We start from the raw sequence: 225308 nt of genomic DNA, 5'->3' as shown, positions 1-225308 counted from the left end.
CCTGGTGGCAGATGCCGGTGCCGGGCGGCACGACGCGGAAGTTGTCGAACGCCGACTGGCCCCACTTCAGGAAGCGGTAGCGTTCGAGGTTCTGCTTGTACTCCTCGTCGACGTTCTTCTTGAAGGCGGAATCGTCGCCGAAGAAGTTGACGATGACCGAGTGGTCGATGACGAGGTCGACCGGCACCAGCGGATTGATCTTCTTCGGGTCGCCGCCGAGGTTCACCATCGCGTCGCGCATCGCGGCGAGGTCGACGACGGCCGGCACGCCGGTGAAGTCCTGCATCAGCACGCGCGACGGGCGGTAGGCGATCTCGTATTCGGTCTTGCCGCGGTTCTGCAGCCAGTCCTTGATCGCGGCGATGTCCTCTTTCTTGACCGTCCGGCCGTCCTCGAAGCGCAGCAGGTTCTCGAGCAGGACCTTCATGGAGAAGGGCAGCCGCGCGACGCCCTCGAGCCCGTTCGCCTCGGCGTCGGGGATGCTGTAGTAGCGGTAGCTCTTTCCGTTCGCCGACAGGGTCTTGGCGGCCTTGAAGCTGTCGGGATGGGACACGGGTGTCGAGCTCCTTGGTGCAGGGCGAAGACGCCGTCGCAGGAAGCGAGCGGCGGGTGCGCCGGGCGATGTCGCGTGCGGTGCACAAGACATAAATGCTGGCTCGTTATAGGGGAAGTGGCGCGCAGGTTGAAGACGTTACAGATCCATGCGAACGCGCTTGGCAGGCATCCGAATCCGGGGGCCGCTCGAACCGTTCCAGCGCTGAGAGAGGCCCGGCCATGCGGCTGATCGCGGACCGGCTCGGCGTCGACCGCGGCGGCCGCCCGATCCTGCGCGACGTCTCCTTCGCGGTCGCCGGCGGCGAGGCGCTGAAGGTGGTCGGCCCGAACGGCGCCGGCAAGTCGACCCTGCTGCGCGCGCTCGCCGGACTGATCGCGCCGGTCGCGGGCGACGTGCGGCTCGACGGCGGCGATCCGGAGGCCCCGCCGCGCGAGGCCATGCACCTGCTCGGCCATCTCGACGCGGTGAAGGCGGGCCTGAGCGTGCGCCGCAACATCGTGTTCGCGCGCGACGTGCTGGGCGGCGAAGGCGATGTCGACGCCAGCCTCGACCGCGTCGGGCTGGGCGCGCTCGCCGACCTGCCGGGCTCGGTGCTGTCGGCCGGCCAGAAGCGCCGGCTCGCGCTCGCCCGGCTGCTGGCCGCGCCGCGCCCGGTCTGGCTGCTGGACGAGCCGACCGCGGCGCTCGACGCGAGCGGCCAAGCGCTGCTGGCCGAACTGGTGGCGGAGCATCGGGCGAAAGGCGGCCTCGTGGTCGCCGCGACGCATCTCGACATGGGTTTCGAGGCGGCGCGGCTGGAGCTCGGCGCCGTCGCGGCGGTCTCCTAAGCCGTCACCGGCGGTACGCCCCCTCCCCGCGACGCGGGAAGGAGGCGGGCCGAACGCTTTTCAGTCTCAGGTCAGTCGAGCACGGCCTTGCCGTTGGCGTCGACGTTGACCTCCTTGGTGCCGTCGGCGCCGGCGACGTGGATCTCGTAGGCGACCGTCTCGCCTTCGCGCTCGACCTCGGCGTCGATCGCCTTGCCGTTGCCCGCGGTCTCGGCCGCGGCGATCGCGTCCTTGAGCTGCGTCGAGGCCTTCTGGAACGCCTCCGGCTTCAGCATCGTGAAGTACTTCTCGAAGGTCTGCTCCTCCTCGCCCGTCACCTGGCCCGAGTTCGGATCGACGTAGTACTCGGTCAGCTTGTCGCCGCCGGAGCTCAGCACCTTGACCTCCCAGCGGCCGCCGTTGTCGTCCTCGAACTCGACCTCGGTCGCCTTGCCGCCGCTCTTCGCCTCGGCCGCCTCGAGCGCCTGAACCAGCGACACCTTGGCGTTCTTGGCCATCTCGGTGGAGTCCGCGAGCGCCCCCGACAGCGGCGCGGCGGCCACGCCGGCGGCGAAGAGCGACGCGAGGATGAAGGACGACTTGGTCATCGGAAATCTCCATGCGGGGGCGGCGGGGGCCGCCCTGGGCATGCTGAACGCGCGAGCGCTTGCTATGTTTCGCGCCGGCGGCGAAGAAACGCCGCCTTTTCCGTTCGCAGCCGCCCCGAGGAGCGTCCCATCCCGTCCGCATCCCCCCGCCCGCACGGCGTCCGCCCATGAGCTCGCCGCTCGCCGCCGTGCTCCGGCGCGACCTCGCGCTCGCCCGCGGCGGCGGGGGCGGGCTCGGGCTGGTGTTCTTCCTGCTGGTCGTGACGCTGACGCCGTTCGCGGTCGGGCCGGACCTCGCGCTGCTCGGCCGGATCGGGTCGGCGATCCTGTGGCTCGGCGCCCTGCTCGCGACCCTGCTCGGGCTCGACCGGCTGCTGCAGGCCGACCATGAGGACGGCGGGCTCGACCTGATGCACCTCGCGCCGGCCTCGCTCGAATTGATGATCGCCGCCAAGATCCTTGCGCACTGGCTCACGACCGGGCTTCCGCTCGTGATCGCCGCGCCGCTGTTCGGCGTGATGCTCGGCGTCGGGCCGGAGGCGACGCTGAAGGTCGCGGCGGCGCTCGCGGTCGGCACGCCCGCGCTCGCCTGCCTCGGCGCGGTCGGCGCGGCGCTCACGGTGGGCCTGCGCCGCGGCGGCTTGCTCGCGCCGGTGCTGATCCTGCCGCTCGCGATCCCGGTGCTGATCTTCGGCGTCGCCGCGAGCGACCCCGCGGCCGAGACCGTCGGCCCGCTCGGGGTGCTGGCGGGACTGGCGCTCGGCTACGCCGTGCTCGGCCCGTTCGCCTCCGCGGCGGCGCTCCGGCTGCTGCGTGATTGACATGTGAACGGGTTGCGACGGAAGGCGCGTTTCGTTCAGGACAGGAAGGCCTTAGGTCTGCGGTCGAACGCGTCGTCCCGGCCGCAGCCGCAGGCGAAGAGCCGGGACCGCCCTTAGAATGGGCGTTTTGACGGACGACGATCCCCGTGCGACGGCTAAGCCGCCGTCCGCGATCACGAAACGCGCCCAGCGCGTCTGGTCTTGCTGGCCGGCGCCGACCGACAGAACCGACTCCATGGCCCTCCTTTCCGCCATCACCTCGCTCGCCAACCCGTCGCGCTTCGCGTCCTTCGCCGACCGCGCGCTGCCCTGGGCCGCCGGCGTCACCGCGGTTCTGTTCGCGGCCGCGCTCTATCTCGCGCTGTTCGTCGCCCCGCCGGACTACCAGCAGGGCGAGACGGTGCGGATCATGTTCATTCACGTCCCGTCGGCCTGGCTCGCCATGTTCGCCTACGTGCTGATGGCGGCGGCGAGCCTCGGCGTGCTGATCTGGCGCCACCCGATCGCCGACGTGTCCGCCAAGGCCGCGGCGCCGCTCGGCGCCGCCTTCACCTTCCTCGCGCTCGCCACCGGCTCGCTCTGGGGCAAGCCGATGTGGGGCGCCTGGTGGGTCTGGGACGCGCGGCTGACCTCGTTCCTGATCCTGTTCCTGATGTATCTCGGGCTGATGGCGCTGCGCTCCGCGATGGAGGAGCCGTCGCGCGCCGCGAAGGCCTGCGCGATCCTGACCCTTGTAGGTTCGGTCAACATCCCGATCATCAAGTTCTCGGTCGACTGGTGGAACACGCTGCACCAGCCGGCCTCGGTGATCCGCGCCGGCAAGCCGACCATGGACGCCTCGATCCTGATCCCGCTGCTGGTGGCGGCGCTCGCCTTCACCGCGCTGTTCACGACCCTGCACCTCGCCGGCATGCGCACCGAACTCATCCGCCGGCGCCTCCGGACGCTGCGCCTCACCACCGCGGCCCGCGCGACGCTGTCCCCGGAGCCCGCGGAATGACCGGCCCGCACGCCGCCTTCATCATCGCCTCCTACGCCATCGCCTTCACGGTGATCGCCGGCCTGATCCTGTGGACGGTCGCGGACTGGCGGCTTACCCGGCGCGCTTTGGCGGAGCTCGAGGCCCGCGGCGGCCGCCGGCGTCCCGACGGCGGGCGGACATGAGCGAGGCCCCCTCCGCCGGCGGGCCGTCGCCGCTGCGCCGGGCGCTGTTCGCGATCCCGTTCGTGGCGGTCGCGCTCGGCGCATGGTTCTTCTACGCCTCGCTCGTCAGCGGGCGCGACCCGGCCGCCCTGCCCTCGGCGCTGATCGGACGGCCCGCGCCCGAGATCGCGCTTCCGCCGCTCGCGGGGCTGCTGCTCGACGGCGCGCCCGCGCCCGGCTTCGACGGCGCCGATCTCGCCGACGGCGAGGTCAAGCTCGTCAACGTGTTCGCGTCGTGGTGCGGGCCGTGCCGGGTCGAGCACCCGGTGCTCGTCGACCTCACGTCGAGGGGCGTGCGGCTGTTCGGGCTGAACTACAAGGACTCCTCCGAGAACGCGCGCCGGTTCCTCGGCGGGCTCGGCAACCCGTACGAGCGGGTCGGCGTCGACCCCAACGGCCGCGCCGGCGTGGAATGGGGCGTCTACGGCGTGCCCGAGACCTTCGTGGTCGACGGCGAGGGCCGCATCCGCTTCAAGTTCGTGGGGCCGCTGACGCCGGAGGCGGTGGCGAAGACGCTGTCGCCGGAGATCGAGAAGGCGCGCGCCCCGGCCCCGCAGGCGTCGGCGCGGTAGCGTTACGCCGTCATGCCTGCGCCTTCGCGGGCATCCACGACTTCGACGTAGCGCTCGACGGCCAAGTCGTGGATACCCGGCTTCGCCGGGCATGACGCACGACCAGGTGGCGCATTTCCAGCGCCGGAAGCGTTCAGACCTCGGTCTTGATCTTCTCGAACTGGCCGGACTTGCGGTAGCGCCAGAGGTAGTTCGGGACGACCGAATCGACCGCGGTCGGGACGACGCCGAGGCCTTCGAGCGTGCGGCCCGCGGCGATCGCCTCCGCCGAGACCACATTGTCGGTCTCGAGCATCACGACCTGGTCCTCGGTCAGCAGCGCGCCCGGCAGCTTCTCGAGCACCCGCCCCTGAAGCTTCGCGATCCCGAACGGCAGGTTGACCAGCGGACGGCGGCGGCCCGTGACCTTCAGCACGTAACGCAGGATCTCCTCGAAGGTGAGGACCTGCGGTCCGCCGAGCTCGTAAGCCGGGCCGCCGGCTGCCTCGCCGGACGAGCCGAGCGCTACGGCGCGGGCGACGTCGCCCACGAACACCGGCTGGAACCGGGTCTTGCCGCCGCCGATCAGCGGCAGCGCCGGCGCGATGCGCGCCATGCCGGCGAAGCGGTTGAAGAAGCTGTCCTCGGGGCCGAACACGATCGAGGGACGCAGCACCACGGCGTCGGGGAACACGGCCTGGACCGCCTGCTCGCCCGCGGCCTTGGTGCGGCCGTAGGAGGCCTTGCCGGCCCGGTCGGCGCCGATCGCCGACATCTGCACGAAGCGCTGCGCCCCGGCTTCCGCTGCGGCCTCCGCCACCAGCCGGGGTCCGGCCGCCTGCACCGCCTCGAAGCTCTGCTTGCCGCTCTCGGCGAGGATGCCGACGAGGTTCACCACGGCGGAGGCGCCGGCGACCGCCCGCGCGACCGATTCGGGGAAACGCAGATTGGCCTGCACCGCGGAGATCTGGCCGACGCCGCCCAGCGGCTGCAGATGGACAGCGAGATCCGGCCGGCGCACCGCGACCCGCACGCGCCAGCCGTCGCGGGCGAGCGCGCGCACCACGTGACGCCCGACGAAGCCCGAGCCGCCGAACACGGTGACGAGCTTGTCCCCGACCGGACGCGGGGATTGGCCGAGCGCCATGGCGCGAGCTCCTTGGAAACGATCGAAACCGGCCGAAGAGGTAGAGCATCGTCCGAAGGGCGTAAAGCGCGGTCGCGGCGCAAGCGCCATTGACAGGACAGGGGTCGACCCCCTAAGACCCGCGCCGAGCCCAGGTGGCGGAACTGGTAGACGCGCACGGTTCAGGTCCGTGTGGGTAACACCGTGGAGGTTCGAGTCCTCTCCTGGGCACCACATCCGCGCCTCAGCGCCGCGAAACGATCTTCGCGGCGCTGAGGCGCGTTCGCGTTCTGCGCGCGCCGGACGCCGGCGGCCGATTGAATCCCGCCGTTTCACCGACGCGCCCTGTCTTCGGTTAGGAACGGCATGACGATCCGGCTTCATCGCGGCGATCTTCCAGACGGCTACGCGGCGGGGTCCGCGGTCGCGATCGACACCGAGACCCTTGGGCTGAACCCGCAGCGCGACCGGCTCTGCCTCGTGCAGCTCTCGACTGGCGACGGCGACGCCGACCTCGTCCAGATCGCGCCGGGCCAGACCTCGGCGCCGAATCTAGAAGCTCTGCTGCGCGACCGCTCGGTCGCCAAGCTGTTCCATTTCGCCCGCTTCGACGTCGCCGCCCTCTACAAGGCCTTCGGCGTCATGACGGAGCCGGTCTACTGCACCAAGATCGCCTCGAAGCTGGTGCGCACTTACACCGACCGCCACGGGCTGAAGGACCTCGTCCGCGAGATGCTCGGCGTAGAGATCTCGAAGCAGCAGCAGTCCTCGGACTGGGGCGCGGGCGAACTGTCGGAGGCGCAGCTCGCTTACGCCGCGAGCGACGTGTTGCATCTGCACGCGCTCAGGGCCAAGCTCGACGGGTTGCTGGAGCGCGAGGGTCGGACCGCGTTCGCGCAGGCCTGTTTCGCGTTCGTGCCGGTTCGCGCCGCGCTCGACCTCGCGGGCTGGGCGGACAGCGACATCTTCGCCCACACCTGAGCCAGGACAGAGAGCGCCCGTCCTTGACGACGTCCCCCACCATCGCGGTCGCAGGCGCCGGCCGGCGCGGCCCGGAGGCCTTCCGCGCCGCGGAACGGCACTCGCGCCTGGTGCGGCGGCTGAGGGTGGCGACGCCGTTCGTCGCGGCCGCGGCGGTCGCGGCGGCGGCGCTCTCCGCCGCGCTGCAGCCGCTGTCGGGCGACATCCACGTCGACACCACGGGCATCGGCGTCGGCGGCCCGACGGTCGCGATGGACGCGCCGAAGATGCGCGGCTTCAACAGCCAGGACCGCGCCTACGAGGTCAGCGCCCGCACGGCGCGGCAGACCATCGCCGACCCGAACCGCATCGATCTTGACGAGCTGCAGGCGCGTATCGAGCTGGCGCAGAACGGCTGGGCGAAGCTCAGCTCGCGAAACGGCCTCTACCAGGCCGACACGCAGGTGCTGAACCTCCACGAAAACGTGCGCGTCATCTCCGACAAGGGCGACGACGCCATGCTGCAGGACGCCCGCGCCGAGATGAAGACCGGCCGCATCGTCACCGACAAGCCCGTCGCCATCAAGCTCGGCGGCTCCGACCTGACCGCGGACCGCATGGAGGTGCTGGACAGCGGCGACCGCGTGCTGTTCTCCGGGCGGGTGAAGATGACGCTCCGGCGCGGCGCCGACACCGCCGAAGCCGTGCGCGGCGCGCTCGAACCCAACGGCCCCCCGAAGGCCCAGACGCAATGACGGCTGAAAGAACCACGCCCAAGGAGGCGCCCATGCGAACCGTCCTCGTCCTGCTCTCCAGTCTGGCCCTCACCTCCGCGGCCGCGGCGCAATCCGTCACGAGCGCGTTCGAGGGCTTCTCCGGACGCTCGGACGAGCCGGTCAACGTCGAGGCCGACAACCTCGAGGTGCGCGAGAAGGACCAGGCCGCGGTCTTCAGCGGCAACGTGCAGGTCGTGCAGGGCGATTCGACGCTGAAGAGCCGCCAGCTCACGATCTTCTACTACGGCGACCAGGACCGCCCCGCCGCGGCGGCCGGCGACAAGCAGCGCCCGACGCAAGGCGCGACCGCCGGCCCGGCCGGCACCCCCGCCGCCCCGCAGGGCCGCGACATCCGCCGGCTCGAGGCCGAGGGCGACGTGGTCGTGACATCGAAGGACCAGCGCGCCACCGGCCAGCGCGGCGTGTTCGACATGCCCTCGAACTCCGTCACCCTGACGGGCGGAGTCGTGGTGTCGCAGGGCGAGAACGTCATCCGCGGCGACCGGCTGTTCGTCGACCTGACGTCGCAGCGTTCGCGCATCGAAAGCGGCGCCAACCGCGGCCGCGTGCAGGGCGTGTTCCGCCCGGCGCAGCGCGACACCAACGGTTCGTCGGGCGGCGCGCAGCGCTGAAGCGCCGCCGGCGGCCCCCGACATCGTGCTTGAGGAGCGACGCGTGAGTTTCATGTCGCGTTGGATCGGCGGCCGCGACGCGCGCGCCCCCGCTTTCCCGCATGGCGACGGCCTGCACTCGTCCCGCGACGAGCCGCAGGACGCCTACGCCGGCGCAACCGACGACGGCCTGCTGCAGGTTCGCGGCCTCGCCAAGAGCTACGGCTCGCGCGCCGTGGTGCTCGACGTCAGCCTGTCGCTGCGCCGCGGCGAGGCGGTCGGCCTGCTCGGCCCGAACGGCGCCGGCAAGACCACGGTGTTCTACATGATCACCGGCCTCGTGCCGGCCGACCGCGGCCGCATCGAGCTCGACGGCCACGACGTCACGCGGCTGCCGATGTACCGCCGCGCGCGGCTCGGCATCGGCTACCTGCCGCAGGAGGCCTCGATCTTCCGCGGCCTCAACGTCGAGGACAACATCCGGGCGGTGCTCGAGGTGGTCGAGCCCGACCGCAAGCAGCGCGAGCGCGACCTCGACGCCCTGCTCGAAGAGTTCGGCATCACGCGGCTGCGCAAGTCGCCGTCGATCGCGCTGTCGGGCGGCGAGCGGCGCCGGCTTGAGATCGCCCGCGCGCTCGCGAGCCGGCCGAGCTTCATGCTGCTGGACGAGCCCTTCGCCGGCATCGACCCGATCGCCGTCGGCGACATCCAGGCGCTGGTGCGGCACCTCACCAACCGCGGCATTGGCGTGCTGATCACCGACCACAACGTCCGCGAGACGCTCGGCCTGATCGACCGCGCCTACATCATCCACGCCGGCCGCGTGCTGATGGAGGGCGCTCCCGACGAGGTCGTGGCCCATCCCGACGTGCGACGGCTTTACCTCGGCGAGGAATTCCGGCTTTAACTGAAGGCGAAGCCGGGTCTCATGCAAGAATCGGCCCACGAGCCCACGGGTTCGTGAGCCGCGTGTTCGAGGCGCGGCCCGGTCCCGCGCGGACGGCCGCGCGGGACGGCTTCGCGTAACCGTTCCGCCGTCGTCGAGAAACCGCCGCCTGATGGCACTGACCCCCAAGCTGCTCCTGCGCCAGTCGCAGTCGCTGGTGATGACGCCGCAGCTCATGCAGGCGATCAAGCTCCTGCAGCTTTCGAGCCTCGACCTCGCGGCCTATGTCGACAACGAGCTCGAGCAGAACCCCCTGCTGGAGCGCCAGGACGAGCAGGCCGAGGAGCGCGTCGCCGAAACGGCCAACGGGGCCGCGGCGGCGGACGGCGACGACGGCTGGAGCGACGGCGAGACCCCCGGCTCGCGCTCCGAGATCGAGGCGCGGCTCGACACCGACTACGGCAACGTGTTCCCGGACGACGCCCCGCGCGAGGCGCAGAAGCCGGCGGAGGCGCCCGCCGAGCCCGGCGACTGGTCGTCGCTCGGCTCCGGCGGCGCCCCGAGCGGCGACGGCGCCGATCTCGAGGCCTATGTCGCCGGGCGCGCCACCCTCGCCGACCATCTCCAGGACCAGCTCACGCTCGCGGTGACCGACCCGGTCGAGCGGCTGATCGGCCTCCATCTCATCGACCTGATCGACGAGGCGGGCTATCTGCGCGACGAGGTCGAGGCGATCGCCGAGCGGCTCGGCGCGTCGATCGAGACGGTCGAGCGCCTGCTCGGCGTGCTGCAGACCTTCGAGCCGACGGGCGTCGGCGCCCGCTCGCTCAAGGAGTGCCTCGCGATCCAGTTGCGCGAGCGCGACCGGCTCGACCCCGCCATGGCGGCGCTGATCGGCAATCTGGAGCTGGTGGCGCGGCGCGATTTCGCGGCGCTGAAGCGCATCTGCGGCGTCGACGACGAGGACATCGCGGAGATGCTGGCCGAGATCCGGCGGCTCGACCCCAAGCCCGGCCACGCCTTCGGGGCCGAGCTCGCGCCGGCCGTCACGCCCGACGTCATCGTGCGCGCCGGCGCCGACGGCGCGTGGCTGGTGGAGCTCGTGGCGGATTCGCTGCCGCGGGTGCTGGTGAACCAGTCCTACTACGCCAAGGTGGTGAAGACGGCGAAGTCCGACACCGAGAAGACCTTCCTCACCGAATGCCTGCAGACCGCGAACTGGCTGACCCGCAGCCTGGAGCAGCGCGCCCGCACGATCCTGAAGGTCGCGGCCGAGATCGTGCGGCAGCAGGACGGCTTCCTCGCCCACGGCGTGGCGCATCTGAGGCCGCTCAACCTCAGGATCGTGGCCGACGCGATCGGCATGCACGAATCGACCGTCTCCCGCGTCACCGCCAACAAGTACATGGCGACCCCGCGCGGCGTGTTCGAGCTCAAGTACTTCTTCACCGCCTCGATCGCGAGCGCAGACGGCGGCGACGCCCATTCGGCCGAAGCCGTGCGCCATCGCATCCGCACGATGATCGACGCCGAAAGCCCCGACGACGTGCTCTCGGACGACACGATCGTGAAGCGGCTGCACGAAGGCGGGGTGGACATCGCCCGCCGGACGGTCGCCAAGTACCGGGAGAGCCTGAGGATACCGTCGTCGGTGCAGCGGCGGCGGGAGAAGCAGGCCGCGCGCGACGCCGCGCTCTCGTAGAGTTTTATCTTTTGATTTCAATAGTTTGTGGAACGTCGAGCCCGCTTAAGGGTTGATTGACTTCCCATCGGGCGGCTCTTACCACTTGCAGGACGGCGGCCTCGCTCCATCCCTTGAGGACGCCGTATCCGAAGCGCCGGCCGTCCGGCCGGCCGCGGCAATCATTATGTGGAGCGGACCTCATGAGCTTGCGTGTCTCCGGGAAGAACCTCGACCTCGGCGATGCTCTTCGCGGACAGGTTCAGGACCGGATCACCGACGCGATGGAGAAGTATTTCGGCGGCGGGTTCTCCGGCCACGTCACCGTCGCCAAGGACGGCGCGGGCTTCCGCACCGAATGCTCGCTGCATCTCGACAGCGGCATCGTGCTGCAGTCGGCGGGCGCCGCGGGCGACGCCTACGCCAGCTTCGACCAGGCGGCCGGCCGCATCGAGACCCGCCTCAAGCGCTACAAGCAGCGGCTCAAGGACCATCACAGCGACGGCGAGGCCGATTCGGCCCCCTACGTGGTGTTCGAGACCCCGGATGACGGCGACGTCGAGGAGGAGGGCTGGAGCCCGGTCATCGTCGCCGAGACGACGACCCAGCTGCGTCGCATGACGGTGGGATTTGCGGTGATGGAGCTCGACTTGACGGGCGCGCCGGTGGTCGTCTTCCGTCATGCGGTTCACGGCGGGATCAACATGGTGTATCGCCGTGCCGACGGCAATGTGGGGTGGATCGACCCGCCCGCGGTCAACGGCTCGGAAGGCCATTGACCACCCCTCGCGGCCGCGATGGCCCTCGGACGTTTCGTCCGTAGGCCGTTCAGGCAGCCGCAGAGCCGAGGTTACGACGCACGATGCCCCTTGCTGACCTCGTCGCGCCGAACGCGATCCTTCCCGCGCTCAAAGCGAACTCGAAGAAGCAGGCGATCCAGGAGCTGGCCGCCAAGGCGGCCGAGCTCACGGGCCTGCCCGAGCGGGACATCTTCGACACGCTGCTGCAGCGCGAGCGGCTCGGCTCCACCGGGGTCGGCGCGGGCATCGCGATCCCGCACGGGAAGCTGCCGAAGTTCGACCGGCTGTTCGGGCTGTTCGCGCGGCTCGACCGGCCGATCGACTTCGACGCGCTCGACGGCGAGCCGGTCGACCTCGCCTTCCTGCTGCTCGCGCCTGAGACGGCGGGGGCCAACCACCTCAAGGCGCTCGCCCGCGTGGCGCGGCTGCTGCGCGATCCCGGCACGGCGCAGAAGCTGAGGGCCTCGCGCGACGCGACCGCGCTGCACGCGGTGCTGACGCAGGCGGCCGCGCCGAATGCGGCCTGACCGCTGTTCTCTGCTTAAGTTTTAGGCGATTCCGTCACGCTCTGGCGCCCGAGCCGTCATGCCCACGCCTTCGCGCGGGCATGACGGCTGCGGTGTCGAGCGGACCGCAGGGAAAGTCGTGGAATGCCCGCGAAGGCGGGCATGACGGTCGGGGCGGGCTCGCCGCGCCCGACCTCCAAGCCTCAGTGCAGGCTGACCGTGACCAGCTCGTGCTCGCGCGCGCTCTCGATCAGGGCCTCGCGGGTGTCGGCCACCACGATCGGAGAACCGTCGGCGCCGAGCAGCGCGTAGAGCGCGAGCCCCGGCTCGAGCTCGGGCGCCTGCGGGAACAGGGCGTTGAGCTCTTCGGACAGGATCGGCTTCACGTAAGCGAGGCGTCCGTCGCCGATCGCGGCGAATTCCGCCGTGCTCAGGGGCGCCTTCCGGAAGTCAGTTCCATGCACCATGACGTCACTCCTTCTCCGCGATGCGGCAGCTGTCGTCCCGGGCCGTAATGGCGATACGCTTCACCAAGCGTTTCGGTTCGGGACGAACGAGATCGACGACCAAAAGGCCCGTCGCAAGTTCGGCGCCGAGAACCTCCATGCCCTCCGCCAGCAGGAAGGCCCGCGCGAACTGGCGCGCGGCGATGCCGCGGTGGAGGAAGACCCGGTCGTCGCGCTCCGTCGCCGGCAGACCGCGGATGACGAGCTCGTTCTTGTCGAGCGTCACTTCGATCTGCTCGGGCCGGAAGCCGGCCACCGCAAGCGTGATGCGGATGCGTTCCTGCTCGCCCTCGGTCGCGGCAGGAAGCCGCTCGATGTTGTAGGGCGGATAGCCGTCGGAGCCTTTGGCGACGCGGTCAAGCGCACGCTCCAGACCATCGAACCCCAACAGAAACGGGCTTTGCAGGCTCGTCAGACGCGACATGCTCAAAGTCCTCGCTGAAAGCGACTTTGACGGAGCCTCGTAAACAAAGCGCTCCGATGGCCGGAGGTCCCGACCGACCGTCGAAATGGGCGCCTGGGAGCGTTCTTTCAAGCGAACGCGCCGGCCGGACGGCCGCGGCCCGCGCATGTCAGAGCCGCGTGAGCGTCTCGGCGTCGAACATGTGAAGGTGCTCGCCGCGGACGCCGAGCACGACGCGCTCGCCCGCCTTCGCCGCGATCCGGCCCGCGACCCGGGCGGTGACGGGATGGGGCCCGACATGGCCGGACAGCAGCGTGTCGGCGCCGGTGCTCTCGACCCGGTCGACGTCGAGCGGCAGGCGCGCGCCGTTCGGCGGTTCGCCCTCGGGGCCGATCGGCGCCAGATGCTCGGGACGGACGCCCAGCACCGCGAAGGTCGCCGTGGTCATGGCGCTGGCCCCGCCGAGCGTCGCGCCCGTCTCCAGCGACAGCCCGGTCTGGTTCGCCCGGACCGGCAGCAGGTTGATCCCGAACGGGCCGGTGAGGCGCGCGACGGCCGCCGTCGGCGGCTGGTCGTAGAGCGCGAGCGGCGCGCCCGCAGCCAGAACCTCGCCCCGATCCAGAACCACCAGCAGGTCGGCCAGCGCCAGCGCCTCGCCCGGATCGGCGAAGGCGGCTACCACCGTGGCGCCCGTCTCGGCGTGGACGCGGCGCATCAGGCCGCGGAGGTCGCGACGCCAGACCGGCCCGGCGCCCGCGAACGGTTCGTCGAACGCCAGCAGCGGCGGACGGTGGGCGAGCGCGCGGGCGAACGCCACGCGCCAGCGCTGCTCGAAGGAGAGGCCGCCCGTGGCCCGGGCGAGCAAGGGGGCGAGATCCATAGCCTGCGCCGCCTCAAGCGCCCTCGCCTCGACCTCGGATGCGGCGGCGCCGCGCCGCGCGAGCCCGCGGGCGATGTTGTCGTAGACGCTGAGACGCGGGCCCAGGGCCTTCGGGTCGACCAGCAGAGCGTCGCCCTGGCGATCGAGAACGAAGCGGACGAGGGTCGAGGCGCCGCAGCCCGAAGCTCCGGTCGCGACGCAGAACACGCCGGCCGGAATGACGAGCGACAGCCCGCGCAGCGGCCCGTCGTCGCCACGTCCGGCGCTGTCGACGCCCTTGAGCGCGAGCGCGGCGGCGACGCGGTCCGCGGCCATGCCTTCAGCCCCAGACCAGCACGCCGGCGAGGCCGACGGAGCCGACGATCATCCGCCACCAGGCGAACGGCGCGTAGCCGCGCTTCGAGATGAAGTCGAGCACGTAGCGCACCACGACCAGCGCGGTGACGAAGGCGCAGACGAAGCCGACCAGCACGAGGCCGAGGTCGTCGACCGAAAGCACGTCGCGGTTCTTGTAGAGGTCGTAGGCAAAGGCGCCCGCCATCGTGGGCATGGCGAGGAAGAACGAGAACTCGGCCGCGGCGCGCTTGCTCGCGCCGAGCAGCAGAGCGCCGACGATCGTCGAGCCCGAGCGCGACACGCCGGGGATGAGCGCGAGGCACTGGCAGAGCCCCACCGCGAGGCACATCCAGATCGGGAACTTCATGGCGTCGTCGTAGCGGACCTCTTCGTGCGGCCCGTCGAGCGAGCCGTGAGCCGGCCCGTCGGCGTCACGCACGGCGTCGGAATCCGTCGGCTTGATCTGATCGACCCAGAGCAGCACCAGTCCGCCGACGATCAGCGCCACGCAGACGGTGGCGGGCGACTCGAACAGAACCGTCTTGATGAAGCCGTGGAGCGTGGCGCCGATGACGGCCGCCGGCAGGAAGGCGATCAGCACGCCCAGCACGAAGCGGCGGGCGTCGGGATCGGTCGGCAGCCGCAGCGCGACGCTCGTCAGCCGACCGGCGTAGACCAGCAGGATGGCGAGGATGGCGCCGAGCTGGATCAGCACCTCGAAGGTCTTGCCGGTGGAGTGGAAGCCGAGGAAATGGCCGAGCAGCAGCAGATGGCCGGTGGACGAGACGGGCAGGAACTCGGTCAGTCCCTCGACGACGCCCAGCAGCGCCGCCTGCAGCAGGCTTACGACGTCCATGACCTTAGCGCTCCCCCCGGGATTCGCCGCCGATTCGCAGTTGTCGCGCGGCGCCGCCGGTTCTATACGGGGTTCCCACGCCGCGCCACGCGCCTCCGGCGTTCCGGCGGCGTCCGCGGCGGGCCGGCCACACCGAAGCTCCCCTCCCCAGCTCCCCGGCTCCATGGCGATCCTGTATCATTATCCCCTGTGCCCGCATTCGCGTTTCGTGCGCCTTGCGCTCGGCGAATACGGACTGGACGCCGATCTGGTCGAGGAGCGGGTGTGGGAGCGGCGCGAGCCCTTTCTGCACCTGAACCCCGCGGCGACGACGCCGGTGCTGGTCGAGGCGAGCATCCCGTCCGTGCCGGGCGCCGACGTGATCGCCGAGTATCTCGACGAGACCCGAGGCCTCGCGCTCGGCGACCGCCGGCTGCTGCCGGAGGCCCCGCGCGACCGCGTCGAGACGCGCCGGCTGACCGCCTGGTTCAACCAGAAGTTCTTCGAGGAGGTCTCGAGCCACCTCGTGATGGAGAAGGTCTACAAGCGCTTCATGCCGACCAGCATCGGCGGCGGCGCGCCGGAGATGGCCGCGATCCGCGCGGCGCGCTCCAACATTCGCTATCATCTGAAATATGTCGGCTATCTCGCGCGGCAGCGGAACTGGCTCGCCGGCGACCGGCTGACCTACGCCGACCTCGCCGCCGCGGCCCATCTGTCGGTGGTGGACTATCTGGGCGACGTGCCGTGGGACGAGGACGAGACCGCCAAGAGCTGGTATGCGCGCGTCAAGTCGCGCCCCTCGTTCCGTCCGCTGCTCGCCGAGACGATCAAGGGCATGCAGCCGTCGCTGAACTACGCCAACCTGGATTTCTGAGCGGGGCGCCTCGGCGTAAAACGTCGTCCCGGCCGCAGCGGCGAAGCCGCGCAGAGCCGGGATCGTCCTCAGGACGAGGCGCGTCTTCGCACGCTCACCGGACGACGATCCCGGGTCTCGCTGTGCTCGCCCGGGATGACGGTCTCTGCGGAATACAGGCCTCGCGCCCATGACGCCCGCAGCCCTCAAGGCCGAGATCGTCGCCCGCGCCCGCGCCTACGGCTTCGACGCCGTCGCGGTGACGGCGCCGGACGCGTGCCTCGAGGCCGGCGAACGGCTGATGGCCGCGCTCGATCTCGGGCGCCACGGCACGATGGCGTGGCTCGCGGAGCGGGCGGCGTGGCGGGCGGACCCGCACGCGCTGTGGCCGGAGGCGCGCTCCGTCATCATGCTGGCGATGAACTACGGACCCGACCGCGACCCGCGCGCGATCCTCGATGAGCGCGACCGCGGCGCGATTTCGGTCTACGCGCAAGGCGACGACTACCACGACCTGATCAAGGGCCGGCTGAAGCAGGTGGCCGGGGCGCTGGCCTCGGCCGGCCATCCCGCCAAGGTGTTCGTGGACACCGCTCCCGTCATGGAGAAGCCGCTCGCGGCCGCCGCCGGCCTCGGCTGGCAGGGCAAGCACACCAATCTGGTCTCGCGCGACTTCGGCTCCTGGCTGTTCCTCGGCGCGATCTTCACCTCCGCCGAACTGCCGCCGGACGCGCCCGAGACCGACCGCTGCGGCTCCTGCCGGGCGTGCCTCGACGCCTGCCCGACCGGCGCCTTCCCCGCGCCCTACCAGCTCGACGCCCGCGCCTGCATCTCCTACCTCACCATCGAGCACGCCGGCCCGATCCCGCATCGCTACCGCGACAAGCTCGGCAACCGCATCTACGGCTGCGACGACTGCCTCGCCGCCTGTCCGTGGAACAAGTTCGCGGAAGCCGGCCGCGAGATGCGGCTCGCCGGCCGCGCGGCGCTGAAGGCGCCGGGGCTCGCGGAGCTCGCGAGGCTCGACGACGCCGGCTTCCGGGTGCTGTTCGCGAAATCGGCGGTGAAGCGCATCGGCCGCGACCGCTTCGTGCGCAACGTGGCGATCGCTATCGGCAATTCCGGCGACGCCGGCCTGACCGCGGCGCTGGAGCCGCTTATCGACGACGCCTCGCCGCTCGTCCGGGGCGCCGCGGCCTGGGCGCTCGGCCGCATCGCGCCCCCTGCGACCCTTGCGGCCCTTGCGGCGCGGCGGCTGCCGTCGGAAACCGACAACGAGGTCCGGGCGGAATGGGCGGCGATCGGGATGGAGGCGGCGTGAGGCGGCTGGCGGTGTTCGGGTGCGGCTACACGGCGCGCCGTTTCGTGGCGCTTCATGGCGCGGGCTTCGACGCGGTGGACGTGACCACGCGCTCGCCCGAGGGCGTGGCCCGGCTCGGCGCCGAGGGGCTGAAGGCCCACCTGTTCGACGGCGGGCCGGCCGCGCCGGCGCTTGGCGCCGCCGTGAAAGCCGCGACGCATGTGCTGGTGTCGGCGCCGCCGGACGCCGAAGGCGACCCGACGCTCCGGGGCGCAGGCGAAGCCCTGCAGGCCGCGGACGGCCTGGCGTGGATCGGCTATCTCTCGACCATCGGGGTCTACGCCGACGCCGACGGCGGCTGGGTCGACGAGACGACGGAGCCCGAACCCGACAGCGACCGCGGCGCCCGGCGCATCGCGGTGGAGCGGGACTGGCTCGCGTTCGGAGCCGCAAGGGGCGTCCCAGTCCAGATCTTCCGGCTCGCCGGCATCTACGGCCCCGGCCGCAACCAGATCGAGAACCTGAGGGCCGGAACGGCGAAACGGCTGGTGAAGCCGGGACAGGTGTTCAACCGCATCCATGTGGACGACATCGCCGCCGCGCTCGCCGCCGGGATCGCGCGCCCCGACGCCGGGCCGATCGTCAACGTGACCGACGACGAGCCGGCGCCGCCGCAGGACGTGGTGGCCTACGCCGCCGGCCTGCTCGGAATCGCGCCGCCGCCGGAGACGCCGTTCGAGACCGCGGACATCACGCCGATGGCGCGAAGCTTCTACTCCTCGAACAAGCGCGTCGCGAACCGCGTGCTGCGCGAGCAGCTCGGCGTCCGCCTCGCCTATCCCACCTACCGCGAAGGCATGGCGGCGCTCGCCTCGGGCGCTTAAGGCGCGCCGCATAGTTGTCGGCGGAGCGCTTCGACATCGTGATCCGATCGCACGCGAGCCTCGCGCGACCGTGAGCGCCGCGGCGGTCATGAGGGGCGCCGGAAAGGGCGCGTCCGCCCTATAATCCGCGGCACGGGCGCGTGCTGCGTGCGCCTTGGGAATTCGCCCAAAACCCACGGAGACTGAACAGCCTTTCGATCAAGGGGTGACGACCCATGTCCGCCGCCGCGCCGCAGCTCAAGCCGAGCAAGTCCCCGCTCCGGTCCTTCTTCGCCAACGAGGCCTCGGCCGGGCTGATCCTCATGGCCGCCGCGGCGCTCGGCCTGATCGTCGCCAACTCCCCGCTGGCGACCGCCTACTTCGCCACCCTCAAGGCCTATGTCGGCGGCCTCAGCGTGCTGCACTGGATCAACGACGCGCTGATGGTCGTGTTCTTCCTGCTCGTCGGTCTGGAGATCAAGCGCGAGCTGCTCGAAGGCCGCCTGCGCACCTGGCCGGACCGCGTGCTTCCGGGCCTCGCCGCGATCGGCGGCATGGCGGCGCCCGCGCTCGTCTACCTGATCGTCAACGCATCCAGCCCGGAGACGCTGCGCGGCTGGGCGATCCCGGCCGCGACCGACATCGCCTTCGCGCTCGGCGTGCTTACGCTGCTCGGATCGCGCGTGCCGATTTCGCTGAAGGTGTTCCTGACCGCGCTCGCGATCATCGACGACCTCGGCGCCGTGCTGATCATCGCGGTGTTCTACACCGCCGAGCTGTCGCTTCCCATGCTGGCCGCGAGCGCCGTCACCTTCGCGGCGCTGGTCGCGATGAACAGGCTCGGCGTCCGCAGGCTCACCCCGTATCTGCTGCTCGGCCTCGTGCTCTGGTTCTTCGTGCTGAAATCGGGCGTGCACGCCACCGTCGCGGGCGTGCTGCTGGCGATGACCATCCCGATCGGCCGCAAGGAGGGCGAGGCCGAGTCGCCGCTCCACCGGCTCGAGCACGGCGTCACGCCGTGGTCGGCCTTCGTCGTGCTGCCGGTCTTCGGCTTCGCCAACGCCGGCGTCTCCTTCGCCGGGGTCGAGGCGCGGATGCTGCTGGAGCCTGTGACGCTCGGGGTGGCGCTCGGCCTGTTCCTCGGCAAGCAGATCGGCATTTTCGGGATCGTGCTGGCGGCGGTGAAGCTCGGTCTCGCCAAGCGGCCGGAGGGCGCCTCGTGGGGGCAGGTCTACGGCATCTCGCTGCTGTGCGGCATCGGCTTCACCATGAGCCTGTTCATCGGGCTGCTGGCCTTCGCCGACGCCCCGCACCTCGAGGCCGAGACCAAGATCGGCGTGCTGGTCGGCTCGCTGAGCTGCATGGCGCTCGGCGCGCTCGTCCTGCGGCTCACGTCCCCTTCGCAGCGGCCGACGGAGCGGGCGACCCAGGAGGCCTGAAGGATGTGGGTCTGCAGCTTCGGAGCCGCCGGCGCTCGCCATTCCGCGCAGGCGGCGTAGATATGCGCGGGACATGCCGGAGAGCCCGATGGACGCCCCCGACGCCGCGATCAAGACGGACCGCGCCGCGCTTCAGCAGGTGATCGCCGGCTTGACCGACGGCGTCATCCTGGTCGAGCCGGACCAGTCGATCTCCTGGGCCAACGTGGCGGCGCTCGCGATGCACGGGGTCCAGTCGCTCGACGGGCTCGGAGGCTCCGTCGACGGCTACAGGCGGACCTTCCGGCTGCGGTTCCGCAACAACCATCCGCTCCCGGAGGAGAAGTACCCGCTCGATCGCGTCGTCGCCGGCGAAACCTTCGACGACGTCACGGTCGAGGTGTCGCCCGCCGCCGATCCCGACACGACCTGGGTCCACACCCTCCGCAGCCTGGTGGTGGTCGACCGCGCCGGAGAGCCGGAGCTGCTCGTCCTCATCGTCAAGGACGAGACCGAGCGCTTCGAGGCCGAGGACCGTTTCGAGAGCGCGTTCAACGCTAATCCCGCCCCGGCCCTGATCTGCCGCGTCTCCGACCAGATCTACGTGCGCGTCAACCAGGGCTTCATGGACATGACGGGCCACGACCGAAGCGCGGTGGTGGGCCAGAGCGTCCGCGCGTTCGACGTGTTTTCCGGCGCGGAGCGACGCGACCTCGCCCATGAGCGCATCGCCGAGGGCCGCGCCGTGACGCAGATGGAGGCCGAGGTTCCCCTGCCGGACGGGACCGGGCGCGCCGTCATCGTGGCGGGCCAGCCGATCGACGTCGGCGGCGAGCCCTGCATGCTCTTCACCTTCGCGGATCTGGAGCCGCGCCGGAAAGCCGAAACCTCGCTGCGCAAGTCCGAGGAGCGCTTCTCGAAGTCGTTCCGGCTTTCGCCGGTGGCCGAGGCCATCACGCGGCTCGCCGACCACGCCTTCATGGAGGTCAACAGGGCGTTCGAGGCGCTGAGCGGCTATTCCGACGTCGAGCTGACGGGGCGCGCCGCCGCCGACATCCGGCTCTGGGCCGATCCCGCGGCGCGCCGGACCATCGAGGGCGCGCTGAAGGAGGGGCGCGGCGTGCAGAACGCCCCATTGGCGATGCGGACCAAGGACGGCGCGGACGTCGATTGCCTCGTCTCCGCCGAGACGGTCGAGATCAACGAGGAGGACTGCGTCCTATGGGTGGTGCAGGACGTCACCGAGCGGAAGAAGACCGAGGACGAGCTGATCGCGGCGATCGAGAGCGTGATGGCCGACACCTCCTGGTTCAGCCGCACCGTGGTCGAGAAGCTCGCCAACCTCCGCCAGACCTCCCGCAAGCCGGGACCCGGCGTCGGCGTCGGCGATCTGACCGAACGGGAGCGGCAGATCCTCGGGCTCATTTCGGAGGGCTGCGACAACGTCACGATGAGCGACCGCCTCGGCCTGTCGACCAACACGGTGCGGAACCACGTGGCGTCGCTGTTCCGCAAGATCGGCGTGAACCGTCGCGCCGCCGCGGTGGTCTGGGCCCGCGAGCGCGGCGTGACGGGGGAAGCCGCCATCAAGGGCAAGCCCTGGCCGTCCGCCTGACCGGTCCCAAAATACCAATCCAACTGGTCCTTCCGGTTCTGTCGCGCAGGGCGCCGCCAGTCCATCTCAATCCCATCGAAGGCGGCGCAATCCCGCGACCGCCGGTTTTCGGAAGGGATACCGAGATGGACAAGAACCGTATCGAAGGCGCGGCGAAGGAAGCGAAGGGCTCCGTCAAGGAGGCTATCGGCAAGCTCACCGGCAACAAGAAGACCGAAGCCGAAGGCAAGGCCGAGAAGGCCGAGGGCAAGGTCCAGGGCACGGTCGGCAAGGCCGCCGACGCCGCGCGCGACGCGCTGAAGAAGTGACCCGAGCTTCGGCGGGACGCCAGCCGCGTCCCGCCCCGTCCGCCCCCGGACGACCCGACATCCCGACATAAAGCCCCAGGAGGGCGACATGACAGCTACTTCCATCACCGGAGGCGGACCGCTCGCGCACGCCGAGGACCGGACCGCCGCGCTGAACCAGATTTCGTGGGGCGCGGTCTTCGCCGGCGTCGTGGTGGCGCTGACGGTTCAACTTCTCCTGAACCTCCTGGGCGTCGGGATCGGCGCCGCGGTGGTCGACCCCGGCGCCTCCGGAAACCCGAGCGCGGGCGCCTTCTCGATCGCGGGCGGCGTCTGGTACCTCGTGGCCGGCCTCGTCGGCGCCTTCGCGGGCGGTTACGTGTCGAGCCGGGTGTCGGGCCGGCCGGTCAAGACCGTCGGCGGCTTCCACGGCCTCACCACCTGGGCCGCGACGACGCTCGTCATCCTCTACCTGCTGACCACCTCGGTCGGCTCGCTGATCGGCGGCGCCTTCGGCGGACTGTCGAGCGTGGTCGGCGGCGCCGGCGGCATCGCCTCCACGGCCATCCAGGCCGCGTCCCCGACGATCGCGACGCTGAACCCGCTGCAGGAGATCGAGCGCCAGGTGCGTTCCGCAGGCGAGGGCCAGGATCCGGAAGCGCTTCGCTCCGGCGCGGCGGCCGCGGTTCAGGCGCTGCTGACGGGCGACCCGCAGAAGGCCGATGAGGCGCGGACCCGCGCGGCCGAGGCGCTCGCCCGGGCGCAGAACATCAGCCCCGAACAGGCCCGCACCCAGGTCGGCGAGTACGAGGCGCGTTATCGCCAGACCGTCGAGCAGGCCAAGCGCGCGGCCCAGGAGGCTTCGGTGACGGCGACCAAGGTGGTCTCGCGCGGCGCGCTGCTCGGCTTCCTCGCCCTCGCCCTCGCGGCGGTCGCCGCCTGGTTCGGCGGCGCCGCGGGCACGGCGCGCGCCGTCCGCCGGATCTGATTCGAACCGCCCGGGCCCCAACCCCGGGCGCAGGCGGAAGCATTCACGCCCCCCAACGCTTCCGTCCGGAGGCGGGACCCCGTCGTCAAGGCGGGGTCCCGTTGCTGCGTCGTAATGAAAAGCCGACTGTACTGCCTCAGAATAAGGGAGTCGCGGCAGCATCCTAAGCCATTGAAATCATTAGACCTCAGCACGCAGATTAACTGAGTCCAATTTCGCAATTACCGAGTCTGGAAAACGCTATTTCATGAAGCCGAGTCTTAGGCCTCATTTTTCGTTGAATTTTGAGGGGCTTCGACTGAGCCGTAGCTAAGGACAAAAACGTGGTGAGCCGGTGCGCCTTGCCTCCGGGCGACCAGAGCGTTGAGGTAGCGCAATCGCTGGTGACCTTCGACCAGCAGGTGGCGCGATCTAGGGTCTGGTCCCTGAGCGTCGATTACACCGGCCGGCGTATTGAGGATGACAATCGGGATTTTCCACGTGCCGGTCCGGTTCATCGGTTCCGATGTCGGATTGTCCGGATAGCTGTTGAAGGTCTCGAAGTCGAATGCGGCATCGAACATGCATCGGGGGCAGTGGACGTTGAGCAGGCGCTCGTTCGGCCACTCCTCGATCGTCCACGACAGTCCGTCGAGAGGAAACGAGCAGTACGGAGAGTGATGCCAGTGGCGGTGAACCCACTGGCCGGCGATCAGCGGATGAAGATGCCCGATCGCGTTCCGATTTCGCTCGTACCACTCATCGGCCGGCTCGGGATGGAGCGTATCGTACCTTTGGGGCTTCAAGCTCAGAGGCCAGATAAGATCGTCTTCCGGCCAAATCTTGAGCATTCCGTCGACCCAACGCATCGCTCGCCTTTCTCAGAGATATTGAGTTGGATGCGCCTATACGTCGGATTTTCCTAAATAAAATCAGAATAATTGAGTCGCGCGCCTCACATTTTGCGAGTCTTATTTCAGAATTGAAGAGTCTGCTGCGCCCCGGCAAGGCTCGCGCGCCTATATCGCTGATACCCAGCCCACGCGCCCGCGGTCGGCTCCGTTGCATTCGAGCTCCATCGGCAGCGATCGGTCGTCAGCGCCAGGGCTGCAGCCCGACGTCGCGCGCGGCACGGATCGCAACGCGAACCGGGCAGCCTGCCGCTTTGGCGGCGTTTGGCGCCGATCGTGCCTTCGGAGCGGGAACGCTCCTGCGACCGCGGGGCAGCCACTCAGGATGCAATCTACCTGTTCCTTTTCGATCTTTTATGTTCCGTATTTTTTGGATTGACGCATACTCATGGTGATGAAACAACCAGCCATGCCCAAGGTCGTTCCTGACAGTGAGCTCAAGGCGCAGCTCGACCGGTTCGTTCGCGAGAACGGTGGAGTTTCGCGCGCTTCTAGGCTCCTGGATATCGGTAAGTCGACGCTCCAGCGCGCCTTCACAAGCGGCCTCGTCACGGGCGAGACGGCTGCGCGCATTCGCGAAGCCATGGCGACCCACGGGTCAGAAAAGAGTTCCAAAAAGGAACGAGTTGGCGAAATAACGGAACGCGACCTTGTCTCGTTCGAGAAGGTGTTGCACGCTCTGATAGCAACAGCTTCGACACTTCGCGGCGGTCGGCTCGTAGAGCCTCAGGCTGACAAGAGAGATCGGGCATGAGTCGAGGCGACCTCGTTCTTTCGTTGGCCGAAGCCGGCGCGTCTGGTGATCGGTCCATGGTCAAAAGGACCGTTCGGGCGCTCGCCGAAGAGGCGAAGGCTAAGCAGCAGCACACGTTCGCCAAGCGTCTGGCGAACGTGATCGAAGCGGTCGGCGGCGCAAGTCTGAGCCTGCCGTCAGCGCGGCTGCCCGACAGCGTCGCCGGACTGTTGCACGAGATCGTTCCGCGACGGCGGTTTGACGATCTGATCTTGCCGAAGGATACGCGCGAAGAACTCGACGAGCTCCGTCAGGAACACGAAAACGTCGAGCTGCTCTATGCGAACTCGCTTTCCCCGAGACACACCGTCCTTCTCGTAGGTCCGCCCGGAAACGGGAAAACCTCTCTCGCGGAAGCGCTCGCGACCGAGCTTGGTCTGACGCTCTACGTGCTGCGCTACGAGGCGATCGTCGGAAGCTTCCTCGGCGAGACGGCCTCCAAGATCTCGGCGGTGATGGAGTTCGTCGCAACAACGCCCTGCGTCATCTTCTTCGATGAGTTTGACGCCATCGGCAAAGAGCGCGGCGACATCCATGAAACCGGCGAGATCAAGCGCGTCGTCAGTTCGCTCTTGATGCAGTTCGACGCCTTGCCGCCTCACGTCCTGCTCGTGTGCGCGACCAACCATCCGGAGCTGCTCGATCGCGCCGTATGGCGGCGGTTCGAGCTGCGGCTGACAATGCCCAATCCAACCCAGGCGCAGTTGGCGTCATGGCTCAAAAGCGCGTTCCGCGATGCGCCTAAGGATTGCACTGTTGAATTTGAGGGATTGGCCAAAAACTTCCGGGGAAAGAGCTTTTCCGAGATTGAACAGTTCGCGCTCGACGTGCAACGGAGGATTGTGCTGTCGGGCGTAAACGCGAGTTGGTCCGACGCCATTCGCTTGACCTTAAAGCGGTGGCGCAAGCGCTTCGAGCCGTCGAAGGGCCAACGTAATGCCGACCGAAAGACCGATCCTGAGACTGCGTCCTTCGCAGCAGGTGAGGAGGATTAAGGGAGCGCCTGATCGGCGCCGTAGGCCTCGGGAAAGCGTTGAAACGCAGACCACGCGGTTTGGCGGTGAGTTTGAGCGACTTCGGCGGACGCTCGACGAGATCGAGGCGGGCGTAGACATTGCCGCTGAACCCAACCGGATTGTTCCGGATCGGGTCCTCGTTCTCGAACTGAAAAACGGCGTTCAAAACTTTGCCCACGAAGCCAGAAGGCTTGGCTTCGCCTGGATGCTCGAAGAGGGTGCTGACGGAAACGACAACATCACCGACGAAGATGATCTCGTCGATCCCGCCACCGCCGCGGATCCGCGCCTCTACGCGTTGATGCCGTCACGAGAGGCGCTTCAAACGCTCTTGCGTCTCTGGACTGCGTTCACGGCACGGGAACCGGCCCCGCAGGGCTACAGCAAGTGGTGGCAAATCTTCGCCACGCTGAACGTGATCAGAACCTGGAGCGCGGAAGACCGGGTCGATCAATGGACCCGCACGGTTCTGCGCGACCAGATCCGGCGCAATCCTACAGGCGCCGTCCGCATCGAATTCGATCTCTGGTTCCGTGAAGACCCGATCGTGCGGCAAGCCCGAATGACGGCGTTCCAGGCCAAGGTCGCGGCCGCTGATGGCCGGGTGCTCGATCGCGTGCTGCTCGAGCCCATCCAGTATCATGCCGCTCTCGTCGAACTACCCGTCACGCGAGCCCTGGAGTTGATCGAGCGCGCCGGGCCGCTCGCGACCGCCGACGAGGTCATGGTCGTCCGCCCACAGAGCTTTTCTCCGCATCCCCCGAGCGAGCGAGATCCGTTGGAGCCTGTTGATCGCGCCCCTCCCGCGCAGCCCGACACCCGTGCTCCGATCGCAGCCCTGCTCGACGGCTTTCCGATCGAGAACCACGATCTGCTGCGCAACCGGATCGACGTTTACCCCGTCGACGTGACGCCGACCGAGGCTCCTCCACACCGGCGGATGCACGGCACCCAGATGGCCTCCCTCGTCATCCACGGAGACCTCGATGGCGGTCACCCGCCGATCAGCAGGACGCTGCTCGTCGTGCCTGTGCTCGCATCGCCGGCGAACGGCTCTCCGGAACATACTCCGACCGATAAGCTTGCCGTCGGAATGATCGAGCGCGCCGTCCGCGCCCTGAAGGAAGGTGTCGGCGACGGCAAGCCCGTCGGGCCTGACGTGCTGATCATCAACCACTCGCTCGGCGACATGCATTCGCCGTTCGAGCGCCGGGCCAGTCACTGGAGCAGGCTCCTCGACTACCTGTCCCACCGATATCATGTGCTGTTCGTCGTAAGCGCCGGCAACGCACAGGATGGCCTCCCGCTGGACGGGTTCGCCAGTCTTACTGACTTTCGGCGCGCCACGGCCGACGCCCGCACCGAGGCCATTCTGACCGCTCTGGAACGCGCACGAGCCACGCGTCCGGTGCTCAGTCCCGCCCAGTCCTGCAACAGCCTGACCGTCGGGGCGCTCCACAGCGATTTCGCCGGCCCCGGCGCCTTCGCCGGCGCCGCGATCGATCCCTTCGGCGCGCTGAAGATGACCAATCTCGGATCGCGTCTCGGCACCGGCATCGGAGGCTCGATCAAGCCTGATCTCGTCATGCCGGGCGGCCGTCAGGCGGCGCGGGCGCGCGTCACGCCAGCAGGTCTCGAGCTCTTCAGCCAAGAGATCGAGGGCGCCGGCCAGAGAGCTGCAATCCCGGACACTCGTGGCGGACGCCGCGATCGGACACAACGCTCGAGCGGGACCAGCAACGCCGCAGCGCTGGCGACCCGGGGCGCCATCCGCATCGCCGATGCACTTGATGACATTCCAGCCGCGCCCGGTGAAGCCCGGTGGCGTGATCGACAGACCAGGGCCGTGATACTGAAATGCCTGCTTGCGCATGGCTGCTCGTGGGGAGATATCGGCCGTCACCTCGATGGGCTCTATCCACCTGTGGCCGCGACCTCGAACTACCGTCGCCGCGTCGCCATCTCCCAGTTTCTCGGATATGGCGAGCCAGACGTAGACCGCGTGATCAGTGGCTCCGCCCATCGCGTCACGATGCTTGCCGACGCGACGCTGCGGAATAACCGTCGACACGAATATCAAATCCCGCTTCCCGACTCGCTGTCGTCACTCGCGGAACTCCGGCGCATCACCGTCACGCTCGCTTGGAGCTCACCCGTCAGGGTCAGCGCCGCCTCGCCGAGATCCATTCGGCTCGTGGTCACCGACGACGAAGGCAAATCCCATTTTTGGGAGGGCGTAGACCGGACTAACGTAGTGCAGCCTGACCACCGGCACTGCGCCAAGGGAACCTTGTTTCATTCCGTGCTCGATGGACGCAAGGCAGTCCCCTTCGGCAGTCGGTCGAGCTTCATGATCGGCGTTCAGGCCGTGGCGGAGACCACCGCATTCAACCAGGTCGACGCGCCCTACGCCTTGGCTGTCAGCTTCGAGACCGCCGACACCATCCGGGCCGACATCTATCAGGAAATTCGGCAGGAACTTGAGTTGCGCGCGCGTGCGGGCGTCGCTGTCAGAGCGAGGCGACCATGAGTTTCAACGCAGACGACAGCTTGGGGGCCGAGAGCCTGCAGGCCGTAATCGACTATCTGCGGCTGATTGGCGACGACCGCCGAGCCGACGAACTGACGCCTCACGGCGGTGCGCCCCAGGGTTGGGGCTTCGGATCCGACCGGCCGTTCCTGGGCACCAATGCGATTTTCGGCTTCATCGACCAGACCGGCGGCGACCGTCTGCCGATCGTTCCCCTCGCGGAGATCGAGGCCGACGAAACGCTGAAGGGAAACACCATAAAGGTCACCCTCGACCGCTTTTTCGTGCAGGAGTTCCCGGGCCGCGGCGAGCACCGGGTGCTCTGCGAGTTCTCGGGGAAAAACCAGGTCGCGGGCGAAACCGAAGCGCTGACCTTCACGGCGACATGCAGAGCGAGAGACGGCCAGAGTGCGGGCGTCAATGGGCTCCCAATCTTCCTTGGACTGACGGTGGGCGACAATGGAGTGAGCTTCGAGGGTCGAACGGTGAATGTGTCGAGTTCGAGCGACGATCACATTCTTGAGGTCCTGGACACCGACACCTTCAAGCAGGGCCTATCCCTGCTGCATCTCGCCCAGCCCGCTATAAAGCCCTTCACCAAGCTGGCCGAAGGCGTCGTTCGGATGGCGGCAAAGCGGAGCGGGAACTGGCAGGTCCACACGTTTTCGCTTGGCCTCGATTTCGACGGAAGCCCGACTTCCGCGCGGCTCAGATGCGGATCCTTCGTTGTCGCGCAGGCGACGAAGACCGCCGGATGGGATTGGTCGAATTACGTGTGGGACACGCATGCTGGCGAAATCGTGCCAGTCGGCGCCGCTCTGCCCATCGGCATGAACTACATGGTGTTCGGCGTTTCTCGCTACACGATCGGCGGCGACGCTCGCTGACGGACAACGCCGAGCCCGAACCCAATCGATCGCGCTTATCGGGAGCGGTTGTAGGCACTTTGAGGTTTTGCCTACAACGATCGTGGTTGATGCGCGCTTGATCCACGGGCCTGTCCCGCTCCGCCGTCTCACGCCCATCGCTGCCTGCGCCGAAGCCGTTTCAACGAGCAGGCGCCGGATCTCTTCATTGTCGCCAGCCGCGCCAGAGAGCCTGGACACCGCGCTACCGCCCTTGACTCTCGCCTCACCAAATTAGAACAGATAGCGAACGACATCGTCCGCGCTGTCCATGGAGGAAGGCGAAACACGTGCGGCCTGAGCCCGCCATAGACTCGTTGCGCGCCCAAATCGAGAGGATCGAGGGGCGTTCGAAGCGCGCGCGTTCGACGCTTCCGTTCGGGATCACCGACGTCGATTCGCGCCTTCCTGGAGGCGGGCTTGCCTTCGGCGCGTTGCATGAGGTCGCGGGCGGGGGGAATGGCGCGATCGACGGAGCGGCAGCCGCCTTGTTCAGCGCGGGCGTCGCCGCCCGCACCAAGGGCAAGGTCCTCTGGTGCGTTACGCGACCCGATCTGTTCGCGCCGGCGATCGCACAGGCGGGGCTCATCGCCGACCGGGTGATCTACGTCGAGGCCGGCGACGACAAGACCGTACTCGCCTGCATGGAGGAAGGCCTTCGCCATGGCGGGCTCGGCGCCGTCATCGGCGAGCTTGCCCGCCTTGCGATGACGGCCTCCCGCCGCCTTCAGCTCGCAGCCGAAGGCACAGGGTCGATCGGCATTGCGCTTCGGCGGTGGCGACGACAGGCAGAAGCGATGGACTTCGGGCAACCGACCGCGGCGACCACCCGGTGGCGGGTCTCTGTCGTCCCATCCGCGCCGCTGCCGGTCCCTGGCGTAGGCCGACACCGATGGCTCGTTGAGCTGATCCGGGCCCGGGCGGGCGAAAGCGCTGATTTCGAACTGGAGGCGTGCGATGGCACGGGTCGTCTCGCTCTTCCTGCCGACCTGGCCAACGGATCGCTATCGGCGGCAGGCCGGCGACGTCGCGCCCCCGGCTGAGACGCCGCTCGTCCTTGTTGGCCGTCAGGGCTCCCGCCGTGTCGTGCTCGCTGCTGACGTCATGGCGCAGAGCATGGGCGTGCGTGTCGGCATGCCCGCCACGAAGGCCCAGGTGCTGGTCCAAGGCCTGCTCGTCCAGGACGCCGATCCACGAGCCGACGCCGAGGCGCTCGAACGCCTTGCGGTCTGGGCGCTGCGCTTCTCGCCGATTGTGACAGCCGATCCGCCGGACGGGATCGTCATCGATACGACCGGCGCCGATCATCTCCATGGCGGCGAGACCGCGATGCTCGAAGGCCTCATCGGGCGGCTCGCCATGTCGGGGGTCGCAGCGCAGGCCGCGGTCGCCGACAGCTGGGGCGCAGCCCATGCGCTCGCTCGCTACGTCGCGCGACCAGCAGTCGTGGCGCCGTCGGATCACGGCGCGGCGGCCCTGCGTGACCTACCGCTCGAAGCCCTTCGGATCGCTTCTCAGATCGTGGCAGCGTTGCGGACGCTCGGCTTCGATCGCATCGGCGATCTCCTGGCGCAGCCCCGGGCGCCGCTGACCTTGCGCTTCGGTCCAGAGCTCGGCCGTCGTATCGACCAGGCGCTCGGAGACGCGGCTGAGCTGATCGAGCCGGTTCGGCCTGCCGACCTGATCGAGGTCCGTCGCGCCTTCGCTGAGCCTATCGGAGCGGCAGAGACCATCGCCCGCTACATCGGCAAGCTGGTGGTGGAGCTCTGCGAACGGCTCGAGGACGGTGGCCTCGGCGCCCGTCGGCTCGACCTCATCTGTCGCCGCGTCGACAACGACGCACAAGCGGTCCGTGTCGGCATGGCGACGCCGGTCCGCGACGTGAAGCGGCTGACGCGCCTGCTCTGCGACAAGATCGAGACGATCGCGCCCGGCTTCGGCATCGAGCTGATGACGCTGGCCGCCACTGTCGCCGAGCCATTCGGGCGCAAACAGATGGCGAGCTCGCTGATCGAGGAGACGGCCACGGACGTCTCTGATCTCGTGGACACGTTAATGAACCGCGTCGGCGAGCGCGCGATCTACCGGATGGCGCCTGTTGCAAGCGATGTTCCCGAGCGGTCGGTCTGCCGGGTGCCAGCCATGGCGGCGGACAGCGGCGCGGGCTGGCCCGGTCACTGGCCTCGGCCGTCCCGGCTGCTCGCCCATCCTGAGCCCGTGGAAACGGTCGCGCTGCTGCCCGATCATCCGCCCGTCAGCTTCACCTGGCGCGGCGTCCGCCGGCGCGTGCGGCGCGCCGATGGGCCGGAGCGTGTGTTCGGCGAGTGGTGGAAGCGCGATGCCGAACTCGTAGCTGTCCGCGACTATTTTCGGGTCGAGGACGACGCTGGCGAGCGCTACTGGCTCTACCGGGCCGGCGATGGAGAGGACGCGGCGACCGGATCGCACCGCTGGTTCGTGCATGGCGTGTTCGGATGAGCGGCCCGCGCTACGCCGAACTCCAGGTCACCTCGCACTTCTCGTTCCTGCGTGGGGCGTCGTCCTGCGAGGAGCTGTTCTCGCAGGCCGCGGTCTGTGGGATCGAAGCGCTCGCGGTCGTCGACCGAAACTCGCTCGCCGGGATCGTCCGCGCCCATGAGGCCGCCAAGGTAACGGGCGTGCGGCTTGTAGTCGGCTGCCGACTCGATCTCGCAGACGGCATGTCGGCGCTGGTCTACCCGACCGACCGGGCGGCCTACTCCCGGCTTTGCAGGCTGCTGTCGTTGGGTAAGAAGCGCGGCGGCAAGGCGAAGTGCCGGCTTGAGTGGCAGGACCTCGTGGCGTACGGCGAGGGGCTGCTCGCTATTTTGGTTCCAGACCTCGCGGACGAGGACTGCGCCTTTCGCCTTCGCCGGCTCCGCGACGCCTTCGGCGATCGCGCCTATCTCGCGCTGACGCTCCGCCGGCGGCCGAACGACCAGCTTCGGCTGCACGAGTTGTCGAACCTCGCGACCCAAATGCGTGTCGCGACCGTCGTCACCAACGACGTCCTGTTCCACGAGCCCTCGCGCCGCATGCTGCAGGACGTCGTCACCTGCATCCGGCACACCGTCACGATCGACGCACTGGGTGAGCGGCGCGAGCGCCACGCCGACCGCTACGTGAAACCGCCGGAAGAGATGCACCGGCTGTTCAGCCGCTATCCGGAAGCGCTCGCCCGAACGCTGCAGATCGTCGACCGCTGCCGCTTCAGCCTGGACGAGCTCGCCTACCAATACCCGGAGGAACGCGACGACCCGACGCTGACCCCACAGGAGACCTTGGCGAAGCTCACCTGGGAGGGCGCCGCAGAGCGCTATCCGGAAGGTCTGCCGGACAGCGTGCGCGCGGCGCTTACCCACGAGCTGACGCTGATCGAGAAGCTGAGCTACGCGCCTTACTTCCTGACCGTGAATTCGATCGTCCGCTTCGCCCGGTCAAGGGACATTCTCTGCCAGGGCCGCGGATCGGCGGCGAACTCGGCTGTCTGCTTCGTGCTCGGGATCACATCGATCGATCCGGGTCGCAACGATCTCCTCTTCGAGCGCTTCGTCTCGGAGGAGCGCCGGGAGCCGCCGGACATTGACGTCGACTTCGAGCATGAGCGGCGCGAGATCGTCATGCAGTGGGTGTTTGAGACCTACGGCCGCGACCACGCGGCGCTGTGCTCGACGGTCATCCGCTATCGCGCGAAGGGCGCGCTCCGCGACGTCGGCAGGGCGCTCGGCCTGCCCGAGGACCTGATCGGCACGCTGTCGGGCCAGCTCTGGTCCTGGTCTGAACAGGGCGTCGAGCAGCGCCATGTCGAGGAGCTGAACCTCAACCTCTCCGACCGCCGGCTGCGGCTGACGCTCGATCTCGCCCGGCAGCTCATGGGCGCGCCGCGGCATCTGAGCCAGCATCCGGGCGGCTTCGTTCTGACCCATGACCGCCTCGATGACCTCGTGCCGATCGAGCCTGCCGCGATGGTCGATCGCCAGGTCATCGAATGGGACAAGGACGACATCGACGCTCTGAAGTTCATGAAGGTCGACGTGCTCGCGCTCGGCATGCTGACCTGCATGAAGAAGGGGCTCGATCTCCTCGCCGAACACAAGGGCGCGACCTACGACCTCGCGACCATCCCGGCCGAGGATCCGCGCACCTACGCGATGATCCGCAAGGCCGACACGCTCGGCACCTTCCAAATCGAAAGCCGCGCGCAGATGTCGATGCTGCCGCGGCTAAAACCGCGCACCTACTATGACCTCGTGGTCCAAGTCGCGATTGTTCGCCCCGGGCCGATCCAGGGCGACATGGTCCACCCGTATCTCCGGAGGCGCGAAGGGCTCGAGCCGGTCCACTTCCCCAAGCCCGAGCTTGAGAAAGTTCTGGGCAAGACGCTCGGCGTCCCGCTCTTCCAGGAGCAGGCGATGCGGGTCGCGATCGAGTGTGCGGGCTTCACTCCGGGCGAAGCCGACATGCTGCGCAAGAGCATGGCTACCTTCAAGTTCACGGGCGGCGTCTCGAAGTTCAAGGAGAAGCTCGTCGCCGGCATGGTGGCGAACGGCTACGAGGCCGAGTTCGCCGAACGCACCTTCAAGCAGCTCGAGGGGTTCGGCTCATACGGCTTCCCGGAGAGCCACGCCGCGTCCTTCGCGCTGATCGCCTATGCCTCGGCCTGGCTGAAGTGCTGGCACCCGGACGTGTTCTGCGCCGCGCTCCTGAATAGCCAGCCGATGGGCTTCTATGCGCCGGCCCAGATCGTCCGCGACGCTCGGGACCACGGCGTCGAGATCCGCCCCGTCTGCGCCAACGCTTCCCGATGGGACTGCACGCTTGAGCCGACCGGTGACGAGACCCGCTTCGCTGTCCGACTCGGCCTGCGGATGACCAAGGGGCTGTCGAACGCTCATGCGGCCACAATCGTCGCAGCGCGCGGCGACAGGCCGTTCGTGTCGATGGACGATCTGTGGCGTCGCGCCGGCGTGCCCGTGGTGGCGTTGACCCAGGTCGCCGAAGCCGACGGGTTCCGGCCGGCGTTCGGCCTTGCGCGGCGAGAGGCGCTCTGGGCGATCCGGGGCCTGCGCGACGAGCCGCTTCCGCTCTTCGCAGCGGCGTCCGCCCACGAGCTCGAGGTGATCCGTGAGGTCGACGAGCCTGCCGTCGCGCTCCGCCCGATGACGGCCGGCGGGGAGGTCGTCGAGGACTACCGCCACGTCAGCCTGTCGCTGCGGGCCCATCCCGTGGCGTTCCTTCGCCAGGACCTAAAGCAGCGCCGAATGGTGACCTGCCTGGAGGCGATGGAGGCGCGCGACCGGCGCTGGCTCGAGATCGCCGGCGTGGTGCTGGTCCGGCAGCGTCCCGGCAGCGCCAAGGGCGTCATGTTCATCACGCTCGAGGATGAGAGCGGGGTGGCGAACCTCGTGGTCTGGCCGAGCGTGTTCGAGAAGAACCGCCGCACGATACTGAGCGCCGGCATGATCGCGGTCTACGGCCGCGTGCAGCGCGAGGGCGAGGTCGTCCACTTGGTCGCCCAGAGGTTGACGAACCTGTCAGCCGAGCTCGCGAGCGTCGGCGAACGCGAAGGCGAGTTCCCCGTACCGCACGGTCGTGGAGACGAAGTCTATCACGGCTCAACGCCGGATCCGCGTGGACCGCGATCTAAAGGGCTCAGACCGCGCGACATCTACATTCGCGACCTTCACATCGATACGATCAAGGTGAAGACGCGGGATTTTAGATGAAGCTCTGGATATTGAGCGATCTGCACCTTTCGAGGAAAGCCGCCAGCGCCGGTGTGATCACTCCTGACGCTATTCCTGACGCAGACGTGGCGATCATCGCCGGCGACGTCTGCGAAGGCGTCGAGGATGCGATCGCGTGGCTCGCCGCCACGATCGCCCGCCGGATGCCGGTCGTTTACGTCGTCGGAAACCACGAGTTCTATGGCGAGTATATCGGGCAGGCCCGTCGGGTCGCGCGCGCTCAGGCCGCGCTTGTCCCGAACCTTTACCTTCTCGATGACGCCGACGTCGTCATTGATGGCGTCCGGTTTGCCGGCGCCACGCTTTGGACCGACTACCTGTTGTTCGCTCACGGAGACCAGGCTAATCGACGGCAAGCCATGCGGACGATCAAGGTGCGCCTTAGCGATCACGTCCAGATCTGGATGGACCCCGCTCATCTGGGCTTCGTCGCGCGCAACTTCGAGCCACGGGACGCTCTGGCGCTGCATGAGTTGAGCCTCGCCTGGCTCGACAGCAAGCTTGCCGAACCTCACCCGGGTCGGACGGTCGTGGTCACGCACCACGCCCCGCACCCTCGATCAATTGCGAAGCGTTGGGCCGACGACGCGCTGACGCCGGCGTTTGTTTCCGACCTGTCTTCCCTCATCGACAGAAGACAGCCGGACCTCTGGATCCATGGGCACACGCACGCGTCGTTCGATTACGTCGTGGAACCGCTGGACGGCGCACCAACGCGCGTGATCTGCAATCCCCGGGGTTACTCGGAAACCGAAAATATGAACTTCGACTGGCGACGGGTAGTCGAGATCGGATCGCGTTAGCTCACCCTCGGGTCGCGGGGCAAGAGGCGGGTCCGGATGACCGCGTCGGATTTATCCCTGTCTGAAGATGCCTGGCGTCAGATTGCCGGAGTCAGCAGCGGCGAACGTGAACATACGACAATCTTTTTGGAGCCCCGCGTCATGGCGACGTACAGATTGCGGGCATTGAGATCGTCGGCATTCAGGATTACGGCGACTTCTGCTTCAAGCCCTTTCAGGAGCAGCGTACTTCCCACTGCACGCCGCGGCAGCGGACGGCCAAGCAGCCTGTTCTGTTCGCGCATCATGACGGCCGTTTCCCGGAATGACCGGCCCTCCTGAGAATTGCACATGTTGAGTGCCCTTATGCAGGCGTGAAGGACGGCCGGACGGTACGCGCGCACACCCGGCTCCTGGCCTATCTCCGCAAGTAGAGCGGAGACGCGTCCATAAGTGCGCTCGTTCAAAAACGCGATAGCCGCGGTCTCCGCCGCAGAGGCCGCGCGGCGTTCAGCGCCGCGCAGGATTGTGTCCGTGCGGCGAAGAAGGTCGTTCGCGCCCACGTTCGTCATCAGCTGCTCGGCGAACAGCGCGATCTTCTGAAGCGCGTCCCCGGCGTTCAGATCCAGTCCCTCTGCAAATGTAACGAGGTCACGTAAGTCGACCGCCTCCACTGTGACGGCACCGGGCGTCTGACTGGCGAAACGACGCTGGCTGTCGGGTTTCGAGCCTTCGCCGATAATGAGGACTGAACCCGCAGCGGACAAAGCGCGCGTCTTGCACGCCTCAAGGCGCGTTGGATGGTCCGCGGCCGTCCCGTCGAGTTGTATCCACGTGACATGAGCCGGCAAGGTGCGCAGGTCGACCGGGGTCCGCGCGATCATTCGCGCGCGGGCATCGAGAAGCCACGCCCCCAAGGCCTGCGACTCCGCATTGATCCACCGCCACGGCGTCTCAAGCGTTCCCGCCGCGGGGAAATGCCCGCAAACGTGTTCGCCCCATTTTGCGAGCGGGTCGTCAGCGCTGAAATCGAAAATCGCCTGCATGTCGTCGCCCATGACGCATGCCGGCAGGATAGCTGAAGCGTAGTAGACTATCGCGTGCTGGCGGATCGAACAGTCCTGATACTCATCTACCAGCAGCCGCGCGTAACTCGCAGCGATGACGTCGTTCACGTGACCATTCTTCAGTAGACTTGCAGCCGCTGCGCGGATCGCCGGATAGTTCGGGCGAGCGCCCGTGACGATGGTCGGGTTATACGCTGCGCGCCCCGGAAATGTGGCGATTAGGCGTATCGCCCAGCCGTCGATCGTAGACAGCCGGTAGGCAGACGGTTTGACGCCTGCCTTGTCGAGCCGCGCCCGCAGCGCGACGACACCAGCATTGGTATGGGTCAGGATCAGCACGGGCTTCGGGCCTTGGTGCCTCTTTAGGGCATCAGCGATCAGCTGCGTCTTGCCGCAGCCCGCCGGCGCAACAATCAGGCCCCGCGCTATGTTTAGCAGGTCGATATCATCGGCCATTGGCGATCCATGTGAACATCTGTTCCATGAACTGGCCGACAGCGAGGTCTATCGCCTGCGGCAGCTCCGGCGCGATGATTTCACGCGCTGCGTGCTCCATGGCGCCCACGGACTTGAACCAGCCCTTCTGCCCTTTGAAGCGCGATGCCGCGCCCAGGAGCGTCCGGCTGGCGGGAGTGATGCCGGCAGCATACTCGGCCCGGATTGCGGCCAGATCCTTCGCGTTGGTGGACGCGGACTTTATATGCTCGTTGACGAGCGTTTCCTCCTTTTCCGCAACCGCTAACTCGACAAGCTTCGAAACCGTGTGCGGCCCGACGGATTCAAAGAGCTCATCTTCCAGTGCGCGGCCGTTGCGCCACCGGAAAGTCTGGCCGCCTGCTGCGGCGAACTGCGCTTCGAACTCCGGCGTAGGATGCACGTCGCTGTCGCGGAGTGTCGCAACACGGTAGCCAAGCGCCTGAAATGCGAGCGCACGGGTGAACAGCTCGCTGCCGCCTCCGTCGACCAGCGCGCAGCCATGAGCGGCGAGCGAAACGTGCCCATTGGCGACGCGCCACTGATCGAAGCCGCGCATCAGCCCGACTTCGCTTGCTCCCTCGCAGACAAAGACCGCACTGGCGAGAAGCGCCTCGGGGAAGCGCCGGATGGTGCCCTGCACGTCGCCCGCGCCGCCAACGGCCAGCGCGCAGTGCTGGTCGCCGCGTCTTCGCAGGACATGCAGTTGGGTCGCGGCCAGCTCACGCACCGCGACCGGCGAATGGGTTGTCATGAAAACCTGCAGAGGCGCTGGGTTGTCCTTCGCGCCGAGCGCCTGCAGCAGCATAATGATGCGATGCGGCTCCAGTCCGTGCTCCAGTTCATCGATCAGGATGATCGAAGCCTGCGCCGATGCCTGCCGCTGCAAGCCTGCGATCAGGAGCCGGGTTGATCCCAATCCCAGCCCGCGCAACGGCACGCCTGTTTCATCATGCAAGGAAATCGTGCCGCCTGAAAAAGAGACGGATGAGGCATCGAGCAGCGCCTTCGCTTCGGCCCCAATGGGAATGCCCAGCTTTTTTGCGGTGTCAGTGACTGCAGCAAGCGCCTTGGCGAGTTGCTCGCTGCCCTGCGCTCCGAATGCGAGTCGGACATCCCTCCCAGCCTTCGCCAGCTCCTTGGAGGCGTCGGCCCTTTCGTCGGAGAGGCGATTCAGAATTGAGCCGCGCCGCCATGTGAGATTGTAGTCGTTGACGGCACCAAGACGCGTCGGCGCGATCTTCACCCGGTCGGCCCAGTTCAAGGACCGGGACTGCCCTTGCGCCGCCGCCCGTGCCGAGACCAACGTCCACTGCGGCTCAAGATCGCTCTCCACAAGCAGCTGGACGGTAAGAGCGGTCTCAAGGCCTGCTTCCGGCTCGTCCGCGATCGTCCCGTCCGCAGCGTTGAAGCCGCGTAGGTAAAGCCCATAGCTGTCGATATTTTTCAGCTCGTCGGGAAGGTTGCCCAGCGTGACGCTGATCCGCACCGGCTTCTCGACATCCAGCCCGCAGAACTCGGCGTCCGTCATCGGCAGGGTTCGCCGCGCGCCTATACAGAAGTCCAGCGCATCAAGAACCGTGGATTTACCGCTGTCGCCGGGGCCGACCAAGCAGTTGATGCCCGCGAAGGGCTGCCACCGCAGAAATTTGATGCTCCGAAAATTTTCAATCTCGATAACCCTGACGAGTGTCATGTTTCCCCACTAGCCCTGTTCTCTTTTCCGCATCCAACGGAAGGCCGGTAGGAGACAACAGGCGCGGTCTTTCGGGCGAGTCGTTATTGCAATCTCCAATAAACATCATGTTGACCGAGCACCCGCCTACGGGCCGGTTCCGGTTTTGAGGCGGTAGCGCCGCGAAGGTCCGCTTCCGGGCAACGAGCCAGCTTCTGCTAATCGCGCGTCTCGTCAGCGGCTGCGCGCGAGCGCGACGGTCGCGGTCAGGTTGGCGACAGCGAGCACGGCCAACACGCCGAGCGTCGCGTCAGTCCCGGCGGCTGAGATCACAAACCCTGCCGCGAACGGCGCGGCCGCTTGCACGACCAGGTTTGGCGCAGCCAGCCGCCCCATGACGACCGCGTAACGCTCGGCGCCGAACAGCGCGAGCGGGACCGTACCGCGGGCGATCGACCACACGCCGTTCCCGGCGGCGTAAAGCACGACGGCGACCGCGGCGGGACCCGCGCCGAGCGCGAGCAGCACCACGCCGACGGCCACCAGCGCCCCGGCCCATGAAAGGGTTGCGGTCGGGTGGAGACGGTCTCCGACGAGCATCTCGACCACGCGGGCGCCGACCTGCGACGGACCGATCAGCGCGCCGACCGCGACCGCCGCCGCGAGCGCCATGCCCTGCGCTTGCAGGATCGTCAGCAGGTGCACCGACACCGTCGTCTGGACCGCGCCGTTCGCCATCAGGATCGCGGCCAGCAGCAGGAAGGTCCGGCGCTCGCGGGAGGTCGTCATGCCGGCGCCGGCACGGTCGGGTGCGGCCCGGGCTTTTCGCGCCTCGCGCGGTAACAGGAGGAACAGCGCCGGCGCCATGACGAGCATCTGGACGGCGGCGTAAATGAAGCAGGCGCCGCGCCAACCGACATGCTCGACCGCGAGCGCCGACATCGGCCAGCAGACCGTGCTGGCGAAGCCCCCGAACAGGGTGAGGTTGGTGATGGCGCGCCGCGCCGACGCCCCGAAGATCCGGCCGAGCGTCGAGAACGCCGCGTCGTACAGCCCGGCGCCCATTCCGAATCCAAGCACCGCCCAGCCGAGCAGGTAGGTCGCGAGCCCGGTCGACGACCCGACCGCGGCGAGACCCGCTCCCATCAGCAGCGAGCCGGCCACCATGGTCTGCCGCCCGCCGAAGCCGTCGATCATGCGGCCGACGAAGGGCGCGGCGATGCCTGAGCAGAGCAGCCCGATCGATCCGCCGCCGACCACCCACGCGAGCGGCCATCCGGTGTCGGCCGAGATCGGGGCCGCCAGCACCGCGAGCAGGTAGAAGCTCGATCCCCAGGAGACGATCTGGGCGATCCCGAGCAACGGGACCGCGATCCTGCCGCCGGGCGGCGCCGACGCCGTCCCCACGCCTCAGACTGCCCGCTTGAGGTCGACCCGGGCCTCCAGCGCCGCGGCGCTCTCCTTCCGCTCGCTGTAACGGTCGGTCAGGTGGTCGGAGACGTCACGGGTGAGCAGCGTGAACTTCACCAGCTCCTCCATCACGTCGACTACGCGGTCGTAGTAGGCCGACGGCTTCATCCGGCCGTCCTCGCCGAACTCCTGGAAGGCCTTCGCCACCGACGACTGGTTCGGGATCGTGAGCATCCGCATCCAGCGGCCGAGCACGCGCATCTGGTTCAAGGCGTTGAACGACTGCGAGCCGCCCGAGACCTGCATGAGCGCGAGCGTGCGCCCCTGCGTCGGCCGGACCGAACCGACCGAGAGCGGGATCCAGTCGATCTGCGACTTCATCACGCCCGTCATGGCGCCGTGGCGCTCGGGACTGGTCCAGACCTGCGCCTCCGACCACAGCGACAGCTCGCGCAGCTCGGCGACCTTCGGGTGGTCCGCCGGGCCGTCGTCCGGCAGCGGAAGGCCTGCGGGGTCGTAGATGCGCGTCTCGCAGCCGAGCCGCTTCAGCAGGCGCTCGGCCTCCAGCGTCATCAGGCGGCTGTAGGAGACGGGCCGGAGCGAGCCGTAGAGCAGCAGGACGCGCGGTGGATGGGTCGAGCGGGGGCCGTGAAGCCGGGAGAGGTCCGTCGGCTGGAACGAGGCCTCGTCGAGGTTCGGAAGGTCTGTCACGAGCGGTCGCCTTTCTTGGGCGCTGCGCCGCAGGACGAGGCCGTGGCCGCGAAGGCCGCGGCGACCTCCGGATGCCCGGCGCAGCAGTCCTTCAGCAGGAACGAGGCGAGCCCCTGAACCGCGTCCAGGTCGGCGCGGTAGACGACGAGCCGGCTCCGGCGCTCCGACTTCACGAGGCCGGCCCTCGCCAGGATCGCCAGATGGGTCGAGAGGGTGTTGTGGGGGACGTCGAGGCCGCGCGCGATCTCGCCGACCGGAAGTCCGTCAGGCTCGTGCATCACCAACAACCGGAACGCGTCGAGGCGCGTCGGCTGGGCGAGCGCCCCGAAGGCGTCGATGACTTCTGATTTGTCCATATGTCGACGTACATCGACAAATGGACGGAAGTCAAATCGACTTCGCTCTCGTTGTTGGGTCTGAGGCCGTTGTCTCCATTGCCCGCAGGGACCTATTCGGCAATGACATCGCAGCGGCCGGCCCTACCGACTGCCCGGGAGCTCAAGCGATGACCATCCAGTCGACCGACCGTTCCACCGGAGCGGCCGAGCATCGTCCGGCGGCAGCCTTCACGGGCGGCGCCGTCATCGGCACGCTCGGCGGACTGATCGGCCTCGGCGGCGCGGAGTTCCGGCTACCTCTGCTGATCTCGGTGTTCCGCTTCGCGGCCCTTGAGGCGGTCATCCTCAACAAGGCCATGAGCCTCGTCGTGGTCGCGACCGCTCTGCCGTTCCGCGCGATGAGCGTGCCGTTCGATGACGTGATGGCGAACTGGCCAATCATCCTGAACCTTCTGGCGGGCAGCCTGCTCGGGGCCTGGCTCGGCGCAGGTTGGGCGACCAGGCTCCGCTCGGAGACGCTCTACAAGGTCATCGCGGTCCTGCTGGTCTTGATCGCCATCGTCTTGCTGTTCGGGCACGACGCGACCGCGGGCTCGCCGCCGTTCTCCGGCGCCACGCTGGTCGTCGCCGGGATCGCCGCGGGCTTCGTCATCGGGGTCGTGGCCTCCCTGCTCGGGGTCGCCGGCGGGGAACTGCTGATCCCGACGCTGGTCCTGCTGTTCGGCGCAGACATCAAGCTCGCCGGAAGCCTGTCGCTCGCAGTCAGCCTGCCGACCATGATCGTCGGCTTCACCCGCTACAGCCGCGACCAGTCCTTCTCCGTGCTCGGCCGCAACAAGCCGTTCCTGCTGGTCATGGCCGCAGGCTCGGTCGTCGGCACGTTCATAGGCGGCCTGTTGCTCGGGGTCGTGCCATCAGGCCTGCTCTTGCCGCTGCTCGCCGTCATCCTGCTGGTGTCCGCGGGGAAGGTCTGGCGGCACTGAGGGCGGCCAAGGTCGTCGGCGGCGGCTCAGCCCGCTCGGACGACCTCGCCGTCCTCCTTGGTGAAGTCCACAGCCAACGGCGCAGGCAGAATCTCGATCACGACCTCGGAGGGGCGGCAGAGACGCACGCCGCGTGAGGTGAACACGAACGGGCGGTTGATCAGGATCGGGTGCGCCAGCATCGCGTCGATGATCGCGTCGTCGGTGACTGACGGATCGCCGAGCCCGAGCTCCGCGAAGGGCGTCCCCTTCTCCCGGGCGGCCTCGCGCGGCGTCAGGCCGGCGGCTGCGATGGCCTTCGCCAGTTCTTCGCGCGTCGGCGGCGCCTTCAGGTACTCGACGACGGTCGGCTCGATGCCCGCAGCGCGGATCATCGCCAGCGTGTTGCGGGACGTGCCGCATTCCGGGTTGTGCCAGATGGTGACGGCCTCGGTCATGACGACCTCCTCAGGTCTTCTGCTGCGAGGCGACCGCGCGGACGCCGCGGGCCTCGTACCAGGGCTTCGAGCGGTTCACGATCCAGACGACCGAGAGCATCACGGGCACCTCGATCAGGACGCCGACGACGGTGGCGAGCGCCGCCCCGGACTTGAAGCCGAACAGGCTGATCGCGGCTGCCACCGCGAGCTCGAAGAAGTTCGAGGCGCCGATCAGCGCTGAGGGGCCGGCCACGCAGTGTGCCTCCCCGGTCGCGCGGTTCAGCAGGTAGGCGAGCCCAGAATTGAAGTAGACCTGGATCAGGATCGGCACGGCGAGCAGCGCGATGACCGCGGGCTGCGCGATGATCTGCTCTCCCTGGAAGGCGAACAGCAGGACCAGCGTCGCGAGCAGCGCGACGAGGGACAGCGACTGGATCGCCGAAAGCAGCTTGCCGAGAGCCGCCTCGCCGCCGGAGGCGAGGATCCGCGAGCGCAGGATTTGTGCCGCGATGACAGGGACCAGGATGTAGAGGCCGACCGAGAGGATCAGCGTGTTCCACGGCACGGTGATCGACGACAGCCCGAGCAAAAGCGCGACGATCGGCGCGAAGGCGACGATCATGATCGCGTCGTTTACCGCGACCTGGCTCAGCGTGAACAGCGGGTCGCCCTTGGTGAGATTCGACCACACAAACACCATTGCTGTGCAGGGAGCCGCGGCCAGAAGGATCAGCCCGGCGATGTAGCTGTCGATTTGGTCCGCGGGCAGGTAGGGCCGGAACAGCCAGCCGATGAACAGCCAACCGAGCAGCGCCATCGAGAACGGCTTCACCGCCCAGTTGATGAACAGCGTCACCGAGATGCCCCGCCAGTGCGAGCCGACCTCGCGGAGCGCCGCGAAGTCGACCTTAATCAGCATGGGGATGATCATCAGCCAGATCAGCACCGCGACGGGCAGGTTCACGCTCGCGACCTCGAGCGCGCCGATCGCCTGAAAGAAGCCGGGCGCCGCGTAGCCGAGCGCGACGCCGACGATGATGCAGAGGAAGACCCAGACGGTCAGGTAGCGTTCGAACAGGGACATCGGCTCGTTCTTCTCGAGGGTCTTAGGCGGCGGACGGGTGGGCCTTGCCGATCTCGTCGAGGCGGCGCTGCAGCGACAGCTTGTCGATGGTCTTTAGCGGCAGGCTGACGAAGATCGAGATGCGGTTCGTCAGGCCGCGCATCGTGTCGGCGAAGGCGAGCGCCTTCTCGGTGTCCGAGCCCTGGAAGGCTGCCGGGTCCTCCATTCCCCAGTGCGCCGACATGGGCTGTCCGGGCCAGTAGGGGCACTCCTCCCCGGCGGCGTCATCGCAGACGGTGAACACGAAATCGAGCTCCGGCGCGCCGGGCTCGGCGAACTCGTGCCAGGACTTCGAGCGGAGGCCCGAGACGTCGAAATTGGTCCGCTTGAGCAAGTCGAGCGCGAAGGGGTTGACCTCGCCGCGCGGATGGCTCCCGGCAGAAAACGCCTTGAAGCGGCCCTGGCCCTCCCGGTTCATCACGCACTCGGCGATGATCGAGCGCGCGGAGTTGCCCGTGCAGAGGAACAGGACGTTGTAGGGACGCTGGGCTTCAGTCGCATCCATCGTTCTTCTCCCGGTCGGATGGACGGGGGCCGCATCCGCAGCTCCCCTGGAGGGTTTCGAAGATTGGCGCGCAGACCTCGGGGCGGCCGTTGCAGCAGTCGGTCAGCAGGTAGCCGACAAGGCCGCGCATGCCCTCGAGGTCGGCGCTGTAGAGGATCGAGCGGCCGTCCCTGACGCCCTTGACCAAGCCCGCACGGGACAGGATCGCGAGGTGCGTCGAGAGGGTGTTCTGCAGGCAGCCGACGGCATCGGCGATCACGCCCGCCGGAAGGCCTTCCGGGGCGCGCGAGACCAGCATGCGGAAGATGCGCAGCCTGGTGACCTGACCGAGCGCCGACAGGGCCTCGACCGCGGAGACATCCTCCTCGGTCATCGGTCCGGAGTCGGCGGGGCCGGCCCCCGGCTTGGTCATGGCGTTCATGCGTGGCCTACGACATTTGACTAGATATCGAGAATACTCGATGTATCGTTATATGAGCGAGGAAGCGGGGTCAACGCCGATGGTCGCCGGATTGGCCTCCGAGCCGCAGGAGCGAGATGTCGAGGATCCCCGGACAGGCCCTATGGAGCGTGATGGCGGCGTTCGCCCTGGCGGCGACGGCGATGGATCTCGGCCGCTGGGGCGCCGAACGCAACGCCGCCGGCCAGGATCTGCTGGCCGCCGCGCCCGTCGCGATGCTCGCGGCCGCGACGCTCGTCGCCTACGCCGTGGCGCGCGTCGGCGGGACCTCCCGCAACGCCTTCCGGATCGCGGGGCTCGGCTCCGCTGTCGTCCTCTTCGGCTACGTGCTGCTCGCGAGGGGCGCCGCGTGAGCGACGATCGGGCGCCGGGAGGTTTGCCGTCCCGGCGCCCGACACCTTAGGCCCGGTACTCCTTGGACTTGTAGCTCGCGTTCCTGACGCTCTCGGGCGCGTCGGAGATCTTCCGGATCGCGCCCCAGGTCTGCTTGTAGTTCGGGATGACGAACTCGTTCACGCCCGCCGACACCACGTTGCCCTGCACCCCCGTCGGATAGCCGAACAGCATGAAGGCCTGCCCGCGCTTGGCCGACGGCGTCGGGTAGGCCATGGCCTGCGTCGCGCCGTTGTCGTTGTGGATTTCGACGAGGTCGCCCTCGCCGAGTTTCAGCTCCGCCATGTCGTCGGGGTTCATCTCGACGAACGGGTACGGCCAGCGGTCCTGCACGAACTCGTCCGCCTGGTCGAGGTAGGCGCTCTGCCAGACGAGGTTCGCGCGCCCGTTGTTGATCAGGAACGGGAACTTGTCCTTCTCGGCCTGCTTGCCCGCCGCCTGCAGCCCGCGCCACGGGGTCTCGGCGAACGTCGCCTTCCCGTCCTTCGACTTGAACTTGCCGTCGGCGAAGAGGCGTTTGGTGCCGACGATCTTGCCGTCCTGGAACCCGGTCGCGGGCTCCTGGAAGCCGTTGTTGCCCATCGTGCGGAGCCGCTCGTAGGTGACGTGCTCGCCGCCGCCCTCGTGGGAGTGGTAGCCGTCCCTGAAGGCGTCCTCCTCGGTCTCCCAGTCGAAGCCCTTGAACCTGTCGGCAACGTCCGACTTGCCCGCGGCCCGGAACACGCGCTCGAGGTTGTTGGCGAGCCGGGCTGCGATCAGGCAGTCCGGCATCGCCTGCCCGGGAGGGTCCATGTAGCGCTCGGTGAGCCGCATGCGCCGCTCGCCGTTCATGGAGGTCAGGTTCATCTCGCCGGAAGTCGCCGCGGGCAGGATCACGTGCGCCGCGGCGCCGATCTTGGTGGTGACGATGTCCACGTCGACCGAGAACAGGCCGCCCTTGCGGATCGCGCCCATGATCGCCTCGACCATGGCGTCGCGGTCGCCGTACGGGACCGAGTTCATCGCGTCCTTCACGAGGTCGGTCCGCTGCTTGTAGACGCGCTTGAACTCCATGGCGTTCAGCGTGGTCTTGTAGTGGTCGCAGCCCCACACGTGGTGGACCCCGCCCTTGCCCTCGATCAGCAGCTTGTCGACGTAGGGAGCCGGACGGCCGACGTGGGCGTCGGACGGGCGGCAATAGCCTTCTTGGTGCCCGCCCATGCGGACGCAGCCGCCGCCCGGTCGGCCGACGTTGCCCGTGGCGAGCGCGAGGTTCACCAGCGCCTGGTTGGTCCGGTAGTTGTCGTTGCCCCAGATCAGGCCCTTCTCGTAGGCGAACATGGTCCGTCGCCTGTAGCTTCCGCCCTTCGGCTCCGCGATCCAGGTGATCGCCTTGACGATGTCCGCCTCGGAGAGGCCCGTCGCCTTCGCGGCCTCCGAGACCGAGACCTTGTTGGCCGCGAGCGCCTTGTCGAAGTCCTTGGTGGAGGCCTCGATGAACGGCTTGTCGATCCACCCCTTCTCGGCCGCGTAGCTCAGCCAGGCGTTGAACAGGATCAGGTCGGTGCCGGACTCGATCGCGAGGTGGAGGACGTTGTCCTTGCCCGCGGTCTCGCAGGCGTTGACGGACACCGTGCGGCGCGGGTCGACGAACACGATGCGGCCGCGCTCGGTCGGCTCGTCCCCGAACGTCGCCTTCTTCTTGGCCGCCGACATGCCGTTCAGGTTCGGCATCCAGTGGTTCAGGAAGTAGTTGGTCTGGGCCTCGAGCGGGTTGTTGCCGACGCAGACGATCGTGTCGGCGAGCTCGGCGTCCTCGTAGCAGTTGTTCAGTTCGCCGACGCCCATGTCGCGGGAGCCGTGGACCTCGGAATTGTAGGCGGGCCTGTTGTGGATGCGGATGTTCCGCACCTTCATGGCCTCGAAGTAGAGCTTGCCCGTGCCCCAGGTGTTCTCGTAGCCGCCGCCGGCCCCGCCGTGGTCGAAGGCCGAGACAAAGAGGCCGTCCTCGCCCTGCTCGGCGATCACCGCCGCGGTCACGCGGGCGACGAGGTCGAGCGCGTCGTCCCAGCTCGTCGGCTGGATCTGGCCGTAGCGCCAGACGAGCGGGTCGGTCAGGCGCTGGAGCTGGGTCCCGCGCGTCTTCGAGTGGCTCATCTCCGCCATGCGCGCGCCGCGCACGGAGCCGAGGCCAGAGTTTACGACGCAGCCTTTGTCGGGCTTGATGACGATGTGGACGTCGCGGCCGTCCTGGCGGACGACGTTGTACATCGACGGGGCGTACCAGGCTTCCGTGTCCTGGACCTGCTGCTTGCCGAGGTCGACGCCGAAGGCGTTGGACTTCGGGTCGGTCCCGCCCTCGTACCGCGCGTCCCAGGTGTAGGCCTTGTAGCCGCAGCCGACGATGCAGTAGTGGCAGGTGACGTTGTGCTGCTTGGCGTCCGCGGGGACGATGGGCAGCCGCCCGATCTGGCGCTTGTAGACCATCTGATCCTCCTCAGAGCGTGTTCGACAGGCGGCCGTAGAGAAGCTCGTCCACACCCTCGGCGTAGATGTCGCCCTTCTCGTCGACCCGCAGCGCGTACTGGGGGAGGTTCTGGGTCGCGTGCCCCCACACCTGCTGCCCGCCCTTCTCGCAGTCGAAGCGCGAGAAGTGCCCGGGGCAGTTCAGCGTCCGGTCCTCCGGGCGGTAGTTCATGTAGAAGCCCTTATGCGGGCAGAGCGCGGCGAAGCCGACGATGTCGCCGTCGGGGCCGACGCCGCCCTCGACGCGCTTGCCGAGCTTGAGCAGCACGCCGGGCGCGTCCTGGTCGGGATAGGCGACGACGAACGCCGCGTCGGGCTTGAGGTCGCTGACATTGCCGAGCCTGTTTGACGGGTACTTCACCAGCGCGGCCGGCGCCGCAGCTTGCGCCTGCGTCGGCATGACCGCCGCGGCCGCTCCTCCGGCCGCCGCCAGTCCGGCGCCGGCCAAAAATCGACGTCGACCCGCGTCGACGAGTTTCTCGCAGCTCTTCATGAGCCCCTCCCGAGTTTTGGCCCGTGCCATCGAACGGGCGGGAGAGGCGTTGCAGGGCGCGGGCCAGCGTTCGGACTTGTTCAAAATCAAAGGAAGGCGGCCGCGCCGTCATGGCGACCGGAGCCGCGGCGTTCGGAAACCCGAACATGGCCGGGCTCCAGAAACCGGATATTCGGACGTCAGTCGGCGGGCTTGAGGCCGAGCCGCCTCATCTTTTCCCAGAGCGTCGTGCGGCCGAGGCCGAGGAGCCTCGCCGCCGCGCCGATCTCGCCGCCCGACGCCTGCAGGGCGCGGGTTATGTGGCGGCGCTCAAGCGCCAGGCGCGCCTCTTCGAGCGAAGGCATTTGGTGCTGGGCCATCGCGTCTTGCCCATGCTCCGGGAACAGGTCCGCGGGCATGATCCAGGGGCCAAGCGCGAGCGTTGCGGCGCGCTCCACCCGATTCCTGAGCTCACGGACGTTGCCGGGCCAGTCGTGCGCGAGCGCCGCTTCCTCCGCCATGGCGCTCAGTCCCCGGGGCGGATCGGGCGATCGGGCGGCGAACTCCGCAAACGCGCGGTCCAGCAGCCAAGGTATGTCGTCGCGGCGCTCCCGAAGTGGGGGCATCCGAACCGACACGACGTTGATCCGGTAGAACAGGTCCTCGCGGAAGCGGCCTTCCTTGACCCGGGAGCCAAGGTCGGCGTTCGTCGCCGTGACCATTCGCCCTTCGAATCTCAGGGACTGCTCGCCGCCGACGCGCGTGTAGGTCCGATCCTCGATCAGCCTGAGCAGCTTGGCCTGCAGGTCGATCCGCATCTCGGCGATCTCGTCGAGGAACAGCGTGCCTCCGGCCGCACGTTCCACGTATCCCGCGTGCCTGCGCGTGGCGCCGCTGAAGGCGCCCCGCTCGTGGCCGAACAGCTCGCTCTCGAGGAGGTCCGCCGGGATCGCTGCGCAGTTGACCGCCATGAACGAGACGGGCTCGAGCGAGGCGGCCGAGTGGAGGAAGCGGGCGGCGACGTCCTTGCCCGTCCCGGTCTCGCCGCCGATCAGCACCGTGCTGCCGACCTTCGCCACGCGGCATAGCAGGCTCTCGACCTCGCGCATCGCGGGCGACACCCCGAGCGATCCGTCCGCCGTGGGCGCCTCGCTCACGATGCCGGACAGACGGTCGAGGAAGTCCTCCATCTCGAACGGCTTGGTGACGTAGTCGCCCGCGCCCGACCTCATGAGCCTGACGGCCTGGTCGATGTCTGCGTGGCCCGTGATGAACAGGAACGGCGGCGCCGAGGATCCGGAGGCCGCCTTGAAGACGTCCTCGCCGTTGAGGTCCGGCAACCGGATGTCGCAGATGACGGCGTGGCGGCGCTCTTGGCCGAGGCCCGCCAGCGCCGAGGCGCCGTCCCGCCACCAGGTGACCTTTGCGCCCTCGAGCTTGAGCCGCTGGACGAGGCTCTCGCCCATGATCGGATCGTCCTCGACGATTCCGATGGAGCGGCGTTCAAGCGACATCGGCGAGCGCCTGGTCTCGGGCGAGCGGCACGACCATGCGGACAAGCGTCCCGCCGCCGGGCAACGTCTCGGTCTCGAGCACGCCCTCGATCTCGGCCACGAGGCCCCGGGTGGTCCAGAGCCCGAGCCCGGCTCCCGCAGTCGGGATGCGCGCCGGGTCGGTCAGCATCGCGGCGGCATCGGCGGGCAGACCCTCGCCGCGGTCCCGCACCTCGAACGTGACCGAATCCGGCGTGCCGGCCACGGCGAGTTCGACCACGGACACGGGCGGCGCGGCCGCGATCGCGTTCAGCAGGATGTTGAGCAGCGCTTGTCGAACGGGACCGCTCGGGATCGGGACCTCCGCGGCCAGCCTGGCGGTGACCGTGACCCGGACGGACTTCCGCCTCGCCTCCGCCGCCACGAGAACGAGCAGGTCGTCGACGTCGTCCGGTTGAAGGTTGCGCGCGCCCTCCCGGGGTCGATGGACAGCGAGCGTCGTGCGGACCACGTCGCGTATCCCCGCCAGACCGCGTTCCAGAAGGCCGACCGCTCCCTCCCGGGCTGCGGGAAGGTGTCCGTGCGAACGCAGCGTCGAGATCGCGTTGAACAGGCCGCCGAGCGGGTTGTTGATCTCGTGCGCGACCGAGGAGGCCAGCCGCCCGAGGCTGCCGAGCCTCTCCTCCTCGGCGAGACGCTTGCGCAGCTCGTCGCGCTCCGCGATCGAGGTGGACAGGTCGTTGTAGGCGCCGAACATCCGCCGGAACTCGCCTCTGCTTCGCTGGACTTCCCAGTCCGCGATTGGGACGGCGACGCCGTCCGACGACGCCCCGAGATGCTCCGTCAGGACGCGGACTGGTCGCATCATCCGCGCGACCACCAGCCAGCCGGCGGCCACGAAGATGGCAAGCAGGATCCCGTTGGTGATCAGCAGGGTCGCGATCACGTCCCGCCGTTCGGCGGCGAGGTGGCTCGTGTCGAAGGTCGCGTAGAGGTGCCCGATGGTCCGACCGGGATAGGACAGCTCGCGGTGGGCACGGGCGGTGGCCGACCCGCTCTCGTAGGCGAATGGTCGGGACGCGCTTGGCACGAAGGCGGACCCGACCGTATGGTTCCGCGGGTCGGAGGCGGCGATCACCACGCCGCGCGGATCGGTGACGACCGCCTCGGACGGCCGGAGGCCCTTGTACTGAACCTGGGCGCGCGTGATCGCGTCGTAGACCTCCCAGACGTCGTCTCTCAGCACGGACGGGCCCACCGCGGAGGACAGGCCGTCGAGGTAGCCCTGGGCGAGTTCGCGAAGATGGCGTTGCTGGATGTCGCCGAGGCGGTCGAGCACTCGCTCCGATAGCACGGCCCCCGCGACCAGCATGAGGATGGCGACCGCGACCGGGACCTTGAACGCGATCGGCCAGCGTCTTGGGTCGACCCTCATGGCGCTATCCCGCCGCCGCGACCATCGCCGCCTTCGCGGCGATCGCGTCATAGAGACCCATTGGCTCGGTCGCGAAGCGATCAAGCTTCAGCAGCGCAAGCACCGCACGGCCATCGGCGTCGCCGTCCATACCGAGAAGTGCCGCCTTCAGGACGTTGAGGCGGCCTGCGTCCGGCGGAGACGCCGGCGCGGCGATAGGCGGGAAACCAAGCCATTCCGACGTGCGCAGGACCCTGGTGCGGGCGACGAACTTCGGCTCGAGCTCCGAGACGACGTCGTAGACATAGCCGTCGACCGACCCAGAGGCGGCGAGGCCCGAGGACACCGCCTCGATCACGTTGCGGTGCCCATAGGTGAAGAACGACCGCGAGAAGAAGGTCTCCGACCTCTCGCCGAGTTCCGCCAAGGCCGCGCGCGTGCAGAGGAAGCCGGAGTTCGAGTCCGGGTCGGAGAAGGCGTGGATGTCCCCGCGCAGCGCGGCGATACCACCAGCCTTCCGGTCCCTGTCGACGATCACGTAGGCGCGGTAGAGGGGCTGCCCCCTCCAGACGGGCGTCGCGACAAGCTGGAGCTCGGATCGGTGGGCGACGAACGGGAAGCCGCAGATCCAGGCGGCGTCGAGCTGGCCCGCCACGAGCATCGCGGTGACCTCCTGATAGGTGCGCCGCGTGACGAGCTCGACCGGACGGGCGGTGGCCTTCTCGAGGTAGGCCGCAAGACGCCCCGTGAGCTCGAGGTCGGACGACAGGAAGACCGGGGTGAGGCCGACGCGTATCGGCGCCGCAGCGCTTGGCGCGCCCGCGGCCACGCATGGCAACAGCGTCAGCGTCCCCATCAGGATCGTGCGCCTGCTGACGATGGGTGCAACCACCTCTCGTCCTCACTACCGTTCGGCGACGAAGGCTAGCAGAGATGGAGGTTGCGTCGAATTGTATTTGCTCGCTGGCCGAAGTCGCCGAGAAATCTAATCTGGGACCGCATGCCGGCGTAGGCTCATCAGCGACAATGCTTGGGCAAACCGACCGACGGCCGTCTTCACGAGCGCGGCGTTTAGGAGCATGGTCGCTGTCATGAACCTCGGCACCCGCGTGCGGCATCTTCTGGTCTTCGTGCTGATGCTCGGCGTCGGCGCGATCCCGGTCGCGGCGAACGCCGCGGCGGTCAGGGCCGCGACGCCTGTCGCCATGGACTCGATGGAGACCATGGCGGACGGCATGCCCTGCTGCCCGGATGACGCCCCGGTGATGCCGGATTGCCAGAAGAGCTGTCCGCTGCTCGCGACCTGCATGACAAAATACGCCCCCGCTGCGCCCGTGGCTGTCATGACCAGGTCGCATCGGATCTTGGTGCTGTCCGCCGTCCGTCCCGGTGACGACGCCGCCCGGGCAGGCCCGGTCTCCGAACCCCCGGCCCGACCTCCCCGAAGCTGAAGTCCGTCTACGGCGCCTCAAGGCGCCGAATCGCGCCGTACGGGTTCTGAGGAGCCTGCGCGGTCTCGAACCCGTGGCCGCAAGGCTGCGGGAAGACGTCCGGCCGAACGCCGGACAATGACGCACTTCGGATTTCAACAATGTACATGTTCCAAGCTCGGCGCCCGCGCGCCGCAATGCTGGCTGCCGTCATCTCGGCCGCCCTTCTCACCCCCGCGCTCGCCGACGTCTCCGACTATGAGTTCCAGCTCGTGGAGAGCGTCGCCAAGGTGGGCGACGCCGTCGTGGCGGTGCGCCTGGTCGATAAGCGAACCTCGAAGCCCGTTCCGGACGCGGTGATCTACTCGACCCGGATCGACATGGCGCCGGACGGCATGCCCACCATGTCGTCCGCCATCGACCCCGCGCCTTCCGACCAGCCGGGCGTATACCGCTTCAAGACCAAGCTAACGATGGAGGGCGGCTGGAGGCTGTCGCTCGCGGCCAAGGTGCAGGGCGAGACCGGCACGGTCGAGGGCAAGCTCGTGTTGCAGGCCAAGCCATGAAGGCGGCGGCCGTCGGCGGCATCCTGCTGGCGGCCGCCCTGGCGGGCGGCGGCTATTGGGCGGGACAGCGCGGCGTGGCCCCGGGAGCGACGGCCGTTCAGGCGGAAGGTCAGCCCGCTGCGACCGCCGCTGCCGGCCCGATCCTCTTCTACCGCGACCCGGACGATCGCCCGGTCTACTCGGCCGCGCCCCGGGCGACCGCGGACGGCAAGCCGTTCGCCGCCGTCCGCGAGGGCGAGGACGTCGGCTTCGATCCCTCCACGGGCGAGACCGTCGCGGCGAAGCCGGCAGCGGCGCCTGCAGTCTCTTCGAAGCCGTCCGGAGACCGCATCCTCTACTACCGCAATCCCATGGGCCTGCCGGACACCTCGCCGACGCCGAAGAAGGACTCGATGGGGATGGATTACATCCCCGTCCGAGAGGGCGGGGACGAGGGCGGCGCGGTCACCGTCGGCCAGGGCAAGCGACAGCGCTCGGGCGTGCGCACGGAGAGGCTCGGCCGCCGGACGCTGAGCGCTCCGCTCCGGGCGAGCGGATCCATACAGCTCGACGAGCGCCGGGTGTCGGTCGTTTCGGTCCGCTCCCAGTCCTTCGTCCAGAAGGTCGAGCAGGTCACGACGGGCGAGCCCGTCCGCAAGGGCCAGGTCCTGATGCAGGTCTACTCGCCGGAGGTCTCGGCGGCCGCCGCGCAGTTCCTGTCCGTGGTCGGCCAGCCCTCAGGAGCCGGACGCGCGGTCGTCGACGGAGCGCGGCGCAGGCTCGAGAACCTCGACGTGCCCGCTGCGGTGATCGACGCGATCGCCGCCTCCGGCAAGGTGCCCGCGACCATCGCCTGGCCGGCCCCGCGCGACGGGCTGATCCTGTCGCGCAACGCGGTCGACGGCATGCAGGCGATGCCGGGCGACGAGATGTTCCGCCTCGCCGACGTCTCGGTCGTCTGGGCGCTGCTCGACGTCGCCGAACGCGACCTCGCCAAGGTGGCCGCAGGCCAACCCGTGACCGTCCGGCCACGCGGGGCCGGCCAGAGCATCACAGGGCGCGTCACCCTGATCTACCCCGGCGTCAACCGCGAGACCCGCACCGCCCGCGTCCGCGTGGAGCTTCCGAACCCGGATCGCGCGCTGTTGCCCGACATGTACGTCGAGGCCGACATCGCGACCGGGGCCGGCGGCCCGGTGCTCGCCGCGCCCGACAGCGCGGTTCTCGACAGCGGAGACCGACAGGTGGTGCTTGTCGAGACGGGCGACGGCAGGTTCGAGCCGCGGCCTGTCAAGCTCGGTGTCAGAAGCGAGGGCTTCGTTGAGATCACGGCGGGCCTCGCCGAGGGCGAGACCGTCGTGGTCGGCGCCAACTTCCTCATCGACGCCGAGAGCAACCTGAAGGCCGCGCTGTCCGGACTGACGCCGCCCGACCCGTCCACGACGTCGGAGACCCGCAAGTGATCGCCCGGGTCATCGCGTGGTCGGCGCGCAACCTGGTGCTTGTTCTGGTCGCCACCGCCTTCGCGGTCGCCGGCGGCCTCTATGCGGTGAAGACCCTGCCGCTCGACGCCATTCCCGACCTCTCCGACGTCCAGGTCATCGTCTACACGGAACATCCGGGCCAGGGGCCGCAGGTGGTCGAGGACCAGGTCACCTATCCGCTGACGACCGCCATGCTGACCGTGCCGAAGTCGAAGGTCGTGCGCGGCTTCTCGTTCTTCGGCGTGTCCTTCGTCTACGTGATCTTCCAGGACGGCACGGACCCCTATTGGGCGCGCTCGCGCGTGCTGGAGTTCCTCAGCGCCGCCGCGCCGCGATTGCCCTCGAACGTCACGCCGACGCTCGGGCCGGACGCGACAGGGGTGGGCTGGGTCTACCAATACGCCGTCACGGCGAAGAACCAGACGCTGGCCGAGACCCGATCGACCCAGGATTGGCAAGTGCGCTTCGGGGCGTCGGCGGCGGAGGGCGTCGCGGAGGTCGCGAGCGTCGGCGGCTTCGCCAAGCAGTACAACGTCGTGGTCGATCCCCAGCGGCTTCGTGCGCTCGGCATCCCGTTGTCGAAGGTCCGCGACGTCGTCCGCGGCAGCAACATGGACACCGGCGGGCGGACGCTCGAGCTCAGCGAGTTCGAGTTCATGGTTCGGGGCCGCGGCTACCTCAAGGGCGTCGCCGACATCGAGAACGCCGTTCTGAAGGTCGATGGCGGCACGCCCGTCCTCGTGAAGGACGTCGCCCGTGTCGAGCTCGGGCCGGACGAGCGGCGCGGGATCGCCGAGCTCAACGGCGAGGGCGAGGTCGCGAGCGGCATCGTGCTGCAGCGCTTCGGCGCCAACGCCCTCGAAGTCATCGGCAACGTCAAGGCGAAGATCGCGGCGCTCGTGCCGAGCCTGCCCGCGGGCACCGAGATCCTTCCGGTCTACGACCGCTCGCACCTGATCGAGGCCGCGATCGAGACGCTGAAATCGACGCTGGTCGAGGAGAGCATCGTCGTCGCCCTGGTGACCATCGTCTTCCTTCTCCACGTCCGCAGCGCGCTGGTCGCGATCCTGATGCTGCCCGTCGGCATCCTCATGGCGTTCGGGGCGATGAAGGCGCTCGGGATCGGCGCCAACATCATGAGCCTCGGCGGCATCGCGATCGCGGTCGGCGCCATGATCGACGCCGCCATCGTCATGATCGAGAACGCCCACAAGCACCTGGAACGGGCGGCGCAGGGCAAACCGCGGGTGGAGGTCGTGATCGAGGCGGCGCAGGAGGTCGGCCCGTCGCTGTTCTTCAGCCTCCTCATCATCACCGTGTCGTTCCTGCCGATCTTCACGCTGGAGAGCCAGGAGGGCCGCCTGTTCGGGCCGCTCGCCTTCACCAAGACCTTCGCGATGGCGGCCGCTGCCATGCTGTCGGTCACCCTGGTCCCGGCGCTGATGGTGCTCTTCGTGCGCGGCCGGATCGTTCCCGAGCACAAGAATCCGGTGAACCGCCTGCTGATATGGCTTTACCGCCCGCTCATCCGCGGCGTGCTCAAGGCCAAGACGCTGACGATCCTGCTGGCGCTCGCCGCGCTCGGCGCTTCCTGGTGGCCCGCGACCCAGCTCGGCTCCGAGTTCATGCCTCCGCTCGACGAGGGCACGCTGATGTACATGCCGACGACGCTGCCGGGCATCTCGGTCTCGCGCTCCACCAAGCTGCTGCAGACGCAGGACAGGATCATCAAGTCGTTTCCGGAGGTCGCCTCCGTCTACGGCAAGGCGGGACGCGCAGCGACCGCGACCGACCCGGCGCCGAGCGAGATGACCGAGACCATCATCAACCTGAAGCCGAAGGCCGAGTGGCGGCCAGGCGTGACGACCGAGAGCCTCAAGGCCGAGATGGACAAGGCCCTCCAGTTTCCGGGCGTTTCCAACGCCTGGACCATGCCGATCCGCGCCCGCATCGACATGTTGGCGACGGGCATCCGCACGCCCGTCGGGATCAAGGTCTACGGATCCGACCTTGTGGAGATGGAGAAGCTCGCCCGCGAGGTCGAGCAGGCGGTCAAGACCGTGCCGGGCACGTCGAGCGCTTACGCCGAGCGCGTCATCGGCGGCTACTACCTCGACATCACGCCGGACCGCTCGGCGCTCGCCCGCTACGGACTGATGGTGAGCGACGTGCAGGACGTGATCGCGACCGCGCTCGGCGGCGAGACAGTGACGACCACGGTGGAGGGCCGCGAGCGCTACGCCGTCAATGTCCGCTACCCCCGGGACCTGCGCAGCGATCCCCAGTCGATCGGACGCGAAGTCCTGGTGCCGATGGCGGCTGGCGGGACGGTGCCGCTCGGAGAGGTCGCCAGCATCAAGCGCACCCGCGGGCCGACCTCGATCCGGACCGAAAACGGCAGGCTCGCGATCTACATCTTCGTCGACATCGTCGGGCGGGACCTCGGCGGCTATGTCGCGGATGCGCGGAAAGCGGTGGCCGAGCGGGTCGCGCTACCGACCGGATCTTCGATCGAGTGGAGCGGGCAGTTCGAATATCTGGAGCGGGCGGAGGCGCGGCTGAAGATCGTCGTGCCGCTGACGCTCGGCCTCATCTTCCTGCTGCTCTACCTCAATTTCCGCCGCCTGACCGAGACGCTGATCGTCATGCTCTCGCTCCCCTTTGCGCTGGTCGGCGGGCTCTGGCTGATGTGGTGGCTCGGGTTCAACCTGTCGGTAGCGGTCGCCGTCGGCTTCATCGCGCTCGCGGGCGTCGCGGCCGAGACGGGCGTGATCATGCTCATTTACCTCGACCACGCGCTCGAAGAGGTGAAGGCGCGCCGGGCGGCCGAGGGCAAGGCGTTTACGCGCGACGACCTGCACGACGCGATCATGATCGGAGCGGTCGAGCGCGTGAGGCCGAAGATGATGACCGTGGTCGCCATCATGGCCGGACTGCTGCCGATCCTTTGGAGCACGGGCGCCGGCTCCGAGGTCATGCAGCGCATCGCCGTCCCGATGATCGGCGGCATGGTCTCGTCAACGGTGCTGACGCTGGTGGTGATTCCCGCAGTCTATGGCTTAGTGAAGGGGTATGGGCTGGCCACGGAGGCTGGGCGCAGAACCCTTCTGCCTCAAGGATTGAATTAGACGTCGCCGTCGGCGGCCGGGCTTCGTCCGGCGACCACGTCGAACAAGACCAGGCACACGCCGAGGGTGATGAGGACGTCGGCGAAATTGAACGTGAAAAGACTGACGTCGAAGGGGTGAAGGTGCAGGAAATCGGTCACCGCACCGTTCGCGATGCGGTCGACCAGATTGCCGATCGCGCCTCCGACGATCAGCGAGAAACCGAGGCGCTCGGGCGTGGTGGTCGCCCGCACGAGGAGCCAGCCGACGAACAGCGTTCCGGCGAACTGGACGAGGATCAGCAGCAGGAGGGCACCATCCGCCTCCGCCGGAAACAGGCTGAAGCTGATCCCGGTGTTCTCCTGCAGGTGAAGACTGAGGAATGGCAGGAACGGAGTCGACCCATCGCCGATCCCGGCCTTCGCCATGCCCTTCAGTAGCAGGTCAGAGGCGGCCGCGGCGAAAACAGATCCAACGATCACTGCATGCCGACGTTCGAACACGTGCGCTTTCCGCCGCCCGTCAATTCCCATCGCTGCGACTCGCCGGATAGCTCGCGAACACCTCGGCGCTGCCGTCTCGCTTGAGCAGCAGGACCTCATATGCCTCGGCCTTCCCCGGCATACCGGGCGACCCTGTCGGCATGTCCGGGACCACCACGTTCGCGATCAATTCACTCCGCTTCATCGCAGCGACCCTGTCGTCCAGTCGGCGATGAGCCGCCGCAGCTTTTGGATCTGAATTTCCTCGGCCTCGTGTAGGCGAGCGAACCCATGAAGGTCTTGTCTGCGTTCACCCTCATCGAGCCGGCGCCGAGGGATCGAAGCGCAGCAGACGGAGCGCGTTGGCTGTGACCAGCACCGTCGCCCCGGTGTCGGCGAGGATCGCCATCCAGAGCGGGGTCGCGCCGATCAGGGTCGCAACCAGGAACGCGCCCTTCAGCCCGAGCGCCAGCGTGACGTTGACCCAGATGTTCGACAGCGTGGCGCGGGACAAGACCACGAGCTCCGCCACGCCGCCGACGCGGTCCTTGAGCAACGCCGCATCCGCAGTCTCGAGCGCCACGTCGGTTCCGCCCCCCATCGCCACGCCGACCGAGGCTGCGGCGAGCGCCGGGGCGTCGTTCACGCCGTCGCCAATCATCGCGACCGGGCCGTCCTTGCGATAATCGGAGATGGCCTCGAGCTTGGCGGCGGGCAGTAGCTCGGCGCGGTGCTCCACGCCAAGCTCGGCCGTGATCGCGGCGGCGGCGCGCGCGTTGTCGCCCGTCAGCATGACGGTGCGCAGCCCAAGCGCGCGCAGGCGCTCCAGTCCCGCCCTGGCGTCCTCGCGCGGGCGGTCCTTCAAGGCGATCAGTCCGAGCGCCCGCTTGCCCTCGCTCACGACCACGACAGTCGCGCCCTCGGTTTCGATCGTCGCGACGCGCCCAGCCGCCTCGGCGGTCAGGACGTCTTGTTCGGAGGCATGCCGCGGCGAGCCCACGGAAACGAAGCCCGACGACAGCCGGGCCGTCACCGCCTTGCCGGGAAGCGCGATCCCGCCGCCGAACGCGCGGGGGATTTCGATCGCCCGCGCCTCGGCCTCCTCGATGATCGCCAGACCAAGCGGGTGGCTCGAGCTGCGCTCCACCGCGGCGGCCTTGGCGAGGACGGCCTCGACCGTGCCGTCCAGCGCCACGACCTCGACGACCTTCGGCCGCCCCTCGGTCAGCGTGCCCGTCTTGTCGAACGCCACCGTCTTGACGCGCCCGAGCGTCTCGAGCGCCGCGCCGCCCTTGATGAGCAGTCCGCGGCGCGCGCCTGATGCGAGGCCCGAGGCGACCGCCGCAGGCGTGGAGATCACAAGCGCGCAAGGGCACGCGATCAGGAGCACCGCCAGCCCGCGGTAGATCCAAGTCTGCCAGTCGCCGTCGGCGACCAGCGGCGGGACCATGATGACGGCGAGCGCGAACGCCATGGCGGCGGGCGTGTACCAGCGGCTGAAGCGCTCGATGAAGCGCGCGGTCGGAGCCTTTGAGGCCTGGGCTTCTTCGACCATGTGGACGATGCGGGCGATCGTGTTGTCGGCCGCCGCCTTGGTGATCGTCACGTGCAGCTCGCCGTTGGCGTTGACGCTGCCCGCATAGACGCTAGCGCCGACCTCCTTGAGCACGGGTCGTGACTCGCCAGTGATCGGCGCCTCATTCACCTCGGAGGTCCCTTCGGCGACCGTCCCGTCCGACGGGATGCGGTCGCCGGGTCGGACCAGCACGAGATCGCCGACCTCGAGGTCGGTCGCGGGGACCGTCTCGATCGCGCCGCCCCGGATGCGCCGGGCGGAGCGAGGGATCAGGTCGACGAGCGCCTTCACCCCGGCCCGGGCGCGCCTCGCCGCCACACCTTCGAGCAGCTCGCCGACCGCGAACAGGAACACCACGACTGCGGCCTCGGGCGCCTCCCCGATCGCGATCGCGCCGATGGCGGCGACGGCCATCAGGGTTTCGATGCTGAAGGGCGTCCCGTTGAGCGCGCCGGCGACGGCGCGCCGAGCCACGGGAACGAGCGCGACGAAAGCCGCGACCACGTAGGGCCACGCCGCCCACTGCGGTTCGAGCCAAGAGACGCCCCAGGCCCCGGCGAGCAACGCGCCCGAAGCGAGAACGAGCCTGCCCTTCGCGGTCGACCACCACGGGCCTTCGGTCGCCGGATGATCATGACCCGCTGGGCCGGCCGCGGTCGGATCGATCGCCTTGAAGCCGAGACTGTCGACCTTGGCCCGGATCGCCTCGCGGCTGGTGCGGTCCTCGTCGACCGTGATCGACATTGAGGACGCGGCGACGCTCACCTCGACCTCGGCGACGCCCGGCAGGCGGCGCATAGCGGTCTCGATTTTTGCGGCGCAGGACCCGCAGTCCATGCCCTCGATGCGGAGCTTCAGCGCGCTGGCGGCGGCCATTTCGTCACCTCGACAATTCCGACGTGACGCACGATATGGACCCTGTAGCAACTACAGGGTCAAGCGATGTCTGATACGTTCGCGATCGGCGAGCTCGGGCGGGCGACCGACACTAAGGTCGAGACCGTCCGCTACTACGAGCGCATCGGCCTGCTGTCTCAGCCGCGGCGCACCTCGGGCAACTACCGCGCCTACGACCGCGGCCACCTCAATCGCCTAAGCTTCATCCGCCGCTCGCGCGACCTTGGCTTCTCGCTCGACCAGGTCCGTGCGCTGCTCGACCTCGCGGACCAGCGCGACCGCCCCTGCGAGGCCGTGGACGAGATCGCGCGGGGCCACCTCGCAGCGGTCGAGCGCAAGATCGCCGACCTCGAGGCGCTGCGCGACGAGCTTCGCGGGATGGTGCGTCAATGCGGCCACGGGGCGGTCCGCGACTGCCGGATCATCGAGGCGCTTTCGCCCGGCGACGCACTGGCCGCGGCGCCCGGTTAAGGACTCGTTGACGGCTTCCGGCCACCATCGGATCGCGGAGTCATGGCGGCCACGGGACTTGACACCGCCCCCCGTTTCCCCGGATGCGTTGCAGCATGGACGTTCTGTCGAAGGCGAGATCAACGCGTGTCTGGCGCTTCTGCGTCCGGGCTGCGGTCGCGCTTTGCCTTGTCGTCTTCGGCGTCGGCGACGCCGTCGAACGAAGCCTGGTGGGCCATTCGACCCTGGACTCGGCGCTTTCCTACGCGGTCTCGGCCGAGGCTTCGACCGGCGTCCTGAAGGACCATTCCGGCGTACACGCCGACGGACAGTCCGGGGACGTGGACATGAGCGGACAAATCGTCGGCCATGGTTGCCATGGCTGCGCCGCCATCCCTGAGCCCATGGTCCAGGTCGCGACATCTCCGATCTTGCGGGGCTCCCCCCTCGTCTGGGCTTCCGTGCCCTCGACGGCGGGACGCGAGCCACTCATCGACCTGCCTCCGCCTCGAGCCTGACCTGACGGAATCCGTGTCGGCGCGCGCCTGAGCCGCGTGCGCCTCCGCTCGTCAGTTCATCAGGTCAGATCATGTTTTTCAGAACCCGCGCGCTTGCGCTGGGGGCGGCGATCGCGCTGCTTCCCGCGCCGGCGACGCACGCCGCGCAACCGTCGCGGTCGCTCACGCTGTCTCAGGCGCTGTCGCGCGCCGTCGCTTCCAGCCCAGGTCTCGCTGCCGCGGACCGGGAGATCGGGGCGGCGGGCGGCCGGAGCCTCCAGTCCGGCGTCTTCCCCAATCCCGAGCTCTCCGCCGAGCTCGACAACGCCTTTGGCTCGAGATCCAAGCGTAATCTCGAGGCCGCCGAGACCACGCTGCAGATTAGCCAGCTCTTCGAACTCGGAGGCAAGCGTGAGGCCCGGATGGCGGTCGCCGCCGCCGACATCGACGCGGCGCACTGGGACCGGGCCGCGACCCGGCTCCAGGTCCTCGCCGAGACCGCGGAAGCGTTCGCGAGGACGCTCGGCGCGCAAGCCCGCGTGGCGGAACTCGAGGGACAGGTCGACGACCTCGACCGCCTCACTCCGCTGCTTCAAAGGCGGGTGGAGGCCGGCGCCTCGTCGAGCGCCGAAATCTCGCGCGGCCGTCTCGCCACCGAGACGACCCGCGTCGAACTCGCCAAGGCGAAGGCCTCGTTCCAGGCGGCGCGGCGCGAGCTGTCTGTGCTGATCGGGGAGAAGGCGCCGTCCTTCGTCTCCGTCGGCGGTGACCTCTCCCGCATCGGCGCGCCGCCCTCGTTCGACGCTCTGATGTCTCGGGCGCTGCAGACCCCGCAGCTCACGCGCTTTACGGCCGTGAGGGCCCAGCGCCGGGCGCTGCTCGCGGCCGCGCAGGCGAAGGCCGTGCCCGACATCACCGCGGGCGTCGGCTGGCGGCATTACCGTGAGGACCGCTCGAACGCTGTCATCGCCTCGCTCAGCGTGCCGCTCCCGGTGTTCGACCGAAACCAGGGCGGCGTGATCGAAGCGAACGAGACGCTCGCCAAGACCGAAGCCGAGAAGGCCGCGGCCCAGCGGGCCCTGACGGTGCTCGTCGGCAACGCCTACGAGGCTTTGAGGGGCTCCTATGACGAGGCCCGGCTCACCCGCGCCAACGTTCTGCCCGTCGCCCGCGAGGCTTACGACAGCATCCGCTCCGGCTACGGCGAGGGCCGCTACTCGCTGCTCGAGCTGCTCGATGCGCGAGCCGCGCTGTCGGAAGCCTCGCTCAAGGAGATCGACGCTCTCGTCTCCTTCCACTCATCGCTCGCCAGTCTCGAAGGCCTGACGGGATCCGCCCTCGTTCTGTCCCGGAGAGACAAATGACCCCGCCCAAGACCGCCCTCGCGGCGGCCGCGCTCCTGCTCGCCTCCGCCACCGTTTCGCTGGCGGCGCCCGCATCGACGCCCCGCGTCGTTCCGCTGCCCGGCTACGACGGCGCCTGGGTCTATGACGGCCGCACGCCGCCGACCTGCAACGCCCGGGACATCCGCGTCCGCCACTTCGCGGGCGACGGCCATGCAGACACGCATGCCGAACACGTCCACCTCGGCCACGGCCACAAGTGGTCGAAGCGGAACTTCAAGGGCTACCCGACGAAGCCGCCCTGCTACGTGCGCCGCGCTTCCGCTCGATCCGAAACCCCTGCCGACCTCGCGACCGCCGCGACCCGCAACGCCCTGTCCGGAGACCTGTCATGAGCCGCTCCTTCGCACGCGACGCCGCCGTTCTCGTGGTCGGGGGTCTCATCGGGGCCGGCGGCCTCTACGCCGCCCAGCAGGGACCGTCCGCGGTCGCAACCCAAGCGCTCGCGCTCTACTCCGGCCTGATGGGCGGTGACGGCCACGCACACGCCGAAGCCCCGAAGGCGCTCGCCGCCGCGGACGGTCACAAGGAAGGCGACGGCCATGCCCACGGCAAGGACGGCGCCCATTCGAAGGACGACGGCCACGGTCACGGCAAGGAGGACGACCACTCCAAGGACGACGGGCACGGCCATGGTTCCGGCAAGGACGATGGGCATGGCCATGGCAAGGACGATGGTCACGGCCACGACAAGCCGAAGCCCAAGGCCGACGCAGGCGCCCCGATCCAGGTCGCGGCCGCCGACGACCACAAGGAGGGCGATGGCCACGGTCACGGCAAGGAGGACGCGCACTCCAAGGATGACGGACACGGGCATGGGAAGGACGACGCCCATTCCAGGGACGACGGCCACGGACACGGGTCGGGCAAGGACGACGGTCACGGGCATGGCGCGGACGACGGCCATGGCCACGACAAGCCGCAGCCAAAGGCCGACGCCGGGGGCGAAGCGCCCCTGAAGATCGCAGCCGTCGACGCCAAGGACGACGGGCACGACCACGGCGCCGACAAGGAGGACAATGGCCACGGCCATGGGGCCGAGCTCCCCGAGGGCGTCGTCGAGCTGGGCGAGGCCAAGGTGAAGGCCGCGGGCATCGCGCTCGGCAAGGCGGGCGCCTCGACGCTGCGCGAGGAACTGCAGCTCAACGGCATCGTGCAGGCGAACCAGGAGGCGGTCGTGCAGGTCACGCCGCGCTTCCCCGGCGTGGTCCGCACGCTGTCGAAGCGTCTCGGCGACCAGGTGAAGAAGGGCGAGCTGCTCGCGGTCGTCGAGAGCAACCAGAGCCTCACCACCTACGAGCTGAAGGCCCCGATGGCGGGCGTGATCACCGAGCGGCAGGCCTCGCTCGGCGAATACGTCTCCGAGCAGAAGCCCGCCTTCGTCATCACCGACCTCTCGACGCTCTGGGTCGACTTCTCGGTCTACCGCCGCGACCTCGCGAAGGTCGCGGTCGGCGAGACCGTGCGGATCGACCCCGAGGACGGCGGCGAGCCGATCGAGGCGAAGATCTCGTACCTGTCGCCGATCGGGGCCGCGGACACCCAGAGCGCGGTGGCGCGCGCCGTGATCCCGAACGACGGCCGCTTCAGGCCGGGCCTGTTCGCGACGGGCGCGGTCGCGACCGCCGAGCAGTCCGTGCCGCTCGCGGTGTCGATCGACGCCGTCCAGTCGCTCGAGGGCCGCGACGTCGTGTTCGTCCGCGAGGGCGACCGCTTCGCCGCCCGCGACGTGACGCTCGGCCGCCGGGACGGACGGACCGTCGAGGTCGTGACCGGGCTCAAGGGTGGCGAGTCCTACGCCTCGAGGAACAGCTTCGTCGTGAAGGCAGAGCTCGCAAAGGGAAGCGCGAGCCATGAGCACTGATACGACGCGCACTGAGGCGGGCAACTACAAGCCGAACGGCCTGATCGAACGGATCCTGGCGTTCTCCATCGCGCAGCGCTGGATGGTGGTGTTCGCGTGCCTGGCCGTCGCGGCTCTTGGCGTCTTCAACTTCCTGCGCCTGCCGATCGACGCGGTGCCGGACATCACCAACGTCCAGGTCCAGATCAACACGACCGCGCCCGGCTTCTCGCCGCTTGAGGTCGAGCAGCGCATCACCTTTCCGCTCGAGACAGGTCTCGGCGGCCTCCCCGACCTCGACTACACCCGCTCGCTCTCGCGCTACGGCCTTTCCCAGGTCACGGTCGTGTTCAAGGACGGGACCGACATCTACTTCGCCCGCCAACTCGTGAACGAGCGGCTGCAGCAGGCCAAGGACCAGTTGCCCGCCGGGATCGAGACCGCCATGGGACCGATCTCCACGGGCCTCGGCGAGATCTACAATTACGTCGTCGACGCAAAGCCCGGCGCGAGAAAACCGGACGGGTCGGACTACAGCCCCGCGGACCTCAGGACGATCCAGGACTGGATCATCACCCCGCAGCTCCGCACGGTCCCGGGCGTCGTGGAGGTCAACACCATCGGCGGCTACGAGCGCCAGCTCCACGTGCTGCCGAACCCGGCGCGGCTGATGGCCTACGGGCTCACGTTCCGCGACGTGATGACGGCGCTCGCCACCAACAACGCCAATGTCGGCGCCGGCTACATCGAACGGAACGGCGAGCAGTATCTCGTCCGCACCCCCGGCCAGGCGCTGACGTCGGAAGACGTCGGCGGCATCGTCGTGAACTCCCACGCCGGAACTCCGGTCCGTGTCTCGGACGTCGCCGAGGTCAAGGACGGGCGGGAGCTCCGCAACGGCGCGGCGACGCTCAACGGCCACGAGGTCGTGCTCGGCACCACCATGCTGCTGATCGGCGAGAACAGCCGCACCGTCGCCGAGCGCGTCGCCAACAAGCTCGGGGAAATCCAGAAGTCGCTGCCCGAAGGGATCGAGGCTCGCTCCGTCTACGACCGCTCGACGCTGGTCGAGGCGACCATCGCCACGGTGGAGAAGAACCTCGTCGAGGGCGCGCTGTTCGTCATCGCGGTGCTGTTCCTGCTGCTCGGCAACATCCGCGCCGCGATCGTCACGGCCTTCGTGATCCCGCTCTCCATGCTCTTCACCATCACGGGCATGGTCGAGAACAAGGTCTCAGCGAACCTGATGAGCCTCGGGGCGATCGACTTCGGCATCATCATCGACGGCGCCGTGATCATCGTGGAGAACTGCCTTCGCCTGCTCGCCCACGAGCAGGAGCGGAGGGGCCGACTGCTGACGATGCAGGAGCGCTTCTCGACGATCCTGGCGGGATCGAGCGAGGTCATCCGGCCGAGCCTCTTCGGCACCATGATCATCGCGGTGGTCTACCTGCCAGTGCTCACCCTCACGGGGGTCGAAGGCAAAATGTTCACGCCGATGGCGCTCACCGTGCTGATGGCGTTGCTCGGCGCCTCGATCTTCTCGATGACCTTCGTGCCCGCTGCGATCGCGATTTTCGTCTCCGGCAAGGTGTCGGAGAAGGAGAACTGGTTCATGCGCGGCGCGCGTGTGACCTACGAACCCTTGCTTGGCCTCATGATCAAGCTGCGCTGGGTCGTGGCCCCGGCCGCGGTCGCACTGGTTGTCGTGACCGGGATCGCGGCGTCGCGCATGGGCGGCGAGTTCATCCCGAGCCTCGACGAGGGCGACGCGGCGATCCAGGCGCTGCGCGTGCCTGGCGCCAGCCTCACCCAGTCGCTGGAGATGCAGGGAGCGCTCGAAAGGCGCCTCATGCAGCTTCCCGAGGTGAAGGAGGTGTTCGCTCGCACGGGCGTCGCCGAGGTCGCGACCGACGCCATGCCGCCCTCGATCTCGGACGGCTACATCATGCTGAAGCCTAGGTCGGAGTGGCCAAACCCCAAGAAGACCAAGGCCGAGCTGATGGAGGACGTGGAGAAGGCCGCGGAGGAGATCCCCGGCTCGAACTACGAGCTCTCGCAGCCGATCCAGCTCCGCTTCAACGAGCTGATCTCGGGCGTGCGTTCGGATGTCGGCGTGAAGATCTTCGGCGACGACCTCGACACGCTGCTCAAGGTCGCGGGCGAGGTCCAGACGGTTCTTCAGAAGGTGCCCGGAGCCGCGGACGTGAAGACCGAGCAGGTCACCGGCCTGCCGATCCTGACCGTCAAGCTGAACCGCACCGCTCTCTCCCGTTACGGGGTGAGCGTCGGCGACGTGCAGGAGATCGTCGAGATTGCGGTCGGCGGAAAGGAAGCCGGGCAGATCTTCGAGGGCGACCGTCGCTTCGACATCGTGGTGCGGCTGCCCGAGCGGCTCCGCACCGACATCGAGGCGTTGAAGAACATCCCGGTCCCGCTGCCGACCCCGGACGGCAACGAGGCGCAGGCCAGTCCGGCGGTCCTGGGAGGCCCGCCGTCTTCCCGCACGCGTTACGTGCCGCTCTCCTCGCTCGCCTCGCTCGAGGTGGCTCCCGGACCGAACCAGATCAGCCGCGAGAACGGCAAGCGCCGCATCGTGGTCTCGGCGAACGTCCGCGACCGCGATCTTGGTTCCTTCGTGGGAGAGGCGCAGAGGCAGATCACCGAACAGGTGAAGCTGCCTTCCGGCTACTGGATCGGCTGGGGCGGGCAGTTCGAGCAGCTCGTCTCCGCCACGCAGCGCCTGACGATCGTCGTCCCGATCGCGCTCGGGCTGATCTTCGTGCTGCTGTTCATGAGCCTCGGCTCGTTCAAGGACGCGGCGCTCGTGTTCTCGGGCGTGCCGCTCGCGCTCACGGGTGGCGTTGCGGCGCTGTTGATCCGTGACATCCCGCTCTCGATCAGCGCGGGCATCGGGTTCATCGCGCTTTCGGGCGTGGCGGTGCTGAACGGCCTCGTCATCATCGCGTTCATCCAGAAGCTCCGCGACCAGGGGAAGGATCTGGTCGAGGCTGTGAAGGAGGGCGCGCTGACGAGGCTTCGCCCGGTGCTCATGACCGCGATGGTGGCGTCGCTCGGCTTCGTGCCGATGGCGATCGCGACCGGGCCGGGCGCGGAGGTGCAGCGGCCGCTCGCGACCGTGGTGATCGGCGGGATCGTTTCGTCGACGATCCTGACCCTGCTTGTGCTCCCGGCGCTCTACGTGCTGTTCACGCGGCGCCGGAAGCCGGACCCGGTTCCGGAGCCGGACGCAGCCGTGGCGGCCGCGTCATGAGGGCCGCGGCCGTCGGCGCGGCTGCGCTCGCTCTCGCGCTGGGGACATCGTCCCCGGCGCGGGCGCTCAACGAGGACGTGATGCGCAACGTCCTGTCCTCGGTGTTCCTCGCCCAGAACTTCACGGCCGTCTGCGTGCAGGTCGACCCCGACTTCGCTGAGGAGACGGGCGGCAAGGACGGCGACGCCTCCAAGGTGATCGCCCACATCAAGGACGAGATCATCGCGACGATGACGCGCGACGAGGCCGCGCAGATCGTCGTCAGCGCCGCAGGCGCGGCCCGTGCGGTCGGCCTCGGCATGATCCGCTCGCTCTCCGGCGGATCGGTCGAGGAGCAGACCGACAGGGTAAGGGCGCTCTGCGAGGGGACGGCGAAGCCGCTGGTGAAGGGCGTCGTCGAGAACCATGACGAACGGCACGAGTTCTTCGAGCAGATGCTCAAGGACGCGCGCCAGGGCCGCGGCTGAGGACGAGACGATGACGGCATCCGACGACCACGCCGGGCACGACCACGAACATGGCGGCAAGGTCGAGTCCGGCCACTCCCATGGACCGGGCGGGCACGCGCATGCGCCCGCCAGCTTCGGCAAGGCGTTCGCGATCGGCATCGGACTCAACACCGTCTTCGTCGTCATCGAGGCGGGCTACGGCTACGCCAGCAACTCGCTCGCCCTTGTGGCGGACGCGGGCCACAACCTGTCCGACGTGCTCGGCCTCGTGGTCGCATGGATCGCCGCGACGCTTGCCAGCCGACCGCCGTCGCCACGCTTTTCCTATGGCCTGCGCTCGTCCTCGATCATGGCGGCGTTGTTCAACGCGATCTTCCTGCTGATCGCGGTCGGGATGATCACCTGGGAGGCGATCCAGCGCTTCTTCGACCCCCGGCCCGTCGCCGGCGTGACCGTCATGGTCGTCGCCGCCATCGGCGTGCTGATCAACGGTTTCACCGCGTTCCTGTTCATGTCCGGGCGCAAGGGCGACATCAACATCAAGGGGGCCTACCTCCACATGCTGGCGGATGCGGGCGTCTCGGTCGCCGTGATCGTCGCCGGGCTGCTGGTGATCGTGACCGGATGGGAATGGCTCGACCCCGTGGTGAGCCTGATGATCGCCGCGGTGATCACGATCGGGACGTGGGGACTGCTGCGCGACAGCGTGACCATGTCGCTCGACGCGACCCCGCCGGGCATCGACCCCGCGGCCGTCGCCGCCTTCCTCCAGGAGCGTCCTGGGGTCGTCGAGGTCCACGACCTCCACGTCTGGCCGATGAGCACGACCGAGACGGCGCTCACCGCCCATCTCGTCATGCCCTCGGGCCATCCGGGCGACGCGGCCATGCGCTCGGTCGCCGAGGAGCTCGAGGAGCGCTTCGGCATCGCCCACCCGACGATCCAGATCGAGCTCGCGACGGGCTCCTGTCCGCTGGCGCCCGCCCATGCGGTCTGAAGCGGGGACACACGCCGTAGGAGTCATCCGCGCGCTTGCGGGCAAGGCGGCGGCGCTTGCGACGCTCGTCGCCCTACTGCTGCTCGCAGTGTCCCACGTCGAGATCGATCACGCCTCCCGTCTCGCGCCGGCCTCCGGCCAGCAGGCCGTGCTCGTGACCTCCGCGCCCTGCTCGGCCGCCGCGCTCGGACATGCCGGCTCGGGCGCCGCCGAATGCTCCGCCCCGTGCGTCGCGCCGCTTCCGGCCGCCCTCGCTTCATGGGCGGCGATCGCCCAGCGGTCCCCGTCGGTCCGGTCCCCGTGCCCCGGCCTCGACGGCGTCCACGTCGGTTTCGCCACTCCGCCTCCCCGGATCACCTGATCGCGCCATCCGGCGGATGCGGCGACGCCGTTCCGCCGACCTTGCTTTCAGCGACGCGTCCCTGACGCGACGGCCGACGCCGTCAGCGGGACGCAGGACCGACTCCGGGAACGAAGACATGATCACCCACTCATCTTGCGCGCACCCTGCGCACCAAGCGGACGACGCCGACCTGCTCGCGACCATCGAGGGCCACCAGATCGAGCTGCTCGCCCGCCGAATCCGGCTTTCCCGCGGGACGAAGCTCGACCTGCCGGGTCGGCACGGCTCCACGTGGGTGCTCGCCTCGGGAAGGCTCTCGGCCGAGACGATAACGTCCGACGGGCACGAGGCATTCGCGGCCGACGTCGAGCCGGGCGACGTGATCGGCGAGGCCTTCGCGTTCGAGCGCTGCGACACGCCGTTCGAGGTGGTGGCCGACGAGGCGTCCGAGGCCTGGTGCTTCGACGCGCGCGACTTCGCGGCCGCGTTCGAGCGCCACCCCGCCTTCGCCAAGGCGGTGGTGCGCGCGATGTGCCGTCGGCAGTGCCGGACGCTTCAGAGGATGTCGGAGGTCATGACCCTGCCGATGGCGGGCAGGCTGGAGGCCGAGCTGCTGCGGCTGGCGGCCTGCGACCCGTCGGGCCGGACGATCGGGCGGCTGCCGACGCATCGGCAGATCGCCTCGCGCATCGCGACGCAGCGGGAGGCGGTGACGAAGGAACTGAGCCGTCTCGAGCGGCGGGGCGTGATCCGCAAGGAACGCCATGGCCTGAGGCTCGTCGGGCCTAGCTGGAACGCCTGAGTTTGGGCGGGCCAGCCCGGGGGAGGGCTGGCCCTACGGCGCCGTCAGGGTTGGAGATTGATGACGGCGCCGTTTCGGGTCACTGCGCGATCACGCGGCGGTGGTCATGGCGGTTGCTCGCCTCACGGTCAACGCTGCCCGTCCGCTCGCCGGACAGAACGCTGAAGTCCGGCACGCTGTCGTAGAAGTCGGCGCTGTCGCGTAGGTGCTGGTTCGTCGAGTTGGCGGGCCCGGTCCCGGCGGTCGCGGCCGCAACCGAGGACATCAGGACGAGGGCGGCGGCGATCATGGTCTTCAACGTGGGTCACTCCCTTGTGGAAGCTCGTCTTGAGCTTGGGACCACGATGCGGGCAGGCCCGGATTCGCCGGGTGGAAAGTCCCACATCAGCGGACAACTGGACGTGAGCCGGGCGTGTGCGATGGTGCCCGGGAAAGAAGGAGGGGACGCCCATGACGATGGACCGCAGGACGTTTACGCTGGTGATGGCAGGGGCGGCTCTGCTTTTCCCGAGCGCGGTTCGTGCCGCTCCGGGGATGACCGTCCACAAGGATCCGACCTGCGGTTGCTGCCAGGCTTGGGTCGATCACGTCCGTGCGGCCGGCTACGAGGCGCGGGTCGTCGAGGTCCAGGCTATCAACGCCGTCAAGGCGAAGCTCGGCGTGCCCCCGGGCCTGAGATCCTGCCACACGGCCGCGATCGATGGCTACGTGCTTGAGGGCCACGTGCCCGCGGCGGCGATCGCGAAGCTGCTCGCCGAGCGCCCGAAGGTGCGGGGCCTTGCCGTTCCCGGGATGCCGATCGGCTCGCCGGGCATGGAGGTCGAGGGCCGTGATCCGGAGGCCTACGACGTGATGGCTTTTGGCGACGGCGAGCCTCGGGCCGTGATGCGGTTCCGCGGAGGCGTCGCGCTTTAGTACTTCGTCCGGAGGCAGAAGCTAGGTCCGCTTCTCAGCGGCCATGCAGTGTCCGCTATTGGCGCGTCTCAGCCGTGAGCGCTGGTCCCGACCTGACCCATTGCAGCCCTTGCGTAGGTCCGAATTCTGGAAAGCCACCCCTTGCCGATCATACCCCCATGGGGTAAGTCTCACGTATGCAGTGCTGCACCAAAACCTCGTGTGGGAAGCGTCTGAACCGGATCGAAGGTCAGGTCCGGGGCATCGCGCGCATGCTCGAGGAGGACCGCTACTGCATTGACGTGGTGACCCAGATCTCCGCCGTCCGGGCCGCGCTGAAGCGGGTCGAGGAGGAGATCCTCAAGGACCACGTCGGCCACTGCGTCGAGAACGCCATCCAGTCGGGCGACAAGGACGATCAGCGCCAGAAGGTCGCCGAGCTCGTCGACGTCCTCGGGAGGGTTCGCGGATGACGCTGCGCGCTCTCCTCCGCATGGCCGCAGGCGTTGCGCTCGCGCTGTTCGTCGTCGCGAACTGGTCGACGCCGAGCGAGGCCCATACGGGCCACGGCGCTCCGGGGCAGCGGACGCATCAGGCCGTAAGCGTTCCGGCCGCGAAGGCGGTCGCGGTCGTCCCCGTCGTCGAGCGGGCGATCAGCACCGCCACGCAGGACTGCGGCGGCCACATGGGCAAATCTGGCTCGGGCCAGTCGATCTGCTGCAGCAACACGTGTCACGCGGTCATGTCGTCGGACCTGATGGAGCTGCGCGCCGTCGAGGTCTCCCTCACGGTCCTTCCTGAACCGCCGTCTCCGGCGGAGGTCACAGGACCCATGACCCACGTCAAGCGTCCCCCGAGACCGTCCGCCGCGCTGGTCGGCTGACGTCCTCGCTCGCCTGACGCTCGCCCTGATCCGGGGCCTCGTCGACGGATCCCTGGACATCTGACCGACCGCGCGTGCCGCCGGCGCCTCCGCGCCATCGCCGCTTGCTCGTTCAGATCCCGGGGTTTTCCTATGAAGCCGCTCGTCTCGGCTGCCGTCGCACTTCTTCTGTCCGCCTGCTCGACCCAATTGCCGTCGCCCGTCTCGGGGCATGATCCCGGCGACCCGTCGGCTCCCGTGCCGTCCGCCCGTCCGGCCTCTGTCACGACCGGCACGGCGGACTATCGCCCGGTCGAGCCCAAACCGTGGCTCGAGCAGAACAAGGGCGTGACCTCCAAGCCGATGGAGGGCATGTGATGATCGCCCTCCGTTCCAGCCTCCTGAGGACCGCGACGGTCGTCGCGCTCTCGGGCGGCCTCGGCGCCTGCGCGAGCTTCACCAAGGACGGCGGCATGACGCCCGTCGCGTCGCGTGTCTCGCTCGAGCTCGGCGCGACGACGGCGAAAATCGCCACCCCCGCGGACGCCGTCGCCGTCAGGTCGCGCGTCGACCGGTTACTCGCCAAGCCCCTGACGGCCGACGCCGCAGCCCAGGTCTCCCTGTTGAACAACCGCGGCCTGCAGGCCGAGTACAACGTGCTCGGCGTGTCCGAGGCGGAATACGTCGAGGCCAGCCTGCCGCCGTCCCCGACCATCTCGATCGAACGGGTCACCGGCTCCGGCGACCTCGACATCGAGCGGCGCCTCATCGCGGACCTGCTCCAGCTCCTGACGCTGCCCCGCCGCACGAAGATCGCCGAGAGCGAGTTCCGCGCGGCCCAGTACCGGGCGATCGGTGCGACCTTCCGCACAGCCGCGGAAGTCAGGCGCGCCTACTACCGGGCGGTGGCGGCCCGCGAGACCGCTGCGTTCCTCGAGACCGCCCGCGCCTCGGCGGGAGCCGCCGCGGAGCTGACCCGCAAGCTCGGCGAGACCGGGGCCGCGACCAAGCTCAACCAGGCGCGCTCGGGAGCTCTCTACGCCGAGGTCGCGACCGAGCTTGCCGAGGCCAGGCTCGACGCAGCCAAGGAGCGTGAGGCGCTCACCCGGCAGCTCGGTCTCTGGGGCCGCGGCCTCGACTACAGGATCCCGGCGAGGCTTTCGCCGCTCCCGCGGCTCAAGACGCAGGCCGACGTCGAGGCGGTCGCGCTTACGCGGCGGGTCGACATCATTGGCGACAGGCTCGCGCTCGACGCGCTGGCTCAGCAGTACGGTCTCACCGAACAAACCCAGGCGATCTCCATGCTCGAGGTCACCGGCCTCGCCAACCACACGAAGTCCGCCGAGGGAGACAAGACCAACCCGAAGGGCTTCGAGGTCGCGGTTCAGATCCCGATCTTCGACTTCGGCAAGACCGCATCGACCAAGGCCCGGGAAGCCTACATGGGCGCGGTCAACCGGCTGCTCGAGAAGGCGGTCAATGCCCGAGCCGAGGCCCGCGAGGCCTACGCCACCTATCGCGGCCGCCACGAGATCGCGCGGGCATACCAGGGCCACGTGCTGCCGCTGCGCAAGGTCATCACCGAGGAGTCGCTGCTCCAGTACAACGGCATGCTGATCGACGCCTTCGAGCTCCTGACCAACGCCCGCGAGAACGTCGCCTCGAACGTCGCTGCGATCCGGGCGAGGCGCGACTTCTTCATCGCCGACGTGGACTTCCAGGCCGCCCTGATCGGAGGCGGCGGCGCCGGGGAGGCGTCGCCGGAACCGAAGCTCGCCTCGGCCTCCTCCGCCCCCGCCGCTTCGCCCCAATGACCGGGAGAGACATCATGACCGTCTCGCGCAGATCCTTCCTGTCCGCATCAGCGGCGGGCGCCACGTCGCTCGTCGCGGCCGCCGCGGTTTCGGGCCGCGCCCAGGCGGCCTCGATCCCGGAGGCCGCGACCATGAGGGACGCGACCATGCAGCCGCCCGTCGTTCCGACGACCGGCCCAGACTACAACCCCGTCGTCACGCTGAACGGCTGGACCGCGCCCTGGCGCATGAACGGCGACTGGAAGGAATTCCACCTCGTCGCGGAACCCGTGATCCGCGAGCTCGCCCCGGGCATGGTCGCGCATCTGTGGGGCTACAACGGCCAGTCGCCCGGCCCGACCATCGAGGCGGTCGAGGGCGACAAGGTCCGCATCTTCGTCACCAACAAGCTGCCGGAGCACACGACCGTCCACTGGCACGGGCAGCTCCTGCCCTCCGGCATGGACGGCGTCGGCGGACTGACCCAGCCGCACATCAAGCCCGGACAGACCTTCGTCTACGAGTTCCAGCTCCGGAAGAGCGGGACCTTCATGTACCACCCGCACGCCGACGAGATGGTCCAGATGGCCATGGGCATGATGGGCTTCTTCGTCGTGCACCCGAAGGACCCGGCCTTCCGGCGGGTCGACCGCGACTTCGTCTTCCTGATGTCGGCCTACGATATCGACCCGGGGACCTATGTGCCCCGCGTCGCGGAGATGACCGACTTCAACCTCTGGACCTGGAACACGCGTGTGTTCCCGGGCATCGACCACCTCGTCGCAGGCAAGGGCGACAGGGTGCGGGTTCGCTTCGGCAACCTCACGATGACGAACCATCCGATCCACATGCACGGCTACGACTTCAAGGTGTCGTGCACGGACGGCGGCTGGGTGCCGGAAGCCGCGGCTTGGCCCGAGGTCACGATCGACTGCGCGGTCGGGCAGATGAGGGCCTTCGACTTCGTCGCCGAGGTCCCCGGCGATTGGGCGATCCACTGCCACAAGTCGCACCACACCATGAACGCCATGGGCCACGAGGTCCAAAACTTCATCGGCGTGAACAAGAAGGACGTGGCCAAGACCATCAAGAAGCTGGTCCCCGGCTACATGCCGATGGGCCAGGCGGGCATGGCCGACATGGGCGAGATGGAGATGCCGCTTCCCGACAACACGCTGCCCATGATGACGGGCTTCGGCCAGTTCGGCCCGATCGAGATGGGCGGGATGTTCTCGGTCGTGAAGGTCCGCGAGGGGATCGCGTCCGGCGACTACAGCGATCCCGGCTGGTTCAAGCACCCTGAAGGACAGGTCGCCTTCGAATGGAAGGGCGACGCGCCGGCTGCGACGAAGGCCGCGCCCGCGGACGCCAAGCCCGGCGACATGCAGATGAACGTCGTTAAGCCGAAGGCCGGCTCCGGCGGGCACGCGAACCACTGAACCCGACGCCCAACAGGACAAGTCAGATGAAGACGTTCCTCACGCTCGCCGTGCTCCTCACGGCGCTCGCTCCCGTCGCCGCGTCGGCGGATCCCGGCCACTCGCATGGCGAGGCCACGGCCTTCGGCGAGCCCGGCGACCCCAAGAGGCCCTCGCGCACGGTCGAGGTGGTGATGAAAGAGACCGACGACGGCAAGATGCTGTTCGCGCCCGTCTCGATCGCCGCCAGGCGCGGCGAGCAGGTCCGCTTCGTGCTGAAGAACGAGGGCCAGCTCGACCATGAGTTCATACTGGCGACCCGTGCCGAGAACGATAGGCACGCGATCGCGATGCGGAAGAATCCGGACATGGAGCACGACGAGCCGAACGGCCGTCGCGTGGCACCGGGCAAGTCGGACGAGATCATCTGGAAGTTCTCGAAGTCGGGCGAGTTCAACTTCGCCTGCCTGATCCCGGGCCATCGCGATGGCCGGGATGGACGGCACGGTCGCCGTCAAGTGACCCCAAGGAGGCATTCGAACATGAAGAAGACAGCAACGGTCATCGGCGCCCTCGCGGTCGCCATCATTTCCACCGCGGCTGCGGCCGCGGACGGGACGGTGAAGAAGATCAACGAGGCCGCAGGCAAGATCACGATCGACCACGGCCCGATAAAGAACCTCGGCATGGACGAGCCCATGACGATGGTCTTCAAGGCGGGCGATCCCGCCATGCTCAAGAGCGTCAAGGTCGGAGACAAGGTGACGTTCGAGGCCGACCGCGTGAACGGCCAGATCACCGTGACCACGATCCGGAAGATGTGAGCGTCAGGGGTCGGCGGTCCGCCACGCAGGCCCGTCGGCCCGACGCCGCATGAAGTTCGAGGAATGACGATGAGCGAGAAGCAGGTGGCGTCGATCCACCGGATGGTGATGCCGGCGCATGTCTGTCCCTATGGCCTCAAGGCCGTTGACCTTCTTGAGCGGAAGGGCTTCGAGGTCGAGGACCATTGGCTGAAGACGCGTGAGGAGACCGACGCGTTCAAGGCCGAGCACGGGGTGAAGACCACGCCTCAGGTCTTCATCGGGGGCAAGCGGATCGGGGGCTACGACGACCTTCGGCGTCACTTCGGCCAGCATGTCCCCGAGCCCGGCGAGACCAGCTACAGGCCGGTCGTCGCGGTGTTCGCCATGACGGCGCTGATGGCCATGGCGGCGAGCCACGCGGCCTTCGGCTCGCCCTTCACGATGCGGGCCGCCGAGTGGTTCGTGTCGCTCAGCATGTGCGTCCTGGCGCTGCTCAAGCTGCAGGACGTCGAGAAGTTCTCGACCATGTTCCTGAACTACGACCTGCTCGCCCGCCGCTGGGTCCGATACGGTTATCTCTACCCGTTCGGCGAGGCGCTGGCGGGCGTGCTCATGACCGCCGATGCGCTGCACTGGGTCTCCATCCCGGTCGCGCTGCTCATCGGGACGGTCGGCGCAGTGTCGGTGTTCAAGGCCGTCTACGTCGACAAGCGCGAGCTCAAATGCGCCTGCGTCGGAGGCTCGAGCAACGTACCGCTCGGTTTCGTGTCGCTGACCGAGAACCTGATGATGGTCGCGATGGCGGTGTGGATGCTGTTCCGCTGATCGACGCTTCGGTCAGCCCCGATAGGCGACCAGCATCGCCCCGCAGGCGATCAGCGCGACGCCCAGCCAGTTGATCGCAGCCAGACGTTCTCCGAGAAACACGGCAGCGAATATGGCGACCATAACGACGCTGAGCTTGTCGATCGGCGCAACGCGCGCCGCGTCTCCAAGCTTCAGAGCCCTGAAATAGCAAAGCCAGGATGCACCAGTCGCCAGACCTGACAGCATTAGGAAGGCATAGGTACGAGAACTCACCGAATGCGGCTGTGGCCATTGCCCAGTCCCGATCACGATGACGGCGATCACGATCAGAATGACAACCGTCCGTACGAGCGTCGCATAATCTGAGGAGACATTGTCGATCCCGATCTTCGCGAAGATCGCAGTCAGCGCGGCGAAGGTAGCCGACAGCAGCGCCCAGAACGTCCACGAACCCACAATCGTTTTCATGTCTCAGGCTCCCGAAAGCCGCATCACCTGCAGACCCGCAAAGACGGCGGCGATCGATAGAATGATCGAGGCTGCGACGTAGGCCGCCGCGCCCAGTGTCTCGCCTCGCTCGTAGAGCAGCGCCGTTTCGAGCGAAAACGCCGAAAACGTCGTGAAACCACCGAGCACGCCTGTCGTCAGGAAAAGCCGCCACTCCTGGGGCAGTTCTCCCTTGATGACGAAGAGCGCCGCGATCAGCCCCACGGCGAAAGAACCTGCGATGTTGATCGCCATGGTGCCGACAGGAAAGCCGGCCCCAAGCCATCGTAACGCCGCGAGGTTGACGGCATGCCGAAGGGCGCCGCCGAGCCCGGCGCCAAGAAAAACGATGATGAAACCCAACTGAGCTTTCCTTTCCGCGTGTCGGAAAGGCTGCCGCCAGCGCGTCGCTGGAGCGACGCACGCTCCTGCGACGCGCGAAGCCACAAGCCTCTCGCGTTGCAGGAGCTATCAGCCTGACGGCGGTGTCGGGGAGCCCCATCCCCATCCCACGCTCGCAATCTCTCGTGCCGCTGCTCTCTCGTCAACTCTGCACGCAAAGTTTGGAGGCCGCTAAATCAAAGCCGCGAGCGAGCGCCCCGGCGGCCGTTCGATCCGCTGCGAGATTCGTAGGACTCGGATGCGGCGCCACAAGTGCGGTCAGGCCGATCTGTTGAATCCTGGCCGACGCGACCTCGGATGCGATCCCACCAAGCAGAAGCACCACTTCAAGCCGAGGTAGCAGACTGAGCAAGCGAGGCAGCTCATTTCGGGCGTCCTCGATATCGCGCTTTCTGGGCACGCCCAGACGGTTGCGCTGCCGAGGCAGGATCCAGGGCACGGCGTTCCAGAGCACGGTCTCGCGACGATCTATCTCCGAGGCGTCGAACAGCCGTCGAAGCGTCCGCGCAGTGCCGGTTGGATTGTCCCGGGACGTGAAACGGATCGACGCCGTGCTCGGCCCGGGCGTCGCTAGCAGGACGAGCAGGCGGGCGCCGACCCCGCCGTCGAACGGATCGAAATGCGGAACGTCGCCGTGGCGCTGGCGGAGAAGTTCCGCGTAGGCCTCAAGCGGAGCGACGTGAGGCAAGCCCAACGCATCGGCGCGCTCCGCGATCGCCGCGGCGTTGTCGAGAAGTCCTGACGTCACGTCTTCCCGTCTTGGAGCATGTCGAGAAAAGCCTGCGCGGCCTTCGTGACGTGGCGCTCGCGATGCCGCAGCGACAGGAAGCGGCGCGTCGGGAGCTGGAACGGCACGACGACCAGCGCCCCGGTCGCGATCGAGGATTTCGCGACCAGGCGCGACAGCACCGTCGCTCCCGCGCCGGCCTCGACGGCAGATCGCACCGCTTCGTTGGAGGCGAGCACCATGACGTCGAACTTTTCAATCGCGACTCCCGCCGTCTCGATGGCCGCCTCGAAGATCGCGCGCGTGCCCGAGCCCGGCTCACGCAAAGTCCACTCCGAGGCGATGAGATCCTCGCCCGAACTCGGGGCTGATCCGATCCATGGATGGCCCGGCGCGACGACCAGGACCATGTCGTCCTCGGCGACCGTCTCGGAAGCGAGAAGCGGATCGTCGATTTCGCCCTCTACGATGCCGACATCGGCCTCGCCGTTGCGGATGAGCGCCGCCGCATCGTCGGTGTTGGCGATCTGGAGTCTGACCTCGACGCCTGGATAGGCGCGCCGAAAGTCATGGATCAGCGGAGAGAGCCAGTATCCCGCGACCGTCTGGCTCGCGGCGAGCGCCAGGCGTCCGCGCTTGAGGCCGGAGAGATCTGTCAGCGCTTGCTCTGCGGTCGAGGCGCGGGCGAGCACGCTGCGCGCCTCGCCGAGAAACATTCTTCCTGCTTCCGTCAGCACGATGCTGCGCCCGACGCGGTCGAAAAGTTTTGTGGCGTAACGTGCCTCCAGCGTCGACACCGCGGCGCTAACGGCCGACTGCGTGAGGTTCAGGTCCTGTGCGGCCTTCGTCACATGCTCGCGTTCGGCGACAGCGACGAAGATGCGGAGCTGCTCGAGCGTCATCGCTTCGCGACCTCGCGCGTCACGCGCCGAGGTCCTTGTAGACAGCCTCTGCGATCGGCAGCAGGCGGTCGCGGTCGGCCTTGGCCGAGACCGCGAAACCGAAGCCGCGGTCGAGCCAGGTGAACGTGCCGACCTCGCCCTCGCGCATGAACTGGAATGCGGTCTCGGCGCCCTTGTCGGCGCGGACATAGACGGTGAGACGCGTGCCGGAGTCATCGTCGTACATCAGCATCGCAGCGGCGCCCGCGCCTGCGGGAAGGACGCGCCCGCCCATCAGGCGGAAGCCGAAGCCGGTAAGGTCGGGCGCCTTCAGCGGTTTGCCGATCCGCTTCGAGAGCCAGGTGATCAGATGCGCCTCGTCGCCGGCGCGGACCTCGACGGGATGCGCGATCTCGACCACGAAGGTTCGATAGGCGCCGACGGCGTCGGACACGAAGGCGACGGGCGAAGAGCTTGCGCCCTGGCCCGTCCCCGCGACGTCCTTGGCGACCCAGCCGCCTGCGCCGCCGAGCGCGACCAGCGCCACCGCGGCTGCGACGGCGCGAAGCTGACTGAGGCTACGCGCGCGGCGAGCGGCGCGGATGTTCGCGATCCTCAGCCTCGAGGGGATCGGCTCCTCGACCTTGAACGCGAGGCGCGCGCGCAGGTCATCACGCTGGCTGCGGTCCGACTCGACACGGGCGGCGGCGTCGGGGTGTTCCGCGAGCCAGGCCTCAACCGCGGCGCGGCGTTCGGGCGTAAGGCGTCCGTCCACGAGGGCGGCGAGATCGTCGTCGCCAACAGGGGCGCCCGGCATCGTCACTTCACTCTCCTCAGGTAGCCGGAGCGGCCGGTCTCGATCAGCGCCCTGAGGCGTGTTCTCGCGCGCGACAACCGCGACATGACGGTTCCGACCGGCACGTCCAGTACGCGCGCGGTCTCTTCGTAGGTCAGGTCTTCGACGCCGACCAGCAGGAGCACCGAGCGATGGTCTTCCGGCAGATGATCGAGCGCCTCGAGCGCGTCCCGGGCCGCGAGGCCGACATCCTGCGTCGCATGGCCGCCCGGCTCGTCGGCGGCGTCGAGCGCGCTTTCTGGCCTCCGACGGCGGGTGCGGATGCCGCTCACATGGAGATTACGCTCGATCGTGAACAGCCAGGCGCGCAAGTCGCCGTCGCGCCGGCGCAGCGCCCAGCGCGACAGCGCGCGCTCGAGCGTGTCCTGGACGAGGTCGTCGGCGCTCTCGTGGTCGCGCGTCATCGCATAGGCATAGCGCCTCAACTGCGGGATCAGCGGTTCGAGAAGGGCGGCGGCCTCGTCCAAGGGATCTGCTTCCTGCCGTCAGTAGGCGGCGTTCGGGTTCACCTGCCAGATTTCGTCCGCGAGCTTGCCCTCGCGCCAAACCATGACATAGCGCACCTTGACCGCGTTCTTGCCCGAGAAGGTGACGTCGGCCGTGACTGTCGAGCCCTTCGGGTTCATGGCCTCGGAGACGGACGCGACCTTGGCGGTCTGCTCGCCTTGAGCGGTCGAAAACTTGGTCCAGACGGTCTTGAGCTTGTCCGCGCCCGTGTAGACGCCGTCGAGCGGGCCGCCGACCCAGTGAAGCATGGCGCCGTCGGCGTAGGCGGACTGGACCGCGGCGACGTCGCCCTTGGCGATCGCGTCGATGCGGGACTTGGACATCTCTTCCGCGGGACCCGCGAAGGCAGGGGTCGCGAGCAGGAGAGCGGTAGCGGCGAGTGCGATGCGCATGAAGGGGCTCCGTCGGTTGAAGTGACTGACGAGCCGAGAGACGCCGCCTCAACGCCCGCTATTCCCAGCGCCTGAAAAGATTTCCGCGACCGCGTCGATCACGCGTCCGTGATGGAATGGTCCCGGACCGGCCGGCGTCCCTCCTCGCGACATCGATCTTGAAGAGGAGACCTCATGCGGATCGCGATCCCGCTCGCTTTGTCCTTATTCGCGCTGGCGTCGCCCGCTGGCGCAGAAGGCCTGCACGACCACAGCGCCATGACGCATGCGGCGCCGACGGGCGCTCAGGATCCGAAGGCAGCCGCCTACGCCGATGCGACCGCGAAGGCTATGGACCGCATGCATGCCGGGATGATGCAGGCGCCGACCAACGGCGACCCGCGCCACGACTTCCTCTCCCAGATGATCCCGCACCACCAGGGCGCGGTCGACATGGCGAAAGCCGCGTTGCTCGCGACCGACGACCCGGAGATCCGCAACCTCGCCCAGTCGATCATCGTCGAGCAGCAGTACGAGATCGACCTGATGAAGCGGCTCCTTGCCGCCAAGCCGCAGGCCGCAAAGGCCGAAATCCCCCAGCCCAAGGATTCGAAATGACCCGCACCCGCCTCGTCGCCGCGGCGTTTCTCGCCGCGACCGCTCTCACCTCGACGGAAGCCTTCGCGCTGCCGCAGGAGGGTGACCGCGTCTACACGGCCGACCAGAACTCCAACACCGTGACGGTGATCGATCCGGTCAAGAACGAGACGCTCGGCCAGATCAAGCTGGGCGACCCGCGGCCGAACGTGCTGAGTCCGCTCTACAAGGGCCAGGTCAACGTCCATGGCCTCGGCTTCTCGCCCGACCACAAGACGCTGGTCGCGGTCTCGACCGTGACGAACTCGGTCACCTTCATCGACACGGCGACCAATAAGGTGAAGGGCACGGCCTATATCGGCCGCAACCCGCACGAGGCCTTCTTCACGCCGGACGGCAAGGAGGTGTGGGCGACGGTTCGCGGCGAGGACCATCTCGCGGTGATCGACCCGAACACCTTTGAGGAGACGGGCAAGATCAAGACGACGAGCGGCCCGGGCATGACCATCTTCGCGCCCGACGGCAAGCTCGCCTTCGTGGCCAACAGCTTCAACAGCCAGCTTGATGTAATCGACGTCGCGACCAAGAAGATCGTCAAAGAGATCAAGGTGGTCTCGCCGTTCTCGCCCTTCGTCCAGATGACGCCGGATGGGTCGGAAGCCTGGATGACGCACAAGGACGTCGGCAAGGTCACGCGGATCGACGCCAAGGCGCTCGAAGTGAAGGGCGTCATAGACTCCGGACCGATCTCCAACCATCTCGCCTTCGGCAAATCCGGAGACAAGACGCTCGCCTATGTCACGATCGGTGGGGAAAACGTCGTAAAGGTCTATACGACCGACGACGAGGCGAAGCTCATCGCCACCATCCCGGTCGGCGCGCTGCCGCACGGGATCTGGGCGAGCGGAGACCGCAGTCGTCTTTATGTCGGGCTCGAGAACGGCGACGGCGTCGACGTGATCGACGCCGCCAGCAACAAGGCGGTGGCGCATATGCCGATTGGCCAGGCCCCGCAGGCGCTGGTCTACGTGCCGGGCGCGGCGCCGGGCGGCGGTGCGGAGAATCTGACGCCGCTGAAGAAAGCGCCCGAGAACCTGACGCTGAACCTGAAGGCCCCCGAAGGCTCGATGGGCGCCGGGCAGGTCGTCTCTCGCAATCTCGGCCTGATCGACATTCTCGAGATCAGCGCCTCGAAGCTCAAGCCCGACACGCCTTACGCCCTGTTCGTCGAGGGAACGGATGAGCCGCTGGTCGCCTTCAAGACCAATGAGAAGGGCGCGGCGATGGCCTCCGCGGTGGGGCCCGTGCGCGCCGTCGGCAAGGCAGCGGCGGGCGAGGCGAAGGCCGTCAAGTTCAAGCTCGTCGAAGGCGAGAAAGCCAAGGCGGACGGCGCCCCAGCGCTTAGCGGCGGCTGAAGCCAGAAGGCGCGCTTTGTTCGCTTGAAGCGAATGAAACGTGCCAAACTATTCGTTGGAACGATTGGATGGCGGTTTCTACCTTTCATGCAGGAACCGGGACGCACTGAGCGCCCCGCCAGCAAACAAGGAGAGCCGCCATGACAGCCGTCGCTTTTCGGGCTCCTGCACGCGAACCCACAGCGCGAGCGATCGACCGCAGGAAGATCGTGCGGACGTCGTCCGACGTCGCCCGCCCGCTCGCGGACGCGCCGCGCCTTCCTGCCACCCGCATCCATCCGCTCGCGATCTGGACCCCTCTCGCCGCCTATTCGTGGCTTATCGTCGCCGCCTGCGTGACGTCCGCCGGCGGCGAGACTTCGCTCGTGCTCGCCTTTGTGGTGCTGATCAGCGTGATGTTCCTCGGCGGCATGGCGCTTCCGGCCTTCATGGGCCGCAACATGGAGCCGGAGCGCGAACAGGACCGCAGCTTCCGTGCGTTCTGGAACGGCGAGGCCGACATCGCGACGGGGCGGATCAGCGGACGCGCAGCCTTCTGGCAGGTCGGATCGCTAGCCATCGCGCTCGCGATCGGCGGAACCGCGATCCTCGTCGTCGCCCATATGGCCGCGGTCGCCGCCGGCCCCACCATCTGACCAGAGACCAACGAGGAGCGTCCAATGACCTTCGAACAGGCCCGCCTCGTCGCGACAGGCATCCATCCGCTGTCGCGCCTCGACAACCCCCGCGAGGTCGTGCGGCAGTTCACGCCGAACTGGTTCGCGGCCACGATGGGCACCGGCATCCTCGCGATCGCGCTGTCGCAGTTTGGCAAGGACGTTCCGGCGCTGATGGTGGTCGCCGAAGGGCTCTGGCTCTTCAACATCGGCCTGTTCGCGCTGTTTACGGGCCTCTACGCTGCGCGCTGGATTTTCTTCTTCGACGGCGCGCGGCGGATCTTCGGGCATTCGGTCGTGTCGATGTTCTTCGGCTGCATTCCGATGGGCCTCGCAACCATCATCAACGGGTTTCTCATCTTCGGCGTCGCGCGCTGGGGAGACGCCGCGGTCGGGATCGCCCACGCGCTGTGGTGGATCGACGTCGCCCTGTCGATCGTCTGCGGGATCGCGATCCCCTACATGATGTTCACCCGCCAGGAGCACTCGATCGAGCAGATGACGGCGGTCTGGCTGCTGCCGGTGGTCGCCTGCGAGGTCGCAGCGGTCTCGGGCGGCCTGCTGATCCCGCATCTCACTGAGGCCTCGCTTCGGCTCGACGTGCTGGTCGTCTCCTACGTCCTGTGGTCGCTCTCCGTGCCGCTCGCCATGAGCATGCTGGTGGTGTTGCTGCTGAGAATGGTCCTGCACAACCTGCCGCATGTCTCGATGGCGACGACGAGCTGGCTCGCGCTCGGCCCGATCGGGACCGGGGCGCTCGGCATGCTCGTCCTCGGCCACGCCGCGCCGGAGATCCTCGCCGCGAGCGGGCTCGGCCAGTTCGGCCTGATCGCGGAGGGCGTCGGGCTTGTGGCGGGACTGCTGCTGTGGGGTTACGGCCTGTGGTGGCTCGCGATGGCGCTGCTGATCACGTTCCGCTACCTGCGGGAGGGGCTGCCGTTCAACCTCGGCTGGTGGGGCTACACCTTTCCGCTCGGCGTTTACGCGGTCGCGACACTCAGGCTCGGAAGCGTCCTGCCGATCCCGGCCATCCACGGCTTCGGCGTCGTCCTGGTCGCAGCGCTCGCGTGCCTTTGGCTGATCGTCGGCGCCCGCACCGTCCGCGGCGCCTGGCGAGGCGACCTGTTCGTGGCGCCCTGCCTGAAGAGCGCCTGACGGACAGGGGGAACGAGCCGTTCCCGCGCTCGTTGTGGTCGCGACATCACGGGCCTGTCATCCCATCGACCGACCGAGATCCAAGTTCAAACATTCGAAGAAGGCTGAGACACATGTCCACCAAGACCAAGACTGGCAAGACGATCCACGACCACAAGACCCGCAACGCGACCCCCTCGAACGCGCGGAAGGTCTCGATCGAACTGCTGAACGCGCGACTCGTAGACGGGATCGATCTAGCGCTGGCGGTGAAGCAGGCGCACTGGAACCTCAAGGGACCGGACTTTATCGGCGTCCATCTGATGCTGGACGGGTTCCGCGACGAACTCGACGACCTGAACGACAAGGTCGCCGAACGCGCCGTTCAGCTCGGCGCGACAGCGATCGGCACCGCGACCGAGGTCGCCGAGCGCTCGGCGCTCGCGCCCTATCCGACCGACGCCTACGCGATCGCCGACCACATCGCAGCGCTCATTGACCGCTATGCGGCCTACGCCAACGCCATCCGGGAGAACGTCGATCAGACCGATGAGGCGGGCGACGCGGGCACATCGGATCTCTTCACCGAGGTGTCGCGCGCCGTCGACAAACAGCTCTGGTTCCTCGAGGCCCACGTCCAGGAACCGACCGGCGAGATGCGCGACGGCGACGGCAAGGGCAAGCGCTGAGGCGTCGATTTCCGTGAAGCGACTTCAGACGATCCAGAACCAAATGGCGGCGACGGCCACAATCGCCAGTACGATCGAGACCAGCAACACCCAGCGCATGTGACCGCTGGTCTCGCCCTGTCGCGCTTCGTTCGTGGTCTCGGTGATCTGGGGATCGGTCATGAGGTTCCTTGCATAAGGCGCGACGTCACGCCGGCCGGAGACCAACTCCGCGCCGGCGCTTTCGTTCGGTACGTTCAGTAGGTCTTCTCGAGGTAGTCGACGATCGCCTTGGCGTCGGTCTCTTCGATCGGCGCCTTGTAGGTGTGGATCATCTTCGTGACTTCAGCCTCCCAGAACGCGCGGCCCTTCTTCGGCGGCTGGGCGTTGATGTAGTCCGCCGAATGACAGGACATGCAGTTGTCCTGCGCCGCCTCGACGCCGGGTCCTTGCTTGAACTCTGCCGTCTCGTCCGGGAGCTGGTAGGTTTTCGGTTCGGCCGACGCCGCGCCTGCGGCGAGCACTCCGACGAGGCCGAGGGCGATTGTGAAATGTCTCATCCGATCCTCCCTCACGCTGCCGCCACGACGCGCGTGGTCTCGACCACGTTGCGCATATAGCCTGGCGGGTTCCACAGCGGCGACGTCGGCTGGGTCTCCCCGCCATTGCTGGTCGCGCGGACCATGATGGTCGCTTCGCCGGAGGGCAGCGTCGCCTTCGAGGTCCACTGGCGGAACGAGTATTTGCCGAGGTCCTCGCCGAGCTTCGCCGGAGCCCACGTCTTGCCGCCGTCCACGGAGGTCTCGACCGACTTGATCCCGGTCCCGCCGTCGAACGCGATCCCGCGGAGCTCGGCGTCGCCCGCCTTCACCTTCGCGCCGTCGAGCACGTTGGTGACGAAGGAGCGCACGTTGAAGCGTCCGATCGGCTTGGTCTTGTCGGGCTTCTGGCCGGCCTCGACGCAGGCGCAGTCGTTGTCGGGAATGCGGTAGGCGGATTTCATCCAGAAGCCGTCGAATGGCTGGTCCAGCACCGTGATGGTGGCGAGATGCTTGACCCAGTAGGTGCCGAAACGCCCGGGCACGACGAGGCGCACCGGAAAACCGTTCAGCCAGGGCAGGTCCTCGCCGTTCATCTGGTAGGCGAGCATCACTTCGCCGTCGCGTGCGTGGTCGATCTCGAGCGCCTTCACGAAGTCGGGCGTCGCCGGGATGACCGGCTTGTCGAGCCCGTCGAACGAGACCTGCATGGCGCCGGCCTGGACGCCTGCCTTGTCGAGCACGGCTTTGAGCGGCACGCCCTTCCACTTGGCGTTACCCATCGCGCCGTTGGCGAGCTGGCCACCGGCCACCCGTGGGTCGACAAAGCCGCGGCTGTTGCCCGAGCATTGGTGGACCGCGACGAGCTCGACAGCGTCCATCTTCTTAAGATCATCGAGCGAGAGCGACAGCGGATTGTCGACCTTGCCCTTCACCTCGATCCTATAGGCCGCGGGGTCGATCGAGAGCGGCACGCCTGCAAGGTGGTAGCGCACGAAGAAGGCGTCGTTCGGCGTCAGGACGCCCTCGTCAAATACCGAGAACGGCGTCTCGAGCTGCGGCGGGCGAGCGGTCAGCTGGATCAGCGGGCGCTTGCCCGGATACTGCACGAGCTTTCGCTCGCCATTGGCGAAGGGCAGCGTGACGGTCTCTGCCGCGAAGGCCTTCAGCGGCGATCCAGCGATCGCAAGCCCTGAAAACCCAAGCGCCATGCCGCCGGCGGATTTCAGCATCCGTCGTCTGTCGAACATGGTCGTCTCCTCGCGGGGACATATTCCCCGTGAGGACAAGGACGCGCGGGCGGTTGGATTTATTCCAGGGCGTCAGCCGCTGCACGCGCCGCCGGTTCTGGCTGCATCCTGAAGCGCGACCCGCAGGTCGTCGCCGAGCTTGTGTTCGCGCCCGACGATCGCGGCGATCACGGCTGCGAACCGATCGAGCCGCACAGGATCCATGCTCCGGCTCATCAGCGCGTAGGCCACGCCGCCCGTCGCCCATCCACGGACCCTTACGTCGCCGACATCCTGCACGACGCGCGAAGCCGCGGTCGCATCGCTTCGCCCGATCCACAGGCCGAGCCGGCAGCCGTGCGGCCCAAGATAGCCTGCGAACAGCCCGCGCCGCCCGTCGGCCATCGGATCGGCCGAGAGATAGGCGAGCCGAAGGTTGGCGGCGGAGAGATCCGGCAGCCCGTCGCTCGCGGCGGTCTCGACCGCAAGCCGGACGCCGGACGCCGGCTGCGCGGCGCGCTCTCCCGTCAGCCAGGGACGCTCGGCCGCCACCGTCTCGGCGAGCGGGTCCGCGACCGCCGTCCGCCACGGGTGAGACGCAAGCGCGCCGGCTCCGATCAGAAGGGCGACCGAAGCCGCGATCGCGATCGGACGCCAGCGAGGCTGCGTCTTCGCCGCGGACGACAATTCAAACGGCGGAGCGCCTGCGGGTGGCGGAAGCGCCGACGTCTCGGCCTTCAGCGCGCTCAGCGAGGCGACGCGCGCCGCGATCGAGGGGTCGCGCGCGGCGGCGGCCGCGACGCGCGCGGCGTCCGCCGGCGCGAGCTCCCGGTCCACATAGGCGTTCAGCGTCTCCCAATCGATCATCGTCATCGGCTCGTGCGGCTCCGTTCCAGCGACGTGACGTTGCCGCGCTCGATCGCCTCTAGAAGCGCGAGCCGCGCCCGGGACAGGCGGCTCATCACCGTGCCGACCGGAACGCCCAGGATGTCGGCGGCCTCCGCATAGCGGAAACCCGCCAGATCGACGAGTTCCACCACCTCGCGATGCGCCGGATCGATGCGTTCGAGCCCCTGCCGCACGGTGATCTCGGCGATGCGTGCGTCTTCGTAGGACCAGGGCGCGGGTCCAATCGGCTCGGCGGGCGGATCCTGACGGCGGACCGCCTCGCGACGCAGCCCGTCGATCCAGGCGTTTCGCATGATGCCGAACAGCCAGGCGCGGGCGGCGCCGGCCTCCCTGGGCTGCGCGGCGTGGTCGAGAGCCTTCACGGCGCAGCCCTGCAAGAGGTCGCGCGCGGCGTCCCGGTCGCCGCACAGGCTGAGCGCGTAGCCGTAAAGGCGGCCCCAGCTATCCTTCAGGCACTGTTCCACAACGTCGCGCAGATCGACGATCTCCGGGCTCTCGCCGAACCCCAATGATTGGGCGGCCTGCCTCGACAATGCGGGAAGTCGTGCCGATCCGCTATGGTTCCGGATCGTTCGGCGGCGTCCGGTCGTTTGGATCGCAACGACAAGGAGCGACATGCCAGCCTCACGCCATCGGAAGCCCGGCCAGATCGTCCACAGCGACGCCCCGTTCAATGCGGAGCCGCGGCTCGACCGGCTGCGTGCGGCCTATCTCACCGAACGCGCCGACTTCTACGTCCGCAGCCACGGCGACATCCCGGATCTCGAAGCCGCCGGCTACCGTCTCACCGTCGTCGGCGCCGTCGCGACGCCGCTCGATCTGTCTCTGTCGGACCTCATTAGGCGGTTTCCGCCGCGCTCAATCACCGCCACCATGCAGTGCGCCGGCAACCGTCGCGCCGACCTCAACCGCCTCCGGCCGGTCTCCGGCGACCCCTGGGCGCCGGGCGCGATCGGCAACGCGCGCTGGGACGGGATCGGACTCGGCGACGTGCTCCGCGCCGCGGGCGTGGACGAGAGCGCCGCCCTTCATGTGGCGTTCGAGTGCCACGACGAGATCGATCAGGACGGTGAGCGCTTCCGCTTCGGCGCGTCGATCGAGCTGAAGAAGGCGCTTTCTGCCGAGACGCTGCTTGCGACCCACATGAACGGCGAGCCGCTGGCGGCAGAGCACGGCAAGCCGCTTCGCGTCGTCGTGCCGGGCTTCGCCGGCGTGCGCAGCCCCAAGTGGCTGGCCTCGATCACGGTTCAGGACAGACCGTCCGACAATCCGATGCAGGCGGACGACTACAAGCTGTTCCCGCCGCACCTCGACAAGGACAGCGCCGACCCCGCCGACGGCGTCACGATCGAGGCGATGCCTCTGAACGCGGCGATCTGCGAGCCGGCGGAAGGCGCGACGTTGAAGGCGGGTCCTTGCGTCATGCGCGGCTACGCCGTCGCCTGCGACCGAGCGATCCGGCGCGTCGACGTCTCGGCGGACGGCGGCGCGACATGGCGGCAGGCGGAGCTTTCCAGCGACGACGCGTCGCCGTTCGCGTGGACGTTCTGGGAGATCGATACGACACTCTCCCCGGGTCGCCACGAACTCGTGGTCCGCGCATGGGACGCGGCGGGGCAGACGCAGCCGGCCGATCCCGAAGACGTCTGGAATTTTAAAGGCTATCTTGCCTCGTCGTGGCACCGGGTGAACGTCACGGTCGTCTGAGGCGGTCAGTGCGTCCAGAGAAACGCAGCCGCGACGCTCGACATCGCGAGCAGCATCACGGGCAACCCCAACGCTACGAACCTCGGCAGCAGCCGCACCTGCGCGTGACCGAGCCTGCGACGCACCTCCGCGTCGCGCCACGCCGCAGCGCCGAAGCACACGATCGCGCAGAAGATCAGGGTGAACGACACGAGGAACAGCGGAGAGCCGGGCAGCGCCTCCCGCAGGAACCGCTGAGCCGCCAGCCCGACCGCAAGGAACGACAGCCCGGTCCGGAGCCACGACGCATAGGTCCGCTCGGCCGCCAACACGGTCCGATCCTCGGCGAGCCGGACCTGAGGGTTGTCGGCGACGGACGAGGGCGTTGCGGGCGACGAGGTGTCCATTCAATCAACTGCTACAGCGCCGCCGCCGGCATGCAAGGGGTAGGTCGTTCCTTGCCGCCGGCCAGACAATGCATCGCGACGGCGCGTTCGGGCGAGCCGCGGCGTCGGCTTTCGGGCACGCGGCTAACGTCGGCTTCTGGCGCGTCGCGGGCTCCGCGCGAGCGCATGAAGGTGTCCGCGTCGTTATATGTTGAGACGAGGTGTATGACGTCGATTGAGCTCCCGTCAGTCGAGCCCTGCGCGCCTACGCATCGCCTTCCAGTTGGAGGTGATCTCACCGAGCCGACCGGCCGGAGCCGCGCAGGGCTGCGCCGCCGCGAGCAATGCCTGTTCCGTCATCACCCGGTGGCTGGCCTCATCGATTAGTCCGACGGCATCGGCCATTGCCGTTGCGACTTGAGCCGCAACGTCGGGTTCCTCGATGTCACAGGCGACAGCCTGGCCGGCAACAAAGCCTAGCTGCCGGAGCAATTGCGTGTCGTCAGCGGTTTGAGCGGCAACGGGCTGCATGGTGACCACGAAAGCGATCGCGGTCTTAATCGATGCCCCTAAGAGCGATGCCGGTCTAGGCGGGCTAGCCCTTGACGGGAAGCGACGGCAGACTGCGCTCATGTGCAACCTCTATTCGCTCACGAAGGGTCAGGCTGCGATACGAGAACTGACCCGGGCGATGGTCGACCGCACGGGCAATCTCCCAAGCATGCCCGGCATTTTCCCCGATTACGATGCGCCGATCGTTCGAAATGGCGCGGACGGCCGCGAGCTCGTGTCTGCGCGTTGGGGAATGCCGTCGTCACAGAAGGCGCTTCTCGACGCTGCCTCCAAGCGCGCCGACAAACTTCGATCGAAGGGCAAGGAGGTCGACTTCCAGGAACTCCTGAAAATGGAGCCCGACGCCGGCACCACGAACATCCGCAACGTGTCGAGCAAACACTGGAAGAGATGGCTTGACGCCAAGAATCGCTGCGTCGTGCCGATGACGAGCTTCTCCGAGTATGAGCGTGGGCCCGACGGCAAGTTTTCGCCGACCTGGTTCGCACTATCGGAGGAGCGTCCGCTCTGTGTCTTCGCCGGCCTCTGGACCACCTGGTCGTGCGTTCGAAAGGCGACGAAGGGCTGGGAAGCGGACATCGACCTCTACGGCTTCCTCACGACGGAGCCAAACGCAGTGGTGGCGCCGGTGCACCCGAAGGCCATGCCAGTGATCCTCAGGACCGCGGACGAGATCGACGTCTGGATGCGCGCCGATTGGGAAGAGGCCAAAGCGCTACAGCGCCCCCTGCCTGATGACGCGCTTGTCGTCGTCGCGAAGGGCGCCAAGAGAGATCCAGAATGACCAAGCTGGCGACGAGACTGCGCCGACCCGTTCTGGAGCGTCGCGATGTCTGACAACGTCGATCTGTTCGCCGACGTCGCTGCAGCGTTGTTCGCCCAGCTCCATGCGGCTTTTCCCGTGCCGGTCGACATCGAGGTCGACATGCTGGTCGAGAGCGCCCTGGGCTCAACGAAGCCGGCGGGAGCGACCCAGGAAGCCTTCGTGGAGGCGACCCTGCTGTGGCTTGGGAACGCCCGACTCATCACCTTCGAATCCGGCCAGCTCGGAGCCCGCATGGTCGAGCGCGTTGGCCTGACCGCGCGGGGATTTCTCGCGCTTCAGGCGATGGACGAGGTCGATGAGGGAATGACGATCGGTCGCCGCCTCGCCAAGCCGCGGTCCGACGACGAGCGGCGCTCGCTCGTCGACCGCGCCATTTCCAGGGCGAGCTAGGTCCGGGTGATCGGATGAAACCGTCCACGGCGCTCACATCGCCGCCTCGGCTGCAACATATCTCAACGCGCTGGTCTGAAAGCAGTAATTGAAAGTGTGACGGCATGCCAGAGAAAGACAAGTTTAGTTTTGGTGACGACATAATTGGCGAGCTTGGAAATTGGGGTGAGAAAGCCCTTGTCCCTGTATTGACTGTCAGTGGCCTACAGTTGGAGAGGCGCAACAAAAACAGGGAGCAATTCAAGAGCAACGACATTAAGCTGACTGAGGCGCATGCATTCGCCTGTAGCGCCTTTATGAATTTAGTTTCGAGAAATTCTGGTAGGCGAATAGAGGAGAATCCAAATACCAGCCAGCAAGTCGTGCTGATTTCCCATTTCTTGCAAGGGATTAATCTTTGCGAAGAGGCTATCGTTGAGGGCCTCTACGTCCAAGCCGCCACATTGCTTCGGCAAGAGCACGAGATCATCTCGGCTGTCCAAGAGCTCGGGATAGATCGTCGCAAAGACGGCAAAACACCTCACGCCACAGTAGGCGTTCTGAAAAATATGGGCAGAGTCTACGGCGAGCTAAGCGGCGCCGCCCATGTATCTCACGCTCAATTACTTCATGATATGGTCGAGATGACGCGCGGAGATCTTCGATGGCCCTCGGCATTTCCGGTCTATCACAGAGATTTGGCTAGAAATCTCTACTCATTGCATGTCGGCTACATTGTGCTAATGGGGCGACTGGCAAGTGAGATCAATGAGGCCATCGGGCTCGGCGGGGCGTCGGACGACGAGCAAACGATGATGGGACTAGCCATCTCAATCCTGCACAAAGAAGGCCTCATCGAAATGGAAGAGGCGCCCTTGGACAAGCCGATCGCGAAGCCGGAAAGAGCAGCTGACTAGACCGGCGGTCTCGAGAGCCCGCATGGTGCGCCTAGACGCACCGCTGCTAGCTCACGCAGCCGCTTCGGCAGCGTCCGCCATCAGGGCCGCCATCAGCGTGATCTGACAGACGACGCCTTCCAGCCGCCCGCGATCATCGACGACGGGAAGATGATTCAGGCGTGAGGCTGACATCCGCAAGGCGACCTCGCCGATCGGGGCGTCAAGGCCGACTGTCGCGACCGGCGAGGTCATGATGTCCTCCACGGCGCCGTGCGGAGCGCGGACCCTCGTGAGGGTGAGCCGAAGCCTGTTCTCGAAGGTCAGGCTTGGTCCCTTGCCCCGCCAGACGGCCTTCTCGAGTAGGTCGGTCTGCGTGACCATTCCGAGCACCTTGCGGGCGGCGTCCGTCACTGGCAGCGCCTTGACATGGTGGCGCCGCAGCAGATCCAGCGCCTGCGGAAGGGGATCGTGCGGCGCGACGGCGACGACGTTGCGGGTCATCACGTCCGGCATGTGGCTCCGCCGAGCCGGCGGCTGTGCGCGCGAAGCTGGGCGTCTTTCAGGATCAGCCCGAGGTCCTGGCGGTCGACGTCGATGAACCGGCCGAAACTCCTGAGCGCAGCGTCGAGATCTCTGGCGGCGAAGCCGTCTTCGGGGATCTGTTCGCCGGGTGAGCCCACGGGCGGCGCGAGGCGACGCAGATGAGGATAGGAGCGGCCCGCCAGCCCGTTGAAGAGGATCGCCGACGTCAGGAGGATGAGGGAGTTCCCCATCACTGGCCAGAGCGCGTAACCGTAGCCGAGGTTGGCGATCGCTGGTCCGCCAAGCACCGCAGTCAGGGCGACAGCTCCGCTCGGGGGGTGAAGGCAACGGAAGGCCGCCATCAAAGCGATCGCGCCCGCAATGGCCGCCGCGCACGCCATCGCAGGATCGGGGATCGTCCGCGCCGCGGCGACGCCGACAAGGGCCGCGACGAGGTTGCTCCCGATCAACGACCAGGGCTGGGCGAGAGGGCTGGCGGGCGCGGCGAAGAGAAGGACCGCGGAGGCGCCCATCGGCGCGATTATCCAGGGCGTAGCGGACGCGTCGCCCGTCGCGATGCGGCTGAGGAGACCGGTCGCCAGCACTCCCGTCAGGGCGCCGACGATCGCCAGCGCCCGCTCCTTTCGGCTGATGGGAGGCGTGTCGGGTATCAGGCGGCGTATGACCTGGAGCATCGTGTCCACCTGGGACCCTTCGACGTGTGGGAGAAGATCGCCCGTGAAGCACCGCGAATGAACGCGCACGAGCGGCGCGCTGGCCTTGCTGACGTCGCCGACGACGATCGCCAGATGTTCAGACCCGTCATGGGTCGATCGGAATGAGAGCGCGCGCGCCGTCGGCGCGAATTCGAGCGGCATTGCGGCTTCCGCCACGAAGCGCATGACCGGGCGTTGCGCGCTCGCCTGAGACCGAGCGATCGTCGCGGCGTCGACGTGAGCGAGTTCAGGAGCAGAGCGATGACGCGCGCCCACGACCAAAGCCGGGATCAGATGGCTCAGTCGCGCGAGCGTCACCGCGGCTTCCGCGTCGTTCGGCGCTGCGACCTGTTCAAGACGGCCCAACGCCTGGTCGGGACCCGCCAGGCGCTCGAGCGCGACGGGCGTCAGAAGGTCGTCGGGAAAGCGGTAGGCCTTGGGGCGGCTGAATTCGGCAAGCGTGCGGCCTTCCGAAAAGGCTGCTCGCCCGCCTGCGAGCACCAGTCGAAGCGATGTCGAACATTCCAGGAGCTCGTCGACGCCTTCCTGCGTCGCGGTCTCGGCCGCAAGCACGACGAGCGGCGCTTCGCCCTGGATAACGACGGCGCGGCCGAGCCGGAGATCGACGGTCGCAGTCCGAAGCTCGCGACCTGGATGCCGGAAGCTATCCATGGCGCACCTCTGTCGAGAAGTAGGCCCTCCGGTTCTCGGCGTATGTGATCAGGCTGGCGATCGAGCCGATGAGCAGGCCGTGGGTCCTAGCGAATTCGAGGAGCTCCGGCGTCCGAGCCATGCGCCCGTCCTCGCTCATGATCTCGCAGATGACCCCCGCAGGGATGAGGCCTGCCATCTTGGAGACGTCAACGGCTGCCTCGGTGTGCCCGGCCCGTTCCATCAGCCCGCCGATGCGGGCGCGCAACGGAAACACATGGCCGGGGCTGACGAGGTCGCCGGCGCCCTTAGCGGGGTCTATCACGGTCGCAATCGTATGAGCGCGATCAAAGGCGGAGATGCCGGTCGTGACGCCCTCCCTCGCCTCGACGGACACCGTGAAGGCCGTGCCCAAGGGACAAGTGTTGCGGGCCGCCATCGGAATGAGACCGAGACGGTCGACATGCTCGGGCGTTAGGGCGAGGCAGATCAGCCCTCTGCCATGCGTCGCCATGAAGTTGATCGCCGCCGGGGTCGCGAACTGGGCGGCCACGACGAGGTCGCCTTCATTCTCCCGATCTTCGTCGTCGACCAGGATCACCATTTCCCCGCGCGCTATCGCTGCGACGATCTCGCCGGCGGGACTGAACCGCTGGCTCAAGGGGATCCTCACCTGCGACAGGCTCGGGCTCGGGACAAGTAAGCTTCGATTGGAGGTGTTCACGGCGACTCCAACAGGCTCGTGGTCATGTGGACGGAGCGTGGGCCTCGGGAACACGGTCAGATGCGCCGTCGGCGTTCGCGTCACGGCAGGGCCGACGCGGGAAAACCGCGCCGGCCGCCGCTCAGGTCATTTCAACTTCGAGAGAGACGTGTCGAACGACAGCGACGCCATGAAGCGGTCGCCGCACGAGTTTCGATCGCCGATAAACAAGGCGCATTCGCGCTTGGAGAGACTTGCGCCGGTGTAGCGCAGGTCGAGGGTCATCGCCTTGTAGGTTGCCCCGCCTCCAAGGTTCCAGAAGTTGTGGTCCGGCGCGAAATTCTTGGCGACCCACTGCCTGCCGAACTCACCCGATACGTAGAACTTGACGTCGGGGAGCGTCGACAGTCCCGGAAGATCGATGCGAGCGAACGCCGCGGAGTGCGTGCCGTCGACGCCGAAGCCAACGAAATCGCTGGTCCAGTAGATGTTGGCGCCGACCGTTAGCCAGTCCGTCAGAGCGTATTTCGCTATGCCGTAGATCTTCCAGAAATCCATCTTGTGGGCGTTCTTCAGCTCGGACGTGTAGTTCACGTCGATGTAGCCCACGTCGAGCGTCAGCGGCCCGAAGCTGTGGCGAAGGCCGCCCCAGAAATCGAGCTCCATCGAAGGATTGGAGGCGCCAAAGTCGACGTTCGAGCCCCAGATGCCGGCGTAGACCCAGTCGAACAGGGTCAGTTCGGCGTAGCCCTGGACGGCCGGCTTGCCGTTCGACTGGCTCACGCTTCTGAGAATGTAGTCGTTCGTGAGCTTCACGCCGAACGCGACGTCGTAGAAGGACGGCGCTTCGGGCGCGGTTTCCATCGGCTGGAGATCCGCGGCGGAGGCGGCAGGAACGCAAGCGCAGGTCACGAGCGCGCAAAGCGCGCCCGTCGCAAGGGTGCGAGTCATGACGGTTATTCCCGATTAGGTGGCGGTTCGCGAGCGTCCTGCTCCGCCGGGACTGCTCGGATTGCTCATTCGATGCGTCGCGCAACGGGAGGCGTCTCCCGCCGCGCGACCACAGCCGCCGGCCTGCAAGGCATGTTCCGGAGGGTTTGCTTATCCGCTCCGAGCGGAGGGAAAGACGCTCGGAGCGGACAGGCGCGCGTCGCTGGTTTTACTCAGCGGCGATCGCGTTCGGCGCAGCGTTGCCGTAGCGATTGTCCCAGTCAGCGACGGTGCCGATGCTCTCCATCGACTTCTCGAAGATGATGGTCTCGTCGTTCATCACCGCGCGCGGGTTGAAGCCTTCGTGCGCGATGACGCCGTGGACGCGGCGGCGCTGCATGCCCATGTTGCCGCCGTCGTAGATCGGCAGAACCGAGGCCTCGCGGAGGATCCGCGCGAACGGATATTCCTTGCTGAGCGAGTTCACGCCGACGATCTGCATGCACTTGTACACGACCTCGAACATGGCTTCGGTCGTGTTGATCTTGCACATCGCGCCAACGAGCTCGGCGTGCTGTTCATGCTTGTCGAGATAGTCCGAGGCGCGCCAGCAGAAGTAGCGGGCGGACTCGATCCCACTCGTCGATCTCTTTCGACTTGCGCCAAGCCTCCTCCTCGGTGCTCCCCACGATAAAGGAGAAGCCCTGGATTAACTTGAGGTCCTCCGGACGCCGGCCGAAGCTCGCGGCGAGGGCGCGCTGCTCGGCGATGCCCTTTCGAGCGCCCTCGATGCCCGGATAAAGGATGAAGGTGCCTTCGGCGTTCTTGGCCGCGAAGTCGCGTCCCGTCTTCGATGAGCCCGCCTGGTAGAGCACCGGGGTGCGCTGCAGCGACGGGGAGCAGAGGTGCGGCCCCATGACCTTGTAGCGCGAGCTGCGGTGGTCGATCTTGTGGATCTTGTTCTTGTCGGCGTAGACGCCGCGCTCGCGGTCGTTGAGCACCGCGCCCTCGTCCCACGAGCCCTCCCAGAGCTTGTAGACGATGTCCACATACTCCTCGGCCCAGCGGTAGCGTTCGTCGTGATCGACGATTCCATCGAGTCCGAAGTTCTGGGCCGCGTTGTTCGTGACGCTCGTCACGATGTTCCAGCCGATGCGACCCTTGCTCAGACGGTCCATCGTCGAGATGCGTCGCGCGAAGCTGAACGGGTGCTCGGACAGGACTGAGCTGGTGAAGGTGAGGCCGAGGTTCTCCGTGCAGCCAATCAGCGCCGCTGAAAGCGCGCCGGTGTCGTTGCAGGGGATCTGAAGACCTTCTTCGATGTAAGTGTCCCACGAACCCTTGTAGGCCGGATCGATGCCGATGATGTCGGCAAGGAACAGAGCGTCGAAGCAGCCCTTTTCGAGGGTCTTCGTCAGGTCCTTCCAGGTCTCGAGGTCATCAAACTGTGACTTGGTGCTCAGCGGGTGTCGCCAGGTTCCGTGATAGATGTGCGAAACCACGTTCATCGTGAAGCAGTTGAATATAAGCCTTTTTCTCACGACAGAGCTCCGTGTGATCAACTGCGGGACGTCAGCTCAAGTCCGAGCTTTGCTATCACCAATGCTATGATCAGGTTTCGCTGACTGTCTTGCTTGCGAGCGTTCCGTTTTCTGTTCCAGAAGCGCAATTATGGAAGCAGAGCGAACAGACTTGTCTGTGAGAGATCAGTAGGGGGCCCTTGCTGCATATTTAGTAAGCCGCGATCATATTTGTTCAGAAAACAGGCGGCCGACAGCGCTCGCTCCGCGGAATGCGCAGAGCCTGCCGTGATTTCGCCGAATGTCGCGGCACGAAGGCGGTCGAGGAGGCGGCTGGCGGCGCCCGCCTTTGTTGCGGCGCCGCATTTCTAGCCGTTCGAAAGATGCGTTGGATTGTGGGAGGCGACCGCGGCCCTCGGATCAAAAGCGCGTTGGCGGCCGGTACGCCGCGCAGCGTCACCGTCTCGCCGAGACGCCGATATGGCCTTCGGCTTCGAAGAAGGTGACGCCACCCTTCTCCAGCGCATCGACGATTTTGGCGACCGTCGCCTCTTGGGGACGAGCGTCCCCGGATTCGATTTTGATCAGCGTGAAGCGAGCGACTCCCGCGCGCTCAGCGAGTTCCTGTTGCGACCAGTCTAGAAGGCTCCGGGCCGCTTTGATTTGCCGTTCGTTTACCATAACCCCGCTTCGGTTGACATAAAGTCAACTTGGCGCTTCCGCAGTCCGAGCGGATGAGATAGTAAAATCCCACCCGGCTCCAAGACCGGTACAAAGTAGAGCGCGCATCCGGCGATCCCGCCAGTCCGCTCAAACTCGTTCGCGTGCGGATCGGCCGTTCCGAGCTCCGTCACGACGCCCCCAATCGAACTTTCCGGCCACGCAGACCGAGGAAGAGGGCGCCGTGCTTGTCGACGCACCCGTTATACGTCCAATCCCTGATTACGACGGAAAGCAATCCTTCCGCGAGCGCCAAAGGCGTCGCCAGAAGGATTTAGATCGCTTGTCGCGTGAGGTTCACGCCGTAATTCAGGCGCTGCCCCAATACCAGCTGAGGGACTGCGATTTCGAGGGCGCCGCCGAGCGCCTTAAATCCTTGATCGGCTCCACGGAGCTGATTCCGATCCCCGTCCGTGGTCCCCGGGGCGTCATGGTCGTGGTCGTTGCCCCGAATCGGATCTGGTACGACGCAGAGATCCGCAAACGTCTCTGGCTTCTGAGGAAATCTTCAGCCCCCAAGGCGGATAAGACTGTTCGCTTACTCACCCAGAGATGGATCCGCCGAAGGCCCTTCCTGGATAATTGCAAGCTCGTCGCCCGCTACGCCAGCTTGTCCGTCGCCGCCAGCGACCGATTCTCGGTCCTGACTCTGGTGCGCGAAGACCCTCTCGCAACACTCGAGGACTGCGCCGCCGTCATCATGGCGCCGGATCCGGTCGGGGTCGTGCTCGCCCTCGTCGCGGGCGGGCTGCTGTCCATCAACTTCGAAACGCCGATCACGCCGATGTCCTCGATCTCAGAACGCCAGGTGGAGCGGTGACCATGCGTCCTGCCGAGAACGACGAGCTTGATGAACCGCATGAAAAGGAGCCCGGAGAGGCGTCGTTCGCCAAGCGTCTGGTCCGGCACGCCATGGCTGAAGCAACAGAGGCCGAGCCGTTCGAGCGGCTTCTGAAGCAACCGCTTGCATGGGTGATCGAGGCGCCCTCGGAGAGCTGGGTAGATCCCATCGTCGAGGTTATACGCGAACTGATCACTCGGCATATTTCAGACACGTCCCACTCGAGCCCGCACCTCTTCCGCTCCGAGGCAAAAACCACAACTCGCCGATCGACCTTCCTCGACGACAAGGCCCAGATTATCGCTGGCGAGATCGCCTTAGGAAAATCCGTAGTCGGCGTCGCGGCGGACCCCGAACGACAGCTTCCAGCGATCCTCGTCCGAAATTTTGATCGCTGGATCGTCGCGGCTAAGCCGACAGCCGCAGATGTCGCTCGAGTTCTCGGCGAGTTCTACGGAGAGGCCGTAGCGGCAGACGCCATAGGTACGCCTGACGTCCTCAATCTGGATTCGATCGCCTTCGCGGTGAGACCTGGCGCGTCTCTGGCCGAAACCATAAGGCGGCTGAGGGGAACAGCAGCGGCCCCGCCGGCGCAGACCTCGGATGGCGTTCCCGAGCTTTCCGAACTCGCCGGCTATGGAGCAGCCAAATCCTGGGGCTTGGCGCTTGCGCGCGACATACAGCGGCTACGCCGGGGAGATCCCGGGATTTCGCTAAAGGATCTTCCAAAGGGCATCCTCCTGGAAGGCCCTCCCGGCGTCGGCAAAAGCATCTTCGCCATGGCGCTGGCCAAGACCACCCAGCTGCCTCTGGAGACCACTTCGGTCTCACGCTGGCTTTCTTCCGGCGAAGGTCACCTCGACGACGCGCTCAAGGCCGCGCGTTCGGCCATCGAAGCCGCTCGAGCACATCGTCCCGGGCTCCTGATGATCGACGAGATCGACAGCATCGTCGATCGAGACAGCCAGGAGGGAAGATACGCCGCTTGGTGGATCAACTTCGTCAATGGCGTCCTCGATCTGATCGACGGCACGCTGAGGTATCCCGGCCTGATCACGATCGGGGCATGTAACAACGCCAGCCGAGTGGACCCAGCGCTGAGGCGCGCCGGTCGCCTCGACAAGGTCGTCAGGATACAGCTGCCGAACAAGGCGGACCGTGAGGTCATCTTCCGGTGCTATCTCGGACAAGATCTCGCATCTGACGACCTCGAGCCGTTCGCACAGATGACCGAGGGCATGTCGGGCGCCGACATCGTCAGGATCGTCACAGAAGCTCGTCAGATCGCCAGAGACGCGTCCCGGGAGCTTCGCGTCGAAGATCTGGCGGCCGCGATCGCGCCGCCGATGAACATCGAAAAGGAGCTGCTCTGGCAGACCGCATTGCATGAAGCCGGACATGCGGTGATCGCATGCGTTCTGGGCCTCAAGGTCGGCGCGGTCCAGATCGGTTCGAGCGGCGACGGAATTGGCCTCACGAACTTCAGCCGTCGTCGACGTCCGATGACTTTCGCCGACATCGAAGACTACGTCATTGTCACCCTTGCAGGGCGTGCAGCTGACGAAGTCCTCTGCGGGGCCGCTGATGCCGGATCTGGCGGTGTCGAAGCGTCGGACCTTGCCGTCGCCACGTCGTTGCTCGCCGGCGCGCATGGATCGTTTGGACTGGGCGAGAAGCTCACATTCCTTGGAGCTGCCGATCAGATGGCGTCCACGCTTTCGAGCAACGAGCAGCTTCGGTTCGGCGTCGAACGCGATCTTGTACGCCTGCAGCAGCGAGCGAAAGATCTGGTGCGCCGACACAGAAGCGAGATCGAAGCAGTCGCGGCGCAACTCGCCGAACGTCGCTTTGTTCGCGGAGACGATGTCGCTCGTCTGTGCCGCGAGGCCAGTTTGCCGGGGGCTGAAGGTCTTGGCGACAGGAGGCCTGCATGATTAGGTCGCCGCAACCGACGCCCACCCTCACAGCCTTACAACGCGCTCACGCAAGGCCGCCGGTGGATCCGCACGCCTGGCTGCTGGATCGCTATCGCTGCGGTCCGAGCATCTCGTGCCAAGCATTGCTCATCCCTCTGGCCGGGCGGCTGGACGTCGAGCTCGATGGGGCGTCGCCCTTCGAGACATCGACACGCCTAATCCTGCGCGCCCTATCCGTACATAATCGGCCGAGCACGGTGATCACGGACAATTCATCGGACGCGAACGCGCTGCGCGTGTGGCTATCGGCACGAGGAATCGCTCATGCGACGGTCCCCAAAGCCCTTCAGCGGATGGAGAAGCTAACTCCGGCCATCTTCGAAATCGCTGAAACGCTCGCTGTTCGGTGGCCGAATTTCCGGAGCATAATACCTCATTAAGCCTGACTTCAGGGTGCTGAGGATTGGCCCGGACTTATAATCCGGAGGGCCGGGCCGTTTACAACCCAGAAAGAGGGATTGGTCCAATCCCACATCTTAGAGCTTAGCTTTTCCCGGCGTGCTTCATCGAACTGCCGACCTGACAACGCGGACGAACCCATTGTCCGTGCAAGGAGAACTGCGCCATGATGGCGGCTACACTGGATCTGGCCGAGCTCCTACCTGACGCCAAGCTCACCGAGTTGACGGTTGAGCACTTCGACGCTGCTGCGCGGATTTCGGACCGCCGGTGCTTCGAATTGCACGTCGTGTGCGAGGTCCAGACCGCGGAAGACTCGCGCGCTCTCGTCATGCCTTGGGTGCTGTGTGATCGGGAAGCTTCCGGGCAGCTCGCGCTCCCACGCCTGACAGTCCCTTACGTCATTGCGTTTCACCCGCTCGAGGGGAGCGATCTCGCGGATCTGCGGCAGCAAATGATGTGGCTTCGCCTGGCGGAAATCCTTTGCGGCGAGTCTTACGCGCCAAGGAAATCGAGGTCTCTGCTCGAGACCTTCGTGAAGCTTCATGGGCTCTCTAGCGCGCCGCTCGACTCCGTCATCGAATGGCGCGGCCGATGGATCGCCACCGGCCGGCATATGTCCCAGCTCTTCGAGATCGTTGCAGGCAATGGGGTCTCGGGCCGATGAAGGCGCACCCAATTCTAGATCCATACGGCCCGCCGGCGCTCGAGGAGATCATCGCGCGTTCAGAAGGGGTCATGGAGGTTGCCGAAGATCGCGGCCCTGTAAGAACCATTTTCAACGGACGGCGGAACCGCCCGGTCGGGCTGTTTCCAAGCGTGAAGTGCCGCCGAAACATCGCCTGGGAGTCCCGCCTTGAACGGCGCACCATACGCTGGCTCGAGGTTGATGACACAGTCATCAAATACATGGAGCAGCCGCATCGACTGCGTTTCTCATTTCGCGGCGCTCGGACCCACTACACTCCTGACTTTGTTGTCGAGACAGAAAAGCGGATAGTCTTCATTGAGGTAAAATACCGGTCGGACATCTTCAAGATGCTGCCCGAAGACCGTGATCGCTATCGACTGGCACGCTCAATTTATCGCAGTATTGATCGCGACCTCATCTTCGTGACTGACCTTCGCTTCAAAATGCAAAAGGTCTGGCACGAGAACGCCCAGATCGTCGAAGAAGCACGGCGGCTGCTTCCATCAGACGACCAGCTCACGATCATCATCGACCATCTGGTGTCGCGACCAAAATCGACGCTCGGGGCCTGCGCCGCGGCGATCGGGAGCCCAGTCCATGGGCCACGATCCTTGATGGCGCTCATGCTTCGTCGGGTCGTTCGGATTGATCTGAACACCCCCCTAGGGCCGGGCAGCGCGATCGAGCTCCGCCCGGACTACGCAGCCAATCTCCACAATCTCAGAACCTCCAGGACGCTCCTCAACGTGTGACCTCCTGGTTGTACGAGCCACTGCATCTTTTCGGTTTGATCTGCGACGGGCATCACGATGAATGAATTGGTGACCTCCACTCGAATTGCCCAGTCGCAACAGGTCAGCCTGAACTTGCGACTACGCAAAGACGGTATCGTCGTTATAGATGGGCGGAACTACATCTTCATTCGTCTATTTGAGGATGGTCGACTTGCGTTTGACGATGAGGAAAACGCTAGACGCCGCAACATGACCGAGAAGGAGTTCGTGGAACTCTACATGTCGGGTCGCATCTCAGTCCGCGATTGGAGCGTCCTGCCTTCGAAGTTCCGCGAAGAGGCGGGTACTTCACTCGAGCTTCTCCCCCAGCCCAAGATCACCAAGGCGAAATGGCGCCACGCCTATTGTGTGGCCTTTGACTCCCGGCCGGTCCCAAAGACCGAGCGCGCCATGAAGCCCATCATCGATGACGTCGCGACAGCGAACAATCACGAGAAAAAGCCTGATTGGAGATCTGTGACTCGTTGGCTACGTGAGCGCGGCGTGAAGGGACGCCGTGAGCTCCGCACCATGCGATCGTTCGACGAAAGGAAAGGCCGCAAAAAGGGGGTCGGAGAGGAAGCTGAGTCGATAATTCAGGACGCGATCAAGCACGTCTACATGTCTCGTCAAATGCTGCCGGCCGGGGCTGTCGTCGCGGCGGTCATCGGCGAGATCAATCGGCGGAATGAACTCCTTGGCGAGACCACAATCGAGGCTCCTTCACCAGCCACGGTCTACCGCAGGATCGCCGAGCACTCGTATTACAAGACGCTGAGGATCCGATGGGGCAAGCGAGCGGCCGATCGTGAGCTCAAGCCGCTTCAGGCCGCTCCGGAGGCCACCCGCCCTCTGGAGACGATCATCATCGATCACACGAAGATCGATGACTGGATGTTTTTCGAGGACGGCACTGAGCTGCCTTGCGGAGGACGGCCGTGGCTCACGCTTGCGATCGATGCCTATTCTCGCTACCCGCTAGGCTACTATATCGGCTTCGAGCCCCCGAGCGTTTACTCGGTGATGATGTGCCTCCGGCAGGCAATCTCGCCGAAAACTGCAGTCTTCGAAAAATTCAGTGGCTTGAAAGCGGACTGGCGCGCGGCCGGCCTGCCGCTGAAACTGGTGGCAGACAATGCCAAGGAGGTTGTTGGACTATCATTGCCTCAGGCGTGTGCCGAACTCGGTATCGAGCTTGAGACCTCACCGGTGCGCACGCCGCACTATAAGGGGATTATCGAGCGCTTTTTCGGCACGCTGAACACGACTTTCCTGCATCGACTGCCGGGAACGACTTACGGCAGCGCCAAGACGCTCCGCGACAAGGAAATCGATCCGACGAAGAATATGTCGATGTCTTTCGACACGTTCGAGTATCTGTTCCTGAAGTGGCTGACGCAAGATTATTGCAAGGCGCGCAACAGCAACATCAGATGCACGCCGGAGAACCGTTGGGTCACGGGCACCGAAAAAGTCCACATCGAGCTACCTGAGAATATTCAGGATCTCCAGGTGGTGTTGTCACGCTACGCAAACGGCACCGTCACGAGAGCAGGGCTACGTTATAAAAACCTCATCTACAGAAATGCCGCGACGGTCAGTGCGATCCTCGACCTGCCACGCAAGTCGAGCGTGCGCGTAACCTTCCGGTTTGACCCAACCGACATATCGACGATCTACGTTCTGGACGCTTCCGGTCAATACCGGCCCATGGAAGCTGAGGGTGACTACGCCAAGGGCCTCTCTCTTTGGCAACACAAGATCATTCAGGAAGAGGCTCGCCGGAGGGAGCGCAATCCAAAGGCGCTCTCTGAACTCATGAGCGTCCGTTACGAGCTCATGACAGAGGTCCACGAATCGATACGCACAGGAATGGCCAAGTCATTCCACGCGCGGCTTCGCGGCATCGGCTCACAGAAGTCCGCGCCGAGCTCCCTCCCGATTATTTTTGTACCACAGCCTGGTCCTGCCCATGAGCCCGTGAGCTCGATCCGAGCGGTGACCACAGCTGATGAGATCGAGAAAGCGGCGCCGCACGCGGCCGAGCCCATCAAGGCTCAAAAGCCTGAAAGAAGGAGCCGGCGGAAGCGGAATGACGATCGTCTCGAGCCCTTCCCGACAAACGCGAAGGACGCACCGCCGTCGCCGCCGCTGAGCAACGAGCAAGACGAGCTCCAGCCATTTCCTACGAGTTCTTGGAGTAAAGCAGATGCCTAAAGTCGCAGAACAGATCGCGCATCCCGAGTTCCTCGCGCTGAGCGACCGCTTCGCCCAGCGCATCAATGCGATCAAAGGGATCCGGATCCGGAATGATCGGACGCTGGAGCTCATTCAGCGGCTCCACCTATTCAAGGATACAGCTTCGGGCACCGGCGATAGTGCCGGTGGCGCGCTCACCGCTCCGACCCGCGCCGGAAAGACGACTGTGATCCAGGAATTTTTGGCCGATTTCCCTTCAATCAGACACGGTGAAATTGACCATAGCCCGGTAATCTACTGCGAGACCCCAAGCAACGCAAATACTGTCTCTCTTGGCGCTAAGCTCTTGGCCGCTCTGGGTGATATAAACCCCGAGAGAGGTACGGCGGCGGCCAAGCAGAGGCGTGTCGTTGAGGCGCTACGTGAGCGGAACACCAAGCTCCTGATCATTGACGAAGTTCAAAGGCTTGTCGCCAAAGACCAAGGGAAGGTCGCGCATGCGGTCGCGGACTGGATTCAGGAATTGCTTAACGAGGTAAGCAGCACCTGCGGAATCATACTGGTAGGAACGACCCGAGCTCGGCGCATTTTTATCCGGAATGGCCACCTTATTGGACGCAATGTGCCCGCGCTTGAGATGAAGCCGTACGCTACAAAGAACGATGATTCAACCGACTGGAAGCGTTACCGGTCATATTTGATGACTTTCGATACCGAACTTAAGCGAGTGGGTGGCTTCGAGATCTCTCACCTGCATGAAGAGGATATGGCAAGCCGAATTCACGCGGCCGCGCGCGGATACCCTGGGGCCACTGCTCGCCTGATACACATCACTTCAGAAGCCGCAATGCGGCTTGGCGATCAACCTACTTTGTCGCGCGAGTTATTCGCCCACTCGTTTGACGAAATGTGGAAGTTTTCCGATGCCAAGGTCGTCAATCCGTTTATGACGCCCAAGCCCCCGGCGGTGGAAGTCGTTTGGACGAAGGACTGGGAGACGTCCTTTGACTGATCTCGAAATATGCCAGATTCCGGTTCCCGGGAACGCGCTTCAACAAAATTTCGCTTTCACAATATCTAAAGATACTCTTCCGAAGAGGGTGACGCCTTACTTCGATGAAAGTCTTCTCAGTATATTGGCGAGAACAGTTGATCGCTCTGGGCACTCGTACCTCGCCGCTTTGGGGCCCAAGCTGCGTTTATCGCCCTCTGAGCTATACCGGATCGCCTGGCGAGATACTCATGCGCAGAAGATCGCTGACCTTTGCGGTTATCCGCTAACCGAGATAGCGCGGCGGATGTATGGCCCCGTCGTGGAGCAGGAGGCTCTCGGTTTTGCTATGTTCGCGGGCGGCCGCATCCGCGCAGCGTTCGTTTCTACAAATCGAAGGGCAGTATCTCCGGCCTCTCTGAGAGTTGCTCCTTACCACCGAATGACTTGGGATCTGGTCCATGCGGGGTTCTGTCCCGAGTCCGGCGAACCTCTCATCGACACGTGCCCGAGATGCGATAAGCGCCTCGATTGGGCAGGAGCGTCTGTCTGCCACTGCCACACCTGCCTATTTGATCTCCGCGATCACGAATACGTGGGAGAGCAATCAAGGCCTATGTATCTCTCACTTCTAACCGATCTACTGTCGCCGTTTCCGATGGTAAGGGCGCATGCATCAACCCAACTCCCGAGCGACTTACGTTCGCTCAGCGGAGGGGACTTGATGCAAGTGGCAGTCCTTCTTGGGCTCGCAGTCCGGCGCATGTTCGAATCGAAAGCGATCCCCCTACGATCCAAGATGGGCAAGGGCCACCCCAATGCCGAGTCGGCGGACATCCTCGCATATGGATCTCAAACCCTATTCGACATGAAGGAGTATTTTTCTGATCTCGTTGGCGAAATGCGCCGCTCGCACCGCAATGATAAATCGACCTCACCCATTAGGAACGAACTGGGTGATCTTTATGACTTGATTGACCCCAAGGTCGTAGGATCTGCGATCGCTGATGTGTTCACCTCGCGTATCAAGGAGCACTATCAGCACACGTACTCTCCATTTGACACCACAACATCAGGGACGGTGCTGCTGAAATGGTGCGATGAGGTCATGTCTTACGACGATGTAGTTAAATCCATTAAGACAAAACGCTTTCATGCTATTAAAATGCGGTCGCTTAAGCCATTGCGCGTCGGGCGCGGAGGTAAAGAAATTGCTTTCCGTAGAGATCAGGTTTCGATCCTCGCCGATCAACTTACAAAATCAAAGCTACAAACGATTCTCCAGAGAAAATACGGCATACCTAAATTGATACTAGATGACCTTATAAAGAAGAAGATAGTTGATCGATCGCCTTGGCTTGTCGAAGAGATCTTAGGGCCGGGCCGGTTGGATGAGCCGGGTCTGCAAGATTGGATCCATAAGATCGAGCAACGGATCGTAGACACGAACGGCTCGGAGCCGCTCCGGCTGAAGGAAGCTATCCGACATCTTGGAACAGGCGATGCCGCTTGGCGCAAGCTTATTGATCTGATCATAGCCGGTCAGGTACCCTTGGTAGGAGTTCGGAGAAATGCGACCCACCTGACCATCCGTTGGCTTCTATGCCGACAGAGCCTAGCTCCTCATCTCCCCATACCTACAGCAAGGTCGGGCACAGCGGTGACCGTTATGCTGGCGAAAGTCGGTCTTCCAGCTAGAAAAGCTCCGGAGCTGGCTAGGCTGAACGTTATTCGAACTTCTCCTTCTCCGGATAATGCGCGTGTGTCCACCATCACCTTTGACGAACTGGACCGGTTTACGAGGCAGTTTACAACTCCGGTTGCGCTCGCCTCAGATTGGGGAGTCCCTGTCAAGTATGTGGTTGCCTGGATGCGTCAGGCAAACATTCAGGTTATTGGCTCTGGCAAGCCAAATATATTCAATCTCGATGAGGTGAAACATCGATTGCTTCAGGGAAGGTCTATGTATGAAGGTCTCGCGGGCGGAAAACCTGATCACACTATATTCCTTCTGCAGTTGCTGGCGGCGCCTCCTGATCTCAATCTCGACGATCTACGATCGCGCACAAGAAGGAGCAACGTACCGAAGCAGATGTCGCTCCAAATTCTTGACGGCGTAGTTTCCGGCGTACGCTACGCAGAATTAGTTGAGAAATTCGGTGCGGAGAAGTGCCAATACGTATTTTCCCAAATGCGCAATAGAGGAATCGAGCGGCATATCGTTAGAAAACCTCGTAGTCAATATCTACTCTCAGCACCGCAACGCGCTGACGTGATTGATAAAGCACGTGAGTTTATTGATAGAAAGAACGCTGGTGAAGGTATTACGATTGGGCACTTGCAGGCCTATATCGTCGAAAAACATGGCGTCAAGTATCATATTTCAAATATCTGCACGTTCTTAAGGCGCTCAAACGTGAGTTGGCCTCATGTGAATGCTTCTCCTAGGAGATTGGATACAATACAGCTCCATGCATATTCGGAGTTCGCTAATAAGATTGCGGACCGCATTCGATCTGGTGAGCCCAGCTTAACATTGGATACAATTAGAGACTGGGTGCTATCAGAATTTGGCGTATCAATTTCAATTTCGACAGTGACGAAATATAATAGAGACTGCAATATAAGCTGGCCTAAAATGTCTGGACGAAAAATCCAAAGAAAAACGGGTCGCCCCGAAAAATATCGCGGCCAGCAAAAATTTGATGATTCTCAATGGAATGCGTACAAAGAATTTGCACGTCGAACGGCCGATGAGATCTGGGCTGGAGATCTATCTCGATCAATCGAGACCATACAAATCTGGGTAAAATCTAAATTAGATATTTCAGTCTCGGCTCGCACAATAAGAAGTTACAATCAACAGGCGGGCATTCGCTGGCCCAGGCTAACCGATCGTGTGAAATTAAGAAGTAATTCAATTTAAGCTCGATATGGGCCGTTAGTTGCGTAGATTTTGCGTCTACGCAACTCTTCATGTAGACTCATTATATCTGCCGTACACTCATTATTTCTGAGGCGGGACACCGACCTCAGACGTCGAGGTTCGCGACGGAGAGGGCGTTGTCCTGGATGAACTCGCGGCGGGGCTCGACCACGTCGCCCATCAGCTTGGTGAAGATGTCGTCGGCCTCGTCGATCTCTTTCACCTTCACCTGCAGCAGCGAGCGGACGTTGATGTCGAGCGTGGTCTCCCAGAGCTGGTCCGGGTTCATCTCGCCGAGGCCCTTGTAGCGCTGCAGCGCGAGGCCCTTGCGGCCGGCGGCGAGCACGCCGTCGACCAGCGCGGAGGGGCCGTGCGTCGCGGTGGCGTCGTCCTTGCGCAGCAGATGGGGGGTGCGGCCGAACACGGCCTGAAGCCCCTCGGCGTGCTCGTCGAGCTTGCGGGCGTCGGCGCTCGCGATCAGGGCCGCGTCGATCGTCGCCGCCTCGCGCACGCCGCGCACGGTGCGGGCGAAAGTGAAGCCCTCTTCGGACGCCACGCCGGCCCAGCCGCGCTCGGTCTCCTCCGCGAGGATGTCGAGACGCCGGGCGAGGTAGTCGGCCGCCTCCTGCGCGCGCCCGAGGTCGGACAGGATGTCGGGCGCGAGCAGGCCCGCGATCGCCGCCTGCTCCACCACCTCGCGCCGGTAGCGCGAATGCAGGCCCCCGAGCAGCGCGCGGATCTGGCGGGCCTCCTCGACCACGGCGCGCAGGTCCGCGCCCGAACGCACCTCGCCGTCCGCGAGCTTCAGCGACACGCCGTCGAGCCCCGCGCCGATCAGGTAGTCCTCCAGCGCGCGCTCGTCCTTCAGGTACTGCTCGGACTTGCCGCGCGTCACCTTGTAGAGCGGCGGCTGGGCGATGAAGATGTGGCCGCGCTCCAAGAGCTCCGGCATCTGGCGGAAGAAGAACGTCAGCAGCAGCGTGCGGATGTGGCTGCCGTCGACGTCGGCGTCCGTCATGATGATGATCTTGTGGTAGCGCAGCTTGTCGGCGTTGAACTCCTCGCGGCCGATGCCGGTGCCGAGCGCCGTGATCAGGGTGCCGATCTCCTGGCTCGACAACATCTTGTCGAAGCGCGCGCGCTCCACGTTCAGGATCTTGCCGCGCAAGGGGAGCACCGCCTGGAAGGCGCGGTCGCGGCCCTGCTTGGCGGAGCCGCCGGCCGAGTCGCCCTCGACCAGGAACAGCTCGGACTTCGCCGGGTCGCGCTCCTGGCAGTCGGCGAGCTTGCCCGGCAGCGAGGCGACGTCGAGCGCGCCCTTCCGGCGCGTCAACTCGCGCGCCTTGCGGGCGGCCTCGCGGGCGGCGGCCGCCTCCGCCACCTTCTGCACCACGGTGCGGGCCTCGGCCGGATGCTCCTCGAACCAGGTGTGGAGCGCCTCGTTGACGAGGTTCTCGACCGCGGGACGCACCTCGGAGGAGACCAGCTTGTCCTTGGTCTGGGACGAGAACTTCGGGTCCGGCACCTTGACGGAGAGCACGCAGGTCAGGCCCTCGCGGGCGTCGTCGCCGGTGAGCGAGACCTTCTCCTTCTTGGTGACGCCCGACGACTCGGCGTAGCCGTTCACCTGCCGCGTCAGCGCCGCGCGGAAGCCCGCGAGATGGGTGCCGCCGTCGCGCTGGGGGATGTTGTTGGTGAAGCACAGCACGTTCTCGTGGTAGCTGTCGTTCCACCACATCGCGACCTCGACGCCGATGCCGTCCTTCTCCGAGCGGAGCACGATCGGCGTGTCGATCAGCGGGTGCTTGGCGCGGTCGAGATAGCGCACGAAGGCCTCGACGCCGCCTTCGTAGTAGAGCTCCTCGCGCTTCGGCTCGACGCCGCGGGCGTCGGTCAGCACGATGCGCACGCCCGAGTTCAGGAAGGCGAGCTCGCGCAGCCGGTGCTCGAGCGTCGCGTAGTCGAACTCGGTGACGCCCTTGAAGGTGTCGAGGCTCGGCGTGAACGTCACCTCGGTGCCGCGCCGGCCGTTGGCCGGGCCGTTCACGCGCAGCGGCGCGTCTGCGACGCCGTGGGTGAAGGTCATCTCGTATTCGAGATCGTTCTGCCAGACGCGCAGCCGGAGCTTCACCGACAGCGCGTTGACGACCGAGACGCCGACGCCGTGCAGGCCGCCCGAGACCTTGTAGGAGTTCTGGTCGAATTTCCCGCCGGCGTGGAGCTGGGTCATGATGACCTCGGCCGCCGAGATCCCCTCCTCCTTGTGGATGCCGGTGGGGATGCCGCGGCCGTTGTCGGTCACGGTGCAGGAGCCGTCCGGGTTTAGCGTGACGGTGACCTCGTTGGCCCAGCCCGCCAGCGCCTCGTCGATGCCGTTGTCGATGACCTCGTAGACCATGTGGTGCAGGCCCGAGCCGTCGTCGGTGTCGCCGATGTACATGCCCGGCCGCTTGCGCACGGCGTCGAGCCCCTTGAGGACGCGGATCGAGTCCGCGCCGTAATCCTCGGCGCCGCCGTTCGAAGCAGTATCGGACATGTCAGGTCTCCTCGCGGTGGGCGCCGGCGCCTTCGATGGCCGCGTCGCGCGGCGGTCGGCGTGGGGCGGTGGCGAGCGTCACAGAAACTCGTCAGGAATCAGGTGTTTCGAGCCGGTCCGTTCTACCCTGTCGGGACGCGAAAGGCCAATTTCGCCGGCCGGCGCGCGGCCAACCTGTCGATAACCCGAAACGCAGCGGCAAAACATTGATATCGCGCATCTTTTCCGGCCGCGTGCGGAGTGCTCTCCGTCAGCTCGCGGCGACGCCGACGGCGGCGGCGCCCATGGTCGCGCCCGACACGCGGTTCAGCATGCGCCGGCCGCGCGGCGAGACGAGGAACACACGGGCGCGGGCGGCGAGCGCGGCGTAGAAGCCCATCACCACGAACAGCACCAGCGCGGTCGCGAGCGCCAGCTCCGCGAAGCCCAGCGCGCCGACACGGCCGAGATCGACCAGCGCCGGCAGCAGCGCGAGATAGAACACCATCGCCTTCGGATTGCCGATGGTGACGGCGAACCCTGCGAGGAAGCCGCGCAGCGGCGACATCGTCCGGCGCTCCGCCGCCACCGTCTCCGCGCTGGGCGGCGCGCGCCAGAGCCGGACCGCGAGCCACAGCAGGTAGGCCGCGCCGAGATACTTCACCACCATGAAGGCGGTCCCGAAGCTCGCCGCCAGCACCGCGAGGCCAAAGGCGGCGCAGGCGAGCCAGACCACGTCGCCGAGGATCAGCCCCGCCATCATCGGCAGCGTGCCGACGAAGCCGACGCCGAGCGCGCGGGCGACGATGGCCGCGACGCCCGGCCCGGGCGTGAGCGCGACGACGAACAGCGCGGCGGAGAAGGTGAGCAGGGTCGCGACGGTCATGGCGACGTCACGAAAGCTCGCCTTCGACGGCGCGGTCAAGGCCGCTCCGTCCCATCCGGCGGCCGGGGCGGATGAACCAGCGAGACCAGCGCGAAGCTCAGCACGATCAGCAGGAACCAGGCGCCGAACTTCCCGAACGACACCATGTGCCAGACCCTCTGGGTGGGGTAGAGCCACGCGCCCGTGGCCGTGCCCACGTTCTCCGCGATCCAAATGAAGAAGGCGGTCAGCGCCGCCGCCAGAAGCAGAGGCATCCAGCGCGGCGCGACGTCCACCGTGAAGATGATCCGCGTCCTCCACCAAATCAGGGCGGCGCAAAGGAACAGCGCCGGCCGGATGTCCGGCAGATAGTGGTGCGTGAAAAAATTCACGTAGATCGCGAGCCCGAGCGCCAGAACCCAGGCGTTCGGCGGCGCGTGGACGTAGCGCAGGTCGAAGATGCGGGTGACGCGGGCGATGTAGCTGCCGACCGCCGCGTACATGAAGCCGGAGAACAGCGGCACGCCGCCGATGCGCAGAAGGCTGGGCTCGGGATAGGACCATGAGCCTACATGGGTCTTGAACAGCTCCATGCCCGTTCCGACCACGTGGAACAGCAGGATGACGCGGGCCTCGCGCCAGCTTTCCAGCTTGGTCGCCAGCAGGATCGCCTGAACGGCGAGCGCGGCCAACGTCAGGAAGTCGTAGCGGGCGAGCCACCAGCCCGGTTGCCACACAAGCTTGGTGACGATCAGCAGCGCCAACATCACGCCGCCGAACAGCGCCGCCCATGCCTGCTTGAAGCCGAAGATCAGAAACTCCGCAAGCCACGGATGCAGGCGCGCCAGTCCGGCGCGCACGCGCGCATGGGCGCCGCCGACCAGCGGGCGTAATGGTGAGGGTGGCCCAGCGGCGCGCCGGTCATCCCGCCCTGGCGCGCAGGACAGCGCCGTCCGCGACCGAAAACACCGTCGCCCTCGGCCCGAGCTCCGCGAAGGCGGCGGGGTCGGCGCCGGTGAGCCAGACCTGCGCGCCAAGCGCGTCGAGGTCGGCGTAGAGCGCGGCGCGGCGCGCAGGGTCGAGATGCGCGGAGATCTCGTCAAGCAGGGCGACCGGCGCGCGGCCGTCGAGCCGGGCGACGAGGCGGGCGTGCGCCAGCACGAGGCCGACCAGCAGCGCCTTCTGCTCGCCGGTGGAGCATTTCTCCGCCGGCATGTCCTTGGCCGCATGGCGCACGACGAGGTCGCTCAGATGCGGCCCCTCGAGGGTGCGGCCGGCGGCGCGGTCGCGCGGACGGCCCCGGCCGAGGCGGGCGCGGTAGGCGTCCTCGACCTCGGTCGCCGGCCGATGGGCGAGCTCCGCCTCCAGCGTGCCGTCCAGCGCGATGTCGGCGGAGGGGAACGGCGAGGCGGGGTCGGCCCCCTCCGCGATCAGGCCGGCGAGCCGGCGGGCGACGTCGAGCCGGGCGGCGGCGATGGCGACCGCGAGTTCGGCCAGCTCGCGCTCGACGGCGTCGATCCAGCGCGGCTCGCCGCTCTCCTCCAGCAGCCGGTTGCGCGAGCGCAGGGCCTTTTCGAGGCCGGAGGCGCGGCCGGCGTGTTCGGGATCGACCGCGAGCACCAGGCGGTCGAGGAAGCGCCGGCGGTCGCCCGCGGAGCCGCGGAACAGGCCGTCGAGGTCCGGCGTCAGCCAGACGAGGCGGAGATGCGCCGCGAAGGCGCCGGCGCCCGGGACCGGCGCGCCGTCGACGCGGCAGCGCCGGCCGGCGCCCTCCTGCGACGGCTCCGTCCCGGTGCCGAGCCGCGCCGTCCCGTCGTCGCCGGCGACCTCCGCCGCCACCGCCCAGGAGCCGTCGCCGCCGACGCGCGCGAACTCGCCGTGCGGCGCGCGGCGCAGCCCGCGGCCCGGCGCGAGCAGCGAGATCGCCTCCAGGATGTTGGTCTTGCCGGCGCCGTTCGGCCCGACGAGCGCGACCGAGCCCTCGCCCGCGGCGAGGTCGAGCGCGGCGTAGGAGCGGAAGTTGGCGAGGCGCAGCCGCGTCACGGCGGCCCGGCGGGGATGTGTGCCTGTCATGAAACCCGGCCGCCGCGGGAGGACCACCGAATGCACCGCGTCATCCTCCGGCTTGACCGGAGGATCCATCCCAGGCGCGGAGCTCCACGTCGCAGATGGGTCCTCCGGTCAAGCCGGAGAACGACGGCGCGTTTGTCGACAGGCCGAAGCGACGACGTGTCCCCTCACACCCGCATCGGCATCAGGACGTAGAGCGCCGGGGCGTCGTCGCGGTCCTGCACCAGCGTGGGCGAGCCCGGATCGGCGAGGCGGATCAGCGCGGTGTCGCCTTCGAGCTGGTCGGCGATGTCGAGCAGGTAGCGGGAGTTGAAGCCGATATCGAGCGGATCGCTGTCGTAGTCGACCTCGATCTCTTCGGTCGCGTTGCCGCTGTCCGGATTGGTGACGGTCAGCACCAGCTTGCGGTCGGCGAGCGACAGCTTCACCGCGCGGCCGCGCTCGGACGAGATGGTGGAGACGCGGTCGACCGCGCTCTTGAACTCCAGCCGGTCGACGGTGAGGCGCTTGTCGTTGCCGGCGGGGATGACGCGGCCGTAGTCCGGGAAGGTGCCGTCGATCAGCTTCGAGGTCAGCACCACCTGGCCGATGGAGACGCGGATCTTGGTGGGCGACAGCTCGACCCGAACCTCGCCTTCCGGGTCCTCGACGAGGCGCTGGATCTCGGCGACCGTCTTGCGCGGCACGATCACGCCCGGCATGCCGACCGCGCCCGAAGGCGCCGGCATCTCGACCCGCGCGAGACGATGGCCGTCGGTCGCGACCGCGCGCAGCAGCGCGACGCCGCCGCTGTCGACCGCGTGCAGATAGATGCCGTTGAGATAGTAGCGCGTCTCCTCGTTGGAGATCGCGAACTGGGTCTTGTCGATCAGGCGCTTGAAGTCGGCCGCGCCGACCGCGAATCGCACCGGCAGCTCGCCGGCCGCGAGATCGGGGAAGTCGGTGTCCGGCAGCGTCTGCAGCGTGAAGCGGGAGCGGCCGGCGCGAATGATCACCGTGCCGCGCTCGCCGCTCATCTCCAGCGAGACCTGGGAGCCGTCCGGCAGCTTGCGCACGATGTCGTAGAACGTGTGGGCCGGCACGGTGGTGGCGCCGGCCTGGCCGACCTCGGCCGGCACGCTCTCCACGACCTCGAGGTCGAGATCGGTCGCCTGCAGCCGAAGGCCGCCGTCGCCGGCGCGGATCAGCACGTTCGCGAGAATGGGGATCGTGTTCCGCCGCTCGACGACGCGGTGAACATGGGCGAGGGCTTTGAGAAGGGCCGCCCGCTCGAGGGTCGCTCGCATTGTGTGTCCCGGCTCCGAAAGCGTTCTTGTTGGGATCGGCCGCCGCGGCGGACGGCGGCGATCCGGAAAGGTCGCGGGGAGCAGTCCCCGCGCAGGGACCACGGACATTGCCCGCGCGCCTGAGGGAAGGCAAGAGCGCGACCGGACGGGACGCCGGGGGTTGCGGCGCCGCCGCTGCGCGCTACGTCGAAACCGAGCCGCCTCGTGCGGGAGGCCGCAGCCGCGCCGCGCCTGACGCCCGCCCCCGCACCTCTCCGCTCCACGGCGACAGGAGCGCGCCCATGCCCGATGTGCCTATCGATTTCACTTTCCTGAGCAATCTCGTGGTCGTCTACGGCTTCAACGTCGTCGGCGCGATCGTGCTCGCCGTCGTCGGCTTTTGGGTCGCCGGCGCCATCCACAACGGCGTCCATCGCGGCCTGCTGGCGTCGAAGCGCATGGACGTCACCGTCGCCTCCTTCCTCGCGAGCCTCGCGCAATACGCGACGCTCGCCGTGGTGCTGGTGGCGATCCTCCAGCTCGTGGGCATCCAGGCGACCAGCCTGATCGCGGTGCTCGGCGCCGCGTCGCTGGCGGTCGGCCTCGCGCTGCAGGGCACGCTGTCCAACATGGCGGCTGGCGTGATGCTGCTGCTGTTCCGTCCTTTCAAGGTCGGCGACGCGATCGAGGTGGCGGGCAAGGCCGGCACGGTGCGCGACCTGAACCTGTTCTTCACCGAGCTCGCGAGCGGCGACAACGTTCAGGTGCTGATCCCGAACGCGCAGGTCTGGGGCACGGCGCTGACCAACAAGTCCAAGTATCCGACCCGCCGGGTCGAGACCACGCTGACCGCGCCTGCTTCGCAGGATTTCGAGGCCGCGCGCGCCGAGATCGCCGCCTTCCTGAGCGCCAACCCGCACGCGCTCGCCTCGCCCGCGCCGGTCGTCACGCCGACGGCCTACAGCGACGGCGCCGTGGAGTACGCGGTCAAGGTCTGGACCCCCGCGGACCAGCTTCAGGCGCTTCAGGCCGATCTCGTCCGCTACCGGCGCGACCGCGCGCACGCCCAGGCCGAGCCCCAGGCGGCGGAATAGGCGCGGGGACCTTATCTACCTCTGATCGCTCGTCATGGTCCGGCTTGACCGGACCATCCAGGCCCGACGTGGGGCTCGACGCCGAAGATGGGTCCTCCGGTCAAGCCGGAGGACGACGGGGGCGCTTTGGAGGCCGGCGCCGCCTCAGCGCGGGGCGCGCTTGGCCAGGATCCGCTGAAGCGTGCGGCGATGCATGTTGAGGCGGCGCGCCGTCTCCGACACGTTGCGCCCGCACAGCTCGTAGACCCGCTGGATGTGCTCCCACCGCACGCGGTCGGCGGACATCGGGTTCTCCGGCGGCTCCGGCTTGTTCTCGCCGGCGATCAGCGCGTTGTGGATCTCGTCGGCGTCGGCCGGCTTCGCGAGATAGTCGACGGCGCCCATCTTCACCGCCGTGACGGCGGTCGCGATGTTGCCGTAGCCGGTCAGCACGATGCCGCGAGCCTCAGGGCGACGCGCTTTCAGCGCGGAGATCACGTCGAGCCCGGTGCCGTCGCCGAGCCGCATGTCGACCACGGCGAAGTTCGGCGCCGAGCGCTCGATGCTCTCGACGCCCTCGCGCACGGACTCCGCCACGATCACCGTGTAGCCGCGCGCCTCCATGGCGCGCCCGAGGCGCTGCACGAAGGCCCGATCGTCGTCGACGATGAGCAGAGTCTGGCCGGTCGCCGGGCGAGGCTCGCCCTCGCCTCCGAACGCGTCCACCGAGGGGTGCATCGACGTCTCCTTAACGCACGCACATCGCGCTGTCCCGTCGCGGGAGGGGCGCGACGTTCTGAAGCACTATAGCGGATGGGTGGCGCCGGCAAGAGTCGCCGCAGATCGGACCGAGCCCTTCAGGAAACCTGAAAGGCGGCCGGCGCAGGTGAGAACAAAGCCGCGCCGTCAGCGCGGCGCGAGCACCATGGTCATCTGCCGGCCTTCGAGCGAGGGCGAGCTCTCTTCCTTGGCGATCGCCGAGACCTCTTCGCGCACCTTGACCAGCAGCTTCAGGCCGAGGTCCTGATGCGCCATCTCGCGCCCGCGGAACCGCAGGGTCACCTTGACCTTGTCGCCTTCCTCGAAGAACCGGTGCATCGCGCGCATCTTCACGTCGTAGTCGTGATCGTCGATGTTGGGACGCATCTTGATCTCTTTGACTTCGACGATCTTCTGATTCTTGCGAGCCTCGGCGGCCTTCTTCTGCGACTGGTACTTGAACTTGCCGTAGTCGAGCAGCTTGCAGACAGGCGGAACCGAATTCGGAGCGATCTCGACGAGATCGAGCCCCGCGTCCTCGGCGGCCTGGAGCGCGTCATTGATCTTGGTCGGTCCGAGATTCTGCCCGTCTGCGCCGATGAGCTGAACCTCCAGGACCCGAATTTCCTTGTTAACGCGCGGTCCATCCTTCTGGACGGGCGCGACAGGCCTCATGGGACGACGAATGGCGGCGTTCTCCTCTGACGTTTCGGGAGCCGGCGGACGACCAACGACGAAAGCCCCGTGATCGGTCACGAGGCGGACGGCGGGGGCGGTTCGAACGCCGACGACGACGCGAAGATCGGTACAAACCGGCGGGAAGTCAACGCCTCGCGCGCGCCAACAGCTCGACATAGGCGTCGAGCGTGGCCGCAATCATGCCTTCGAGCCCGTATCGGGCCGCCACATGAGCGCGCGCGCGCGCTCCGAGCGCCCGCCGCGCCGCGGGATCGAGCGCCAGCGCGGCGGCGAGGCCGCCCGCCAGCGCCCGCGCGTCGCGCGGCGCGACCAGCCAGCCGGTCCGGTCGGCGTCGGCGCAGGCCGGCGGGGCGAGCACGGTCTCGGCCACCGCGCCGTGGGCCGCGGCGACGAGCGGAACGCCCATGGCCTGCGCTTCGGTCACGCCGCGCCCGAAGGCCTCCGGTTCGAGCGAAGGCACGACCGCGACGTCGGCGGCGGCGAGCGCCGCGGCCATGTCCGCCACATGGCCCGGCATGCGGACGCGGTCGCCGAGGCCAAGCGCCGCGGCCTCCTCGGCGAGCCGGTCGCGATGGCGCCCCCGCCCCTGCGCGTCGCCCGCGAGCACCGCGAACACGTCGTCGCGCCCGAGCCGCGCCAGCGCCTCGAGCAGCAGCGACTGGCCTTTCCACGGCGTCAGCCGGGCCGCGAGCAGCACGATCTTCGCGTCGCGCGGAACGTCCCAGGCTTCGCGCAGCGCCGTGACGCGCTCGGGCGACACGGCGTCCGGATCGAAGCGGGCGAGATCGACGCCGCGCGGAATCACCACCAGCCGGCCGCGCGGCGGGCCGTGCCGGGCGGCGAGATGTGCCGCCGTGAAGGCCGAGTTTGCGATCACCAGATCGCCGCGCGCCATGACGGAGTTGTAAAAGCGCTTCGGCGCGGAGCCGGCCTTGTGAATGCCCGCCGCCGTGGTGACGAACGGCGCCCCCGCCCGCCGGCTGGCGGCGAGCGCGCTCCAGGCCGGCGCGCGCGAGCGGGCGTGCAGCAGATCAACGCCCTCGTCCCGGATCAGCCGCGCGAGCCGCCCGACGTTGCGCGCCATCACGAGCGGGTTCTTGGCCGCGGCCGGAAACGGCACGTGACGTCCGCCCGCGGCTTCGAGCTCGGCCACGAGACGGCCGCCCTCGCTCGCCACCAGCGCCCGCGCGCCGACCGCGACGAGGCCGGCTGCGACGTCGACCGCGGTGCGCTCGACACCGCCGGACTCGAGCGCGGGCAGGATCTGGAGCACGGCGCGGCCGGCGAGAGGATGAGCGGACATGCGCGTCTAGGGCCCAAAAAGGGGATCGCGGTCGCGCGCTCGGCATTTCGCGCGCCGCGGCCGGTCGTGGTAACGCGAAGCTCCCCCGCCCGCCAGTCGAGCCCCGCCGATGCCGCCCGCCATTTTCATCGACGCTGACGCCTGCCCGGTGAAGGACGAAGTTTACAAGGTCGCCGCCCGCCACGGGCTGCAAGTCACCGTGGTGGCGAACCGCTTCATGGCGACGCCGCGGGAGGAGTTCGTCACGTTCCATCTCGCGCCGGAAGGGCCGGACGCGGCCGACGACTGGATCGTCGAGGCCTGCGCCCCGCGCGACATCGTGGTGACGGCCGACATCCCGCTCGCCGCGCGCTGCCTCGCCAAGGGCGCCGCCGCGATCGGGCCGACGGGCAAGCCGTTCACCGAAAGCTCGATCGGCTCCGCGCTCGCGACCCGCGAGCTGATGAGCCACCTGCGCGAGATCGGCGAGATCACCGGCGGGCCGCGCCCGTTCGGCCCGCGCGATCGCTCGCAGTTCCTGCAGGCGCTCGACATCGCCGTCCGGCGCGCCTTGGCCGAAACCGGGCGGAGCGCCACATGAAGCTCACGCGCCGCGCCTTGCTGAAGCTCTCGGCCCTCGCCGCCGCCTCCGCGGGGGCCGGCGGCTGGTCATGGTGGTCCTCCGTGCAGTCCAAGAATTCCTACTATTCCGGGCCGAAGACCGATCATTTCGACGGCGTCCGCTTCTTCAATCCCGACCATCTCTGGTCGAAGTCCTTCGGCGACGCGTTGCGCGGCGTCTGGTTCGCGGACAAGGCGAAATGGCCGGAGAGCTGGCCGAGCCCGTTCGCGGACCGTCCCCCGGCGCGGGTCGACGACGGCGCGCTCCGCGTCACGCTGATCGGCCATGCCGCCCATCTGATCCAGACCGCGGGCCTGTCGATCCTGGTCGATCCGGTCTGGTCGGAGCGGGCGTCGCCGTTCTCGTTCGCCGGGCCGAAGCGCGTGAACCCGCCCGGCGTCGCCTTCGACGACCTGCCGAAGATCGACGTCGTGCTGATCACGCACAACCACTACGACCATCTCGACGTCGAAACGCTGTCGCGGCTCGCGGCCCGCGACGCGCCGCGGGTGATCGTCCCGCTCGGCAACAACGCCATCATCAAGGCGCATGATCCGGCGGTCGCGACCGAGGCCTACGACTGGGGCGCCCGCGTGCCGCTGTCGGACAAGGTCGTGGCCCATCTCACGCCCTCCTACCACTGGTCGGCGCGCGGCGTGACCGACCGGCGCAAGGCGCTGTGGTGCGGTTACGTGCTCGACGCCGGCCCCGCCGGGAAGATCTACCTCGCCGGCGACACGGCGCTCGGTCCCGGAAACATCTTCCGCGCGATCCGCGAACGGCACGGGCCGATCCGGCTCGCGGCGATCCCGATCGGCGCCTACGAGCCGCGCTGGTTCATGAAGGACCAGCACGTCGACGCCGCGGAGGCGGTCGAGATCATGGGACTCGTCGGCGCGGAGAACGCGATCGGCTGCCACTGGGGCACGTTCCAGCTCACCTCGGAGGCGATCGACGCGCCCGAGATCGCGCTGGCCGAGGCGCTGAAGGAACGGAAGATCGAACCCGCCCGCTTCCGTGCGCTGCGGCCGGGGGAGGTCTGGGCCGGCTGACGGCCGTCACTCCGCCGCGCGCCGCGCCGGGCCGCGGGCGGCGCCGCGGCGCTCCGCCCAGACCACCTTGCGGTAGTCGAAGCCCTGAACCAGCGTCGGCTTCACGATCTGGAAATAGGGCGAGATGTCGAAGTCCCGCGGCATGTAGAGCGAGTGATGCCGGATGTGCAGGATCTCGCGCCGCAGCCCTTCGTCCTCGATGGTCTCGACCCGCGGCAGGATCGGGTAGCGCACCCGCTCGAAGGCGCGCGCGATCAGCGACGAGCAGATCGCCCGCGTCGGCAGGCCGGAGCCGAGCGCGAGCATGCGCCGCCGCATCCGAGCCGAGAGGAACGGAACCGGCGCGAGGTAGCGCATGAGGTCGAGCACGTTCTTGACGTCGTAGTCGTAGCCGAGCCGCAGGATGCAGTAGCGCGCCACCTGTTCGCGCTCGGCGAAGTCGAGATCGAACGGCCGGCACACCCTGAGCTGCTCCCGGGCATATTTCGACAGCGGCGCGGAGGCGCAGCCGATCCCGAGCTCCATCTCCACCAGCACGTGGCGTTCGCCGTCCGGCTCGTAGACGTCGAGCATGTCGCCGACATAGAGCACCGCATGCGACCAGATCGACGACGTCATGCGGCGGATGACGGCGGACACGCGGGAGCGGCCCGCGATCAGGATGACGTCGCCGACCTCCAGCATCGCGCCGAGCGCGCCCGCGTCGAGAGCCGTCTGCGGCGCCTCGCGCAGCTCCTGGGTCAGATAGCCGACAAGGCCCCGGCCGACCCGGTTGGCCATCCAGTCCATCCGCAACGTCTCCCGCCGCGCCGCCCGCCCCCCGAGGTCGACGCGTCTCGATGATGACGGCGATCGCTTGCCACGCGCTTCACGACGGCCCGCGCGCGGCGAAATCATCGCTTATGGTTAACAACAATCTAATGATCATGGTTAATGGAACGTGAAATAAAGAACGAAACAAGATGCGCCGATTCGGTCCCGATTCGTTCGAGAAGAACGAATCGGGCAAGAATCACGAAGACACTATTTGTTCTCGCGACAGATCGACTTGGTCGGCGCCGGCCAGCGCCGCGGCGCACGAAAGAGTTCCCCGAACCCGCCTTTGGCAGGCGTCGCGCGGCGGCCGATCTCGGCCTAATCTCCCCTCGGGGACGGGCGCGCGAGCGAAAAGGCCGGGCGGGATGAGCGGAACGTCGTTCTTCGGCGACATGTTGCAGACCATCACGGAGCGCGGGCGCCAGCTGCTGTCGCTCGGCTCCTCCGGCGGCGCCGCGCCCGACCCGGAGCAAGGCCTGGTCAAGCTCTGCGACAAGCTGCTCCAGGGCCGCGGCGAGGCGTCGGGCATGGCGCTCGCGAGCATCGTGCTGAAGCGCTGGGAGGCGCTCGACGCCGTGGAGCGTATCGGCTTCATGCGGCTGCTGCTGGAGCGCTACGGCCCGGACCGGGCCCGGCTCGAGGCCGCGATCGACGCCCATCGCGCCGCGCCGTCGGCCGACACCGTGCGCGAGCTGCACAACGCCGCCGAGCCGCAGCGGCAGGAGATCATTCGCCGGCTCAACCTCGCTCCCGGCGGCGTGGGCGCGCTGGTGAAGATGCGCGAGTCGCTGCTCGCCATGCTGCCCGGTCGCCCGGAGCTCGCCGCCGTCGACGCCGACTTCCAGCACCTGTTCGCGTCGTGGTTCAACCGCGGCTTCCTCGCGCTCAAGCCGATCGACTGGGCGACGCCCGCCAACGTGCTCGAGAAGATCATCCGCTACGAGGCGGTGCACGAGATCCGCGACTGGGACGAGCTTCGGCGCCGGGTGGAGCCATCCGACCGGCGCTGCTTCGCGTTCTTCCACCCGCAACTGCCGGACGAGCCGCTGATCTTCGTCGAGGTGGCGCTCACCACCGAGATCACCGCCGCCGTCGGCGAGCTGCTGGACGAGCGCCGCACGCCGATCCCCGCGGAGGAGGCGACGGTCGCGGTGTTCTACTCGATCTCCAACTGCCAGGACGGCCTGCGCGGCGTCTCCTTCGGCAACTTCCTGATCAAGCAGGTGGCGGCGGACCTTGGCCGCGACCTGCCGGGGCTCGCGACCTTCGTGACGCTGTCGCCCATGCCGGGCTTCGGCGCCTGGCTCGCCCAGGAGCGCGAGCGGCCTTCCGGCGTGCTCGACGACGACGACCTTGCGACGCTCGCGCTGCTGGACGACCGCGGCTGGCCGGACGACGCCGAGGCCTCGGAGCGGCTGCGGCCGACGCTGGCGCGCGCCGCCGCCCGCTATCTGCTGAGCGCGAAGAACGCCCGCGGCGCGGCCCTCGACCCGGTGGCGCGGTTCCATCTCGGCAACGGCGCGCGGCTCGAGCGCGTCAACGTGCTTGGCGACCGCTCGGCGCGGGCGCTGCGGCAGGCCCACGGCACGATGGTCAACTACCTCTACGATCTCGCCGAGATCGAGGCCAACCACGAGGCCTTCGTCGGCCGCGGCGAGGTGATCGCCTCGGCGTCGGTCCAGCGCCTCGCGCGCGGCGCCCGTCCGCTCGCGGCCAGGGCCCCCGCGCGGACGGGAGCGTCGAAGCCGGAGAAGGTGGCGTGACCAATCACCTGTTCGACGCGCTCCGCGCCGCCGCGCCCGGCGCCGAGGCCGTCTTCATCGAAACCGCGGACGGCGCCGCCATCTCCTACGGCGACCTGCTGGCGCGCACCGCCCAGCTCGCCCACGCGCTGGCGAGCTTCGGCGTCGCGCCGGGCGACCGGGTCGCCGCGCAGGTCGAGAAGAGCGCCCAGGGGCTGATGCTCTATCTCGCCTGCGTGCGCGCCGGCGCGGTCTACCTGCCGCTCAACCCCGGCTACACCTCGGCCGAGATCGACTACTTCCTCGGCGACGCCGAGCCCGCCGTGTTCGTGGTGGGCCCGGAGGCGGAACGCGCGCTCGCCCCGATCGCGGCGCGCCACGGGGCCCGGCTCGAAACCCTCGACGCCGACGGGCAGGGCTCGATGGCGGCCGCCGCCGACGGCCTGCCGACGCGATTCGACGACGTCGCCCGCGGGCCGGACGATCTGGCCGCGATCCTCTACACGTCCGGCACGACCGGCCGCTCCAAGGGCGCGATGCTCAGCCACGACAACCTGCTGTCGAACGCGCTGGCGCTGAAGGACTTCTGGCGCTTCACGGCCGCCGACCGGCTGCTGCACGCGCTGCCGCTGTTCCACACCCACGGCCTGTTCGTCGCCACCAACACGGCGCTGGTCGCGGGCGCGTCCATGATCCTGCTGCCGAAGTTCGACGCCGACCGGGTGATGGCGCTGCTGCCGCGCGCGACCACGCTGATGGGCGTGCCGACCTTCTACGTCCGCCTCGCGCAGCATCCGTCGCTGACCCGGGAGACGACCGCGCACATGCGCCTGTTCGTCTCCGGCTCCGCGCCGCTGCTGGCCGAGACCCACCGCGCCTTCGAGGCCAAGACCGGCCACCGCATCCTCGAACGCTACGGCATGACCGAGACCAACATGATCACCTCGAACCCTTACGAGGGCGAGCGGATCGCGGGCGCTGTCGGGTTCCCGCTGCCGGGCGTCTCGCTGCGGGTGGTCGATCCCGCCTCCGGCTCGCCGCTCGGCCCCGACGAGGTCGGCATGATCGAGGTGAAGGGCCCGAACGTGTTCAAGGGCTACTGGCGCATGCCGGAGAAGACCCGCGCCGAGTTCCGCGACGACGGCTTCTTCGTCACTGGCGACCTCGGCCGCGTCGACCAGCGCGGCTACGTCTCGATCGTCGGCCGCGGCAAGGACCTCGTGATTTCGGGCGGCTACAACGTCTACCCGAAGGAGGTCGAGGCCGAGATCGACGCGCTGGACGGCGTGGTCGAAAGCGCCGTGATCGGTCTCGCCCATCGCGATTTCGGCGAGGGCGTCACCGCCGTCGTCGTGCGCGAGGCCGGCGCCGCGATCGACGAGGCCGGGGTGCTCGCCGCCCTCGCCGGCCGGCTCGCGCGCTACAAGCAGCCGAAGCGCGTGCTGTTCGTGGACGAGCTGCCGCGCAACGCCATGGGCAAGGTGCAGAAGAACGCGCTGCGCGAGCGCTACGCCGATCTCTACGCGGAGGCCGAGGCGTCCTGACGCCGGCCTTAGCCGCCGGCGCGCGTCAGAGCTTCTGCTCGTCCGGCTCGGCGTTCTTCTCCAGCGTCTCCGCGAACTCCCGGAAACGGCGCAGCGCGCGGCCCATGGTCTCGGCGAGCTGGTCGATCTCCTTGTCGGTCGGCAGCCTCAGGGTCGGGCCGGAGCCGGGCTCCACAAGCTTCGGCTCCCCGGCCTTGGGCTCGGCCGGGGTGGGAACCCCGGCGGCGAGCTTGCGCACCTGCTCCTCGAGCGCCGCCACGCGCTCCTCCAGCCTCCGGATCTCGGAGGGCTGATCCGTCGCGCCGGCGGCGCGGCAGTCGTAGCCCTCGCCGACCGCGCGGCAGAAGGCGGTCGCGCCGGTCTCGCGGTCGAGCCGCAGGAAGCCGCCGTCGGCGGGCTTCAGCTCGTAGCGGTCGGGGCGCGGGCTCTCGGCCCCGGAGGCGGCGGGCGCCGCCACGGCGAACATCGCCGCGGCGCAGAGACAGGCGAGCGAGCGCATGGGACGGTCCTCTCCACGGATTGCGGCTATGCCCCGACGAAGCATGCTTCCAAGGAGATGGCGCTCAGAAGTCCGCCGTGTAGGGCGGCCGCCCGGTCTCCAGCGCTTCGTCCAGCAGATCGAGGCGATCCTGCCCCCAGAACACCTCGCCGTCGAGCACATAGGCCGGCGAGCCGAAGACGGAGCCTGAGGCCGCCGCCGCGCGGTTCGCCTCGTAGGCGGCGGCCGTCGACGGCGTCTCGGCGCCGGCGAGCGTGCGCGCGGCGTCGTGGCCGGCGGCGGCCAGCAGCTCGGCGAGCGTCGCGCGGTCGGTCAGGTCGCGCTCCTCCTCCCACACCGCGCGTAGCGCCGCGCCGATGAAGCCGGCCGGGTCCTCGCCCTGCTCCAGCAGCGACAGCACGCAGCCGTCGGCGAGGTCGGGCTCGAACGGCCAGTGCTTCGGGCGCAGCACCAGCGGCCGGCCGCGCTTCGCCGCCCAGCGCTGCAGCTCGACGAAACGATAGCGCTGGCGCTGCACCGCGCGCTTGCCGAGCGGCAGGCCGCCGGTCTCCGCGAACAGGGCGCCGAGCTGCACGGGCTTCCACGCCACCTCGAGGCCGTGCTTCGCGACGAGTTCGGTGAACGGCGCATGGCCGAGATGCGCCCAGGGCGAGAGCAGCGAGAAATAGACGTCGACACGGCGTGGCATACGGAACTCCTGAAGTCAGTCTCTCGAAAATGTCAGAATCAGCGCGCCGCGTCAGCCTCCTCCGGCGTCGTGTCGACCGGCGCGGGCGGCGGCGTCTGCAGCGGCCGCCTGACAGGCGCGTAGCGGTCCGCCGGACCGGGCGGCAGCGTGCGGGGGAAGGTCACGATGAGGTTGAAGCGCGGGGCGTCGCCGAACTCGCGCAGGAATTCGAACTGCGCGCCGCGCTCGAGGAAGCGCTGCTCGCGCAACTGGTCGATCGCGGCGAGCGCCGCCTCGGACGGCCGCCAGCGGAACTGGGCGAAGATCGCCCGCAGCGCCTCGCGGGCGGCGCGCCGCACCGCGGGAGCCGTGCGCGGGTCGAGCAGGTTGAGCTTGAGCCGGATCACGTCGAGCCGCCCGGGCTCCAGCCCGCGCGCCGAGACGAACAGGCTCGACGTCTCCTCGTCCGGGCCCGCCGCCGGCTTCACGAGATCGGTGACGCAGGTCCAGCCGCGCGCGGGCGGCTCGTCCTCGTGCAGCGTCGCGCCCGTGAGGCCCGCCCGCTGCAGCCCGTCGCAGAAGGCGCGCGGCACGATCCAGGGCAGCAGCACGAAGCGCGCGGGCCGGTCGGGCGCGGGCGCGGTCAGGTAGAGGGCGACGTCGCGGGGCAGGTCCTTGAGCAGGTCGCGCGGGTCCTGAACGCGCGGCGCCGGCGCGGCGGGGGGCGCTGCGGCCGGCGCCCGCTCATGATGGCGCCGCCACGACAGGCCGAACACCAGCGCGCAGGCGAAGGCTGCGGCCGCGAGCGCGACGACGATGGTGGTGAGGCGGCTCGACGACATGGCGCGCTCCGGCCGCGCCGGACGCGCGACCCGTCATGTCCGATAGACGAGCGCCGCGGGGCGCGGCAAGCGCGCGCCTGCCGCGGCCCCCGTCAGGCCGCCGCGGAGGCCGGCTCCGAAGCGCCGCCGAAGCGGCCGTAGAAGGTCTCGCCCTTGGCCGCGAGGTCGAGCAGCAGCGCGTTGGAGCGGAAGCGTTCGCCGTGGATTTCGGCGAGCGCCGAGGCGAGCCTGACGAAGCGCTCCGCGCCCATGGCGTCGATCCACGACAGCGGCCCGCCGGTGTAGGGCGCGAAGCCGAAGCCGAGGATCGCGCCGACATCCGCCTCGCGCACGTCGGTGATCACGCCCTCCTCCACCGTGCGCGCGGCTTCGAGCGCCTGCGCCACCAGCAGGCGGTTGCGCAGCTCCGCGACGTCGAGCGTCTCCGGATCGAGCTTTGTCTCCTGAAGATCGGCGAGACCCGGCCAGAGGCTCTTCTTCCCCTGTTCGGGATAGTCGTAGAACCCCTTGCGGTTCTTGCGCCCGAGCCGGCCTTCCTTCTCCACCAGCGTCCGCAGCAGCTTCTCCTGCGCGGGGTTGACCGCCGCGTCCCCGAGCTGGGCGCGGGTGGAGTCGATGATCTTGAGCCCGAGATCGAGCGCCACCTCGTCGTTGAGCGACAGCGGGCCGACCGGCATGCCGGCCTGGCGGGCGACGTTCTCGATCATGGCCGCGGGCACGCCCTCGGTCAGCATCAGATGGCCTTCGAGCATGTAGGCGATGACGCAGCGGTTGGCGAAGAAGCCGCGCGAGTCCTTCACCACGATCGGCGTCTTCTTGATGGCGCGGACATAGTCGAGCGCGAGCGCGAGCGCCTCGTCGCCGGTCCGTTCGCCGACGATCAGCTCCACCAGCAGCATCTTGTCGACCGGCGAGAAGAAGTGAATGCCGACGAAGCGCTCGGGCCGCTTCGAGGCCTTGGCGAGGCCGGTGATCGGCAGCGTGGAGGTGTTGGAGGCGAAGATCGCATCCTCGCGCAGCACCGCCTCGACCTTGGCGACCACCTCGGCCTTCACCTTCGGGTCCTCGAACACCGCCTCGATCACGAGATCGCAGTCCGCCAGCGCGGCGTAGTCCGGCGTCGCGGTGATGCGCCCGAGCAGGGCGTCGCGCTCGGAGCCGGAGACGCGGCCCTTGGCGACCTCGGTCGAGATCAGCTTCTGGGCGTGCTCCTTGCCCTTGTCGGCGGCGTCCTGGTCCCGATCGACCAGCACCACCTCGAGCCCGGCCCGCGCGGTGACGTAGCCGACGCCGGCGCCCATGAAGCCCGCGCCCACGATTCCGACCTTCTTCAGCGGCAGCTCGCCCGCGCCCTTCGGCCGGCGCGCGCCCTTGTTCAGCTCCTGCATCGACACGAACAGGGTGCGGATCATCGCCGCCGCCTCCGGCGAGCGCAGCACCTTGGCGAAGTGCCGGCTCTCGACGGTGAGCGCGAGGTCCATCGGCAGCTGCAGGCCGTCGAACACCACCTGCAGCATGGCGCGGATCGCGGGGTAGTTGTCCTGGGTCTCGCGGCGGTAGATGGCGTTCGCGGGCGGGAAGGTCATGAAGCCGGGCTTCGACCACACCGGCCCGCCGGGCAGCTTGAAGCCCTTCTCGTCCCACGGCTTCACCGCCTTGCCGCCCTCGCGGATCCAGTCCTTGGCGCGGCCGATCATCTGGTCCTTCGGCAGCACCTCGTCGACGAGGCGCATGGCGCGCGCCTTGTCCGGACGGATCTGCTCGCCCTTCATCAGCATCTGCAGCGCGTCCTGCGGCGGCAGCATGCGGGCGACGCGGGTGGTGCCGCCGGCGCCGGGGAACAGGCCGACCTTCACCTCCGGCAGGCCGACGCGGGTCGACGGGTCGTTGGAAACGATGCGGTAGTGGCAGGCGAGCGCGAGCTCGAACGCGCCGCCGAGGCAGACGCCGTCGATCGCCGCCACCCACGGCTTGCCCGAGGTTTCGATGAACCGATAGAGCTGGCTGAGCTTACGGCTCTCCTCGAACACGGCCTTCGCCGCGGCCTCTTCGCCGCGCGTCGCCTTCTCGGTGGCGTAGAGCCGGGCGATGCCCTCCAACATGGTGAGGTCGGCGCCGCCGGAAAACGCCTTCTTTCCCGACGAGACCACCACGCCCTTGATCGCCGCGTCGCCCGCGACGCGCCTGGCGATCTCCGCCAGCTCCGCGATCGCGTCGGCGGAGAGCACGTTCATGGAGCGGCCGGGCATGTCCCAGACCACGGACAGGATGCCGTCGGCGTCGAGATCGGTGCGGAAGTTGGTCTCGGTCATCTGTCGTCTCCGTCATCCCGGACGGCCGAAGGCCGATCCGGGATCGTCAGCCGAAAAATCCTCGTCATGGTCCGGCTTGACCGGACCATCCACGCCGGACGTCGAGCGCGGCGGAGACATGGGTCCTCCGGTCAAGCCGGAGGACGACGAGAGGTTCAAACGCTCAGTCCTGAACACGAGATCCCGGCTCTCGCTTACGCTCGGCCGGGATGACGAACCGGGTCACACCCGCTCGATGATGGTCGCGGTGCCCATGCCGGCGCCGATGCAAAGCGTCACCAGCGCGGTGGACTGGCCCGAGCGCTCGAGCTCGTCGATCGCCGCGCCGAGAATCATCGCGCCGGTGGCGCCGAGCGGGTGGCCGAGCGCGATCGCGCCGCCGTTCGGGTTCACCTTCGCGGGATCGAGGCCGAAGGCCTGCAGGTAGCGCAGCACGACGGCCGCGAAGGCCTCGTTGACCTCGAACAGGTCGATGTCGCCGATCTCCATGCCGGCGCGGGCCAGCACCTTCTTCGTGACGTCGACCGGACCGGTCAGCATCAGCGCCGGCTCGGAGCCGATGTTGGCGAAGGCCCTGATCCGCGCGCGGGGCTTGAGGCCCGCCCTGTCGCCGGCCTCCTTCGAGCCGACGAGGACCGCGGCCGCGCCGTCGACGATGCCGGAGGAATTGCCGGCGTGATGCACGTGATTGACGCGCTCGACGTCGGGGTGCGCATACACGGCGACGGCGTCGAAGCCGCCCATCTCGCCCATCTCGGCGAAGGAGGCCTTGAGCGAGCCCAGCGACTGCATGGTCGTCTCGGGCCGCATGTGCTCGTCGCGGTCGAGCAGGATCAGCTCGTTGACGTCCCGCACGGGCACGACCGACCTGGCGAAGCGTCCCTCTCCCCAAGCCGCGCCGGCGCGCTTCTGGCTCTCGACCGCGTAGGCGTCGACGTCGTCGCGGGAGAAGCCGTACTTGGTCGCGATCAGGTCGGCCGAGACGCCCTGCGGCATGAAGTAGGACTTCACCGCGATCGCCGGGTCCATCGGCCAGGCGCCGCCGGAGGCGCCGATGCCGACGCGGCTCATGCTCTCGACGCCGCCACCGACCACGAGGTCGTGCTGGCCGGACATCACCTGGGCCGCGGCGAAGTTCACCGCGTCGAGCCCCGAGGCGCAGAAGCGGTTGATCTGCACGCCCGGCACCCGGATGCCGTAGTCGGCGGCGAGCGCCGCCGCGCGGGCGATGTCGCCGCCGGCCTCGCCGACCGGATCGACGCAGCCGAGCACGACGTCGTCGATGGTCTCGGTCGCGAGATTGTTGCGGTCGGCGATCGCCCGGAGCGCCGTGGTCGCGAGGCCGAGCGTGGAGACCTCGTGCAGCGCTCCGTCCGGCTTGCCGCGCCCGCGGGGGGTGCGGACCGCGTCGTAGATGTAGGCCTCGGGCATCGGTGTCTTTCCCTTTGGCGTGTTCGCGCTCCGGCGCGGCCAGAGGCGATCGGAATGTCGCGGATGGCCCAGCCTAGACGGCCGGGACGCTTTCGCCCGGCATCAGATCGTAGGGGCTCCGCCATCCCGGCAGCGCTCGCAGGCGGGCGAGCCAGCGGGTCATGGCGGGATAATCGGCGAACGGAACGCCGATCTCGTCCTCGAACTGCAGATAGGCGCACAGGGACAGGTCCGCGATCGTCAGACGCCCGCCGACGACGAAATCCTTGTCGGCGAGATGCGCGTCGAGAACAGCGTAGGCGTTCGCTGTCCGCCTGTGCAGGAAGGCCGTGACCTCGCTCTCGCCGCCGCCGGCCTTGGAGCGGAGGAACCGCAGGGTCGCCGTGTAGCTGGTGAGCTTGTGGTTGTCGAACAGGATCCAGCGCCAGATTTCGCGGCTCTCCGCCTTCGTCTCGGCGCCGAACCGGCCGAGCGTCTCGGCGAGATAGTCGAGGATCACGCCGGACTGGGACAATGTAAGCTCGCCGTGGCGCAGCACCGGGGCTTCGCCCATCACGTTGAGCGCGCGAAACGCCGGGCCGTGGGTCTCGCCGTTGAAATAGTCGACGAAAACCGGCTCCCAGTCCGCGCCGCACAGCTCCAGCATGATCGCCGGCTTGTAGGCGTGGCCGCTGTCCGCGAAGCAGTGCAGTTGGTACTCGGCCATTGTCTTTCCTCAGCTAGGAAAATGCCAAACGCCCACCCCACGACCGGTCTTTGAAATCTTCCCTTCATCAACAAGAGCCTGACCGGCCCAGCGCATCTCATATTGCCATGTATAAAGAACATCACCCGCAGCGCGGATGTCCGTCTCATAATTATCCCAGATGTATTTCGCAATCTGGACGATTGTGGCCCGACCACCGTTCAGGCGTATAGCGTCGACAACCGGCTTCTTGAAATCTTCGCGCTTCATTGCGCCGCCCTTGTCTGTCGCATCTTCTTTCTTATTAGAACGCCTCGGCCGGCAGCGCCATGACGGCGTCGGCCCCGGCCGAGATCGCGGCGAGACGGGTCGCGGTCTCGGGCAGCGAGCGCTCGATGAAGAAGCGCCCGGTCGTCAGCCGGGCCTCCATCCGCGCGGCGTCGCCCTCGCCGGAGGCCTGCTTGGCGAGCGCGGTCTTCGCGATCCGCGCCCACATGTAGCCGAGCGCCACGAGCCCGAGCAGGTGCATGAAGTCGGTCGCGCCGGCGCCGGCGTTCTCCGGCTTGCGCATGGCGTGCATCATGAACCAGGTCGCGGCCTTCTGCAGGTCGTCGCGGGCCTTCTTCAGGGCTTCCAGGAAGGGCTTCAGATCACGGATGCCGCCGTTCTCCTTGATGAAGCCGTCGATCTCCTTGAACAGCGCCATGATCGCCCGGCCGCCGTCGCGGCCGAGCTTGCGGCCGACGAGGTCCATGGCCTGCACGCCGTTCGCGCCCTCGTAGATCATGGCGATGCGGGCGTCGCGGACGAACTGCTCCATGCCCCACTCGGCGACGTAGCCGTGGCCGCCGAACATCTGCTGCGCCTTCACGGTGTTGTCGAAGCCGACGTCGGTGATCACGCCCTTGATGACCGGGGTGAGCAGGCCCATCAGGTCGTCGCCGGCCTGCTTGTCCTTGGCGTCCTCGCTGGCGTGGCCGACGTCGCCCTTGAGCGAGGTCCACAGGATCAGCGCGCGCGCCGCCTCGTTGAACGCCTTGATCGACAGCAGCGTGCGCCGGACGTCCGGATGCACGATGATCGGATCGGCGGGCTTCGCCGGCTCCTTCGCGCCGGAGAGCGCCCGGCCCTGCAGGCGGTCCTTGGCGTAGGCGACCGCGTTCTGATAGGCGACCTCGGACTGGGCGAGGCCCTGGATGCCGACGCCGAGCCGCGCCTCGTTCATCATCGTGAACATCGCGGGCAGGCCGCGGTTCTCTTCGCCGACGAGCCAGCCGGTCGCGCCGTCGTAGTTCATCACGCAGGTGGCGTTGCCGTGGATGCCCATCTTGTGCTCGAGCGAGCCGCAGGACACCGCGTTGCGCTCGCCCGGCGCGCCGTCGGCGTCGAGCTTGAACTTCGGCACGACGAACAGCGAGATGCCCTTGGTGCCCTCCGGCGCGCCTTCGATGCGGGCGAGCACCAGATGCACGATGTTCTCGGTCAGGTCGTGCTCGCCGGCGGAGATGAAGATCTTGGTGCCGGTGATGCGGTAGGAGCCGTCGCCGTTCGGGACCGCCTTGGTCTTGATCAGGCCGAGGTCGGTGCCGCAATGCGGCTCCGTCAGGTTCATGGTGCCGGTCCAGGTCCCGGCGATCATCTTGGGCAGATAGGCCTGCTTCAGCGCGTCGGAGCCGTGCAGGGTGAGCGCCGCGATCGCGCCTTGCGTCAGCCCAGGATACATGGCGAGCGCCATGTTCGCGGCCGAGGCGTATTCGTTGACGATGGCGGCGATGGTGTGCGGCAGCCCCTGCCCGCCATAGTCCGGATCGGCCGAAAGCCCGATCCAGCCGCCGTCCGCGAAGGCGTCGTAGGCGGCCTTGAACCCCTTCGGCGTCGTGACCGAGCCGTCGGCGGAGCGCGTGCAGCCCTCGACGTCGCCAGAGCGGTTCACCGGCTGGAGCACCTCCTCGCAGAGCTTGGCGCTTTCGAGCAGCACCGCCTCGACCACGTCGCGCGAGGCGTCGGCGAAACCTGGAAGGTTGGCGTGACGGTCGAATCCGAGCACGTCATAGAGGAGAAAAAGCGTGTCCTCGACAGGGGCCTTGTAGCTGGGCATCGGGTCCGCTCGCCTTAGTGTGTGTATGCACTATACCCGCGGCCCACTGTCGCGCAATCGCTTTCAGGTCATCCTTCCGGGGCGCCCCCGGACCCGCGCGGGCCCGGGAAATGCGCGAGCGCGCTCTCGAGGTCGGCGGTGCGGAACGGCTTCTGAAGCGTGCGGGCGTTGGGATAGCGGGCGCCGACGCCGCTCTCGCCGTAGCCGGTCGTGAACACGATCCGGACGCCCTTCTCGGTCAGCACGTCGGCGATCGGAAAGCTCTTCTCGCCGCCGAGATTGACGTCGAGCAGCGCCCCGTCCACCTCCTCCTCGTCGAGCATGGCGAGCGCCTGCGCCACGCTCCCGGCCGGGCCGACGACCGTCACGCCGTGATCGATCAGCATGTCCTCGATCATCATCGAGATCATCGCCTCGTCCTCGACGACGAGGATGCGCAGTCCTGAAAGCGGGCGATCTGTCATTGCGGTGCGACTTTCTCGGAAAACGGCGTCCGGAAGGTGAAGATGACGCCTTCCGACGGGAATTCGAGCCGGGCCTCGCCGCCGAGCTCCTGCGCGACGCCACGTTCGATCAGGCGGGAACCATAACCGCGCCGCGTCGGCGGCGACACGGCGGGGCCGCCGGTCTCGCGCCACTCGACGGCCACGATCTCGTTTTCACGGTCAATCGACCAAGCCGTATCGACGCGGCCCTCGCTGACCGACAGGGCGCCGAACCGCGCCGCGTTGGCGGCGAGCTCGTGCAGCGCCATCGCCATGGTCACCGCCGCGTTCGGCGACAGCCGCACGCCCGCGCCGGATATGGCGATCCGGTCCGGCCGCTCGCTCGCATAGGGCGCGAGCACAAGCCGGACGATCTCGTCGAGACTTGCGCTCGACCAGGCCTCGCGCGTCAGCAGGTCGTGCGCGCTCGACAGCGCCATCAGCCGGGCGTCGAACACCTTCTCGAAAGCGTCCGGGTCGCGCACGGTCCGCCGGGTCTGGCGCGCGATCGCCTGAACGGTCGCCAGATTGTTCCTGACGCGATGGTTCAGCTCGGCCACCAGAAGCGCGCGCACCCGCTCGGCCTCGCGCCGCTCCGATATGTCCGCCGCGACGGCGAGGAAGCTGCTCGGCCGGCCGCGCTCGTCGACGAGGCGCGTGACGTTGGTCACGGCCCAGACCAGCGAGCCGTCGGGCCGGAGATAGCGCTTCTCGAACTCGAAGGACTGGCCCGTCGCGCTGGCCTCGGCCATGCGGCTCTTGCTTTCCGCCCGGTCGTCGGGATGGGTGACCTGCTCGACCGTCGCGGCGGCGAGCTCTTCGGCGCTGCGCCCGAGCAGGCGCTCCATGGCGTCGTTCACCCGCAGGAAGCGGCCGTGAAGCGAGACCTCGGCCATGCCGACGGCCGCTTGGCCGAAGATCGCGGCGGAGCGGAGCTCGCTCTCCCGCAGCCGCGCCGTGGCGCGCGCTTCGGACAGGGCGAGCTGCAGGCGGTCGGCGGCCTCCTGAGCCGTGTCGATCTCGCGCTGCGTCCATCGCCGCGGCCGGTCGTCGTTCACGAACAGAAACGCGAAGGTGCGGCCGTCGCGGGCGATCGGAACGATCAGATTGGCGACGACGCCGATCGCGCCGAAGGCCTCCACCGGGCCGCCGCTGAGGCGCTCCTCCGTCCGCACGTCCGCGACCGCCACGACGCGGCCGGAAAGCGCCTCGCCCCGCGCGGGTTCGCCGTAGCGATCAAGCTCGTAGCGGCGCCCGGCGAGGCTTTCGAGGTCCGGGCGGCTGCGCCAATCGCCGAGGACGTGGCAGGTCGGGGCGGCTCCGTGGTCGACCTCGGCGTAGCCGACCCGCGCTGCGGCGAGATGGCCGCCGATCGCGTCCAGCGCCGAATGGAGAATCGCGTCCGGATCGACGTCCGGACCGGAACCGGCGCGCAGCAGGTCGCCGAAGCCGAGCAGGAATTTCTGCGCTCGCGTCGTCTGAACCCGGTCGGTGGTCTCGACGCCCTGGTTGAACACGCCCGCGATCGCGCCGCGCTCGTCGAAGATCGGCGTGAGGCTGTAGTCCCAGTAGGTTTCGACGACCGCGTCGCCGCGGCGCATCGGCAGCATCTGGTCGAAGGTCGACAGACCCTTTCCGGTCGCCACCACATGGGCGAACTGGTCGCCGACCACATGCCAGATGTCCGGCCACACCTCGGCCGCGGACCGCCCGAGCGCCCAGGGGTGGCGGTCGTCCGCGACCGGACGCCAGGCGTCGTTGTAGAGCAGCCGGAGCTCCGGGCCCCAGTACACCGCGGTCGGATAGCTGGAGTTCAGGCAGATGCCGAGCGCGGCCTTAAGCGGCGCCGGCCAGCCTTCCACCGGCCCGAGCGGGCTCGTGGACCAGTCATGGTCCCGGATCCGCCCCGCCATTTCACCGTCGCCTCGCAACACCGAGCGCGCTTCCCATTCCCGCCCACGCTCTGACCGCCGTCCGACGCGCCACACGCAGCCCCGCCGTTATGGGGAGTTCGCGCGGCTTCGACAGGGCGTCATCGCACCGCGCCGCGGATTTATTTGCGGCGTCGAGCGGATGACGGTGGCCTGATGCCACCCCGCCCGCTCACCGCCGGGAAAAGCGGCCGCCACTGGCGCTTCGCCCGGCCTTGGCCGCATTCCTCGCCGATGCAGGGCGACCCTACGATGGGCCTCAGCGCAGCAATGGACCTGATTCGAATGAAGACCGGCTTTCGGGCGCCGCTCCTCCTCCTCGCCGTCCTCGCGATGGCCTTCGCGGCCCTGCTCGCCGGCCCCGTCGGAGCGCAGACCCCGACGACGGCGCCGCAGCCGATCGCGACGATCGACGCCGCCCGCGCCGAGCTGGACCAGATCGAGGCGACGCTGAAGCGGGACGGCCTGAGCGATCAGGAGCTCAGCGCGCTGCGCAACCGCATCGAGCCCCTGTCGGTCGGCGTCGGCGAGGCAGTGGAGCAGCTCGGACCGCAGCTTTCGGCCGCCGACGCCCGGCTCGCGCAGATCGGACCGAAGCCGGCGGACGGCCAGCCCGCCGAGAGCGCCGAGGTCGCAAAGGAGCGCGACGCGCAGACCGCCGCACGCCAGAAGGTCGACGAGCAGATCAAGCGCGGTCGCCTGCTGCAGGTGGAGGCCAGCCAGGTCGGCGACCAGATCACCCAGCGCCGCCGCGAACTGCTGGCCCAGCGCCTTTTCGAGCGGAGCCGCTCGCTGCTCGACCCCACGCTCTGGATCGAGACGGTCTCGACCATGCCGCGCGAGGCGCGCAGCGTGCAGCTCCTGCTCTCCGACTGGGGCGCGGTGATCGGACGCAATCTCTCGCCGGCGTCGATCCTCGCCGCGCTGGCGTCGATCCTCGTCGCGCTGATCCTGCTGCTTCCCGGCCGGCGCTGGCTGGCCGATCTCGGGCAGCGGCTCGTGGTCGAGCAGATGCCGAAGACGCGGCTGCGCCGGTCGTCGACCGCCATGCTGGTGGTGATCGCCTCCACGCTCGCGCCCGCGCTCGCCATGCTCTCGATCTACTGGGGGCTGCGGATCGCCGGTTGGCTGCCCGAGCGCGTGGCGCCGCTCGCCGTCGCGACCGTCTGGGCGGCCGGCTTCCTTGGCCTGACCCACGGGCTGATGCGCGCCTTCCTGACGCCCGGCCGCCCCTCGTGGCGGCTGATCGAGCTGTCCGAGAACGCGATCGCTGAGATCAAGAACCAGCCGATGTGGTGCGCGCTGGTGTTCGTCGTCGGCCGGCTGTTCGACCGGTTCAACGACCTCATCGTCGCGAGCCTGTCGGCCTCGATCGTCGTCAGCGGGGTGTTCGCGGTGGCGAACGCCGGCACCTTCGCGCTCGCGCTCCGGCGGGTGCGCGCGGCGGAGCGGATCGAGGACGCGGAAGCCGCAGCCCAAGGCCAGAGCGCGGACCGCTTCGGCGGCCCGTTCGCGCTGCTGCTGCGCCTGCTCGCCTGGGTCGCGGTGGCGACCGTGCTGCTGGCGGCGGCGACCGGTTACATCGCCTTCGCGCAGTTCCTTGCGAACCAGGTGATCTGGATCGCGGTGGTGCTGTCCCTGCTTTTCCTGCTGCTGGTGTTCGTCGACGACCTGCTGTCGACCGGGCTGTCGGCGGATACGCCCCTCGGCAAGGCGGTCAGCGGCGCGACCGGCGTGCGGCCGGAATCGCTTGAGCAGATCGGCGTCGTGCTGTCGGGCGTCGCCCGCGTGGCGCTGATCGGCGTCGCGGCGATCATCCTGCTGGCGCCCTGGGGCCTCGAATCCACCGACGTGTTCTCGTGGCTCCGGCTCACTGTCTCCGGCGTCCGGGTCGGGGACATCAACATCTCGATCGCCGGCGTGCTCGGAGCCGTCCTGCTCGTCGTCCTCGGCTTCGCACTCACCAAGATCGTGCAGCGCTGGCTCGACCGCGACCTGCTGCCGAAGACGCGGATGGACACCGGCCTCAAGGCCTCGATCAACACCGGCGTCGGCTATATCGGCGGCATCACCGTGATCGTGATCGCGGTGTCCTATCTCGGCTTCAGCCTCGACCGGCTCGCGATCGTCGCCGGCGCGCTGTCGGTCGGCATCGGCTTCGGCCTGCAGGCGGTGATCTCGAATTTCGTCTCGGGCGTCATCCTGCTGGCCGAGCGCCCGATCAAGGCCGGCGACTGGATCGTCATCGGCTCCGACCAGGGCAACGTCCGGCGCATCTCGGTGCGCTCGACCGAGATCGAGCTGTTCGACCGCTCGACGCTGATCGTGCCGAACTCCGACTTCATCACCAAGAGCGTCAAGAACGTCACGCACGGCAACCCGGTCGGGCGGGTGCAGATCGAGCTGACGATCGCGGCCGACGTCGACCCGGCGGAGGTCAAGAAGCTGCTGCTCGCCACCGCGAAGGCGCATTCCTCGGTGCTCGCCTTTCCCGAGCCGCAGGTGTTCTTCAACAGCCTCGGCAAGGCCGACAACACGTTCGCGCTGTTTGCGAGCGTGGCGAGCCCGCGCCAGGCGGCGAGCGTGAAGAGCGACCTCAACTTCGCGCTGGTGAAGGCGTTCAAGACGGCCGGCGTCGCGATCGGCGGCGCCGCCGCGCCGAGCCTGCCGGAGGCGGTCGACCGCGTCGGCGAGGTGCTGGCGCGGCTGTCCCGCCCGGTTCCCGGCCTTGAGCCGGCGGCGCCTCGCCACGACTCCTCGCGCGCGCCGCTCGCCGACGAGCCTCCGGCCGAGCCGCAGTCAACGAAGTCTTAACCGCGGCGGGGCTGAACCTGCCCGCCCCATCCGCCGCCAAGGAGCGCCCCATGGCCCCCACCGCCCCGCGCGCCGCGGCGCTCGCCGTCCTTCTGGGCGCCCTCGCCGGCTGCTCCAGCGGTCCGGTCGCGCCGCCGCCGTCCTCGACGCCGAGCGTCTACCAGAGCATGTCGAAGCCCGGCGCGGTCCTCGACCGCCGGGCGGCGGCCGACATGATCTCCGACCTGCGCCGCGCCAACGGGCTGCCGCCGGTCACGCTCGACCCCGCGCTGAACCGCTTCGCCGACGAGCAGGCCCAGGCCATGGCGCGGACGGACAAGCTCAGCCACTCGGCCGCGGGCACGCTGAAGGAGCGGATCGCGCGCTCGGGCTACCGCAACGGCGGCATGGTCGAGAACGTGGGCGCGGGGCACGACACGCTCGCCGACGCCTTCGCGGGCTGGCGCCATTCCCCGCCCCATCTGAAAAACATGCTGGCGCCGAAGATGACGCGCATCGGCATCGCCGCCGCCCGCGCGCCGCACTCCCGCTACGAGGTGTTCTGGGCCATGGCGATGGCGGACCCGAACGACCCGCGGCCGGTCGTGGCCGCAGGCGGCGCCCCCACCGGCGCGTCGGGCCCCGCCGCGCCGCCCTTCCTGTTCGGCGGCGGCAACTGAGCTCAAGCTCCTCGGCCGTTCAGTCCAGCGGCGCGCCGAAGCGGCCGACGCCCGGCAGGTTGATCGCCGGACGCCGCAGCTCGACGCCCGCGACGGCGCCAAGGATGTTGAGCTCGAAGCCCTCGTACCAGCCGATCGTCACGCCGGCGTAGCCGCCGAGCGTGAGCCGCAGGCCGGTCTTGGACGGCGTCAGCGCGATCCAGCGGCCGTCATGCGGGTAATCCTTGCCGACGGCCGTCGTGGGCAGCTTGGCCTCGAGCTCCGGCGCGGCCGCCATCACCGCGGCGACGAAGGTGTTGGAGTTCGGCCCCGGCCAGGCGCGGTAGTCGCCATAGGCGCTGTGCGCATAGCCGGCGATCGCCTTCCGGATCTTGGGGATCGCCGCCTCGGCCAGCGCGCCGTCGGCGGCGAACACCGTCTCGGGAACGCGGCCGAACCAGCGGCCGTCGGCGACGAAGCCGTTCACCCGGATCGGCTCGCCCCAGGCGGTGTAGTCGTAGCGCTCGTAGGCGTCCGCGCCCTTCGGCTTCACGACGATCCAGCAATGGGTGGCGAAGATTCCGCGCCAGCGCACGGTGCGGGCCGCGAACACCCGGACCACGGCCTCGCGCTGCTCCGCCGCCGGCCGCAGCAGGCCCGCGCTTGAGCGGTCGGCCGTGCTCCAGTCGCGATGGCGGTCGCCGAGCGCGTAGAGCGCCGCCGACACCGCGATCGGGGCGAGGAACAGCACGACGAAGGCGAGAGAGGCGATGCCGAGAACGCGCAGGATCATGAACCGGAGGGCTGGAACGTGGTGGGTCTCGAGCCGGAGATAGGCCTGCGGCCCGGCGCGCGGTAGCGTCGGCTCCGATTCGTGACCGCGGCGCGCAGCCGCATCCAGCGAAAGGCGCGAACACGGCATGCACGCGCTGAACGCGCTTTTTCTCGGGCCGCTTGTGGCGCTGGCGCTCGCCGGCTGCGCCGGGGATCCCCGGCCGGCGCCCCCGCAGGCCGCGGCGGCGACCATAAGCACCGCGCGCTACGCCTGCGACGACGGCGGCTTCCTGTCGATCCAGTTCCTGCCGGACGCGGCCGCCGTCACCCTGGTCGACGGCTCCACCGCGACGCTCGCCAGGCGGGCGACGGGGTCAGGCCTCTGGTACGCGTCGGAGGAGTTCGAGCTTCGCGGCTCCGGCGACGTCGCCACGTGGACCGCGCGGGGCGCGCGGCCGACCTCGTGCCTCGCGACCTGACCTTAGGCCGGAGAGAGCACGCTCGGGCCCGGCGCGCCGCCGCCTTGCGAGTCGGCGACGACGCAGCGGCCCTTGCCGGCGACCTTGGCCTGGTAGAGCGCCGCGTCCGCGGCGTCGAGCAGCATCGGCACGCTGTCGCCGTTCTCCGGCACCAGTGCGACGCCCACGCTGACGCTGATCCGAACGCTCACGCCTTCGCCGAGGTCGTAAGGCGCCCCGATCTCGCGGATCAGACGCTCGCCCAGCAGCGAGGCTTTGGGCGCCTCCACGTCGCGGGCGATCACCACGAACTCGTCGCCGCCGATGCGCGCCGCCACGTCGCCGGAGCGGAGCAGCCGCTTGAGGCGCTCGGCGGCGATGGTCAGCAGGCGGTCGCCCTTGGCGTGGCCATGGGTGTCGTTGACGCTCTTGAAGCCGTCGAGATCGAGGTAGAGCAGCGCGAGCCCGTCGTCCGACCGGCCGCCGCTGTTGTCGATCGCCCGCATCAGGCCGAACCGGTTGGACAGGCCGGTCAGGACGTCGTGGCGCGCCTGGTGGGCGTGCTCCCGCTCAGCCCGCATCGTGGCGACCAGCAGCGCGTTCAGCTTGTAGCCGGCCATGCGCATGCTGATCAGGTAGAACGGGATCTGGATGAAGGTGACGAACATCACCGGCTCACCCGAGAACGGCGCCGCGAGGCAGGTGGGCCCGAGAGCGAGGATCGTCATGACGGCCGACAGGCGCGGGGCGCCGAAATTCCGGAAGCAGATGCCGCCTACCATCGCCGCGGCCGACATGCAGGCGAGGGTTGCGGCCACCCAGTCGCCGCTCAGCAGCGTGATGAAGGCGCCGAAGCCCACGCTCGCCGCCCACAGGCAGCCGAGCGCGAGATAGAGATCGGTCGGGGTCTCCCGGCCCTCCGCCGCGCGTCGGAACGAGGCCAGCAGCACCGCGAGCCGCACCAGACAGAGCGCCACCTCGACCCCAAGCCACGTCAGGAACAGCGTGTTCGGAAGCCGGTAGGCGATGATGGCCGCGACCAGGATCGAGTTGACCACGCCGCCCGCGAAGATCGGCAGGGTGCCGTGTAGGCTGCGGATCAGGTCGTGGCGGATGTCGACGGGAACGTCCGGGCCAGGATGGGCCAGCCATCGCGTGACGGGCCACCGGGGCAGGCTGAAGACGCTGGTGTCGCTGCGCATGAACGTCGGTGGTGCCAGCGCTCGTGGTTCGCGCCGGGCCTTGGCGCTGTGCGGATCGCCGGATATCCGGTGAACGGAGGGTGATCAAGCGCAAAGAATGTGCAGCGTCTGGGCGGGATCGATCCCTGGACGAAAGTCGGTAAAGGATTGGGAGAGGGAGACATCTGGATGCAGGACCATGTGCGCGCGTTGGGCCCGGCGCCGTTGATGCCGGGGTTCCGCCTGCTGGACGCCGACGTCGGCGACGGCGTCACGATCCGGGCGGCGATCGCGGGCGACGGCCCTCCGCTCCTGCTGCTGCACGGCCACCCGCAGACCCACGTGACCTGGCGGAAGATCGCGCCGGCGCTCGCCCGCCGCTTCACCGTGATCGCGCCTGACCTGCGCGGCTATGGCGACAGTTCGAAGCCCGCCGGCGGCGGCGACCACGCCGCCTATTCCAAGCGCGCGATGGCGCGGGACCAAGTCGCGCTGATGCGCCTGCTCGGCCATGAGCGGTTCCCGGTCGTCGGCCACGACCGCGGCGGGCGCGTGGCGCACCGCATGGCGCTCGACCACCCGTCGGCCGTGGAACGGCTCGCCGTGTTCGACATCGCGCCGACGGCGACGATGTACGCCCGCGCCGATCGGGCCTTCGCGACGCAGTATTTCTGGTGGTTCTTCCTCATCCAGCCGGCGCCGCTGCCGGAGCGCATGATCCTCGCCGACGTCGAGTTTTTTCTGCGCGAGCACGTCGAGCGGCAGAACAAGATCGCCGGCGCGACCGAGCCGGAGGCCTTCGCCGAATACCTGCGCTGCTACCGTTCGCCCGACGGGGTCCACGCCGTGTGCGAGGACTACCGTGCGGCGGCCTCGATCGATCTCGAACACGACGCGGCCGACGCCGTCCGCCGCGTGGAGGCGCCGCTGCTCGCGCTGTGGGGCGCGCGCGGTGTGGTGGGGCGCACCTACGACGTGCTGGCGACCTGGCGGGAGAAGGCGCTGGACGTGCGCGGCGGCGCGCTCGATTGCGGCCACACCCTGCAGGAAGAACTTCCTGATGAAACTCTTGAGCAGATCGAGGCGTTCGTCTTGCGCAAACAGTGAAACGAAGTGGAAAGACCGGGGCGCGGTCCCGCGGTCTTAGTCATGACCGGACAGCGGGGCCGGCATGCGTAGATTTAAGCGCTTCGAGGGCCCATATCGCGGAACGCGAACGGCCATTCACCGTTCTTTAAGCGTAACCGCTAAAATCTTACGGAATGCAAGGACCCTCGGGGCGGTCGGTTTCGTTTGGCAGGTGTGGGATGCAAGACGGGACGAAACAGATGCTCGACCTTCACGTTCAACGCGAAATCGGCGATCGGCTGAGAAAGTCGCTGCCGCAGCAGACCGGCCAGCAGGAGCTTCCCGGGAAGCTCGCTTCGCTGCTCGACGATCTCCGCCGCACGGAGCGGCCGGGCGACCGCCAGCGCTGAGCGCGGCTTACAGCCCCTGGGCGCAGCGCGCGGCAAGGCGTTCGAGAAAACCCTCGAGCGCCGCCAGCTGGCCCTCTTCCAGAAACTCGTCCGCCGTGTGCGCCTGGCGGATCGACCCCGGTCCGCAGACCACCGTCGGAACGCCTGCCGCCTGAAAATGCCCGGCCTCCGTGCCGTAGGACACCGCGAAGGCCCGGTTTTGGCCGGCGAGCTGGAACGCCAACGTTTCCGCCCGCGAGCCCGGGTCCGGCGCGAGGCCGGGCACGACGCCGACCAACTCCGTCGCGATCGCGGCCTTCGGGGCCGTCAGGCGCATCGCCGGCAGCAGTTGCTCCTCCGCGAAGCGCGCAAGGCGTTCCGCCGGTTCGTCCTCGTCGATGCCCGGCAGCCCGCGGAAGCCCCACGAAATCCGACAGCGCTCCGGCACGATGTTCGCCGCCGAGCCCCCCTTCACCACTCCGACCGTGACGGTGGTCTCCGGCGGATCGAACCGGCCGGACGGGTCGCCCGCGATGGCGAAGGCCTCGCGCATGCGGTCGAGCTCGCCGATGAGGCGGCCCGCGGCGATCACCGCGTTCGCCCCGAGCTGCGGCATGCTGGCGTGGGCGGCCCGGCCCGTCACCACCGTCTCATAGGCGAACACGCTCTTGTGGGCGTCGACCACCGTCATTTCGGTCGGCTCGCCGACGACGCAGAGCAGCGGCTTCGGCAGATCGACGCCGAACCGCGCGATGGTCGGGGCGACGCCGGTGCAGCCGGTCTCCTCGTCATAGGAGAACAGCAGGTGGACCGGCGTCCGCAGGTCCGCGCGGAGCAACGCCGGCACGGCCGCGAGAACGCCCGCCAGAAAACCTTTCATGTCGCACGCGCCGCGGCCGTAAAGGCGGCCGTCGCGCGCGGTGAGCCGGAACGGATCGGCGCTCCAGCCGGATCCGTCGGCCGGCACCACGTCGGTATGGCCGGAGAGCAGCACGCCGCCGCGGTCGGCCGGGCCGATGGTGGCGAACAGCGCGGCCTTGCCGGGATCGGACGGATCCGGCGTCCGGACCGAAGCCACGCCGGCGAAGGCCAGCAGCGCCTCGACATAGGCGATCAGCGCGAGGTTCGATTTCGAGCTGACGGTGTCGAAGCCGACCAACGCGCTCAGGATCTCCCGCGCGTTGGGATAGGCGGCGGACACGTCCCGGATCAGTGCAGGGTGCGGACGGCGTGCGGGCTTTCGAGCGCGAAGGCCGGGATCGCCACGTCGAAGGGCTGGCCGATATCCGTCTGCATCTGGTAGCTGCCGACCATGATGCCCGACGGCGTCGGAAGCGGCGCGCCGCTGGTGTAGGTGTAGGACTGGCCGGGCGGCAGCACCGGCTGTTCGCCCACCACGCCCGGACCCCGCACCTCCTCGGTGCGGCCGCGGCCGTCGATGATCCGCCAGCTGCGCGCGACCAGCCGCACCGTCTCGTCGCCCTCGTTCACGATCTCGACCGTGTAGGCGAAGACGTAGCGGTCCTCCTCCGGCGTCGACTCGCCCGGCAGGTAGCGCGGCTGCACGGTGACCCGGATCGCCCGCGTAACGGCGGTCCAGCTGTGTTCGGAAGACGGTTCGGACGCGGGTGATGCGGTCATGATCCCGAGAGCTTAAGCGCCGACGCGGCGGCGGCGTCAACTGCGCAACCGTCGCGGTCGGTCGGAGGCCTGCGAGGGCCGCGGGCTCCGGAGACCGACAATTTGCATTCAATACGCCAGGACGCGACGATTTGGCGCGAATTCCGCTTGATCGCCCCTCAACGGTCACATTTACTGGCGTCCGCGAACCGCCGCGGCCGCATCTGGTCGACAGAAGGCGAGCGCGAGGGAAACGCCGGGACGACAACGCGAAAAGCGCGCGTCCGCCAGGGAGGTCTGTAATGACGAAAACCAACGGCGCCACAGGTGCGCCTGAAACCGGCCGCAGCCGGCGACGATTCCTCGTCGCGGGCGCCGCGGCGGTCGCCGGAGGCGTAGCGGCGCCGTCCGTCGTACGCGCCCAGGCGGCGGTGCGGCTGAAGTTCCAGTCGACTTGGCCGAACAAGGACATCTTCCACGAGTTCGGCTCGGACTTCGTGAAGCGCGTCAACGAGATGGGCGCGGGCCGCATCCAGCTCGACCTGCTGCAGGCCGGCGCGGTGGTGCCCGCCTTCCAGCTTCTGGACGCGGTCAACTCCGGCATCCTCGACGGCGGCCACGGCGTGTCCGCCTACTGGTACGGCAAGAACAAGGCCTTCTCCCTGTTCGGCACCGCGCCGCCCTTCGGCTGGAACGCCAACCAGCTTCTGGGCTGGATCAACTACGGCGGCGGCCAGCAGCTCTATGACGAGCTGGTCCAGGGCGTCCTGAAGCTGAACGTGAAGGGCTTCCTCTCCGGCCCGATGCCGTCCCAGCCGCTCGGCTGGTTCAAGAAGGAGATCAAGACCGCCGACGATCTCAAGGGCATCAAGTACCGCACGGTCGGGCTCTCGGCCGACGTGTTCAAGGAGCTCGGCACCGGCGTCACCATCCTGCCGGGCGGCGAGATCGTGCCCGCGATCGACCGTGGGCTGATCGACGGCGCCGAGTTTAACAACCCGTCTTCGGACAAGGTGCTGGGCTTCGCCGACGTCTCCAAGATCTACATGGTCCAGAGCTACCACCAGGCGCTGGAGAGCTTCGAGATCCTGTTCAACAAGCGGAAGTTCGACGGGCTTCCGACCGAGGTGCAGGCGATCATCAAATACGCCGCCGAGGCCGCTTCCGCCGACATGTCGTGGAAGGCGCAGGACCGCTACTCCAAGGACCTGCAGGCGCTGAAGGACGCGGGCGTGAAGGTGATCCAGACGCCGCGGCCCGTGCTGGAGGCGCAGCTCGCCGCCTGGGACAAGGTGATCGCGGCCCAGACCGATCCGTTCTTCTTGAAGGTGATCGAGAGCCAGAAGGCGTGGGTGAAGCGGGTCGTCGGCTTCACGCAGGAATACGAAGTCGAGACCAAGCTCGCCTACGACCACTTCTTCAAGCAGGCCTGAGCAGCCGGAGGGACGGCCGTCGTTTCGAGCGGCCGTTCCTCCCATCGCGCCAGTCGGGCCTTGCGCATTCGGGCGTCCGCGACTTCGTCGTCAGGCGCGGCGGCGAGATCGCAGACGCCCGAATGCGCAGGCCTGACGGCTAAGCCTCCAGCGTCCGCTTCGGGGAGACCGCATGCAGTCCTATCTTATCGCCGTCGACCGCTTCAACGCGGCCGTCGGCAAGCTGTTCGCGTGGTCGATCGTCGTCCTCACCTTCGTCATCGTCTACGAGGTCGCCTCGCGCCGCCTGATGGGCGCGCCCACGACCTGGGCGTTCGACGCCAGCTACATGCTCTACGGCGTGCTGTTCATGATGGCGGGGGCCTACACGCTCTCGCGCAACGGCCATGTCCGCGGCGACTTCCTGTACCGGCAGTGGCAGCCCCGCACCCAGGCCGGCCTCGACCTCGCGCTGTACATCCTGTTCTTCTTCCCCGGCATCCTGGCCATGGTCTACGCCGGCTGGGTGTTCTTCGACCTGTCGTTCCAGACCGGCGAAACGAGCTCGTTCTCGCCCGACGGCCTGAAGCTGTGGCCGTTCAAGCTCGTGATCCCCGTCACCGGCGTGCTGATGACGCTGCAGGGCGTCGTCGAGGTCATGCGCTGCGTGATCTGCCTCAGGACCGGCGAGTGGCCGCAGCGCCTGAGCGACGTCGAGGAGACCGAGCAGCTCATCCTCGCCGAGGCGGCGGCCAATCAGGTCGCCATCGACCCCAAGAAGATCGACGTCGACGAGGCCAAGATATGAGCGCGTTCATTTCCGATCCGGCGATGGGCGTGATCATGCTCGCCCTGTTCGTCGCGCTGCTGCTGCTGGGCTTCCCGATCGCCTTCACGCTCATGGCCCTTGGCGTCGCCTTCGGCTACTACGCCATGGGCGACACGGTGTTCCAGCTGTTCGTCCAGCGCGCCTACAGCGTGATGTCGAGCGACGTCCTGATTTCGGTGCCGCTGTTCCTGTTCATGGGCTATCTGGTCGAGCGCGCCAACATCCTCGACCGGCTGTTCCGCTCGATCCAGCTCGCGGCCGGCGGCCTGCCGGGCTCCCTCGCGCTCGCGACGCTCGCGACCTGCGCGCTGTTCGCGACCGCGACCGGCATCGTCGGCGCGGTGGTGACGCTGATGGGTCTGCTGGCCTTCCCCGCCATGCTGCGCGCCGGCTACGACACGCGTCTGTCGGCCGGCGTCATCTGCGCCGGCGGCTGTCTCGGCATCCTGATCCCGCCCAGCGTGATGCTGATCCTCTACGGCGCGACCGCCGGCGTTTCGGTGGTGAAGCTCTACGCCGCGGCGTTCTTCCCCGGCCTGATGCTCGCCAGCCTCTACATGGTCTATGTGGTCGTGCGCGTGCTGATCACGCCGTCGCTCGCGCCCAAGCTGCCGCAGTCCGAGCGCGCCGCCTCCTACTGGACGGTGATGTGGGCGCTCGCGACCTCGTTCCTGCCGCTTGCGCTGCTGATCTCCGGCGTGCTGGGCGCGATCATCGGCGGCTACGCCACGCCGTCCGAGGCCGCGGCGATCGGCGCCTTCGGCGCCATGCTGCTCGCGATCGCCTACCGGCAGCTGACTTTTAACAAGCTCAGGGAGTCGGTCTATCTCACCGCCCGCGCGTCGGCGATGGTGTGCTGGCTGTTCGTCGGCTCGTTCGTGTTCTCGGCGGTGTTCGCCTATCTCGGCGGCCAGTCCGTGGTCGAGAACTTCATCATCGGGCTCGACCTAACGCCGATCCAGTTCCTGCTGCTCACCCAGGTCATCATCTTCGTGCTGGGCTGGCCGCTGGAGTGGACCGAGATCATCGTGATCTTCCTGCCCATCTTCCTGCCGCTGCTGAGCCACTTCAACATCGACCCGCTGTTCTTCGGCATCCTCGTGGCGCTGAACGTACAGACGTCGTTCCTGTCGCCGCCAGTCGCGATGGCGCCGTTCTACCTGAAGGGCGTCGCGCCCAAGCACGTCTCAATCAACGAGATCTTCGCGGGAGTGATGCCGTTCCTCTTCATCGTGCTGTTCTCGATGCTGCTCTACTATACTTTCCCGGCGATCGGCCTGTGGCTGCCGAACTACATGTACGGCGGCGGAGCGGGCTGACGCGAACGATGGCGCTCTCGATCCCGGATCGCGGCCGCGATCCGGGATGACGCGTCAAGGCGGCGACCTTAGTTCTGGCCGCTGTCGCCGGCCTCGTCGAGCGCGACGACCTCTTCGGCCGAAAAACCGTACTTCGTCGAGCAGAAGTCGCAGGTCACCTCGATCGAGCCGTCGTCGAGACGCATGTCGCGCCGCTCCTCGGCGGAGAAGCTCTTCAGCATCCCGCGCACCCGGTCCTGCGAGCAGCGGCAGGCCTCGCGCACGCCGCGGCTCTCGAACACGCGGATCTCGCGCTCGTTGAACAGCCGGATCAGCAGCCGCTCCGGCGGGAGCGTCGGGTCGATCAGCTCGTGATCCTCGACGGTGGCGACCAGCGTCTGGGCCTCCACCCAGGCGTCGTCCTCAGGCGTCGCGTCGATCACCGCGTCCTCGGGCGCGTCGCCCGGGTCCAGATCGGGCGCGCGCATGCGCTCCGGCGCCTCCGGCAGGAACTGGACGATCAGCCCGCCGGCCCGCCAGGAATGGCGCGCCCCGGTCTCGAAGCTTTCCGCCACCGCGAGGCGCACCTTGGTCGGGATCTGCTCCGACTGCTGGAAATAGGTGTGCGCCGCGTCCTCCAGCGAGCCGCCCTCAAGCGCGACCACGCCCTGGTAGCGCGACATGTCCGGCCCCTGGTCGACGGTCAGCGCGAGATGGCCGCGGCCGAGCAGGGCGCCGGCGTCGCGGAGGCCGTCGAGCCGGTCGGCGTCGAAGCGCGCGCAGGCGCGCACCTTGTCGGGCGCCTCGAAGTCGACGACCAGCATGCCGACCGGGCCGTCCGAACGGGTCTGGAGCTGGAAGCGGCCGTCGATCTTGAGCGCCGAGCCGAGCAGCACGGTGAGCGCCACCGCCTCGCCGACGAGCTTCGACACCGCGGGCGGATAGGCGTGGCGCTCCAACACGGCGTCGATCGACGGCCCGAGCCGCACGACGCGCCCACGCACGTCGAGCTCCTCGATCTGGAACGGCAGGATGCGGTCGTCGCCGTCCTCTCGGAGGCTCGCGGAGGCTGTGTCTGTCATGATGGCCGACATGTAAGCGAGGCGGGGACGAACGGGAAGGGACAGGAGCGCCGACCCGCTCCGCGACGAGGTCGGGGCATACGAGCGCCGCTCGGGATGCCCTCAGGCCTGTTCAGACCGCGCCGAAGCACCAGGCCAGAACGCCCTTCTGGGCGTGCAGGCGGTTCTCGGCCTCGTCGAACACCGCCGACTGCGGACCGTCGATGATCTCGTCGGTCACCTCCTCGCCGCGGTGCGCCGGCAGGCAATGCAGGAAGATCGCGTCCGGCGCGGCCTTGCGCATCAGCGCGGCGTTGACCTGATACGGCTTCAGCAGGTTGTGGCGACGCTCCCAGTCGCTGTCGCCCATGGAGACCCAGCTGTCGGTGATGACCGCGTCCGCGCCGTCGACCGCCTGCTCGGGATCGCTTCCGACCCGGATGTCGGCGCCTTCGCCCCTCGCCCAGTCCAGAATGTCCGACCGCGGTCCGAGCTCGTCCGGCGTCGCGACGTTGAGGCGGAAATCGAACCGCGCCGCCGCGTGCATCCAGGAGGCGAGCACGTTGTTGAAGTCGCCCGTCCAGGCGACGGTGCGGCCGGCGATGTCGCCCTTGCGCTCCTCGAAGGTGAGCAGGTCCGCCATCACCTGGCAGGGGTGCGAGAGCTTGGTGAGCCCGTTGATCACCGGCACCGTGGCGTTGGCCGCGAGGTCGAGCAGCAGGTCATGCCGGAGCGTGCGGATCATGATCGCGTCGACGAAGCGCGACAGCACCCGCGCCGTGTCCGCGATCGCCTCGCGCTCGCCGAGCTCGATCTCCTTGCCGGTGACCATCATCGGCTCGCCGCCGAGCTCGCGGATCCCGACGTCGAACGACATGCGGGTGCGCAGGGACGGCTGCTCGAACACCATGGCGACGACCTTGCCGGCGAGCGGCCTGTCGGCCGCGGCCGCGGGCGTGCGGCGCCGCCGCTTCATGGCGAGGCCGGAGTCGAGCATGGCCCGCAGTTCGGCCCCCGAGAAGTCGCAGAGGTCGAGGAAGTGCTTCGGGCCGGAGGCGCCCGAGCCGTTCCCGTGAACCGACGTCGTCATTCCGCGGCCCCCCGCGCGAGAGCAAGACCCATGTCGCGCTTGATGCGGTCGAGCGCGCGCTCGATCTTCGCGATCGCCTCGCCGATTTCGGCCTCGGTCACGATGAGCGGCGGCAGCAGGCGCACCACGTTGTCGCCGGCGCCAACCGTCAGCAGCCCCTCCGCGCGGAAGGCCGCGGCCACGTCCCCGTTCGGGATCGCGCAGCGCAGGCCGGTCAGAAGGCCCTCGCCGCGCACCTCCGTCACGATCGAACGGTGCGCGTCGACCACGCCCGCGAGCCGCTGCTTCAGCAGCAGGCCCATGCGGCGGGCATGGTCGAGGAAGCCCGGCTCCAGCACCACGTCGAGCACGGCGTTGCCGACCGCCATGGCGAGCGGATTGCCGCCGAAGGTCGAGCCGTGGACGCCCGCCGTCATGCCGTCGGCGGCGTCGCGGGTCGCGAGGCAGGCGCCGAGCGGAAAGCCGCCGCCGATGCCCTTGGCGACCGCCATCACGTCCGGCGTCACGCCCGAAATCTCATGCGCGAACAGATGGCCGGTGCGGCCGACGCCGCTCTGGACCTCGTCCACCACCAGCAGCAGCCCATGCCGGTCGCACAGCTCGCGCAGGCTCCGCATGAAGGCGGGCGGCACAAGCCGCACCCCGCCCTCGCCCTGCAGCGGCTCGATCAGGACGCCCGCGGTCTCCGGGCCGATCGCGGCCTCGACCGCCGCGAGGTCGCCGAACGGCACCTGGTCGAAGCCCTCAACCTTGGGGCCGAACCCTTCGAGGTACTTGGCCTGGCCGCCGGCCGCGATGGTCGCGAGCGTGCGGCCGTGGAACGCGCCCTCGAAGGTGATCAGGCGGTAGCGCTCGGGCTGGCCGTTGGCGTGGAAGTGCTTGCGCGCGAGCTTGATCGACGCCTCGAGCGCCTCCGCGCCCGAATTGCAGAAGAACACGACGTCCGCGAAGCTCGCGTCCACCAGCCGCTGCGCCAGCCGCTCGCCCTCGGGGATCCGGTAGAGGTTCGAGACGTGCCAGAGCTTCTGCGCCTGCTCCGTCAGCGCCGCGACGAGATGCGGGTGGGAATGGCCGAGCGCGTTGACCGCGACGCCCGCCGCGAAGTCGAGGTAGCGGTCGCCGTCGGTCGTCACGAGCCAGCAGCCCTCGCCTCGCTCGAACGCGAGCTCCGACCGCGCGAAGACGGGGAGGAGCGGAGAGGCTGCGGGCGAGGACACGGACGGCGTCCCTTCGAACGGTCGTTGCGACAAAGTCCCGCCGGTCGCCCGGCCGGGAGCGGAAAAAAGAAAAAGAGCCGCCCAGCCGAGCGGCCCTTTGTTTGGGCGGGATAATATGGACGGGCCCCTTATTGTCAAATCACGCCGGCCCGGCAGGCTCTTGAGAGGCCCCGCAGCCGCGAAGCTGTGGGAAGCTGTGGAGAGACGGTGGAAAACGTGGAGCGCAGGACTTGGGGAAAACCCCAGTGTTGCATTTCCGACTCTTGCCGCTGAGTCGCCCGGCGCCGTAGTTTAGATTTCGTTAAGCGCGGGCTTCGCGCTGACATGACAATCCCGGCGAAGACGACGGCGGCGACGCCCGTGCGTGAATCCTCACGTGACGGCGAGCTTCTCGGATTCCGCCTCCAGAATATATGGAGACGCCGATGCAGTGGACCGACGAGCGCGTAGAGCTTCTCAAGAAGCTTTGGGCCGACGGCCTGAGCGCGAGCCAGATCGCGGCCGAACTCGGCGGCGTGACGCGCAACGCCGTGATCGGCAAGGTGCACCGCCTCGGCCTGTCCGGCCGCGCGAAGTCCGCGCCGAGCGCGGCGCCGCGGCTCAGGAAGCCGGCGGCCTCGCCGTCGCACCGCGTGTCCGCCCCGATCGCGGCCACGGCTGCGCGGGCGCCGCAGTCGGCGACCTACGCCACCCGCGGCGCGACCGCGCTCGCCGCCGCCCCGGTGATGGAGGCGCGCACGATCGCCGCCCCCGCGCCGCGCGTCGTGCCGGTGCAGCTGGTCGAGACCCAGCCGATCGTCTGCGAGAACGTGACGATCATGGAGCTGCGCGAGAACATGTGCCGCTGGCCGCTGGGCGACCCCAGCCAGCCGGACTTCCGCTTCTGCGGCGGGCGCTGCACCCCCGGCCAGGCCTATTGCGCGCACCATGCGTCGATCGCCTACCAGCCGACCAACGACCGGCGCCGCGATCGCCGGCCGAGCTTCCCGACGCACTGAACCGTCCGCGCCTGACGCAACCAGACGGCCGCCGGATCGCCTCCGGCGGCCGTTTCGCGTTTCGAACGTCCTCAGGCCGCGTCGAGCGCCGCCTCGAGATCGGCGATCAGGTCGCCGGCGTCCTCGAGCCCGACCGAGAGCCGCAGCATCGCGTCGGAAATGCCGAGCTCGGCGCGCGCTTCCGGCGACAGGCGCTGGTGCGTGGTGGTCGCGGGGTGCGTCAGGATCGACTTGGCGTCGCCGAGATTGTTCGAGATCTTCACGATCTCCAGCGCGTTGCCGAAGCGGAACGCCGCCTCCTTGCCGCCGTCGATCTCGAAGGCGACCAGCGTGCCGCCGCCCTTCATCTGCTTCCGCACCAGATCGGCCTGCGGGTGATCCGCCCGGCCGCAATAGGTCAGCTTGGCGATCTTGGGATGCGCCGCGAGGAAGTCCGCGATCCGGCCTGCGTTCGCCTGCGCCCGCTCGACCCGGAGCGCCAGCGTCTCCAGCCCCTTGGCGAGCGTCCAGGCGTTGAACGGCGACATCGACGGGCCGGTCTGTCGCAGGAAGGTGTGCAGGTGGTCCATCACGAATTTCTCGGAGCCCAGCACCACGCCGCCGAGCACGCGGCCCTGGCCGTCGATGTGCTTGGTGGCGGAGTAGACGACGATGTCCGCGCCGAGCGTCAGCGGCTGCTGCAGGATCGGGGTCGCAAACACGTTGTCGACCACGAGCCGCGCCCCGGCCTCGTGCGCGATCTCGGCGATCGCGGCGATGTCGTAGACCTGGAGCGTCGGATTGGTCGGGCTTTCGAGGAACAACACTTTGGTCGTGGGCCGGAGCGCCGCGCGCCACTGGGCGAGGTCGGCGCCATCGACCAGCGTGCAGGCGATGCCGAACCTCGGACACAGGTCCTCCACCACGTAGCGGCAGGAGCCGAACAGCGCCTTCGCCGCCACGACGTGGTCGCCGGCGTTGAGCTGGCAGAGCATGGCGGCGGTGACGGCGGCCATGCCGCTCGCGGTGGCGCGTCCGGCCTCGGCGCCTTCCAGCGCGATCATGCGGCGCTCGAAGGTCGAGACCGTCGGATTGGAGAAGCGGGAGTAGATGAAGCCGGGGTCTCGTCCGTCGAACCGCGCCTCGGCCGCCTCCATCGTGTCGTAGGAGAAGCCGGAGGTGAGGTAGAGCGCTTCCGACATCTCGCCGAAGCCGGAGCGGGCTTCGGCCTCGTGGATGAGGCGCGTGGCGGGCGCGACCTCGCGGTCGGCGGGCAGAGGGCGGCGGCTCATGGGATTGCGACCTTCCGAACAGGGCCGGCCGGGTCGCGGGAGGCGGCGCCCGGTCGTCGTCGGGGGCGCTTCGCGCGGTCCGGCCTTTTAGCAGGTTGTTTTAACGTGGCTGCAAGCCGGCCGGCCCAAGGAACCACGGGATGGAAAGGTGGTAATCCCGGCGCCCGCTTGCGTCAACGCCCCGTTCGCGTAAACGAACGGAACGCGTGAACGGCCAGCATGGGAACCGCCCGCTTGGACACGACTGACGAGCCCCGCGGCGGCATCCTTCCGAGCCAGGCGATCGAGCGGCTGATCGCGGACGGCGCCATCGCGCTCGACCGCCCGGCCGCCGCCGACCAGGTGCAGCCCGCGAGCCTCGACCTCCGGCTCGGGACCAAGGTGCACCGGGTGCGCGCGAGCTTCCTACCCGGCGCGGGCCGAACGGTCGCCGAGCGGCTCGAGGAGTTCACGCTCCACACCATCGACATAACGGAAGGCGCGGTGCTCGAGACCGGCTGCGTCTACATCGCGCCGCTGATGGAGCGGCTGGCGCTGCCGGACGACGTCGCGGCCGCGACCAACCCTAAGAGCTCGACCGGCCGGCTCGACGTCTTCACGCGCGTGATCGCCGACGGCGCGCGCTCCTTCGACCAGATCCCCGCTGGCTACGCCGGCCCGCTGTTCGCCGAAATCTCGCCCCGCACCTTCCCCGTGCTGGCGCGGCCGGGCGCCCGGCTGTCGCAGCTGCGCCTGCGCCGCGGCGAGCCGCGGCTCTCCGACGCCGAACTCGTCGCGCTGCAGCAGCGGGCGCGGCTCGTCGACGACGACGCGGCCGACGTGCGCGGCGGCGTCGCGGTGACGGTCGACCTCCTTGGCGACGGCGCCGGCCTCGTCGGCTGGCGGGCCAAGCGCCACACCGGGGTCGTCGACGTCGACCGTCCGGGCGCGCACGATGTCGCCGACTTCTGGGAGCCGATCCACGCCGGCCGCTCCGGCCTGGTGCTGGATCCCGGCCAGTTCTACATCCTCGCCTCGCGCGAGGCGGTGCAGGTGCCGCCCGACCACGCCGCCGAGATGACGCCGTTCGACCCGCTGGTCGGCGAGTTCCGCGTGCATTACGCTGGCTTCTTCGATCCGGGCTTCGGCCACGCCGAGGGCCGCGGCGCCGGCGCCCGCGCGGTGCTGGAGGTGCGCAGCCACGAGGTGCCCTTCATCCTGGAGCACGGCCAGACGGTCGGCCGCCTCGTCTACGAGCGCATGCTCGAGCGCCCGCGGACGCTCTACGGCGAGCTCGCCACCTCGAACTACCAGGGCCAGGGCCTGAAGCTCTCCAAGCACTTCCGCGCGCCGTAAGCGCCATGGCGAGGATCGTCGTCTGGCTCATCGGCCGGCTCGGCCGCTACGCCGTGATCCTCGTGCTGCTGCCGATCGCGCTGATCGGCTATGGCTGGCTGGGACTGTTCGACCATCACCCCTACGTCGCGCTGGCGGCCGCGCTCGTGGTCGGACCGCTGTCGGTGGCAGGCGTCACGCTCGCGCTCGGCATGCTGCTGGTTCCCGGCGCGCCGCCGCTCAAAGACACCCTTTCGCGCGAGGAGGCCCCCCGGCTCTGGGCGCTCTGGGACGAGATCGACCCAAAGCCGTCGAAGCGACGCGCGGTCGTGGTGACTGACCAGCTCAACGCCTCCATGGGCGAGCTCCGAGGCTCTCTCGGTCTGCGCCGCACGGAGATCCTGGCCGTAGGACTGCCGTTGCTGATGGCGTGCGACGAAGCCGCCATCTGGGCGATCCTCGCGCATGAGGTCGGGCACGCGCGCCTCGCTCATGCGAGCGGCCTCACCAACGTGAACGACTTCGTCGGCTCGTTCGACATGCTCTTTCTCTATGCCGATCCCCACGACACCGTGCTCGGCGGCCTCGCCGACCTCGCCCTGTCCGGCGGGATGCGTCGGCTCAAGCGCGAGATGCGCGCCGTTTCGCGACGCCACGAGTTCGAAGCCGACGCCTTCGCCGGCGCCCAGACGTCCGACGCGGCTCGTGCGCTCGTGATCGTCGAGGCGACGGCTCACTCCATGGACGCGCTCGTCCATCGCCCGCTCGAACAGGAGCTTCTGGGCGCGGTTTCCCCGCCGCCGCCGCCGATCGCGCGGACCGCAGCCCACCTCGCCGAGATTCACCGGCGCGGCGTGACGGCGACCGCGCGACTGGAGAAACCCCGCGCCTCCGGCGATCTGCTCGCCGACGAAGCGCTCTACGGATCGACGCACCCGACTTTCGAGGAACGGCTCAAGAGCCTCGGCTACGACGCGCCCCCGGAGATCGCGCCGGTCGCGACGCCCGCGAGCGCCGCGCTGCTACCGCCCGAGACCTTGGCCCGGCTGACGAAGACGTTCGACGACCGATGGACCCGCGAAGCCCGTTGGTTCATTGACGGGAACGGCTGAGCCGCCTGCGGCGCGCTGTCGCGCAAAAGCCCCGCTCGCCTTATGTCGGATGGCGAAAGCCGGCGAAGCGGACGAGCTTGCGCGCCGAGACGTCACCTTGCGACCGCGCCACGCCTCCAACGCCGACGCCATGACCCCCTTCAAGCGCACGCTCGTCCTCGTCCGCCACGGGCAGAGCGAGGACAACGCCCAGGACCTGTTTTCCGGCCTGCGCGATCCTGCGCTGACTTCGCGCGGCGTCGCGGAGGCGCTCGCCGCCGGCCGTGAGCTTGGCCGTCTCGGCCTGCGCTTCACCCACGCCTTCACCAGCGCGCAGCGGCGCGCCCAGCAGACCATGGCGCTCATCCTGCAGGAGCTTGGCCAGGACGATCTCGCGGTCCGGAAAGACGCGGCGCTGAACGAACGCGACTACGGCGCGCTCGCCGGGCTGAACAAGAGCCAGGCGCGGGAGCGCTTCAGCGCCGAGCAGGTCCGCGTCTGGCGCAAATCCTTCCACGCCGTGCCGCCGGGCGGCGAGAGCCTCGCCATGACGGCCGCCCGCGTCTGGCCGTTCTACGAGCGCGAGATCGCGCCCGCCGTCGCGGACGACGGCTGCGCGCTGCTCGTCGGGCACGGCAACGCCCTGCGCTCCATGCTCATGCGGCTCGACGGCCTCGGGCCCGAGCGCATCGAGGACGTGAACATCGGAACGGCGCAGTTCCTCGTCTACGCCATGGCCGAGGACGGCCGCCTCGCCAGGACCGAGCCGCAGCCCGCGGAGTAACCAGGCCTCCGCGGCCGCATCAGGGAGCCGGCGCCTTGAGCGCGGCGACCTCCGCCCGGAGCTTCTTCACCTCCGCCAGCACCTCCTCGAGCGAGGCCGGCGGCCGGCCGGTCTTCTCGATTCGCTCGGCCTCGTGCTCGGCCTGCATCGCGTTCACCACCACGCCGATGAACAGGTTGAACACGGTGAAGGATGACACCAGGATGAACAGGATGAAGAAGATCCACGAATAGGGGTGCGTCTCCAGCAGCGGCCGCACCACCTCGCCGGACCAGCCGTCGAGCGTGACGAGCTGGAACAGCGTCAGCAGCGACAGGCCAAGCGTGCCGAAGCGGTCGGGCATGTCGGCGCCGAAGAGCTGCGTCGCCATGACGGCGAAGACATAGAGCACTAGCAGGAGCAGCAGCACGATCGAGCTCATGCCGGGAAGCGCGCCGACCAGCGCGCCGACGACCCGGCGCAGCGACGGGATCCGGGTGATGAGCCGGAACACCCTGAGCACGCGCAGCGCGCGCACCACCTGGAACGGCCCGCTTGCGGGCAGCAGCGCGATCCCGACCACGACGAGGTCGAACACCGACCACGGGTCGCGGAAGAAGGCCGCGCGCCGGGCGACGAGCCGGAGCGCCAGCTCGACCACGAACACGGCGAGGATGGCCTGGTCGAGCGCGACCAGCGCCGGCCCGAACCGCGCCATCACCGACGGGCTGGTCTCGAGACCGAGCGTGATCGCATTGACGATGACGAGCGCCAGCACGACGCGCTCGGTGACGGGATGTTCGACGAGGCGCGTGAGGGCGGACATCGTTCCGGGTCTCGGCGGCGGGAGGTGGCGGGAAGCGGCCGGCCGTTCCTCTCCGGCGCCGGCGGCCGCCCGTCAAGCGCCCCGCGGACCACGTCCGCATTTCGCCCGCGGCGGAGCGGCCGCTGCGGACGGGACGGGGACGTCGCGTGGCCGCCCCGCCTCCGGAACGCCGCGGCGGCCGGCCGACGCGGTCCTCCAAAACCTGCGCGGCGCCTGCTTGTGCGGAGCCGGCCTCCCGTGTATTCAGCGCCGATCGACGGCTCGCCTTTTGCGGAGAGGTGCCAGAGTGGTCGATTGGGACGGTCTCGAAAACCGTTGTGCGGGCAACCGTACCGTGGGTTCGAATCCCACCCTCTCCGCCATTTCATTTCTGCCTGAGCCGGACGTCTCAAACCGTGGGCGCGCTCGCGCTGCGGTCAAGGCGGCGTCCGCGGCCTGGTCGGCGGCCTGCTCCGCCATGTCGGGAACAACGCCATCCCGAGAACGCCCTGCGCCGGCGCAGCGGATATGTCGCGGCTTGCGGCGCAAGGCCTGTCGACCCTGCCGAATCAACGATGTCAGCGACGTGTGGGAAGATGGCGCGCCCGAAAGGATTCGAACCTCTGACCCCCAGATTCGTAGTCTGGTGCTCTATCCAGCTGAGCTACGGGCGCGCTGGCCGCGGGCGTTGCCCGACAGCGAGGGCGGTTAGTTAGCCGCTCGCCGGACGGAATGCAAGCGCCACGATGCGGGGCCGAAATCCGCCGCCCGGGCCGGGTCACGCGCTGGCGCGCTGGCGCGCGCGCGCCTGCAGGTCGATCGGGCGGTCCGGGACGGTGATGCGGAAGGTCGCGCCGATGGTGCCGTCGACCAGGGCGATCGAGCCGCCGTGGGCGCGCACCAGCTCGGCGGCGATGGCGAGCCCGAGCCCGGAGCCGCCGGAGCGCGTGGAGCCCTGGAATGGCTCGAACATGTGCTCCCGCGCCTTGCGCGGCATGCCGGGGCCCGTGTCGGACACCTCGATCACCACCACGCCGCCCTCCCGCCGCCCGGAGATGCGGATCTGATCGCGGTCCGGGTCCGGCTCGCCGCGGCTCTCGAACGCCTGCACGGCGTTGCGGCCGAGATTGAGCAGCACGCGGAAGATCTGGTCCGGATCGGCGTCGATCAGCAGCCCGCGCTCCACCGCCGCGGAAAAGCCGACCCGGCCATGGGGCGCGACGCCGAGCGCCGTGCGCACCTCCTCCACCACCTCGGCCAAGGGCGCCATGCGGCGCGCCGGCGGGCGCTCCTGCGCGCGGCCGTAGGACAGCGTCGACTGGCAGAAGGCGATGGCGCGGTCGAGCGTGCCGATGAGCTTGGGCGCGAGCTTCTGCACCGTGGGGTCGGCGACCGTGCCGAGACGGTCCGACATCAGCTGCGCCGAGGCCAGCAGGTTGCGCAGGTCGTGGTTGATCTTGCTGACCGCGAGCCCGAGCGCCGCGAGCCGCGACTTCTGCTGCAGCTGGTCGTGGATCTCGGTCTGCATGCGGGCGAGCTCGGCCTCGGCGACGCCGATCTCGTCGGCGCGGCCGGACGCCACCACGATCCGGCTGGCGTCTTCCGGCGCCGCGGCGAAGCCGACCATGGTGGCGGTCAGGCGGCGCACCGGGCGCACGATGATGCGGTCGAGCGCCACATAGACCAGCGCCGCGGCGATCATCGAGATCAGCGCCGACAGCATCAGCACCGTGCCGGAGAACGACAGCATCGCGCGCCTGAGCTCGGTCTCGTCGACGACGATCTCGAGGAACTCGCCCTGCCCGTGCGCCTCGTCCACCACGCGCGCGAGGCGCTTGTGGCCGTTCAGCAGGGTGTCGAAGGCGTCGATGACGGAGCTTGGGCCGACCGGATCGCGGAGATCGACGGTCACCGCCACTTCCGCCGGCATGTCGGAGACCGCGAGCAGCCGCCTCGCGTCGCCGTCCTTGAGCGCGAGCGCCAGGGCGCCCACGCTCTTGAGCAGGCGTCGCGCCAACGGCTCCGCCACCGCCCCCTCCGGCGCCGCGTCGAGCGCCAGCGCCGCCGTGCGCGCGCGGTTCATCTGGTCGTCGAGGAAGTTCAGCCGGAAGTTCGCGATCGAAGGCACATAGACCAGCACTTCCGCGAGCATGACGAAGGCCACGGTCAGCCCGAGCAGCTTGCCGGAAAGGCCCAGTCGTCCGCCCGTGGATGATGGTGATGTGTCGGCTGTCATGGCGTTGGGGGCGCAATCGGGAAAAGCGGCGCGCGCGTCGGATGATGCGGCGGGCCAAAGGCTTCGTCAAACCAGGGCCGCCGGAAACGCCGCCGCCGGCGCCGCCCGGCGCGCCCGGTCGGCGTTTCAGGATCGCGTCAACGGCGCCGCCGCGTCATTGACTTCGCGACGCCGCCGACACTATAAGCCGCCCGTGATCGCGCCCGCGTCCTCGCGGGCCGTTTTGTTTTGGCCGCGTCGCGCCGGTCCCGTCGAAGGGCGGGGCGGACTTGGCGGCGCCGACCGGAGAAGAGACCCGTGAAACGGACCTATCAGCCCAGCAAGCTCGTCCGCAAGCGCCGTCACGGCTTCCGCGCGCGCATGGCGACCGTCGGCGGCCGCAAGGTGATCGCGGCCCGTCGCGCCAAGGGCCGCAAGCGCCTCAGCGCCTGACGCCGGACATGCCTCGCGCCGCGGCCGGTCTTGAAACCCTGCGCCGCCGCGCCGATTTCGTGGCTGCGACGCGGGACGCGGTGAAGATCGGCGGCCCGCTCATCGGACTGCAGGTCCTCGACCGCGGCGATCCCGCGGCGACGCCGCGCGTCGGCCTCACCGTGACAAAGCGCGTGGGCGGTTCGGTCGAACGCAGCCGGATGAAGCGGCGCCTGCGCGCCGCCGTGGCTCTCGCGCTTCCCGGCGCCGCCCGCTCGGGCTGCGACTATGTGCTCGTGGCGCGCCGCGCCGTTCTCGACGCCAAGTTCGACCGGATCGTCCGCGATCTCGGCGAGGCCGTGAGGCGCGCCCATGGCCGCCTCGGCCGCGCGCCCCGACGTGACGACGCCGCTCCGGAACGCTCTCCCGCCCCCGATTTCCCGCCGCACGACCGGCTCGCCTGACACGCGGACGACGATGGACAACCGCAACACGATTCTCGCGATCGCCCTGTCGGCGCTGGTGCTCATCGGCTGGCAGTATTTCTTCGCGCGGCCGCAGATCGAGGCCCAGCGCGAGCAGCAGGCCACCCAGCAGGCGCTGACGCAGGACAAGGCCGAGACCGGCGCGCCCCAGCCGGGCGGCGCCGGCGCGCCGGCGCCGGGAGCGCCCTCCGCCGCCCCGCCGCCGGCGACGCAGAAGACCCGCGAGGGCGCGCTGCGCGACAGCCCGCGCATCCCGATCGACGCCGACCGCCTGCATGGCTCGATCGCGCTGATCGGCGGCCGGGTCGACGACGTCACGCTCAAGGACTACCACGAGACGGTGGACCCGAAGAGCCCCGAGATCGTGCTGTTCGCGCCGCTCGGGAGCCCCCAGCCCTACTACGCCGAGTTCGGCTTCGTGAACGCGCCCGGCGGGACGGCCGCGCTGCCGAACGCCCAGACCGAGTGGAAGGCCGAGACCACCGGCCCGCTGACCACCCAGAACCCGGTGACGCTGACCTGGGACAACGGCCAGGGCCTGACCTTCCGGCGCACCATCTCGGTCGACAAGGACTTCCTGTTCACGGTCAAGGACAGCGTCGCCAACGCGGGCGACCAGCCGGCCTCGCTGTTCCCTTACGCGCTGATCTCGCGCCATGGCGAGCCGGTGGTCTCGGGCTACTACATTCTCCACGAGGGCCTGATCGGCGTGCTCGGCGACGAGGGGCTGCAGGAGATCGCCTACAAGAAGATCGCCGAGCAGAAGTCCCGCACCTTCAAGGTCACCGGCGGCTGGCTCGGCATCACCGACAAGTACTGGGCCGCGACGCTCGCCCCGCCCCAGGACAAGCCCTACACCGCCCGCTTCGCCTCGACCGAGGACGGTGGCCGCAGCTACCAGGCCGACTACCTGCTCGAGCAGATGACGGTCGCGCCCGGCGCGACGGCCGAGGTGACCGGGCGCCTGTTCGCCGGCGCCAAGCAGGTCGAGGCGATCGACCGCTATGAGCGTGAGTTCGGCATCCGCAAGTTCGAGCTGCTGATCGACTGGGGCTGGTTCCACTTCATCACCAAGCCGATGTTCTACGCGCTCGACTTCTTCTTCAAGCTCGTGGGCAATTTCGGCGTGGCGATCCTGATCGTCACGGTGCTGCTGAAGCTCGTGTTCTTCCCGCTGGCGAACAAGTCCTACGTCTCGATGTCGAAGATGAAGCTTGTCCAGCCGGAGATGATGAAGATCCGGGACCGCTACGCCGACGACAAGGTGAAGCAGCAGCAGCAGCTCATGGAGCTGTACAAGCGGGAGAAGATCAATCCGCTGGCCGGCTGCCTGCCGATCGTGGTGCAGATCCCGGTGTTCTTCGCGCTGTACAAGGTGCTGTTCGTGACCATCGAGATGCGGCACGCGCCGTTCTTCGGCTGGATCCACGACCTGGCCGCGCCGGACCCGACCTCGCTGTTTAACCTGTTCGGCCTGCTGCCCTACGACGTGCCGCACTTCCTGCTGATCGGCATCTGGCCGCTGATCATGGGCGTGACGATGTTCGTGCAGATGCGCCTGAACCCGGCCCCGCCGGACCCGGCCCAGGCCATGATCTTCAACTGGATGCCGGTGTTCTTCACCTTCCTGCTGGCGTCGTTCCCAGCCGGCCTCGTGATCTACTGGTCGTGGAACAACTTCCTGTCGATCCTCCAGCAGTGGGTCATCATGCGGCGGCAGGGCGTGAAGCCGGACATTCTGGGCAACACGCTCGAGGTGTTCCGGAAGAAGCCGAAACCGGCGGACACCGCCAAGCCCTGACGGGCCGCCGTCCCGAAGGGCGGCCAGAGAACGCGGGCCGGGCCTCGACGCCCGGCCCTTTTTCGTTCGGGATGGCGCCGCCCCTCCCCGACGGCAGCCGAAGCGAGCCGCGACCCCGATGACCGACGCGCCCCCCGAAGACGACCCGTTCCCCGAGATCGGCCGCAAGCTGTTCGCGGGGCCGTGCGATTTCGTCATCAGCGCGGCGAGGCTCGAGCAGCTGCCGGCGATGGACCGGCCCGAGATCGCGCTCGCCGGACGCTCCAACGTCGGCAAGTCGAGCCTCGTCAACGCGCTGACGGGCCGCAAGACGCTGGCGAAAACCTCCAACACGCCCGGCCGCACCCAGCAGCTCAACTATTTCAACCTTGGCGGGCAAGCCTACATCGTTGACATGCCGGGCTACGGCTACGCGCAGGCGCCGGTGGAGCAGGTGCGCGCCTGGACCGGGCTGGTGAAGGCCTATCTGCGCGGCCGCGCCAGCCTCGCGCGCGTGCTGGTGCTGATCGACGGCCGGCACGGGCTGAAGACGGTCGACGAGGACGTGCTCGGCGTGCTCGACCAGGCCGCGACCTCGTATCAGATCGTGCTGACCAAGTTCGACCATGTGCCGAAGGGCGAGCGCGAGGCGCGGATCGCCGACACGCTGAAGGCGCTGTCGCGGCGCCCGGCCGCCTACCCCGAGGTGCTCGCCACCTCGAGCCGCGAGGGCCTCGGCGTGCCCGAGACCCGCGCCGCCATCGCCCGGCTGATCTCAGAGCGGCGCTGAGAAGCGTCGTCTCTCAGAGCGGCGCGAGAGGCGACTTTCAGGACGCCTTCACGATCACGCTGAGCAGCGCGCGGGCGACCTCCGGCGTGACCTTGCGGCGGTACTTGCGGTGGACGAGCTGGCCGTTGTGATAGACGTCGTGCTCGACATAGACCGAGGTCCCGTCCCAACGCAGCACGTTGTCGGTCTCGCTGGTCTCGATCACGGCGAGGCCCTGAATCAGTTCGCCTTCCTGGCGCGCGTCCGGCATGCGACGGTCTCCCTCCCGTTCTTCGCTGTTGGGCGGCATGGTGAGCGCCGCCGCGGCGCTTGTCGAGCCTCGACGCGGCCTCATCGCCCGCCGGCGGCGGTTCTCAGGCTGTCAACGGGGAAGCGGTGCATGTCGCGCAGCAGCTCGACGAAGGCGGCCGCGCCATGCGCGAGAGCCGCTTCGCCCTTGTCCGACGTCGCCGCCGCCGCGTTTCCGATCGCGCCGGACGGGTGCAGATCCTGGCTCATCCATCCGAAGCCGGCGGGCGTCGAGGTTCTCAGGCGAGCGTAGTCGCGCTCCATGCCATAGGCGGCGGAGCGGAAATCGTCCGCCTTGTCGCCGCGCACCAGATCGGGGCGCAGCTTCAGCATCACCGAGGTCTCGATCTCGCCGCCATGGATGCCGTTGCGCAGCTCCTCGGCCGAAAAGAGGCCGTCGGGATAGCCCAGCCGGTGCCAGCTCGTGACCACGGCGAGCATGCCGTGCTCGACCCGCAGCGCGCGGGCCACGACGTCGAGCACGGCGGAGTTGCCGCCGTGGCTGTTGATGAACAGGATCTTGCGGACGCCGGCGCGGGCCACCGAGACGCCGATCTCGGTCCAGGCCCGGATGACGGTCTCCGGCGACAGCGTCAGCGTTCCAGGAAAGGCGATATGCTCCGGCGACAGGCCGACCGCCTGCGTCGGCAGCGCCGTCACCGGCAGGTCGTCGGGCGCGAGCGCCAGCGCTTGTTCGAGGTAGCCGTCGCCCAGCATGACGTCGACGCCGAGCGGCAGATGCGGACCATGCTGCTCCACGGCCGAGACCGGCAGCGCCGCGATCCACGACGCGACGTCGCCCTCGCGAAAATCTTCCGTGGTCATGTCGGTCCAGCGGCGGCGCGGCCCTGCCATCGAAACTCCTGCGCGAAGGCCGCGTCACGCGGCGGCGGCGATCGTCCGGGTATGCCGCAGAACGACGCCGACCGCACGCGCCATCTCGGCGATCGTCATGCGCGGCGCCTCCGGCCGCCGCAGCGCCGCGGGGACGCGGTCCGCGACCTGCTCCGCGCATGGCGGCAGATGCAGGAAGGTCGCAAGCGGGTCGGCGCGCTCCAGCGCAAGGTAGAGCGCCTGGTTGCAGAGATGCGCGCCGGCGTCGTCGGAGACCGCGGCCGGAAACCCGGCCCGCGATAGCGCCGCGGCGGCGCCTGCGAGATCGGGCCAGGTGGCGGCGCGGAGATCGGGTCCGCCGGCGCGCACCGGCCCGAGCGGGCCGCGGCGACCGCAGGCGTCGGGCGCGGCGAAGTCGCGACGGTTGCGGGCGACGCGTTCGAGCGTCAGACCGTCCCGCGCGGCGGCCTGCCCCATCAGCAGGAGGTGCGACGGCCGGAGCTCGCCGAGCGCGCCGCCGAGCTGGCGTTCGATCGTCTCGGTGTCCACGGCGAGCCGGACGAACGCCGCTGGCGCGCCCCACGCCTCCTCCACCTCCGCACGGCCGCGCTCCAGCGCGTCGAGCAGGCGCTCGGAGACGTTCCAGCCTCCGTCGAAGGGACCGAATGCCGTGATCATCAGCGTCATAAAATCATGTTATCGCATTTCGAGCCGGCTTAGCTCAGCCGCGCCCCGCTCGACTTTGGGAGCGCGGCGCCGCATGCTTTTCACAGTCGCGGCCGGGAGTTTCGGATGGCCAAAAATCCGTATGCGAAGACGATCGGCTACGAACTGATGCATGTGGCGCGGCTGCACCGGGCGCGCGCCGCGCAGCTGCTCGCGGAGCTCGGCCTGTTTCCCGGTCAGGAGCAGGTGCTGAACCTGCTCGCCGCCGAGGACGGCCGGACGATGGGCGACCTCGCCGCCGAGTTGCGCGTTCGTCCGCCGACCGCCTCGAAGACCGTGGCCCGGCTCGCCGCTCAGGGACTTGTCGAGCGGCGGACCACCAATGGCGACGGGCGCGTGGTGCGCGTCGATCTGACGGCTGAAGGCCGCCTGCGCGCGGCCGCCGTCGACGCGGTGTGGGCGCGGCTGGAGACCGAGGCGGTCGAAGGGTTCGACGGCAAGGAGCGCAAGCGGCTGAAGAAGCTGCTGCGCAAGATGGGCAAGAACGTCGCCGGCCGGCTCGGCGCGCCGGTCGATGAGACGCCCGTCGAGGATGCCGCCGACGACGAGCCGGAGTGACGCCCGGCATGCGCCGAACGCATGGCGTGAGGGCTTGTTCTTTTTTTCGCGTCATGAACACATGTCCGCTCATTTTTCGGGACGGCGGCAGCCGCCCATGAGCCGGCGGGTTTTCGCGCCGGCTCCGTTCCGCCCGCACCAAGGTTCAGCCGTGCCGCGACATCGACGCCCGGACGCGCTTCGCTGATGGCGGACGCCGCCCGCCGTTTCGCCGGAAATCTTGACGCCGTCGGCGCCGAGGCCCGCCGCGCGCGCCTCAAGGGCGTGGGCCTGATGCTGGCGGCGCTGGCCTGCTTCTGCTGCCTCGACACCACCGCGAAGATCCTGAACGAGCGCATGGACACGGTGCAGGTGGTCTGGGCGCGCTACCTGTTCCACTTCCTGCTGACGTTGCCCTTCATCAACCCCTGGAACACGCCGGGCCTGATGCGGACGGCCCGGCCGGGCCTCCAGGTCGGGCGCGCGCTGATGCTGCTCGCCTGCACCGCCTGCAACTTCGTCGCGCTGATCTTCCTGCAGCTCGACGAGACCATCTCGATCACCTTCACGACCCCGTTCCTGGTCGCGATCCTCGCCGGGCCGATCCTCGGCGAATGGGTGGGACCGAGGCGCATGGCCGCGATCCTCGTCGGCTTCCTGGGTGTCCTGATCGTCACGCGGCCGGGCCTCGGCGGCCTGCACTGGGCGGCGGGCATCGCCTTCCTCGGCTGCGTCGCCTACGCGCTTTACCTGGTGTCGACGCGCGTGCTCGCCCGGCACGACCCGACGACGACCACGCTGTTCTATTCCGGCCTCGTAGGCGTCGTGGTCATGACGCCGGCCGCGCCGTTCTTCTGGACCTGGCCGAGCGCCGTCGACTGGGGCCTCATGGCGATGCTCGGCGCGCTCGGCGGCCTTGGCCACTTCCTGCTGATCGCGGCCTACCGGCTTGCGCCGGCGGCGGTCCTTGCGCCGTTCATCTACTGCCAATTGATCGGCATGATCGCGCTCGGCTACGTCGTGTTCGGCGACGTGCCGACGGGATGGACGCTCGCGGGCGCCTCGGTCGTGATCGCGTCGGGGCTTTACCTGCTGATGCGCGAGCGCGGGGCGAAGCCGGTCGCCGAGACCATCGCGCGCCCCGACTGATCGCGGCCGGATCGGCGGATCGTCCGCCGCCCGGCCTCCGTCGTCGTGTCAGACCGCGGTCGCGGCGAGGCTCACTTCTTCGCCTTGGCGGTCGACTTCCGCACCACGAACTTGCGATCCTCGATCTTCATCGGGATGTTCTTGTCCTCGAACAGCTCCTTGACCGCGCGCCGCACGCCCGGCCAGTTGATGTCGTCGCCGACGAGCACGCCGCCGGGCTTCACGACCTCCCAGTAGGTGCGCAGGTCGAGGTGCACGCCGTCATACTCGTGGTCGCCGTCGATATAGACGATGTCCGCCTTGACCTTCTTGTTCTCGAAGAACTTGTAGGCCGAATAGCCGGGCAGCGAGAACGGCGTGATGATGTCCTCATAGCCTGCGCAGACGACGTTGTTCAGGAACGTGTAGTACAGCGTCGGAAACCCGTTCACGAGCGCCAGGTCCTTGATGCTGCCCACGCCGTCCTTGCGCGCCCAGTGCTGCCAGTTGCCGAGCCAGGTGTCGACGCAGACGATCTCGGCGTTCAGGCCTTTCTCGCGGACCAGCTTGGCCATGTGCATGGCCGAGCCGCCCTTCCAGGTGCCGACCTCGATAATCAGCGACGGATTGACCGCGTCGATCACCTTTTTGAAGACCGGGTGCTCCGAGCCCCAACCCTGCATGTCGACGCGGCTCGGGTCTTTCGAAAAGCCTTCATAGGGAGAGTTCTCCCCGTAGATGATTTCGCGGACAGACATCTAGTTCCCCCGTTTCAGGTCACTGACTGGCTAACATCTCGACATTAGGCGCATCTATTCTGCTGCGTATTACCCTCGCCGGATTGCCCGCGATGAGCAGGTTATCCCCGAAGCTCTTGGTGACGACCGATCCTGCGGCGACGATCGTATTGGCGCCGATGCTGCAGCCGTCCGTGACCACGACATTCGCGCCGATCCAGACGCCGTCCCCGATGGTGACGCCCTTCATTGAGATCGGCTGCTTGTAGATCGGCGTCGCGATGTCGGCGTAGCCGTGATTGAACCCGAAGATCGACACCTGCGACGCGATCCGGACGCCGGCGCCGATGCTCACCTTCCCCGCGATCTGCGAGTAGGCGTTCACGGTGCTGTTTTCGCCGATGCGGACGTCGCCGCGGATGATCGTCTCGCCCGCCACCCAGCTGCGAGCGCCCAGCCGGAACCGCGTCGTGAAGATGTAGGCGTCGGGCGAGACATAGCTGCCCTTGCCGAACACGGCGCCGGCGAGCTTCGCCAGCACCGCCTGCACCTCGCGCTGCCGCGCGAGCTCGCTGTCCGGCGTCTTGTTCCACGGCATGATGGATTTTCGACGCGCGAGAAACCGCTGCTCGTAGCTTTCGCCCTGAGGCGCGTCGCCGGCGACAGGGGCAGCCGGAGCCGGGACCGGCGCCGCCGCAGCCGGAGCGCTTTCGTCAGCCTCCATGAGGGCGATGCGCTGGCGCGTTTTCTCGATGGAGTCGATGTGGGCGGCTCGAACGGCGTCCTTCGCCATCAGCGCCGCTATGCCTTCCGCCGTGCGCTGCTCGAACCGCAGGATCGAGTCGTCGAACGCCTCGTTGCGGTTGAACTCGTTGAAGAAGTCGTCGTTGTGACGCTCGGTGTTGGCCTTGCCGTTCGCCTTCACCTTGGGGTGCGACCGCCCGCGGTGCTTCTTCAGGCGATACATGTCCTTGGTGCGCACGGTGTAATGATTGACCTGCGCGAGGTCGGTTCCGTAGTCCGCCTTCGAACAGCAGTAAATCAGCGAACGCGGCGCGGTCGCCTGGTCGCCGTTCAGCCAGTCCTTGTGGGTCGGAAACTTCCTGTCCAACGGCGCGCCCTGGCCGTTCAGGAACGACGCGTTCTTCAGACCGGCTTCGGGCGCGATGCGGGGCCGGTGCGGGTTCCGCATGAAGCTGGTCTGGCCCTCGATCCAGCGGAAGAAGGTCTTGACGCGGCGGTTCCGGCCATAGTCGCGCGTATCCGACTGCGTGAAGTCCTTGGAGATGAACCGCCCGGGGAACGTGGCGTGGCCGGAGTCGCCAAAGCAGTGCCAGTTCACCAGCATCCCCTGGCGCTCGCCTATCCGCTCGATCAGCGCGTCGACGGTGCCATCGCCGGCGTGGACGTTAAGGAACTCGTCGCCGTCGAGCCACATCACCCAGTCGCCAGTCGCGATCGACCCGCTGCGGTTGATGATCTCGGCGGCCTTGCCGTGCGCCGATTCTTCCGGCCGCACGTTATGATAGAAATGTTCGATGACGTTTTCTGCGGCCAGAGCGTTCAGTATCTCGGTCGTGCCGTCATCGCTGTCGTTCGACACGATCAGAACTTTATCGAACCCGATCGCAATATGATATGCGACCCACTCAAGTAGAAACGGGCCTTCGTTCTTGACCGCTGTGAAAACGACCTTTTTCGCCATGTAGCCCTGCAAGAATACTTCACGTCCGGGTGAGGCTAGCGTCTCTTCCTGCACTGCACAAGAGCCGGCTCGCCGCACGCGTCAGCGCCGCGCGAGGCTTCCCAAGCGGCGACGCGAACGCGTAAGACCATGCTCCCCTCAGAACGCGCCGGTCCGATCGCCATGAACCTCGCCCCCGCCCAGCTCGACGCCCGCAAGGCGCAGGTCCGCGCCTGGTTCGAGACCCTGCGCGACCGCATCCATGCGAGCTTCGAGGCGCTGGAGGACGAGGCGCCCGGCGACGGTCCCGCAGGCCGGTTCGAGCGCACGCCCTGGTCGCGGCAGGACCACACCGGCGCCGACGGCGGCGGCGGCGTGATGGGGCTGATGAAGGGACGGCTGTTCGAGAAGGTCGGGGTGCATGTCTCGACCGTGTTCGGCGAGTTCGCGCCGGAGTTCCGCAAGGATATCCCCGGTGCCTTGGAGGCGCCCGACTTCTGGGCGTCCGGCGTCTCGCTGATCGCGCATCCCTGGAACCCGAACGTGCCGACGGTGCACATGAACACGCGCTACGTCGTCACCAGCCGCGCCTGGTTCGGCGGCGGAGCGGATCTGACGCCGGTGCTGGACCGCCGCCGCAGCCAGGACGACCCGGACACGATCGCCTTCCACGCGGCGATGCGCGCCGCCTGCGAGGGCCACGCCCCGGCCGACTATCCGAAGTTCAAGGCATGGTGCGAAGAGTACTTCTTCCTGAAGCACCGCAACGAGCCGCGCGGGATCGGCGGCATCTTCTACGACTGGGTGAACACCGGCGACTTCGAGGCCGACTTCGCCTTCACCCGTTCGGTCGGCGAGCGCTTCGCGGAGGTCTATCCCGCGATCGTGCGCGCAAACATGAGCACGGACTGGACCGAGGCCGACCGCGCGGAACAGCTTGTCCGCCGCGGGCGCTACGTCGAATTCAATCTGCTGCACGACCGCGGCACGATCTTCGGCCTGAAGACCGGCGGCAACGTCGCCTCGATCCTGTCGTCGCTGCCGCCGGTCGCGGCCTGGCCGTAAAGCCGCTCAGGTCGTGAAGCGACGGGCCGCCGCGACGAGCTCCTTCGTGTAGCCGTCGCTTGGCGCGGAAAACACCGTACGGCAGTCGCCCTCCTCGACCACACGTCCGCGCCGCATCACCGCCACGCGGTCGCAGAGCTGCTCGACGACCGCGAGGTCGTGGCTAACGAAGATCATCGCCAGCCCCCGCTCCTCCCGCAGGCGGCGCAGCAGCGCCAGCACCTGCGCCTGCACGGAGACGTCGAGCGCCGAGACCGGCTCGTCGAGCACGACGATGTCGGGCTCCGCGGCCAGCGCGCGGGCGATCCCGATCCGCTGGAGCTGGCCGCCGGAGAACTCGTGCGGATGGCGCGACGCGTGGTCGGCGCGCAACCCGACCACCTCGAGCAGTTCGCCCACGCGCGCCCGGCGGCGCTCCGCGTTCCAGTCGGTCAGGCCGACCATCGGCGCGGCGACGCTGGCGCCCACGGTCTTGCGCGGGTTCATCGCGCTCGCCGGGTCCTGAAACACCATCTGCACGCGCCGCTGCAGGCGGCGGCGATCTCGGCCGCGACGCAGGTCCAGCGCCGCGCCGTCGAGGCCGACCGTCCCCTCGCTTGGGATCGCGAGACCGACCAGCATGCGCGACAGCGTCGACTTGCCCGAGCCGGATTCGCCGACGATCCCAAGCGTCTCGCCGCGCGCGAGAGCGAGCGTCACCCCGTCGACCGCGACGAAGCCTTCGCGCGCGCGGCCGAACAGGCGGCGGCCGCCTCCGAACCGGCGCGTCAGCGCGCGCGCCTCGAGCAGCGGATCAGGCATCGGCGAGCTCCCGCCAGCGCAGGCACCGCGCCCGCCGCCCTTCGCCCGCCGGCTCAAGCGCGACCGGGGCCGCCCGGCAGGCCTCGATCGCGTGGTCGCAGCGGGGCGAGAACGCGCAAGCCCGGGGGATCGCGTCGATCGGCGGCGGCGCGCCGGCAAGGGCTTCGAGCGCCCGGTCCGGCTCGCCCAGCCGCGGCGCGCAGGCGATCAGGCGCCGGGCGTAGGGGTGGCGCGGCGCCCGCAGCACCTCGCGGGTCGGGCCCTCCTCGACGATCTCGCCGGCGTACATCACGATCACCCGGTCGCAAAGCGCGGCGACCACGCCGAAATCATGGCTGACGAACAGAAGCGCCGCGCCCCGCTCTTTCGCGCGCGCTCCCATGAGCTCCAGCACGCGGATCTGGGTCATGGCGTCCAGCGCCGTCGTCGGCTCGTCGGCCACCAGCACGTCCGGCCGGTTCGCGATCGCCATCGCCACGCCGATCCGTTGCCGCTGACCGCCCGAGAGCTCGTGCGGGAAGGCGCGGGCCGCGCGTTCGGAATCCTCCAGCCCGACATCGGCGATCAGGGCGAGCATCCGGGCGCGAAGGCCCGCCCGGCCCTCGCCCGGCGCAGGCCGCAGCGCCTCGAGGATCTGGTCGCCGACGCGCATGACCGGGTTGAGCGAGGTCAGCGGGTCCTGGAACACATAGGCGACGCGGTCGCCGCGCAGCGCGCGCAAGGGTTCGAAGGCGAGATCGAGCAGGTCATCGCCACGGAATCCGACGCGGCCGGCGACGATCGCGCCCGGCGGCGTCGGCGCAAGCCGGTTCAGCGACAGCGCCGCGACCGATTTGCCGGAGCCGGACTCCCCGACGACGCCGAGCGCTTCGCCGGGTTCGAGCGCGAAGGAGACGTCGCGCACCGCTGCATGCCGGCCATTAGCGGTGTCGAAAGCCGTGGTGAGGCCCCGGACGTCGAGCAGGCCGCCGAGGTCCGAGGCCGGCGGGACGGAAGCGCGCTCGACCGCCGTGGCGGGCTGGGGCGCGCCGCCGGCCCCCGCCTTGAGCCGCGGATCGAGCAGGTCGCGCAGGCCGTCGCCGAGCAGGTTGAGGCCGATCACCAGCAGGAGGACGACAACGCCGGCGGCCGCGGCCACATGGGGCGCGGCGACGGCCACCTTGCGCCCGTCGCCGAGCATGGAGCCGAGATCGGCCTGCGGCGGCTGCGCGCCGAGCCCCAGGAACGACAGGCCGGCGGTCTCGAGGATCATCCAGCCGATCGTGCCGGCGCAGGCCACGACCAGGAGCGGCGCCACGTTCGGAAGCACCTCGCCCAGCAGGATGCGGAGGTCGGAGAAGCCGGCGAGCCGCGCGGCGTCCACATAGTCCCGCCGCACGACGACGAGCGCCGCGCCGCGGGCGGCGCGCGCGAAGAACGGGACGTTCGCCACCGCGATCGCGAGCGCCGCGTTGACGAGGCCGGGCCCGAGCGCCGCGACGATGGCGAGCGCCAAGAGCAGATAGGGAAACGCCATCAGCACGTCGATCGCCCGCATCAGCGCGCCGTCGACGAAGCGCCCGTAATAGGCCGCGACGAGGCCGATCGCGGAGCCCGCGAGCGCCGCCGCGGCGGTCGCGCCCACGCCGACGCCGAGGCTGACTCGCAGCCCGTCCAACACGCGGACCAGCACGTCGCGGCCGAGATGGTCGGTGCCGAGCGGATGCCCCGGCGTCCCCGGCGGGGCGAGCCGGTTGAACGGCGCGGTGAGATCGGGATCGGCGAGCGGCAGCAGCGGCGCCGCGAGCGCCGCCGCGACGAGGACGCCGACGATCGCGAGCCCGGCGAGCGTCATCGGGCGCCGTCCGAGCGCGCGGATCGCGGAGGCGGCGCTCACGCCTTGACCCGCGGATCGAGCGCGGCCTGCAGCAGGTCGGTCGCGATGTTGACCAGCACGTAGAGCGTCGCGATCGCCAGCACGCCGCCCTGCACGAGCAGGATGTCACGCCGCCCGATCGCCTCCACCAGCATGCGGCCGACGCCCGGCCACTGGAACACTGTCTCCACATAGACCGCGCCGCCAAGCACATAGCCGGCCTGGAGCCCGATCACCGGCGCGATCGCGGCGGCGGCGTTGCGCAGGGCGTGCACGGACGCGACGCGGTCCTCGTCGACGCCCTTGGCGCGCGCCGTGCGGATGAAGTCCTGACGCAGCACGTCGAGCATGGCGGCCCGCGTCATCCGGCCGAGGATCGCGGCCGCCGCCGCCGCCAGCGTGATCGAGGGCAGGGCGAGATGGCGCAGCAGGTCGACGAGGCCGCCGTCGCCGAACAGCGCGCTCATGCCGCCGGTCGGGAACCAGCCAAGCTCCACCGAGAACAGCAGAACCAGCAGGAGCGCCAGGAAGAAGGAGGGCGTCGACACGCCGACGAGCAGGGCGAGGCCGATGGCGCGGTCGGCCCAGCCGTTCTGCCGGACCGCGGCCGCGACGCCGGCGGAGACCCCGAACAGGACGCTCAGAGCGAGAGCCGCGGCGGCGAGGATCAGCGTCGGGCCGAGCCGGTCCAGCACCTCGTCCAGCACCGGGCGGTCGAGGGCGTAGGAGCGGCCGAGATCGCCGGAGAGCACGCCGCCGAGCCAGCGGAGGTAGCGCTGCGGCAGCGGCCGGTCGAGCCCGAGCTCCGCGCTCAGCTTCGCGACGTTTTCCGGGCTTGCGTAGGAGCCGAGGATTGCGGCCGCCGGATCGCCCGGCACGAGCGCGATCACGAGGAAGACGACGACGGACACGCCGAGGAGCACCGGCGCGCCGAGGGCGAGACGCCGGAGGGCGTAGGTCCTCATCGCTTGTCGACCCCGCGCAGGTCGAGCAGGAACGACGGCTCCAGCGCGAAGCCGCGCACGCGGGCGGCCGTGACGGCGTTCTGGCGCCAGGAGGCCACGAAGGCGAAGGGCGCGTCGTCGTGGACCAGTCGGTCGATCCTCCGGTAGAGCGCGGCGCGCCGGTCGGCGTCGATCTCCGCCCGCGCTTGGTCGAGCAGGCGGTCGAGCTCGTCGTTGGCGTAGCCGCCGGCGTTGAAGCCGCCCTTCCCGGGCCCCGCGTCGCCGCGCAGCGCGAGATAGGGCAGCGTGTCCGGATCGTTCGTCATCCACGCCATCTCGGCCATATCGGCATCGCCGAGACCGGCGTTGACGCGGGCGAGATAGGCGTTCCACTCGAAGGTCTCGATCTCCACCCGGAGGCCCACGCGTGCCAGATCGGCCTGGATCGCGACCGCCATGGCGATCGGCTCCAGCATCCCCGAACCGCCTTCGGACGCGAGCAGCCGCAGCCGCGCGCCCTCCGCGCCGGCCTGCTTCAGCAGGGCGCGGGCGTGGTCCGGATCGTGCGGATAGGGCTTCAGCTCGGGATCGCTCGCCGGCCCGAAGGCCGCGGGGATCACCCCGGCCGGCGCGTCCGCCGTGCCGCGCAGCAGGCTGTCCGTGATCGCCCGCTTGTCGATGGCGTAGTTCACCGCCCGGCGCACGCGGACGTCGGCGAGCGGCCCGCGGCGGGCGTTCAGCGCGAGGTACCAGAGATGGGGGCCTGCGACGCCGTGGGTCCGGAACCGCTCCGGATCGCTCAGGCGCGGCGCCGCGTCGGGCGGCAGCTCGAGCATCAGGTCGAGCCCGCCGGCGAGCATCTCGGCCGCCCGCGCGTCGCCGTCGGCGATCGGCCGGAACACGATCCCGTCGAGCTTCGGCGGCCCTCCCCAATAGGCGTCGTTGCGCGCGAGCTCCACCTGCCGCCCGCTCTCCCAGCGCACGAACCGGAACGGGCCGGAGCCCACCGGCGCCCGCCCGAAGCCGCGGCCGGCGGCGCGCGCCGCGGCGGGCGAGACGATGAAGCCGGCGGGATAGGCGAGGTTCGACAGCAGCGGCGCGTAAGGCCGCTCCAACCGAAAGCGCACGGTCAGCGGATCGACCGCCTCCACCGCCTTCACCGCCGCGAAGAAGAAGGCGAGCGGAAACGGCCCGGCCTCCGCCTGCGGATGCTTCGGATCGAGCATGCGCCCGAAGGTGTAGACGACCGCGTCGGCGTCGACCGGCTCGCCGTCGTGGAAGCGCGCGCCGGGCCGCAGATGGAAGGTGTAGCTCAGCCCCCCGTCCGAGATCTCCCAGCGCTCGGCGAGCGCCGGCTCGACCGCGAGCGACCCCTTCCGGAACCGTGTCAGCCCTTCGAACACGCTCGAAATGATGCGGAAATCGTTGCTGGCGGTGACCGTCGAGGGGTCGAGCGACCGCGGCTCGCCGGTCTGGCCAACCACGAGCACGCCCTTCGGCCGGTCGTCCGCGTCCGGCGCGGTCGCCGCCAGCGCGGCGAGACCGAGCGCCAGAGCGGCCATCAGCGCCGCGACGCCTCGCCCGATGATCATGCGCGGCGCGCGCCCCGCGCCGGTGCTTGTCGTCGCCATCACCGCGGATATAGAGGCGAACGTCGCCCCGTCAGGCCCAGATGCCCGGTGACAACGCCACGCGCGGCGGCTTATGACTGCCGGCGGGGGCCTGTAGCTCAATGGTCAGAGCCGGCGGCTCATAACCGCTTGGTTGCAGGTTCGAGTCCTGCCGGGCCCACCATCGCCTCCTCCTCGGACCGCGGATTACGAGCCGACCGGCGCGCCTCAGAGCATGCCGGGGTTGTGATCCGCGCCCCCAACGTCCTACGTATAGATGCGTAGAGGCGGTCCCGTGGCCGCGGGGCGGCTCTGGCCGAACGGACAAATCACCCCATCTTCCGTTGTTTCCGGCTGTCTGCCAGCCTCGACCTCGTCTCATTGGTTTCATGAACGCGCCCGACGTCGATCTCACGAACTGCGACCGCGAACCTATCCACCTGCTCGGCGCCATCCAGCCGATCGGTTTCTTGCTGGCGCTCACCCTCGACTGGATTGTGGCCCGCGCTTCGGACAACGTCGCGGAGATGCTTGGCGGCGACGGCGACCTCATCGGACGGCCGCTCGACGAGATTTTCCTGCCCGAGGCCATCCACACCCTTCGCAACCGGCTGACCACGCTTCGCGGGCCGAACGCGGTCGACAAGGTGTTCGGCGCCAAGCTCACCGGTAGCGCCGGCCCCTTCGATGTCGGGGTTCATCTGTCCGGCGGGCAGATCGTCATCGAGGCGCAGCCGGCGGCCGAGAGACAGGCCGACACCACGAGCCTCGTGCGGGCCATGGTCGCGCGGCTCGAGACGGTCAAGGATGCGTCGGCCTTCTACACCGAAGGCGCGCGTCAGATCCGGGCCCTGACCGGGTTCGACCGGGTCATGGTCTACCGGTTCGCGGAAAACGGCTCGGGCGAGGTGGTCGCCGAGACGTGCAAATCGGGAATCGGATCGTTCAAGGGCCTGCATTACCCCGCGAGCGACATTCCGGCTCAGGCGCGCGAGCTCTACAAACGCAACCTGCTGCGCGTCATCGCAGACGTGGACGCGGCTCCCGTTCCTATCCAGCCGGCGCGCGACGAGAGAGGCCGGACGCTCGACCTGTCGCTGTCGATCCTGCGGTCGGTGTCCCCGATCCACATCGAGTATCTCAGGAACATGGGGGTGCGCGCCTCCATGTCGATCTCGATCCTCGTCGACGGCGAGTTGTGGGGGCTGTTCGCCTGCCACCACTATTCGCCGAAGTCGCCGAGCTTCGAGGTCCGATCGGTCTGCGAACTGTTCGTCGAGATGTACTCGATGCGGCTCGAAGGCCGCGAGCGCAAGGAGGTGATGGCCTACGAGCGGCAGGCGCGCGACGTCTCCGACCAGCTTCTCGGCGCGGTCGCGACGAACGAGATGCTGCTCAAGGACCCGGAATGGCTCGCCGGCGTGCTGACCCACGTCATTCCGGCCGAGGGCGTGGGCGTGTGGATCAACGGCGCTTACGCCTTTTCCGGGGTGACCCCTTCCACCGACGCCTTCACCCGCATCGTGCGGACGCTCAACACCACGGCCGCCGGCCGGGTGTTCGCCACCGACCACATCGCCTCGCTCGTGCCCGGCGCCGAGGAGTTCGCGGACAAGGCGGCAGGCATGCTCGCGATCCCGATCTCACGGTCGCCGCGCGACTACGTCATCCTGTTCCGCGGGGAGATGGAGCGCTCCGTCCGTTGGGCGGGCGATCCCCACAAGCCCGTGACCTACGGCCCGAACGGGCCGCGCCTGACGCCCCGCGAGAGCTTTGCGGAGTGGATGCAGCTCGTGCAGGGCCACAGCCGGCCCTTCACGCCGCCCGAAATCCGTGTGGCGGAGACCCTGCGCGCCACGCTGATCGAGGTCGTGCTCCGCCTCGCCGGCGAGGCCAGCGCCGAGCGCGACCGGGCGGCCCGCAAGCAGGAGCTGCTGATCGCGGAGCTCAACCACCGCGTCCGCAACATTCTCGGCGTGATCCGCGGCCTGATCCGGCAAGCCAAGCCTTCTTCCGACAAGATCGAGGACTTCGTCAGCCTGGTCGACGGCCGCATCCACGCGCTGGCGCGGGCGCACAACCAGATCACCGACGACCACTGGGGCCCGGCGCCCATCCGCGCCCTGATCGACGCGGAGGCGCAGGCGTTCCTGGACGCCGCCGACAATGGCGTGCACGTGTCGGGCGAGCCGGTGATGCTGAACCCGCAGGCCTATTCCACGATGGCGCTGGTCGTGCACGAGCTGGTGACGAACTCCACCAAGTACGGCAGCCTGTCGGCCGGCGGCCATGTCGACATCTCGTGGTCCCGCACCAAGGACGGCGGTCTTGCGTTCGAATGGCGCGAGCGCGGGGGACCGCCGGTCGCGCCGCCGACCCGCAAAGGCTTCGGCACGACGATCATCGGGCGCTCGGTTCCATACGACCTCGGCGGCCAAGCCGACGTGGATTACGCAAGGGACGGTCTGAAGGCGCGGTTCCTCATTCCCGCGCGCCATGTCTCGGACAGGGCGGGCCCGCCTCCGCCCATCGCCATCCGCTATCACCGGCATTCCCCGTCGCATCAGGCGAACGCCCCGGCGCCGTTCCTCGCCGGCCACAACGCCCTCCTCGTCGAGGACAGCCTGATCATCGCGCTCGACGCCGAAGACATCCTCGGCCGGCTCGGCGCGGAGGTCGCGACGGCCTCGACGGTGGAGGGCGCTCTCGATCTGATCGACGCCAAACCCCCGACCGTCGCCGTGCTGGACATCAACCTCGGCGACCAGACCAGCTTCACCGTCGCCGATCGCCTCGACGGCCTCGACGTGCCGTTCATGTTCGCGACCGGCTATGGCGAGCAGGCCATGCTGCCGGCGGAGCACCAGCACCGTCCGGTGATCCAGAAGCCCTACACGATCGAGGGCATCGCCCGCGTGCTGCAGGAACTGGTCGTCTAAGAGACAGGCGACCCCTCCCCCTCTCCTTGGTCTCCGGCCCACGCTCCCAACCGTCCCCGCCTTTGAACGAAAGGCCCGGCGAGCGACGACGTCGCCTCCGGGCCTAGGGTGCTGAAGCGCAGGGACCTTCTGCTCGTGCTGAGCGCGACCGGTTGTCCGGCCGCGTGATTGCGGCGGCGGCGCCGAGGCGCCACCGTGGCCCTGGAAGGCGATTCGTCCGGCGCGGCCCGCGCCTGACGGTCGTCGCGGCGCGAGCGCACCCGGCGGGACCATGGCCACGTTCTACGAGTTCTTCGCCGGCGGCGGCATGGCGCGGTGCGGGCTGGGCGCGGACTGGACCTGCCTGTTCGCGAACGACTTCGATTTCAGGAAGGGCGCGATCTACCAGCTGAACCACGGCCTTGGCGCGTTTCGCGGCGGCGACATCCGCGACGTCGCGGCCGCGGACCTGCCGGGGGTCGCGGATCTGGTCTGGGGCTCGTTCCCCTGCCAGGACCTGTCGCTCGCGGGCGGCGGCGCGGGCCTCAAGGGCGAGCGCTCGGGCACGTTCTACCCGTTCTGGGACATCGTCCGCGCGCTGCGGGCGGACGGCCGCGCGCCGGCCGTCGTCGCGATCGAGAACGTCTGCGGGACCCTGACCTCCCATGGCGGCCGCGACTTCGGCGCGATCTGCGAGGCCTTCGCCTCGGCCGGCTACCGCCACGGCGCGCTCGTCATCAACGCCGACCTGTTCGTGCCGCAGTCGCGGCCGCGACTGTTCCTGATCGGGGTCCGCGAGGACGTCGCGATCGATCCGGCGCTCGTCGCGCCCGGACCGCTCGACCCGTTCCACACGCGCGGGCTGCGGCGCGCGGTCGAGGGCCTGTCGCCGGCGGCGCGCGAAGCCATGGTGTGGTGGAGCCTGCCGACGCCGGAACGCCGGTCGCGCACCTTCGCCCACGAGATCGAGGAGGCTCCGCGAGGCGTCGCGTGGCGCAGCCCGGAGGACACCGCGCGGCTGCTGGCGCTGATGTCCCCGCTCCATCTCGCCAAGGTCGAGGCGGCCAAGCGGGCCGGCCGCCGCATGGTCGGCTGCGTCTACCGGAGGACGCGGCCGGCCGGGGCTGGCGGCAAGCTGCAGCGGGCCGAAGTGCGGTTCGACGACGTCGCGGGGTGCCTGCGCACGCCGGCGGGCGGTTCGAGCCGGCAGACGATCCTCGTCGTCGATGGGCCGCTGGTGCGCTCCCGGCTGATCTCGGCGCGCGAGACCGCGCGGCTGATGGGGCTGCCGGACAGCTACCAGCTGCCGAAGAACTACAACGAGGCCTATCACCTCACGGGCGACGGGGTGGTCGCGCCCGTCGTCCGGCACCTCGCCGCGCACATCTTCGAGCCGCTGCTCGGCCGCCGCGGCGCCGTCGAGAAGGCGGCCTGAGCAAGGCCCGCGCCCGTCAGCGCCGGCCTTCCCAGTGCACGATGCGGCGGCCAGCCCAGGCGAGGCCGCGGTCGGTCGCGAGACCGATCAGCCCGATCAACGCGACGCCCGCGAAGACATAGGTCGTGCGGAAGAAGCTTGAGGCGTCGAGGATCAGGAAGCCGAGACCGCGGTCGCCGCCAAGCAGTTCGGAGGCGACCAAAATGGTGAGCGCGGTCCCCATGGCGACGCGCAGGCCCGTCATGATCTGCGGCAGGGCGGACGGCAGCACCACGAAGCGGAACACCTGCCAGCGGTTCGCGCCCATGGATTGCGCGGCGCGCAGCGAATCGAGCGAGGCGGCGCGCACGCCCGCCTGCGCGTTCACCATCATGATCAGCAGCACGGACAGGAAGATCAGCAGCACCTTGGAGGTCTCGCCGACCCCGAACCACAGGATGAACAGCGGGATCAGCCCGAGCGGCGGGATCGGCCGCAGCAGTTCGGACGGTGCGAGCAGCACCGCGTCGATCAGTGCCGAGCGGCCGCGCAGCAGGCCGAGCGCCACGCCGAGCGCCGCGCCGGCCACATAGGCGACCGAGACCCGCGCGAGGCTCGCCGCCACGTGGGTCCAGAGCGGCACGCCGGAATAGCCGTTCGCCGCCATGTCGAGAAAGCTCGTCCAGATCGCCGAGGGCGGCGGCAGGATGATCGGCGAGGCCAGCCCCCGCCAGGCGACCAAGGCCCAGAGGGCGAGGATCGCGAGCGGCGACAGCGTCGCGACGAGCACGTAGCGCAGGCGGGCGCGGCGCGCCTCCGAGCGGGTCAATGCCGCATCCTCCGGTAGATCGTCTCGCGCAGCCGCAAGAAGGACGGGTGCAGCCGGTTCTCGGGGTTCGGACGCGGCGCCGGCAGCGCGACGTCGTAGACGTCGTAGGCGCCGGACTGGAGGTCGTTGAGCAGGAAGATGCGGTCGCCGAGGAACGCGGCCTCGTCGATCGAGTGGGTGACGAACAGGATGGTGCAGCCGGTGCGGTCGCGGATGCGCAGCACCTCCTCCTGCAGCGTCTCGCGGGTCTGCACGTCGAGCGCGGAGAACGGCTCGTCCATCAGCATGACTTTTGGGCCCGCCGCGAGCACCCGCGCGAGGCCGACGCGCTGCCGCATGCCGCCGGAGAGCTGGTAGGGAAAGGCGTCCTCGAAGCCGGAAAGGCCGACGAGCGCGGCCATCTCCTCGGCGACTTCCCGGCGCCGCGCCTTGCCGGCGCCGGCGCAGCGGAGCGAGAAGGCGATGTTTTCAGCCACCGTCATCCAGTCGAACAGCGCGGCCGCCTGAAACACCACGCCGCGGTCCGGACCCGGACCGACGATCTCGCGCCCGTCCACCACCGCCACGCCCTCGGTCGGGCGCAGAAAGCCCGCCACCATGTTGAGGATCGTGGTCTTGCCGCAGCCGGACGGACCGAGCAGCGCAAGGATCTCGCCCGGACCGACCGAGAACGAGACGTCGCGCATGATGGCGCGCCCGTCATAGGAGAAGCCGACCTGCTCGAACTTCAGCACCGGCGGCGCGCGCTCCGCCCCGGCCTTCGGCGAAGGCGGGGCGGCCTCCCCGACCACCGCGGGCTTTGACGGGCGCGCCGCGGCGGTCACTGCGACGCGCTCGCGAGATAGGCCTGGATCGGCTTGGTGTCGAACAGCCCGGCCCAGTCCTTCGGCTCGGCCTGGATGCGCTTCTGCTCCAGCAGGAACGCGCCGATGCCCTGCAGGTGCTTCATCAGCCGCGAGTCGAGCTCATGGCCCGGCGCGCCGAGGAAGTCCGCGCTGAGCGTCTGCTGGAACGTCGGATGCGCGACGCTCTGGCCCTCGACCAGCTTGTCGAACTGCTCGGCGGTCATGCCGACGCGCTTGGCCTCGTAGGCGCGCACCTCGGCCGGGTTCGCCTTGTAGTCCTTCTGGGCCTGATCCCACGCCTTCAGGAAACGCTTCATGGTCTCGGGCTCGCCGTCGAGGACGGCCCGGCGTCCGACCCAGACGCCGCCGGTGATCATGCCGAGGCTCCTGGTGTTGGCGATTGGCTTCGCGCCCTCGCGCTCCATGGCGCCGACGTTCGGCTCCCAGACGAAGGCGGCGTCGATCTGGCCGGCGACATAGGCCGGCGGCATGTTGGCGGGGGTGAGGTTGACGAGGGTGACGTCCGCGGACGTCAGCCCCGCCTTCGCGAGCGCGCGCAGCGTGTGGAAGTGGCTGGTGGAGCCGATCGCGACGCCGAGGCGCTTGCCCTTCAGGTCTTCCAGCTTCTGGATCCCCGCTTTCGGGTTGACGACGAGGCGGACGTTGGTGGCGTCGATGCGCTCCATGAACAGGATCGCGATCGGCAGCCCGTTGGAGTAGCCGGTGACGGACGGGAACTCGCCCATCCAGGCGAGGTCGATCTCGCTTCCGGCGAGCGCCGGCAGCATCGCCGGACCGGCCGGGAACGGCGTGGTCGCGACGTCGAGGCCCTCCTTCTTGAACAGGCCGGAGCCGAGCGCGTAGCTCAGCAGCACGTTGATCTCGCCGGTCTGGAAGCCGATGCGGATCGGCTTCAGGTCCTGCGCCGCGGCGGGCGCGGCGAGGCCGAGCGCGAGGCCCGCCATGAGGACGAAGCGGCGGCTGACGCCGAAGGCTGCGCGTATCATCGATGCGTCTCCGCGTGGGGCGTGGCGGGGGCGGTCATTCCGCGACCCCGAGGATGTCGAGCATGGCGAGCGCGAGCACCTTGGTGGCCGCGACCGCCTTGCCGATGTGGATGCTCTCGTTGATCGGGGCCCAGCCGTCGTCGCCGGGCCCGAAGGTGACGGCCGCCTTGCCGCGCTCGGCGAAGCGGATCGTGTCGTTGAAGGCGTTCTTGCGGTAGAGCTTCGGCTCGGTCCCGAGCGTCCGGACATAGGCCCGCCTAAGCGCCGCCGTCGGCTCGGCGTCGCCGTCCTGTTCGAGCGTGCCTTCGACGAACAGCGCTTGCGGGTAAGGCCGCGCCGAGGCGTCGAGCTCCGGATCGTCCCGCATGGCGTTCGCGATCACCGCCTCGATGTCGGCCATCACGCTGTCGGCGGTCATGCCGGGAAGGACGCCGACGACGCCCAGCACGACGCGGCAGACGTCCGGCGTGAACTGCATCTCGCGCGGAACGCCGCCGGCGATGCGCAGGATGGTGGTCCGCGGGGGCGTGCCACCCGCAAGCTTCGCCGGCGTGTGGGCGAAGGTCATCGTCTCGAGCGCCGGCAGCAGCCGGGCCATCTTCGCGACCGCGTTGACGCCGGTGTCGGGACGCCAGAGGTGGGTCTTGGTTCCGCGCGTCTCGACCTCGACCAGGAAGTTGCCGCCGTTCGCCACCGCGACGCCGAGACCCCAGCTTCCGTCCTCCGCCGTCCAGCCGGTCGGCTCGCAGACGATGACGCAGTCGGCGTCGAGGCCCTTCTCGTCGAGCAGGAAGATCGAGCCGTCCGGGCCGTTCTTCTCTTCGTCGGCGGTGTAGACGCAGGAGAGGTCGCCCTTGAGCCGGACGCCGGCCGCGAGGATCGCGCGGGTCGCGAGCAGCGTGCAGGCGAGGTTGCCGCGGGTGTCCGAGGTGCCGCGGGCGTAGAGCCGGTCGCCGTGGCGCGTCGGCCGGAACGGGTGGCCGCCGGTCATGGTCCAGGCCGCCCAGTCGCCGGCGGGGTAGGTGTCGAGATGGTCGTTCAGGATCAGCGACGCGCCGCCGCCCGCGCCCGGCAGCGAGGCCACCACGTTCGGCCGGCCCTCGCGCTTGGTCGGCAGCTCGACCGCGAAGCCCATGTCCTTCAGCAGGTCGGCGATGAACAGCGCCGCGCCCTCCTCGCGCCCCGCCGGCTGATCGGGGTCGAGCGGGTTCTCGGCCTCCGGCTGCCCCGCGGGGATGAGCGCGCAGGCGAGATCGAGCCAAGCCTCTTCGGTCACGCCAGCGAGCACGCGGCGTTCGAGGTCGGACAGGGCGGCGGGAGAGGCGAGATCGACGGTCATGCGGCGGATTTACCAGAGTTTTTCTATAAACTTTGTTGATTTATTTCCTCCGGCGACGGAGCGCGCCGGCCTCGTTCGACAGACGATCCGCAAGCGTCGTGCCAACGCGTGAAAGCGCCGAACGCATGCCGTCCGGCGCTTCTTCAGCGTTCAGTAATCAAGGGTTTGCGCGCACCGCCGCCGCGACTGTCAGAAAATTTCTTCACGCGGGGCGCATGGTCCGGCCATAGGCGCCGGGCGGGCGCGGCGCGGGCTAGCCGGAGGCGTCGGGGCCGGACGCCAGCGCCCGGATCGCGTCCGGCTTCAGGATGCGCAGCACGCCGCGGCGCTGGCTGAGCGCGCCCTGCGCCTGCAGCCGGTTGAGGCTGATCGTGACCCATTGCCGGGTCGAGCCGATCAGCGCCGCGATCTCGGCGTGGGTGAAGGACGCCGCGATCGCGATCCCGCGCGCCGGGTCGTCGTCCGGCGCCCCGTGGATCTGGGCCATGTGGAGCAGCACGTGCGCCAGCCGCTCGCTCAGCGAACGGGTGCCGAGCATCTGCGCCAGCGAGGAGTAGCAGCGCGCCTTGTAGGCGAGAGCGTCGATGATGCCGAGCGCGAGGTCCGGCACTTCGCGCGCGAGCGCCCGGAGGCCCGCGCCCGGCAGATGGAGCGCCTCGGTCGGGCGCGCGGCCTCCGCCGCCCAGATGTGGCGGCCGCCGCCGAACACGTCGGGGCCGCCGACGAAGGCCCCCGGCCGCCAGTAGGCGAGCGTGATCTCCCGGCCGCGCGGCGCGGCGTAGAAGCTGCGAACCAGTCCGCGCTCGATGACCATGACGCCGTCGTGGCTGTCGCCCTGCCGGAAGACGGCGTCCCCCCGGCGAAAGGACCGCGGCCGGCCGTGCGCCGCGACCCGGGCGCGGTCCTCCTCACCCAGCGCCGCGAGGATGTCCGGCGCCGGTCCGGCCGGCGCGACGTCCTCGGACAGCAGCATGTCGCCGGCGGAGGACGCGGGATCGCTCATGGCGCGGACCTTCCGCCCATCGCTCAGGCCCCGCCCGCGCGCACGACCGCGAGCCCCGCGGCGACGCCCACGAGCGCCAGGACGACCGAGGCGACGACATAGGCCAAGGCCAAGCCGGCCTCACCGCGTTCGTAGAGCGCCGCGGCGTCGAGCGAGAAGGCGGAGAAGGTGGTGAACCCGCCGAGCACGCCGGTCGTCAGGAACAGCCGCCACTCCTGCGGCAGGTCGCTCCTGAGCGCGAACAGCGCCGCGACCGCGCCGATCGCGAACGAGCCGAGGACGTTGATCGTTAGCGTTCCGATGGGGAAGCCGGCGCCGGTCCAGCGCAGCGCGGCGAGGTTGACGCCGTGGCGCAGCGCGCCGCCGAGGCCGGCGCCGAGGAAGACGATGAGGAAGCCCAAGGTTCGGTCCGCGCTTCGTGAGGGAGCGTCAACCGTCCGCCGCGGCGCGGCCTCCGTCAATCGCCTCGGGGCTTCAGCGCCGGCCGAGGGCGACGACGAGATAGGCGCCGCCGATCAGCGACGCGAACAGGCCGAGCGGCAACTGGTAGGGGAAGATCACCGTCCGCGCGAACAGATCGGCGATCGTCATCAGCCCGGCCCCGACCGCGACGGCGCCGATGAGATGCGGCCCGGCGCGCGAGACGCCGGCGGCGCGCACCGCGTGGGGCGCGACCAGGCCGACGAAACTCAGCGGTCCAGCGACCAGCGCCGCGGCCCCCGTCAGCAACGCCGCGAGCACGGTGAGCGCGAGCCGCGCAGCGGCGACGTCGAGCCCGAGCGAACGGGCGGTGGCGTCGCCGAGCGGCAGCGTCTCGAGCCAGCGCAGCATGGCGGCGAGCGGCGCCGTCAGGACGAGCGCCGCGGCGCAGGCCGCGGCCGCCTGCGGCAGGCTGACGGCGTCGGTCGCGCCGGTCATCCAGGCGAGCAGCGCGAAGGCGCTGGGGGAGCCGGTCGCGATCACCGCGTTGAGGCCGGCGAGGCAAAGCGCCGAGATGCCTGCGCCCGCCAGCAGCATGCGCTCCGGCCCGAGACGGCCGCGGCCGGAGACCAGCAGCATGACGCCGAGCGCGGCCAGGGCCCCGAACGCGGCGCCGGCCATCTGCAGCGGCAGGCCCGCGCCGCCGAAGGCGAGCAGGATCGCGGCGAGGCCGACGCCCGCGCCCGCGCCGACGCCGAGCACCTCCGGACCCGCGAGCGGATTGCCGGTCACCCGCTGCAGCACGACGCCCGCCGCGGCGAACATCGCGCCAGCCGCAGCCGCGGCCAGCACGCGCGGCGCGCGGAACGGCCAAAGCTCCGCGAAGGCGTCGCCGGTCGCGATCGCCCAGCCGCCGTCGCTGCGGCCGAGAACGAGCCCCGCGAGAAGCGCCAGCGCCGCGAAGACGACGAGGGAGATCAGCAGCGGACCGACGTTCAGCAGCCGCGGCGCCCGCGTCTCCGCCGGCCGGTCGGCGAGGACCAGCCGCGGAAGCAGCCACAGCAGCAGCGGCGCGCCGAGAAAGGCGGTCGCGGCGCCGGTCGGGACGGTCTCGCCGGACCCGACATGGCGCACGACGCCGTCGGTCAGCAGGAGCAGGACGGCGCCGACGGCGGGCGCCGCGAGAAGCGTCCGGTCGGCGGAACGGGCGCCGGAGAGGCGCGCGAGCGTGGGCGCGGCGAGGCCGACGAAGGCGATCAGGCCCACCTCCGCCGCGACCGTGGTCGCGAGCGCCACGCCGATCCCGAGCGCCGCGATGCGGATGACCGGCGCCGGCGCGCCGAGGCTGCGCGCGCTCGCTTCGCCCGCGGCCAGCACGCCGAGCGGACGCCGGAGCGCGAAGGCCGCGGCGCCCCCCGCCAGCAGGACGGCCGCGATCGCGCCGCTGGCGCGCCAGCCGTCCTGCGTCAGCGAGCCGCCGCCCCAGATCAGCAGCGCGAACAGGTAGTCGCCGCGCGCGAGGATGAGCGCCGCCGTCAGCGAGCTCGCGACCATCGCCACCACCATGCCGCAGAGCGCCACGGTGACCGGATCGAGCTTGCGGCGCCAGCCCAGCGCCAGCACCAGCGCCGCCGCGCCGGCGCCGCCGCCGAAGGCCGCCGCCTCCCGTCCCAGCGGCCCCAGCGCCGGCGCGGCGAGCGCCGCGATCCCGAGCGCGAGCTGCGCGCCGGCGAACACGCCAAGCGTCGAGGGCTCGGCGAGCGGATTGTCGAGCGCGCGCTGCATCAAGGCGCCGGACAGGCCGAGCGCGGCCCCCGCGAGCGCCGCCACCGCGATCCGGGGCAAAGCGCCGTAGAGCAGCAGCGCGTGGTCGACCGCGTCGGCGCCCGGACCGAGGCGCGCCGCGACGCCGTCCAGCGACAGGAAGACGCCGAGCGCCGCGAGAACGCTCCAGACGATCCAGGGCGCGACGCCCCGCCGTTCAGCCACGGGCGAACGCCGCGAGGCTGCCGGCGGCGAGGCGCGCGAAGCGCCGCGCCGCCGGCAGCGCGCCGTAAGGATTGACGGGGTCGAGCGCGACGAAGCGCCCGGCCGCGATCGGCGGCATGGCGCTCCAGAGCGCGCTGGCGCGCATGCCCGCGAGCACAGCCGGCGGGGTCGGGCCGACATTGATGACGAAAGCGTCGTCCATGCCGGCGAGCGCCTCGACGCCGACCGTCGGATAGGCGCCGAAGCGCGTCGGCTCGGTCCAGGCGGAGGTCAACCCGATGCGGGCGAGCACGTCGCCGAACATGCTGTCATGACCGAAAGCGCGGAAATGGCGGGGATCGCCAAGATTCATCACCAGCGCCGGTCGGCCCGCCAGCGGCGCGAGCGCCGCGCGCGCCGCGGCGAGCTCCGCCTCGGTCTCCGCGACGGCGCGTTCGGCGGCTTCGCTCCGGCCGAGGCGTAGGCCGAGAGCGCGCGTCGCCGCGACGGCGGCCTCGTAGGGCGAGCCGAGCCCGTAGATCGCGAGGCTTTCGACCGGCGCCACGCGTTCCAGCGGCGCGCGGCGGTTTTCGTACCAGGGCGAGATCAGCACGAGGTCGGGCCGCGTCGCCAGCAGCCGCTCATAGCTGATGGAGCCGCGCAGGCCGAGATCGGCGACGCTGTCCGGCACGGCGGGCTCGACGGCGGCGGACCGGAACAACACCAGCTCGGCCGCCGCCACCGGCGTGAGCCCGAGCGCGAGCGTCGTCTCCAGCATCGCCCAGTCGACCGCGGCGACGCGCGCCGGCGCGGCTTGCGCCGAAGCGGCCCCCGAAACGCAGATCGCCGCGGCGCCCATCAGGACGCCGCGGCGGGACACCTGCGAGGGGCGGACGGGCGAGCCGCCCGCCGCCCCGAAGCCTGTCACCACGTATAGCTCGCCTTCAGCAGCGCCCTGCGGCCCTCGCCGTAGGAGCAGACGTTGATGCCCTGACAGCCGGAAACGTAGCGCTTGTCGAGCAGGTTGGTCACGTTGAGGCTGACCTTGTAGGCGTCCCACTCGTAGCGCGCCGCGACGTCGAACAGCGTGGCGGAAGGCACCTTGACCGTGTTCGGCTGCGTCGCCTCGGACTTGCCGAGATAACGCACGCCGCCTCCGAGGCTCAGGCCCTTCGCCGCGCCGGTGGTGAAGGTGTAGTCGAGGAAGGCGGAGCCGATGATCTCGGGTACGAGGAACGGCTGCTCGCCCTTGAGCGAGACTCCCGTGTCAGACGTGCCCTTCAGAATTTTGAGCTCGTAGGCTGTGAACGAGCCGATGAACTTCCAGTTCTCGGTGAGATTCGCCTGCGCCTCGAACTCGAAGCCGCGCGAACGAACCTCGCCGAGCTGGGTCTGGGCGTTGAACGGGCCGGAGACGTAGTTCTCCTTCGTCAGATCGAACACCGCGGCGCTGAACAGGCCCGAGAACCAGGTCGGCGCGTACTTCACGCCGGCCTCGTACTGGATGCCCGTCTCCGGCTTGAATGGGAGCCGGACGAGGTTGCCGGCGTTGTTGACGGCCGGGTTGTAGCCGACGAGCGGATTGAACACGCTCGCGACGCTGACATAGGGCACGAGGCCGTTCGAAAACTCATAGCCGAGACCGGCGCGCCCGCTGAACCGCCCCTTCTCGAGCTCGACGTCGTTGCCGAACCGGGCAGCCGATTCGCCGTCGAGCCACATGCGATCATAACGACCGTTGAGAGTGGCGATGAACCCGCCGCCGAACCGGATCTGATCCTGCAGGTACACGCCCGCCTGATGCAGCGTGCTCGCTTGGTCGAGATAGGCGGCGGTCGCCGGCTGCGGATCGTTCAGGTCGGGATCGCGAAAATCGACCGACGTGCCGATGCTCGACGACTGGACTTCGTCGATCCGATAAAACTTGTAGTCGACGCCGAACAGCAGCGTGTGATCGAACCCGCCGGTGGCGAACTTGCCGACGACGTTGTTGTCCGTGGTGAAGCTGAACGACTCAGTGTCGTGATCGAACCGAATGCGCGCAAGCTGGATGTTGCCGGCGCTTGGGCGGGCGGCGAAGCCGTAACCGAACGGATAAAGCTGCGCTTCCTCGACATGACTGTAGGCGAAGCGGGCCTTCGAGTTCAGCGTCCAGACCTCGTCTAGGTCATGGCGGACCTCATAGCCCACCATGGCCTGCCGGCGGTTGTAGTCGTCGATGTCCGGATCGGAGAAGTTCGCCTTCCGGCTGATGCGGCCGAGATTGATCGTCCCGTCTGCGGATGTCGCGTTCTTGACCGTGCCGTAATAAGGCAGGAAGTCGCTCGAGCCGTGCTTCTGGTCGACGTGCTGGTAGTTGGCGTAGACGGTGACGTCCGTGCCGGCGTCCGGTGAATAGGTCGCCGCGCCCTGGATGACGCCGCGGATGCCATCCTCGTGCCGGGCGTAGCCGTCGCCGCCCTCGAGCTTGCCCGTGACGCGATACTTCCAGACCGGCGGCAGCGGGTTCAGCTTGCTCTCGACGCCGTTGGGAACGACCCGGTTGATGTCGAACGCCGCGTAGCCGGTCGGATAGTTGTCGATCCCGACCTCGATCTTGCCGAAGTCCTCGTCGAGCGGGCGCTTGCTGACGTAGTTGATGATGCCGCCGACGTTTCCGCCGCCGTAGAGCGACGACGACGCGCCACGCAGCACCTCGACGCGCTCCAGCAGCCACGGGTCGGTGAAGAAGTTGCCGAAGGCGTAGCTGTAGAGCTGCATGCCGTCGCGGTAGACGCCGGTCTGGGTGGCGTCGAAGCCGCGGATGTAGAACCAGTTGGTGTCGCTGTCCTCGCCGAAGGGCTGCGCGAACACGCCGGCGGAGTAGCGCACCGCCTCGTCGGTCTTCATCGCGCCAAGGTCGTCCATCTGCTGGCGGCCGACCACGCCGATCGACTGCGGGATCAGCTGGACGGGCGTGTCCGTCTTGGAGCCTGTGGTCGTGGCGGCCGGCACGTAGCCGTTCACCGGCGCGACCCCGGAGCCGGCCGGCAGGGTGACGCCCGCGCGCGCGCCCTGCCCCTCCACGTTGATCTGGTCCAGCGTGATGGCGCCGCCGTCCTGCGCCGCGGCGTTTGGCGCGTAAGCCGTCACGGCCAGCGCAACGCTCGCCAGAAGCCCCGCATTCAACTTCGATAGGTAGGTCACCTTGCGTCCCCGACGGCTCGACACTCTGTATAACGCCAAGAGTTCGACCTAGATTAGAATAACTATAAATCCAATCTAGGTCCGGAATCTTACGTCTGTTTGCCGGCGCCACTAACAAGTTGAAACGCCGACGGGGTCTTGTATGTTTTTGGCTTCGCAATATTCGCCATGTCGACTGTGTCGCGCGCATCACGAAGGGACCGGGAGTGGCGGCGTTCCGGCCGAGGATGGACGCGCGGCGGGACGGCATCACCGTCCTGGGAGGTCCGCGCGCGCACGCGTCCGAGGCCGGGCTGGTGGAGGTGTGGCGCGCCCGCTGCGAGGCCGGCGCGCGCGGCGACTACGTCTCGCTCGATCCGCGGCTGTTCATCGTGCTGGAGCCGCTCGCGGCGGACATCGCGCTGGACGCGGGAGCCGGCCGTGTCGCCTCGCGGGCGGTCTCGGCGAGCTATGTGCCGGCCGGCGCTCCGGTGCGGCTGAGCGTCGACTTCGCGACCGACGTGCGGCACCTCGACGTCCATTTCGATCCGCGCCGGATCGGGCCGCTCGACGGGCCATCGTCCGGGCGGGCGCAGGAGCCGCGTCTGATGTTCGCGGACGGACGCGTCCAGCGCTTCGCCCGGCTGCTCGACGCCGCGAGCCGGAACCCCATCGCGGTCAGCAGCCTCTACGGCGACGGGCTCGTGGCGGCGCTGGTCGCGGCCGCGCTGTCGCCGGCCGGGGATATCAGCCGCCGCAGCGCGCTATCGGATCGACAGCTCAAGCTCGCGATCGACTACATCGAGGAGCTCTGCGCCGAGCCGATCCGGCTTCAGGACCTGGCGCAGCTCACCGGCCTGTCGGAGACCTATTTCAGCCACGCCTTCAAGGCCGCCACCGGCATGCCGCCGCACCGCTGGCAGCTCGAGGCGCGGGTGCGGCGGGCCAAGACGCTGCTCGCGGAGGGCGACATGTCCCTGATCGACGTCGCGATCACGACCGGGTTTTCCGACCAGCCGCACTTCACGCGGGTGTTCAAACGGTTCACCGGCCTGACGCCGCTGGCCTGGCGCGCCGAGCGCCGAAACGGCGCCCCGCCGACGCCGGATTGACGGGACCGGCTGGCGCCGGACTTGCGTCCCATCCGACGCGACCGCATCGCGTTTCCCCGACGGAACGACCGCCATGAGCCTTTACGTCCGGCAGCTTCACTATCTCGTCGCGCTGGCGCGCCATCGGCATTTCGGGCGCGCCGCCGCCGAATGCCAGATCAGCCAGCCGGCGCTGTCGCAGGCGCTGCGACAGCTCGAGAACGCGTTCGGCGTGCCGATCGTCGATCGCCACAATCACGGCTTCGAGGGCTTCACCCCGCAGGGCGCGCTGGTGCTCGACTTCGCGCGTCGCACGCTCGACGGCTACGAGCATCTCGTCCAGGAGATCGTCTCCGGGGCCGACGACCTCACCGGCCACATCCGCGTCGGCGTGATCCCGGTGGCGATGCCCGGCATCTCGATCATCACCACCGCGTTCAACCAGCTCCACCCGAACGTCAGCGTGTCGGTGACGTCGCTGAACTTCACCGATCTCAAGAAGGGGCTGGAGAACTTCGACCTCGACGTCGGCATCAACTATCTCGACCACGGCGCCTCGACCGGGCTGCGGCCTTACTTCCTCTACGACGAATCCTACTTCCTGATCGCGCCCGCGGACCACAGCGTCGCGCGCCACGACACGGTGACCTGGACCGAGGCGGGACGGCTGCCGCTCTGCATGCTGACGCCGGACATGCAGAACCGGCGCATCCTCGACCGGGTGTTCGCGAGCGTGGGCGCCTCGCCGCGGACCGTGATCGAGACCAACTGCGCGCTCGCGCTGTGCTCGCACGTCCGCCCGGGCCAGTGGTTCGCGGTGGTGCCGAACACCTTCTTCATGATGGTCGGCAACTGGAGCCAGACCCGCGCCGTCCGCCTGATCGAGCCGACCATCACCAACACGATCGGCATGATGGTGCTGGAGCGCGAGCCGCAGCCGCCCGCCGTGCGCGCCTTCATCGAGGTGGCCGAGGAGATCGCCATGGCGGAGGAGCTTATGCGCTACGCCCCCGCCCATCTGCAGGCCGCGGCCCCTTGAGGGCCCGCGATCACGCGACGGCGGGCGCGACCGCCACGCCGATCATGCAGTCGCGCGTCACGAGCTCCGCGAGTTCCGCTTCCGACATGCCCTCGCTGCCGGCCGGCCGTTCCGGCAGCACGAGGTAGCGCATGTCGGCGTTGCTGTCGTGGACCAGCAGGCGCACGTCGTCCGGCACCCTGAGGCCGAATTCGGCGAGCACGGCGCGCGGCTCGCGCACCGCGCGGGCGCGGTAGGCCTTGCTGATGTACCAGGCCGGCGGCTGGCCCAGGATGGAGCGCGGGTAGCACGAGCACAGCGTGCAGCAGACGAGGTTGTGCGTGCCGGCGTCGTTCGCGACCACGATCAACTGCGCCTCGCCGACGCCGACCCCGAGCTCGGCCGCCGCCGATTTTCCGTCCGCGAGCAGGCGCGCCCGGTAGGCCTCGTCGACCCAGGCGCGCGCCACCAGCTTCGCGCCGAGATGGACGCCGGGCGATTCGATCCGCTCGATCTCGCGCCGCACCTCGCCAGGGAAGATCAGCCCGCGCTCGACGAGCAGGCTCTGGAGCGCGTCGACCAGGATCTGGCCCTCGATGTTGCCGGCCTCGTCCTCCACGACCAGCGGCTCGTGGGCGTCGTGCTCATGGTCGTGATGATGATCATGATCATGGAGATGGTGGTCGTCGTGCGCGCTCATGCGCCCTCCGATTCATGCGCGTGCCGCAGCGCGGGACGCCGGAACAAGGCGTGACATGCGCCGCCGCGTGGACGGCGGCGCATGTCACATCGCGACGGCAGAGGGTGCTGCCGGCGCGAGCCAGTGGTCGTAGATCTCGATGCAGAGCATGTCGGCGGCGGACCCCCGGTAGTCGGGCCAGAGCTCGACCATCGGGAAGCCGACGCGATAGAGCGGCACGACCGGGCCGCCCACATTGCCGATCGAGAGATCCTCCGGGTTCAGGAACGCCCCGCAGCGGTGCAGGACGACGCCGGCGCGGCCGCGGATGTAGAACGGGGTGCGGATGTGGCCGGGCTTGCCGAGATCCAGCACCAGCACCCGGTCGCCCGCATCGAAGCGAGGCGTCATGTGGGGCAGGCCGCCGGCGGCTCCCAGCGGGCGCGCGTCTCGGCGACAGCCGCCTCCAGCTCCTCGCGGGTGAAGACCTCCTTCTCGACGAGGATGTCGATCATCGCCTCGAGCCTGCGACGGTAGAACGACAGCGCCTTGTACTTGTCCTCGCCGAAGGATTCGAAGCCGCGGCGCAGCTCGTCGAGCGACATCATGCGGCGCGTGCCGTCGCCGAGCAGGTTGCGGATCGCCTCGACCTGCTTCTCCCAGTGCAGCCAGGGCAGCTCGACGATCGGGACCGCGCCGGCGGGGTCCCCGCCGATGTCGTGATAGCCTCGGGTCATCGCGATCTCCTTCAGGCGCGCCGGATGGCGAAGCCGTCGACATAGGCCTGCGGCGCGGCGGGATCGAACTCCTTGCCCAGCACCATGTGCTTGATCGAGGTCGCGGCCGGCGGCTCGAGGCCCATCGCCTTCATGCGCTTCGCCGCGTCGGTCGCGAGGAACACCTGCTTCGCCATCGCCTGGTAGTCGACATCCTTCGAAATCATGTCCCAGCGCCTGAGCTGGGTCAGCAGCCAGACCGCCGTCGACTCGTAGGGGAAGGCCTTGAAGCCGATGCGGTTCGGCTCGCTGACCACGCCGCCGAGGCCGTCGGCGTAGCGGCCCATCAGCACCTGCTCGAGCACGGTCTTCGGCTGGTTGAGATAGGCCGCCGGCGCGAGCAGCTCCGCCACCTGTTTGCGGTTCTCGGTCTTGTCCGCGAACTCCGTCGCCCGCACCACCGCGCGGAACAGCGCGCCGTAGCTGTTCGGCGCCTCCTTCACGAACTTGTCCGTCACCGACAGGACGCAGCAGGGATGGTCGGGGAAGATGTCGCGCGTCAGCATGTGCAGGAAGCCGACGCCTTCGAACACCGCGCGCTGTCCCCAGGGTTCGGCGAACAGCATGCCGTCGAGATTGCCCGCCGCCATGTTGGCGACCGAGTCCGGCGGCGGGAACACGCGCAGTTCGACGTCCTTGTCCGGGTCGAGCCCGTTCTCGGCGAGGTAGTAGCGCAGCAGCATCGCGTGCATCGAATGCTGGTGCGGGATGCCGAACTTGAATCCCTTCCAGTCCTTCGGGTCGCGCCGGTCCTTGTGCTTGACGTGCAGCGTGATGGCGTTGCCGTTCACGTTCTGGATCGTCGAGACGTAGGTGTTCAGCGCGGGCCCGCCGACGCCCATCGTCATGGTCAGCGGCATGGCGAGCACGAGATGGGTGGCGTCGAACTCGGCGCTCAGCAGCTTGTCGCGCACGATCGCCCAGCCGGGCGTGCGCGCGAGGTTCACCTCGATCCCCTCCTTGCCGTACTCGCCCATGGCGTGAGCCAGCAGCAGCGGCACGGTGCAGGTGATCGGCACGTAGCCGACGTTGAGCTTCGCCTTCTCCGGCTTCATCGCGTCCTGGGCGAGGGCCTTCGCCGCCCCGAGCGGGAAGACCTGCGCGATCGCCGCCAGCGCCGTCGTGGCGCCGACCGCCTGCAGGAAGGCGCGCCGGGCGACGGGATCGGGCGCGATCGCGTTCAGCACGGCGGTCTCGACGATGCGGTCGACATAGTTCTCGACCCCGGAATAGCCGTCGGCCGGCGTGGCCTCCCCCAGCATCCGCTTATGAAGACTGATCGACCCTTCGCAGCCGCAGGCGCAGCCGGGGGTCAGGCGAAACGGCGATTCCGGACTCGTCATGGTCGTTGTCCCCGCAGCGGATCGCTGAAACTGCAAGCAGGATAGCAACGGTCGTGCCAGCGCCGGACAGACGGTGGGCGAGCTTGGGCGCTCAAGGGTGATAAGCGTCACTTATGACGACATCAACATTGTCAGCCCGCAAGCGCGGCGCTTTGCGGACCAGATTTTAGACTGTCCTCACGCGCGGTTTCGCACCATCCTCGGCGACGCATAAGAGGTTTCCCAAAACCTCCCCCGCGGTCGCAGGAGCGGAGATTGGCGATGAACGGACTTGGCGGTCTGAACAAGTCGGAACATGGCGTGGTGCTCGGACTGGTGCAGCTGCAGCTGCCCAACGTCGTGACGCCGGACGATCTCGCGGCGCAGACCGAGGTGATCGTCGGCATGGTCGCCAAGGCCCGGCGCAACCTCGGCACGATGGACCTCGTGGTGTTCCCGGAATACGCCCTCCACGGCCTGTCGATGGACATCAATCCGGAGATCATGTGCCGGATCGACGGGCCCGAGGTCGCTGCGTTCAAAAAGGCCTGCGTCGACAACCGCATCTGGGGCTGCTTCTCCATCATGGAGCTGAACCCCGGCGGCATGCCCTACAACACCGGCCTCATCATCGACGACCAGGGCGAGATTCGGCTGAACTACCGCAAGATGCACCCCTGGGTGCCGGTGGAGCCGTGGGAGCCGGGCGACTTCGGCGTGCCCGTGATCGAGGGGCCGAAGGGCGCGAAGATCGCGCTCATCATCTGCCACGACGGCATGTTTCCGGAGATGGCGCGGGAATGCGCCTACAAGGGCGCCGAGATCATGATCCGCACCGCCGGCTACACCGCCCCGATCCGCCAGAGCTGGCGCTTCACCAACCAGGCCAACGCGTTCCAGAACCTGATGGTGACGGCGAACGTCTGCATGTGCGGCTCGGACGGCTCGTTCGACTCGATGGGCGAGGGCATGATCGTCAACTTCGACGGAACGGTGATCGCGCATGGCGAGACCGGCCGACCGAACGAGATCATCACCGCGGAGGTGCGGCCGGACCTCGTGCGCGAGGCGCGCATCGGGTGGGGTGTCGAGAACAACATCTACCAGCTCGGCCACCGCGCCTACACGGCGGTGAAGGGCGGCGCGCAGGACTGCCCCTACACCTTCATGCACGACATGGTGGCGGGAAAATACCGCCTGCCGTGGGAGGACGAGGTCAAGGTGACGGACGGCACGTCCTGCGGCTTCCCCGCCCCGACCCGCCGCTACGGCGAGCGCCTGAAGGAGGCGGCGGAGTAAACGGACGGCCTCCGGCCGCGTCAGGCCACCACGACGAAGTCGGCGCTCGAGAGGGCGCCGAGATTTGGCGACAGCGTCGCGAAATGGATCGCGCTCGCGCCGCCGACGCCGTCCTGGTCGAAGAACAGCCGGCCCGTGCCGGCATCATAGACGATGCGGTCGTCGGGACTGCGTGGCCGCGGTTCCCCCTGCTAAAGGCGCCGGCGGCGAGCGTTCAGTCCAGGCGAGGCGGGCGAAGAGCTTCGGCGCGGCGCGTTTCCGCGCACAGCGCGCGCTCGCGGACAGCGGCTGATCCCGCGGGACGATCGTCCCTCGCCTGGCTTGCGCGGGCCCGCCGCCCGGCTGCGCCCTATCCAATCGGCCGATTTGCAGTTCCTATCAAACAATTTCAGAATTGCTCCAACGTAGGCGCGGGACGCTCGACAGAGCTCCCCGACAAAAGCGGCTCGGAGAAACATCATGAACCAGCACGTCGACAGCCTGACGTTCTACGGCGGGTGCCCTCACGACTGCCCCGACACCTGCTCGATGATCTTCGAGGTCAAGGACGGCAAGCTGCTCGGCGTGAAGGGCAACCCGGACCACCCGATGACGCGCGGCACGCTCTGCGTGAAGCTCAAGAACTACGAGGAGCGCCATTACCATCCGGACCGGTTGCTCCACCCGATGAAGCGGGTGGGCCCGAAGGGATCGGGCCAGTTCGAGCGCATCACCTGGGACGAGGCTCTCGACACGATCGTCGCGCGCTGGAAGGCGATCATCGACCATTACGGCCCGCAGGCGATCGCGCCCTACAGCTATCTCGGCAATCAGGGGCTGGTGCACGGGCTGAACGGCGGCGACGCCTTCTTCAACCGCCTCGGCGCCACGGTCATGGAGCGGACCTTCTGCGGCGAGGGCTCCTGCACCGCATGGCTGCTCACCGTCGGCCCGACCGCGGGCCTCGACCCCGAAAGCTACATCCACTCGAAATACATCGTGATCTGGGCGTGCAACTCGGTCTCGACTAACCTGCACCACTGGGCGATCATCAAGGACGCCCAGAAGAAAGGCGCCAAGGTCGTCGTGATCGACAGCTACGCGTCGCGCACCGCCAAGGGCGCCGACTGGCACATCGCGCCGAAGCCCGGCACCGACGGCGCGCTCGCCATGGCGCTGATCAACGCGATCATCGAACAGGGGCTCGTCGACCAGGACTACGTCGACGACCACACAGTCGGCTTCGAAGAGCTGAAGGAGCGCGCCTCGACCCGCACGCCCGAATGGGCGGCGGAGATCACCGGCGTGTCCGCCGACGACATCCGCACGCTCGCGCGCGAACTCGCGACCGCCCAGCCGGCGGCGATCCGCATGGGCGTCGCGCTCGAGCGGCACTATGGCGGCGGGCAAACCATCCGCGCGGTCACATCGATCCCGGCGCTCACCGGCGCATGGCGGCATGTGGGCGGCGGCGTCACCCAGTTCCCGGTCTGGGAGCACCCGTACAAGTTCGACGTGATCTGCCGGCCGGACCTGATCCCGGAAGGCACCCGCGTGGTCTCGAACCTCCACATCGGACGGGCGCTGCTCGGCGAGGGGCTCGGGGACGGCCCGCCCATCATGTCGCTGATGTGCTGGAACTCGAACCCGGTGACCCAGGCGCCTGAGACCGACAAGATCGTCGAGGGCCTGATGCGCGAGGACCTGTTCATGGTCAGCGCCGAGCACTTCATCTCGGACACCGCGTCCTACGCCGACATTCTGCTGCCGGCCTCGATGGGCGCCGAGATGGAGGACATGATCCTGTCCTGGGGCCATCTTTATCTCACCTACAACACCAAGTGCGCCGAAAGCCCCGGCGAGGCGATCCCGAACAATGAGATCTTCCGTCGGCTCGCGGCCCGGCTCGGCTTCGAGGAAGAGAACTTCAAGTGGACCGACGCGGAGTGCCTCGAGCGCTACGTCGACTGGTCCTCGCCCGCCTGCGAGGGGGTGGATCTCGACTATCTGCGCCGCCACGGCTTCGCGCGGCTGAAAGTGGGCACGCCGGACGACCGGCTGCCGCATGCGGAAGGCAAGTTCCCGACGCCCTCCGGCAAATGCGAGTTCAAGGTCGAGGGCGCCAAGAACTTCGTGGCCCCGCCGTTCCGCCAGATGTATCTCGACTTCCAGCCCGGCGAGGACCTGGACCCGCTTCCGGACTATGTCGGGGCGCGCGAGAGCCACACAAACGACCCTGAGCTCGCGAAGCGCTTCCCGCTCAACATCGTGAGCCCGAAGAGCCACGCCTTCCTCAACAGCTGCTACGCCAACATGGCGGACAAGCAGCACGTTCAGGGCGAGCAGTTCGTGCTCATCAACCCCCTGGACGCGGCCGCTCGCGGCGTCGTCGAAGGAGAACGGGTCAAGGTCGCGAACGATCGCGGCGCGTTCAAAGGCGTCGCGAAGATCACCGAGGACGTGAACCCGGGCATCGTGGTGGCGACGCTGGGCTACTGGCGTCAGCACAATGACGGCACGGTGAACTCGATCTCGTCGCACCAGTTCGGCGACATGGGGCACTCGCCGACCTTCTCCGACAACCTCGTCGAGGTGAGCCGGGCGAACTAGGCGGGTCCGCCGTTCTGGCCGAGATTAGCGCCCGTCGCGGCGAACCGCGTGATTGCGCGGATCGCGGCGGGCTCAATCGCGCTTGAGCGTCGGTGCGAGGCTTCGCCCGCACAGCAACGCTCCACCGGAGCGGCGGGCCATGATCGTCTGCGGATGGAAAGAGTCGATCGGGGCGGTGGTGGAGCCGAGGGGATTCGAACCCCTGACCTCTGCAGTGCGATTGCAGCGCTCTCCCAACTGAGCTACGGCCCCGCATCCCGAATGGCGCGCATTTAGGTGGCGGGCGCCGGGGCTGTCAAGCGATCCCGCGCGCCGCTGGTCTTGGCCGGCGCCCGCGCTTGCCGGGCCGGGACGCGACCGCTACATCTCGGCTCGCCGCCCAAACCAGATCAAGGGACCCCAGGCCGTATGCGCGCTGTGCTCGACGTCGTCATGCTCGCCCTGCAGCTCTACGTGTGGCTGCTGATCGCCTCCGCCATCCTGTCCTGGCTGATCGCATTCAACGTGGTCAACACGCGAAACTCCTTCATCGCGGCGATCTGGGACTTCCTCTACCGGGTGACCGAGCCGGCGCTGCGCCCCATACGCAACATGCTGCCGAACCTCGGCGGCATCGACATCTCGCCGGTGATCCTGCTGCTGATCATCTTCTTCATCCAGCAGATCATCGTCCGCTACATCTATCCCAACGTGTTTTGAGCGGCCAATCGCCGCTTGTCGCGACCGCAAACGGCGTCCGGCTGCGCGTGCGCCTCACGCCGCGCGGCGGCCGTGACGCGATCGACGGCGTCGAGGTCCGCGCCGACGGCGAGCCGGCGCTGGCGGCCCGCGTCCAGGCCGCGCCGGAGAAGGGCCGCGCCAACGAAGCGCTGCGGGACCTGATCGCCGACGCCTGCGGGGTGGCGCGCTCAGCGGTCCGGCTCGTGGCGGGCGCCGCCGGCCGGCTCAAGACGATCGAGATCGCTGGCGACCCCGGAGAGATCGCCGACCGGTTGGCGCGGGCGGCGGGAGAGGCCGACGCGCGAGGCGCGCCGGATCAGGCCGCGGGGACGGTCAGTCCTTCGCGGCCTTCGCGCGCTCGATCGCCTCGATGATCATCTTGTGCGCTTCGGCGGCGTCGCCCCAGCCGAGCGCCTTCACCCACTTGTCGCCCTCGAGATCCTTGTAGTGCTCGAAGAAGTGGGCGATCTGGCTGAGCGTGATGTCCGGCAGGTCGGTGTAGTTCTTCACGTTCTCGTAGCGCCGGGTCAGCTTCGGCGTCGGCACGGCGATGATCTTCTCGTCCTGCCCCTTCTCGTCCTCCATCTTGAAGACCCCGACCGGGCGGCAGCTGATCACCGCGCCCGGCACGATGGCGCGCGTGTTCGCGACCAGCACGTCGATCGGATCGCCGTCGTCGGACAGCGTGTGCGGGATGAAGCCGTAATTCCCGGGGTAGCGCATCGAGGTGTAGAGGAAGCGGTCGACGACCAGCGTGCCGGACGCCTTGTCGAGCTCGTACTTGATCGGCTCGCCGCCGATCGGCACTTCGATGACGACGTTGACTTCGTGGGGAGGGTTGTTGCCGAGGGGGATCGCGTCGATGCGCATGGGCGCGAGGTATCCTTTTTCGCGGACAGGCCGCCTCTGTAGCGGAGGCGCGCGCGCAAAGGCAAGGGTTTCAACGGTTTGCGCGCCGTGATGGGACCGTCTGTCGTGCGTTTCGGTAAACGCGCTCAGCGCCAGACGAAGGCGAACTTCTCAAGCGTGACGTCGCCGAAGTGCTCGACGCCTCGGGCGCTCAGCTTGCCGCCGAGGCGCGCATAGAACGCGCAGGCCGCATCGTTGCCCGCGAGCGACCAGGCGGACGCTCCGCTGAGACCGCGCGAGGCCAGATCCCCGCGCGCGGCGGAGAACAGGCGGCGGCCGAGGCCGAGGCCTTGATATTCCGGCTTGAGATAGAGCTCGTAGACCTCGCCGCCGACCGCGAGCATCGAGGCGCGGTTGCGGCCCGAACTGGCGTAGCCGACGATCTCGCCGCCGAACACCAGCAGGCTGACCCGGCTGCCGCGCTTGAGCGCGCCGGACCACCACGACGGCCCCCGGCGCTCCACCATGCGTTCGAGTTCGCGTCCGGGAATGAGCCCGCGATAGGCGTTGCGCCAAGCGAGGTCGTGAACGTGGGCGATCGCCGCCGCGTCGGCGCCCTGCGCAGGTCGGATCTCGATCGCGACTGTGCTCACGAGACGAGAGTAAGCCCGCCCTGCGCGCGTCGACAAGCGCGGAAATGCGCGCCCGTCGGTCGCGGCGCGGCCTGTCCTGTGGACGCGGCGGCGCGTCCGGGCGATACGGCGGGGACGGAGCCGCAGCCCCGCTCCCGGAGACCGCACGATGTGGCGCGCCAGCGTCCTCACCCTCTATCCCGCCATGTTTCCCGGCCCGCTCGGCCATGCGCTGTCCGGCCGGGCGCTCGGGCATGCGTGGTCGCTCGAGGCGCGCGACATCCGCGACCACGCCCACGACCGGCATCGGTCGGTGGACGACACGCCCGCGGGCGGGGGCCCCGGCATGGTGCTCCGCGCCGACGTGGTGGCGGAGGCGCTCGCCGCCGTCGGCGAAGACAGCCGCCCGCGCGTTCTGCTGACGCCGCGCGGCCGGCCGCTTACCCAGAAGCGGGTGCGCGCCCTCGCGGCGGGGCCCGGGGTCGTGCTGCTGTGCGGGCGGTTCGAAGGCGTCGACCAGCGCGTCATCGAACGGCGCGGGCTGGAGGAGATCGCCGTCGGCGACGTGGTGCTCTCCGGCGGCGAACCGGCGGCTCTGCTGCTGCTCGACGCCTGCGTGCGGCTGCTGCCCGGCGTGATGGGCGACGCGGCTTCGGGCGACGAGGAGAGCTTCGAGGGCGACCTGCTGGAGCATCCCCACTACACGCGTCCGCGCGACTTCGAGGGCGCGGGCGTGCCGGAGGCGCTGGTGTCGGGCGACCATGCGCGCGCCGCGCGCTGGCGCAAGGCCCGCGCCATGGCGGACACGCGCGCCCGCCGGCCGGACCTCTGGGCGAAATATGTCGCACGCGCGACAAGAGGCGTCGACAAAGCGGGAGAAGTCGAGTAGGACACCCGCCACTCACGAGATTCCCGAAACTTCTCGTGCGCCTCGCGGCCGAAGCGAGAGACGCGGAGACGACGCTATGAACATCATCGAACAGCTCGACAAAGAGCAGATGGCCGCGGTGACCGCCGTGCGCGAGATTCCGGACTTCGCTCCCGGCGACACCGTCACGGTCAACGTGAAAGTCAAGGAAGGCGAGCGCGTCCGCGTTCAGGCCTATGAGGGCGTGGTCATCGCTCGCGCCGGCGGCGGTCTGAACCAGAACTTCACCGTCCGCAAGATTTCCTACGGCGAGGGCGTGGAGCGCGTGTTCCCGCTGTTCTCGCCGCTGATCGACAGCGTGAAGGTGGTCCGCCGCGGCAAGGTGCGCCGCGCGAAGCTGTATTACCTGCGCGATCGCCGCGGCAAGTCGGCCCGCATCGCCGAGAAGCAGGACCGCAGCCAGAAGGCCGCCCCCAAGGGCAAGCCGGCGGTCGCCGCCGCCGAGTGATCCTTCGGCCTCCGGTCGAAGCTGGAAGCAGAGCAACGGCGCGACCATCCACGGTCGCGCCGTTCGTCGTTCAGGCGGGCAGAGCCGCGAGCCCCTTCACATAGGCGTCCTTGAAGCGCTCGAAGCCGTGCGAACCGCCGTTGACGAGCTTGCGGGCGAGCTTCAGGTCGTTCCGCGCCAGCGCCGTGCGGATCGCCTGCTGCTCGTTGCGCAGGAACTGCGCCAGGATCAGGCCGGCGAGTTCGGGCTCGCAGGCCCGGTCGGGGTCCGTCAGCAGCGGAACGCCGAGCTGCTCGCCGATCCGCCCGTAATTGTCCCGTCCCGTGAGCTGCACATAGCCGCGCCCCTTGAAGCGGGCGCCGTCGCCGGCGCGCGTGTTTCCGAGCCGCCGGCCGGGCCCGGTCCCAGGCTCGTACTTGTCGAACGGGACCGACGCCGTGTTGAAGCGGCTCCGCCCCTCGGGGATCGGCACGAAGCCCTCGGTCTCCGCCCGGATCGTCGCCAGCGCCATCATGACCATCGGGCGATCGGCCACGCCCCGCGCGCGCAGGCCGGACAGCACGAAGCCGAGATTGGCCGCGATGGCCCCGGCGACGCTCGGCGGAAACATCTTTCGGACATGGTCGGGCGTGACCCGACCGGTGATGTCACCGGCGCCTGAAGGGACCATCGGCGTTGCGAGCAGCGGCTGCGGCGCAGGCGGCGCGGAGGCCGCCGGCGTCAGGAAACCCGAGGCCGCGAAGCCGTCCACGAGCCCGTCGCCCTGCAGGTCGATCTTCGCCCAGTCGCCCTGCCGGCCGGCGACGAACACCTCCGTGCCGAGCGGCAGGTTCTTGAGGATCTCGAAGGTGGTGGCGGGGCCGCCGCGCAGGTTGAGGCCGCTGCGCGCGATCACGCGGAAAAGGTCGCCGCGCGGCGCGACGCCGACGCCTGGCGTTTCGGGCTCCGCCTCGACCAGCCCCGTGAGATCGTCGACCCCATCGTCGTCTGGCTCGGCGCCGCCGGCGACCGACGCCGGATCGATTCCGGCCGCGAGGTCGTCGGGCGACAGCGCGATCTGGAAATGCATCGCGTCCTTCAGCGAGTTCCAAGACCCGCCCCATTCGAACACACGCTTGCCCGCCGTGGTCGTGATGGCGTTGACGTCGTCGATCATCGCCGCCGTCATGTCGGTGTCGGCCGACCCGAGCCGCACGTCCTCGGCGCGCTCGGACTGCGTGGCCTTGCTCGAGTAGCGCGCCGCCCGCTTGCCGGCGTGGTCCCGGTAGGGATTGGTCCGCCAGTTCACGTCGAGCGCGATGCCGAAGGCGTGCAGGCTGCGGCCCGATCCGTCCTTGATGGCGCGGCAGTTGTAGCTGTCGGTGTCGTCCTCGCGGATCAGGTAGCCGTACCGCTTGAGCACGGCGGCGAGCGCCTGCCACGCCTCTCCCGTCGGCGGCGCCACGCGGATGCTGTCCGGCCCGAACCGGACAACGACCATCTTTTCGGGCTTGCATTCGTAGTCCGCCCACAGGCGGCGCAGTTCGGCCGTGGTGGCCATGGCGTCCCCTCCCCAGCGCGTCCCCGGGGGCGCGCCGACGGGCCGAGCCAACGCCCGGCCGCCGACGCGACCGCCGCCCGCGCGCGCAGCGGTCTTGGCCCTCCGGTTTTTCGAACACACGGCCGCGACCAAGCGCCCGCCCGGGCGCAGCCTGAATTTAGGAAAACGATCTTATTATTTTGGCACGGTCCAAAACGGCTGTCGAGCCGAATTCCGTGTCACGCCGATGGCGGACGGTCCGCAGGCGCGCCGGCGGCGGCGTCGAGACCCGCCCCGCGGCCGGCCACCAGCCAATGAACCAGGCCTCCGACGAAGCCGCAGGCGAGGATGTCGGCCGCGGTGAACAGCGGCCCGTCGACGCCGGACGGCAGCAACGCCCACGGCGCGAAGGCGGTCACCGCGCCGGCGATGGCGTAATAGGCCCAGCTTCGGATCGCGAACATTTCGCCGATCAGGACGGCGACGATGGCCGGCGCGCCGACCAGCGGACCGAGCACGAGGATCACGGTCCAGGCCCCGATCGTCATGTCGACGCCCAGCAGCACGATTTCATCGGGAAACAGCGCGACGTCGCCGAAGTGGTTGGCCGAGATGATCGCCAGCGCCAGCATGCCCGCCAGCAGCCCGAGCGTGAAGCCGAGCGGGGCGACGATCAGCCGGGCGGCGATCCGTGCGAGCATCGGGCGTCAGCGCCCTGCGCTTGGTCGTCCGCCCGCCGCGCGGCTCACTCCGCCGCCTCGAGCGCCATGCGCTCCTTGGCGCGCATCCGCTTGGTCTCGGATTTGAGCTGGCCGCAGGCCGCGTATATGTCGCGGCCGCGGGGCGTGCGCACGGGGCTGGCGTAGCCGGCGCGGAACACGATCTCGGAGAACCGCTCGATCGTGTCCCAGTCGGAGCATTCGTACGGGCTGCCCGGCCAGGGGTTGAACGGGATCAGGTTGATCTTGGCCGGCAGGCCCGCCAGCAGCCGCACGAGCTCGCGCGCTTCGGCGGGGCTGTCGTTGATCCCCTTCAGCATCACGTACTCGAAGGTGATCCGCCGGGCGTTGGACGCGCCCGGATAGGTCCGGCACGCCTCCATCAGCTCGGCGATCGGGTGCTTCTTGTTGATCGGCACCAGCACGTCGCGCAGGTCGTCGCGCACCGCGTGGAGCGAGATCGCGAGCTGGGCGCCGGTCTCCTCGCCGAGGCGGCGCATCTGGGGCACCACGCCGGACGTCGAGACCGTGATCCTGCGGCGGCCGATGCCGAGACCCTCGCCGTCGGCGATGACCTCGATCGCGTCGCGCACCTCGTCGAGGGCGTAGAGCGGCTCGCCCATGCCCATGAACACGATGTTGGTGACGAAGCGGCCGCCGTCGGTGGGCACGGAGGCGCCCTCGGGCGCCGCGCCGCCGCTCCAGTCGCCCAGCCGGTCCCGCGCAACCACGACCTGGGCCACGATCTCGGCCGCGGTCAGGTTGCGGACCATGCGCTGGGTCCCGGTGTGGCAGAACGAGCAGGTGAGCGTGCAGCCGACCTGGCTCGAGACGCACAGCGTGCCGCGGCCCTCTTCAGGAATGTAAACCGTCTCGATCTCGGCCCCGCGGTCGTGGCGCCCGGTCGAGGGCATGCGCAGCAGCCACTTGCGGGTGCCGTCGACCGAGATCTGCTCCGACACGATCTCGGGCCGCGCCAGCGTGAAGGCCTGCGCCAGCGCGCCGCGAAGATCCTTCGACACGTTCGTCATCGCGCCGAAGTCGGAGGCGCCGCGATTGTGCAGCCAGTGATTGAGCTGCGCCGCGCGCATCTTTAGCTGGCGCTCCGGAACCCCGACCGAGGCGAGCGCGGCCGACAGCCCGGCGCGCGTCAGGCCGACCAGCGACGGCGCCGCGGGCGCAGCCGCCTGCGCGGCCTCAGCCGCGGTCGGCGCGGCGTCGGGGTTGCGTCGGGTGAGGTCGAGCGTGGTCATCGATGGACAAGCGGGGTCGGGAGCATGGGGACGCGCAAGCCCTTAGCACGAAACGAAGGTCATTGCGAACCGTCCGGCCGGTCGGCCTCCGGCGCCGTCAGCCGCGCGAACAGCGGAACCGCGAAGCTGATCGCGACGAAGCGGGCGACGTGATGAGCGCCCACGTAAGCGGGATCGAGGCCTAGCAGATAAGCCATCAGCATCATCGCCTCGAGCCCGCCCGGCGCGAAGGCGACGAAGACCTGCGCGATCGGCAGGTCGAGCCACCAGCCGACGCCGAGCGAGAACCCGAGCGCGAGCGCGGACGCGACCAGGAACGAGGCGGCCGAGGGCTTCAGCAGGCCGAGCACGGTGCGGGGCGTCAGGCCGGCGAAGCGCGTGCCCACGATCGCGCCGAGAGCGACGAAGCACGGCAGGGCGACCGCCTGCGGAAGCGCCGCCGCCGTGACGCCCGTCGCGTGCAGCGCGGCGCTGACGGCGAAGGCGCCGATCATCAGGCCGCCCGGCAGCCGGAAGAGATGCGCGGCGACCCCACCCGCCGCGCCGGCGGCGATCAGCGCCAGAAGCGTTCCCGGCGAGCCTGTGGGCGTCGCGGGCGTGGCCGCCAGCGGCCCGCCGCCGAGCGCCGCGAGCACCGGGACCACGGCGACCAGCACGAACACGCGGAACACCTGCACCACCGCGACCTTGCTCATGTCGGCCGAGCTGTCGCTCGCGATCGCGAGCGTGGCGGTGAGCGCGCCGGGCGGCGAGGCATAGAAGGCGCTCGGCCGGTCCCAGCCGAAGCCGCGCCGCAGGACCCAATAGGAGGCGGCCACCATGGCCGCGACCGCCACGCCGAGCGCCGCCATGCTTCCGGGCCACATCAGGACGCCCGCCACCGTCGCAGGAGTGACAGCCGAACCGAGGGACACGCCGAGGAGGATCAGCACCGCATCCCGGACGCGCGGCGGCAAGGGGCGTATCCAGCCCGCGAGCGAGGCCGCGCCGGTCAGCACCACCGAGCCCACGAGCCAGGGCGCCGGCAGGCCGGCGGCGAAGAAGGCGAGCGCGCCTGCGGTCGCCACGGCGCTGGTCAGCGCAAGGTCGACGACGGCGCGCCAGAACGCCGTGGAGGTCCGCCGCGGCTCCGGCCGGGGCGCGCTCAGGGCTTCACGCCATAGGCGGCGAGAAACATGGCGACCGCCCGGTCGATCACATAGACGAGGCGCTCCCGCGGCGGCGGCGCCTCGCCGCCGAGCAGCACCGGCAGCATGACCGAGCCGTTGAGCATCGTCAGGAACTGTTGGGCGGCGATGTCCACGTCCTCGATGGCGAGTTCGCCATGCTCGACCTTCACCCGCAGCCACGCGGCGAGCCGCGACCAACCCGCGCGCGGACCGGACGCCAGAAACAGCCGCCCGATTTCGGGTTGCCGGTCGGCCGCGCCAATGACCATGCGGACCGTCGAGACATGGGACGGCTCCAGCATCGCCTCGAGAAAGCTGAGGCCGAGCCGGCGGAGCGCGTCGGCGACGTCATGGTTGTCGGCGTCGAGCGTGAACAGCCGCTCCGCGGTCAGCCGGCACTGGTTGCGGACGAGGCTCTCGAACAGGTCGTGCTTGCTGGCGAAGTAGACGTAGAGCGTGCCCTTCGACACGCCGGCCGCCCGGGCGATCTCGCCCATGGAGGCCGCGTCGAACCCGTGCGCCAGGAACACCAGCCGCGCGCCGTCGAGGATCTGGCGGCGCTTGGCGCTGTCGAGTTCGTCGTCCGCCATCGGCTGGGCGAGAATGTCCTGCTCCACGTGTCGTCCGGTCCTCTTGTCGCCTTGTCCGGAGCCGCCGCGCCTGGCGGTCCGCAGGCCGCGGCGCGCGAACGCCGGCCGAGCGCGGCCCATCGCGGCGCCCCTGAAACATCGATCGTGAGATAGCAGCGCCCCTTCGGAGCGTCCAGTGACCGAACCGTTCGGTCAGCCATGCGCGCGGCGGGACGGGCGCCGTCGCCAGCCTGCGACGCGGTATGTCGCTCGGGACGCCTCGCTCCGGGGAATGCGTTCGAGGCGACGCCTCGCCGGAACTCGGCGCGGCCTTAAGGGGGCGTCGAGCCAACGAAGTCGGCCTTGACGCTCATCCGCCGGCCGAAGGCGACAAACAGGGTCGTTTCAGCCCCGACGCCCGTCCATGCACCCGTAGCAGCCAAGGCATCGCGCCGCACGACGTTGGCCCCGACCCCGGCTCGGAACGCGGTGTGAAGACTTCTGCAATGACGCCGAAACGCAATTTGTCAGCGATAGACGACAGGAGGTCGTAACGCCTCGCGGGTACGCGACTCCGCGCGTCGACGCGCTTGTCGGGTGCAGCGACGCGGTCGCCTGCGATCTGTGCATGCAAGCCATGCGTGGGCGCAATGACCGAACGGTTCGGTCATTCTTGTCGAACGCCGGTCGCGGCGCTAGTAATTGACCGAACGGTTCAGTCACTCCGCCCGGCCGCAGCGCGGCCTAGGCGGATAGATGGCGCTTTCAGGACGTCCGCAATGGCTTCGGGCTCGACGATGCGACGTGAACCTACCTCCGACCGAGACGTTGCGGAGACGCAGCCGGCCGCCTTTCCGCGCGAGGTCGCCGGGCGCGGACCGACCGCGCGGCGCGGCGGCGAGGAGGAGCCCGCCGCCGACGTGACGGGCGCGGCCGGAACAGGCGCGCAGGCGCCCGCCCGGCGCTCGCCGAAGCGCCTCATTCTCGGAGCGGTCGCCGTAGCGGCGCTCGCCGCCGGCCTCTACTACGGCCATTCCTGGTGGACGGTCGGCCGGTTCATGGTCGAGACCGACGACGCCTATGTCGGCGCCGACATGGCGGTGATGGCTCCCAAGATCTCTGGCTATGTCGCGTCCGTGCCGGCCGAGCAGAACGCGCTCGTGAAGGCCGGCGAACCGCTCGTGCTGCTCGACGACGGCGACGCCCGGCTCGCGGTCGAGGCCGCCGACGCCAAGATCGCGACCCAGCAGGCCGGGGTCGCCCGTTTCGACCGCCAGATCGCCGCCGCCGACGCCCAGACCCTGCAGGCGAAGGCCCAGGTCGATTCGGCGGCCGCCGACCGCGACCGCGCCGCCGCCGACTACGGCCGCGCCCAGCAGCTCGCCAACTCCACCTATGGCAGCCGGCAGAACCTCGACCAGGCGCGCGCCGACCGCGACCGGACGGTCGCGGCGTTCGAGGCCGCCCGCGCCGGCGTCGTCGCCGCGGAGGCGAACCGCGACGTGCTCGTCGCCCAGAAGGGCGAGGCGGAGCGCACGCTGGCGGAGCTCGTGACGGCGCGGGCCCAGCGCCAGCGCGACCTCGACGCCGCCGTGATCCGGGCGCCGTTCGACGGCGTGGTCGGCAACAAGAGCGTGCAGGCCGGCGACTACGTCACGCCCGGCAAGCGGCTGCTCGCGGTCGTGCCGCTCGACAAGGTCTACGTGGACGCGAACTTCAAGGAGACGCAGCTCGGCGACATCGTTCCCGGCCAGACGGCGCGGCTCGCGGTCGACGCCTATCCCGAGCACGACGTGACCGGCGTGGTGGACAGCCTCGCCCCGGCCTCGGGCGCGGTGTTCAGCCTGCTGCCGCCGGAGAACGCCACCGGCAACTTCACCAAGATCGTGCAGCGCGTGCCGGTGCGGGTGCGCGTCGCGCCCGAGGACGTGGCGAAGGGGCGGCTCCGGCCCGGCCTGTCCGTCATCGCCTCGGTCGACATCCGCACCACGCCTAAGGATTCCGGCGCTCCTTCCAGGGAGCGCTGAACCGAGACCCCGTGTCCGGGGCTTGAGCCATGAGCGACGACGCCTTCCCCCCAGGCGACGGCCGGCCCGCCGATCCGATCCGCGTCCCCCGCGCGTCGGCGGCCTCCGCTCCTCGAGCCCCGGGCGCGGGACCCTCCGAGCCGGTCGTGACGCCGCGCCGGCTGATCGGCTTCCTCGCCCTCGTCTTCGGCATGTTCATGGCGATTCTGGACATCCAGATCGTCTCGTCGTCGCTGTCGGAGATTCAGGCGGGCCTCGCCGCCAGCCCCGACGAGATCTCCTGGGTCCAGACCAGCTACCTGATCGCCGAAGTCATCATGATCCCGCTGTCCGGCTATCTCGGCCGGGCGCTGTCGACGCGGGTGCTGTTCACGATCTCGGCCGCCGGCTTCACCCTGGCGAGCGCGCTCTGCGCCACGGCGACCACGCTGCCGGAGATGATCGTCTACCGCGCGCTGCAGGGCTTCATCGGCGGCGGCATGATCCCGACCGCCTTCGCCGCCGCCTACACGATCTTCCCGAAGCGGCACCAGCCGGCGATCATGGCGCTGGTCGGCCTGACCGTGACGCTGGCGCCGACCGTCGGGCCCACCGTCGGCGGCTATCTCACGCAGCTGTTCTCCTGGCACTGGCTGTTCCTGGTGAACGTCGTGCCGGGCGCGGTCGCGACCCTGCTCGCCTGGACCCTCGTCGATTTCGACGAGCCCGACCTCAGCCTGCTGGGCAAGCTCGACTATCTCGCGCTGATCGCGCTCGCCGTGTTCCTCGGCAGCCTCGAATACGTGCTGGAGGAAGGCGCGAAGGACGACTGGTTCCAGGACGAGACCATCCGCGTCCTGTCGGTCGCGACCGTCGTGGGCGGGATCGCCTTCTTCTGGCGCTGCTTTGCGGCGGAAGAGCCGCTGGTGGACCTCAAGGCCTATCGCGACCGCAACTTCGCCTTCGGCTCGGCCCTGACCTTCATGCTTGGCGTCGGGCTCTACGGCCTCACCTATCTTTATCCCGTGTTCCTCGGCCGGGTGCGCGGCTACGACAGCCTGCAGATCGGCGAGACGGTGTTCGTCACGGGCATGTTCATGTTCATGACCGCGCCGGTCGTGGGCGTGCTGTCGCGCAGGGTCGATCCGCGCTGGCTGATCGGGACCGGCTTCGTCGGCCTCGGGCTCTCGTGCCTCGACGTGACGGCGCTGACCGGCGACTGGGCCTTCGGCGAGCTGTTCCTGCCGCAGGCCCTGCGCGGGGTGTCGCTGATGCTCGCCATGGTGCCGATCAACGTGGTCTCGCTCGCGACGCTGCCGCCCGACAAGCTGAAGAACGCAAGCGCCCTGTTCAACCTGAAGCGCAATCTCGGCGGCGCCTTCGGTCTCGCGTTCATCAACACGTTCCTGAACGAGCGGCAGGACCTGCACATGCTGCGCCTGCGCGAGAGCGTGACATGGGGCCGGCAGGTGGCGGAGGAACGCGTGGCGGGACTCGCGCAGAGCCTCTCGGCGACGCTCGGATCGGACGCGGACCTCGCCGCGATCAAGCAGCTCAGCCTTAGCGTCCGCCAGCAGGGGCTGGTGCTGGCGTTCGCCGACGTCTTCCTCGTGCTCGGGATCCTGTTCCTCGCCCTGGTCGTGCTGGTCCCGCTCGTGAAGCGTCCGGACGCGGGCGCCGGAGCCACGCCGGCGCACTGAGCTACAGCCGGTCCCGCAGCGCGAAGTAGCTCATGGCGGCGACGAGGATCGGCTTGCGCAGCCAGGTTCCGCCGGGGAAGGCGGGCACGGGCAGCCGCGCCAGCAGGTCGAAGCCCTCGAGCCGTCCGGCGACCGCGTCGCCGAGGATTTTTCCGAACATCGGCCCGAGCAGCACGCCTTGGCCCGAATAGCCCGCCGCGGTCAGGACGCCGGGCGCGATCTCGCGCACGAAGGGCAGACGCGTCGGCGTGACGCCGAGGACGCCGCCCCAGGCGTGCTCCAGCGCGACGTCGCGAAGCTGCGGGAACACCTTCGTCAGATGCCTCCGCACGATCGGCGCGACGTCCTTCGGCAGCGTGGTGGAGTAGGTCTCGCCGCCGCCGAACAGCAGCCGCCCGTCAGGCGTCGGGCGGTAGTAGTAGACCACGAAACGGCTGTCGGAGACGGCCGCGCGCGTCGTGAGCACGTCCTTCAGCCGCTCGCCGAGCGGCGCGGTGACGGCGATGTGGTTCGCGATCGGCATGACGCGGGATTCGACCGCAGGCTCCACCCCCTCCAGCAGGCCGTCGGTGCAGACGAGGACGGTGTCCGCGAGCGCGGCGGCGCCTTCGCCGTCCTCCAGCCGGTGCGGCCTGCCCCGGACGAGGCGCCGGGCCCGAAAACCCTCGAAGATCATCGCCCCCGCCGATTCGGCCGCGCGGGCGAGGCCATAGGCCAGCGCCAACGGATCGAGATGGCCGCCGCCATGATCGATCGAGCCGCCGTAATAGGCGTCGGTCTTCACCAGCGCGCGAAGCCGCTCGCGGTCCAGCGGCTCCACATGGGGGTAGTCGTAGTCGCGGGCGAGCTTCTCGGCGTAGGCGCGGCTCTCCTCGACGAAATGCGGCTTGTGGTCCGCGTGGATCAGGCCGGGTTCATAGGCGCAGTCGACGCCGTGGCGCGCGACGAGATCGCGCTGCAGCGCCTTCGCCTCCTCCGCCATGTCCCAGAGCTTGCGGGCGTCGGCCGGGCCCATCAGCCGCTCGAGCTCGTCCTGTCCGAGCCGCTGGCCGGTGTGGACCTGCCCGCCGTTGCGGCCCGACGCGCCCCAGCCGACGCGCGCCTGCTCCAGCACGGCGACCGAGACGCCGCGCTCGGCGAGATGCAGCGCGGCGGACAGCCCGGTGTAGCCGGCGCCGATGATCGCGACGTCGAAGCGCCGTTCGCCGACGAGCCGGGGACGCGGGGCCGGCGCCGGGTTCACGGCTTCGTAGTAGGAGCGCGCCGGCGCGAAAGCGGCTGTCAATTCCCCGTCATCCCGGCCGTAGCGCAGCGGAGAGCCGGGATCGCGTTCAGGATGAAGCTATATCGGGATAAAGGTCGCGCCATTCGGGATTGTCCTTCTCGATCAGGTCGACCTTCCAAGACCTTAGCCATCGTTTGATGCGCTTCTCCCGAACGATGGCGGTCTCCGCGTTGTCATGCGGCTCAAACCACACCAGCCGCTCGATATTGTAGCGGTCGGTGAAGCCCTTGACGCTGTGCGTCCGATGTTCGCCCGCGCGTTTCGGCAGGTCGCTCGTGACCCCAACGTAGATCGGCCCGGCCTTCCGGGTCGCCATGATGTAGACGAAGACCTGCTTCCCCATCGCCGTCCGGCCCGAATCCACGTCGTATGACGGTCCCGGCTCTCCGCGGCTTCGCCGCTGCGGCCGGGATGACGCTTTGGCTCACACGTTCAGCAGCAGGTACTCGCGCTCCCACGGGCTGATCACGCGCATGAAGGTCTCGAACTCCGCGCGCTTGATCGCGCCGTAGGTGTCGATGAAGGAGCGGCCGAACACGTCCTGAAGCGGCGTGCAGTCCTCGAAGGCGGCGACCGCTTCGAGCAGGCCGCGCGGCAGCGCGTAGTCGAGGCCGTGGGCGGACCCCTCGATCGGCTCCGTCGGCTGCAGCCCCTCGATCATGCCGAGATAGCCGCAGGCGAGCGAGGCGGCGATGGCGAGATAGGGGTTGGCGTCGGACGACGGCACCCGGTTCTCGACCCGGCGGGCGGATGGCCCCGACGGCGGCACGCGGATGCCGGTGGTGCGGTTGTCGTAGCCCCATTGCACGTTGATGGGCGCGGAGGACTGGCGCGTGAGCCGGCGGTAGGAGTTCACGTAGGGCGCCAGCACGCACATCACCGACGGCAGATACTTCTGCGTGCCGGCGAGGAAGGCGAAGAACTCGGAAGACGGCTTGCCCTGCGGGTCCGAGAACAGGTTGCTGCCGTCGGCGTTCAGCACGGACTGGTGGATGTGCATGGCGGAGCCGGGCTCGTTCGCGATCGGCTTCGCCATGAAGGTGGCGTAGATGTTGTGCTTGAGCGCCGCCTCGCGGATCGTGCGCTTGAACATGAAGACCTGATCGGCCAGCGCGAGCGGGTGCCCGTGCCGCAGATTGATCTCCATCTGCGCGGCGCCCTCCTCGTGGATCAGGGTGTCGATCTCGAGCCCCTGCGCTTCCGAGAGGTCGTAGATGTCCTCGAACAGCTCGTCGAACTCGTTCACCGCGGAGATGGAGTAGGACTGCCGCCCCGTCTCCGGCCGTCCGGAACGGCCGATCGGCGGCTCCAGCGGATAGTCGGGATCGGTGTTGGGCTTGACGAGGTAGAACTCGATCTCCGGCGCGATCACCGGCGTCCAGCCCTTCTTGTCGTAGAGATCGACCACCCGCTTCAGAAGCTGGCGCGGCGAGACCTCGACCGGCCGCCCGTCGCGGTGAAACGCGTCGTGGATGATCTGCGCGGTCGGGTCGGACGCCCAGGGCACGACGGCGAGGGTGGAGAAGTCGGGCTCCAGCACCACGTCGCTGTCGGCTGGATCGCCGCCGCCCACCACGTCGTCGTCCGCGTAGCCGCCCGCGATGGTCTGGTGGAAGATCGAGGACGGCATGTTCATCGTCGGAGAGGCGAAGAACTTGGCGGCCGGCATGATCTTGCCGCGCGCCACGCCGGCCTGGTCGGCCACGACGCATTCGAGCTCCTCGACGCCCCGTTCGAGAACCCAGGCGCGCGCCTCGTCCAGAGAGGCCGCGCCGCGCCGGTCGGCGATCGCCTCCTTGAGACTGCTGCGCTTCTTCTTGCTCATCATGCACCTTGCGCGCGGAGGCCGCCGCAGCCCGGACGGGCCCGCGGATGCGGCGGCTCGACCCGAGCCGTATCATCGAACCTGCGGCGGGCGTCCCGCCCGTCGCGTCGCGCGGCCCGCTCCCGGATCGGGTCTGGGGAGGGAATCTCGAAACGGTCGCGCCAGACGGAGAGCCGTCCGGACGCCGGCTGGCGGCGTCGCTCCAGCGTGCCCGAGCCCGTGAACCAAATCAATCCGCCGCGCCGCAGCATGATTTGAAGGCATGGCGCTCTATCAGGCAGGGAATGTGTTGTGCGCGTTATCCGGCGAGGCTAGCCTTGCGCCCGCGCCCTCCTCGGCGGGCGATCGCGACAGGAGAGACGGCGCATGACGTCGAAACGATTGCTGCGCACGCTGGCGGCGGCGTGCGGTCTGGCTGTGGGCCTCGCGGGACAGGCCTTCGCCCAAAGCAAAGAGGTCCGGGTCTACAACTGGTCCGACTACATTGACGAGCAGGTGCTCAAGGACTTCGAGGCCGAAACCGGCATCAAGGTCGTCTACGACGTCTTCGACTCCAACGAGATCCTCGAAACCAAGCTTCTGACCGGCAAGACCGGCTACGACGTGGTGGTTCCGAGCGCGACGTTCCTGTCGCGCCAGATCAAGGCGGGCGTGTTCCAGAAGCTCGACAAGTCGAAGCTGCCGAACCTCGCCAACGCCTGGCCGGAGATCTACCAGAGGATCGCCAAGTACGATCCCGAAAACGCTTATTCCATCAACTATATGTGGGGCACGACCGGGATCGGCTACAATGTCGACAAGGTCAAGAAGGCGTTCCCCGACGCGCCGCTCGACAGCTGGGCGCTGGTCTACGACCCCGCGAACCTCAAGAAGCTGAAGAGCTGCGGCGTGATGCTGCTCGACAGCCCCGAGGACCTGCTGCCGTCGGTCATGACCTATCTCGGGCTCGCGCCCGACCTGACCAACGTCAAGGACGTGGAGAAGGCGGCCGAGCACCTCGGCAAGCTCAAGCCCTTCATCACCAAGTTCCATTCGTCCGAGTACATCAACGCGCTGGCGAACGGGAACATCTGCGTCACGGTCGGCTATTCCGGCGACGTCTTCCAGGCCAAGACCCGCGCCGAGGAAGCCGACAAGGGCGTGAACGTCGAATATGTGATCCCGAAGGAGGGCGCGCAGCTCTGGTTCGACCAGATGGCGATCCCGGCCGACGCGCCGAACGTCGAGAACGCGCACATCTTTCTGAACTACATCCTGAAGCCGGAGGTCGCCGCCAAGGCGTCGAACTACGTCTCCTACGCCAACGGCAACCTGAAGTCCCAGGACCTGCTCGACGAAGCGGTGAAGAGCAACCCGGCGATCTACCCGACGCCGGAGGTGTTCCAGCGCCTCTACACCGTCCCGACGGTCGAGGACTCGAAGGTCCAGCGCGCGCTCACCCGCGCATGGACGAAGGCCAAGAGCGGGCGCTGAGCCCGCCGGCTTCGGCGCGAACGCGTCATCCTCCGGCTTGACCGGGGGATCCATCCCGGGCGTCGAGCTTCACGTCCGGGATGGATGGTCCGGTCAAGCCGGACCATGACGGCGAGGGAGCTGTCTTCGAGAGCGGCGACGGCTCTCAGCCCGGCGGCGGCCGGGATGACGAAGCCCACCCTGCAGGACCCGCACATGGCGCTCAAGCCGGCACAGAAAGCCCTCGGCCCGATCCGGCGCTCGTTCGCGCCTTGGCTCGATCCCTCCGCGGTCCCGCTGATCCGCTTCGAAAACGTCGTGAAGCGCTTCGGCGACTTCACCGCCGTCGACGACGTCTCGATCGACATCCACCAGCGCGAGTTCTTCGCCCTGCTTGGCCCTTCCGGCTGCGGCAAGACGACGCTGATGCGCATGCTCGCCGGCTTCGAGGAGCCGACGTCGGGCCGCATTACGCTCGCCGGCCAGGACCTGTCCGGGGTGCCGCCCTACCGGCGGCCCGTGAACATGATGTTCCAGTCCTACGCCCTGTTCCCGCACATGAGCGTGGAGCAGAACATCGGCTTCGGCCTGAAGCAGGACAGGCTGCCGAGGACCGAGATCGAGGCGCGGGTGAAGGAGATGCTCAAGCTCGTGAAGCTGGAGCCATTCGCGAGCCGGAAGCCGCACCAGCTCTCCGGCGGCCAGCGCCAGCGCGTCGCGCTGGCGCGTTCGCTCGCGAAGCGGCCCAAGGTGCTGCTGCTCGACGAACCTCTCGGCGCGCTCGACAAGAAGCTGCGCGAGGAGACCCAGTTCGAGCTGATGGACCTCCAGATGGAGCTCGGGCTGACCTTCCTGATCGTCACTCACGACCAGGAGGAGGCGATGACCGTCGCCGACCGCATCGCGGTCATGAACCACGGCAAGCTCGTCCAGGTGGCGACCCCCGGCGACATCTACGAGCAGCCGAACTGCCGCTACGTGGCGGACTTCATCGGCGACATCAACATCCTGGATGCCAAGGTGGCGAGCGCCGCCGGAGGCATGGCGCGGCTCGCCGTGGCGGAGCCCGCGGTCGAGATCGCGGCGGCCGCGCCCGATCCCTCGCCGGCGCAGGGGGCCGACGTCGCCTTCGCCCTGCGCCCGGAGAAGGTGCGCATCTCGATCGACCCGCCTCCGCCCGACGCGACCAACGTGCTGAGAGGCGAGGTCTGGGACATCGCCTATTTCGGCGACTGGACCAAGTTCCTGGTCAAGCTCGACGGCTCCGAGAAGATCATGCGCGTCAGCCGCGCCAACGCCACCCGCACCGAATTCGCGCCGATCGCCTGGGACGACAAGGTCCATGTCTGGTTCGCACCGGACGCCGGCGTGCTGCTGACGTCGTGAGGGCCCGGCCATGACGGACGCCGTCTCGACCAAGCGCGCGGGATCGAGCGGCCTCGGCCGCCGCATCCTGATCGCGATTCCCTATGTCTGGCTGCTGATCTTCTTTCTCGCGCCGTTCGTGATCGTGCTGAAAATTTCGCTTTCCGACGCGACGATCGCGCAGCCGCCCTATACGCCGCTTCTCGACCTTTCGGCCGGCTGGCAGGGCGTGGTCGAGTGGTGGAACGGCCTCGACTTCGAGAATTACACGCTGCTGACGGAAGACGAGCTCTATTGGGTCTCGTATCTGTCGAGCCTGCGCATCGCGGTCATCTCGACGCTGCTGATGCTGCTGATCGGCTATCCTATGGCCTACGCCATGGCGCGCGCGCCGAAGTCGATACGGCCCGCGCTCGTCATGGCGGTGATCCTGCCGTTCTGGACCTCGCTGCTGATCCGCGTCTACGCCTGGATCGGCATCCTGAGCCCCGAGGGCCTGCTGAACGCCTTCCTGCTCTGGACCGGGATCATCTCGGAGCCGCTCTACATCATGAATACCGAGACGGCCGTGCTCATCGGCATCGTCTACTCCTACCTGCCGTTCATGGTGCTGCCGCTCTACGCCAGCCTCGAGAAGCTCGACGAGTCGCTGCTCGAAGCCGCGGCCGACCTCGGATCGCCGCCCTGGAAGGCGTTCTGGCAGATCACCGTGCCGCTCTCGATCCCGGGCGTGATCGCCGGCTGCTTCCTGGTGTTCATTCCGGCGGTCGGCGAGTTCGTCATCCCCGACCTGCTCGGCGGCTCCGAGACGCTGATGATCGGCAAGACGCTCTACAACGAGTTCTTCCTCAACCGCGACTGGCCGGTCTCGTCCGCGATCGCGGTGCTGCTCCTGCTGGTGCTGGTGGTGCCGATTGCGGTCTACCAGAACGTCCAGGCCCGACAACTGGAGGGCAAGGCGTGACCAAAGGCCTCTCCGCCGTCAACGTCACCGCGCTCGTGCTCGGCTTCTCGTTCCTGTACCTGCCGATCCTGATCCTGGTGCTATACTCCTTCAACGACAGCCAGCTCGTCACCGTCTGGGGCGGCTTCTCGACGCGCTGGTACGTCTCCCTGCTGCACAACGAACAGCTGCTCGAAGCCGCCTGGGTGACGATCCGCCTGGGCCTGGTCTCGGCGACGCTCGCGACCGTGCTCGGCACGCTCGCCGCGGTGACGCTGACCCGTCTCGGCCGGTTCCGGGGCCGCACGCTGTTCTCCGGGATGATCTACGCGCCGCTCGTCATGCCCGAGGTCATCACCGGCCTGTCCATGCTGCTGCTGTTCGTGGCGATCAATCTCGAGCGCGGCTTCCTCACGCTCACGATCGCGCATGTCACCTTCGCGATGTGCTTCGTCGCCGTGGTGGTGCAGTCCCGGCTCGTCACGTTCGACAGGAGCCTCGAGGAGGCCGCCCTCGACCTCGGCTGTCCACCGTTCAAGACCTTCTTCGTCATCACGCTGCCGATCATCCTGCCGGCCGTGGTCTCCGGCTGGATGCTCGCCTTCACGCTCTCGATCGACGATCTGGTGATCTCGCAGTTCACGACCGGACCGGGCGCGACGACCCTGCCGATGCGGATCTACTCGTCGGTGCGCCTTGGCGTGAAGCCCGAGATCAACGCGGTGTGCTCGATCTTGATCGCGATCGTCACGACCGGCGTGATCATCGCCTCGATCGCGACCAAGCGCGCCGAGAACGAGCGGCTGAAAGCCGAACGCGCCGCAGCCGCGGGCCGTTGAGCCGGCGTCAGGGCGCGACGGCGGCCTCGGTCGCCCCGGCGTCCCCGCCGCGGCCAAACAACGACCGCCTGTCGAGCCTCAGGCGCGGGCTGTCGAACGGGCCGTCGATCCGCACCGGAGCCGAAGCGCCGTTCCCGGCCGCAAGCCTGCCCCCGAGGTCGAAGCGGCGCGTGCGGAGGTCCGCCTCCCCCGAGACGTCGACGCGCGCTACCGGCCCGACGAGCGCGAGCTCCCGGAGCCTCGCCACGCCGCCCGCCATGGTCATGGCGCCGTCGATCGACCTGATCTCGAGCCGCCCGCCAAGGCCGAGCAGAACGAGCGCCTTGGCGCGGAAACCGCCCATCACCCCGTCCTGCAGCCGCGCCGCGCCTTCGCCGGACAGGCTCGACACGATCTCCTCCATCGATCCGCCCGATCCGGCGAGGGAGGCCTCGACCGAGAGCGCGCCGGACAAAGCCGCTTCGCCACGCGCCGCGGTCAGCAAGTCCTCGAGATCGACGCCTCTGGCCTGCAGGTCGAGCCGCACATGGTTGGAGCGGCCGTCCGGGCGGATGCGCGCCCGCCCTGCGACCACGCCGCCATAGACCTGCGCCTCGCCGACGCCGACGTCGAGCGCGCCATCCGCGACCGTGATGGTGGCGGCGGTCGGACCAAGACGCAGTCCGCCGGCCCGGACCGAGCGCGCGGACAGCCGCAGGTCGAGGTCGACCGCCCGAAACGGCTGAACGTCGAACCGGAGGCCGCTCCATGCTCCATCCGCGCCAAACGCCGGCGCAAAACCTTCGAGATAGGGCGTGACGTCCAGCGTCCTGGCGTCGAGCGTGGCCTCGATCTCCGGCCGGCCTGCGTCCGACAGGGCGAAGCGCGCCGCGCCCACGTAGTTCGCGCCGTCGACCGCGATCTCCGCCTGGTCGACGGCGAGGCCGGCGCGCGACACGGCGGCGGCGCCGGAGAGCGTCGCGCCGCTCAGCGCGGGGCCGACGGCCGGAAGCGGAGCGCCGAACCAGCTCGCGACATCGCGGATCGACTCCGCCCGTGCGGCGATGCGGCCGTCGATCCGGGCGGATGCGCCGTCCGTCGCCGTGCGACCGTCATAAGCGAGGCGCAAGCCGCCGCCTTCGAACCGAGCGCGCACCGCGCCGCTCCGCCCGAGAGCGACCGCGGCCGGGTCGTCGAGGGTCGCCGTCGCCTCAACCGTGCGGCCGCGGAACCGGCCGGCGGCCGTCAGCCCGAGCGCGCCGCCGTGGGGCCAGGCGAGCCCCAGATCTATCCCGCGGATGCGCTCTCGGCCCCAGATCAGTTCGCCGTCCGTCACCCGCAGCGCCGGAGGCCGCACGCCCGCGAGAATCCGCCCCCGAAAGGCTTCCGCGAAAGCGTCGAGATCGGCGTCCGTGACGGTCGCCACCAGACCGTCCAGCGCGACCGCCTCCAGCTCCACACGCCCGAACAGCAATGGGCCGAGGCGCGGGGTCGCCGTCAGCGATCGCGCACGGGCGATCTCGGCGCCGTCCGGGGACCTAACCGTCACGTCCGCGAGACGCAGACGCGGCGCGGGCAGCAGTCTGACCGCCGCTCCACTCGCGTCCAGCCGAAGGCCGGTTCCGGCGTGAAGCCGCTCGAGGACGGCGCGTTCGAACCCGCTTTCGGAGGCGCGCGCTAGAAGCGCCGCGAAAGCGACGCCAAGCGCAAGCGCCGCGGCGACGAGGCCGAGAACGATGCGGCGCATTCGATCGGATCTCTCTTGCGGAACGGGTGCCCGCGCGCGAAGCGTACAGGCTTATAGCGCCCCCGCCCGCGAAGCGCCAAGACCGGCGCTTCCGGCCGCCTCACGCCGCCCTTATAAGTTTACCGACGCCGACCCTCTCCACGCCGCCAGCCGGAGCACCCTGCATGACGACCGCCGCCGAGCCGCTCTGGTCGCCCTCGCCCGAGCGCATCGGGAGCAGCGCGATCGCACGCTTCTCCGCGCAGGCGGAAAGGCGCGCCGGCCGGCCGCTCGACGGGTTCCGCACCCTGCACGCCTGGTCCATCGAAGACCGCCCGGGCTTCTGGGACCTCGTCTGGGACTTCTGCCGCGTCGTCGGCGACAAGGGCGAATGCGCGCTCGAGAACGGCGACGCCATGCCGGGCGCGCGGTTCTTTCCCGACGCGCGGCTGAATTTCGCGGAGAACCTGCTGCGAGGCTCCGGCGACGGCGACGCCATCGTGTTTCGCGGCGAGGACAAGGCCGAGGCTCGGCTTTCGTTCGACGCGCTGCGCGCGCTGGTCTCGCGCATCCAGCAGGCGCTCGTCGCCGCCGGCGTCGGCGAGGGCGACCGGGTGGCGGCGATGATGCCGAACCGCCCGGAAACCGTCGCCTTCATGCTGGCGACGGCCTCGATCGGCGCGATCTGGTCGTCCTGTTCGCCCGATTTCGGCGAGCGCGGCGTGCTTGACCGGTTCGGCCAGATCGAGCCCAAGGTCTTCGTCACCGTCGACGGCTACTGGTACGCCGGCAAGCGCATCGAGATCGCGCCGAAGCTGAAGCCGATCGTCGACGGTCTGCCGACCGCCCGGCGCACCGTGGTCGTGCCCTATCTCGGCGTCGCGAGCGAGGTGGCGGCGGCCTTGCGCGACGCGGTCGCGCTTGACGGCTTCCTCGAAGGTTTCGAGCCGAAGCCGCTGGCCTTCAAACGCCTTCCCTTCGCCCATCCGCTCTACGTGCTGTTCTCATCCGGGACCACGGGCGTGCCGAAGTGCATCGTGCATTCCGCCGGCGGCGTGCTGCTGCAGCACCTGAAGGAGCATGTGCTGCACTCGGACATCCGGCCCGGCGACCGCGTGTTCTACTTCACCACCTGCGGCTGGATGATGTGGAACTGGCTGGTGTCGGCGCTGGCGGCGGAGGCCACGCTGCTGCTCTACGACGGCTCGCCGTTCCACCCGACGCCCGCCGTGCTGTTCGACTTCGCGGACGCCGAGGGCATGACGTTCCTCGGGACCTCGGCGAAATGGATCGACGGGGTGAAGAAGCAGGGCCTTCGCCCCCGCGACACCCATGATCTCTCGACCGTCCGCGCCATCGCCTCGACCGGCTCTCCGCTCGCCGATTCGAGCTTCGACTGGGTCTACGAGGCGGTGAAGAGCGACGTGCAGCTCGCCTCGATCTCGGGCGGCACCGACATCGTTTCCTGCTTCGTGCTCGGCAACCCGCTCGATCCGGTCTGGCGCGGCGAGATCCAGGGACCGGGCCTCGGCCTCGCGATCGCGGTGCTCGACGACGACGGCCGGCCGATGACGTCCGGCAAGGGCGAGCTGTCCTGCGTGAAGGCCTTCCCCGCGATGCCGATCGGCTTCTGGAACGACCCCGACGGCGCCAAGTACCGCGCGGCCTATTTCGAGCGCTTCGACAACGTCTGGGTGCACGGCGACTTCGCGGAGTGGACCGAACACGGCGGGCTAATCATCCACGGCCGCTCGGACGCGACGCTCAATCCCGGCGGCGTGCGCATCGGCACCGCGGAGATCTACGCGCAGGTCGAGAAGATGCCGGAGATCACGGAAGCGCTGTGCATCGGCCAGGATTACGACGACGACGTGCGCGTGGTGCTGTTCGTGCGTCTGGCGGACGGCGTGGAGCTCGACGAGGACCTGACGAAGCGGGTCAAGGCGCGCATCCGCGAGGGCGCGTCGCCGCGGCACGTGCCGGCCAAGGTGGTGGCCGTCGCCGACATCCCGCGCACCAAGTCCGGCAAGATCGTCGAGCTCGCGGTGCGCGAGGTGGTGCACGGACGGCCGGTGAAGAACAAGGAGGCGCTGGCGAACCCCGAGGCGCTCGAGCTCTACGCCGGCCTCGAGGCGCTGAGGAGCTGAGCCTCAGTCGAAGATGTCGCCGTGCTCCTCGACATAGGTGGCGAGGCCGAGCGTGTGATCGCGGGAATGGCGCTCGGCGAGGTCGCCGTCGCGCGTCTCCAGCGCCTCGATGATCGCGAGATGCTCGACGATCGACCGGCTGGCGCGGTCGTCGCGGCCGATGGTGATCTGGCGCAGGCCGCGCACGTGCACCAGGAGGTTCGCGGTCATCTCGGCGAGGGTCTGCGAACCGCTCAGCCGGATCAGGGTCTGGTGGAACTGGATGTTGGCGGCGGAGTATTCGCCGACGAAGTCCGACGGCTTGTGGCCCTCGTCGAACTTCTCGAACAGCACGCGCAGCTTCCGGATGTCGGCGTCGCTCGCCTGCTCCACGACGAGGCGCGCGGCCATGCTTTCGAGCGCGGCCCAGGCCTGGATCATCTCCACGACCTCGCGCTTGGTCTTCTTGAGCACCATGATGCCGCGGCGGGGCATCGACTTGACGAAGCCCTCCTGCTCCAGCATCGCCACCGCTTCGCGCACGGGCGTGCGGCTGACGCCGAGCCGCTCGGAGAGCTGGCGCTCGTCGATCCACGTCGGTTCCGGCGTGGAGTAGATGTCCATGTTGAGGATCGCCTGCTTCAGCGCGGCGTAGACCTTGGTCTTGAAGGTCTGCTCGGGCGCGAAGCGCTCCAGCACCAGTTCGGACGCCGGCTCTTCAGCGGCAGGCCAGCGCAACGGGACTTTCACGAGCGCAGAATCTCCTGATCCGAGGCGATTGCGCCGGTTATCAGACGCTTCAACTCTGACGTACCACGCCTTTCGGATAAGGCGCCAACGCGCGGCGCCGTTGTTCCAGCGATTTCCGCCGTCTGGCGCCCGTCGGCGCTTCGATAGGTCGCAACCCGCAACCGCCCCCGGACGGGCGCATCGCGTCCGTCCGGGGTGAACTCGCGGTTCATTTCAGGGTTAACCGGGCGTCGCGTCCGGTTAACATTCGGCTGCGAGACGTCAGAGCGCGGCGCCGGCGACGCGGGCCGGACGCTCGTCGACGCCCCTCAGCATATCGACGAGGGTTTTGCCCAGTCTTGCGGGGGACGGGGAGACGCGGATGCCGGCCTCTTCCATGGCGGCGATCTTGTCCTCGGCTCCGCCCTTGCCGCCGGAGATGATCGCGCCGGCGT

214 protein-coding genes, 5 tRNA genes, 4 pseudogenes and 2 riboswitches (1 of these 225 running past the window's edge) are annotated in these 225308 nt (G+C 68.6%); of the genes and pseudogenes, 111 read left to right on the top strand and 112 right to left on the bottom strand.

Features of this window, described 5'->3' with window-relative positions:
- Positions 1–553 carry the 5' end (the start) of an aconitate hydratase AcnA gene (acnA, locus tag PKE78_RS18085; RefSeq protein WP_271202320.1) on the bottom strand. It extends 2129 nt beyond the left edge of the window, so 553 of the gene's 2682 nt are visible here — the first part of the coding sequence; its start codon is at positions 551–553; its stop codon lies off the left edge, out of view.
- A gap of 221 nt (positions 554–774) precedes the next feature.
- Between acnA and ccmA the strand changes: the two genes are divergently transcribed.
- Positions 775–1383, top strand: coding sequence for a heme ABC exporter ATP-binding protein CcmA (ccmA, locus tag PKE78_RS18080; RefSeq protein ID WP_271202319.1), 609 nt, complete (start codon positions 775–777; stop codon positions 1381–1383).
- 71 nt (positions 1384–1454) lie between these two features.
- On the opposite strand, the gene PKE78_RS18075 is transcribed toward ccmA, so the two are convergent.
- Positions 1455–1970: a PepSY domain-containing protein gene (locus PKE78_RS18075; protein ID WP_271202318.1), complete on the bottom strand. Its 516-nt coding sequence runs from the start codon at positions 1968–1970 to the stop codon at positions 1455–1457.
- 167 nt (positions 1971–2137) lie between these two features.
- Here PKE78_RS18075 and ccmB point away from each other — a divergent pair, with 167 nt between their 5' ends.
- The 4 genes from ccmB (at position 2138) to PKE78_RS18055 (ending at position 4566) form a co-directional block, all read left to right on the top strand.
- Positions 2138–2791 carry a heme exporter protein CcmB gene (ccmB, locus tag PKE78_RS18070; RefSeq protein ID WP_271202317.1) on the top strand — a complete coding sequence of 218 codons (654 nt, stop codon included), beginning with the start codon at positions 2138–2140 and terminating at the stop codon, positions 2789–2791.
- Positions 2792–3026: 235 nt separating this feature from the next.
- A complete protein-coding gene (locus tag PKE78_RS18065) occupies positions 3027–3791 on the top strand; it encodes a heme ABC transporter permease (RefSeq protein ID WP_271202316.1) in 765 nt (254 codons plus the stop codon).
- Positions 3788–3955 (top strand): heme exporter protein CcmD, encoded by a 168-nt coding sequence (gene ccmD, locus PKE78_RS18060; protein WP_271202315.1) that lies wholly within the window; start codon positions 3788–3790, stop codon positions 3953–3955. Before PKE78_RS18065 ends, ccmD begins: the two co-directional genes overlap by 4 nt.
- A complete protein-coding gene (locus PKE78_RS18055) occupies positions 3952–4566 on the top strand; it encodes a DsbE family thiol:disulfide interchange protein (protein WP_271202314.1) in 615 nt (204 codons plus the stop codon). The genes ccmD and PKE78_RS18055 overlap by 4 nt, the downstream gene beginning before the upstream one ends.
- A gap of 133 nt (positions 4567–4699) precedes the next feature.
- Here the strand turns inward: PKE78_RS18055 and PKE78_RS18050 are convergent, their stop codons facing one another.
- Positions 4700–5692, bottom strand: a complete 993-nt coding sequence (locus tag PKE78_RS18050; protein ID WP_271202313.1) for a complex I NDUFA9 subunit family protein — start codon at positions 5690–5692, stop codon at positions 4700–4702.
- A 128-nt stretch (positions 5693–5820) separates the two neighbouring features.
- Here PKE78_RS18050 and PKE78_RS18045 point away from each other — a divergent pair.
- The 8 genes from PKE78_RS18045 (at position 5821) to ptsN (ending at position 11912) form a co-directional block, all read left to right on the top strand.
- Positions 5821–5905 (top strand) — tRNA-Leu (locus PKE78_RS18045).
- A 132-nt stretch (positions 5906–6037) separates the two neighbouring features.
- Positions 6038–6652 carry a ribonuclease D gene (locus PKE78_RS18040; protein ID WP_271202312.1) on the top strand — a complete coding sequence of 205 codons (615 nt, stop codon included), beginning with the start codon at positions 6038–6040 and terminating at the stop codon, positions 6650–6652.
- Positions 6653–6675: 23 nt separating this feature from the next.
- Positions 6676–7386 (top strand): LPS export ABC transporter periplasmic protein LptC, encoded by a 711-nt coding sequence (gene lptC / locus PKE78_RS18035; protein WP_271202311.1) that lies wholly within the window; start codon positions 6676–6678, stop codon positions 7384–7386.
- A gap of 32 nt (positions 7387–7418) precedes the next feature.
- Positions 7419–8039, top strand: coding sequence for an LptA/OstA family protein (locus tag PKE78_RS18030; RefSeq protein ID WP_271202310.1), 621 nt, complete (start codon positions 7419–7421; stop codon positions 8037–8039).
- 43 nt (positions 8040–8082) lie between these two features.
- On the top strand, positions 8083–8925 hold the full coding sequence (lptB, locus tag PKE78_RS18025) for an LPS export ABC transporter ATP-binding protein (protein WP_428981295.1): 843 nt from the start codon (positions 8083–8085) through the stop codon (positions 8923–8925).
- Between the two features lie 151 nt (positions 8926–9076).
- Positions 9077–10606 carry an RNA polymerase factor sigma-54 gene (rpoN, locus tag PKE78_RS18020; RefSeq protein WP_271202309.1) on the top strand — a complete coding sequence of 510 codons (1530 nt, stop codon included), beginning with the start codon at positions 9077–9079 and terminating at the stop codon, positions 10604–10606.
- 182 nt (positions 10607–10788) lie between these two features.
- Complete coding sequence (hpf, locus tag PKE78_RS18015; protein ID WP_271202308.1) at positions 10789–11364, top strand: ribosome hibernation-promoting factor, HPF/YfiA family; 576 nt, start codon at positions 10789–10791, stop codon at positions 11362–11364.
- Between the two features lie 83 nt (positions 11365–11447).
- Entirely contained in the window at positions 11448–11912 is a 465-nt protein-coding gene (gene ptsN / locus PKE78_RS18010) for a PTS IIA-like nitrogen regulatory protein PtsN (protein WP_271202307.1), read from the top strand.
- A 182-nt stretch (positions 11913–12094) separates the two neighbouring features.
- Here the strand turns inward: ptsN and PKE78_RS18005 are convergent, their stop codons facing one another.
- The 4 genes from PKE78_RS18005 to PKE78_RS17990 all read right to left on the bottom strand — a co-directional run bounded on the left by PKE78_RS18005 (position 12095) and on the right by PKE78_RS17990 (position 14872).
- Positions 12095–12358 (bottom strand): BQ00720 family protein, encoded by a 264-nt coding sequence (locus tag PKE78_RS18005; protein WP_271202306.1) that lies wholly within the window; start codon positions 12356–12358, stop codon positions 12095–12097.
- A gap of 4 nt (positions 12359–12362) precedes the next feature.
- Complete coding sequence (locus PKE78_RS18000) at positions 12363–12821, bottom strand: Hsp20 family protein (protein ID WP_271202389.1); 459 nt, start codon at positions 12819–12821, stop codon at positions 12363–12365.
- 148 nt (positions 12822–12969) lie between these two features.
- On the bottom strand, positions 12970–13995 hold the full coding sequence (locus PKE78_RS17995; protein ID WP_271202305.1) for an ATP-binding cassette domain-containing protein: 1026 nt from the start codon (positions 13993–13995) through the stop codon (positions 12970–12972).
- Positions 13996–13999: 4 nt separating this feature from the next.
- Positions 14000–14872: an undecaprenyl-diphosphate phosphatase gene (locus PKE78_RS17990; protein WP_271202304.1), complete on the bottom strand. Its 873-nt coding sequence runs from the start codon at positions 14870–14872 to the stop codon at positions 14000–14002.
- Between the two features lie 163 nt (positions 14873–15035).
- Here PKE78_RS17990 and PKE78_RS17985 point away from each other — a divergent pair, with 163 nt between their 5' ends.
- From PKE78_RS17985 to PKE78_RS17955, 7 genes are all read left to right on the top strand, one after another.
- The gene (locus tag PKE78_RS17985; RefSeq protein WP_271202303.1) at positions 15036–15728 is read left to right on the top strand and encodes a glutathione S-transferase family protein; all 693 of its coding nucleotides are present in this window, start codon (positions 15036–15038) and stop codon (positions 15726–15728) included.
- 169 nt (positions 15729–15897) lie between these two features.
- Positions 15898–17028 (top strand): tRNA epoxyqueuosine(34) reductase QueG, encoded by a 1131-nt coding sequence (gene queG / locus PKE78_RS17980; protein WP_271202302.1) that lies wholly within the window; start codon positions 15898–15900, stop codon positions 17026–17028.
- Complete coding sequence (locus tag PKE78_RS17975; protein WP_271202301.1) at positions 17025–17891, top strand: SDR family oxidoreductase; 867 nt, start codon at positions 17025–17027, stop codon at positions 17889–17891. Before queG ends, PKE78_RS17975 begins: the two co-directional genes overlap by 4 nt.
- A 215-nt stretch (positions 17892–18106) precedes the next feature.
- Positions 18107–19309 (top strand): Na+/H+ antiporter NhaA, encoded by a 1203-nt coding sequence (gene nhaA, locus PKE78_RS17970; protein WP_271202300.1) that lies wholly within the window; start codon positions 18107–18109, stop codon positions 19307–19309.
- Positions 19310–19397: 88 nt separating this feature from the next.
- A complete protein-coding gene (locus PKE78_RS17965) occupies positions 19398–20903 on the top strand; it encodes a helix-turn-helix transcriptional regulator (RefSeq protein ID WP_271202299.1) in 1506 nt (501 codons plus the stop codon).
- A 125-nt stretch (positions 20904–21028) separates the two neighbouring features.
- Entirely contained in the window at positions 21029–21211 is a 183-nt protein-coding gene (locus tag PKE78_RS17960; protein ID WP_271202298.1) for a CsbD family protein, read from the top strand.
- Between the two features lie 88 nt (positions 21212–21299).
- Positions 21300–22178, top strand: coding sequence for a PhnA-like protein (locus tag PKE78_RS17955; protein ID WP_271202297.1), 879 nt, complete (start codon positions 21300–21302; stop codon positions 22176–22178).
- Positions 22179–22438: 260 nt separating this feature from the next.
- On the opposite strand, the gene PKE78_RS17950 is transcribed toward PKE78_RS17955, so the two are convergent.
- Positions 22439–23026, bottom strand: coding sequence for a hypothetical protein (locus tag PKE78_RS17950; protein ID WP_271202296.1), 588 nt, complete (start codon positions 23024–23026; stop codon positions 22439–22441).
- Positions 23027–23477: 451 nt separating this feature from the next.
- On the opposite strand from PKE78_RS17950, the gene PKE78_RS17945 reads away from it, so the two are divergent.
- The 8 genes from PKE78_RS17945 to PKE78_RS17910 all read left to right on the top strand — a co-directional run bounded on the left by PKE78_RS17945 (position 23478) and on the right by PKE78_RS17910 (position 34880).
- The gene (locus tag PKE78_RS17945) at positions 23478–23822 is read left to right on the top strand and encodes a hypothetical protein (protein ID WP_271202295.1); all 345 of its coding nucleotides are present in this window, start codon (positions 23478–23480) and stop codon (positions 23820–23822) included.
- On the top strand, positions 23819–24856 hold the full coding sequence (locus tag PKE78_RS17940; protein WP_271202294.1) for an AAA family ATPase: 1038 nt from the start codon (positions 23819–23821) through the stop codon (positions 24854–24856). The genes PKE78_RS17945 and PKE78_RS17940 overlap by 4 nt, the downstream gene beginning before the upstream one ends.
- Complete coding sequence (locus PKE78_RS17935; protein ID WP_271202293.1) at positions 24798–27407, top strand: S8 family peptidase; 2610 nt, start codon at positions 24798–24800, stop codon at positions 27405–27407. Before PKE78_RS17940 ends, PKE78_RS17935 begins: the two co-directional genes overlap by 59 nt.
- Positions 27404–28294 (top strand): hypothetical protein, encoded by an 891-nt coding sequence (locus tag PKE78_RS17930; RefSeq protein ID WP_271202292.1) that lies wholly within the window; start codon positions 27404–27406, stop codon positions 28292–28294. Before PKE78_RS17935 ends, PKE78_RS17930 begins: the two co-directional genes overlap by 4 nt.
- Positions 28295–28602: 308 nt before the next feature.
- On the top strand, positions 28603–29355 hold the full coding sequence (locus tag PKE78_RS17925; protein ID WP_271202291.1) for an ImuA family protein: 753 nt from the start codon (positions 28603–28605) through the stop codon (positions 29353–29355).
- Entirely contained in the window at positions 29270–30790 is a 1521-nt protein-coding gene (locus PKE78_RS17920; RefSeq protein WP_271202290.1) for a Y-family DNA polymerase, read from the top strand. The genes PKE78_RS17925 and PKE78_RS17920 overlap by 86 nt, the downstream gene beginning before the upstream one ends.
- Positions 30787–34056 carry an error-prone DNA polymerase gene (locus PKE78_RS17915; RefSeq protein ID WP_271202289.1) on the top strand — a complete coding sequence of 1090 codons (3270 nt, stop codon included), beginning with the start codon at positions 30787–30789 and terminating at the stop codon, positions 34054–34056. The genes PKE78_RS17920 and PKE78_RS17915 overlap by 4 nt, the downstream gene beginning before the upstream one ends.
- Complete coding sequence (locus tag PKE78_RS17910; protein ID WP_271202288.1) at positions 34053–34880, top strand: metallophosphoesterase; 828 nt, start codon at positions 34053–34055, stop codon at positions 34878–34880. Before PKE78_RS17915 ends, PKE78_RS17910 begins: the two co-directional genes overlap by 4 nt.
- A gap of 77 nt (positions 34881–34957) precedes the next feature.
- Here PKE78_RS17910 and PKE78_RS17905 read toward each other — a convergent pair whose 3' ends face one another.
- The 5 genes from PKE78_RS17905 to PKE78_RS17885 form a co-directional block, all read right to left on the bottom strand.
- Positions 34958–36382, bottom strand: a complete 1425-nt coding sequence (locus tag PKE78_RS17905; RefSeq protein ID WP_271202287.1) for a UvrD-helicase domain-containing protein — start codon at positions 36380–36382, stop codon at positions 34958–34960.
- Entirely contained in the window at positions 36372–38096 is a 1725-nt protein-coding gene (locus PKE78_RS17900) for an ATP-dependent nuclease (RefSeq protein ID WP_271202286.1), read from the bottom strand. Before PKE78_RS17900 ends, PKE78_RS17905 begins: the two co-directional genes overlap by 11 nt.
- A 213-nt stretch (positions 38097–38309) precedes the next feature.
- The gene (locus PKE78_RS17895; RefSeq protein WP_271202285.1) at positions 38310–39437 is read right to left on the bottom strand and encodes an MFS transporter; all 1128 of its coding nucleotides are present in this window, start codon (positions 39435–39437) and stop codon (positions 38310–38312) included.
- A gap of 48 nt (positions 39438–39485) precedes the next feature.
- Entirely contained in the window at positions 39486–40196 is a 711-nt protein-coding gene (gene arsH, locus PKE78_RS17890; RefSeq protein ID WP_271202284.1) for an arsenical resistance protein ArsH, read from the bottom strand.
- On the bottom strand, positions 40193–40552 hold the full coding sequence (locus tag PKE78_RS17885; RefSeq protein WP_271202283.1) for an ArsR/SmtB family transcription factor: 360 nt from the start codon (positions 40550–40552) through the stop codon (positions 40193–40195). Before PKE78_RS17885 ends, arsH begins: the two co-directional genes overlap by 4 nt.
- Positions 40553–40701: 149 nt before the next feature.
- On the opposite strand from PKE78_RS17885, the gene PKE78_RS17880 reads away from it, so the two are divergent.
- Complete coding sequence (locus PKE78_RS17880; RefSeq protein WP_271202282.1) at positions 40702–41517, top strand: sulfite exporter TauE/SafE family protein; 816 nt, start codon at positions 40702–40704, stop codon at positions 41515–41517.
- Positions 41518–41543: 26 nt separating this feature from the next.
- Here the strand turns inward: PKE78_RS17880 and arsC are convergent, their stop codons facing one another.
- From arsC to PKE78_RS17860, 4 genes are read right to left on the bottom strand one after another with little or no spacing between them, the layout of a single operon-like run.
- Entirely contained in the window at positions 41544–41954 is a 411-nt protein-coding gene (gene arsC, locus PKE78_RS17875; protein ID WP_271202281.1) for an arsenate reductase (glutaredoxin), read from the bottom strand.
- Between the two features lie 10 nt (positions 41955–41964).
- Positions 41965–43020, bottom strand: a complete 1056-nt coding sequence (arsB, locus tag PKE78_RS17870) for an ACR3 family arsenite efflux transporter (RefSeq protein ID WP_271202280.1) — start codon at positions 43018–43020, stop codon at positions 41965–41967.
- Positions 43021–43042: 22 nt separating this feature from the next.
- Positions 43043–43564, bottom strand: coding sequence for an arsenate reductase ArsC (locus tag PKE78_RS17865; RefSeq protein ID WP_271202279.1), 522 nt, complete (start codon positions 43562–43564; stop codon positions 43043–43045).
- Positions 43551–43976 (bottom strand): ArsR/SmtB family transcription factor, encoded by a 426-nt coding sequence (locus PKE78_RS17860; RefSeq protein WP_271202278.1) that lies wholly within the window; start codon positions 43974–43976, stop codon positions 43551–43553. Before PKE78_RS17860 ends, PKE78_RS17865 begins: the two co-directional genes overlap by 14 nt.
- Positions 43977–44137: 161 nt before the next feature.
- Here PKE78_RS17860 and PKE78_RS17855 point away from each other — a divergent pair, with 161 nt between their 5' ends.
- The gene (locus PKE78_RS17855) at positions 44138–44377 is read left to right on the top strand and encodes a hypothetical protein (protein ID WP_271202277.1); all 240 of its coding nucleotides are present in this window, start codon (positions 44138–44140) and stop codon (positions 44375–44377) included.
- A 46-nt stretch (positions 44378–44423) separates the two neighbouring features.
- Here the strand turns inward: PKE78_RS17855 and PKE78_RS17850 are convergent, their stop codons facing one another.
- The 5 genes from PKE78_RS17850 to PKE78_RS17830 form a co-directional block, all read right to left on the bottom strand.
- Positions 44424–46883 (bottom strand): arsenate reductase (azurin) large subunit, encoded by a 2460-nt coding sequence (locus tag PKE78_RS17850; RefSeq protein ID WP_271202276.1) that lies wholly within the window; start codon positions 46881–46883, stop codon positions 44424–44426.
- 10 nt (positions 46884–46893) lie between these two features.
- Positions 46894–47415, bottom strand: coding sequence for an arsenate reductase (azurin) small subunit (locus PKE78_RS17845; protein WP_271202275.1), 522 nt, complete (start codon positions 47413–47415; stop codon positions 46894–46896).
- A gap of 179 nt (positions 47416–47594) precedes the next feature.
- The gene (locus PKE78_RS17840) at positions 47595–48908 is read right to left on the bottom strand and encodes a sigma-54-dependent transcriptional regulator (protein ID WP_271202274.1); all 1314 of its coding nucleotides are present in this window, start codon (positions 48906–48908) and stop codon (positions 47595–47597) included.
- On the bottom strand, positions 48898–50322 hold the full coding sequence (locus PKE78_RS17835) for a sensor histidine kinase (RefSeq protein WP_271202273.1): 1425 nt from the start codon (positions 50320–50322) through the stop codon (positions 48898–48900). The genes PKE78_RS17840 and PKE78_RS17835 overlap by 11 nt, the downstream gene beginning before the upstream one ends.
- 4 nt (positions 50323–50326) lie before the next feature.
- The gene (locus PKE78_RS17830) at positions 50327–51193 is read right to left on the bottom strand and encodes a substrate-binding domain-containing protein (RefSeq protein ID WP_309299126.1); all 867 of its coding nucleotides are present in this window, start codon (positions 51191–51193) and stop codon (positions 50327–50329) included.
- A gap of 187 nt (positions 51194–51380) precedes the next feature.
- Between PKE78_RS17830 and PKE78_RS17825 the strand changes: the two genes are divergently transcribed.
- From PKE78_RS17825 to PKE78_RS17810, 4 genes are all read left to right on the top strand, one after another.
- Positions 51381–51752, top strand: a complete 372-nt coding sequence (locus PKE78_RS17825; RefSeq protein WP_271202272.1) for a hypothetical protein — start codon at positions 51381–51383, stop codon at positions 51750–51752.
- A gap of 140 nt (positions 51753–51892) precedes the next feature.
- Positions 51893–52297 carry a FixH family protein gene (locus PKE78_RS17820; RefSeq protein WP_271202271.1) on the top strand — a complete coding sequence of 135 codons (405 nt, stop codon included), beginning with the start codon at positions 51893–51895 and terminating at the stop codon, positions 52295–52297.
- On the top strand, positions 52294–53739 hold the full coding sequence (locus tag PKE78_RS17815; RefSeq protein ID WP_271202270.1) for an efflux RND transporter periplasmic adaptor subunit: 1446 nt from the start codon (positions 52294–52296) through the stop codon (positions 53737–53739). Before PKE78_RS17820 ends, PKE78_RS17815 begins: the two co-directional genes overlap by 4 nt.
- The gene (locus PKE78_RS17810) at positions 53736–56888 is read left to right on the top strand and encodes an efflux RND transporter permease subunit (protein WP_271202269.1); all 3153 of its coding nucleotides are present in this window, start codon (positions 53736–53738) and stop codon (positions 56886–56888) included. The genes PKE78_RS17815 and PKE78_RS17810 overlap by 4 nt, the downstream gene beginning before the upstream one ends.
- Here PKE78_RS17810 and lspA read toward each other — a convergent pair.
- Both lspA and PKE78_RS17800 read right to left on the bottom strand, forming a co-directional pair.
- Positions 56885–57370 carry a signal peptidase II gene (lspA, locus tag PKE78_RS17805; RefSeq protein ID WP_271202268.1) on the bottom strand — a complete coding sequence of 162 codons (486 nt, stop codon included), beginning with the start codon at positions 57368–57370 and terminating at the stop codon, positions 56885–56887. The genes PKE78_RS17810 and lspA overlap by 4 nt on opposite strands.
- A gap of 295 nt (positions 57371–57665) precedes the next feature.
- Positions 57666–59801 carry a heavy metal translocating P-type ATPase gene (locus PKE78_RS17800; RefSeq protein WP_271202267.1) on the bottom strand — a complete coding sequence of 712 codons (2136 nt, stop codon included), beginning with the start codon at positions 59799–59801 and terminating at the stop codon, positions 57666–57668.
- A gap of 66 nt (positions 59802–59867) precedes the next feature.
- On the opposite strand from PKE78_RS17800, the gene PKE78_RS17795 reads away from it, so the two are divergent.
- The 10 genes from PKE78_RS17795 to PKE78_RS17750 all read left to right on the top strand — a co-directional run bounded on the left by PKE78_RS17795 (position 59868) and on the right by PKE78_RS17750 (position 69880).
- Positions 59868–60293 carry a MerR family transcriptional regulator gene (locus PKE78_RS17795; RefSeq protein ID WP_271202266.1) on the top strand — a complete coding sequence of 142 codons (426 nt, stop codon included), beginning with the start codon at positions 59868–59870 and terminating at the stop codon, positions 60291–60293.
- 95 nt (positions 60294–60388) lie between these two features.
- Complete coding sequence (locus PKE78_RS17790) at positions 60389–60790, top strand: hypothetical protein (RefSeq protein ID WP_271202265.1); 402 nt, start codon at positions 60389–60391, stop codon at positions 60788–60790.
- A gap of 71 nt (positions 60791–60861) precedes the next feature.
- Positions 60862–62133, top strand: a complete 1272-nt coding sequence (locus tag PKE78_RS17785; RefSeq protein WP_271202264.1) for a TolC family protein — start codon at positions 60862–60864, stop codon at positions 62131–62133.
- On the top strand, positions 62130–62507 hold the full coding sequence (locus tag PKE78_RS17780) for a hypothetical protein (RefSeq protein ID WP_271202263.1): 378 nt from the start codon (positions 62130–62132) through the stop codon (positions 62505–62507). The genes PKE78_RS17785 and PKE78_RS17780 overlap by 4 nt, the downstream gene beginning before the upstream one ends.
- Positions 62504–64036: a divalent metal ion exporter adaptor subunit IhpB gene (ihpB, locus tag PKE78_RS17775; RefSeq protein ID WP_271202262.1), complete on the top strand. Its 1533-nt coding sequence runs from the start codon at positions 62504–62506 to the stop codon at positions 64034–64036. The genes PKE78_RS17780 and ihpB overlap by 4 nt, the downstream gene beginning before the upstream one ends.
- Before the next feature lie 40 nt (positions 64037–64076).
- On the top strand, positions 64077–67289 hold the full coding sequence (locus PKE78_RS17770; protein WP_271202387.1) for an efflux RND transporter permease subunit: 3213 nt from the start codon (positions 64077–64079) through the stop codon (positions 67287–67289).
- Positions 67286–67756: a hypothetical protein gene (locus PKE78_RS17765; protein WP_271202261.1), complete on the top strand. Its 471-nt coding sequence runs from the start codon at positions 67286–67288 to the stop codon at positions 67754–67756. The genes PKE78_RS17770 and PKE78_RS17765 overlap by 4 nt, the downstream gene beginning before the upstream one ends.
- Before the next feature lie 10 nt (positions 67757–67766).
- Entirely contained in the window at positions 67767–68735 is a 969-nt protein-coding gene (locus PKE78_RS17760) for a cation diffusion facilitator family transporter (protein WP_271202260.1), read from the top strand.
- Positions 68725–69096: a hypothetical protein gene (locus PKE78_RS17755; RefSeq protein ID WP_271202259.1), complete on the top strand. Its 372-nt coding sequence runs from the start codon at positions 68725–68727 to the stop codon at positions 69094–69096. The genes PKE78_RS17760 and PKE78_RS17755 overlap by 11 nt, the downstream gene beginning before the upstream one ends.
- Before the next feature lie 118 nt (positions 69097–69214).
- Positions 69215–69880, top strand: a complete 666-nt coding sequence (locus PKE78_RS17750) for a Crp/Fnr family transcriptional regulator (protein WP_271202258.1) — start codon at positions 69215–69217, stop codon at positions 69878–69880.
- A gap of 79 nt (positions 69881–69959) precedes the next feature.
- Here PKE78_RS17750 and PKE78_RS17745 read toward each other — a convergent pair whose 3' ends face one another.
- Positions 69960–70178, bottom strand: a complete 219-nt coding sequence (locus PKE78_RS17745) for a hypothetical protein (RefSeq protein ID WP_271202257.1) — start codon at positions 70176–70178, stop codon at positions 69960–69962.
- 152 nt (positions 70179–70330) lie between these two features.
- Between PKE78_RS17745 and PKE78_RS17740 the strand changes: the two genes are divergently transcribed.
- The 8 genes from PKE78_RS17740 (at position 70331) to PKE78_RS17700 (ending at position 76478) form a co-directional block, all read left to right on the top strand.
- Positions 70331–70795, top strand: coding sequence for a DUF411 domain-containing protein (locus PKE78_RS17740; protein WP_428981294.1), 465 nt, complete (start codon positions 70331–70333; stop codon positions 70793–70795).
- 176 nt (positions 70796–70971) lie between these two features.
- Positions 70972–71247, top strand: coding sequence for a metal-sensitive transcriptional regulator (locus tag PKE78_RS17735; RefSeq protein WP_271202256.1), 276 nt, complete (start codon positions 70972–70974; stop codon positions 71245–71247).
- Entirely contained in the window at positions 71244–71657 is a 414-nt protein-coding gene (locus PKE78_RS17730; RefSeq protein WP_271202255.1) for a hypothetical protein, read from the top strand. Before PKE78_RS17735 ends, PKE78_RS17730 begins: the two co-directional genes overlap by 4 nt.
- A 132-nt stretch (positions 71658–71789) precedes the next feature.
- A complete protein-coding gene (locus PKE78_RS17725; protein WP_271202254.1) occupies positions 71790–72014 on the top strand; it encodes a hypothetical protein in 225 nt (74 codons plus the stop codon).
- Positions 72014–73450: a TolC family protein gene (locus PKE78_RS17720; protein WP_271202253.1), complete on the top strand. Its 1437-nt coding sequence runs from the start codon at positions 72014–72016 to the stop codon at positions 73448–73450. The genes PKE78_RS17725 and PKE78_RS17720 overlap by 1 nt, the downstream gene beginning before the upstream one ends.
- A gap of 14 nt (positions 73451–73464) precedes the next feature.
- The gene (locus PKE78_RS17715; protein WP_271202252.1) at positions 73465–74868 is read left to right on the top strand and encodes a multicopper oxidase domain-containing protein; all 1404 of its coding nucleotides are present in this window, start codon (positions 73465–73467) and stop codon (positions 74866–74868) included.
- A gap of 26 nt (positions 74869–74894) precedes the next feature.
- Complete coding sequence (locus PKE78_RS18520) at positions 74895–75671, top strand: copper-binding protein (protein WP_309299124.1); 777 nt, start codon at positions 74895–74897, stop codon at positions 75669–75671.
- Between the two features lie 69 nt (positions 75672–75740).
- Positions 75741–76478 (top strand): MauE/DoxX family redox-associated membrane protein, encoded by a 738-nt coding sequence (locus PKE78_RS17700; RefSeq protein ID WP_428981293.1) that lies wholly within the window; start codon positions 75741–75743, stop codon positions 76476–76478.
- Positions 76479–76490: 12 nt separating this feature from the next.
- Here the strand turns inward: PKE78_RS17700 and PKE78_RS17695 are convergent, their stop codons facing one another.
- The 7 genes from PKE78_RS17695 to PKE78_RS17665 all read right to left on the bottom strand — a co-directional run bounded on the left by PKE78_RS17695 (position 76491) and on the right by PKE78_RS17665 (position 80711).
- Complete coding sequence (locus PKE78_RS17695; protein ID WP_271202249.1) at positions 76491–76928, bottom strand: EamA family transporter; 438 nt, start codon at positions 76926–76928, stop codon at positions 76491–76493.
- Between the two features lie 3 nt (positions 76929–76931).
- Entirely contained in the window at positions 76932–77309 is a 378-nt protein-coding gene (gene crcB / locus PKE78_RS17690; protein WP_271202248.1) for a fluoride efflux transporter CrcB, read from the bottom strand.
- 92 nt (positions 77310–77401) lie between these two features.
- Positions 77402–77461, bottom strand: a riboswitch (Fluoride riboswitch).
- 29 nt (positions 77462–77490) lie between these two features.
- A complete protein-coding gene (locus PKE78_RS17685; protein ID WP_271202247.1) occupies positions 77491–78096 on the bottom strand; it encodes a uracil-DNA glycosylase family protein in 606 nt (201 codons plus the stop codon).
- Positions 78093–78977, bottom strand: coding sequence for a LysR family transcriptional regulator (locus PKE78_RS17680; protein WP_271202246.1), 885 nt, complete (start codon positions 78975–78977; stop codon positions 78093–78095). The genes PKE78_RS17685 and PKE78_RS17680 overlap by 4 nt, the downstream gene beginning before the upstream one ends.
- Before the next feature lie 19 nt (positions 78978–78996).
- The gene (locus PKE78_RS17675; protein ID WP_271202385.1) at positions 78997–79773 is read right to left on the bottom strand and encodes an anti-sigma factor family protein; all 777 of its coding nucleotides are present in this window, start codon (positions 79771–79773) and stop codon (positions 78997–78999) included.
- Between the two features lie 2 nt (positions 79774–79775).
- Positions 79776–80279 carry an RNA polymerase sigma factor gene (locus PKE78_RS17670; RefSeq protein WP_271202245.1) on the bottom strand — a complete coding sequence of 168 codons (504 nt, stop codon included), beginning with the start codon at positions 80277–80279 and terminating at the stop codon, positions 79776–79778.
- An 18-nt stretch (positions 80280–80297) separates the two neighbouring features.
- Positions 80298–80711: a nuclear transport factor 2 family protein gene (locus PKE78_RS17665; protein ID WP_271202244.1), complete on the bottom strand. Its 414-nt coding sequence runs from the start codon at positions 80709–80711 to the stop codon at positions 80298–80300.
- 174 nt (positions 80712–80885) lie between these two features.
- On the opposite strand from PKE78_RS17665, the gene PKE78_RS17660 reads away from it, so the two are divergent.
- The 5 genes from PKE78_RS17660 (at position 80886) to dps (ending at position 85181) form a co-directional block, all read left to right on the top strand.
- A complete protein-coding gene (locus PKE78_RS17660) occupies positions 80886–81308 on the top strand; it encodes a DUF305 domain-containing protein (RefSeq protein WP_271202243.1) in 423 nt (140 codons plus the stop codon).
- The gene (locus tag PKE78_RS17655; RefSeq protein ID WP_271202242.1) at positions 81305–82702 is read left to right on the top strand and encodes a YncE family protein; all 1398 of its coding nucleotides are present in this window, start codon (positions 81305–81307) and stop codon (positions 82700–82702) included. Before PKE78_RS17660 ends, PKE78_RS17655 begins: the two co-directional genes overlap by 4 nt.
- A gap of 140 nt (positions 82703–82842) precedes the next feature.
- On the top strand, positions 82843–83337 hold the full coding sequence (locus PKE78_RS17650) for a hypothetical protein (protein WP_271202241.1): 495 nt from the start codon (positions 82843–82845) through the stop codon (positions 83335–83337).
- Between the two features lie 24 nt (positions 83338–83361).
- Complete coding sequence (locus PKE78_RS17645; protein WP_271202240.1) at positions 83362–84513, top strand: TDT family transporter; 1152 nt, start codon at positions 83362–83364, stop codon at positions 84511–84513.
- A gap of 113 nt (positions 84514–84626) precedes the next feature.
- Entirely contained in the window at positions 84627–85181 is a 555-nt protein-coding gene (gene dps, locus PKE78_RS17640; RefSeq protein WP_271202239.1) for a DNA starvation/stationary phase protection protein Dps, read from the top strand.
- Positions 85182–85205: 24 nt separating this feature from the next.
- On the opposite strand, the gene PKE78_RS17635 is transcribed toward dps, so the two are convergent.
- From PKE78_RS17635 to PKE78_RS17615, 5 genes are all read right to left on the bottom strand, one after another.
- The gene (locus PKE78_RS17635) at positions 85206–85343 is read right to left on the bottom strand and encodes a hypothetical protein (protein WP_271202238.1); all 138 of its coding nucleotides are present in this window, start codon (positions 85341–85343) and stop codon (positions 85206–85208) included.
- A 74-nt stretch (positions 85344–85417) separates the two neighbouring features.
- A complete protein-coding gene (gene sorB, locus PKE78_RS17630) occupies positions 85418–85720 on the bottom strand; it encodes a SorB family sulfite dehydrogenase c-type cytochrome subunit (RefSeq protein WP_261405074.1) in 303 nt (100 codons plus the stop codon).
- 11 nt (positions 85721–85731) lie between these two features.
- Complete coding sequence (gene sorA / locus PKE78_RS17625; protein WP_271202237.1) at positions 85732–86949, bottom strand: SorA family sulfite dehydrogenase catalytic subunit; 1218 nt, start codon at positions 86947–86949, stop codon at positions 85732–85734.
- 72 nt (positions 86950–87021) lie between these two features.
- Positions 87022–87801 carry an anti-sigma factor gene (locus tag PKE78_RS17620; protein ID WP_271202236.1) on the bottom strand — a complete coding sequence of 260 codons (780 nt, stop codon included), beginning with the start codon at positions 87799–87801 and terminating at the stop codon, positions 87022–87024.
- Positions 87798–88370 (bottom strand): RNA polymerase sigma factor, encoded by a 573-nt coding sequence (locus tag PKE78_RS17615; RefSeq protein WP_271202235.1) that lies wholly within the window; start codon positions 88368–88370, stop codon positions 87798–87800. Before PKE78_RS17615 ends, PKE78_RS17620 begins: the two co-directional genes overlap by 4 nt.
- An 82-nt stretch (positions 88371–88452) precedes the next feature.
- Between PKE78_RS17615 and PKE78_RS17610 the strand changes: the two genes are divergently transcribed.
- Complete coding sequence (locus PKE78_RS17610) at positions 88453–89544, top strand: molybdopterin-dependent oxidoreductase (RefSeq protein WP_271202234.1); 1092 nt, start codon at positions 88453–88455, stop codon at positions 89542–89544.
- A gap of 5 nt (positions 89545–89549) precedes the next feature.
- Here the strand turns inward: PKE78_RS17610 and PKE78_RS17605 are convergent, their stop codons facing one another.
- Together PKE78_RS17605 and PKE78_RS17600 are read right to left on the bottom strand one after the other, a co-directional pair.
- Positions 89550–89930: a YidH family protein gene (locus PKE78_RS17605; RefSeq protein WP_271202233.1), complete on the bottom strand. Its 381-nt coding sequence runs from the start codon at positions 89928–89930 to the stop codon at positions 89550–89552.
- Between the two features lie 225 nt (positions 89931–90155).
- Entirely contained in the window at positions 90156–90449 is a 294-nt protein-coding gene (locus PKE78_RS17600; protein ID WP_271202232.1) for a hypothetical protein, read from the bottom strand.
- A gap of 91 nt (positions 90450–90540) precedes the next feature.
- On the opposite strand from PKE78_RS17600, the gene PKE78_RS17595 reads away from it, so the two are divergent.
- The 3 genes from PKE78_RS17595 to PKE78_RS17585 all read left to right on the top strand — a co-directional run bounded on the left by PKE78_RS17595 (position 90541) and on the right by PKE78_RS17585 (position 92594).
- Positions 90541–91266: an SOS response-associated peptidase gene (locus tag PKE78_RS17595; RefSeq protein ID WP_271202231.1), complete on the top strand. Its 726-nt coding sequence runs from the start codon at positions 90541–90543 to the stop codon at positions 91264–91266.
- Between the two features lie 45 nt (positions 91267–91311).
- Positions 91312–91698: a hypothetical protein gene (locus PKE78_RS17590; protein ID WP_271202230.1), complete on the top strand. Its 387-nt coding sequence runs from the start codon at positions 91312–91314 to the stop codon at positions 91696–91698.
- A 104-nt stretch (positions 91699–91802) separates the two neighbouring features.
- Complete coding sequence (locus tag PKE78_RS17585; protein ID WP_271202229.1) at positions 91803–92594, top strand: hypothetical protein; 792 nt, start codon at positions 91803–91805, stop codon at positions 92592–92594.
- Between the two features lie 51 nt (positions 92595–92645).
- Here the strand turns inward: PKE78_RS17585 and PKE78_RS17580 are convergent.
- The 7 genes and pseudogenes from PKE78_RS17580 to PKE78_RS17550 form a co-directional block, all read right to left on the bottom strand.
- Positions 92646–93793, bottom strand: a pseudogene (locus PKE78_RS17580) (HPP family protein).
- Positions 93794–93835: 42 nt separating this feature from the next.
- A pseudogene (locus tag PKE78_RS17575) lies at positions 93836–93976 on the bottom strand (bifunctional 3,4-dihydroxy-2-butanone-4-phosphate synthase/GTP cyclohydrolase II); the annotation flags it as partial.
- A gap of 502 nt (positions 93977–94478) precedes the next feature.
- The gene (ribB, locus tag PKE78_RS17570; protein ID WP_309299123.1) at positions 94479–95126 is read right to left on the bottom strand and encodes a 3,4-dihydroxy-2-butanone-4-phosphate synthase; all 648 of its coding nucleotides are present in this window, start codon (positions 95124–95126) and stop codon (positions 94479–94481) included.
- Between the two features lie 189 nt (positions 95127–95315).
- Positions 95316–96119 (bottom strand): TorF family putative porin, encoded by an 804-nt coding sequence (locus tag PKE78_RS17565; RefSeq protein WP_271202228.1) that lies wholly within the window; start codon positions 96117–96119, stop codon positions 95316–95318.
- 208 nt (positions 96120–96327) lie between these two features.
- Positions 96328–96732 (bottom strand): acyl-CoA dehydrogenase family protein, encoded by a 405-nt coding sequence (locus tag PKE78_RS17560; protein ID WP_271202384.1) that lies wholly within the window; start codon positions 96730–96732, stop codon positions 96328–96330.
- The gene (locus PKE78_RS17555; RefSeq protein WP_271202227.1) at positions 96677–97606 is read right to left on the bottom strand and encodes an NtaA/DmoA family FMN-dependent monooxygenase; all 930 of its coding nucleotides are present in this window, start codon (positions 97604–97606) and stop codon (positions 96677–96679) included. The genes PKE78_RS17560 and PKE78_RS17555 overlap by 56 nt, the downstream gene beginning before the upstream one ends.
- Before the next feature lie 468 nt (positions 97607–98074).
- Entirely contained in the window at positions 98075–98299 is a 225-nt protein-coding gene (locus PKE78_RS17550; RefSeq protein ID WP_271202226.1) for a helix-turn-helix transcriptional regulator, read from the bottom strand.
- Positions 98300–98522: 223 nt separating this feature from the next.
- On the opposite strand from PKE78_RS17550, the gene PKE78_RS17545 reads away from it, so the two are divergent.
- The 7 genes from PKE78_RS17545 (at position 98523) to PKE78_RS17515 (ending at position 109134) form a co-directional block, all read left to right on the top strand.
- Positions 98523–99158, top strand: coding sequence for a hypothetical protein (locus PKE78_RS17545; RefSeq protein ID WP_271202225.1), 636 nt, complete (start codon positions 98523–98525; stop codon positions 99156–99158).
- Positions 99159–99160: 2 nt separating this feature from the next.
- Positions 99161–101113 carry an AAA family ATPase gene (locus tag PKE78_RS17540; protein ID WP_271202224.1) on the top strand — a complete coding sequence of 651 codons (1953 nt, stop codon included), beginning with the start codon at positions 99161–99163 and terminating at the stop codon, positions 101111–101113.
- A 607-nt stretch (positions 101114–101720) separates the two neighbouring features.
- On the top strand, positions 101721–102221 hold the full coding sequence (locus tag PKE78_RS17535) for a hypothetical protein (protein ID WP_271202223.1): 501 nt from the start codon (positions 101721–101723) through the stop codon (positions 102219–102221).
- Positions 102218–102997 (top strand): TnsA endonuclease N-terminal domain-containing protein, encoded by a 780-nt coding sequence (locus PKE78_RS17530; RefSeq protein WP_271202222.1) that lies wholly within the window; start codon positions 102218–102220, stop codon positions 102995–102997. Before PKE78_RS17535 ends, PKE78_RS17530 begins: the two co-directional genes overlap by 4 nt.
- A gap of 57 nt (positions 102998–103054) precedes the next feature.
- On the top strand, positions 103055–105235 hold the full coding sequence (locus tag PKE78_RS17525) for a transposase family protein (RefSeq protein ID WP_271202221.1): 2181 nt from the start codon (positions 103055–103057) through the stop codon (positions 105233–105235).
- Positions 105228–106229: a TniB family NTP-binding protein gene (locus tag PKE78_RS17520; RefSeq protein WP_271202220.1), complete on the top strand. Its 1002-nt coding sequence runs from the start codon at positions 105228–105230 to the stop codon at positions 106227–106229. The genes PKE78_RS17525 and PKE78_RS17520 overlap by 8 nt, the downstream gene beginning before the upstream one ends.
- Before the next feature lie 778 nt (positions 106230–107007).
- Complete coding sequence (locus PKE78_RS17515) at positions 107008–109134, top strand: COG3415 family protein (RefSeq protein ID WP_271202219.1); 2127 nt, start codon at positions 107008–107010, stop codon at positions 109132–109134.
- 106 nt (positions 109135–109240) lie between these two features.
- Here the strand turns inward: PKE78_RS17515 and gyrB are convergent, their stop codons facing one another.
- From gyrB to dnaN, 5 genes are all read right to left on the bottom strand, one after another.
- On the bottom strand, positions 109241–111670 hold the full coding sequence (gyrB, locus tag PKE78_RS17510; RefSeq protein ID WP_271202218.1) for a DNA topoisomerase (ATP-hydrolyzing) subunit B: 2430 nt from the start codon (positions 111668–111670) through the stop codon (positions 109241–109243).
- Between the two features lie 250 nt (positions 111671–111920).
- Positions 111921–112574: a LysE family translocator gene (locus PKE78_RS17505; RefSeq protein WP_309299122.1), complete on the bottom strand. Its 654-nt coding sequence runs from the start codon at positions 112572–112574 to the stop codon at positions 111921–111923.
- Positions 112571–113374 (bottom strand): DUF817 domain-containing protein, encoded by an 804-nt coding sequence (locus tag PKE78_RS17500; RefSeq protein ID WP_271202217.1) that lies wholly within the window; start codon positions 113372–113374, stop codon positions 112571–112573. Before PKE78_RS17500 ends, PKE78_RS17505 begins: the two co-directional genes overlap by 4 nt.
- Before the next feature lie 61 nt (positions 113375–113435).
- Positions 113436–114587, bottom strand: coding sequence for a DNA replication/repair protein RecF (recF, locus tag PKE78_RS17495; RefSeq protein ID WP_271202216.1), 1152 nt, complete (start codon positions 114585–114587; stop codon positions 113436–113438).
- A 164-nt stretch (positions 114588–114751) separates the two neighbouring features.
- Positions 114752–115870 (bottom strand): DNA polymerase III subunit beta, encoded by a 1119-nt coding sequence (gene dnaN, locus PKE78_RS17490; protein ID WP_271202215.1) that lies wholly within the window; start codon positions 115868–115870, stop codon positions 114752–114754.
- Positions 115871–116151: 281 nt separating this feature from the next.
- On the opposite strand from dnaN, the gene PKE78_RS17485 reads away from it, so the two are divergent.
- Positions 116152–116943 carry a mechanosensitive ion channel family protein gene (locus tag PKE78_RS17485; protein WP_271202214.1) on the top strand — a complete coding sequence of 264 codons (792 nt, stop codon included), beginning with the start codon at positions 116152–116154 and terminating at the stop codon, positions 116941–116943.
- A 144-nt stretch (positions 116944–117087) separates the two neighbouring features.
- Here the strand turns inward: PKE78_RS17485 and PKE78_RS17480 are convergent, their stop codons facing one another.
- The 3 genes from PKE78_RS17480 to PKE78_RS17470 form a co-directional block, all read right to left on the bottom strand.
- Positions 117088–117660: an ActR/PrrA/RegA family redox response regulator transcription factor gene (locus tag PKE78_RS17480; RefSeq protein ID WP_271202213.1), complete on the bottom strand. Its 573-nt coding sequence runs from the start codon at positions 117658–117660 to the stop codon at positions 117088–117090.
- 168 nt (positions 117661–117828) lie between these two features.
- The gene (gene infC / locus PKE78_RS17475; protein ID WP_271202382.1) at positions 117829–118368 is read right to left on the bottom strand and encodes a translation initiation factor IF-3; all 540 of its coding nucleotides are present in this window, start codon (positions 118366–118368) and stop codon (positions 117829–117831) included.
- A 136-nt stretch (positions 118369–118504) separates the two neighbouring features.
- A complete protein-coding gene (locus PKE78_RS17470) occupies positions 118505–119683 on the bottom strand; it encodes a glycosyltransferase family 4 protein (protein ID WP_271202212.1) in 1179 nt (392 codons plus the stop codon).
- Between the two features lie 109 nt (positions 119684–119792).
- Here PKE78_RS17470 and PKE78_RS17465 point away from each other — a divergent pair, with 109 nt between their 5' ends.
- Positions 119793–120263 carry a YaiI/YqxD family protein gene (locus tag PKE78_RS17465; RefSeq protein ID WP_271202211.1) on the top strand — a complete coding sequence of 157 codons (471 nt, stop codon included), beginning with the start codon at positions 119793–119795 and terminating at the stop codon, positions 120261–120263.
- Positions 120260–121336, top strand: coding sequence for an MBL fold metallo-hydrolase (locus tag PKE78_RS17460; RefSeq protein ID WP_271202210.1), 1077 nt, complete (start codon positions 120260–120262; stop codon positions 121334–121336). The genes PKE78_RS17465 and PKE78_RS17460 overlap by 4 nt, the downstream gene beginning before the upstream one ends.
- Before the next feature lie 6 nt (positions 121337–121342).
- Here the strand turns inward: PKE78_RS17460 and PKE78_RS17455 are convergent, their stop codons facing one another.
- Positions 121343–122116 (bottom strand): lipo-like protein, encoded by a 774-nt coding sequence (locus tag PKE78_RS17455; protein WP_271202209.1) that lies wholly within the window; start codon positions 122114–122116, stop codon positions 121343–121345.
- A 401-nt stretch (positions 122117–122517) separates the two neighbouring features.
- Between PKE78_RS17455 and PKE78_RS17450 the strand changes: the two genes are divergently transcribed.
- Both PKE78_RS17450 and PKE78_RS17445 read left to right on the top strand, forming a co-directional pair.
- Positions 122518–123915: a malonyl-CoA decarboxylase gene (locus tag PKE78_RS17450; RefSeq protein ID WP_271202208.1), complete on the top strand. Its 1398-nt coding sequence runs from the start codon at positions 122518–122520 to the stop codon at positions 123913–123915.
- Positions 123912–125438: a malonate--CoA ligase gene (locus PKE78_RS17445; RefSeq protein ID WP_271202207.1), complete on the top strand. Its 1527-nt coding sequence runs from the start codon at positions 123912–123914 to the stop codon at positions 125436–125438. Before PKE78_RS17450 ends, PKE78_RS17445 begins: the two co-directional genes overlap by 4 nt.
- A 25-nt stretch (positions 125439–125463) precedes the next feature.
- Here PKE78_RS17445 and PKE78_RS17440 read toward each other — a convergent pair whose 3' ends face one another.
- The 10 genes from PKE78_RS17440 to PKE78_RS17395 form a co-directional block, all read right to left on the bottom strand.
- The gene (locus PKE78_RS17440; protein WP_271202206.1) at positions 125464–125937 is read right to left on the bottom strand and encodes a hypothetical protein; all 474 of its coding nucleotides are present in this window, start codon (positions 125935–125937) and stop codon (positions 125464–125466) included.
- 64 nt (positions 125938–126001) lie between these two features.
- A complete protein-coding gene (locus PKE78_RS17435; protein ID WP_271202205.1) occupies positions 126002–126625 on the bottom strand; it encodes a 2-hydroxychromene-2-carboxylate isomerase in 624 nt (207 codons plus the stop codon).
- Positions 126626–126663: 38 nt separating this feature from the next.
- Entirely contained in the window at positions 126664–127446 is a 783-nt protein-coding gene (locus PKE78_RS17430) for a DUF6030 family protein (protein WP_271202204.1), read from the bottom strand.
- 92 nt (positions 127447–127538) lie between these two features.
- A complete protein-coding gene (locus tag PKE78_RS17425; RefSeq protein ID WP_271202203.1) occupies positions 127539–129758 on the bottom strand; it encodes a 3-hydroxyacyl-CoA dehydrogenase NAD-binding domain-containing protein in 2220 nt (739 codons plus the stop codon).
- Positions 129759–129980: 222 nt separating this feature from the next.
- Positions 129981–131189, bottom strand: coding sequence for an acetyl-CoA C-acetyltransferase (locus PKE78_RS17420; RefSeq protein ID WP_271202202.1), 1209 nt, complete (start codon positions 131187–131189; stop codon positions 129981–129983).
- A gap of 73 nt (positions 131190–131262) precedes the next feature.
- Entirely contained in the window at positions 131263–131895 is a 633-nt protein-coding gene (locus tag PKE78_RS17415) for a glutathione S-transferase family protein (RefSeq protein ID WP_271202201.1), read from the bottom strand.
- A 9-nt stretch (positions 131896–131904) separates the two neighbouring features.
- Positions 131905–132144, bottom strand: coding sequence for a hypothetical protein (locus tag PKE78_RS17410; RefSeq protein ID WP_271202200.1), 240 nt, complete (start codon positions 132142–132144; stop codon positions 131905–131907).
- Positions 132145–132178: 34 nt separating this feature from the next.
- Complete coding sequence (locus tag PKE78_RS17405) at positions 132179–133972, bottom strand: acyl-CoA dehydrogenase C-terminal domain-containing protein (protein WP_271202199.1); 1794 nt, start codon at positions 133970–133972, stop codon at positions 132179–132181.
- A gap of 68 nt (positions 133973–134040) precedes the next feature.
- On the bottom strand, positions 134041–134436 hold the full coding sequence (locus tag PKE78_RS17400) for a response regulator (protein WP_271202198.1): 396 nt from the start codon (positions 134434–134436) through the stop codon (positions 134041–134043).
- Positions 134433–136370, bottom strand: a complete 1938-nt coding sequence (locus PKE78_RS17395; RefSeq protein WP_271202197.1) for a PAS domain-containing sensor histidine kinase — start codon at positions 136368–136370, stop codon at positions 134433–134435. Before PKE78_RS17395 ends, PKE78_RS17400 begins: the two co-directional genes overlap by 4 nt.
- A gap of 303 nt (positions 136371–136673) precedes the next feature.
- Between PKE78_RS17395 and PKE78_RS17390 the strand changes: the two genes are divergently transcribed.
- Both PKE78_RS17390 and PKE78_RS17385 read left to right on the top strand, forming a co-directional pair.
- On the top strand, positions 136674–139202 hold the full coding sequence (locus PKE78_RS17390; RefSeq protein ID WP_271202196.1) for a DUF3772 domain-containing protein: 2529 nt from the start codon (positions 136674–136676) through the stop codon (positions 139200–139202).
- A gap of 50 nt (positions 139203–139252) precedes the next feature.
- Complete coding sequence (locus tag PKE78_RS17385) at positions 139253–139861, top strand: CAP domain-containing protein (protein ID WP_271202195.1); 609 nt, start codon at positions 139253–139255, stop codon at positions 139859–139861.
- A gap of 19 nt (positions 139862–139880) precedes the next feature.
- On the opposite strand, the gene PKE78_RS17380 is transcribed toward PKE78_RS17385, so the two are convergent.
- Positions 139881–140633: a DUF3750 domain-containing protein gene (locus PKE78_RS17380; protein WP_271202381.1), complete on the bottom strand. Its 753-nt coding sequence runs from the start codon at positions 140631–140633 to the stop codon at positions 139881–139883.
- Positions 140634–140760: 127 nt separating this feature from the next.
- Here PKE78_RS17380 and PKE78_RS17375 point away from each other — a divergent pair, with 127 nt between their 5' ends.
- Positions 140761–141093 (top strand): MliC family protein, encoded by a 333-nt coding sequence (locus PKE78_RS17375; protein ID WP_271202194.1) that lies wholly within the window; start codon positions 140761–140763, stop codon positions 141091–141093.
- Positions 141094–141095: 2 nt separating this feature from the next.
- On the opposite strand, the gene PKE78_RS17370 is transcribed toward PKE78_RS17375, so the two are convergent.
- Positions 141096–142274, bottom strand: a complete 1179-nt coding sequence (locus PKE78_RS17370; RefSeq protein ID WP_271202193.1) for a GGDEF domain-containing protein — start codon at positions 142272–142274, stop codon at positions 141096–141098.
- A 207-nt stretch (positions 142275–142481) separates the two neighbouring features.
- Here PKE78_RS17370 and PKE78_RS17365 point away from each other — a divergent pair, with 207 nt between their 5' ends.
- Both PKE78_RS17365 and PKE78_RS17360 read left to right on the top strand, forming a co-directional pair.
- The gene (locus PKE78_RS17365; RefSeq protein ID WP_271202192.1) at positions 142482–143360 is read left to right on the top strand and encodes an alpha/beta fold hydrolase; all 879 of its coding nucleotides are present in this window, start codon (positions 142482–142484) and stop codon (positions 143358–143360) included.
- Between the two features lie 221 nt (positions 143361–143581).
- Positions 143582–143731 (top strand): hypothetical protein, encoded by a 150-nt coding sequence (locus PKE78_RS17360; RefSeq protein WP_271202191.1) that lies wholly within the window; start codon positions 143582–143584, stop codon positions 143729–143731.
- Between the two features lie 7 nt (positions 143732–143738).
- On the opposite strand, the gene argE is transcribed toward PKE78_RS17360, so the two are convergent.
- Together argE and apaG are read right to left on the bottom strand one after the other, a co-directional pair.
- On the bottom strand, positions 143739–144911 hold the full coding sequence (gene argE / locus PKE78_RS17355; protein WP_271202190.1) for an acetylornithine deacetylase: 1173 nt from the start codon (positions 144909–144911) through the stop codon (positions 143739–143741).
- 8 nt (positions 144912–144919) lie between these two features.
- Positions 144920–145351, bottom strand: coding sequence for a Co2+/Mg2+ efflux protein ApaG (gene apaG, locus PKE78_RS17350; RefSeq protein ID WP_271202189.1), 432 nt, complete (start codon positions 145349–145351; stop codon positions 144920–144922).
- A gap of 281 nt (positions 145352–145632) precedes the next feature.
- Here apaG and PKE78_RS17345 point away from each other — a divergent pair, with 281 nt between their 5' ends.
- The 3 genes from PKE78_RS17345 to PKE78_RS17335 all read left to right on the top strand — a co-directional run bounded on the left by PKE78_RS17345 (position 145633) and on the right by PKE78_RS17335 (position 148890).
- The gene (locus PKE78_RS17345; RefSeq protein WP_271202188.1) at positions 145633–146763 is read left to right on the top strand and encodes a TRAP transporter substrate-binding protein; all 1131 of its coding nucleotides are present in this window, start codon (positions 145633–145635) and stop codon (positions 146761–146763) included.
- 172 nt (positions 146764–146935) lie between these two features.
- Positions 146936–147550 (top strand): TRAP transporter small permease subunit, encoded by a 615-nt coding sequence (locus PKE78_RS17340; RefSeq protein WP_271202187.1) that lies wholly within the window; start codon positions 146936–146938, stop codon positions 147548–147550.
- Complete coding sequence (locus PKE78_RS17335; protein ID WP_271202186.1) at positions 147547–148890, top strand: TRAP transporter large permease; 1344 nt, start codon at positions 147547–147549, stop codon at positions 148888–148890. The genes PKE78_RS17340 and PKE78_RS17335 overlap by 4 nt, the downstream gene beginning before the upstream one ends.
- Before the next feature lie 68 nt (positions 148891–148958).
- On the opposite strand, the gene PKE78_RS17330 is transcribed toward PKE78_RS17335, so the two are convergent.
- The 3 genes from PKE78_RS17330 to PKE78_RS17320 all read right to left on the bottom strand — a co-directional run bounded on the left by PKE78_RS17330 (position 148959) and on the right by PKE78_RS17320 (position 152237).
- Entirely contained in the window at positions 148959–149951 is a 993-nt protein-coding gene (locus PKE78_RS17330; RefSeq protein ID WP_428981292.1) for an Hsp33 family molecular chaperone, read from the bottom strand.
- A gap of 112 nt (positions 149952–150063) precedes the next feature.
- The gene (gene argF, locus PKE78_RS17325; protein ID WP_271202184.1) at positions 150064–151020 is read right to left on the bottom strand and encodes an ornithine carbamoyltransferase; all 957 of its coding nucleotides are present in this window, start codon (positions 151018–151020) and stop codon (positions 150064–150066) included.
- Entirely contained in the window at positions 151017–152237 is a 1221-nt protein-coding gene (locus tag PKE78_RS17320; RefSeq protein WP_271202183.1) for an aspartate aminotransferase family protein, read from the bottom strand. Before PKE78_RS17320 ends, argF begins: the two co-directional genes overlap by 4 nt.
- A gap of 425 nt (positions 152238–152662) precedes the next feature.
- On the opposite strand from PKE78_RS17320, the gene PKE78_RS17315 reads away from it, so the two are divergent.
- Positions 152663–153235, top strand: coding sequence for a GcrA family cell cycle regulator (locus PKE78_RS17315; protein ID WP_271202182.1), 573 nt, complete (start codon positions 152663–152665; stop codon positions 153233–153235).
- A 71-nt stretch (positions 153236–153306) separates the two neighbouring features.
- Here the strand turns inward: PKE78_RS17315 and PKE78_RS17310 are convergent, their stop codons facing one another.
- The gene (locus PKE78_RS17310) at positions 153307–154506 is read right to left on the bottom strand and encodes an O-succinylhomoserine sulfhydrylase (protein WP_271202181.1); all 1200 of its coding nucleotides are present in this window, start codon (positions 154504–154506) and stop codon (positions 153307–153309) included.
- 67 nt (positions 154507–154573) lie between these two features.
- Positions 154574–154653: riboswitch (SAM riboswitch) on the bottom strand.
- 72 nt (positions 154654–154725) lie between these two features.
- On the opposite strand from PKE78_RS17310, the gene PKE78_RS17305 reads away from it, so the two are divergent.
- From PKE78_RS17305 to PKE78_RS17295, 3 genes are all read left to right on the top strand, one after another.
- On the top strand, positions 154726–155841 hold the full coding sequence (locus PKE78_RS17305) for a 2'-deoxycytidine 5'-triphosphate deaminase (protein WP_428981291.1): 1116 nt from the start codon (positions 154726–154728) through the stop codon (positions 155839–155841).
- A 5-nt stretch (positions 155842–155846) separates the two neighbouring features.
- Positions 155847–156932, top strand: coding sequence for a M48 family metallopeptidase (locus tag PKE78_RS17300; protein WP_271202179.1), 1086 nt, complete (start codon positions 155847–155849; stop codon positions 156930–156932).
- A 130-nt stretch (positions 156933–157062) separates the two neighbouring features.
- Entirely contained in the window at positions 157063–157695 is a 633-nt protein-coding gene (locus tag PKE78_RS17295) for a 2,3-bisphosphoglycerate-dependent phosphoglycerate mutase (RefSeq protein WP_271202178.1), read from the top strand.
- A 19-nt stretch (positions 157696–157714) separates the two neighbouring features.
- Here PKE78_RS17295 and PKE78_RS17290 read toward each other — a convergent pair whose 3' ends face one another.
- Positions 157715–158500, bottom strand: coding sequence for an ion transporter (locus PKE78_RS17290; RefSeq protein ID WP_271202177.1), 786 nt, complete (start codon positions 158498–158500; stop codon positions 157715–157717).
- Positions 158501–158772: 272 nt separating this feature from the next.
- Here PKE78_RS17290 and PKE78_RS17285 point away from each other — a divergent pair.
- Positions 158773–158862, top strand: a tRNA-Ser gene (locus PKE78_RS17285).
- A 214-nt stretch (positions 158863–159076) separates the two neighbouring features.
- Here the strand turns inward: PKE78_RS17285 and PKE78_RS17280 are convergent.
- Positions 159077–159153: transfer RNA gene (locus PKE78_RS17280), tRNA-Arg, on the bottom strand.
- Positions 159154–159257: 104 nt separating this feature from the next.
- Positions 159258–160715, bottom strand: a complete 1458-nt coding sequence (locus PKE78_RS17275; RefSeq protein ID WP_271202176.1) for a sensor histidine kinase — start codon at positions 160713–160715, stop codon at positions 159258–159260.
- A 297-nt stretch (positions 160716–161012) separates the two neighbouring features.
- On the opposite strand from PKE78_RS17275, the gene rpmH reads away from it, so the two are divergent.
- From rpmH to yihA, 4 genes are all read left to right on the top strand, one after another.
- On the top strand, positions 161013–161147 hold the full coding sequence (rpmH, locus tag PKE78_RS17270; RefSeq protein ID WP_020179492.1) for a 50S ribosomal protein L34: 135 nt from the start codon (positions 161013–161015) through the stop codon (positions 161145–161147).
- 8 nt (positions 161148–161155) lie between these two features.
- Positions 161156–161590 (top strand): ribonuclease P protein component, encoded by a 435-nt coding sequence (gene rnpA / locus PKE78_RS17265; RefSeq protein ID WP_271202175.1) that lies wholly within the window; start codon positions 161156–161158, stop codon positions 161588–161590.
- Positions 161591–161603: 13 nt separating this feature from the next.
- A complete protein-coding gene (gene yidC, locus PKE78_RS17260) occupies positions 161604–163412 on the top strand; it encodes a membrane protein insertase YidC (protein WP_271202174.1) in 1809 nt (602 codons plus the stop codon).
- Between the two features lie 118 nt (positions 163413–163530).
- A complete protein-coding gene (yihA, locus tag PKE78_RS17255) occupies positions 163531–164181 on the top strand; it encodes a ribosome biogenesis GTP-binding protein YihA/YsxC (RefSeq protein WP_271202173.1) in 651 nt (216 codons plus the stop codon).
- A 37-nt stretch (positions 164182–164218) separates the two neighbouring features.
- Here the strand turns inward: yihA and PKE78_RS17250 are convergent, their stop codons facing one another.
- The 3 genes from PKE78_RS17250 to PKE78_RS17240 form a co-directional block, all read right to left on the bottom strand.
- The gene (locus tag PKE78_RS17250) at positions 164219–164431 is read right to left on the bottom strand and encodes a hypothetical protein (protein WP_271202172.1); all 213 of its coding nucleotides are present in this window, start codon (positions 164429–164431) and stop codon (positions 164219–164221) included.
- Positions 164432–164511: 80 nt separating this feature from the next.
- Positions 164512–165324 carry a creatininase family protein gene (locus PKE78_RS17245; protein ID WP_271202171.1) on the bottom strand — a complete coding sequence of 271 codons (813 nt, stop codon included), beginning with the start codon at positions 165322–165324 and terminating at the stop codon, positions 164512–164514.
- Positions 165325–165348: 24 nt separating this feature from the next.
- Positions 165349–165981, bottom strand: coding sequence for a pyroglutamyl-peptidase I (locus PKE78_RS17240; protein ID WP_271202170.1), 633 nt, complete (start codon positions 165979–165981; stop codon positions 165349–165351).
- A 114-nt stretch (positions 165982–166095) separates the two neighbouring features.
- On the opposite strand from PKE78_RS17240, the gene PKE78_RS17235 reads away from it, so the two are divergent.
- Both PKE78_RS17235 and PKE78_RS17230 read left to right on the top strand, forming a co-directional pair.
- Complete coding sequence (locus PKE78_RS17235; protein ID WP_271202169.1) at positions 166096–166587, top strand: MarR family winged helix-turn-helix transcriptional regulator; 492 nt, start codon at positions 166096–166098, stop codon at positions 166585–166587.
- A gap of 186 nt (positions 166588–166773) precedes the next feature.
- Positions 166774–167715, top strand: coding sequence for a DMT family transporter (locus PKE78_RS17230; RefSeq protein WP_271202168.1), 942 nt, complete (start codon positions 166774–166776; stop codon positions 167713–167715).
- Positions 167716–167786: 71 nt separating this feature from the next.
- On the opposite strand, the gene PKE78_RS17225 is transcribed toward PKE78_RS17230, so the two are convergent.
- Together PKE78_RS17225 and PKE78_RS17220 are read right to left on the bottom strand one after the other, a co-directional pair.
- The gene (locus tag PKE78_RS17225; protein ID WP_271202167.1) at positions 167787–168452 is read right to left on the bottom strand and encodes a class I SAM-dependent methyltransferase; all 666 of its coding nucleotides are present in this window, start codon (positions 168450–168452) and stop codon (positions 167787–167789) included.
- Between the two features lie 19 nt (positions 168453–168471).
- Positions 168472–170136: a glycosyltransferase gene (locus PKE78_RS17220; RefSeq protein WP_271202166.1), complete on the bottom strand. Its 1665-nt coding sequence runs from the start codon at positions 170134–170136 to the stop codon at positions 168472–168474.
- 129 nt (positions 170137–170265) lie between these two features.
- Here PKE78_RS17220 and hemF point away from each other — a divergent pair, with 129 nt between their 5' ends.
- Positions 170266–171180: an oxygen-dependent coproporphyrinogen oxidase gene (hemF, locus tag PKE78_RS17215; protein ID WP_271202165.1), complete on the top strand. Its 915-nt coding sequence runs from the start codon at positions 170266–170268 to the stop codon at positions 171178–171180.
- Positions 171181–171186: 6 nt separating this feature from the next.
- Here the strand turns inward: hemF and PKE78_RS17210 are convergent, their stop codons facing one another.
- The 4 genes from PKE78_RS17210 to PKE78_RS17195 are packed head-to-tail and all read right to left on the bottom strand — an operon-like array spanning position 171187 to position 176372.
- A complete protein-coding gene (locus PKE78_RS17210; protein ID WP_271202164.1) occupies positions 171187–171981 on the bottom strand; it encodes an ATP-binding cassette domain-containing protein in 795 nt (264 codons plus the stop codon).
- The gene (locus tag PKE78_RS17205) at positions 171974–173857 is read right to left on the bottom strand and encodes a dipeptide/oligopeptide/nickel ABC transporter permease/ATP-binding protein (RefSeq protein WP_271202163.1); all 1884 of its coding nucleotides are present in this window, start codon (positions 173855–173857) and stop codon (positions 171974–171976) included. Before PKE78_RS17205 ends, PKE78_RS17210 begins: the two co-directional genes overlap by 8 nt.
- Positions 173854–174801 carry an ABC transporter permease gene (locus PKE78_RS17200; protein ID WP_271202162.1) on the bottom strand — a complete coding sequence of 316 codons (948 nt, stop codon included), beginning with the start codon at positions 174799–174801 and terminating at the stop codon, positions 173854–173856. The genes PKE78_RS17205 and PKE78_RS17200 overlap by 4 nt, the downstream gene beginning before the upstream one ends.
- Positions 174798–176372, bottom strand: coding sequence for an ABC transporter substrate-binding protein (locus PKE78_RS17195; protein WP_271202161.1), 1575 nt, complete (start codon positions 176370–176372; stop codon positions 174798–174800). The genes PKE78_RS17200 and PKE78_RS17195 overlap by 4 nt, the downstream gene beginning before the upstream one ends.
- A 126-nt stretch (positions 176373–176498) precedes the next feature.
- Here PKE78_RS17195 and PKE78_RS17190 point away from each other — a divergent pair.
- From PKE78_RS17190 to PKE78_RS17180, 3 genes are all read left to right on the top strand, one after another.
- Positions 176499–176574, top strand: a tRNA-Ile gene (locus PKE78_RS17190).
- 205 nt (positions 176575–176779) lie between these two features.
- A complete protein-coding gene (locus PKE78_RS17185; RefSeq protein WP_271202160.1) occupies positions 176780–179329 on the top strand; it encodes an HWE histidine kinase domain-containing protein in 2550 nt (849 codons plus the stop codon).
- Positions 179330–179600: 271 nt separating this feature from the next.
- Entirely contained in the window at positions 179601–180743 is a 1143-nt protein-coding gene (locus tag PKE78_RS17180) for a DNA cytosine methyltransferase (RefSeq protein ID WP_271202159.1), read from the top strand.
- Between the two features lie 16 nt (positions 180744–180759).
- Here PKE78_RS17180 and PKE78_RS17175 read toward each other — a convergent pair whose 3' ends face one another.
- The 9 genes from PKE78_RS17175 to PKE78_RS17135 all read right to left on the bottom strand — a co-directional run bounded on the left by PKE78_RS17175 (position 180760) and on the right by PKE78_RS17135 (position 191319).
- Positions 180760–181551 (bottom strand): ABC transporter permease, encoded by a 792-nt coding sequence (locus PKE78_RS17175; protein WP_271202158.1) that lies wholly within the window; start codon positions 181549–181551, stop codon positions 180760–180762.
- Positions 181548–182375, bottom strand: a complete 828-nt coding sequence (locus PKE78_RS17170) for an ABC transporter ATP-binding protein (protein ID WP_271202157.1) — start codon at positions 182373–182375, stop codon at positions 181548–181550. Before PKE78_RS17170 ends, PKE78_RS17175 begins: the two co-directional genes overlap by 4 nt.
- Positions 182372–183403: a taurine ABC transporter substrate-binding protein gene (locus PKE78_RS17165; RefSeq protein ID WP_271202156.1), complete on the bottom strand. Its 1032-nt coding sequence runs from the start codon at positions 183401–183403 to the stop codon at positions 182372–182374. Before PKE78_RS17165 ends, PKE78_RS17170 begins: the two co-directional genes overlap by 4 nt.
- A gap of 34 nt (positions 183404–183437) precedes the next feature.
- Entirely contained in the window at positions 183438–184742 is a 1305-nt protein-coding gene (locus PKE78_RS17160; protein WP_271202155.1) for a M20 family metallopeptidase, read from the bottom strand.
- 253 nt (positions 184743–184995) lie between these two features.
- Entirely contained in the window at positions 184996–185745 is a 750-nt protein-coding gene (locus tag PKE78_RS17155) for a Crp/Fnr family transcriptional regulator (RefSeq protein ID WP_271202154.1), read from the bottom strand.
- Between the two features lie 23 nt (positions 185746–185768).
- Positions 185769–186146, bottom strand: a complete 378-nt coding sequence (gene crcB, locus PKE78_RS17150) for a fluoride efflux transporter CrcB (RefSeq protein ID WP_271202153.1) — start codon at positions 186144–186146, stop codon at positions 185769–185771.
- A gap of 73 nt (positions 186147–186219) precedes the next feature.
- Complete coding sequence (gene fhuB, locus PKE78_RS17145) at positions 186220–188154, bottom strand: Fe(3+)-hydroxamate ABC transporter permease FhuB (RefSeq protein WP_271202152.1); 1935 nt, start codon at positions 188152–188154, stop codon at positions 186220–186222.
- Positions 188147–189061 carry an ABC transporter substrate-binding protein gene (locus PKE78_RS17140; protein WP_309299121.1) on the bottom strand — a complete coding sequence of 305 codons (915 nt, stop codon included), beginning with the start codon at positions 189059–189061 and terminating at the stop codon, positions 188147–188149. The genes fhuB and PKE78_RS17140 overlap by 8 nt, the downstream gene beginning before the upstream one ends.
- Positions 189058–191319, bottom strand: coding sequence for a TonB-dependent siderophore receptor (locus PKE78_RS17135; protein WP_271202151.1), 2262 nt, complete (start codon positions 191317–191319; stop codon positions 189058–189060). The genes PKE78_RS17140 and PKE78_RS17135 overlap by 4 nt, the downstream gene beginning before the upstream one ends.
- A gap of 206 nt (positions 191320–191525) precedes the next feature.
- Between PKE78_RS17135 and PKE78_RS17130 the strand changes: the two genes are divergently transcribed.
- Both PKE78_RS17130 and PKE78_RS17125 read left to right on the top strand, forming a co-directional pair.
- Positions 191526–192410: a helix-turn-helix domain-containing protein gene (locus tag PKE78_RS17130; protein ID WP_271202150.1), complete on the top strand. Its 885-nt coding sequence runs from the start codon at positions 191526–191528 to the stop codon at positions 192408–192410.
- Between the two features lie 73 nt (positions 192411–192483).
- The gene (locus tag PKE78_RS17125; RefSeq protein ID WP_271202149.1) at positions 192484–193428 is read left to right on the top strand and encodes a LysR family transcriptional regulator; all 945 of its coding nucleotides are present in this window, start codon (positions 192484–192486) and stop codon (positions 193426–193428) included.
- Between the two features lie 10 nt (positions 193429–193438).
- On the opposite strand, the gene PKE78_RS17120 is transcribed toward PKE78_RS17125, so the two are convergent.
- The 4 genes from PKE78_RS17120 to PKE78_RS17105 form a co-directional block, all read right to left on the bottom strand.
- The gene (locus PKE78_RS17120) at positions 193439–194107 is read right to left on the bottom strand and encodes a nitrile hydratase subunit alpha (RefSeq protein ID WP_271202148.1); all 669 of its coding nucleotides are present in this window, start codon (positions 194105–194107) and stop codon (positions 193439–193441) included.
- An 84-nt stretch (positions 194108–194191) separates the two neighbouring features.
- A complete protein-coding gene (locus PKE78_RS17115; protein WP_271202147.1) occupies positions 194192–194497 on the bottom strand; it encodes an SH3-like domain-containing protein in 306 nt (101 codons plus the stop codon).
- On the bottom strand, positions 194494–194823 hold the full coding sequence (locus PKE78_RS17110; protein ID WP_271202146.1) for an SH3-like domain-containing protein: 330 nt from the start codon (positions 194821–194823) through the stop codon (positions 194494–194496). Before PKE78_RS17110 ends, PKE78_RS17115 begins: the two co-directional genes overlap by 4 nt.
- 11 nt (positions 194824–194834) lie before the next feature.
- Positions 194835–196205 (bottom strand): CmpA/NrtA family ABC transporter substrate-binding protein, encoded by a 1371-nt coding sequence (locus PKE78_RS17105; protein ID WP_271202145.1) that lies wholly within the window; start codon positions 196203–196205, stop codon positions 194835–194837.
- 261 nt (positions 196206–196466) lie between these two features.
- Between PKE78_RS17105 and PKE78_RS17100 the strand changes: the two genes are divergently transcribed.
- Together PKE78_RS17100 and PKE78_RS17095 are read left to right on the top strand one after the other, a co-directional pair.
- Entirely contained in the window at positions 196467–197483 is a 1017-nt protein-coding gene (locus tag PKE78_RS17100) for a formamidase (RefSeq protein WP_271202144.1), read from the top strand.
- Positions 197484–197942: 459 nt separating this feature from the next.
- Positions 197943–200072 carry a molybdopterin-containing oxidoreductase family protein gene (locus tag PKE78_RS17095; RefSeq protein WP_271202143.1) on the top strand — a complete coding sequence of 710 codons (2130 nt, stop codon included), beginning with the start codon at positions 197943–197945 and terminating at the stop codon, positions 200070–200072.
- Between the two features lie 176 nt (positions 200073–200248).
- On the opposite strand, the gene PKE78_RS17090 is transcribed toward PKE78_RS17095, so the two are convergent.
- Positions 200249–200324, bottom strand: a tRNA-Ala gene (locus PKE78_RS17090).
- A gap of 156 nt (positions 200325–200480) precedes the next feature.
- Between PKE78_RS17090 and PKE78_RS17085 the strand changes: the two genes are divergently transcribed.
- Positions 200481–200771, top strand: a complete 291-nt coding sequence (locus PKE78_RS17085; RefSeq protein WP_271202142.1) for a YggT family protein — start codon at positions 200481–200483, stop codon at positions 200769–200771.
- Positions 200768–201082 (top strand): annotated as a pseudogene (locus PKE78_RS17080) (DUF167 family protein); the annotation flags it as partial. The gene PKE78_RS17085 and the pseudogene PKE78_RS17080, both read left to right, overlap by 4 nt.
- Before the next feature lie 43 nt (positions 201083–201125).
- Here the strand turns inward: PKE78_RS17080 and ppa are convergent.
- Together ppa and PKE78_RS17070 are read right to left on the bottom strand one after the other, a co-directional pair.
- Positions 201126–201662, bottom strand: coding sequence for an inorganic diphosphatase (gene ppa, locus PKE78_RS17075; RefSeq protein WP_271202141.1), 537 nt, complete (start codon positions 201660–201662; stop codon positions 201126–201128).
- A 125-nt stretch (positions 201663–201787) separates the two neighbouring features.
- Positions 201788–202294: a GNAT family N-acetyltransferase gene (locus PKE78_RS17070; RefSeq protein WP_271202140.1), complete on the bottom strand. Its 507-nt coding sequence runs from the start codon at positions 202292–202294 to the stop codon at positions 201788–201790.
- A 148-nt stretch (positions 202295–202442) separates the two neighbouring features.
- On the opposite strand from PKE78_RS17070, the gene trmD reads away from it, so the two are divergent.
- A complete protein-coding gene (gene trmD, locus PKE78_RS17065) occupies positions 202443–203162 on the top strand; it encodes a tRNA (guanosine(37)-N1)-methyltransferase TrmD (RefSeq protein WP_271202139.1) in 720 nt (239 codons plus the stop codon).
- A gap of 76 nt (positions 203163–203238) precedes the next feature.
- On the top strand, positions 203239–203649 hold the full coding sequence (rplS, locus tag PKE78_RS17060; RefSeq protein WP_271202138.1) for a 50S ribosomal protein L19: 411 nt from the start codon (positions 203239–203241) through the stop codon (positions 203647–203649).
- Positions 203650–203719: 70 nt separating this feature from the next.
- Here the strand turns inward: rplS and PKE78_RS17055 are convergent, their stop codons facing one another.
- From PKE78_RS17055 to PKE78_RS17035, 5 genes are all read right to left on the bottom strand, one after another.
- Positions 203720–205189, bottom strand: a complete 1470-nt coding sequence (locus tag PKE78_RS17055; RefSeq protein WP_271202137.1) for a M15 family metallopeptidase — start codon at positions 205187–205189, stop codon at positions 203720–203722.
- A gap of 218 nt (positions 205190–205407) precedes the next feature.
- A complete protein-coding gene (locus tag PKE78_RS17050) occupies positions 205408–205869 on the bottom strand; it encodes a hypothetical protein (RefSeq protein ID WP_271202136.1) in 462 nt (153 codons plus the stop codon).
- Positions 205870–205913: 44 nt separating this feature from the next.
- Complete coding sequence (rlmN, locus tag PKE78_RS17045) at positions 205914–207140, bottom strand: dual-specificity RNA methyltransferase RlmN (RefSeq protein WP_271202135.1); 1227 nt, start codon at positions 207138–207140, stop codon at positions 205914–205916.
- Positions 207141–207199: 59 nt separating this feature from the next.
- Positions 207200–208207 carry an AbrB family transcriptional regulator gene (locus PKE78_RS17040; RefSeq protein ID WP_271202134.1) on the bottom strand — a complete coding sequence of 336 codons (1008 nt, stop codon included), beginning with the start codon at positions 208205–208207 and terminating at the stop codon, positions 207200–207202.
- A 77-nt stretch (positions 208208–208284) separates the two neighbouring features.
- Positions 208285–208926 (bottom strand): TetR/AcrR family transcriptional regulator, encoded by a 642-nt coding sequence (locus PKE78_RS17035; protein ID WP_271202133.1) that lies wholly within the window; start codon positions 208924–208926, stop codon positions 208285–208287.
- 749 nt (positions 208927–209675) lie between these two features.
- On the opposite strand from PKE78_RS17035, the gene PKE78_RS17030 reads away from it, so the two are divergent.
- Together PKE78_RS17030 and PKE78_RS17025 are read left to right on the top strand one after the other, a co-directional pair.
- On the top strand, positions 209676–210905 hold the full coding sequence (locus tag PKE78_RS17030; RefSeq protein ID WP_271202132.1) for an HlyD family secretion protein: 1230 nt from the start codon (positions 209676–209678) through the stop codon (positions 210903–210905).
- Between the two features lie 29 nt (positions 210906–210934).
- Positions 210935–212584, top strand: coding sequence for a DHA2 family efflux MFS transporter permease subunit (locus tag PKE78_RS17025; protein ID WP_271202131.1), 1650 nt, complete (start codon positions 210935–210937; stop codon positions 212582–212584).
- A 1-nt stretch (position 212585) separates the two neighbouring features.
- On the opposite strand, the gene PKE78_RS17020 is transcribed toward PKE78_RS17025, so the two are convergent.
- The 3 genes from PKE78_RS17020 to PKE78_RS17010 all read right to left on the bottom strand — a co-directional run bounded on the left by PKE78_RS17020 (position 212586) and on the right by PKE78_RS17010 (position 215694).
- Positions 212586–213869 (bottom strand): NAD(P)/FAD-dependent oxidoreductase, encoded by a 1284-nt coding sequence (locus PKE78_RS17020; RefSeq protein WP_271202130.1) that lies wholly within the window; start codon positions 213867–213869, stop codon positions 212586–212588.
- A gap of 46 nt (positions 213870–213915) precedes the next feature.
- Positions 213916–214212, bottom strand: coding sequence for a GIY-YIG nuclease family protein (locus tag PKE78_RS17015; RefSeq protein WP_271202129.1), 297 nt, complete (start codon positions 214210–214212; stop codon positions 213916–213918).
- An 81-nt stretch (positions 214213–214293) separates the two neighbouring features.
- Entirely contained in the window at positions 214294–215694 is a 1401-nt protein-coding gene (locus tag PKE78_RS17010; RefSeq protein WP_271202128.1) for a glutamine synthetase family protein, read from the bottom strand.
- Positions 215695–216060: 366 nt separating this feature from the next.
- Between PKE78_RS17010 and PKE78_RS17005 the strand changes: the two genes are divergently transcribed.
- From PKE78_RS17005 to PKE78_RS16990, 4 genes are all read left to right on the top strand, one after another.
- On the top strand, positions 216061–217167 hold the full coding sequence (locus tag PKE78_RS17005) for a polyamine ABC transporter substrate-binding protein (RefSeq protein WP_271202127.1): 1107 nt from the start codon (positions 216061–216063) through the stop codon (positions 217165–217167).
- 195 nt (positions 217168–217362) lie between these two features.
- A complete protein-coding gene (locus PKE78_RS17000; RefSeq protein ID WP_271202379.1) occupies positions 217363–218532 on the top strand; it encodes an ABC transporter ATP-binding protein in 1170 nt (389 codons plus the stop codon).
- Positions 218533–218542: 10 nt separating this feature from the next.
- Positions 218543–219475 (top strand): ABC transporter permease subunit, encoded by a 933-nt coding sequence (locus tag PKE78_RS16995; protein ID WP_271202126.1) that lies wholly within the window; start codon positions 218543–218545, stop codon positions 219473–219475.
- A complete protein-coding gene (locus tag PKE78_RS16990) occupies positions 219472–220293 on the top strand; it encodes an ABC transporter permease subunit (RefSeq protein ID WP_271202125.1) in 822 nt (273 codons plus the stop codon). Before PKE78_RS16995 ends, PKE78_RS16990 begins: the two co-directional genes overlap by 4 nt.
- A gap of 7 nt (positions 220294–220300) precedes the next feature.
- Here the strand turns inward: PKE78_RS16990 and PKE78_RS16985 are convergent, their stop codons facing one another.
- Positions 220301–222019, bottom strand: a complete 1719-nt coding sequence (locus PKE78_RS16985) for an AsmA family protein (RefSeq protein ID WP_271202124.1) — start codon at positions 222017–222019, stop codon at positions 220301–220303.
- Positions 222020–222183: 164 nt separating this feature from the next.
- Between PKE78_RS16985 and PKE78_RS16980 the strand changes: the two genes are divergently transcribed.
- Complete coding sequence (locus tag PKE78_RS16980; protein WP_271202123.1) at positions 222184–224145, top strand: acetoacetate--CoA ligase; 1962 nt, start codon at positions 222184–222186, stop codon at positions 224143–224145.
- A 3-nt stretch (positions 224146–224148) separates the two neighbouring features.
- On the opposite strand, the gene PKE78_RS16975 is transcribed toward PKE78_RS16980, so the two are convergent.
- Positions 224149–224874: a GntR family transcriptional regulator gene (locus PKE78_RS16975; RefSeq protein WP_271202122.1), complete on the bottom strand. Its 726-nt coding sequence runs from the start codon at positions 224872–224874 to the stop codon at positions 224149–224151.
- A 261-nt stretch (positions 224875–225135) separates the two neighbouring features.
- A pseudogene (locus PKE78_RS16970) lies at positions 225136–225308 on the bottom strand (succinate--CoA ligase subunit alpha); the annotation flags it as partial.

The sequence above is a fragment of the Methylopila turkensis genome (assembly GCF_027922325.1).
Classification (GTDB): domain Bacteria; phylum Pseudomonadota; class Alphaproteobacteria; order Rhizobiales; family Methylopilaceae; genus Methylopila; species Methylopila turkensis.
This window is presented reverse-complemented; position numbering and strand designations above follow the sequence as displayed.

Bases quoted from the DNA above. Each gene is read 5' to 3' on its own strand.
- ccmA (WP_271202319.1), top strand. From the start codon at position 775: ATGCGGCTGATCGCGGACCGGCTCGGCGTCGACCGCGGCGGCCGCCCG.
- PKE78_RS18075 (WP_271202318.1), bottom strand. From the start codon at position 1,970: ATGACCAAGTCGTCCTTCATCCTCGCGTCGCTCTTCGCCGCCGGCGTG.
- ccmB (WP_271202317.1), top strand. From the start codon at position 2,138: ATGAGCTCGCCGCTCGCCGCCGTGCTCCGGCGCGACCTCGCGCTCGCC.
- PKE78_RS18065 (WP_271202316.1), top strand. From the start codon at position 3,027: ATGGCCCTCCTTTCCGCCATCACCTCGCTCGCCAACCCGTCGCGCTTC.
- ccmD (WP_271202315.1), top strand. From the start codon at position 3,788: ATGACCGGCCCGCACGCCGCCTTCATCATCGCCTCCTACGCCATCGCC.
- PKE78_RS18055 (WP_271202314.1), top strand. From the start codon at position 3,952: ATGAGCGAGGCCCCCTCCGCCGGCGGGCCGTCGCCGCTGCGCCGGGCG.
- PKE78_RS18050 (WP_271202313.1), bottom strand. From the start codon at position 5,692: ATGGCGCTCGGCCAATCCCCGCGTCCGGTCGGGGACAAGCTCGTCACC.
- PKE78_RS18040 (WP_271202312.1), top strand. From the start codon at position 6,038: ATGACGATCCGGCTTCATCGCGGCGATCTTCCAGACGGCTACGCGGCG.
- PKE78_RS18030 (WP_271202310.1), top strand. From the start codon at position 7,419: ATGCGAACCGTCCTCGTCCTGCTCTCCAGTCTGGCCCTCACCTCCGCG.
- rpoN (WP_271202309.1), top strand. From the start codon at position 9,077: ATGGCACTGACCCCCAAGCTGCTCCTGCGCCAGTCGCAGTCGCTGGTG.
- hpf (WP_271202308.1), top strand. From the start codon at position 10,789: ATGAGCTTGCGTGTCTCCGGGAAGAACCTCGACCTCGGCGATGCTCTT.
- ptsN (WP_271202307.1), top strand. From the start codon at position 11,448: ATGCCCCTTGCTGACCTCGTCGCGCCGAACGCGATCCTTCCCGCGCTC.
- PKE78_RS18005 (WP_271202306.1), bottom strand. From the start codon at position 12,358: ATGGTGCATGGAACTGACTTCCGGAAGGCGCCCCTGAGCACGGCGGAA.
- PKE78_RS18000 (WP_271202389.1), bottom strand. From the start codon at position 12,821: ATGTCGCGTCTGACGAGCCTGCAAAGCCCGTTTCTGTTGGGGTTCGAT.
- PKE78_RS17995 (WP_271202305.1), bottom strand. From the start codon at position 13,995: ATGGCCGCGGACCGCGTCGCCGCCGCGCTCGCGCTCAAGGGCGTCGAC.
- PKE78_RS17990 (WP_271202304.1), bottom strand. From the start codon at position 14,872: ATGGACGTCGTAAGCCTGCTGCAGGCGGCGCTGCTGGGCGTCGTCGAG.
- PKE78_RS17985 (WP_271202303.1), top strand. From the start codon at position 15,036: ATGGCGATCCTGTATCATTATCCCCTGTGCCCGCATTCGCGTTTCGTG.
- queG (WP_271202302.1), top strand. From the start codon at position 15,898: ATGACGCCCGCAGCCCTCAAGGCCGAGATCGTCGCCCGCGCCCGCGCC.
- nhaA (WP_271202300.1), top strand. From the start codon at position 18,107: ATGTCCGCCGCCGCGCCGCAGCTCAAGCCGAGCAAGTCCCCGCTCCGG.
- PKE78_RS17965 (WP_271202299.1), top strand. From the start codon at position 19,398: ATGGACGCCCCCGACGCCGCGATCAAGACGGACCGCGCCGCGCTTCAG.
- PKE78_RS17960 (WP_271202298.1), top strand. From the start codon at position 21,029: ATGGACAAGAACCGTATCGAAGGCGCGGCGAAGGAAGCGAAGGGCTCC.
- PKE78_RS17955 (WP_271202297.1), top strand. From the start codon at position 21,300: ATGACAGCTACTTCCATCACCGGAGGCGGACCGCTCGCGCACGCCGAG.
- PKE78_RS17950 (WP_271202296.1), bottom strand. From the start codon at position 23,026: ATGCGTTGGGTCGACGGAATGCTCAAGATTTGGCCGGAAGACGATCTT.
- PKE78_RS17945 (WP_271202295.1), top strand. From the start codon at position 23,478: ATGCCCAAGGTCGTTCCTGACAGTGAGCTCAAGGCGCAGCTCGACCGG.
- PKE78_RS17940 (WP_271202294.1), top strand. From the start codon at position 23,819: ATGAGTCGAGGCGACCTCGTTCTTTCGTTGGCCGAAGCCGGCGCGTCT.
- PKE78_RS17935 (WP_271202293.1), top strand. From the start codon at position 24,798: ATGCCGACCGAAAGACCGATCCTGAGACTGCGTCCTTCGCAGCAGGTG.
- PKE78_RS17930 (WP_271202292.1), top strand. From the start codon at position 27,404: ATGAGTTTCAACGCAGACGACAGCTTGGGGGCCGAGAGCCTGCAGGCC.
- PKE78_RS17920 (WP_271202290.1), top strand. From the start codon at position 29,270: ATGGCACGGGTCGTCTCGCTCTTCCTGCCGACCTGGCCAACGGATCGC.
- PKE78_RS17915 (WP_271202289.1), top strand. From the start codon at position 30,787: ATGAGCGGCCCGCGCTACGCCGAACTCCAGGTCACCTCGCACTTCTCG.
- PKE78_RS17910 (WP_271202288.1), top strand. From the start codon at position 34,053: ATGAAGCTCTGGATATTGAGCGATCTGCACCTTTCGAGGAAAGCCGCC.
- PKE78_RS17905 (WP_271202287.1), bottom strand. From the start codon at position 36,382: ATGGCCGATGATATCGACCTGCTAAACATAGCGCGGGGCCTGATTGTT.
- PKE78_RS17900 (WP_271202286.1), bottom strand. From the start codon at position 38,096: ATGACACTCGTCAGGGTTATCGAGATTGAAAATTTTCGGAGCATCAAA.
- PKE78_RS17885 (WP_271202283.1), bottom strand. From the start codon at position 40,552: ATGGACAAATCAGAAGTCATCGACGCCTTCGGGGCGCTCGCCCAGCCG.
- PKE78_RS17880 (WP_271202282.1), top strand. From the start codon at position 40,702: ATGACCATCCAGTCGACCGACCGTTCCACCGGAGCGGCCGAGCATCGT.
- arsC (WP_271202281.1), bottom strand. From the start codon at position 41,954: ATGACCGAGGCCGTCACCATCTGGCACAACCCGGAATGCGGCACGTCC.
- arsB (WP_271202280.1), bottom strand. From the start codon at position 43,020: ATGTCCCTGTTCGAACGCTACCTGACCGTCTGGGTCTTCCTCTGCATC.
- PKE78_RS17865 (WP_271202279.1), bottom strand. From the start codon at position 43,564: ATGGATGCGACTGAAGCCCAGCGTCCCTACAACGTCCTGTTCCTCTGC.
- PKE78_RS17860 (WP_271202278.1), bottom strand. From the start codon at position 43,976: ATGACCAAGCCGGGGGCCGGCCCCGCCGACTCCGGACCGATGACCGAG.
- PKE78_RS17855 (WP_271202277.1), top strand. From the start codon at position 44,138: ATGGCGGCGTTCGCCCTGGCGGCGACGGCGATGGATCTCGGCCGCTGG.
- PKE78_RS17850 (WP_271202276.1), bottom strand. From the start codon at position 46,883: ATGGTCTACAAGCGCCAGATCGGGCGGCTGCCCATCGTCCCCGCGGAC.
- PKE78_RS17845 (WP_271202275.1), bottom strand. From the start codon at position 47,415: ATGAAGAGCTGCGAGAAACTCGTCGACGCGGGTCGACGTCGATTTTTG.
- PKE78_RS17840 (WP_271202274.1), bottom strand. From the start codon at position 48,908: ATGTCGCTTGAACGCCGCTCCATCGGAATCGTCGAGGACGATCCGATC.
- PKE78_RS17835 (WP_271202273.1), bottom strand. From the start codon at position 50,322: ATGAGGGTCGACCCAAGACGCTGGCCGATCGCGTTCAAGGTCCCGGTC.
- PKE78_RS17825 (WP_271202272.1), top strand. From the start codon at position 51,381: ATGGTCGCTGTCATGAACCTCGGCACCCGCGTGCGGCATCTTCTGGTC.
- PKE78_RS17820 (WP_271202271.1), top strand. From the start codon at position 51,893: ATGTACATGTTCCAAGCTCGGCGCCCGCGCGCCGCAATGCTGGCTGCC.
- PKE78_RS17815 (WP_271202270.1), top strand. From the start codon at position 52,294: ATGAAGGCGGCGGCCGTCGGCGGCATCCTGCTGGCGGCCGCCCTGGCG.
- PKE78_RS17800 (WP_271202267.1), bottom strand. From the start codon at position 59,801: ATGGCCGCCGCCAGCGCGCTGAAGCTCCGCATCGAGGGCATGGACTGC.
- PKE78_RS17795 (WP_271202266.1), top strand. From the start codon at position 59,868: ATGTCTGATACGTTCGCGATCGGCGAGCTCGGGCGGGCGACCGACACT.
- PKE78_RS17790 (WP_271202265.1), top strand. From the start codon at position 60,389: ATGGACGTTCTGTCGAAGGCGAGATCAACGCGTGTCTGGCGCTTCTGC.
- PKE78_RS17785 (WP_271202264.1), top strand. From the start codon at position 60,862: ATGTTTTTCAGAACCCGCGCGCTTGCGCTGGGGGCGGCGATCGCGCTG.
- PKE78_RS17780 (WP_271202263.1), top strand. From the start codon at position 62,130: ATGACCCCGCCCAAGACCGCCCTCGCGGCGGCCGCGCTCCTGCTCGCC.
- ihpB (WP_271202262.1), top strand. From the start codon at position 62,504: ATGAGCCGCTCCTTCGCACGCGACGCCGCCGTTCTCGTGGTCGGGGGT.
- PKE78_RS17765 (WP_271202261.1), top strand. From the start codon at position 67,286: ATGAGGGCCGCGGCCGTCGGCGCGGCTGCGCTCGCTCTCGCGCTGGGG.
- PKE78_RS17760 (WP_271202260.1), top strand. From the start codon at position 67,767: ATGACGGCATCCGACGACCACGCCGGGCACGACCACGAACATGGCGGC.
- PKE78_RS17755 (WP_271202259.1), top strand. From the start codon at position 68,725: ATGCGGTCTGAAGCGGGGACACACGCCGTAGGAGTCATCCGCGCGCTT.
- PKE78_RS17750 (WP_271202258.1), top strand. From the start codon at position 69,215: ATGATCACCCACTCATCTTGCGCGCACCCTGCGCACCAAGCGGACGAC.
- PKE78_RS17740 (WP_428981294.1), top strand. From the start codon at position 70,331: ATGACGATGGACCGCAGGACGTTTACGCTGGTGATGGCAGGGGCGGCT.
- PKE78_RS17735 (WP_271202256.1), top strand. From the start codon at position 70,972: ATGCAGTGCTGCACCAAAACCTCGTGTGGGAAGCGTCTGAACCGGATC.
- PKE78_RS17730 (WP_271202255.1), top strand. From the start codon at position 71,244: ATGACGCTGCGCGCTCTCCTCCGCATGGCCGCAGGCGTTGCGCTCGCG.
- PKE78_RS17725 (WP_271202254.1), top strand. From the start codon at position 71,790: ATGAAGCCGCTCGTCTCGGCTGCCGTCGCACTTCTTCTGTCCGCCTGC.
- PKE78_RS17720 (WP_271202253.1), top strand. From the start codon at position 72,014: ATGATCGCCCTCCGTTCCAGCCTCCTGAGGACCGCGACGGTCGTCGCG.
- PKE78_RS17715 (WP_271202252.1), top strand. From the start codon at position 73,465: ATGACCGTCTCGCGCAGATCCTTCCTGTCCGCATCAGCGGCGGGCGCC.
- PKE78_RS18520 (WP_309299124.1), top strand. From the start codon at position 74,895: ATGAAGACGTTCCTCACGCTCGCCGTGCTCCTCACGGCGCTCGCTCCC.
- PKE78_RS17700 (WP_428981293.1), top strand. From the start codon at position 75,741: ATGAGCGAGAAGCAGGTGGCGTCGATCCACCGGATGGTGATGCCGGCG.
- PKE78_RS17695 (WP_271202249.1), bottom strand. From the start codon at position 76,928: ATGAAAACGATTGTGGGTTCGTGGACGTTCTGGGCGCTGCTGTCGGCT.
- PKE78_RS17680 (WP_271202246.1), bottom strand. From the start codon at position 78,977: ATGACGCTCGAGCAGCTCCGCATCTTCGTCGCTGTCGCCGAACGCGAG.
- PKE78_RS17675 (WP_271202385.1), bottom strand. From the start codon at position 79,773: ATGCCGGGCGCCCCTGTTGGCGACGACGATCTCGCCGCCCTCGTGGAC.
- PKE78_RS17665 (WP_271202244.1), bottom strand. From the start codon at position 80,711: ATGCGCATCGCACTCGCCGCTACCGCTCTCCTGCTCGCGACCCCTGCC.
- PKE78_RS17660 (WP_271202243.1), top strand. From the start codon at position 80,886: ATGCGGATCGCGATCCCGCTCGCTTTGTCCTTATTCGCGCTGGCGTCG.
- PKE78_RS17655 (WP_271202242.1), top strand. From the start codon at position 81,305: ATGACCCGCACCCGCCTCGTCGCCGCGGCGTTTCTCGCCGCGACCGCT.
- PKE78_RS17650 (WP_271202241.1), top strand. From the start codon at position 82,843: ATGACAGCCGTCGCTTTTCGGGCTCCTGCACGCGAACCCACAGCGCGA.
- PKE78_RS17645 (WP_271202240.1), top strand. From the start codon at position 83,362: ATGACCTTCGAACAGGCCCGCCTCGTCGCGACAGGCATCCATCCGCTG.
- dps (WP_271202239.1), top strand. From the start codon at position 84,627: ATGTCCACCAAGACCAAGACTGGCAAGACGATCCACGACCACAAGACC.
- PKE78_RS17635 (WP_271202238.1), bottom strand. From the start codon at position 85,343: ATGACCGATCCCCAGATCACCGAGACCACGAACGAAGCGCGACAGGGC.
- sorB (WP_261405074.1), bottom strand. From the start codon at position 85,720: ATGAGACATTTCACAATCGCCCTCGGCCTCGTCGGAGTGCTCGCCGCA.
- sorA (WP_271202237.1), bottom strand. From the start codon at position 86,949: ATGTTCGACAGACGACGGATGCTGAAATCCGCCGGCGGCATGGCGCTT.
- PKE78_RS17620 (WP_271202236.1), bottom strand. From the start codon at position 87,801: ATGACGATGATCGATTGGGAGACGCTGAACGCCTATGTGGACCGGGAG.
- PKE78_RS17610 (WP_271202234.1), top strand. From the start codon at position 88,453: ATGCCAGCCTCACGCCATCGGAAGCCCGGCCAGATCGTCCACAGCGAC.
- PKE78_RS17605 (WP_271202233.1), bottom strand. From the start codon at position 89,930: ATGGACACCTCGTCGCCCGCAACGCCCTCGTCCGTCGCCGACAACCCT.
- PKE78_RS17595 (WP_271202231.1), top strand. From the start codon at position 90,541: ATGTGCAACCTCTATTCGCTCACGAAGGGTCAGGCTGCGATACGAGAA.
- PKE78_RS17590 (WP_271202230.1), top strand. From the start codon at position 91,312: ATGTCTGACAACGTCGATCTGTTCGCCGACGTCGCTGCAGCGTTGTTC.
- PKE78_RS17585 (WP_271202229.1), top strand. From the start codon at position 91,803: ATGCCAGAGAAAGACAAGTTTAGTTTTGGTGACGACATAATTGGCGAG.
- PKE78_RS17565 (WP_271202228.1), bottom strand. From the start codon at position 96,119: ATGACTCGCACCCTTGCGACGGGCGCGCTTTGCGCGCTCGTGACCTGC.
- PKE78_RS17555 (WP_271202227.1), bottom strand. From the start codon at position 97,606: ATGAACGTGGTTTCGCACATCTATCACGGAACCTGGCGACACCCGCTG.
- PKE78_RS17550 (WP_271202226.1), bottom strand. From the start codon at position 98,299: ATGGTAAACGAACGGCAAATCAAAGCGGCCCGGAGCCTTCTAGACTGG.
- PKE78_RS17540 (WP_271202224.1), top strand. From the start codon at position 99,161: ATGCGTCCTGCCGAGAACGACGAGCTTGATGAACCGCATGAAAAGGAG.
- PKE78_RS17535 (WP_271202223.1), top strand. From the start codon at position 101,721: ATGATGGCGGCTACACTGGATCTGGCCGAGCTCCTACCTGACGCCAAG.
- PKE78_RS17530 (WP_271202222.1), top strand. From the start codon at position 102,218: ATGAAGGCGCACCCAATTCTAGATCCATACGGCCCGCCGGCGCTCGAG.
- PKE78_RS17525 (WP_271202221.1), top strand. From the start codon at position 103,055: ATGAATGAATTGGTGACCTCCACTCGAATTGCCCAGTCGCAACAGGTC.
- PKE78_RS17520 (WP_271202220.1), top strand. From the start codon at position 105,228: ATGCCTAAAGTCGCAGAACAGATCGCGCATCCCGAGTTCCTCGCGCTG.
- PKE78_RS17515 (WP_271202219.1), top strand. From the start codon at position 107,008: ATGGGCAAGGGCCACCCCAATGCCGAGTCGGCGGACATCCTCGCATAT.
- gyrB (WP_271202218.1), bottom strand. From the start codon at position 111,670: ATGTCCGATACTGCTTCGAACGGCGGCGCCGAGGATTACGGCGCGGAC.
- recF (WP_271202216.1), bottom strand. From the start codon at position 114,587: ATGACAGGCACACATCCCCGCCGGGCCGCCGTGACGCGGCTGCGCCTC.
- dnaN (WP_271202215.1), bottom strand. From the start codon at position 115,870: ATGCGAGCGACCCTCGAGCGGGCGGCCCTTCTCAAAGCCCTCGCCCAT.
- PKE78_RS17485 (WP_271202214.1), top strand. From the start codon at position 116,152: ATGCCCGATGTGCCTATCGATTTCACTTTCCTGAGCAATCTCGTGGTC.
- PKE78_RS17480 (WP_271202213.1), bottom strand. From the start codon at position 117,660: ATGCACCCCTCGGTGGACGCGTTCGGAGGCGAGGGCGAGCCTCGCCCG.
- PKE78_RS17470 (WP_271202212.1), bottom strand. From the start codon at position 119,683: ATGTCCGCTCATCCTCTCGCCGGCCGCGCCGTGCTCCAGATCCTGCCC.
- PKE78_RS17465 (WP_271202211.1), top strand. From the start codon at position 119,793: ATGCCGCCCGCCATTTTCATCGACGCTGACGCCTGCCCGGTGAAGGAC.
- PKE78_RS17460 (WP_271202210.1), top strand. From the start codon at position 120,260: ATGAAGCTCACGCGCCGCGCCTTGCTGAAGCTCTCGGCCCTCGCCGCC.
- PKE78_RS17455 (WP_271202209.1), bottom strand. From the start codon at position 122,116: ATGGCCAACCGGGTCGGCCGGGGCCTTGTCGGCTATCTGACCCAGGAG.
- PKE78_RS17450 (WP_271202208.1), top strand. From the start codon at position 122,518: ATGAGCGGAACGTCGTTCTTCGGCGACATGTTGCAGACCATCACGGAG.
- PKE78_RS17440 (WP_271202206.1), bottom strand. From the start codon at position 125,937: ATGCGCTCGCTCGCCTGTCTCTGCGCCGCGGCGATGTTCGCCGTGGCG.
- PKE78_RS17435 (WP_271202205.1), bottom strand. From the start codon at position 126,625: ATGCCACGCCGTGTCGACGTCTATTTCTCGCTGCTCTCGCCCTGGGCG.
- PKE78_RS17430 (WP_271202204.1), bottom strand. From the start codon at position 127,446: ATGTCGTCGAGCCGCCTCACCACCATCGTCGTCGCGCTCGCGGCCGCA.
- PKE78_RS17425 (WP_271202203.1), bottom strand. From the start codon at position 129,758: ATGACCGAGACCAACTTCCGCACCGATCTCGACGCCGACGGCATCCTG.
- PKE78_RS17420 (WP_271202202.1), bottom strand. From the start codon at position 131,189: ATGCCCGAGGCCTACATCTACGACGCGGTCCGCACCCCCCGCGGGCGC.
- PKE78_RS17415 (WP_271202201.1), bottom strand. From the start codon at position 131,895: ATGGCCGAGTACCAACTGCACTGCTTCGCGGACAGCGGCCACGCCTAC.
- PKE78_RS17410 (WP_271202200.1), bottom strand. From the start codon at position 132,144: ATGAAGCGCGAAGATTTCAAGAAGCCGGTTGTCGACGCTATACGCCTG.
- PKE78_RS17405 (WP_271202199.1), bottom strand. From the start codon at position 133,972: ATGCCCAGCTACAAGGCCCCTGTCGAGGACACGCTTTTTCTCCTCTAT.
- PKE78_RS17400 (WP_271202198.1), bottom strand. From the start codon at position 134,436: ATGACAGATCGCCCGCTTTCAGGACTGCGCATCCTCGTCGTCGAGGAC.
- PKE78_RS17395 (WP_271202197.1), bottom strand. From the start codon at position 136,370: ATGGCGGGGCGGATCCGGGACCATGACTGGTCCACGAGCCCGCTCGGG.
- PKE78_RS17390 (WP_271202196.1), top strand. From the start codon at position 136,674: ATGAAGACCGGCTTTCGGGCGCCGCTCCTCCTCCTCGCCGTCCTCGCG.
- PKE78_RS17385 (WP_271202195.1), top strand. From the start codon at position 139,253: ATGGCCCCCACCGCCCCGCGCGCCGCGGCGCTCGCCGTCCTTCTGGGC.
- PKE78_RS17380 (WP_271202381.1), bottom strand. From the start codon at position 140,633: ATGATCCTGCGCGTTCTCGGCATCGCCTCTCTCGCCTTCGTCGTGCTG.
- PKE78_RS17375 (WP_271202194.1), top strand. From the start codon at position 140,761: ATGCACGCGCTGAACGCGCTTTTTCTCGGGCCGCTTGTGGCGCTGGCG.
- PKE78_RS17370 (WP_271202193.1), bottom strand. From the start codon at position 142,274: ATGCGCAGCGACACCAGCGTCTTCAGCCTGCCCCGGTGGCCCGTCACG.
- PKE78_RS17365 (WP_271202192.1), top strand. From the start codon at position 142,482: ATGCCGGGGTTCCGCCTGCTGGACGCCGACGTCGGCGACGGCGTCACG.
- PKE78_RS17360 (WP_271202191.1), top strand. From the start codon at position 143,582: ATGCTCGACCTTCACGTTCAACGCGAAATCGGCGATCGGCTGAGAAAG.
- apaG (WP_271202189.1), bottom strand. From the start codon at position 145,351: ATGACCGCATCACCCGCGTCCGAACCGTCTTCCGAACACAGCTGGACC.
- PKE78_RS17345 (WP_271202188.1), top strand. From the start codon at position 145,633: ATGACGAAAACCAACGGCGCCACAGGTGCGCCTGAAACCGGCCGCAGC.
- PKE78_RS17340 (WP_271202187.1), top strand. From the start codon at position 146,936: ATGCAGTCCTATCTTATCGCCGTCGACCGCTTCAACGCGGCCGTCGGC.
- PKE78_RS17335 (WP_271202186.1), top strand. From the start codon at position 147,547: ATGAGCGCGTTCATTTCCGATCCGGCGATGGGCGTGATCATGCTCGCC.
- PKE78_RS17330 (WP_428981292.1), bottom strand. From the start codon at position 149,951: ATGACAGACACAGCCTCCGCGAGCCTCCGAGAGGACGGCGACGACCGC.
- argF (WP_271202184.1), bottom strand. From the start codon at position 151,020: ATGACGACGTCGGTTCACGGGAACGGCTCGGGCGCCTCCGGCCCGAAG.
- PKE78_RS17315 (WP_271202182.1), top strand. From the start codon at position 152,663: ATGCAGTGGACCGACGAGCGCGTAGAGCTTCTCAAGAAGCTTTGGGCC.
- PKE78_RS17310 (WP_271202181.1), bottom strand. From the start codon at position 154,506: ATGAGCCGCCGCCCTCTGCCCGCCGACCGCGAGGTCGCGCCCGCCACG.
- PKE78_RS17305 (WP_428981291.1), top strand. From the start codon at position 154,726: ATGGGAACCGCCCGCTTGGACACGACTGACGAGCCCCGCGGCGGCATC.
- PKE78_RS17300 (WP_271202179.1), top strand. From the start codon at position 155,847: ATGGCGAGGATCGTCGTCTGGCTCATCGGCCGGCTCGGCCGCTACGCC.
- PKE78_RS17295 (WP_271202178.1), top strand. From the start codon at position 157,063: ATGACCCCCTTCAAGCGCACGCTCGTCCTCGTCCGCCACGGGCAGAGC.
- PKE78_RS17290 (WP_271202177.1), bottom strand. From the start codon at position 158,500: ATGTCCGCCCTCACGCGCCTCGTCGAACATCCCGTCACCGAGCGCGTC.
- PKE78_RS17275 (WP_271202176.1), bottom strand. From the start codon at position 160,715: ATGACAGCCGACACATCACCATCATCCACGGGCGGACGACTGGGCCTT.
- rnpA (WP_271202175.1), top strand. From the start codon at position 161,156: ATGCCTCGCGCCGCGGCCGGTCTTGAAACCCTGCGCCGCCGCGCCGAT.
- yidC (WP_271202174.1), top strand. From the start codon at position 161,604: ATGGACAACCGCAACACGATTCTCGCGATCGCCCTGTCGGCGCTGGTG.
- yihA (WP_271202173.1), top strand. From the start codon at position 163,531: ATGACCGACGCGCCCCCCGAAGACGACCCGTTCCCCGAGATCGGCCGC.
- PKE78_RS17250 (WP_271202172.1), bottom strand. From the start codon at position 164,431: ATGCCGGACGCGCGCCAGGAAGGCGAACTGATTCAGGGCCTCGCCGTG.
- PKE78_RS17245 (WP_271202171.1), bottom strand. From the start codon at position 165,324: ATGGCAGGGCCGCGCCGCCGCTGGACCGACATGACCACGGAAGATTTT.
- PKE78_RS17240 (WP_271202170.1), bottom strand. From the start codon at position 165,981: ATGATCACGGCATTCGGTCCCTTCGACGGAGGCTGGAACGTCTCCGAG.
- PKE78_RS17235 (WP_271202169.1), top strand. From the start codon at position 166,096: ATGGCCAAAAATCCGTATGCGAAGACGATCGGCTACGAACTGATGCAT.
- PKE78_RS17230 (WP_271202168.1), top strand. From the start codon at position 166,774: ATGGCGGACGCCGCCCGCCGTTTCGCCGGAAATCTTGACGCCGTCGGC.
- PKE78_RS17225 (WP_271202167.1), bottom strand. From the start codon at position 168,452: ATGTCTGTCCGCGAAATCATCTACGGGGAGAACTCTCCCTATGAAGGC.
- PKE78_RS17220 (WP_271202166.1), bottom strand. From the start codon at position 170,136: ATGGCGAAAAAGGTCGTTTTCACAGCGGTCAAGAACGAAGGCCCGTTT.
- hemF (WP_271202165.1), top strand. From the start codon at position 170,266: ATGCTCCCCTCAGAACGCGCCGGTCCGATCGCCATGAACCTCGCCCCC.
- PKE78_RS17210 (WP_271202164.1), bottom strand. From the start codon at position 171,981: ATGCCTGATCCGCTGCTCGAGGCGCGCGCGCTGACGCGCCGGTTCGGA.
- PKE78_RS17200 (WP_271202162.1), bottom strand. From the start codon at position 174,801: ATGAGGACCTACGCCCTCCGGCGTCTCGCCCTCGGCGCGCCGGTGCTC.
- PKE78_RS17195 (WP_271202161.1), bottom strand. From the start codon at position 176,372: ATGATCATCGGGCGAGGCGTCGCGGCGCTGATGGCCGCTCTGGCGCTC.
- PKE78_RS17185 (WP_271202160.1), top strand. From the start codon at position 176,780: ATGAACGCGCCCGACGTCGATCTCACGAACTGCGACCGCGAACCTATC.
- PKE78_RS17180 (WP_271202159.1), top strand. From the start codon at position 179,601: ATGGCCACGTTCTACGAGTTCTTCGCCGGCGGCGGCATGGCGCGGTGC.
- PKE78_RS17165 (WP_271202156.1), bottom strand. From the start codon at position 183,403: ATGATACGCGCAGCCTTCGGCGTCAGCCGCCGCTTCGTCCTCATGGCG.
- PKE78_RS17160 (WP_271202155.1), bottom strand. From the start codon at position 184,742: ATGACCGTCGATCTCGCCTCTCCCGCCGCCCTGTCCGACCTCGAACGC.
- PKE78_RS17155 (WP_271202154.1), bottom strand. From the start codon at position 185,745: ATGAGCGATCCCGCGTCCTCCGCCGGCGACATGCTGCTGTCCGAGGAC.
- PKE78_RS17125 (WP_271202149.1), top strand. From the start codon at position 192,484: ATGAGCCTTTACGTCCGGCAGCTTCACTATCTCGTCGCGCTGGCGCGC.
- PKE78_RS17120 (WP_271202148.1), bottom strand. From the start codon at position 194,107: ATGAGCGCGCACGACGACCACCATCTCCATGATCATGATCATCATCAC.
- PKE78_RS17115 (WP_271202147.1), bottom strand. From the start codon at position 194,497: ATGACGCCTCGCTTCGATGCGGGCGACCGGGTGCTGGTGCTGGATCTC.
- PKE78_RS17110 (WP_271202146.1), bottom strand. From the start codon at position 194,823: ATGACCCGAGGCTATCACGACATCGGCGGGGACCCCGCCGGCGCGGTC.
- PKE78_RS17105 (WP_271202145.1), bottom strand. From the start codon at position 196,205: ATGACGAGTCCGGAATCGCCGTTTCGCCTGACCCCCGGCTGCGCCTGC.
- PKE78_RS17100 (WP_271202144.1), top strand. From the start codon at position 196,467: ATGAACGGACTTGGCGGTCTGAACAAGTCGGAACATGGCGTGGTGCTC.
- PKE78_RS17095 (WP_271202143.1), top strand. From the start codon at position 197,943: ATGAACCAGCACGTCGACAGCCTGACGTTCTACGGCGGGTGCCCTCAC.
- PKE78_RS17085 (WP_271202142.1), top strand. From the start codon at position 200,481: ATGCGCGCTGTGCTCGACGTCGTCATGCTCGCCCTGCAGCTCTACGTG.
- ppa (WP_271202141.1), bottom strand. From the start codon at position 201,662: ATGCGCATCGACGCGATCCCCCTCGGCAACAACCCTCCCCACGAAGTC.
- trmD (WP_271202139.1), top strand. From the start codon at position 202,443: ATGTGGCGCGCCAGCGTCCTCACCCTCTATCCCGCCATGTTTCCCGGC.
- rplS (WP_271202138.1), top strand. From the start codon at position 203,239: ATGAACATCATCGAACAGCTCGACAAAGAGCAGATGGCCGCGGTGACC.
- PKE78_RS17055 (WP_271202137.1), bottom strand. From the start codon at position 205,189: ATGGCCACCACGGCCGAACTGCGCCGCCTGTGGGCGGACTACGAATGC.
- PKE78_RS17050 (WP_271202136.1), bottom strand. From the start codon at position 205,869: ATGCTCGCACGGATCGCCGCCCGGCTGATCGTCGCCCCGCTCGGCTTC.
- rlmN (WP_271202135.1), bottom strand. From the start codon at position 207,140: ATGACCACGCTCGACCTCACCCGACGCAACCCCGACGCCGCGCCGACC.
- PKE78_RS17030 (WP_271202132.1), top strand. From the start codon at position 209,676: ATGCGACGTGAACCTACCTCCGACCGAGACGTTGCGGAGACGCAGCCG.
- PKE78_RS17025 (WP_271202131.1), top strand. From the start codon at position 210,935: ATGAGCGACGACGCCTTCCCCCCAGGCGACGGCCGGCCCGCCGATCCG.
- PKE78_RS17015 (WP_271202129.1), bottom strand. From the start codon at position 214,212: ATGGGGAAGCAGGTCTTCGTCTACATCATGGCGACCCGGAAGGCCGGG.
- PKE78_RS17010 (WP_271202128.1), bottom strand. From the start codon at position 215,694: ATGAGCAAGAAGAAGCGCAGCAGTCTCAAGGAGGCGATCGCCGACCGG.
- PKE78_RS17005 (WP_271202127.1), top strand. From the start codon at position 216,061: ATGACGTCGAAACGATTGCTGCGCACGCTGGCGGCGGCGTGCGGTCTG.
- PKE78_RS17000 (WP_271202379.1), top strand. From the start codon at position 217,363: ATGGCGCTCAAGCCGGCACAGAAAGCCCTCGGCCCGATCCGGCGCTCG.
- PKE78_RS16995 (WP_271202126.1), top strand. From the start codon at position 218,543: ATGACGGACGCCGTCTCGACCAAGCGCGCGGGATCGAGCGGCCTCGGC.
- PKE78_RS16985 (WP_271202124.1), bottom strand. From the start codon at position 222,019: ATGCGCCGCATCGTTCTCGGCCTCGTCGCCGCGGCGCTTGCGCTTGGC.
- PKE78_RS16980 (WP_271202123.1), top strand. From the start codon at position 222,184: ATGACGACCGCCGCCGAGCCGCTCTGGTCGCCCTCGCCCGAGCGCATC.